At 70.9% G+C, this 230,686-nt stretch carries 207 protein-coding genes, 3 tRNA genes and 2 pseudogenes; 149 read left to right on the top strand and 63 right to left on the bottom strand.

Annotation, left to right across the window (positions count from 1 at the left end; translation table 11 throughout):
- Positions 1-27: 27 nt before the first annotated feature.
- Positions 28-192, top strand: a complete 165-nt coding sequence (locus tag ACIBSV_RS24300; RefSeq protein WP_395866336.1) for a hypothetical protein — start codon at positions 28-30, stop codon at positions 190-192.
- Between the two features lie 72 nt (positions 193-264).
- Here ACIBSV_RS24300 and ACIBSV_RS24295 read toward each other — a convergent pair whose 3' ends face one another.
- The 4 genes from ACIBSV_RS24295 to ACIBSV_RS24280 all read right to left on the bottom strand — a co-directional run bounded on the left by ACIBSV_RS24295 (position 265) and on the right by ACIBSV_RS24280 (position 3,832).
- A complete protein-coding gene (locus tag ACIBSV_RS24295) occupies positions 265-891 on the bottom strand; it encodes an MBL fold metallo-hydrolase (RefSeq protein ID WP_395866334.1) in 627 nt (208 codons plus the stop codon).
- Entirely contained in the window at positions 888-1,973 is a 1,086-nt protein-coding gene (locus ACIBSV_RS24290) for an S-(hydroxymethyl)mycothiol dehydrogenase (RefSeq protein WP_395866332.1), read from the bottom strand. Before ACIBSV_RS24290 ends, ACIBSV_RS24295 begins: the two co-directional genes overlap by 4 nt.
- A gap of 205 nt (positions 1,974-2,178) precedes the next feature.
- On the bottom strand, positions 2,179-3,027 hold the full coding sequence (locus tag ACIBSV_RS24285; RefSeq protein WP_395866330.1) for a PHP domain-containing protein: 849 nt from the start codon (positions 3,025-3,027) through the stop codon (positions 2,179-2,181).
- Between the two features lie 169 nt (positions 3,028-3,196).
- The gene (locus ACIBSV_RS24280; RefSeq protein WP_395866328.1) at positions 3,197-3,832 is read right to left on the bottom strand and encodes a DUF6758 family protein; all 636 of its coding nucleotides are present in this window, start codon (positions 3,830-3,832) and stop codon (positions 3,197-3,199) included.
- A gap of 300 nt (positions 3,833-4,132) precedes the next feature.
- Here ACIBSV_RS24280 and ACIBSV_RS24275 point away from each other — a divergent pair, with 300 nt between their 5' ends.
- Positions 4,133-4,534, top strand: a complete 402-nt coding sequence (locus ACIBSV_RS24275) for an NUDIX hydrolase (RefSeq protein WP_395866326.1) — start codon at positions 4,133-4,135, stop codon at positions 4,532-4,534.
- Positions 4,531-5,451, top strand: a complete 921-nt coding sequence (locus ACIBSV_RS24270) for a ribokinase (protein ID WP_395866324.1) — start codon at positions 4,531-4,533, stop codon at positions 5,449-5,451. Before ACIBSV_RS24275 ends, ACIBSV_RS24270 begins: the two co-directional genes overlap by 4 nt.
- A 146-nt stretch (positions 5,452-5,597) precedes the next feature.
- On the opposite strand, the gene ACIBSV_RS24265 is transcribed toward ACIBSV_RS24270, so the two are convergent.
- The 4 genes from ACIBSV_RS24265 to ACIBSV_RS24250 all read right to left on the bottom strand — a co-directional run bounded on the left by ACIBSV_RS24265 (position 5,598) and on the right by ACIBSV_RS24250 (position 10,262).
- Positions 5,598-6,104, bottom strand: a complete 507-nt coding sequence (locus ACIBSV_RS24265) for a MaoC family dehydratase (RefSeq protein ID WP_395866322.1) — start codon at positions 6,102-6,104, stop codon at positions 5,598-5,600.
- A gap of 289 nt (positions 6,105-6,393) precedes the next feature.
- Positions 6,394-7,461 (bottom strand): class I SAM-dependent methyltransferase, encoded by a 1,068-nt coding sequence (locus ACIBSV_RS24260; protein WP_395866320.1) that lies wholly within the window; start codon positions 7,459-7,461, stop codon positions 6,394-6,396.
- Between the two features lie 197 nt (positions 7,462-7,658).
- Positions 7,659-8,552, bottom strand: a complete 894-nt coding sequence (locus ACIBSV_RS24255; protein WP_395866318.1) for an alpha/beta fold hydrolase — start codon at positions 8,550-8,552, stop codon at positions 7,659-7,661.
- A gap of 144 nt (positions 8,553-8,696) precedes the next feature.
- Entirely contained in the window at positions 8,697-10,262 is a 1,566-nt protein-coding gene (locus ACIBSV_RS24250; RefSeq protein ID WP_395866316.1) for a DEAD/DEAH box helicase, read from the bottom strand.
- Between the two features lie 420 nt (positions 10,263-10,682).
- On the opposite strand from ACIBSV_RS24250, the gene ACIBSV_RS24245 reads away from it, so the two are divergent.
- Entirely contained in the window at positions 10,683-11,363 is a 681-nt protein-coding gene (locus ACIBSV_RS24245; protein ID WP_395866314.1) for a ferritin-like fold-containing protein, read from the top strand.
- A gap of 109 nt (positions 11,364-11,472) precedes the next feature.
- Here ACIBSV_RS24245 and ACIBSV_RS24240 read toward each other — a convergent pair whose 3' ends face one another.
- The 3 genes from ACIBSV_RS24240 to ACIBSV_RS24230 all read right to left on the bottom strand — a co-directional run bounded on the left by ACIBSV_RS24240 (position 11,473) and on the right by ACIBSV_RS24230 (position 12,983).
- Positions 11,473-11,703: a DUF3107 domain-containing protein gene (locus tag ACIBSV_RS24240; protein ID WP_395866525.1), complete on the bottom strand. Its 231-nt coding sequence runs from the start codon at positions 11,701-11,703 to the stop codon at positions 11,473-11,475.
- 177 nt (positions 11,704-11,880) lie between these two features.
- The gene (locus ACIBSV_RS24235; protein ID WP_395866312.1) at positions 11,881-12,519 is read right to left on the bottom strand and encodes a TetR/AcrR family transcriptional regulator; all 639 of its coding nucleotides are present in this window, start codon (positions 12,517-12,519) and stop codon (positions 11,881-11,883) included.
- A 218-nt stretch (positions 12,520-12,737) separates the two neighbouring features.
- Positions 12,738-12,983, bottom strand: a complete 246-nt coding sequence (locus ACIBSV_RS24230; protein ID WP_395866310.1) for a hypothetical protein — start codon at positions 12,981-12,983, stop codon at positions 12,738-12,740.
- Positions 12,984-13,210: 227 nt separating this feature from the next.
- On the opposite strand from ACIBSV_RS24230, the gene ACIBSV_RS24225 reads away from it, so the two are divergent.
- From ACIBSV_RS24225 to moeZ, 3 genes are all read left to right on the top strand, one after another.
- The gene (locus ACIBSV_RS24225) at positions 13,211-14,152 is read left to right on the top strand and encodes an alpha/beta fold hydrolase (protein WP_395866308.1); all 942 of its coding nucleotides are present in this window, start codon (positions 13,211-13,213) and stop codon (positions 14,150-14,152) included.
- A gap of 10 nt (positions 14,153-14,162) precedes the next feature.
- Positions 14,163-16,070, top strand: a complete 1,908-nt coding sequence (locus tag ACIBSV_RS24220) for a DUF3152 domain-containing protein (protein WP_395866306.1) — start codon at positions 14,163-14,165, stop codon at positions 16,068-16,070.
- Positions 16,071-16,199: 129 nt separating this feature from the next.
- Positions 16,200-17,408 (top strand): adenylyltransferase/sulfurtransferase MoeZ, encoded by a 1,209-nt coding sequence (gene moeZ, locus ACIBSV_RS24215; RefSeq protein ID WP_395866305.1) that lies wholly within the window; start codon positions 16,200-16,202, stop codon positions 17,406-17,408.
- Between the two features lie 84 nt (positions 17,409-17,492).
- Here the strand turns inward: moeZ and ACIBSV_RS24210 are convergent, their stop codons facing one another.
- Positions 17,493-19,835, bottom strand: a complete 2,343-nt coding sequence (locus tag ACIBSV_RS24210) for a YbhN family protein (protein WP_395866303.1) — start codon at positions 19,833-19,835, stop codon at positions 17,493-17,495.
- Positions 19,836-20,048: 213 nt separating this feature from the next.
- On the opposite strand from ACIBSV_RS24210, the gene ACIBSV_RS24205 reads away from it, so the two are divergent.
- The 5 genes from ACIBSV_RS24205 (at position 20,049) to ACIBSV_RS24185 (ending at position 29,592) form a co-directional block, all read left to right on the top strand.
- Positions 20,049-20,405 (top strand): MGMT family protein, encoded by a 357-nt coding sequence (locus ACIBSV_RS24205; protein ID WP_395866301.1) that lies wholly within the window; start codon positions 20,049-20,051, stop codon positions 20,403-20,405.
- A 225-nt stretch (positions 20,406-20,630) separates the two neighbouring features.
- Entirely contained in the window at positions 20,631-23,876 is a 3,246-nt protein-coding gene (locus tag ACIBSV_RS24200) for an ATP-dependent helicase (protein ID WP_395866299.1), read from the top strand.
- A gap of 138 nt (positions 23,877-24,014) precedes the next feature.
- Positions 24,015-24,731 (top strand): hypothetical protein, encoded by a 717-nt coding sequence (locus tag ACIBSV_RS24195; protein ID WP_395866297.1) that lies wholly within the window; start codon positions 24,015-24,017, stop codon positions 24,729-24,731.
- A gap of 73 nt (positions 24,732-24,804) precedes the next feature.
- Positions 24,805-28,314, top strand: coding sequence for a UvrD-helicase domain-containing protein (locus ACIBSV_RS24190; protein ID WP_395866295.1), 3,510 nt, complete (start codon positions 24,805-24,807; stop codon positions 28,312-28,314).
- A 117-nt stretch (positions 28,315-28,431) separates the two neighbouring features.
- Complete coding sequence (locus ACIBSV_RS24185; protein ID WP_395866293.1) at positions 28,432-29,592, top strand: PP2C family protein-serine/threonine phosphatase; 1,161 nt, start codon at positions 28,432-28,434, stop codon at positions 29,590-29,592.
- 13 nt (positions 29,593-29,605) lie between these two features.
- Here the strand turns inward: ACIBSV_RS24185 and ACIBSV_RS24180 are convergent, their stop codons facing one another.
- On the bottom strand, positions 29,606-30,460 hold the full coding sequence (locus ACIBSV_RS24180) for an endonuclease/exonuclease/phosphatase family protein (RefSeq protein WP_395866291.1): 855 nt from the start codon (positions 30,458-30,460) through the stop codon (positions 29,606-29,608).
- 96 nt (positions 30,461-30,556) lie between these two features.
- Between ACIBSV_RS24180 and ACIBSV_RS24175 the strand changes: the two genes are divergently transcribed.
- Together ACIBSV_RS24175 and nudC are read left to right on the top strand one after the other, a co-directional pair.
- Positions 30,557-31,975 (top strand): dipeptidase, encoded by a 1,419-nt coding sequence (locus ACIBSV_RS24175; RefSeq protein ID WP_395866289.1) that lies wholly within the window; start codon positions 30,557-30,559, stop codon positions 31,973-31,975.
- Positions 31,972-32,892: an NAD(+) diphosphatase gene (nudC, locus tag ACIBSV_RS24170; RefSeq protein WP_395866287.1), complete on the top strand. Its 921-nt coding sequence runs from the start codon at positions 31,972-31,974 to the stop codon at positions 32,890-32,892. Before ACIBSV_RS24175 ends, nudC begins: the two co-directional genes overlap by 4 nt.
- 79 nt (positions 32,893-32,971) lie before the next feature.
- Here the strand turns inward: nudC and ACIBSV_RS24165 are convergent, their stop codons facing one another.
- A complete protein-coding gene (locus tag ACIBSV_RS24165) occupies positions 32,972-33,241 on the bottom strand; it encodes a mycoredoxin (protein WP_395866285.1) in 270 nt (89 codons plus the stop codon).
- A 151-nt stretch (positions 33,242-33,392) separates the two neighbouring features.
- On the opposite strand from ACIBSV_RS24165, the gene ACIBSV_RS24160 reads away from it, so the two are divergent.
- The 4 genes from ACIBSV_RS24160 to ACIBSV_RS24145 all read left to right on the top strand — a co-directional run bounded on the left by ACIBSV_RS24160 (position 33,393) and on the right by ACIBSV_RS24145 (position 36,933).
- Entirely contained in the window at positions 33,393-35,579 is a 2,187-nt protein-coding gene (locus ACIBSV_RS24160) for an ATP-dependent DNA helicase UvrD2 (RefSeq protein WP_395866284.1), read from the top strand.
- A gap of 173 nt (positions 35,580-35,752) precedes the next feature.
- Positions 35,753-36,175, top strand: coding sequence for a hypothetical protein (locus ACIBSV_RS24155; protein ID WP_395866282.1), 423 nt, complete (start codon positions 35,753-35,755; stop codon positions 36,173-36,175).
- A gap of 138 nt (positions 36,176-36,313) precedes the next feature.
- Complete coding sequence (locus tag ACIBSV_RS24150) at positions 36,314-36,652, top strand: WhiB family transcriptional regulator (protein WP_026218651.1); 339 nt, start codon at positions 36,314-36,316, stop codon at positions 36,650-36,652.
- Between the two features lie 59 nt (positions 36,653-36,711).
- Positions 36,712-36,933, top strand: a complete 222-nt coding sequence (locus ACIBSV_RS24145; RefSeq protein WP_355541032.1) for a hypothetical protein — start codon at positions 36,712-36,714, stop codon at positions 36,931-36,933.
- Between the two features lie 98 nt (positions 36,934-37,031).
- On the opposite strand, the gene ACIBSV_RS24140 is transcribed toward ACIBSV_RS24145, so the two are convergent.
- Together ACIBSV_RS24140 and ACIBSV_RS24135 are read right to left on the bottom strand one after the other, a co-directional pair.
- Positions 37,032-38,450: an ABC1 kinase family protein gene (locus ACIBSV_RS24140; RefSeq protein ID WP_395866280.1), complete on the bottom strand. Its 1,419-nt coding sequence runs from the start codon at positions 38,448-38,450 to the stop codon at positions 37,032-37,034.
- Positions 38,447-39,553 (bottom strand): ThiF family adenylyltransferase, encoded by a 1,107-nt coding sequence (locus tag ACIBSV_RS24135; RefSeq protein ID WP_395866278.1) that lies wholly within the window; start codon positions 39,551-39,553, stop codon positions 38,447-38,449. Before ACIBSV_RS24135 ends, ACIBSV_RS24140 begins: the two co-directional genes overlap by 4 nt.
- Positions 39,554-39,830: 277 nt before the next feature.
- Between ACIBSV_RS24135 and ACIBSV_RS24130 the strand changes: the two are divergent.
- The 4 genes and pseudogenes from ACIBSV_RS24130 to ACIBSV_RS24115 form a co-directional block, all read left to right on the top strand.
- A pseudogene (locus ACIBSV_RS24130) lies at positions 39,831-40,373 on the top strand (M48 family metallopeptidase); the annotation flags it as partial.
- Between the two features lie 435 nt (positions 40,374-40,808).
- Positions 40,809-42,602 (top strand): TerD family protein, encoded by a 1,794-nt coding sequence (locus tag ACIBSV_RS24125; protein ID WP_395866276.1) that lies wholly within the window; start codon positions 40,809-40,811, stop codon positions 42,600-42,602.
- Positions 42,603-42,609: 7 nt separating this feature from the next.
- A complete protein-coding gene (locus tag ACIBSV_RS24120; RefSeq protein WP_395866274.1) occupies positions 42,610-43,296 on the top strand; it encodes an AIM24 family protein in 687 nt (228 codons plus the stop codon).
- 22 nt (positions 43,297-43,318) lie between these two features.
- Entirely contained in the window at positions 43,319-44,074 is a 756-nt protein-coding gene (locus tag ACIBSV_RS24115; protein WP_395866272.1) for an AIM24 family protein, read from the top strand.
- Between the two features lie 72 nt (positions 44,075-44,146).
- On the opposite strand, the gene ACIBSV_RS24110 is transcribed toward ACIBSV_RS24115, so the two are convergent.
- Complete coding sequence (locus tag ACIBSV_RS24110; protein WP_395866270.1) at positions 44,147-44,677, bottom strand: NUDIX hydrolase; 531 nt, start codon at positions 44,675-44,677, stop codon at positions 44,147-44,149.
- Positions 44,674-46,134, bottom strand: coding sequence for a zinc-dependent metalloprotease (locus ACIBSV_RS24105; RefSeq protein ID WP_395866268.1), 1,461 nt, complete (start codon positions 46,132-46,134; stop codon positions 44,674-44,676). Before ACIBSV_RS24105 ends, ACIBSV_RS24110 begins: the two co-directional genes overlap by 4 nt.
- A gap of 263 nt (positions 46,135-46,397) precedes the next feature.
- Here ACIBSV_RS24105 and ACIBSV_RS24100 point away from each other — a divergent pair, with 263 nt between their 5' ends.
- The 4 genes from ACIBSV_RS24100 to ACIBSV_RS24085 all read left to right on the top strand — a co-directional run bounded on the left by ACIBSV_RS24100 (position 46,398) and on the right by ACIBSV_RS24085 (position 49,637).
- A complete protein-coding gene (locus ACIBSV_RS24100) occupies positions 46,398-47,600 on the top strand; it encodes an NAD-dependent epimerase/dehydratase family protein (protein WP_395866266.1) in 1,203 nt (400 codons plus the stop codon).
- A gap of 140 nt (positions 47,601-47,740) precedes the next feature.
- Positions 47,741-48,163, top strand: coding sequence for a molybdenum cofactor biosynthesis protein MoaE (locus ACIBSV_RS24095; RefSeq protein ID WP_395866264.1), 423 nt, complete (start codon positions 47,741-47,743; stop codon positions 48,161-48,163).
- Positions 48,164-48,300: 137 nt separating this feature from the next.
- Positions 48,301-48,537, top strand: a complete 237-nt coding sequence (locus ACIBSV_RS24090) for a hypothetical protein (protein WP_395866262.1) — start codon at positions 48,301-48,303, stop codon at positions 48,535-48,537.
- Between the two features lie 47 nt (positions 48,538-48,584).
- Positions 48,585-49,637, top strand: coding sequence for a PDZ domain-containing protein (locus ACIBSV_RS24085; RefSeq protein ID WP_395866260.1), 1,053 nt, complete (start codon positions 48,585-48,587; stop codon positions 49,635-49,637).
- A 22-nt stretch (positions 49,638-49,659) separates the two neighbouring features.
- Here ACIBSV_RS24085 and ACIBSV_RS24080 read toward each other — a convergent pair whose 3' ends face one another.
- The gene (locus ACIBSV_RS24080) at positions 49,660-50,211 is read right to left on the bottom strand and encodes a PPA1309 family protein (RefSeq protein WP_395866258.1); all 552 of its coding nucleotides are present in this window, start codon (positions 50,209-50,211) and stop codon (positions 49,660-49,662) included.
- Positions 50,212-50,364: 153 nt separating this feature from the next.
- Here ACIBSV_RS24080 and ACIBSV_RS24075 point away from each other — a divergent pair, with 153 nt between their 5' ends.
- Both ACIBSV_RS24075 and ACIBSV_RS24070 read left to right on the top strand, forming a co-directional pair.
- Positions 50,365-53,394 carry a UPF0182 family protein gene (locus tag ACIBSV_RS24075; protein ID WP_395866256.1) on the top strand — a complete coding sequence of 1,010 codons (3,030 nt, stop codon included), beginning with the start codon at positions 50,365-50,367 and terminating at the stop codon, positions 53,392-53,394.
- Between the two features lie 110 nt (positions 53,395-53,504).
- A tRNA-Met gene (locus ACIBSV_RS24070) sits at positions 53,505-53,578 on the top strand.
- A gap of 189 nt (positions 53,579-53,767) precedes the next feature.
- Here ACIBSV_RS24070 and ACIBSV_RS24065 read toward each other — a convergent pair.
- Positions 53,768-53,962: a hypothetical protein gene (locus tag ACIBSV_RS24065; protein ID WP_395866254.1), complete on the bottom strand. Its 195-nt coding sequence runs from the start codon at positions 53,960-53,962 to the stop codon at positions 53,768-53,770.
- Between the two features lie 396 nt (positions 53,963-54,358).
- Between ACIBSV_RS24065 and ACIBSV_RS24060 the strand changes: the two genes are divergently transcribed.
- From ACIBSV_RS24060 to ACIBSV_RS24050, 3 genes are all read left to right on the top strand, one after another.
- Positions 54,359-54,435, top strand: a tRNA-Met gene (locus ACIBSV_RS24060).
- A 140-nt stretch (positions 54,436-54,575) separates the two neighbouring features.
- A complete protein-coding gene (locus tag ACIBSV_RS24055) occupies positions 54,576-56,507 on the top strand; it encodes a tetratricopeptide repeat protein (protein ID WP_395866252.1) in 1,932 nt (643 codons plus the stop codon).
- A 634-nt stretch (positions 56,508-57,141) separates the two neighbouring features.
- Entirely contained in the window at positions 57,142-58,143 is a 1,002-nt protein-coding gene (locus ACIBSV_RS24050; RefSeq protein WP_395866250.1) for a hypothetical protein, read from the top strand.
- 28 nt (positions 58,144-58,171) lie between these two features.
- Here the strand turns inward: ACIBSV_RS24050 and ACIBSV_RS24045 are convergent, their stop codons facing one another.
- Positions 58,172-58,588, bottom strand: a complete 417-nt coding sequence (locus tag ACIBSV_RS24045; RefSeq protein ID WP_395866248.1) for a Fur family transcriptional regulator — start codon at positions 58,586-58,588, stop codon at positions 58,172-58,174.
- A gap of 122 nt (positions 58,589-58,710) precedes the next feature.
- On the opposite strand from ACIBSV_RS24045, the gene ACIBSV_RS24040 reads away from it, so the two are divergent.
- The 3 genes from ACIBSV_RS24040 to ACIBSV_RS24030 all read left to right on the top strand — a co-directional run bounded on the left by ACIBSV_RS24040 (position 58,711) and on the right by ACIBSV_RS24030 (position 62,081).
- On the top strand, positions 58,711-60,168 hold the full coding sequence (locus ACIBSV_RS24040) for a catalase (RefSeq protein WP_395866246.1): 1,458 nt from the start codon (positions 58,711-58,713) through the stop codon (positions 60,166-60,168).
- Between the two features lie 166 nt (positions 60,169-60,334).
- Positions 60,335-60,751, top strand: a complete 417-nt coding sequence (locus tag ACIBSV_RS24035) for a hypothetical protein (RefSeq protein WP_395866245.1) — start codon at positions 60,335-60,337, stop codon at positions 60,749-60,751.
- Positions 60,752-60,872: 121 nt separating this feature from the next.
- Entirely contained in the window at positions 60,873-62,081 is a 1,209-nt protein-coding gene (locus ACIBSV_RS24030) for a cation:proton antiporter (protein WP_395866243.1), read from the top strand.
- A 43-nt stretch (positions 62,082-62,124) separates the two neighbouring features.
- Here the strand turns inward: ACIBSV_RS24030 and ACIBSV_RS24025 are convergent, their stop codons facing one another.
- Entirely contained in the window at positions 62,125-62,526 is a 402-nt protein-coding gene (locus ACIBSV_RS24025; protein ID WP_395866241.1) for a cyclic nucleotide-binding/CBS domain-containing protein, read from the bottom strand.
- A gap of 181 nt (positions 62,527-62,707) precedes the next feature.
- Positions 62,708-63,505, bottom strand: coding sequence for a histidinol-phosphatase (hisN, locus tag ACIBSV_RS24020; RefSeq protein ID WP_395866239.1), 798 nt, complete (start codon positions 63,503-63,505; stop codon positions 62,708-62,710).
- Positions 63,506-63,698: 193 nt separating this feature from the next.
- Here hisN and ACIBSV_RS24015 point away from each other — a divergent pair, with 193 nt between their 5' ends.
- The 4 genes from ACIBSV_RS24015 to ACIBSV_RS24000 all read left to right on the top strand — a co-directional run bounded on the left by ACIBSV_RS24015 (position 63,699) and on the right by ACIBSV_RS24000 (position 66,769).
- The gene (locus ACIBSV_RS24015) at positions 63,699-64,226 is read left to right on the top strand and encodes a hypothetical protein (protein WP_395866238.1); all 528 of its coding nucleotides are present in this window, start codon (positions 63,699-63,701) and stop codon (positions 64,224-64,226) included.
- 104 nt (positions 64,227-64,330) lie between these two features.
- A complete protein-coding gene (locus ACIBSV_RS24010) occupies positions 64,331-65,440 on the top strand; it encodes a ferritin-like domain-containing protein (RefSeq protein ID WP_395866236.1) in 1,110 nt (369 codons plus the stop codon).
- Between the two features lie 19 nt (positions 65,441-65,459).
- Positions 65,460-66,149, top strand: coding sequence for an HAD family hydrolase (locus ACIBSV_RS24005; RefSeq protein ID WP_395866234.1), 690 nt, complete (start codon positions 65,460-65,462; stop codon positions 66,147-66,149).
- A gap of 74 nt (positions 66,150-66,223) precedes the next feature.
- On the top strand, positions 66,224-66,769 hold the full coding sequence (locus ACIBSV_RS24000) for a DUF2087 domain-containing protein (protein ID WP_395866232.1): 546 nt from the start codon (positions 66,224-66,226) through the stop codon (positions 66,767-66,769).
- A gap of 50 nt (positions 66,770-66,819) precedes the next feature.
- On the opposite strand, the gene ACIBSV_RS23995 is transcribed toward ACIBSV_RS24000, so the two are convergent.
- Positions 66,820-67,596, bottom strand: coding sequence for a DUF4097 family beta strand repeat-containing protein (locus ACIBSV_RS23995; RefSeq protein ID WP_395866230.1), 777 nt, complete (start codon positions 67,594-67,596; stop codon positions 66,820-66,822).
- A 234-nt stretch (positions 67,597-67,830) separates the two neighbouring features.
- Here ACIBSV_RS23995 and ACIBSV_RS23990 point away from each other — a divergent pair, with 234 nt between their 5' ends.
- Positions 67,831-68,346, top strand: coding sequence for a DUF2231 domain-containing protein (locus ACIBSV_RS23990; protein WP_395866228.1), 516 nt, complete (start codon positions 67,831-67,833; stop codon positions 68,344-68,346).
- 31 nt (positions 68,347-68,377) lie between these two features.
- Here ACIBSV_RS23990 and rsgA read toward each other — a convergent pair whose 3' ends face one another.
- Together rsgA and aroA are read right to left on the bottom strand one after the other, a co-directional pair.
- The gene (gene rsgA, locus ACIBSV_RS23985) at positions 68,378-69,433 is read right to left on the bottom strand and encodes a ribosome small subunit-dependent GTPase A (RefSeq protein ID WP_395866226.1); all 1,056 of its coding nucleotides are present in this window, start codon (positions 69,431-69,433) and stop codon (positions 68,378-68,380) included.
- 13 nt (positions 69,434-69,446) lie between these two features.
- Positions 69,447-70,724: a 3-phosphoshikimate 1-carboxyvinyltransferase gene (gene aroA / locus ACIBSV_RS23980; protein ID WP_395866522.1), complete on the bottom strand. Its 1,278-nt coding sequence runs from the start codon at positions 70,722-70,724 to the stop codon at positions 69,447-69,449.
- Between the two features lie 69 nt (positions 70,725-70,793).
- Here aroA and ACIBSV_RS23975 point away from each other — a divergent pair, with 69 nt between their 5' ends.
- From ACIBSV_RS23975 to ACIBSV_RS23945, 7 genes are all read left to right on the top strand, one after another.
- On the top strand, positions 70,794-71,564 hold the full coding sequence (locus ACIBSV_RS23975; protein WP_395866224.1) for an SOS response-associated peptidase: 771 nt from the start codon (positions 70,794-70,796) through the stop codon (positions 71,562-71,564).
- 88 nt (positions 71,565-71,652) lie between these two features.
- Complete coding sequence (locus tag ACIBSV_RS23970; RefSeq protein ID WP_395866520.1) at positions 71,653-72,303, top strand: alpha/beta family hydrolase; 651 nt, start codon at positions 71,653-71,655, stop codon at positions 72,301-72,303.
- Between the two features lie 148 nt (positions 72,304-72,451).
- Complete coding sequence (locus tag ACIBSV_RS23965; protein ID WP_063744985.1) at positions 72,452-73,087, top strand: sigma-70 family RNA polymerase sigma factor; 636 nt, start codon at positions 72,452-72,454, stop codon at positions 73,085-73,087.
- Entirely contained in the window at positions 73,084-73,404 is a 321-nt protein-coding gene (rsrA, locus tag ACIBSV_RS23960; protein ID WP_395866222.1) for a mycothiol system anti-sigma-R factor, read from the top strand. The genes ACIBSV_RS23965 and rsrA overlap by 4 nt, the downstream gene beginning before the upstream one ends.
- A 179-nt stretch (positions 73,405-73,583) precedes the next feature.
- Complete coding sequence (locus ACIBSV_RS23955; RefSeq protein WP_395866220.1) at positions 73,584-74,972, top strand: HD domain-containing phosphohydrolase; 1,389 nt, start codon at positions 73,584-73,586, stop codon at positions 74,970-74,972.
- Complete coding sequence (locus ACIBSV_RS23950) at positions 74,969-76,321, top strand: HD-GYP domain-containing protein (protein WP_395866219.1); 1,353 nt, start codon at positions 74,969-74,971, stop codon at positions 76,319-76,321. The genes ACIBSV_RS23955 and ACIBSV_RS23950 overlap by 4 nt, the downstream gene beginning before the upstream one ends.
- 153 nt (positions 76,322-76,474) lie before the next feature.
- A complete protein-coding gene (locus ACIBSV_RS23945; protein WP_355535427.1) occupies positions 76,475-76,690 on the top strand; it encodes a biotin/lipoyl-binding carrier protein in 216 nt (71 codons plus the stop codon).
- A gap of 112 nt (positions 76,691-76,802) precedes the next feature.
- On the opposite strand, the gene ACIBSV_RS23940 is transcribed toward ACIBSV_RS23945, so the two are convergent.
- The 6 genes from ACIBSV_RS23940 to ACIBSV_RS23915 all read right to left on the bottom strand — a co-directional run bounded on the left by ACIBSV_RS23940 (position 76,803) and on the right by ACIBSV_RS23915 (position 82,240).
- Positions 76,803-76,997, bottom strand: coding sequence for a hypothetical protein (locus tag ACIBSV_RS23940; RefSeq protein ID WP_395866217.1), 195 nt, complete (start codon positions 76,995-76,997; stop codon positions 76,803-76,805).
- A gap of 70 nt (positions 76,998-77,067) precedes the next feature.
- The gene (locus ACIBSV_RS23935) at positions 77,068-77,631 is read right to left on the bottom strand and encodes a GNAT family N-acetyltransferase (RefSeq protein ID WP_395866215.1); all 564 of its coding nucleotides are present in this window, start codon (positions 77,629-77,631) and stop codon (positions 77,068-77,070) included.
- A 23-nt stretch (positions 77,632-77,654) separates the two neighbouring features.
- A complete protein-coding gene (locus ACIBSV_RS23930; RefSeq protein WP_395866213.1) occupies positions 77,655-79,346 on the bottom strand; it encodes an acetolactate synthase in 1,692 nt (563 codons plus the stop codon).
- Between the two features lie 134 nt (positions 79,347-79,480).
- Positions 79,481-80,515, bottom strand: a complete 1,035-nt coding sequence (bioB, locus tag ACIBSV_RS23925) for a biotin synthase BioB (RefSeq protein ID WP_395866211.1) — start codon at positions 80,513-80,515, stop codon at positions 79,481-79,483.
- 5 nt (positions 80,516-80,520) lie between these two features.
- Complete coding sequence (bioD, locus tag ACIBSV_RS23920) at positions 80,521-81,246, bottom strand: dethiobiotin synthase (protein ID WP_395866209.1); 726 nt, start codon at positions 81,244-81,246, stop codon at positions 80,521-80,523.
- 250 nt (positions 81,247-81,496) lie between these two features.
- Complete coding sequence (locus tag ACIBSV_RS23915; protein ID WP_395866518.1) at positions 81,497-82,240, bottom strand: GntR family transcriptional regulator; 744 nt, start codon at positions 82,238-82,240, stop codon at positions 81,497-81,499.
- A 365-nt stretch (positions 82,241-82,605) separates the two neighbouring features.
- Here ACIBSV_RS23915 and ACIBSV_RS23910 point away from each other — a divergent pair, with 365 nt between their 5' ends.
- From ACIBSV_RS23910 to ACIBSV_RS23890, 5 genes are all read left to right on the top strand, one after another.
- Positions 82,606-83,901, top strand: a complete 1,296-nt coding sequence (locus ACIBSV_RS23910; protein ID WP_395866207.1) for an extracellular solute-binding protein — start codon at positions 82,606-82,608, stop codon at positions 83,899-83,901.
- A 220-nt stretch (positions 83,902-84,121) separates the two neighbouring features.
- Positions 84,122-85,126, top strand: coding sequence for a carbohydrate ABC transporter permease (locus ACIBSV_RS23905; RefSeq protein ID WP_395866205.1), 1,005 nt, complete (start codon positions 84,122-84,124; stop codon positions 85,124-85,126).
- Positions 85,123-85,956 (top strand): carbohydrate ABC transporter permease, encoded by an 834-nt coding sequence (locus tag ACIBSV_RS23900; RefSeq protein ID WP_395866203.1) that lies wholly within the window; start codon positions 85,123-85,125, stop codon positions 85,954-85,956. The genes ACIBSV_RS23905 and ACIBSV_RS23900 overlap by 4 nt, the downstream gene beginning before the upstream one ends.
- Positions 85,957-85,962: 6 nt before the next feature.
- Entirely contained in the window at positions 85,963-87,429 is a 1,467-nt protein-coding gene (locus ACIBSV_RS23895) for a glycoside hydrolase family 3 protein (protein ID WP_395866201.1), read from the top strand.
- A gap of 270 nt (positions 87,430-87,699) precedes the next feature.
- The gene (locus ACIBSV_RS23890) at positions 87,700-88,770 is read left to right on the top strand and encodes an SIS domain-containing protein (protein WP_395866200.1); all 1,071 of its coding nucleotides are present in this window, start codon (positions 87,700-87,702) and stop codon (positions 88,768-88,770) included.
- Between the two features lie 895 nt (positions 88,771-89,665).
- On the opposite strand, the gene ACIBSV_RS23885 is transcribed toward ACIBSV_RS23890, so the two are convergent.
- From ACIBSV_RS23885 to ACIBSV_RS23875, 3 genes are all read right to left on the bottom strand, one after another.
- On the bottom strand, positions 89,666-89,941 hold the full coding sequence (locus ACIBSV_RS23885) for a DUF4235 domain-containing protein (protein WP_395866198.1): 276 nt from the start codon (positions 89,939-89,941) through the stop codon (positions 89,666-89,668).
- Between the two features lie 70 nt (positions 89,942-90,011).
- Positions 90,012-91,166, bottom strand: coding sequence for an N-acetylglucosamine-6-phosphate deacetylase (gene nagA, locus ACIBSV_RS23880; RefSeq protein WP_395866196.1), 1,155 nt, complete (start codon positions 91,164-91,166; stop codon positions 90,012-90,014).
- 324 nt (positions 91,167-91,490) lie between these two features.
- Positions 91,491-92,672: an 8-amino-7-oxononanoate synthase gene (locus tag ACIBSV_RS23875; RefSeq protein ID WP_395866194.1), complete on the bottom strand. Its 1,182-nt coding sequence runs from the start codon at positions 92,670-92,672 to the stop codon at positions 91,491-91,493.
- Between the two features lie 78 nt (positions 92,673-92,750).
- Here ACIBSV_RS23875 and ACIBSV_RS23870 point away from each other — a divergent pair, with 78 nt between their 5' ends.
- The gene (locus ACIBSV_RS23870) at positions 92,751-94,220 is read left to right on the top strand and encodes a sensor histidine kinase (protein ID WP_395866516.1); all 1,470 of its coding nucleotides are present in this window, start codon (positions 92,751-92,753) and stop codon (positions 94,218-94,220) included.
- A 205-nt stretch (positions 94,221-94,425) separates the two neighbouring features.
- On the opposite strand, the gene ACIBSV_RS23865 is transcribed toward ACIBSV_RS23870, so the two are convergent.
- Together ACIBSV_RS23865 and ACIBSV_RS23860 are read right to left on the bottom strand one after the other, a co-directional pair.
- A complete protein-coding gene (locus ACIBSV_RS23865; protein WP_020557388.1) occupies positions 94,426-94,680 on the bottom strand; it encodes a WhiB family transcriptional regulator in 255 nt (84 codons plus the stop codon).
- Positions 94,681-94,995: 315 nt separating this feature from the next.
- Positions 94,996-95,925, bottom strand: coding sequence for a diacylglycerol/lipid kinase family protein (locus tag ACIBSV_RS23860; RefSeq protein WP_395866192.1), 930 nt, complete (start codon positions 95,923-95,925; stop codon positions 94,996-94,998).
- A gap of 73 nt (positions 95,926-95,998) precedes the next feature.
- Here ACIBSV_RS23860 and ACIBSV_RS23855 point away from each other — a divergent pair, with 73 nt between their 5' ends.
- Complete coding sequence (locus tag ACIBSV_RS23855) at positions 95,999-96,433, top strand: hypothetical protein (protein WP_395866190.1); 435 nt, start codon at positions 95,999-96,001, stop codon at positions 96,431-96,433.
- A gap of 278 nt (positions 96,434-96,711) precedes the next feature.
- On the opposite strand, the gene ACIBSV_RS23850 is transcribed toward ACIBSV_RS23855, so the two are convergent.
- The 3 genes from ACIBSV_RS23850 to ACIBSV_RS23840 form a co-directional block, all read right to left on the bottom strand.
- Entirely contained in the window at positions 96,712-97,605 is an 894-nt protein-coding gene (locus tag ACIBSV_RS23850; RefSeq protein WP_395866514.1) for an RNA polymerase sigma factor SigF, read from the bottom strand.
- Between the two features lie 92 nt (positions 97,606-97,697).
- On the bottom strand, positions 97,698-98,141 hold the full coding sequence (locus ACIBSV_RS23845; RefSeq protein ID WP_395866188.1) for an anti-sigma regulatory factor: 444 nt from the start codon (positions 98,139-98,141) through the stop codon (positions 97,698-97,700).
- Between the two features lie 263 nt (positions 98,142-98,404).
- Positions 98,405-98,971 (bottom strand): CGNR zinc finger domain-containing protein, encoded by a 567-nt coding sequence (locus ACIBSV_RS23840; protein ID WP_395866186.1) that lies wholly within the window; start codon positions 98,969-98,971, stop codon positions 98,405-98,407.
- 373 nt (positions 98,972-99,344) lie between these two features.
- Between ACIBSV_RS23840 and ACIBSV_RS23835 the strand changes: the two genes are divergently transcribed.
- The 3 genes from ACIBSV_RS23835 to ACIBSV_RS23825 all read left to right on the top strand — a co-directional run bounded on the left by ACIBSV_RS23835 (position 99,345) and on the right by ACIBSV_RS23825 (position 103,279).
- Positions 99,345-100,538, top strand: a complete 1,194-nt coding sequence (locus ACIBSV_RS23835; RefSeq protein WP_395866184.1) for an NADP-dependent malic enzyme — start codon at positions 99,345-99,347, stop codon at positions 100,536-100,538.
- A gap of 139 nt (positions 100,539-100,677) precedes the next feature.
- Positions 100,678-101,640 (top strand): zinc-binding dehydrogenase, encoded by a 963-nt coding sequence (locus ACIBSV_RS23830; protein ID WP_395866182.1) that lies wholly within the window; start codon positions 100,678-100,680, stop codon positions 101,638-101,640.
- A gap of 49 nt (positions 101,641-101,689) precedes the next feature.
- Entirely contained in the window at positions 101,690-103,279 is a 1,590-nt protein-coding gene (locus ACIBSV_RS23825) for an ABC transporter substrate-binding protein (protein ID WP_395866180.1), read from the top strand.
- 229 nt (positions 103,280-103,508) lie between these two features.
- On the opposite strand, the gene ACIBSV_RS23820 is transcribed toward ACIBSV_RS23825, so the two are convergent.
- The gene (locus tag ACIBSV_RS23820) at positions 103,509-104,312 is read right to left on the bottom strand and encodes a helix-turn-helix transcriptional regulator (protein ID WP_395866178.1); all 804 of its coding nucleotides are present in this window, start codon (positions 104,310-104,312) and stop codon (positions 103,509-103,511) included.
- Positions 104,309-105,175 carry a DUF4097 family beta strand repeat-containing protein gene (locus ACIBSV_RS23815; protein WP_395866176.1) on the bottom strand — a complete coding sequence of 289 codons (867 nt, stop codon included), beginning with the start codon at positions 105,173-105,175 and terminating at the stop codon, positions 104,309-104,311. Before ACIBSV_RS23815 ends, ACIBSV_RS23820 begins: the two co-directional genes overlap by 4 nt.
- A 219-nt stretch (positions 105,176-105,394) precedes the next feature.
- On the opposite strand from ACIBSV_RS23815, the gene ACIBSV_RS23810 reads away from it, so the two are divergent.
- Positions 105,395-106,279, top strand: a complete 885-nt coding sequence (locus tag ACIBSV_RS23810; RefSeq protein WP_395866174.1) for a DUF4184 family protein — start codon at positions 105,395-105,397, stop codon at positions 106,277-106,279.
- 69 nt (positions 106,280-106,348) lie between these two features.
- Here ACIBSV_RS23810 and ACIBSV_RS23805 read toward each other — a convergent pair whose 3' ends face one another.
- From ACIBSV_RS23805 to ACIBSV_RS23790, 4 genes are all read right to left on the bottom strand, one after another.
- Positions 106,349-106,531: a DUF6104 family protein gene (locus tag ACIBSV_RS23805; protein WP_020557400.1), complete on the bottom strand. Its 183-nt coding sequence runs from the start codon at positions 106,529-106,531 to the stop codon at positions 106,349-106,351.
- 137 nt (positions 106,532-106,668) lie between these two features.
- Entirely contained in the window at positions 106,669-110,526 is a 3,858-nt protein-coding gene (locus ACIBSV_RS23800; protein WP_395866172.1) for a multifunctional oxoglutarate decarboxylase/oxoglutarate dehydrogenase thiamine pyrophosphate-binding subunit/dihydrolipoyllysine-residue succinyltransferase subunit, read from the bottom strand.
- A 212-nt stretch (positions 110,527-110,738) separates the two neighbouring features.
- A complete protein-coding gene (locus ACIBSV_RS23795) occupies positions 110,739-111,812 on the bottom strand; it encodes an ATP-binding protein (protein ID WP_395866512.1) in 1,074 nt (357 codons plus the stop codon).
- On the bottom strand, positions 111,809-112,519 hold the full coding sequence (locus tag ACIBSV_RS23790; RefSeq protein WP_395866170.1) for a response regulator transcription factor: 711 nt from the start codon (positions 112,517-112,519) through the stop codon (positions 111,809-111,811). The genes ACIBSV_RS23795 and ACIBSV_RS23790 overlap by 4 nt, the downstream gene beginning before the upstream one ends.
- A 307-nt stretch (positions 112,520-112,826) precedes the next feature.
- Between ACIBSV_RS23790 and ACIBSV_RS23785 the strand changes: the two genes are divergently transcribed.
- The 9 genes from ACIBSV_RS23785 (at position 112,827) to ACIBSV_RS23745 (ending at position 124,285) form a co-directional block, all read left to right on the top strand.
- Positions 112,827-113,738 carry a phosphatase PAP2 family protein gene (locus ACIBSV_RS23785; protein WP_395866168.1) on the top strand — a complete coding sequence of 304 codons (912 nt, stop codon included), beginning with the start codon at positions 112,827-112,829 and terminating at the stop codon, positions 113,736-113,738.
- A 257-nt stretch (positions 113,739-113,995) separates the two neighbouring features.
- The gene (locus ACIBSV_RS23780) at positions 113,996-115,504 is read left to right on the top strand and encodes an MFS transporter (protein WP_395866166.1); all 1,509 of its coding nucleotides are present in this window, start codon (positions 113,996-113,998) and stop codon (positions 115,502-115,504) included.
- A gap of 306 nt (positions 115,505-115,810) precedes the next feature.
- Positions 115,811-116,602: an enoyl-CoA hydratase/isomerase family protein gene (locus ACIBSV_RS23775; protein ID WP_395866164.1), complete on the top strand. Its 792-nt coding sequence runs from the start codon at positions 115,811-115,813 to the stop codon at positions 116,600-116,602.
- A gap of 1,245 nt (positions 116,603-117,847) precedes the next feature.
- Complete coding sequence (locus ACIBSV_RS23770; protein ID WP_395866162.1) at positions 117,848-119,032, top strand: PucR family transcriptional regulator; 1,185 nt, start codon at positions 117,848-117,850, stop codon at positions 119,030-119,032.
- A gap of 216 nt (positions 119,033-119,248) precedes the next feature.
- Positions 119,249-120,061, top strand: a complete 813-nt coding sequence (locus tag ACIBSV_RS23765; protein ID WP_395866160.1) for an ABC transporter ATP-binding protein — start codon at positions 119,249-119,251, stop codon at positions 120,059-120,061.
- Positions 120,058-120,927 carry an ABC transporter ATP-binding protein gene (locus ACIBSV_RS23760; protein ID WP_395866158.1) on the top strand — a complete coding sequence of 290 codons (870 nt, stop codon included), beginning with the start codon at positions 120,058-120,060 and terminating at the stop codon, positions 120,925-120,927. The genes ACIBSV_RS23765 and ACIBSV_RS23760 overlap by 4 nt, the downstream gene beginning before the upstream one ends.
- Positions 120,924-121,814: a branched-chain amino acid ABC transporter permease gene (locus ACIBSV_RS23755; RefSeq protein WP_395866156.1), complete on the top strand. Its 891-nt coding sequence runs from the start codon at positions 120,924-120,926 to the stop codon at positions 121,812-121,814. Before ACIBSV_RS23760 ends, ACIBSV_RS23755 begins: the two co-directional genes overlap by 4 nt.
- A gap of 37 nt (positions 121,815-121,851) precedes the next feature.
- Entirely contained in the window at positions 121,852-123,018 is a 1,167-nt protein-coding gene (locus ACIBSV_RS23750; RefSeq protein ID WP_395866510.1) for a branched-chain amino acid ABC transporter permease, read from the top strand.
- Positions 123,019-123,022: 4 nt separating this feature from the next.
- Entirely contained in the window at positions 123,023-124,285 is a 1,263-nt protein-coding gene (locus ACIBSV_RS23745) for an ABC transporter substrate-binding protein (RefSeq protein ID WP_395866154.1), read from the top strand.
- Between the two features lie 54 nt (positions 124,286-124,339).
- Here the strand turns inward: ACIBSV_RS23745 and ACIBSV_RS23740 are convergent, their stop codons facing one another.
- Complete coding sequence (locus tag ACIBSV_RS23740; protein WP_395866152.1) at positions 124,340-124,915, bottom strand: hypothetical protein; 576 nt, start codon at positions 124,913-124,915, stop codon at positions 124,340-124,342.
- Positions 124,916-125,055: 140 nt separating this feature from the next.
- Between ACIBSV_RS23740 and ACIBSV_RS23735 the strand changes: the two genes are divergently transcribed.
- The 3 genes from ACIBSV_RS23735 (at position 125,056) to ACIBSV_RS23725 (ending at position 127,926) form a co-directional block, all read left to right on the top strand.
- Entirely contained in the window at positions 125,056-125,514 is a 459-nt protein-coding gene (locus ACIBSV_RS23735) for a MarR family winged helix-turn-helix transcriptional regulator (protein ID WP_395866150.1), read from the top strand.
- Between the two features lie 67 nt (positions 125,515-125,581).
- Positions 125,582-126,874, top strand: a complete 1,293-nt coding sequence (locus ACIBSV_RS23730) for an acyl-CoA dehydrogenase family protein (RefSeq protein WP_395866148.1) — start codon at positions 125,582-125,584, stop codon at positions 126,872-126,874.
- Positions 126,871-127,926 carry a phosphotransferase family protein gene (locus ACIBSV_RS23725; RefSeq protein ID WP_395866146.1) on the top strand — a complete coding sequence of 352 codons (1,056 nt, stop codon included), beginning with the start codon at positions 126,871-126,873 and terminating at the stop codon, positions 127,924-127,926. Before ACIBSV_RS23730 ends, ACIBSV_RS23725 begins: the two co-directional genes overlap by 4 nt.
- Positions 127,927-128,227: 301 nt before the next feature.
- Here ACIBSV_RS23725 and ACIBSV_RS23720 read toward each other — a convergent pair whose 3' ends face one another.
- The 4 genes from ACIBSV_RS23720 to ACIBSV_RS23705 all read right to left on the bottom strand — a co-directional run bounded on the left by ACIBSV_RS23720 (position 128,228) and on the right by ACIBSV_RS23705 (position 132,947).
- The gene (locus ACIBSV_RS23720; RefSeq protein WP_395866144.1) at positions 128,228-129,487 is read right to left on the bottom strand and encodes an ABC transporter substrate-binding protein; all 1,260 of its coding nucleotides are present in this window, start codon (positions 129,485-129,487) and stop codon (positions 128,228-128,230) included.
- Positions 129,484-130,854 (bottom strand): hypothetical protein, encoded by a 1,371-nt coding sequence (locus tag ACIBSV_RS23715; RefSeq protein WP_395866142.1) that lies wholly within the window; start codon positions 130,852-130,854, stop codon positions 129,484-129,486. The genes ACIBSV_RS23720 and ACIBSV_RS23715 overlap by 4 nt, the downstream gene beginning before the upstream one ends.
- A 600-nt stretch (positions 130,855-131,454) precedes the next feature.
- Positions 131,455-132,210, bottom strand: a complete 756-nt coding sequence (locus ACIBSV_RS23710; protein WP_395866140.1) for an SDR family NAD(P)-dependent oxidoreductase — start codon at positions 132,208-132,210, stop codon at positions 131,455-131,457.
- Positions 132,207-132,947, bottom strand: a complete 741-nt coding sequence (locus ACIBSV_RS23705; RefSeq protein ID WP_395866138.1) for an SDR family oxidoreductase — start codon at positions 132,945-132,947, stop codon at positions 132,207-132,209. The genes ACIBSV_RS23710 and ACIBSV_RS23705 overlap by 4 nt, the downstream gene beginning before the upstream one ends.
- 400 nt (positions 132,948-133,347) lie before the next feature.
- Here ACIBSV_RS23705 and ACIBSV_RS23700 point away from each other — a divergent pair, with 400 nt between their 5' ends.
- The 5 genes from ACIBSV_RS23700 (at position 133,348) to ACIBSV_RS23680 (ending at position 140,168) form a co-directional block, all read left to right on the top strand.
- Positions 133,348-135,111 (top strand): hypothetical protein, encoded by a 1,764-nt coding sequence (locus ACIBSV_RS23700; protein ID WP_395866137.1) that lies wholly within the window; start codon positions 133,348-133,350, stop codon positions 135,109-135,111.
- A 165-nt stretch (positions 135,112-135,276) separates the two neighbouring features.
- On the top strand, positions 135,277-137,037 hold the full coding sequence (locus ACIBSV_RS23695; RefSeq protein WP_395866135.1) for a hypothetical protein: 1,761 nt from the start codon (positions 135,277-135,279) through the stop codon (positions 137,035-137,037).
- A gap of 66 nt (positions 137,038-137,103) precedes the next feature.
- Complete coding sequence (locus ACIBSV_RS23690) at positions 137,104-137,661, top strand: putative glycolipid-binding domain-containing protein (protein ID WP_395866133.1); 558 nt, start codon at positions 137,104-137,106, stop codon at positions 137,659-137,661.
- Positions 137,662-137,817: 156 nt separating this feature from the next.
- On the top strand, positions 137,818-138,648 hold the full coding sequence (locus tag ACIBSV_RS23685; protein WP_395866131.1) for a sirohydrochlorin chelatase: 831 nt from the start codon (positions 137,818-137,820) through the stop codon (positions 138,646-138,648).
- A gap of 311 nt (positions 138,649-138,959) precedes the next feature.
- Entirely contained in the window at positions 138,960-140,168 is a 1,209-nt protein-coding gene (locus ACIBSV_RS23680; protein ID WP_395866129.1) for a CapA family protein, read from the top strand.
- A 47-nt stretch (positions 140,169-140,215) separates the two neighbouring features.
- Here ACIBSV_RS23680 and ACIBSV_RS23675 read toward each other — a convergent pair whose 3' ends face one another.
- Entirely contained in the window at positions 140,216-140,854 is a 639-nt protein-coding gene (locus tag ACIBSV_RS23675) for a transcriptional regulator (RefSeq protein WP_395866127.1), read from the bottom strand.
- 271 nt (positions 140,855-141,125) lie between these two features.
- Here ACIBSV_RS23675 and ACIBSV_RS23670 point away from each other — a divergent pair, with 271 nt between their 5' ends.
- On the top strand, positions 141,126-141,770 hold the full coding sequence (locus tag ACIBSV_RS23670; protein WP_395866125.1) for a Crp/Fnr family transcriptional regulator: 645 nt from the start codon (positions 141,126-141,128) through the stop codon (positions 141,768-141,770).
- A gap of 109 nt (positions 141,771-141,879) precedes the next feature.
- Positions 141,880-142,578: a hypothetical protein gene (locus ACIBSV_RS23665; protein WP_395866123.1), complete on the top strand. Its 699-nt coding sequence runs from the start codon at positions 141,880-141,882 to the stop codon at positions 142,576-142,578.
- Positions 142,579-142,797: 219 nt separating this feature from the next.
- Here the strand turns inward: ACIBSV_RS23665 and ACIBSV_RS23660 are convergent, their stop codons facing one another.
- Positions 142,798-143,475, bottom strand: coding sequence for a fasciclin domain-containing protein (locus ACIBSV_RS23660; RefSeq protein WP_395866121.1), 678 nt, complete (start codon positions 143,473-143,475; stop codon positions 142,798-142,800).
- A gap of 112 nt (positions 143,476-143,587) precedes the next feature.
- On the bottom strand, positions 143,588-145,153 hold the full coding sequence (locus ACIBSV_RS23655; protein ID WP_395866119.1) for a molybdopterin-dependent oxidoreductase: 1,566 nt from the start codon (positions 145,151-145,153) through the stop codon (positions 143,588-143,590).
- A 520-nt stretch (positions 145,154-145,673) separates the two neighbouring features.
- On the opposite strand from ACIBSV_RS23655, the gene ACIBSV_RS23650 reads away from it, so the two are divergent.
- From ACIBSV_RS23650 to ACIBSV_RS23640, 3 genes are all read left to right on the top strand, one after another.
- Positions 145,674-146,258, top strand: coding sequence for a sigma-70 family RNA polymerase sigma factor (locus ACIBSV_RS23650; RefSeq protein WP_395866117.1), 585 nt, complete (start codon positions 145,674-145,676; stop codon positions 146,256-146,258).
- Positions 146,255-147,007 carry an anti-sigma factor domain-containing protein gene (locus ACIBSV_RS23645; RefSeq protein WP_395866115.1) on the top strand — a complete coding sequence of 251 codons (753 nt, stop codon included), beginning with the start codon at positions 146,255-146,257 and terminating at the stop codon, positions 147,005-147,007. The genes ACIBSV_RS23650 and ACIBSV_RS23645 overlap by 4 nt, the downstream gene beginning before the upstream one ends.
- 189 nt (positions 147,008-147,196) lie before the next feature.
- Complete coding sequence (locus ACIBSV_RS23640) at positions 147,197-147,730, top strand: hypothetical protein (protein WP_395866113.1); 534 nt, start codon at positions 147,197-147,199, stop codon at positions 147,728-147,730.
- Positions 147,731-147,867: 137 nt separating this feature from the next.
- Here ACIBSV_RS23640 and recQ read toward each other — a convergent pair whose 3' ends face one another.
- The 3 genes from recQ to ACIBSV_RS23625 form a co-directional block, all read right to left on the bottom strand.
- On the bottom strand, positions 147,868-149,937 hold the full coding sequence (recQ, locus tag ACIBSV_RS23635; RefSeq protein ID WP_395866111.1) for a DNA helicase RecQ: 2,070 nt from the start codon (positions 149,935-149,937) through the stop codon (positions 147,868-147,870).
- Between the two features lie 166 nt (positions 149,938-150,103).
- The gene (locus ACIBSV_RS23630; RefSeq protein WP_395866109.1) at positions 150,104-151,621 is read right to left on the bottom strand and encodes an aldehyde dehydrogenase (NADP(+)); all 1,518 of its coding nucleotides are present in this window, start codon (positions 151,619-151,621) and stop codon (positions 150,104-150,106) included.
- A gap of 142 nt (positions 151,622-151,763) precedes the next feature.
- Positions 151,764-152,852 carry a LacI family DNA-binding transcriptional regulator gene (locus ACIBSV_RS23625; RefSeq protein WP_395866107.1) on the bottom strand — a complete coding sequence of 363 codons (1,089 nt, stop codon included), beginning with the start codon at positions 152,850-152,852 and terminating at the stop codon, positions 151,764-151,766.
- A 168-nt stretch (positions 152,853-153,020) separates the two neighbouring features.
- Here ACIBSV_RS23625 and ACIBSV_RS23620 point away from each other — a divergent pair, with 168 nt between their 5' ends.
- From ACIBSV_RS23620 to ACIBSV_RS23555, 14 genes are all read left to right on the top strand, one after another.
- The gene (locus ACIBSV_RS23620; RefSeq protein WP_395866105.1) at positions 153,021-154,640 is read left to right on the top strand and encodes an ABC transporter substrate-binding protein; all 1,620 of its coding nucleotides are present in this window, start codon (positions 153,021-153,023) and stop codon (positions 154,638-154,640) included.
- Positions 154,640-155,590, top strand: coding sequence for an ABC transporter permease (locus ACIBSV_RS23615; protein WP_395866103.1), 951 nt, complete (start codon positions 154,640-154,642; stop codon positions 155,588-155,590). The genes ACIBSV_RS23620 and ACIBSV_RS23615 overlap by 1 nt, the downstream gene beginning before the upstream one ends.
- Complete coding sequence (locus tag ACIBSV_RS23610; protein ID WP_395866101.1) at positions 155,587-156,585, top strand: ABC transporter permease; 999 nt, start codon at positions 155,587-155,589, stop codon at positions 156,583-156,585. Before ACIBSV_RS23615 ends, ACIBSV_RS23610 begins: the two co-directional genes overlap by 4 nt.
- A gap of 4 nt (positions 156,586-156,589) precedes the next feature.
- Positions 156,590-157,555 (top strand): ABC transporter ATP-binding protein, encoded by a 966-nt coding sequence (locus ACIBSV_RS23605; RefSeq protein ID WP_395866099.1) that lies wholly within the window; start codon positions 156,590-156,592, stop codon positions 157,553-157,555.
- Positions 157,552-158,397: an ABC transporter ATP-binding protein gene (locus tag ACIBSV_RS23600; protein ID WP_395866097.1), complete on the top strand. Its 846-nt coding sequence runs from the start codon at positions 157,552-157,554 to the stop codon at positions 158,395-158,397. Before ACIBSV_RS23605 ends, ACIBSV_RS23600 begins: the two co-directional genes overlap by 4 nt.
- A 234-nt stretch (positions 158,398-158,631) precedes the next feature.
- On the top strand, positions 158,632-160,110 hold the full coding sequence (locus ACIBSV_RS23595) for an amidase (RefSeq protein WP_395866095.1): 1,479 nt from the start codon (positions 158,632-158,634) through the stop codon (positions 160,108-160,110).
- A 348-nt stretch (positions 160,111-160,458) separates the two neighbouring features.
- The gene (locus tag ACIBSV_RS23590; protein WP_395866093.1) at positions 160,459-162,117 is read left to right on the top strand and encodes an amidohydrolase; all 1,659 of its coding nucleotides are present in this window, start codon (positions 160,459-160,461) and stop codon (positions 162,115-162,117) included.
- Between the two features lie 19 nt (positions 162,118-162,136).
- Positions 162,137-163,396 (top strand): flavin monoamine oxidase family protein, encoded by a 1,260-nt coding sequence (locus ACIBSV_RS23585; protein ID WP_395866091.1) that lies wholly within the window; start codon positions 162,137-162,139, stop codon positions 163,394-163,396.
- A 72-nt stretch (positions 163,397-163,468) separates the two neighbouring features.
- On the top strand, positions 163,469-163,981 hold the full coding sequence (locus ACIBSV_RS23580) for a MarR family winged helix-turn-helix transcriptional regulator (RefSeq protein ID WP_395866089.1): 513 nt from the start codon (positions 163,469-163,471) through the stop codon (positions 163,979-163,981).
- Positions 163,982-164,030: 49 nt separating this feature from the next.
- Positions 164,031-165,683, top strand: a complete 1,653-nt coding sequence (locus tag ACIBSV_RS23575) for an SWIM zinc finger domain-containing protein (RefSeq protein WP_395866087.1) — start codon at positions 164,031-164,033, stop codon at positions 165,681-165,683.
- Positions 165,684-166,846: 1,163 nt separating this feature from the next.
- Complete coding sequence (locus tag ACIBSV_RS23570) at positions 166,847-168,325, top strand: hypothetical protein (RefSeq protein WP_395866085.1); 1,479 nt, start codon at positions 166,847-166,849, stop codon at positions 168,323-168,325.
- A 338-nt stretch (positions 168,326-168,663) separates the two neighbouring features.
- Positions 168,664-168,837, top strand: coding sequence for a hypothetical protein (locus tag ACIBSV_RS23565; RefSeq protein ID WP_395866083.1), 174 nt, complete (start codon positions 168,664-168,666; stop codon positions 168,835-168,837).
- Between the two features lie 498 nt (positions 168,838-169,335).
- A protein-coding gene (locus ACIBSV_RS23560) for an IS3 family transposase (RefSeq protein ID WP_395866081.1) occupies positions 169,336-170,585 on the top strand; the annotation gives its coding sequence in 2 pieces (ribosomal slippage) (positions 169,336-169,609 and positions 169,609-170,585; 1,251 coding nt in all).
- 479 nt (positions 170,586-171,064) lie between these two features.
- On the top strand, positions 171,065-172,264 hold the full coding sequence (locus ACIBSV_RS23555; protein WP_395866079.1) for a DNA cytosine methyltransferase: 1,200 nt from the start codon (positions 171,065-171,067) through the stop codon (positions 172,262-172,264).
- Positions 172,265-172,286: 22 nt separating this feature from the next.
- Here the strand turns inward: ACIBSV_RS23555 and ACIBSV_RS23550 are convergent, their stop codons facing one another.
- The 5 genes and pseudogenes from ACIBSV_RS23550 to ACIBSV_RS23530 all read right to left on the bottom strand — a co-directional run bounded on the left by ACIBSV_RS23550 (position 172,287) and on the right by ACIBSV_RS23530 (position 177,493).
- A complete protein-coding gene (locus ACIBSV_RS23550) occupies positions 172,287-173,117 on the bottom strand; it encodes a hypothetical protein (protein WP_395866077.1) in 831 nt (276 codons plus the stop codon).
- 376 nt (positions 173,118-173,493) lie between these two features.
- The gene (locus ACIBSV_RS23545) at positions 173,494-175,062 is read right to left on the bottom strand and encodes an AAA family ATPase (RefSeq protein WP_395866075.1); all 1,569 of its coding nucleotides are present in this window, start codon (positions 175,060-175,062) and stop codon (positions 173,494-173,496) included.
- 872 nt (positions 175,063-175,934) lie between these two features.
- Complete coding sequence (locus tag ACIBSV_RS23540; RefSeq protein WP_395866508.1) at positions 175,935-176,825, bottom strand: transcriptional regulator; 891 nt, start codon at positions 176,823-176,825, stop codon at positions 175,935-175,937.
- Between the two features lie 162 nt (positions 176,826-176,987).
- Positions 176,988-177,173 (bottom strand): annotated as a pseudogene (locus tag ACIBSV_RS23535) (helix-turn-helix domain-containing protein); the annotation flags it as partial.
- Entirely contained in the window at positions 177,170-177,493 is a 324-nt protein-coding gene (locus ACIBSV_RS23530; protein WP_395866073.1) for a putative quinol monooxygenase, read from the bottom strand. The pseudogene ACIBSV_RS23535 and the gene ACIBSV_RS23530, both read right to left, overlap by 4 nt.
- 487 nt (positions 177,494-177,980) lie before the next feature.
- Here ACIBSV_RS23530 and ACIBSV_RS23525 point away from each other — a divergent pair, with 487 nt between their 5' ends.
- From ACIBSV_RS23525 to ACIBSV_RS23375, 31 genes are all read left to right on the top strand, one after another.
- Positions 177,981-178,307, top strand: coding sequence for a hypothetical protein (locus ACIBSV_RS23525; RefSeq protein WP_395866071.1), 327 nt, complete (start codon positions 177,981-177,983; stop codon positions 178,305-178,307).
- Between the two features lie 141 nt (positions 178,308-178,448).
- The gene (locus ACIBSV_RS23520) at positions 178,449-178,664 is read left to right on the top strand and encodes a hypothetical protein (protein WP_395866069.1); all 216 of its coding nucleotides are present in this window, start codon (positions 178,449-178,451) and stop codon (positions 178,662-178,664) included.
- Positions 178,657-179,508 (top strand): hypothetical protein, encoded by an 852-nt coding sequence (locus ACIBSV_RS23515; protein ID WP_395866067.1) that lies wholly within the window; start codon positions 178,657-178,659, stop codon positions 179,506-179,508. The genes ACIBSV_RS23520 and ACIBSV_RS23515 overlap by 8 nt, the downstream gene beginning before the upstream one ends.
- 90 nt (positions 179,509-179,598) lie before the next feature.
- Complete coding sequence (locus tag ACIBSV_RS23510; RefSeq protein ID WP_395866065.1) at positions 179,599-181,605, top strand: hypothetical protein; 2,007 nt, start codon at positions 179,599-179,601, stop codon at positions 181,603-181,605.
- Between the two features lie 95 nt (positions 181,606-181,700).
- Positions 181,701-183,842, top strand: coding sequence for a hypothetical protein (locus tag ACIBSV_RS23505; protein ID WP_395866063.1), 2,142 nt, complete (start codon positions 181,701-181,703; stop codon positions 183,840-183,842).
- Between the two features lie 337 nt (positions 183,843-184,179).
- The gene (locus tag ACIBSV_RS23500; protein ID WP_395866061.1) at positions 184,180-184,422 is read left to right on the top strand and encodes a hypothetical protein; all 243 of its coding nucleotides are present in this window, start codon (positions 184,180-184,182) and stop codon (positions 184,420-184,422) included.
- A 111-nt stretch (positions 184,423-184,533) separates the two neighbouring features.
- Complete coding sequence (locus ACIBSV_RS23495; protein ID WP_395866059.1) at positions 184,534-184,875, top strand: hypothetical protein; 342 nt, start codon at positions 184,534-184,536, stop codon at positions 184,873-184,875.
- Positions 184,876-184,980: 105 nt separating this feature from the next.
- Positions 184,981-185,211 carry a hypothetical protein gene (locus ACIBSV_RS23490; protein WP_395866057.1) on the top strand — a complete coding sequence of 77 codons (231 nt, stop codon included), beginning with the start codon at positions 184,981-184,983 and terminating at the stop codon, positions 185,209-185,211.
- Positions 185,212-185,324: 113 nt separating this feature from the next.
- Positions 185,325-185,756, top strand: a complete 432-nt coding sequence (locus ACIBSV_RS23485) for a hypothetical protein (RefSeq protein ID WP_395866055.1) — start codon at positions 185,325-185,327, stop codon at positions 185,754-185,756.
- A gap of 28 nt (positions 185,757-185,784) precedes the next feature.
- Positions 185,785-187,119: a phosphoadenosine phosphosulfate reductase family protein gene (locus tag ACIBSV_RS23480; protein WP_395866053.1), complete on the top strand. Its 1,335-nt coding sequence runs from the start codon at positions 185,785-185,787 to the stop codon at positions 187,117-187,119.
- Positions 187,116-188,966, top strand: a complete 1,851-nt coding sequence (locus tag ACIBSV_RS23475) for a DNA polymerase (protein WP_395866051.1) — start codon at positions 187,116-187,118, stop codon at positions 188,964-188,966. The genes ACIBSV_RS23480 and ACIBSV_RS23475 overlap by 4 nt, the downstream gene beginning before the upstream one ends.
- A 13-nt stretch (positions 188,967-188,979) precedes the next feature.
- Complete coding sequence (gene ssb, locus ACIBSV_RS23470; protein WP_395866049.1) at positions 188,980-189,396, top strand: single-stranded DNA-binding protein; 417 nt, start codon at positions 188,980-188,982, stop codon at positions 189,394-189,396.
- Positions 189,397-189,477: 81 nt separating this feature from the next.
- Positions 189,478-190,383 carry a bifunctional DNA primase/polymerase gene (locus ACIBSV_RS23465; protein WP_395866047.1) on the top strand — a complete coding sequence of 302 codons (906 nt, stop codon included), beginning with the start codon at positions 189,478-189,480 and terminating at the stop codon, positions 190,381-190,383.
- Positions 190,380-192,149 carry an ATP-binding protein gene (locus tag ACIBSV_RS23460; protein ID WP_395866045.1) on the top strand — a complete coding sequence of 590 codons (1,770 nt, stop codon included), beginning with the start codon at positions 190,380-190,382 and terminating at the stop codon, positions 192,147-192,149. The genes ACIBSV_RS23465 and ACIBSV_RS23460 overlap by 4 nt, the downstream gene beginning before the upstream one ends.
- A 119-nt stretch (positions 192,150-192,268) precedes the next feature.
- Positions 192,269-192,439 carry a helix-turn-helix transcriptional regulator gene (locus ACIBSV_RS23455; protein ID WP_395866506.1) on the top strand — a complete coding sequence of 57 codons (171 nt, stop codon included), beginning with the start codon at positions 192,269-192,271 and terminating at the stop codon, positions 192,437-192,439.
- Entirely contained in the window at positions 192,436-193,905 is a 1,470-nt protein-coding gene (locus ACIBSV_RS23450) for a tyrosine-type recombinase/integrase (protein ID WP_395866043.1), read from the top strand. The genes ACIBSV_RS23455 and ACIBSV_RS23450 overlap by 4 nt, the downstream gene beginning before the upstream one ends.
- Before the next feature lie 760 nt (positions 193,906-194,665).
- Positions 194,666-195,403 (top strand): GntR family transcriptional regulator, encoded by a 738-nt coding sequence (locus tag ACIBSV_RS23445; protein ID WP_395866041.1) that lies wholly within the window; start codon positions 194,666-194,668, stop codon positions 195,401-195,403.
- A 182-nt stretch (positions 195,404-195,585) separates the two neighbouring features.
- Positions 195,586-195,918 (top strand): hypothetical protein, encoded by a 333-nt coding sequence (locus ACIBSV_RS23440; RefSeq protein ID WP_395866039.1) that lies wholly within the window; start codon positions 195,586-195,588, stop codon positions 195,916-195,918.
- A gap of 4 nt (positions 195,919-195,922) precedes the next feature.
- On the top strand, positions 195,923-197,284 hold the full coding sequence (locus tag ACIBSV_RS23435) for an FtsK/SpoIIIE domain-containing protein (protein ID WP_395866037.1): 1,362 nt from the start codon (positions 195,923-195,925) through the stop codon (positions 197,282-197,284).
- 82 nt (positions 197,285-197,366) lie between these two features.
- On the top strand, positions 197,367-197,573 hold the full coding sequence (locus tag ACIBSV_RS23430; protein WP_395866035.1) for a hypothetical protein: 207 nt from the start codon (positions 197,367-197,369) through the stop codon (positions 197,571-197,573).
- Between the two features lie 5 nt (positions 197,574-197,578).
- Positions 197,579-197,875, top strand: a complete 297-nt coding sequence (locus tag ACIBSV_RS23425) for a hypothetical protein (RefSeq protein ID WP_395866034.1) — start codon at positions 197,579-197,581, stop codon at positions 197,873-197,875.
- 5 nt (positions 197,876-197,880) lie between these two features.
- Positions 197,881-198,057 (top strand): hypothetical protein, encoded by a 177-nt coding sequence (locus ACIBSV_RS23420; protein WP_395866033.1) that lies wholly within the window; start codon positions 197,881-197,883, stop codon positions 198,055-198,057.
- A 2-nt stretch (positions 198,058-198,059) separates the two neighbouring features.
- Positions 198,060-198,731: a DUF2637 domain-containing protein gene (locus ACIBSV_RS23415; RefSeq protein WP_395866032.1), complete on the top strand. Its 672-nt coding sequence runs from the start codon at positions 198,060-198,062 to the stop codon at positions 198,729-198,731.
- Between the two features lie 17 nt (positions 198,732-198,748).
- Positions 198,749-198,937 carry a mobile element transfer protein gene (locus ACIBSV_RS23410; RefSeq protein ID WP_395866030.1) on the top strand — a complete coding sequence of 63 codons (189 nt, stop codon included), beginning with the start codon at positions 198,749-198,751 and terminating at the stop codon, positions 198,935-198,937.
- 15 nt (positions 198,938-198,952) lie between these two features.
- The gene (locus ACIBSV_RS23405; protein ID WP_395866028.1) at positions 198,953-199,216 is read left to right on the top strand and encodes a hypothetical protein; all 264 of its coding nucleotides are present in this window, start codon (positions 198,953-198,955) and stop codon (positions 199,214-199,216) included.
- Between the two features lie 60 nt (positions 199,217-199,276).
- The gene (locus ACIBSV_RS23400) at positions 199,277-199,426 is read left to right on the top strand and encodes a hypothetical protein (RefSeq protein WP_395866026.1); all 150 of its coding nucleotides are present in this window, start codon (positions 199,277-199,279) and stop codon (positions 199,424-199,426) included.
- 89 nt (positions 199,427-199,515) lie between these two features.
- A complete protein-coding gene (locus ACIBSV_RS23395; protein WP_395866024.1) occupies positions 199,516-199,656 on the top strand; it encodes a hypothetical protein in 141 nt (46 codons plus the stop codon).
- A gap of 229 nt (positions 199,657-199,885) precedes the next feature.
- Positions 199,886-200,440: a GGDEF domain-containing protein gene (locus tag ACIBSV_RS23390; protein ID WP_395866022.1), complete on the top strand. Its 555-nt coding sequence runs from the start codon at positions 199,886-199,888 to the stop codon at positions 200,438-200,440.
- Positions 200,437-201,828: a replication initiator gene (locus tag ACIBSV_RS23385; RefSeq protein ID WP_395866021.1), complete on the top strand. Its 1,392-nt coding sequence runs from the start codon at positions 200,437-200,439 to the stop codon at positions 201,826-201,828. The genes ACIBSV_RS23390 and ACIBSV_RS23385 overlap by 4 nt, the downstream gene beginning before the upstream one ends.
- Before the next feature lie 20 nt (positions 201,829-201,848).
- On the top strand, positions 201,849-202,019 hold the full coding sequence (locus ACIBSV_RS23380) for a helix-turn-helix transcriptional regulator (protein WP_395866504.1): 171 nt from the start codon (positions 201,849-201,851) through the stop codon (positions 202,017-202,019).
- Positions 202,016-203,389 (top strand): tyrosine-type recombinase/integrase, encoded by a 1,374-nt coding sequence (locus tag ACIBSV_RS23375; protein WP_395866019.1) that lies wholly within the window; start codon positions 202,016-202,018, stop codon positions 203,387-203,389. The genes ACIBSV_RS23380 and ACIBSV_RS23375 overlap by 4 nt, the downstream gene beginning before the upstream one ends.
- Positions 203,390-203,598: 209 nt before the next feature.
- On the opposite strand, the gene ACIBSV_RS23370 is transcribed toward ACIBSV_RS23375, so the two are convergent.
- A tRNA-Arg gene (locus ACIBSV_RS23370) sits at positions 203,599-203,670 on the bottom strand.
- 141 nt (positions 203,671-203,811) lie between these two features.
- Here ACIBSV_RS23370 and ACIBSV_RS23365 point away from each other — a divergent pair.
- From ACIBSV_RS23365 to ACIBSV_RS23245, 25 genes are all read left to right on the top strand, one after another.
- Positions 203,812-204,369, top strand: coding sequence for a response regulator transcription factor (locus tag ACIBSV_RS23365; protein ID WP_395866502.1), 558 nt, complete (start codon positions 203,812-203,814; stop codon positions 204,367-204,369).
- Between the two features lie 52 nt (positions 204,370-204,421).
- Entirely contained in the window at positions 204,422-206,074 is a 1,653-nt protein-coding gene (argS, locus tag ACIBSV_RS23360) for an arginine--tRNA ligase (protein WP_395866017.1), read from the top strand.
- A gap of 137 nt (positions 206,075-206,211) precedes the next feature.
- On the top strand, positions 206,212-207,600 hold the full coding sequence (gene lysA, locus ACIBSV_RS23355; protein WP_395866016.1) for a diaminopimelate decarboxylase: 1,389 nt from the start codon (positions 206,212-206,214) through the stop codon (positions 207,598-207,600).
- A 556-nt stretch (positions 207,601-208,156) separates the two neighbouring features.
- Positions 208,157-209,449: a homoserine dehydrogenase gene (locus ACIBSV_RS23350; RefSeq protein WP_395866014.1), complete on the top strand. Its 1,293-nt coding sequence runs from the start codon at positions 208,157-208,159 to the stop codon at positions 209,447-209,449.
- A 7-nt stretch (positions 209,450-209,456) separates the two neighbouring features.
- Positions 209,457-210,539, top strand: a complete 1,083-nt coding sequence (gene thrC, locus ACIBSV_RS23345) for a threonine synthase (RefSeq protein WP_395866012.1) — start codon at positions 209,457-209,459, stop codon at positions 210,537-210,539.
- Between the two features lie 366 nt (positions 210,540-210,905).
- A complete protein-coding gene (gene thrB / locus ACIBSV_RS23340; RefSeq protein ID WP_395866010.1) occupies positions 210,906-211,820 on the top strand; it encodes a homoserine kinase in 915 nt (304 codons plus the stop codon).
- 573 nt (positions 211,821-212,393) lie between these two features.
- On the top strand, positions 212,394-214,484 hold the full coding sequence (gene rho / locus ACIBSV_RS23335) for a transcription termination factor Rho (protein WP_395866008.1): 2,091 nt from the start codon (positions 212,394-212,396) through the stop codon (positions 214,482-214,484).
- Positions 214,485-214,763: 279 nt separating this feature from the next.
- Entirely contained in the window at positions 214,764-214,988 is a 225-nt protein-coding gene (gene rpmE, locus ACIBSV_RS23330) for a 50S ribosomal protein L31 (protein ID WP_355543038.1), read from the top strand.
- 156 nt (positions 214,989-215,144) lie between these two features.
- Positions 215,145-216,212, top strand: coding sequence for a peptide chain release factor 1 (gene prfA / locus ACIBSV_RS23325; protein WP_395866006.1), 1,068 nt, complete (start codon positions 215,145-215,147; stop codon positions 216,210-216,212).
- Between the two features lie 10 nt (positions 216,213-216,222).
- Entirely contained in the window at positions 216,223-217,068 is an 846-nt protein-coding gene (gene prmC / locus ACIBSV_RS23320) for a peptide chain release factor N(5)-glutamine methyltransferase (RefSeq protein ID WP_395866004.1), read from the top strand.
- 181 nt (positions 217,069-217,249) lie between these two features.
- Entirely contained in the window at positions 217,250-217,897 is a 648-nt protein-coding gene (locus tag ACIBSV_RS23315) for an L-threonylcarbamoyladenylate synthase (protein WP_395866002.1), read from the top strand.
- On the top strand, positions 217,894-218,544 hold the full coding sequence (locus ACIBSV_RS23310) for a low molecular weight phosphatase family protein (protein WP_395866000.1): 651 nt from the start codon (positions 217,894-217,896) through the stop codon (positions 218,542-218,544). Before ACIBSV_RS23315 ends, ACIBSV_RS23310 begins: the two co-directional genes overlap by 4 nt.
- Positions 218,545-218,719: 175 nt before the next feature.
- Positions 218,720-220,003, top strand: a complete 1,284-nt coding sequence (gene glyA, locus ACIBSV_RS23305) for a serine hydroxymethyltransferase (protein WP_395865998.1) — start codon at positions 218,720-218,722, stop codon at positions 220,001-220,003.
- A gap of 210 nt (positions 220,004-220,213) precedes the next feature.
- Positions 220,214-221,569, top strand: a complete 1,356-nt coding sequence (locus tag ACIBSV_RS23300; protein WP_395865996.1) for an MraY family glycosyltransferase — start codon at positions 220,214-220,216, stop codon at positions 221,567-221,569.
- 234 nt (positions 221,570-221,803) lie between these two features.
- Positions 221,804-222,169, top strand: coding sequence for a hypothetical protein (locus tag ACIBSV_RS23295; RefSeq protein WP_395865994.1), 366 nt, complete (start codon positions 221,804-221,806; stop codon positions 222,167-222,169).
- Positions 222,170-222,302: 133 nt separating this feature from the next.
- Complete coding sequence (locus ACIBSV_RS23290; RefSeq protein WP_395865992.1) at positions 222,303-222,485, top strand: AtpZ/AtpI family protein; 183 nt, start codon at positions 222,303-222,305, stop codon at positions 222,483-222,485.
- Positions 222,486-222,572: 87 nt separating this feature from the next.
- A complete protein-coding gene (gene atpB / locus ACIBSV_RS23285) occupies positions 222,573-223,388 on the top strand; it encodes a F0F1 ATP synthase subunit A (RefSeq protein WP_395865990.1) in 816 nt (271 codons plus the stop codon).
- A 78-nt stretch (positions 223,389-223,466) separates the two neighbouring features.
- Complete coding sequence (gene atpE, locus ACIBSV_RS23280) at positions 223,467-223,694, top strand: ATP synthase F0 subunit C (RefSeq protein ID WP_395865988.1); 228 nt, start codon at positions 223,467-223,469, stop codon at positions 223,692-223,694.
- A gap of 32 nt (positions 223,695-223,726) precedes the next feature.
- Positions 223,727-224,284, top strand: a complete 558-nt coding sequence (locus ACIBSV_RS23275; protein WP_395865986.1) for a F0F1 ATP synthase subunit B — start codon at positions 223,727-223,729, stop codon at positions 224,282-224,284.
- Positions 224,284-225,099 carry a F0F1 ATP synthase subunit delta gene (locus ACIBSV_RS23270; RefSeq protein WP_395865984.1) on the top strand — a complete coding sequence of 272 codons (816 nt, stop codon included), beginning with the start codon at positions 224,284-224,286 and terminating at the stop codon, positions 225,097-225,099. The genes ACIBSV_RS23275 and ACIBSV_RS23270 overlap by 1 nt, the downstream gene beginning before the upstream one ends.
- Positions 225,100-225,245: 146 nt before the next feature.
- The gene (atpA, locus tag ACIBSV_RS23265) at positions 225,246-226,889 is read left to right on the top strand and encodes a F0F1 ATP synthase subunit alpha (protein WP_395865982.1); all 1,644 of its coding nucleotides are present in this window, start codon (positions 225,246-225,248) and stop codon (positions 226,887-226,889) included.
- Positions 226,890-226,909: 20 nt separating this feature from the next.
- On the top strand, positions 226,910-227,818 hold the full coding sequence (locus ACIBSV_RS23260) for a F0F1 ATP synthase subunit gamma (RefSeq protein ID WP_395865980.1): 909 nt from the start codon (positions 226,910-226,912) through the stop codon (positions 227,816-227,818).
- A 5-nt stretch (positions 227,819-227,823) separates the two neighbouring features.
- The gene (gene atpD / locus ACIBSV_RS23255; RefSeq protein ID WP_395865978.1) at positions 227,824-229,272 is read left to right on the top strand and encodes a F0F1 ATP synthase subunit beta; all 1,449 of its coding nucleotides are present in this window, start codon (positions 227,824-227,826) and stop codon (positions 229,270-229,272) included.
- 206 nt (positions 229,273-229,478) lie between these two features.
- Complete coding sequence (locus ACIBSV_RS23250; RefSeq protein ID WP_360318886.1) at positions 229,479-229,853, top strand: F0F1 ATP synthase subunit epsilon; 375 nt, start codon at positions 229,479-229,481, stop codon at positions 229,851-229,853.
- An 83-nt stretch (positions 229,854-229,936) separates the two neighbouring features.
- Positions 229,937-230,512, top strand: a complete 576-nt coding sequence (locus ACIBSV_RS23245; RefSeq protein ID WP_395865976.1) for a DUF2550 domain-containing protein — start codon at positions 229,937-229,939, stop codon at positions 230,510-230,512.
- The last annotated feature ends 174 nt before the right edge of the window (positions 230,513-230,686 follow it).

Below are 230,686 nucleotides of genomic sequence, written 5' to 3'. Positions count from 1 at the left end.
TTCGGACCGGAGGGAAGGGAGACGCGTATGCGTTACCGAATCACGAACCTCAGCCGAGCCCAGGAGAAGACCGGGTCCAACCCGGTCAGCTGCGCTGCCGACATCGACACCGTGCAAGCGGCTCTCAAACGAGCCGAGGCATACGGCGAGCGCCTGTACATCCGCCCCGTCAAGGTGGCGGAAGCCGGCTGATTGCGTGAACCGAGGGCGCTTCCCCGTGTGGGGGAAGCGCCCTCGCCATGTCCACAGGCCCTCGGGCTCGGCTCAGTGGCCTCGGGCCACCCAGGCGTCGTAGTCCTTCGCCTCCGCGCCGATCGTCGTCTCGTCGCCGTGCCCGGTGAGCACGCGGGTGCCCTCGGGCAGCGCGAGCAGGCGAGCCTTGATCGAATCGAGGATCACCGGGAACGACGAGAACGAGCGCCCGGTGGCACCCGGGCCACCCTTGAACAACGTGTCGCCGGAGAAGAGCACACCCGGCTCCGGGGCGTACAGGCACACCGCGCCCGGCGCGTGGCCGGGGGTGTGCACCACCCGCAACTCGGTGCCCGCGACGGTGATCACCTCGCCGTCGGCCAACGCGGCGTCCGGCGCGCGGTCCGGGTACACCACGTCCCACAACATCCGGTCCCGCGGGTGCAGGTGGATCGGCGCACCGGTGAGTTCGGCCAACTCGGCGGCGGCGTTGATGTGGTCGTTGTGGCCGTGGGTGAGCACGATGCCGGTCACCGTACGATCGCCGACCCGGGCCGCGATGGCCGCCGCGTCGTGTGCGGCGTCCACGACCACCACCTCGCGGTCGTCGCCGACGATCCACACGTTGTTGTCGACGTCGAAGTCCTGGCCGTCGAGGGAGAAGACGCCCGAGGTGACCACGTGGTCGATCCGCGTCACAGGATCACCACCGAACGCAGCACGTCGCCGTGGTGCATCTTCTCGAACGCGGCCTCGACGTCCTCCAGGGTGATCCGCTCGCTGACGAACGCGTCCAGGTCGAAGCGCCCCTGGCGGTACAGGTCGATCAGCGTCGGGAAGTCGCGCGAGGGCAGGCAGTCGCCGTACCAGGACGACTTGAGCGCGCCGCCGCGGCCGAACACGTCGAGCAGCGGCAGTTCGATGGTCATCTCCGGAGTGGGCACACCCACCAGGACCACGGTGCCGGCCAGGTCGCGGGCGTAGAACGCCTGCTTGTAGGTCTCCGGGCGGCCGACCGCGTCGATCACCACGTCCGCGCCGAAGCCGCCGGTCAGTTCGCGGATCGCCTCGACCGGGTCGCCGGCCTTCGAGTTCACCGTGTGGGTGGCGCCGGCCCGGCGCGCCCACTCCAGTTTGCGGTCGTCCAGGTCGACGGCGATGATCCGCGCCGCGCCCGCGAGCCGCGCACCGGCGATGGCCGCGTCGCCCACGCCGCCGCAGCCGATCACCGCGACCGTGTCGCCACGCCCGACGTTGCCGGTGTTCATCGCCGCGCCCAGGCCGGCCATCACCCCGCAGCCGAGCAGGCCGGCCGCGGCCGGGTCCGCCTCGGGGTCGACCTTGGTGCACTGTCCGGCGGCGACCAGTGTGAGTTCGGCGAACGCGCCGATGCCGAGCGCGGGGCTCAGTTCGGTGCCGTCTTCCAGCGTCATCTTCTGCTTCGCGTTGTGCGTGGCGAAGCAGTACTGCGGACGGCCGCGTCGACACGCGCGGCAATCGCCGCACACCGCACGCCAGTTCAGGATCACGAAGTCGCCGACGGCCACCTCGGTGACGCCCTCGCCGACCGATTCCACGACGCCGGCGGCCTCGTGGCCGAGCAGGTACGGGTACTCGTCACCGATGCCGCCCTCGCGATAGTGCAGGTCCGTGTGGCACACGCCGCACGCCTGGACCTTCACGCGCGCCTCGCCCGGACCCGGGTCCGGCACCACGATGGTCTCGATCGAGACCGGTGCGCCCTTGCCGCGCGCGACGACGCCGCGTACCGACTTGCTCATGTCCTCCGCCTCTCCCCAACCGCTGGATGCTCCGCTTCGCACCTTATGGCTTCGCCTCGATGAAGCCCCGGACCCCGTCCGCGCACGGTTGTACGGCGATCGCGGACAGCAGGAGGCCGGAGAGTCGGATCATCGAAACCACGCCGCCTCCTTGACCACGAGAGCGTGACGAAGGACGAGCCGTAGATGGCGACGTCGAACCGGTTCACGGGGTGATGGGTCGTGCTCCCGTTGCCAGCTCCGTGATCGCCCTGTACGAGTCAGGATCTGTGGTGTTTTCTCCGAGATCGATCGTTTTGCGGGTGCCGTGGTAGTCACTCGAACCGGTGGTGATCAGCCGCAGTTCGCCCGCCAGCCCGCGCAGGTGCGCCCGCATCGCGTCGTCGTGATCCATGTGGTCCACCTCGACACCGGCCAGACCGGCATCGGCCAGTTCGGCGATCGTGGCGTCCGAGACGGTCCGGCCGCGCCCCACCGCACCGGGATGGGCGAACACCGCGACCCCGCCCGCGCCGGCGATCAGTCGGACGGCGTCGATCGCGTGGATCTCGTACTTCTCGATGAACGCCCGCCCGCCGTCCTTGAGCCACTCGGCGGTGAACGCGCCCGACACGTCCGCGACCACGCCCGCCTCGACCAGCGCGGTGGCCACGTGCGGCCGACCCACCGCGCCGCCGCCCGCGATCTCTTCGACCCGGGCCCACGTGATCGGCGCGCCGAGTTCGCGGCAGCGCTCGACCATCGCCTCGGCTCGGCGGACCCGGTCGGTGCGCACCAGTTCGCGGGCCCGGGCGAACTCCGGTTCGGTCGGGTCGAACAGGTAGCCCAGCATGTGCAGGCTGATCCCGCCCTCGGCCACACACGAGATCTCCGCGCCCCGGACCAGGGTCAGCCCGTCCGGCAGCGCCTCGACCGCGGCCGTCCAACCGGCGGTGGTGTCGTGATCGGTGAGCGCGACCACGTCCAGACCGGCCGCGCGTGCCTTGACGACCAGTTCGGCGGGCGTGTCGGTGCCGTCGGATGCGGTGCTGTGGGTGTGCAGGTCGATGCGCACGCTGACCTCGTCTGCCGGGAGGGTCGATGGACGCTCCCGACCCTAACGACCTCGGCCGAGCGCCTTCATGGGGCGGCCGTCCGGTCCGGGCGGCCGCCGTCCCGCTCGCGGCGCCCGTCGCGGTCCCGTCCGCGTGCCTTCGGGCGCGGGCCCTTTCGTCCCGGAGCGGTCAGAACTCCAGCAGTTGCGGGGACAGCGCGCCGCACGGCAACAACTGCAACTCGGCGCCGGCGTCGCGCAGATCGGTGAGCACCACGTCGTCGTAGACGAGATGGCCCGCCTTGCCCGGCCACAGGATCGCCCACAACCACAGGCCCATCGCCTCGCCCGCGTACACCGCGCGGTCGGCCGGTGCGTCGATCACGCACCACAGCGGGGTCGGCCGACCGGCCGCCATCACCTTCGCGGGCGCGGACTTGACGAAGTCGGCGCCCGGGTCGGGCCCGGTCAACCCGGCGTACCGGGCGCCGAGTCCGACGCCCACCTCCTCGGCGATCAGCAGCAGTTCGCCGCGTCCGCCCAGCGGCGCGGGACCCGTACACGCCACCGCCACCGCCCGTGAGCCGTCCCGATCGTCGCCCGCGTGCGCGACGCCGGTGTACAACCAACCCACCGGCAGCGGCCACGGCAGCCAGACCGGGACCCTCGAGCGGCGCACCACCGCGTCCAGCGCCTCGACGCTGGGCGGCACGACGGGTTGCAGCGGGGGAACGGCGCCATGGATCTCGCACTCCCACGTCTGTGAGAACAGACCCGGAGCGCGGACCCGGCCGCCGCAGCGGGGGCAGCTCGGCTCGCCCTTCATAGGACTAGACGGTCCACTGCCCGGGGCCCCGCGTCAAGGACGATCACTCCTTCGGTGCGCCCACACCCCCGACCGGCGTACGGGAGCGCCAAGGCGTGTCCTCGATCCCCCGTCGGGCTCCGCGCGTGAGCGCGGCGAGGGAGCCCGAGGGGCGGATGGGGTGCCGGGCGTCGTGGAGCCCGACGGGGGATCGAAGACTCCCCTGCGCGCCGGGTCGCGCGCCCTCGCGCTGCCGGGCGCCGCGCGACCTGCGGTCGATGTCCCGCTGCACGTCGGCGCCGGGGACTAGGCTCGGCAGGCATGCGGCTCATTTCCTGCGTCGGCGCGATCGTCCTCGATTCCGAGGGGCGGGTGCTCCTGGTGCAACGCGCGAAAATGCCGGGCGAGGGGCAGTGGTCGCTGCCCGGCGGGCGGGTCGAGGACGGCGAGACCGACGCGGTCGCACTCGCCCGCGAGATGGTCGAGGAGACCGGGTTGCAGGTGACCGTCGGACCACTGGTCGGGTCGGTGCTGCGGCCCGCGCCCGGCGGTGGGACGTACGAGATCAGGGACTACGCGTGCACGCCGCACGGCGGGGCGCTGCGCGCGGGCGACGACGCGGACGCGGTCCGGTGGGTGGCCACCGGCGAGCTGAGTCGGCTCGACCTGGTCGACGGACTGCTCGACGCGTTGCGCGAGTGGAACGTGCCGGGGGTGGCGTGAGCGGCGACCACGCGCGGCTGCTCGTGGTCGGCTCGATCAACGCCGACCTGGTGGTCCGGGTGCCCCGGCACGCGCGGCCGGGCGAGACGGTTCTGGGCGGCGACCTGGTCGTGCACCCGGGCGGCAAGGGCGCCAATCAGGCGGTCGCGGCGGCCCGGTTGGGCGCCGACGTCGCGTTCGCCGGGCGGGTGGGCGACGACGACCACGGCCGGATGTTGCGGGCGACGCTGCGCCGGGAGGGCGTGCGGACCGACGCGACGCGTACCGTCCCCGGCGCCTCGGGGGTGGCCTTGATCACGGTGGACGACGCGGGCGAGAACACCATCACGGTGGCGCCCGGGGCGAACGGGCGATTCGGGCCGGCGGACGTGTCCGACCTGGCACCGGCGATCGAGGCCGCCACGGTCGTCTCGCTCCAGTTGGAGATCCCGCTCGACACGGTATGGGCGGTGATCCGGTGCTGCGAGGCCGCGGACACCCGGGTGGTGCTGAACCTGTCGCCGGTCGTGGCCGCGGACGTCCTGACGTCCGCGTCGGTGTTGCGGGTGTGCGATCCGCTGGTGCTCAACGAGCATGAGGCGAGCGTGACGACGGGCGCGGCGGCGGGCGACGCGCGCGGGGCGCTGAAGGTGTTGCGCGCGCTCGATCCGCGTCCGCGTTCGATCGTGCTCACCCTGGGCGGCGGCGGCGCGCTGGTCGCGGTCGGCGACGCGGAAGCGGTACACGTGGCCGCGCCGAGGGTGGCCGCGGTCGACACCACGGGCGCGGGCGACGCCTTCACCGGCGCGCTCGCCTGGCGGCTGGCGGCCGGCGACGATCCGGTCGCGGCGACCCGGTACGCGGTCCGGGTGGGCGCGGCGGCGGTCCGAAGCGCGGGCGCCCAGTCGTCGTATCCGACGGCGGACGAACTGCCGTAGGGCGAAGGCCACGCGGACCGCGAAGGCGTCTCGGGACGCGTAGGCCGCCTCGGGACGCGGAAACGGGCGGGCCGCGCCGTCCCTGGGCGACCCGCCCGCGTTCGATTCCGGGGTCGAGCCCCGGGTCGGTGCCGATCGGCGAGCGATCAGCCCTCGATCAATTCGGGGCGTCCGGGCTGCTCGCCACCACGCTTGTCGCCGTAGCTCTCCTTGGGCACCATGACCTTGCGCTTGAACACGCACACGAGCGTGCCGTCCTGCTTGTAGCCCTTGGTCTCCACGTACACGACGCCGCGGTCGTCCTTGGACTTCGACTCCCACTTGTCCAGCACCAGCGTCTGCCCGTAGATGGTGTCCCCGTGGAACGTGGGTGCCACGTGTCGCAACGACTCGATCTCCAGGTTGGCGATCGCCTTGCCGGAGACGTCCGGCACCGACATGCCGAGCAGCAGCGAGTAGATGTAGTTGCCCACCACGACGTTCTTGCCGAAATCGGTGGTGTTCTCGGCGAAGTTGGCGTCCATGTGCAGCGGGTGATGGTTCATCGTGAGCAGACAGAACAGGTGGTCGTCGTACTCGGTCACGGTCTTCCCGGGCCAGTGCTTGTAGATCGCACCGACCTCGAACTCTTCGTAGTAGCGGCCGAACTGCATGTCGGTCCCCTCTCACCTGGTGGCACATCGATCAGGACGTTCGCGTCCGACGATCGTCGAGCCCCGGTCGGATACCCGCCCGGATGGGTCGGGTGACGACGGCTCGGCGAGTGCGTCGGCGGATGGCTTTGAGGATAGGGACGTTACCGGTGGGTTCAGTAGAGGCGTACCAGTGACGTAGGTCATGGGTGTGGCGACGTCGACAGGTGCGACCGGAGTCGTCCGGATCACCGGGGACGCGTGGTCGCGGACCGGCGCTCCCACCGTTCGCCGCGTGTGGTCGGGCCGGTCAGCCCTTCCGGGCCGCGTAGTACACGTTGAGGAAGTCGCCCTCCAGGGAGTGGCTCTCGATGTCGGTGAAGCCGACGCTCGTGAGCGCGGCGCGGGCGGCCTGTCGGCCCCACACCGTGCCCAGGCCCTCGCCGCCCTCACCCAGCGAGACGGTCATGCAGTAGAAGACCGAGAACGTGTACAGCCCCGGACCCAGGGGATGGTCGAGGTTCTCCTCCAAGCGGCTGGAGGCGTTGACCTCGCCCATCAGGAACACGCCGTCCTCGCGCAGCGCGTCGGAGATCGCCGCCAGCGTGCGGGTCGGCCGGGCCAGGTCGTGGATCACGTCGAACGCGGTGATCAGGTCGTGCGAGCCGAGCGGCTCGGCCGCGTCGACCACCGCGAACTCGGCGTTTTCCAGGCCCAGTTGCTCGGCCTCGCGGCGCGCGGCGGCGATGCCCTGGGCGGAGATGTCCACGCCCTTGACCCGGCTCTTCGGGAACGCCCGGGCCAGCACGTTCACCACGTGCCCCTGACCCGTCCCCACGTCCAGCACGTCGATACCCGCCGTCAGGCGCTCGGTCAGCCCGGGCACCATCGGCAGTACGCCCCGCACCAGCGCCGCGTCCCAGATCCGGCCGGACTCCTCGGCCTGGAGCGCCTGGAAGCGCGGATAGGCCGAGTACGGCACGCCGCCGCCCTGCCGGAACGCGTTGACGACCTGCTGCTCGACCTCGCCCATCAGCGCCAGGTACTGGGTCAGGCCGGCCAGGTTCTCCGGCCCGGCCGCGCGGGTCAGCGACGCCGCGTGCTCGGGCGGCAACCGATACGTGGCCGTCTCCGGGAAGTACTCGACGATCCCGCCGACGACCATGCCGCCCAGCCACTCGCGCACGTAGCGCTCGGTCAACCCGCAGGACCGGGCGATCTCCTCGCTCGTCGCGGCCGGCATCCCGGCCATCGTGTCGAACAGCCCGGTCTGGTGGCCGACGCTGGTCAGGAAGGCCAGACAGGCGTCGTCGAAGATGTCGAGCATCCGTCCCGCGAAGGCTTCCCGTCGCGCGGGGTCGACGTCGATGACGGTCATGGCAACTCCCGATCGGTCGGCTCGACGGGAGCCGCCGTGGGTGCGCGAACCCCTGTGCATCCGGGGTGTGGTCACCCGGGATGCCCGGACACCGAGAGCACGGGCGACGCCCGCGGGGACACAAATGTCTCCTTTGCCACGCTACGCCCGATCCGACGGGTTCGAGGCCCCGGACCCGCCGCCGCTCGGGTCCGGGTTCAGGCCCGATCCGCGTACGCCGGCACGCTCACCCAGAAGTCGGCCAGGGCCGCCGCCGTGGCGTCGGGCGATTCCACGTTGGGGGAGTGGTGCGTGTCCGGGATCACCACGTGCGGTACGCCCAGGCGCTCGGCCATCTCGGTCTGCCAGGGCAGCGGCCACGCGTAGTCCTCGACGCCGGAGACCACCAGCGCGGGCAGGCCGGCGGCCACGAGCGCGGCCAGTTCGGCCACCCGGTCGGGTTCGGTGCGCAGTTGTTCGGCCATGCCGAGCAGGCCCTCGGGGGTGGTGCCCAGCCAGCGGGCGTGCACGAATTCGGCGATCACCGGGTCGGCGGGCGGCAGCAGACCCTCCTGAAGTTCCACGGCCCGCATCGCGTCCCACACCTCCTGCCGGGAGAGCACCGGGAGCACCTCCTCGAGCAGCAGGAGCCGGGTGATCTCGTCCGGGCAGATCGCCGCCGGGCCGGTGCTCATCAGGGTCAGCGAGGCCAGCCGGTGCGGCGCGCGCAGGGCCACCGAACGGCACACCAGGCCGCCGAAGGAATGCCCCACCAGATGGATCGGTTCGCCCGGGGCCACCGCGTCGGCGATCGCGAGCACGTCCGCCACGAGCGCGTCGCGGGTGTACGCCGCCGGATCCGTCGGACCCTCGGTCTCGTACTGGCCGCGCTGGTCCACGGACACCGTATGGAAGCCGCGTCGCGCCAGCGGGTCGCCGAGCGCGATGAAGTCCTCCTTGCTGCCGGTGAACCCGGGCACCAGCACGGCGGTGCCCAGGCGCGGCGCGGCGGTCGGCGGGGCGGCCTCCAGGACGGCGAATCGTCCGCGCCCGGTCGCCAGGCGACGGGAGCGGACGGTCCCGGGCAAGGTCAGAAAGCGTGGCGTACTCACGCCTTCGAGCCTACTTACCCGCAGGTACGACAATGGCCTCCGCCGCGAAGCGCGGACGTGATCGTCCACACTCCACACCGGAGGCCGTCGGCTTCATGTTCGAGCCGATCTTCGAGCCGGCCGTCGAGCGTCGGCCCTCGTGGGTCAGCCCTCGTCGGTCGCCACGGCGCCGGCCTCGGCACCCTCGGGACGGCGACGGGTGCGACGACGGCGACGGCGCGGCACGCGCTCGCCGTCCGCGTCCGCGTCGACGGCCGGGCCGTCGGCGGGAGCCGCCTGGGCAGGCACGGTCGACGGTTCGACGAACGTCGCGGTCGGGTCGAGCACGACGGCCTCGCCGGTCTCGCCGTTGACGCGACGGCGACGGCGCGAGCCCGGTGCCCGACGGCGGCTGGGGTCGCTCGCCTCGGCGTCGGCCGAGGACGGGCCCGAGGCGGCCGGCCCGGACGCGGCGGGACCGCTGCGGCTGCGCCCACCGGTGCCCTTGCGGCCCGAGTTGCCCCGGCTGTTCTTGCCGGTCTCGCCCAGGTCCTCGACGTCCTCCGCGCCCAGGCCCGCACGGGTGCGGTCGGCGCGCGGCAGCACGCTGCCCACGGTGGTGGGGATGTCCAGGTCGGTGAACAGGTGCGGCGAGGTCGAGTAGGTCTCGACCGGTTCGGCGAAGCCCAGGTCCAGCGCCTTGTTGATCAGGCTCCAGCGCGGGATGTCCTCCCAGTCCACCAGTGTCACCGCGGTGCCGGAGGCGCCCGCGCGGCCGGTGCGACCGATCCGGTGCAGGTAGGTCTTCTCGTCGTCGGGGCACTGGTAGTTCACCACGTGGGTGACACCCTCGACGTCGATTCCGCGGGCCGCGACGTCGGTGGCCACGAGCACGTCCACCTTGCCGTTGCGGAACGCGCGCAGCGCCTGCTCCCGCGCACCCTGACCGAGGTCGCCGTGCACGGCGGCGGAGGCGAAGCCGCGCTCGGCCAGGCCCTGGGCCAGGTCGGCCGCGGTGCGCTTGGTCCGGCAGAACACCATCACCAGGCCGCGCCCGTTGGCCTGGAGTACCCGGGCCATCAGCTCGGGCTTGTCCAGGCCGTGCGCGCGGTAGACGCGCTGCTGGACCGACTTGACGGTGGCGCCCGCGTCGTCCGGCTCGGACGCGCGGATGTGCGTGGGGCGGCTCATGTAGCGGCGCGCGAGGGTGATGATCTGACCCGGCATGGTGGCCGAGAACAACATCGTCTGGCGGCGGGCCGGGAGGCGCTCGACGATCTTCTCGACGTCGGGCAGGAAGCCCAGGTCGAGCATCTCGTCGGCCTCGTCCAGCACCAGCATTTTGACCTCGGACAGGTTCACGTGACCCTGTCCGACCAGGTCCAGCAGTCGACCCGGGGTGCCGACGACGACGTCGACGCCCTTCTTGAGCGTGTCGATCTGCGGCTCGTACGCCCGCCCGCCGTACACGGCCAGCACGCGCACGTTGCGCAGCTTGCCGGCGGCCTGGAGGTCGTTGGTGACCTGTACGCACAGCTCGCGCGTGGGCACCACGACCAGGGCCTGCGGCGTACGCCCGGCAACCGTGCCGGCGGGCGCGCGGCCCGCCTCGATGTCGGCCGCGACGGTGATCCGCTGCAGCAGCGGGATGCCGAAGCCGAGGGTCTTGCCCGTTCCGGTCTTGGCCTGGCCGATCACGTCGTTGCCGGACAGGGCGACCGGAAGGGTCATCTCCTGGACGGGAAAGGCCTCGATGATGCCGAGCGCCTCGAGGGCCTCGGCGGTCTCCGAAAGTACTCCGAGTTCGCGAAAAGTTGTCAGGGGTCCAGCCTCTTCTGTGTGTTTGGGGGCCGTCCGTACCGAAAGCGGGTCGAGACCATGGCGCCCACCGAAATTGCGGGGCGCTCCACGGGACCTCTCGCCTTCGGGCGGCCACCCGAGCGGGTCGGTCGGAGCCAGTCGTCCTCCGACCGGGCATCCGCGTTCACTACCACTGTACCCGGCGAGGTGCGGCCGGTGGGGTGATGCTCATTACTGCTTGTCCGGAGATGGGCGACTCCGCCCGGACGTGGTGCCCCCGTGACCATGGTGCGCTCACTACGCTGCGTACTTGTGAACACTGGGGCGGCGGGCACGGACGAAGGGGCCGACATGAGCGCAGGTACGGAGCCGACCGGGGAGATGCGGGCCGCCGTGATCGAACTGCTCGGCGTACTCGCCTACGGCGAGATCACCGCCTTCGAGCGGCTCGCCGAGGACGCCAAGATGGCGCCGACGGTGGACGACAAGGCCGCGCTGGCCGCGATGGCGGTGGCCGAGTTCCAGCACTACACCCTGCTGCGCGATCGCATCGCCGCACTGGGCGCGGACCCGGCCGCCGCGATGGATCCGTTCATCGCGCCGCTGGACGAGTTCCATGTGCACACCGCGCCCGCCGACTGGCTGGAGGGCCTGGTCAAGGCGTACGTGGGCGACGGCATCGCGGCCGACTTCTACCGCGAGGTGGCCGCGCACCTGGACGAGGTCAGCCGGGATCTGATCGTCGAGGTGCAGCGCGACACCGGGCACTCGGCCTTCGTGGTCGACGCGGTGCGCTCGGCGATCGAGCGCGACCCCAAGGTGGCGGGCCGGCTCGCGTTGTGGGGGCGGCGGCTGATGGGCGAGGCGCTCAGCCAGGCGCAGCGGGTCGCCGCGGAGCGTGACGTGTTGTCCACGATGCTGATCGGCGGCGGGGCGGGCCCGGGATTCGACCTGGCCGAGATCGGGCGGATGTTCAACCGGATCACCGAGGCGCACCAGCAGCGGATGGCCGCGCTCGGCCTGGCGTCCTGACCCGGAGCGGGCTCCCCGAAAACATTGCCGAAAACCCGAGGGTGGGTGGGTCCGCACGCGGATCCACCCACCCTCGGGTCGTGCGGGTGCCGGTGTCGGCACCCGGTGCTCAGGCGTTGGCGCCGAAGCCGACCTTGCGCGCCGACGACTCGCCGATCTCGACGTAGGCGAGGCGGTCGGCGGGCACGATCACCCGGCGGCCCTTCTCGTCCGTCAGGGACAGCAGCTTGGACGCCCCCGACAGCGCGTCGGCGATGGCCCGCTCGACGTCCTCCGGGTTGTCCGTGCTCTCCAGCACCAGTTCCCGCCCGGCGTGCTGTACGCCGATCTTGATCTCCACGGCTGTCCCTCCGGCCTTGAAATTCTGGAGATCGGCGCCGCGACGACCGCGGGCCGTACCCATTCCAGCAGGCTAGTCGAGAGCCGGGGTCACCCCACGCCATGACGGGTACGCCGAACGCGAACGCCGGACGGGAACAAGCGCGTCCTGGGCCCGACGCCGCAGGTCGGCGGGCGTTCAGTGCTGCGGGTCGTCCTTGCGCGGGAACCGCGAGATGCCGCGCCAGGACAACGACGAGACCAACAGCGAGGCGGCGTCGCGCGGGATGGTCGCGCCGCGCGCGATCCAATAGCGCGCGGTGACCTGCGCCATGCCGGTCAGGCCGATCGCCAGGAGCATCGACTCCTCCTGACCGAGCCCGGTGTCCTCGGCGATGATCTTGCTCACCGCCTCGGCGCACATCTCGCTGACCCGCTCGACGCGCTCGCGCACGGCGCTCTCGTTGGTCAGATCCGACTCGAAGACCAGACGGAACGCGCCGCCGTCGTCGTCGACGAACGCGAAGTAGGCGTCGACCGTGGCGGCCACGCGGAACTTGTTGTCGTGCGTCGACTCCAGCGCGCGCTGCACCGCCGCGAACAGCGCCTCGCAGTGCTGGTCGAGCAGCGCCAGATACAGCTCCAACTTGCCGGGGAAGTGTTGGTACAGCACGGGCTTGCTGACGCCGGCGCATTCGGCGATGTCGTCCATCGCGGCCGCGTGGTAGCCCTGCTTGACGAAGACTTCCTGGGCGGCGCCGAGGAGTTGCGTCCTGCGCGCGAGCCGGGGCAGCCGGGTACCGCGAGGACGGGGGTCCGCATCCTGGATGGCTGTCACGGGGCTCCTCAAGGTGTCGCTCAACGTGTCGCGGACACCGGATGGTTCGGTGATCCGGCGGGTCTCTCCACCACGTCATCCTACTTTCGGGTAACCCAGGGCGTAAGTTTCGTGGCGCAACGAAACAGGATCCCGCGCCTGTCACAACCCCCGCAAGGGGGCGCGTGAAGTGCGCGGAGGGTGCTCGCGAGCCCTGGGCGACGGTTCGGAATCGACGCTCATCGATAGTCGTCGTCCTCCTGGCGCCCGACTCCTCGGCGCTGCTCGGTCGCGTCCGCGGGGTCCACGCCATCGGGCACCGACTCCCATACGGGATCGCCGTCACCGTCGTCCGCCACCACCGCGGTGTGCTGATCCACCGCGTCCGGAACCGGAATCTCGGGGTCGTCGGCCGTCTCGTCGGAGAGTGCGGCGTCACCTTCCGTGACGTCTTCGAACTCGGGGGTTTCGTCGATGCGGTACATACGGCCTCCCTGCCCGTGCGGTGCGCCGCTATGCGGGCTTCCCGCAAGTCCATGATCCGCCCGGCGTGCGTTGCCGCACTTTCGGGATCGATGTCGAAACGTGATGTGGGAAGCGTTTACAGTGACGTCATGAAACAGGGCATAAGAGTCGAGAGCACCCGGGCCGACGAAGCCGGTCGAGGCATCCGCCCTTCCGTCTCAGTGATCATCTCGTAATATTGCCCACCGTGACGACCATCAGCCCCGCAAGCGAAGCCGACGCGACGCCTTGGCCTGCGCGTACGGTCGAAGTCGCCACCGGCAGCGAGGTCGTGGTGCGCCGCGACGCGCTCCGCGACGCCGACCTGCCACCCGCGATGATGATCCACGGCCTCGGCGGCTCCTCCCTGAACTGGACGGAACTGGCCGCCGAACTGCGGTCGGATCTTTCCGTGGAGATGATCGACCTGCCCGGGTTCGGGTATTCGCCGCCGCCGCGGAACGGGGACTACTCGATCTCCGCGCACTGTCGTGCGGTCGAGGGCGCGATCCTGTCGCTGCGCAAGGGTCCGGTGCACGTGTTCGGCAATTCGATGGGCGGCGCGGTGGCCACCCGGCTCGCCGCGCGACGCCCGGACCTGGTCCGCACACTGACCCTGATCTCGCCCGCGCTGCCGGACCTGCGGGTGCGTACGTCGGTGCTGCCGACGGCGATGCTCGGTGTGCCCGGCGTGGGTCGCGCGTTGCTGCGGCTCAGCCGCAACATGACGCCCGAGCAGCGCACCCGGATGTCGATCGCGATGATGTACGGCAACCCGGACACGGTCGGCGACAAGGCATTTGCCGACGCCGCCGCCGAGTACCGGCGCCGACTCGAACTCCCGTACATGATGGACGCGTTCTCGCACTCGACCCGGTCGGTCATCGGGGCCTACCTGGAGCGCGGCGAGCGGGCGTTGTGGCGGCAGGCGGCCGACGTGCGGGCGTCGACGCTGCTCGTCTACGGGCGCCGGGACAGATTGGTCGACCCGCGCATGGCCAAGCGCGCGACCGAGACGTTCCCGGACGCACGACTGCTGGTGGTGCCCGACTCCGGGCACGTGGCCATGCTCGAACACCCCCGCGTGGTGGCCCGGGGTTTCCGCGATCTTCTCGACGGGGCCCTATCGCCGTCGAACGTGGTGGGGTGAACGCAGACTCATGGGACGTCACTCGGGAACGCAGACGAGCGTGCAGTACGGCGGTGAGGGGTTGCCGGACGACGCACTGTCCGGCGGCTACGCGGCGGTGCCGCAGCAGGGCGCGTACGGGCAGGTGCAGCAGGACGGATACGCCGGCGGCCTGATCGACACCTCGTACGCAGGCGCGTATCCCGGGCAGGACACCGGCTATCACGGCTACCCCGCGGACCCCGGCTACGGCGGCTACCAGGCCGCTCCGCAGGAGGGCCTGGGCTACGACGGCGGGCAGCAGCACGGCTGGGAGCACCCCGCGCCGGAGGCCGGCTCCGGGACCTGGACCGCGATCGGGACGATGCCCGGCGAGCCCGCGCACTGGGACGACCCGCTGGAGCCGTACGGCGCGCAGGCCGCCTCGGGCGGCTACGCGGCACAGACGTTCGGCGCGGACACCTTCGGCACCGACACCTTCAACACCGACGGGTTCGGCACCGATACGTTCGGCGCGACCGCGTTCGCGACCGGCTCGTTCGGCGGCGACGCCTACGGCGCGGACTCCTACGGCGCCGACCCGTACGCCACCGGCGGCTACACGGCGGTGGGTCACGCGAACGACCTGTACGCCGCGGACGGCTACCCCAGCGGCATGCACGCGGTCGTCGAGGCGCCCGCCGCGCCGATGTACGACACCACCACGTTCGAGCCGCAGAGCTTCGTCGGCTACGGCTACGACACGACGGGCGCCTACCAGGCCGTGTCGCCCGTGCGCGATCCGCTGGTGGACGCGCTGTACGAGATGCCCGCCGAGGCGGCGGAGGCGGCCGGTCCCGGTGCCGGGCAGTATGCGATGGAGGCCGAGCCGTGGGCCGTGTCGGCCCCCGAACTCGACCTGGAACAACTCTCGTTCGCGACCGAACCGGGCGAGGACTTCGCGGACGCGGAGTCGGCGTACGAGGTGGAGCCCGAGCCGGAGTACGGCTTCGAGCCGGACGCCGGGAGTGCCCCGCCCAAGGGCCGCGCGCAGACCCGGCGGGCGAACCGTCCCGCGCCGCGCAAGGGCCGGCGCACGCTGGTCGCGGCGAGCGGCGCGGTGGTCACCGGCGCGGTGCTCGCCGGCGCGGTCGTGCTCCAGATGCCCGACGAGGGCACGTCGAGCCAGGCCTCCGGCGACGACCAGGCCGGGCCGGGTGCCGCGCCTCGGCCCACCGACCAGGCCGCGTCGCGCTCCTCGGATCGCGACCCGGTCGCGCAGGGCGGTGCCTCGTCGTTGCCGCTGCCCACACCCGCGTCGCCGACCACCACCGACCAGCTCACCGTGCGCTTCCCGCTCGATCCCAAGCTCGGCCTGAGCGGCAGCTTCGACACGGTGCCCGGCAAGGAGGCCGCGCCCGGCCCCGGCCGCAAGTACACGTACGCCGTGGAGATCGAGCAGGGCCTGCAACTGGACGGCGAGCTGTTCGCCACCACGGTGCAGAAGACCCTGAACGACAAGCGCAGTTGGGCCACCGGCGGATTGACCTTCGAGCGCACCGACAACTCGCCGAAGGCGGACTTCGTGGTGCGGCTGGCCAGCCCGCAGTCGGTGCACAAGGCGTGCACCCCGATCGTGGGCGACACCAGCGCGGACAACGTCTCGTGCGACGCGTACGGCACCCGGTACGTGATGATCAACGCGTGGCGCTGGGCGCAGGGCTCGACCGCCTACGGAGACGACATCGTCGGCTACCGGCAGATGCTGATCAACCACGAGGTCGGGCACCGGCTCGGGCACAACCACGAGAAGTCCTGCGGCGCGGGCGGCATCGGCTCGGACCTGGCTCCGGTGATGATGCAGCAGACCAAGACCCGGGTCGCCAGTGAGGGTGCGATGAAGGGCGAGACCTGCGAGGCCAACCCGTGGCCGTACCCGACGGGCAAGCTCACCAAGTAGACCCGGCCGAGCCGCTCCGGGCGCCGTCGAAGGCGCCCGGAACGCCTTCGCGCGCGAATCTCACGGACCGGACCCGGTGCCCGGGAATCGGGACGAGCGTGGCACTGTTGCGGTAGGAAAAGAGCCGAGATGAACAGTCCGACCATCGGAGTTTCCGTGTCGCAGCTACCACCCCTGGTCGAGCCGGCCACCGAGCTGACCGTCGACGAGGTCCGTCGTTACTCGCGCCACCTGATCATCCCCGACGTCGGGATGGACGGGCAGAAGCGGCTGAAGAACGCCAAGGTGCTCTGTGTGGGCGCCGGTGGCCTGGGCTCGCCGGCGCTGATGTACCTCGCCGCGGCCGGTGTCGGCACCCTCGGCATCGTCGAGTTCGACACCGTCGACGAGTCGAACCTGCAGCGTCAGATCATCCACGGACAGAGCGACATCGGTCGGTCCAAGGCCGAGTCCGCGCGCGACTCGGTCAAGGAGATCAACCCGTACACCAAGGTCGTCCTGCACGAAGAGCGGCTCGAGGCCGACAACGTGATGGAGATCTTCGGGCAGTACGACCTGATCGTCGACGGCACGGACAACTTCGCCACCAGGTACCTGGTCAACGACGCCTGTGTACTGCTGAACAAGCCGTACGTGTGGGGTTCGATCTACCGCTTCGACGGCCAGGCCAGCGTGTTCTGGTCCGAGCACGGCCCGTGCTACCGCTGCCTGTACCCGGAGCCCCCGCCGCCGGGCATGGTGCCCTCGTGCGCCGAGGGCGGCGTGCTGGGCGTGCTGTGCGCCTCGATCGGCTCGATCCAGGTCAACGAGGCGATCAAGCTGCTGATGGGCATCGGCGAGCCGCTGGTCGGCCGGCTGATGATCTACGACGCGCTGGAGATGACGTACCGCACCGTCAAGGTGCGCAAGGACCCCGAGTGCGCGGTGTGCGGGAAGAACCCGACCGTGACCGAGCTGATCGACTACGAGGCGTTCTGCGGCGTGGTCTCCGAGGAGGCCCAGGAGGCCGCGCTCGGTTCGACCATCACGCCCCGCCAGCTCAAGGAATGGCTCGACGCGGGCGAGAACATCGACCTGATCGACGTTCGTGAGCCGGGCGAGTACGAGATCGTCAGGATCCCGGGTTCGCGGCTGATCCCGAAGAACGAGTTCCTGATGGGCCGGGCCCTGGAGGAACTGCCGCAGGACAAGCGGATCGTGCTCAACTGCAAGACGGGCGTGCGCTCGGCCGAGGTGCTGGCGGTGCTCAAGAGCGCGGGCTTCGCCGACGCGGTGCACGTGGGCGGCGGCGTGATCGGATGGGTCAACCAGATCGAGCCGGAGAAGCCGGTCTACTAGGTCCTCGGGGCCGGATGCCCCCGAACGCCGGACGGGCCGATTCCCATCGGCCCGTCCGGCGTTTTTTCGGACCGTGGCGAGGGCTCAGATCGCCTGTTTGCGTTGCAGGTGGGTGAAGGCGAGCCAGCCGGGCAGCACCGGCAGCCAGAAGGTCAGGAAGCGGTAGAGCAGCACGGCGGCCGTCGCGGTCTCGAACGGCAGGCGAGCGGTGCTGGTCAGGCCCGCGATCAGGGCCGCCTCGACCGCGCCGATGCCGCCCGGGGTGGGTGCGGCCGAGCCGATCGCGTTGCCGGCCAGGAAGACCACCGCGATCGCGGCGAAGTTGGCCGAGCCGCCGAAGGCCCGCACGCTGGCGTCCAGACACAGGATGAAGGACAGCGTGAGCAACACCGTGCCGCCGAGGCCGGCCGCGAGCTTGGTCGGGGTCTGGAGCACGTCCAGCAGACGCGGCACGATGCCGGAGAAGAGTTGGCGCAACTGCTTGACGATCCAGCGCCGCAGCGGCGGAACGGCCATCACCAGCAGCGTCACCAGGGCCAGGACCAACAGGCCCGCGATCACCGCGCCCGACGGCGCGAAGGACGGCGTCTCGGCGGTGCCCGCGATGTAGCCGAAGAAGGCCAGCAGGCCGACGTGGAAGACCAGGCCGCCCAACTGCGAGACGCCCACGCTCGCGGCGGCGAGGGTGGGCGGGATCCCGGCCTTCTGCAGGTAGCGGGTGTTCAACGCGACGCCGCTGACCGCCGGTGGCGCGACCAACTTCACGAACGAACCGGCGAGTTGCACCATGGTGGTGCGAAACAGCGACAGCCGTTCCGGGACGAAGCCGAGCAACATCAGCGCCGCGCACACGTAGCTGAGCGAGGAGGCCAGCAGGCCGATCGCCGCCCAGCCCCAGTTCGCGCTGTCGAAGATCTCGCCCAGGTCGACGTGGCTGAGCTGGGACAGCAGGAAGTAGCCCGCGAACGCGCTGGCCACCACGGTGACCAGGGTGCGCGCGCGGACCCGCTCCAGGCGGACCGGCTCGACCTCGGCCTGCGGACGCAGCTCCAGGATCTGCTCGCGGATCCGGGAGAGCAGGTTCTTGTCCTTGCGCAGCACCGCACGGGTGCTGCGGCTGAGCGCGACCTTCTGCAACAGCGGCAGGCACGCGGCCACGGTGTCCGCGCCGAGCACCTCCGCGGCGGTGTGCACCGCGCGCTCCTCGCCCACCCGCAGCGCGATGGTGGTGAGCAACTGCGCGGTGTCGATCCGCAGCGCCAGATCGCCGGAGGCGATCTCGCCGGCTCGCAGGTCCACCAGCCACGGCTCCCCGGCGCCGTCCACCAGGATGCTCTCGGCGACCAACCGCCGGTGGGTGAGCCGGTGTGCCTGGAGCAGCCCCAGCAGTCCCCACAGTCGGGCCAACAGCTCGTCGGTGAGCTCGTCGTCCTCGAGGGTGTCCAGGGTGCGGCCGGGCACGTGCGCGTAGGCGAGCAGCGCGGCGTCCGGGCCGACCTCCGTGGTGGCCACCAGACGCGGCGCGCGCACCCCCGCGTCGGCGCAGGCGTACGCCATCAGCGACTCCTGCTCCAGCGCGCGGCGGGTGGACAACACGGTGCGGCGCTGGGTGACCCCGCGCAGCACCAGGCGGCGGTAGAAGCGGTAGATCGCGCCGGATGCCTGCTGGTCGCGGTCCAGCACGGTGACGTCCAGCAGCCGTTCGTCGGCCAGCCGGACCGCGTAGCGGCGGGTCTCCTCGGGGCCGTCGTCGGTGCGCACGCAGGACAACGCGACCAGGCCGAACCGGCGCAGCGCGGCGACCACCGACTCGGCCGGCGGCCGGGTGTTGGGCAGGCCGACCGCGTACAGCGTGGCGTAGGCGATGGTGCGGCCGAACAGCACGCTGGTGAGCAGCGCGACGGGTGTGGTGTACCCGCCGACCAGGACGGTCGCCGCGTTCAGCAGGAGCAGCGTCCACACCACCAATTGCCAGCGCGGTCTGCGGACCAGGCCGACCGCGGTGACGTAGGCGACGATCGGCGCCAGGTAGCCGTGGACCGGGTCGGTCCAGCCGCTCCGCGGCAGTGGCAGCGGGCGGGTGAGCGCGTCGCGCAGCGCCTCGGGGCCGGGGCCGGTGATCCACCAGTCCAGGCCGAGTGAGGCCAGGTAGGTCATGGCGGCGGCGATCACCCCGTCGGCGACCCGCAACCCGTCCCGGCTGATCAGGCGTTCGATCCCGTAGGCCACCGGCACCACGAGCACCGCGACGGCGAACACCCCGCCGGAGAGGTTGAGCAGCAGGTGCGGCGTGCTGTTCTGGGCGCCGCGGACGATGTCCGATTCCAGGCCCGAGGTGGTCTGCCGGGCGATACTGGCCAGGAAGAAGACCACGCCGAGGGTGAGCACACCGAGCAGGACTCGGATCAAATCGGACGATCGGTGCACACGCAGCGGTTGCGAGGGCTCGACTACGAGGGCGCGCCCGTTCCCGGGGGCCCCCGTCGCGATCGTTCCGTCATGCTCTCGAATCACCCGTCACCACCGCGTCGATGGTGCCACGACCCGCGCCCGGGTTTGCGCCCGGCCGCGCCGAAGTGCGGCCGAAAGGGGCGGGCGGTCGTCCGACCCCGTGTCCGACGACTCTGTCACCATGTGCGGATGAGTGACCCTAACCCCTTCGCCGAGCGGGTGCTCGACCTGGTCGAGCGCATCCCGCCCGGGCGGGTGATGGCCTACGGGGACGTCGCCGAGGCCCTCCAGGAAGGCGGCCCACGGCAGGTCGGCCGCGTGATGGCGCTGTACGGCGGCGGGGTGCCGTGGTGGCGGGTGGTGCGCGCGGACGGCTCGTTGCCGTCGAGCCACGCGGTGCGCGCGCCCGGGCACTACCGGGCCGAGGGCACGCCGTTGCGTTCGGGCGGCGAGCGGGTGGACATCGGGCGGGCACGCTGGGTGCCGGCGCCCGACGAGGTGCCCGCGCAGGTGCCCGCCGACCGGGAGGATCCGCCGATCTCCTGACCGCGCGGGGTGGGCCGGGTCACAGTGGTCGCGCCCCGATCCGCGCCCGGAAGTCTTGTGTGCTCCCGGGGCGAGCGGGCCGGGTGTGATCTGATGGGCATCGGCCGCGCCCTGCCGACCGGGGCGCGGCCGACCCACCGCGACCGAGACCGCTGTCCGACCTGTCGACGGCGCGGCCCGTGCAGACACAGGATTCGACGGCGACCCGAAGGCACTTTCGGCCAGATGACCACCCCGACCCCGGCGTACCGCCTGCGGCGCACCCCCGTGGCCCCGCCCGCGCCCGTGATACCCGACGACTATCAGCGTGCCGTCGTCGAGCACCGCGGCGGGCCGCTGCTCGTGCTCGCGGGTCCCGGCACGGGCAAGACCACGGTGCTCGTGGAGGCGGTCGCCGAGCGGGTGGCGCGTGGGATCCGGCCGGAGGAGATCCTGGTCCTGACCTTCGGTCGCAAGGCGGCGGGCGAGTTGCGCGACCGGTTGACCGCGCGGCTGCGCGCCGCCGGGGCGCGGACCGCGGCGGTGCCGACCGCGACCACGTTCCACTCGTTCTGCTACGCACTGGTGCGCGAACACCAGCCGGCCGAGTTGTTCAGCTATCCGCTGCGCCTGTTGACCGGTCCCGAGCAGGACGTGTTCGTGCGCGAACTGCTCGCGGGCGGGGTCGAGGAGGGCAGCCAGAGCTGGCCCGCCGAGCTGCGTGCGGCGGTGGGCACCCGGGGCTTCGCCGACGAGGTGCGTGCGGTGATCGCGCGCAGCCGCGAACTCGGGCTCGATCCGGACGCGTTGGCCCGGTTCGCCAAGGACACCGGGCGTCGGGACTGGGGGGCCGCGGCCGACTTCCTCGCCGAGTACCTGGACGTGATCGACGCGCAGGGCGTGGTCGACTACGCCGAACTGGTGCACCGCGCGGTGTTGCTCGCCGAGCGGCCGGAGACCGCCGAGATCCTGCGCGGGCGCTACAAGGCGGTGTTCGTCGACGAGTACCAGGACACCGACCCGGCGCAGGTGCGCCTGCTGGCGGCGCTGGCCGGGGACGGGCGGGACCTGATCGCGGTGGGCGACCCGGACCAGTCCATCTACGCGTTCCGCGGCGCGGACGTGAACGGCATCCTCGACTTCCCGCACCGGTTCCCGCGTGCCGACGGCGAGCCCGCGGACATCGTCGTGCTGCGCACCTCGCGCCGGGCGCCGGCCGGGCTGCTGGCCGCGTCCCGGGTGGTCACCCAGCGCATGCCGCTGAGCCGGCTGCCCGGCGACCGGGTGCGCGCGCACCGCGAGTTGATCCCGTCGGTGTCGGGTGAGCGGGATCCGAGCCGGGTCGAGGTGTACACGTACCCCACGCCCGGCGCGGAGTTGGACAACATCGCCGACATCCTGCGCCGCGCGCACCTGGAGGAGGGTGTGCCGTGGGGGGAGATGGCCGTACTGGTGCGCTCGGGCGCGCGTTCGATCCCGGGTCTGCGGCGGGCGCTGTCGGCCGCCGGGGTGCCGCTGGAGATCGCCGGCGACGAGTTGCCGATCGCGGCCGAGCAGGCGGTGTCGCCGCTGTTGACCGCGCTGCACGTGGCGGCGGATCCGAACGTGTTGGACGCGGAGACCGCGCGCGCGTTGTTGCAGTCCCCGCTGGGGGGGTTGGACGCGGGCGATCTGCGGCTGCTCGGGCGGGCGCTGCGGGCCGAGGAGCGGGCCGCGTCGGGCGCCTCGGTGACCAGTACCCGGCCCTCCGCCGAGCTGATCCGGGACGCGCTGGCCGAGCCCGGGCAACTGGTCGGGATAGAGCAGCGGGTCGGCGGCGGCGCGTTGCGCCTGGGCATGCTCGTCCGCAAGGCGCGCGAGGTGCTCGCGGGCGGCGGCAGCACCGAGGACGCGCTGTGGGAGCTGTGGCAGGGCACGCCCTGGCCCGCACGGCTGGAGCGCGCGGTGTTGCGCGGCGGTACCGCCGGGCGCAACGCGGACCGCGACCTGGACGCGGTGGTGGCCCTGTTCGAGGTGGCCGCCAAGGCCGAGGAGCGGGCCGGCCATCGGGGCGCGCTGAACTTCCTGGCCGAGCTCAAGGCCCAGCAGATCCCCGGCGACCGGCTCGACGACAGCGCGCTGCGCGGCGAGTCGGTGCGCTTGCTGACCGCGCACCGGGCCAAGGGCCTGCAGTGGCGCCTGGTGGTGGTGCACGGGGTGCAGGAGGGGCTGTGGCCGGACCTGCGTCGCCGGGGTTCGCTGCTGGAGGCGGACCGGATCGGTTCGGACGGCCTGGCCGAACCGCTGTCGCCGGGCGCGCTGCTCGCCGAGGAGCGGCGGTTGTTCTACGTCGCGGTCACCCGGGCGAAGGAGCGGCTGGTGGTGACCGCGGTCGACTCCAGCTACGACGACGGCGACCAGCCCTCGCGCTTCCTGGAGGAGCTGGGGGTCACGCCGGTGGAGGTCAAGGAGCGGCCCCGGCGTCCGCTGTCCACCTCGGCGCTGGTGGCCGAGCTGCGGTCGGCGGCGGTGGATCCGCTGGCGCCCGCCGTGCTGCGCCGGGCCGCCGCGCGGAGGTTGGCCGCGCTCGCGGACCTGCGCGACGACGAGGGTCATCCGCTGGTGCCGGCCGCGCACCCGGACCGGTGGTGGGGGCTGGTGGCGCCGACGGATCCGGGGGTGCCGATCCGGGATCCGGACGGCGCGGTGCGCTTGTCCGGCAGTTCGGTGGCCAAGGTGCGCGACTGCGCGCTGAGCTGGTTTCTGGGCAGCGAGGTGCACGCGGACTCGCCGCGTTCGGCGGCGCTGGGCTTCGGCAACGTGGTGCACGCGCTCGCGGACGAGGTGGGTACCGGCGCGACCGCGGCCGAGTTGCCGGTGCTGATGGACCGGCTGGACCGGGTGTGGGACGCGTTGGCGTTCGACGCGCCGTGGCAGTCCGAGCAGCAGAAGGACGAGGCCCGGACGGCGCTGGAGCGGTTTTTGTCCTGGCACACCCACGAACGGCACCGGGTGGTCGCGGCCACCGAGCACGGCTTCGAGGTCGAGCTGACCGCGGGCGAGTACCGGGTGGTCATCCGGGGCTCGATGGACCGGGTCGAGCGCGGCGAGGACGGCCTCGCGTACGTGGTCGACTTCAAGACCGGGCGTCGGCCGCCGACGCGCACCGAGATCGAGGACCACCCGCAACTCGCGGTGTACCAGGTCGCGGTCGCGGCTGGCGCGCTCGACGGTCTGCCCGGTTTCGAGGGCGGGCGACCGGCCTCCGGCGGTGCCGAGTTGATCCAGTTGCGCACGCCGGAGAAGGGCGACGCCGAGCAGCCGCTGGTGCTGGCCCAGGACCCGCCGCTGCCCGGACCGGACGGCGGGACGTGGGTGGGCGGGTTGCTGGCGGACGTGGCCGGCCGGATCATCGGCGAGCGGTTCACCCCCAGCACGGGTTCGCACTGCGACATGTGCGATTTCCGCAAGTGTTGCAGCGCGCGTCCGGAGGGACGGATGACGGTCGACTAGCCGGTGTGGCCGGTTCCGACGCATCCGCCTGTCGGCATTTCCCCGTGAAGCCGTACGTATCGGGGCGGTTGATCATGCTTTCTTTGCCATGGCCATACTCGTGCGCAGGCCCCTCCGGTCCCCGAGTCAAGGAGTTTCGTGCGCACTGCACGTATGTTTGCGATCGTCCCCGTCGTCGCTGTCGCCTTCGCCGGGCTGACCGCCTGTGGCGGTTCGGAGGCGAAGTCGAACGCCGGAACCGACGCCAAGACGTTGGCCGACGAGGCGCAGCGGCTGCTCGAGTCCGTCGCCGACTACAAGATGGTCGGTGGTGGTCGGGACGAGGAGACCAGGATCGAATGGGACCTGTGCATCCGCAACGGCGCGGACGTGCAGGGCAGGATGGTCATCGACGGCGACCCGGTCGAGATGATCATCGTCGGCAAGGACCAGTACATGAAGGCCGACTCGGCCTTCTGGAAGAAGTCGATGAGCGACACCGTCCCGGCCGCGGTCCTGGATCGGGCCGTGGCCGTGGTGTCCGGCAAGTGGGTCAAGACCCCGGTGGACGACGAGGACGGCGGCCCCGGCAGCATGGCCGACTTCTTCGACGGCTCCACCGACGGGGTGAGCAAGGGCGAGCCGGTCAAGATCGACGGCGTGAAGGTGATCCCGCTCAGCAAGAAGGACGAGGACGGCGTCACGACCACCGTCTATGTGCGGGAGAAGGGCAAGCCCTACCCCTACCTGGCCAAGTCCGAGGGCGACGGCGACATGTCGGTGAAGTTCACCAAGGGCAAGAGCAAGTGCGAGCCCACCGCGCCGGCCGAGTCGATCACCAAGGAAGAACTGAAGGGCCAATTCAAGGACGCGTGATCGGGCGCCGCGCCCGGACACCGGCCCCGTACCGCGACCGCTCCTGTCGCCGTGCGGGGCTAGTCTTCCTCCGGTGCACGCCGTACTGACCGACCCGGACGACCTGTGTCGTCTCCTGGGGATCCCCTTCACACCGGAGCAGCTCGACGCGGTGCTCGCGCCGCTGAGCCCCGGGGTGATCGTGGCCGGGGCCGGATCCGGCAAGACCACGGTGATGACCGCGCGGGTGGTGTGGCTGGTGGGCACCGGTGCGGTGCGTCCCGACCAGGTGCTCGGCCTCACCTTCACCAACAAGGCCGCCGGTGAGCTGGCGCAGCGCGTGCGCAAGGCTATCGGGCAACTGCGCGGCGGCGAGATCCCGGCCGACGAGGACGCCGGCGAGCCCACCGTGTCCACGTATCACGCGTTCGCCGGCCGGCTGCTCCAGGAGCACGGGCTGCGGATCGGCCTGGAACCCTCCGCCCGGTTGCTCGCCGACGCGACGCGCTATCAGCTCGCCGCCCGGGCCGCGCGCACCGCGCGGGGCCCGTTCCCCACGCTGACCGGCCGGCTGCCCGACGTGGTGGCCTCCGTCCTGCATTTGGGCGGCGAACTCGCCGAGCACCTGGTGCCCGTCCACCGGCTCCAGGAGTGGGACCGGGCCTTCGTCGCCGACGTCGAGGCCGCCGCGAAGCCCTCCGCCGCCGCGCGCAAGGCCGCCGACGCCGCGCGCAACCGGCTCGACCTGACCCGCCTGGTCGACGCGTACGCCCACGCCAAGAGCGGCCGCGACCTGCTCGACTTCGGCGACCAGATCGCCTACGCGGCCAGGATCGCCGGCGAGCGGCCCGAGGTCGGCGAGATCCTGCGCGACACCTACAAGGTCGTGCTCCTGGACGAGTACCAGGACACTTCGGTGGCCCAACGCGTGCTGCTGCAGGGGCTGTTCGGGCACGGCCACCCGGTGACCGCGGTGGGTGACCCGTGCCAGGCGATCTACGGCTGGCGCGGTGCCTCGGTCGCCAACATCCACGACTTCCCGATGCACTTCCCGCAGCGCGACGGCACCCCCGCGGCCCGCTACGCGCTGTCCGAGAATCGGCGCAGCGGCGGCCGGATCCTGGCCTTCGCCAACGACCTCTCCGAGCCGTTGCGCACCCCCGAGAGCGGCGTGGAGGCGCTGCGCCCGGGCCCCGGCGCCGAGCACGAGGGGTGGGCCGTCGCGGCGCTGCTGCCCACCCACCGTGCGGAGATCGACTGGCTCGCGGACCGGATCGGTACCGCGATCGGCACCGTCCTGGACAAGAACGGCGACCCGATCACCCCCGGCGACGTCGCCGTGCTCGCGCGCACCGCGGCCGACTTCGCGGACATCCACGCGGCGCTGGTGCGCCGCGACATCCCGGTCGAGGTGGTGGGCCTGTCCGGGCTGCTGCACCTGCCCGAGGTGGCCGATCTGGTGGCCGTGTGCGAGGTGCTCGACGACCCCACCGCCAACTCCGCGCTGGTGCGTCTGCTGGCCGGGCCGCGCTGGCGGATCGGGCCGCGCGACCTGGCCCTGCTCGGTCGCCGGGCCGCCGAACTGGTCCGCGTCGATCGGGCCGGCGCCGACGACGCGGACGCGCGCCTGGAGGAGGCGGTGGCCGGGATCGACCCCACCGAGGTGGTCTCGCTCTCCGACGCGCTCGCCGACCCCGGCGAGCACCACCCCTTCTCGGCCGAGGCGCGCCGCCGGTTCGCCCGGGTCGCCACCGAGATCCGCGACCTGCGCCGGCACCTGGGCGAGCCGCTGATGGACCTGCTGCACCGGGTGCTGGCCGGTACCGGCCTGGAGGTCGAACTGTCCGCGTCGCCCGGCGCACTGGCCGCGCGCCGCCGGGAGACGCTGCACGCGTTCCTGGATGTCGCGGCGGGCTTCGCCGACCTGGACGGCGACCCCTCGCTCACCGCGTTCCTGGCCTTCCTGCGCACCGCCGCCGAACACGACAAGGGGCTGGACGGCAGCCTGCCCACGGCCGGCGACTCGGTGAAGGTGCTCACCGCGCACAAGTCCAAGGGCCTGGAGTGGGAGGTGGTGGTGGTCCCCGGGTTGATCGAGGGCGTCTTCCCGAGTGTGCGTACGCAGACCAAGTGGATCACCAACGGCAAGGCGCTGCCGCATCCGCTGCGCGGCGACGCGGACGCGCTCGCGGTGTTGCCGGACCTGACGCCCAAGGGCTTCAAGGCGTTCGACGCCGCGATGCGCGAGCACCAGGCGACCGAGGAGCTGCGCCTGGGCTACGTGACCTTCACCCGCCCCAAACAACTGCTGATCGCGTCCGGCCACTGGTGGGGGCCGACCCAGAAGAAGCCGCGCGGTCCGTCGGCGTTCCTCACCCGGCTCCGCGAACACTGCCGGGCCGGCAACGGCACCGTCGAGGTGTGGACGCCCGAACCCGCCGAGCCGGTCAACCCGTATCTGGCGGACACCCTCGAACACGCCTGGCCGCTGCCGCTGGACCCGACCGCGCTGGTGGAGCGCCGCCGGGCGGCCGACGCGGTGCTCGCCGAACTCGCCCGGCGCGAGGCCGCCCGACGGGTCGACCACGCGATGCAGCACCCGTCGGTCGAGCCCGAGAACGAGCCCGAGTCCGAGTCCGAGTCCGAGCCTCGGATCGAACCCGAGCCCGAGTTCACCGTCGCCCCGGGCCCGGCCGACGACGAGCGGGTGCCGGTCGAGGTCTACGACGCCCACATCCCACCGGACCCGGAGCACGAGGCGCCGCCCCCGGAGGACGACCCCGGACCGCCCGCCCGCGACCTGCCCTCGCGCGACCACGACGACGCCCGCGAGCACACCGACGAGGTACGCGCCGGGCACCCGGCGGTCGAGGGCCCCGAGACCGGCGCCGCCGCCCGGTTCGAGCCCACCCCGGACGAGCTGGCCCTGATCGAGTCGTGGGACCGCGACCTGGTCCGGCTGGCCGAGGAACTGCGCCGCGGCCGATCCGGGGTGCGCGAGGTGCCGCTGCCCGCGACGTTGTCCGCGTCCCAGATGTTGCGCCTGTCCAACGACCCGGACGGCCTCGCGCGCGAACTGGCCCGGCCGATGCCGCGCCCGCCCGCCCCCGCGGCCCGCCGCGGCACCCGCTTCCACGCGTGGGTCGAGTCGTTGTTCGGCGAGCGCCCGCTGCTGGAACCGGACGACCTGCCCGGCGCGGCCGACGAGGAGATCACCGACGAGGCGGACCTGCTCGCGCTCCAGGAGGCGTTCCTGCGCACGCCCTACGCGCAGCGCGCCCCATACCGGGTGGAGGCGCCCTTTCAGCTCTTCCTCGGCGGCCGGATCGTGCGTGGCCGGATCGACGCGGTCTATCGCGAGGGCACGGGGTTCGAGGTGGTCGACTGGAAGACCAACCGGGTGCAGAACGCGGACCCGCTCCAGCTCGCGGTCTACCGGTTGGCCTGGGCCGAATACGCCGACGTGCCGATCGAGGAGGTCTCGGCCGCGTTCTTGTACGTGCGCACCGGGGAACTCGTCCGGCCCAAGGGATTGCCCGGACGAGACGAACTGGAACAGTTGTTCACGGAAGGTGACGAACCGGGCCCGGGCCAGGGTTCTTGATCCGGAGGAAACCCCGGTCGGGTGACGATGGGCCCGATGCAGCCGGTTTCCGACACTCGTATGGTTTATGAGGATCGGCAGTACGGCGAACTTCGAACGGGACGGGATACGGCACCGGTGCGCGGAACAGCACAGACGAGACGGGCACTGCGGCTTGTCGGCGTCGCGGGTGATCGCCCCCTGCTGCCGGTGATCGGCCTGGTCCTGCGCCTGCTGTCGTTCCTGGTGATCTTCGCGGTGGTGGTGCTGGCCGCCGCTACGCCGGAGAACGTGCACGTGGGGCCGCTGCTCGCGGTCGCGCCCGCGCTGTCCGGACTCACCCAGACGGCCCCGCGCGGACCACTGATCACCGGGGCGGTGGCGGCCGTGGTGGCGGTGGCGCTGACCGCGCTCGGCCAGGGCCGAGGCGGCGGCGAGCCGTTCATCACGCTCGTGTCGATCGCGCTGGTGACCGCGACCGCGTGGGCCGGTGTACATGTGCGCATGCGCCAGGAACGCACCATCGAGGAGGTGCGCAGCGTCGCCGAGGCGGCCCAGGAGGTGCTGCTGCCCCAGGTGCCCCGGTCCATGGGCTCGCTCACCGTCGGTGTGCGCTACCGCGCGGCGGCGGCCGAGGCGCGGATCGGCGGCGACCTGTACGAGGTGGTGCCCACGCCGTTCGGTGTCCGGGTGGCCATCGGCGATGTGCGCGGCAAGGGGCTGGGCGCGGTGCGTACCGCCGCCGCGGTGCTCAGCGCGTTCCGCGAGGCGGCGTACGAGGAGCCGGACCTGCCGGGCGTGGCGCGGCGGCTCTCGGCGAGCCTGGAGCGTCGGCTCGGCGAGGACGACGAGGAGTTCGTCACGCTGATCCTGCTCGGCTTCCCGAGCGATGCCGCGTGTGTGGACATCCTCAACTGCGGCCACCCCGCGCCGCTGCTGCTGCGCGCCGGGCACGCGCAGGCGCTGGACCCGCCGGCCCCGACGCCGCCGCTGGGCATCCTGGACCTGCGCGAGGCGGACCTGCCGGTGCTGCGCGTGCCGTTGCTGCCCGAGGACCGGCTGCTGCTGTACACCGACGGGATCATCGAGGCGCGCAACGCGGCCGGCGAGTTCTACCCGCTGCCCGACCGCGCCCCCGACAGCCTGCCCGGCGTCGAGGACACCCTGGACCGGCTGGAGGCGGACGTGCAGCGGCACGTGGGCCACCCGCTCCAGGACGACGCGGCGATGGTGCTCCTGCGCTACCGGCCCGTGCTCGCCCGGCAGGACGGGCTGCGCGGGGCGCGCCTGAGCGCCTGAACCCCCGGCGCGCTCACCCCACGTTCACCTCCACCACCAGTGCGCAGTGGTCCGAGACGCCCAGCCGGACCGCCTCGGTGCGGCGCACCGCCTCCGGACCGATCCCGTGTCCGAGCACGTGGTCGAACTGGACCCTGGGGTGATACGAGGGATACGTGGGCACCCGGGCCAGCGACCGCCAGCGCACGGCTCCCGCCCCCGCGCCGCGACCGCGCCGACCCACCACCGCCTGCGGGATGCGCCCGGGCAGGTTGAAGTCGCCGAGCAGCAACTGCGGACCGGGCAGGTCGGCGGTGGAGCGGCGGATCCGGGCGAGCTGGGAGATGTTCCAGCCGGGCACGAAGGACAGGTGCGCCGCGAGCACCGTGAACGGTCCGTGCGGGCCCTCCACGACCGCCGCGAGCACCCCGCGGGGTTCGTCCGGTACGCGGGTCAGGCCGGGCCGGCCCTGCACCCGCAGCGGCAGGCTCAGCGGCGCGGCCGGGAAACGCCGGACCCGCCAGCGCGACACCGGCAGCCGGGACAACAGCGCGATGCCGTACCCGGGGCCGCCCTCGCCCCGCTCGTCCGCCGTGTACACCCGACGCTCGCCCGGCACCGGATCGTCCTCGGTCCAGCCCGACACGGGCGCCGGCACACCGTGCACCGAGGCCAGAAAGCGCCACTGCGACATGCCCAGCGCCTCGGCCGCGATCGCCGCCTGGTCCGCGCCGCCCGAGCGCTCCTGATGCCGGTCGACCTCCTGGAGGGCCACGATGTCCGCGTCGAGATCGGCCAGCGCGGCGCGCAGCCGCTCCGGGTCGGATTCGCCGTCGGCCAGGTCCATGCCGTGCAGCAGATTGAAGGTCGCGACACGCAACGTGGTCATCGCCCGACGGTAACCCCACCGGGTGCGGAGCGTGCGGCGATCGGCGCGCCGGCGCCCGGTGCCACCCGCCCGGGCGGCGGGCATATGGTCGAATCCATGAGCATCCCCGACCGCGACATCTCCGCCTATGTGCACGCGCACGCCGCCGACTTCTTCGCCGATCTGCGCACCTGGCTGGCCATCCCGTCGATCTCCGGCGACCCGGCCGCGGCGGCCGACGTCGAGCGCAGCGCGTGGTGGCTGGGCGGCGCGTTGCGCGACGCCGGTTTCCCCACCGTCGAGGTGTGGGAGACGTCCGGGCTGCCGGCCGTGTTCGCCGAGTGGCCCTGCGCCGACCCGGACGCGCCCACCGTGCTGGTCTACGGGCACCACGACGTGCAGCCCGCGGCGCTCGCGGACGGGTGGAGCACGCCGCCGTTCGAGCCGACCGACGTGGGCGATCGGCTGTACGCGCGCGGCGCGGCCGACGACAAGGGTCAGGTGCTCTTCCACCTGCTCGGCGTGCGCGCGCACCTGGCCGCGACCGGGCGGGACACGCCCGCGGTCAACCTCAAGCTGATCGTCGAGGGCGAGGAGGAGTCCGGCTCGGAGCACCTGCCGGCGCTGCTGCGCGGGCGCCGGGACCGCCTGGCGTGCGACGTCGTGGTGGTCTCGGACACCGGCATGTGGGGCGCGGACACGCCCAGCACCTGCACCGGCATGCGCGGCTTGGCCGAGATGCAGATCGACCTCTTCGGTCCCACCTCGGACATCCACTCCGGCTCGTTCGGCGGCGCGGTGCCCAACCCGGCAACCGCACTGGCCCGGCTGATCGCCGCGCTGCACGACGAGGACGGCCACGTCGCGATCCCGGGCTTCTACGAAGGCGTCGGCGAACTCACGGACCGCGAGCGGGAGTTGTTCGCCAAACTGCCGTTCGACGAGGCCGCCTGGCTGGGCAACGCGAAGTCCGCCGCGGCGAGCGGCGAGGCCGGCTACAGCACACTGGAGCGGGTGTGGGCACGCCCCACCGCCGAGGTCAACGGCATCTGGGGCGGCTACACCGGCCCCGGCCGCAAGACCATCGTGCCCGCCTCCGCGCACGCGAAGATCTCCTTCCGGCTGGTGGACCGCCAGGACCCGGAGCGGATCGAGCAGGTCGTGCGCGCGTGGGTGGCCGAGCGGCTGCCCGCCGGGATCCGCTGCGAACTCGACTTCGGCACCGGCGTCCGGCCGTGCCTGACCCCGCTGGACCATCCCGCGCTGCGCTCGGTGGTCCGCGCGCTCGGCCGCGCGTTCGACACCGAGATCCTGTACACCCGCGAGGGCGGCTCCGGACCCGAGGCGGACCTCCAGGAGGTGCTGGGCGCGCCGGTGGTCTTCCTCGGCGTCTCGCTGCCCGACGACGGCTGGCATTCGGTCGATGAGAAGGTGGAGAAGCCGCTGCTCCTCAAGGGCGCGGAGGCCGCCGCGCACCTCTGGGAGGACCTCGCGGCGACCTGGCACGAAGCACGATCCGGGAGGGACGTCAGTTGATCCACCCCAAGCCTGTCGCCGGGCAGGCACTGGCCCGATCCGCCCTCGACCGGGCGGCCGAACACCGCCTGGACCAGGGGTGGTTGGACCGGGCCTGGCGCGCGCCGAAGACGCGCGTGCTGGTCCTGGGACAGGGCCGGGCGCACTGGTCGGGCGACACGGGCGCGCCGCACCTGGTCCTGGTCGATCCGGCACACGCGCCGGAGGGCGAGCGTTACCTGCTCGGCGTCGACGCGGCCGGTGTGTGCTACTTCGCGGTCTCGGTGGGAGAGTTGGCCGAGCCCGCGGCGGGAGTGCGCGAGGGCACCCTGCGCGAACTCGGCACGCTCCTGGACGACCGGGACGCGGGACTGCTCGTGCACGCGACCGGCCTGCACCACTGGCACCGCACCCACACGTTCTGCGCGCGCTGCGGGCAGCCGACCGAGATCGCCGCGGCCGGGCACGTGCGGCGCTGTCCGGCCTGCGGGGCCGAGCACTACCCGCGCACCGACCCGGCGGTGATCATGCTGGTGCTGGACCGGGACGACCGGTGCCTGCTCGGCCGGCAGGCGAGCTGGCCGGACAAGCGGTTCTCCACCTTCGCCGGCTTCGTCGAGCCCGGCGAGTCGCTCGAACAGGCCGTCGCGCGCGAACTGCACGAGGAGGTCGGCGTGCGTACCGCGTCCACGGAGTACCTCGCCAGCCAGCCCTGGCCGTTCCCGTCCAGCCTGATGCTGGGCTTCTTCGCCTACGCGGTGGACGAGAGGGTGCGGGTGGACGGCGAGGAGATCTCCGAGGCGTACTGGTACTCGCGGGCGCAGCTCAAGGAGGCGGTCGGCACGGGCGAGGTGGTCCTGCCCGGGGCGTTGTCGATTGCCCGCCACCTGATCGAGAAGTGGTACGGCGAGGCGCTGGACGAGGACAACCACTGGTAGTCCCGGCCCGCACGTGCGGCGGCCCGCGACGGGAATCCGTCGCGGGCCGCCGCCACGCGGGGGTACGGCTCGCCCGGGTTCAGGCGGCGAGCTCCGCGACGGCGGCCTTGACCTGGGCCAGGCTCGGGTTGGTCGCGGTCCACAGCGGTGCCCCGCCGTCGGGCGGCAGGATGACCAGCGTCGGCACGGTCTGGTTGCCGCCGTTCACGCTCATCACGAAGTCGGCGGCCTTGGGGTCGTGCTCGATGTTCACCTCGGTGTAGGCGATGCCCTCGCGCTCCATCTGGCTCTTGAGCCGGCGGCAGTAGCCGCACCACGTCGTGCTGTACATCGTCACGGGGGCCGACATCGTCATGCACTCCTTTGTGTTCGCCCGGTCCGGGAACGGTTGTCCACATCGGCAACATGTGCGCGGTCGGTTTGATTCCACACCTGTGCGGATCACCGGGGGCTGTGCACAAGCGGCCTCGGGCCGAGGGGATGCCTGAGAGGATGGGCCGATGATCGCTTCCCCCGACGACGTCCTGGACGCGCTCGATCCCGAGCAGCGGCGGGTGGCCAAGGCCGTCGACGGCGCCGTGTGCGTGCTCGCGGGCGCGGGCACCGGCAAGACCCGCGCGATCACCCACCGCATCGCCTACGGCGTGCTGACCGGCACGATGCAGCCCGGCCAGACGCTCGCGGTCACCTTCACCGCGCGGGCCGCGGGGGAGATGCGCGGCCGGCTGCGCGACCTGGGCGTGCCCGGCGTGCAGGCGCGCACGTTCCACGCGGCGGCGCTGCGCCAGCTCTCGTACTTCTGGCCGAAAGTGTTCGGCGGTGCCCCGCCGCAACTGGTGGAGACCAAGTTCCTGCTCGCCCGCGACGCGGTGCAGCACTGCCGGCTGCGGGCTGATCGGGCCGAGCTGCGCGACATCATCGGCGAGATCGAGTGGGCCAAGGCCACCCAGACCGCGGCGGACGACTATCCGCGCGCGGTGCTCGCGGCGGGCCGCAAACCGCCGCGCGCGGCGGCCGAGATCGCCCACGTCTACGCGGCCTACGAGAAGATCAAGTCCGGCAAGGGCCTGATGGACTTCGAGGACGCGCTGCTGCTGACCATCGGCCTGCTCGACGAGCGCCCCGAGGTGCGCGAGGCGGTCCAGGCGCAGTACCGGCACTTCACCGTGGACGAGTACCAGGACGTCAACCCGCTCCAGCAGCGGCTGCTCGACCTGTGGGCGAACGAGGCGCGCAGCCTGTGCGTGGTCGGCGACGCGAGCCAGACCATCTACTCGTTCACCGGCGCCACACCCGCCTACCTGCTCGACTTCCGCCGCCGCTACCCGGACGCGGAGGTGGTCGAGCTGGTCCGCGACTACCGCTCCACGCCGCAGGTGGTGGGCCTGGCCAACCGGCTGCTCGCGCACGCCACGGGCGAGGCCGCCAAGCACCGGCTGAAGCTGATCTCGCAGCGCGGCGAGGGCCCGGCGCCGCGCTTCGTCGAGCACGCCGACGAGCAGGCCGAGGCGGAGAGCACCGCGAAGCAGATCCGCGCGCTGATCGACGAGGGCGTGCGGCCCGCCGAGATCGCCGTGCTGTTCCGTACCAACTCGCAGTCCGAGTCCTACGAACAGGCGCTGGCCGATCAGTCGGTGGCGTACCTGCTCAAGGGCGCCGAACGGTTCTTCGAGCGGGCGGAGGTCCGGCAGGCGATGGGCTTCCTGCGCGCGCACGCCATCTCCGGCGGGCCCGAGGCCGAGCGCGGCCCGCTCGCGGGCGAGGTGCGCGCGGTGCTGGGGAACACCGGGTGGAGCGCGCAGCCGCCCGCCGGATCCGGCCAGGCCCGGGAGAAATGGGAATCGGTGGCCGCGCTGCTGCGGCTCGCCGAGGAGTTCGAGGTCAAGCGGCCGGAGGCGACGCTGCGCGACTTCACCGCGGAGTTGGCCGAGCGGGCGAGCGCGCAACACGCGCCGACGGTCGAGGGCGTCACCCTCGCGTCGCTGCACGCGGCCAAAGGCCTGGAGTGGGACGCGGTGTTCCTGGTCGGCCTCAACGAGGGGATGATGCCGATCGCCTACGCGGACACCCCGGACAAGATCGAGGAGGAGCGCCGGCTGCTCTACGTCGGGGTGACCCGGGCGCGCGAGCGGCTGACCCTGTCCTGGTCCCTGGCCCGCACTCCGGGCGGCCGAGGCCGCAAGGCGTCCCGGTTCCTCGACGGCCTGCGCGGCGCGGACGGCTCGCGCGGCACGGGCTCCGCGCTGCCCGACGCGTTCCGTTCACCGGCCCGCGGCCCGGACGGTACGGTCCGGCCCCGGCGCAAGGTGGGCCCGGTGCGCTGCCGGGTGTGCGCCCGGGCGCTCCAGGACGCCGCCGAGCGCAAGATCGGACGCTGCCTGGACTGCCCCTCGGACGTCGACGAGTTCCTCCTCGAGCAGTTGATCGTGTGGCGGCGGGGGCGGGCACAGGAGCAGAGCCAGCCGGCGTTCGTCGTCTTCACCGACGCGACGTTGACCGCGATCGCCGAGACCCGGCCGCTCAACGAGCGGCAACTGGCCGCGATCCCGGGGGTGAGCCGAACCAAGCTGGAGCGATTCGGTGACGACGTGCTCGCGCTGTGTGCCGGTCACGACCTCGCGATCGAGCCCGCGCCGGAGGACTTCGGGCACATCCCGGAGGACGAGGATGCTCCTGCCGGGGAGTGAGATCCGAGGGGTTTCCCTCGAGTGACGAGGACCATGCAATAAATCGTTTGCGTCTCGCTCCGAACCGCATCTACGCTCACGAGCACGGTCGGAACGTTCGACCGTGCTCGTCCATGAAACCTGGAAACACCCCTGCGGTGTTCCCCGAACCCTCTCGAAAGGAGGTGAACGTCGTGATTACCAGGAACTTGAAAGCCCAGCGTCAGGCGTTCACCGCCGCTTCGGTCGTGGTGTCGGTGGGCTCCGCCAAGCTGTCGCATGCCGATCTCTCCCTGCCCAAGTCCGGCCTGGCCGGGCTCCCCACGGATCTGTCCTATGCCGGGACCGATGCCCTGATCACCGCCTCCGCGCGACTGCGCGGCAACGGCAGTGGTGCGTCCGCAGTCGCGGGTGCCTCAGGTCTCGTCGGTCTGGCGGGCAGCGCCGAGGGTCCGTGGCAAGGCGAGCAGGCAGCGGCGACGCGTCGCAACGAGCGACCGTCGAACGCGGCGGCTTGCGAGCAGGCGCAGACGCAGGAATCGCAGCAGGCCAGTGGAATGACCATGGCGGCCTTTGCCGGTAACAACGGGTATCCGTCCTGGAGGAACAGGACCTGACGTAACGTCAGGTCGGCACCCTCCAGGGCCGCGGAATCCCGAACACCGGGATCCGCGGCCCTTGTCTTTTGTCGGCTGTCAGCAGCACCGAGTAGCGACCACCGGGGACACGAGTCCCACGAATCACAGGAGCACCACGTGCCCCACGGCAAACCCCCCGCACCCGGCAGCACAGCCACAGCGACATCGGAGGTAGACCTGATGACCCTTACCGCTTTCGAGGACGTCGAGCAGCTCGAGTCGACGATCCCCTGCCGTTCCTACGACCCGGAGGTCTTCTTCGCCGAGTCCCCCGAGGACGTCGAGTACGCGAAGGCCCTGTGCCGCGAGTGCCCCGTGCGTGAGATGTGCCTGCAGGGCGCGCTCGAGCGCCGCGAGCCCTGGGGTGTCTGGGGTGGCGAGCTCTTCGTGCAGGGCGTCGTCGTCGCCCGCAAGCGTCCCCGTGGCCGTCCGCGCAAGACGGAGGTCGCCGCGTGACCCCGCCGGCGGGACCCCGACGCACGAGCACCCGACACACCACGTACGCGCAGGAACCCATGAAGCACATTCACGACACGAACGCCGTTTTGCCCAATGACAGGAGCAGGGAGTTGCATCTCATCAACGAAGCCCTCGCGAGGGCTCAGATGGATCAACAGCTCCGTGAAGCGGAGCTCCAACGCAGGGCGTACCACGTCCGGATGGCGCGCAGGATGCGTCGTCGGGCGGAGGTCGCCTCCATGCGCGCGCGCCGGGCGCTGGCCATCGCGGTGATGTAAGCCGCCGATGTCGCCCGACCGGTACGCGGCACGCCGAAGGGCGGGCACCCCTCGAGGGGTGCCCGCCCTTCGGCGTGCCGCGGCGGCGCGGACGGGCTCTAACGCCCGGCGGTGTCCTCGGAGTTGTCGATCTCCTCCGCGTCCTCCACGTCTTCGATCTCCTCGATGTCCTCGATGGAGAAGTCGAATTCCTCGGCCTCGTAGTCCTCGTCGACGAACCCGGGCAGCCAGGTGGCCAGTTCGTCGCGGAACGGCGCGGTCGCGCCGAGCTGACACAGCACGCCGATCGTGCTCAACGTGACCCGGTGGATCAGCAGATAGCTCGGCGGCAGGTTGAGCTGGCGGGCCAGCGCGGACGCCGGATTGCGCGGGTCGCCGATCCGCGCGCCCTGCTCGCGCATCCAGGCCCGGGTGAAGGTGAACTCCTCGGCCTCGGCCGGCTCCAGGAACGGCAGCAGGTAGTCCAGGACTTCGGCGGCGTCGAGCTTGATCGACGGCTTGACGAAGCCCTCGGTGCGCAACACCTGCATGACGCTGTCCGCGTCGCCCTCCAGCGCGAGTCGAAACGCCAGGCCGATCGGCTCGGGCAGCCCCTCGGGCAACCGGTTGACCGTGCCGAAGTCCAGGACGCCCAGGCGCCCGTCGTCCAGCAGCCGGAAGTTGCCGGGGTGCGAGTCGGCGTGCAGCATGCCGGTGCGGGCGGGCCCGGAGAACAGGAACCGGCTGAGCATGTGCCCGGCCCGGTCGCGCTCTTCCTGGCTGCCCTTGTCGATCACCTGGGACAGTGGTTTGCCGTCCATCCACTCGGTGATCAGCACCCGCTCGGTCTGGTGCACCACGTGCGGCACGAAGATGTCCGGGTCGCCGTCGAACTCCACCGCGTGCGCGGTCTGCGCCTCGGCCTCGAGCTGGTAGTCCAGTTCCTCGGCCACCCGGGCCTTGAGCTCGGCGATCAGCGGTTTGACGTCGATGCCCGGGATCAGCGCGCCGGCGAAGCGCGCGACGTGCCCGAGCTGGTTCAGGTCGGAGATCAGCGCGTCGCCGGCCCCGGGGTATTGGATCTTGACCGCGACCGTGCGGCCGTCGTGCCAGACCGCCCGGTGCACCTGGCCGATCGACGCGGCCGCCGCGGGGCTCTCGGAGAACTCCTCGAAGAGCGAACGCCAGTCCGCGCCGAGATTCTCCGCGAGCGCCTTGTGCACGGTACGCGCGGGCATCGGCGGCGCCGCGTCCTGGAGTTTGGTCAGCGCCGAGCGGTAGGGCCCGGCCACCTCCTCGGGCAGCGCGGCCTCGAACACCGACAGGGCCTGCCCGAGCTTCATCGCGCCGCCCTTCAGCTCGCCGAGCACCTTGAAGAGCTGCTGGGCGGTGCGCTGTTGCAGTTCGGCGGCGACGATCTCGGCCGGTCTGCCGCCGATACGCCTGCCCAGGCCCAGTGTCGCCCGGCCGGCCACCCCCAGCGGGAGGGAGGCGAGCTTGGCGGTGCGGGTCACGGCCCTACGCGGAAGATCGCTCACGCGACCCATTGTGTCCGACTCGGCGATGCGGCATGTGTGATGGGGCCCACCTCTTGCGCCGCGTGGGTGGCGCGGCAGTCGCAGCGGGCGTGTGGCGACCAGCTCCGGCGCCGGGTCAGGCCGTCCGGCAGCTCGATTTCCACGGTGCCGTCCACGGTGGTGGGCAGCGCGCCGTCGAGGAAGGTGAGCACCTGAAGGGCCGCCCGGGCCGCGACCTCGGTGGCGAGCACCACGTCGCACGGGGCCTCGCCGGGGCCGGGCGCCGCCGCGAGCTGGGCCAGCAGGCGCGGCCAGCCCGGATCGCGGTCGCTGCGGGCCAGATCCAGGCAGCGCCCACACGCCGACCGGCCCACCAGCACGAACGGCCCGATCACCCCGGTGGTCTCGCGGATGTCCGCGTACAGGTGCGGGACCCGCTGCCGGATCAGGCGGGCGCCCGGTTCCGGATCCGGGCGACCCTCCGGGACGAGCACCGCGACGTCGGGCGTGCCGCGCCCGGCGGGCAGCGCGCAGCGCACTCCCGGGGCGGAGCGACGCAGCGCGGCCCGTACGGTGGTCTCCCGGCGCGGGCGCTCGTCGTCCCAGCCGAACGCCACCGGTCCGGCGTCTCCCGGGCGCACCGGACGGCGGTCGGCGGGCACCACGTGACCCACCCCGGCGGCGGCGAGCAGGCCGGCCACCGCGGCGCCGATCCGACCGGCGCCGTGCACCGCCACCACCGCGCGGGCGCGTCGGTCGAGCGCGGCCAGGCCCGCCTCGCCGCTGCCGTGCAGTAGCGCGAGCGAGGTCAGGTCCGGACCCAGCCGGGCGCGCTCGTGGGGCAGCGCGGGCACCGGGGTGGGCCGCCCGGAGGCGTCCTCCAGCACACCCTCGCGGGCCAGCAGGTCCAGCACCGCCTCGGCGTGTGGGCGAGCGAGGCCGACCCGTTCGGCCAGCTCCCAGGTGCGCTCCAGATCCCGGGTGCCGTCCAACTGCTCGACGAAGCGGGTGGTGGTCGGGTCCAGACCGCCCACCAGCACGGCCCGGCGCGGATCCAGGCCCAGTTGCAGGGTCTGTCGATCGCGCCACAACCGACGTAGGGCGGGCTTGAGGAGCGGGCGCATGAGAGGGCCTCCGAAGGAGCGGTACACCGGGAACGGGGCGGCGACCGGGCGCGCGGGGCGACTCGGCCGGTCCCAGCGTGCCCGCCCGCAAAACGCCGGGTATTTCGTCGTCCACAGCCCGCGTATGAATATGCTATTTGGAAATATTAGGCCGAGAAGAATGGAATGGGAATAATCGAACGAATAGTGCTTATGCCCGCGACAAGCGGTGTCGAATATCCCCCGGCCGGCCCGAAGCGGCGGCGCCCTGTCGGTGCCGTCGGTTAACGTCCTGGTTATGGTCGCGGATCCCGGGGCCGGACACGACATGCTGTCCGGAGCCCCCTACCAGGGTGCCGTCGAGGTGCGTCGCAGCGCCCGACGGAGACGAACCGTGTCGGCCTACCGGGACGGGGATCGGACCGTGGTCCTGCTTCCCGGCCGGATGACGCAGACCGAGGAGAAACGCTGGGTCGGCGTGATGCTGGAGCGCCTGGCCGCGCAGGAGCGGCGCCGGCGGCCCAGTGACGAGGATCTCGCCGCGCGGGCACTGGAGCTGTCCGCCCGCTATCTGGACGGCCGGGCCCGGCCCGCGAGCGTGCGCTGGGTGGGCAACCAGAACACCCGCTGGGGTTCGTGCACTCCGATCGACGGCACGATCCGGCTCTCCACCCGGCTGCGCGGCATGCCGACGTATGTCGTCGACTATGTATTGCTGCACGAGTTGGCGCATTTGCTGGTGCCCGGCCACGGACCGCGTTTTTGGACGCTGCTCGCCGCATATCCGCGCACCGAACGTGCGCGGGGATATCTGGAGGGTGTCGCCGCCGCGAGCGGACTCGCGATGAGCGACGACAAGGACGATGTGGACGCCGCACCCGGCACCCCGAAGTCGGCGGTGCCGGAACCGGCTCCGCCGGCCCGCGGCCGAGCCGCTGCGGCAGGGGGTCGAGCGGCCCGCAAGGGCACCGCCGCTGCGGACGGTACGCGCGCCGGGACAACGCGCGATCGCACCGCCCGCAAGCCCCGAGGCTGACCCGGATCCGGCGCGCGAGAGTCGTCGCGGTGCCGGATTCGGGCGTATAGCGTGAGGCGCGTACACAGCCGGGAACCGGTCGCGGGCAATCGCTCGTCGCAAGCACGAGACTGCCGCCGGGCGTTTTGCCGTACCCGGACCGGGGCGGATCCGATGTTGTAGCGTGCCGTGCGCGGCGGGGACCCAGGTGGTGGGCGCCCGCACCGCCGGCGGCGGAAAAGCGGGGAAGGGAGCCACACAGTGGTCGAGTTCAGGAAGGGACAGAAGTCGAAGCTGTCCGACCTGACCGCGGGGACCGATCTGTATGTCGGGGTACATCTGGACAGTCCCGGGCTGACGTTCGACATCGCGTGCTTCGGGTTGGACGCCGGTGAGCGATTGTCCGACGATCGGTACTTCATCTTCTTCAACCAGCCCAAGTCGCCCGAGGAATCGATCCAGCTCCTGGGCGCGCAGGCCGGTGACACCGAGTCCTTCCGCGTGACGCTGGACCGGGTCCCGCCGAACGTCAACAAGCTCGCGTTCACCGCGACCATCGACGGCGACGGCGTGATGTCCCAGGTCGCCTCCGGCTACCTGCGGATCGTGGCGGGCGGCCAGGAGGTCGCGCGCTACGCGTTCACCGGGCGCGAGTTCAGCACCGAGCGCGCCGTGATGATCGCGGACATCTACAAGAAGGACGTCTGGCGGTTCTCCGCCGTCGGACAGGGCTTCGACGGCGGGCTGCGCGCACTCCTGGAGAACTTCGGCGGCGAGGTCGCCGAGGACGAGCCGGACGAGGCTCCGACGCCGGCCCCCGTGCCGCCCGGCGGTGCCCCGGGCTTCGCCCCGCCCGGCGGCGGGATTCCGTCGCAGCAGCCCGCGCCCTCGTTCGGGCCGCCCGGGGGCGGTCCGCCGCCGCCCGCTCCCGCGCCGAACTTCGGCCCGCCGCCCGGCGCGCCGCAACCGGTCGGTTCGATGCAGGGCGGTCCGCCCCTCCCGCCGCAGTACAACGAGCCCGGCACGCCGCCGCACGGCGCCCCCGGCGGGTATCCGCCGCCGCCCGGCCCGCCGCAGTACAACCAGCCCCAGGGCACACCGCCGCACGGCGCGCCGGGAGGCTACCCGCCACCGCCCGGTCCGCCCGGCCCCGGCGGCTACCCGAACCAGACCCCGCACCAGGGCCACATGGCGCCGCCCGCGCCGCCCGGCATGGGTCAGCCCGGTGGCTACCCGCCGCCGGCCGGCCCCGCCGGCTACCCGCCGCCCGCGGGCCCCGGCGGCTATCCCGGTGTCGGTCAGCCCGGCCAGATGCAGCCCACGCTCCAGATGCCGGTGCCCGGCGGCCCGCCGGCCCCGCCGCAGGGCATGCAGGGTGTCGGCGTGGCCTCGGCCGAGCCGGCCTTCCAGTACGGCGTCGAGCAGTACCGCGAGGTGCCCGCCGGCGGTCGCTGGACCCAGCAGAACGCCAAGATGGTCCGGGTCGACGTCTCCGGCGGCAAGGTGATCGCCCGCCAGGGCGTGATGGTGGCCTACCAGGGCGACGTGAAGTTCAAGTTCCAGGGCCAGACCCTGCGCAGCCGCTTCGACAACCGGCAGACCGGCCAGTCGCTCGAACTGATGCGCTGCGAGGGCAACGGCGAGGTGTTCTTCGCCGAGGACGCCGCGCACCTGCACCTGGTCGAGCTCCAGGGCACCAAGCTGTTCGTCAACGTGGCCAACGTGCTCGCCTTCGACGAGGGCCTGACCATGGAGCCGGCCCGGGTCGAGGGCGTGGGCATCCCCGGCGGTGCGCTGTTCGCGCAGACCTTCAGCGGCCAGGGCACGATCGTGATCAAGACCCAGGGCATCCCGCTGGTGCTCCCGGTGCAGGGCCCGACCTTCGCGGACAGCAACGCGATCGTGGCGTGGACCGACATGGACGTCTCCACCACGACCCAGATGCGGCTGCGCAGGACCGCCTTCCCCGGCCACAGCGGCGAGACGGTCAACCTGCAGTTCCGCTGCCCGCCGGGCGGCAACAACTTCATCGTCGTCCAGCCCTACGAGGTGTGAGGGGAACATGGATCAGCAACTGATCGCCGCGTACGGGCAGACCGCACCCCAGGCTCGGATGAGCGCGCACGGCAACAAGATCTGTCGGGTCAACATCCAGCCCGGCGCGCCGGGCGTGTTGGCCAAGCAGGGCGCGATGATCGCCTACGAGGGTTACATCCGCTTCGAGGGCCACGGCCAGGGCATGCAGCGCCGGATGACCAGCGGCCTCACCGGCGAGCGCATGCAACTGATGAAGTGCACCGGCCAGGGCGACATCTACTTCGCCGACTACGGCGCGGACGTGGCCATCATGCAGCTCAACCCGAACGAGGGGCTGTCGGTGAACGCGAGCAACATCCTCGCGTTCGACGAGAACCTGGAACACCGGATCAAGATGGTGAGCGGGGTCACCGCGAAGTTCAGCGGCAACGGCCTGTTCAACATGGAGCTGTCCGGCCAGGGCTGGGTCGCGATCACCACGCGCGGCACGCCGGTCGTCCTCAACCCGTCCGAACGCGAGACCTACGTCGACCCGGACGCCCTCGTCGCGTGGAGCACCAGCCTCAAGGTGGGCACCAAGCGCTCGATGCGGCTCGGCGGCATCGTGGGGCGCGGTTCCGGCGAGGCGATGCAGGTGTCCTTCAAGGGCAACGGCTTCGTCGTCGTGCAGCCGGCCGAGGACGCCACCGACCGTTTCCACGTGCGCGGCTGACCGCGAGCGAAGGAGGAATACCGTGCAAAGCTCGCTTTTCGGCCATGCGCCCGTGCAGACGCCCGAGCGGTTCAGTCTGCAGAACCCGCACATGCTCAAGGTCCAGCTCGGCAACGGGCTGCCCGACCACTGCCTGGCCCGGGTCGGCTCGATGGTCGCCTACCAGGGCGCGATCGACTTCGACGGCAACATGCGCTCCGGCGCCGAACGCCAGGCCGCCGCGGCCACCGGTGAACAGCTCAACCTGATGCGCGCCCACGGCACCGGCACCATGTGGCTGGCCAACATGGCCCAGTCGATCCACGTGCTCGACCTCGACTTCGAGGGCCTGACCGTGGACGGCGAGTACGTGCTGGCCCTGGACAGCTCGCTGAGCTGGAACGTGGTGGCGATCGAGAGCGCGCAGTCGGTCGCCGGCGCGGGCTCCTACAACCTGGACATCACCGGCAACGGCAAGATCGCGCTGATGACCTCGGGCAAGCCGCTGATCATGCGGGTCACCCAGGGCACCGAGGTGTTCGCGGACGCCGACGCGGTGATCGCGTGGAGCACCCGGTTGTCGATCAGCATGCAGGCGCAGACCAACTCGGCGCGCATCTACCGACGCCGCCGGGGCACCGGCGAGGGCTGGAACATGGCCTTCATGGGCGAGGGCTACGTGGTGGTCCAGCCCAGCGAGATGTTGCCGCCCGTCGACTTCATCTCCTCCGGCGGCTACCTGGCCAACCGCGGCCTGGGCCAGAACGGCGGAGTCCAGGGCAACACCTGGGGCCAGTAGCAATCGGGAACACATACGCCGAGGGGCGCCCGACCGTCGACGGTCGGGCGCCCCTCGTGGCGCTTGCGCGGCTCAGACCGCCTCGCGGGCCCGGGCCACCAGCGCACGCACCGAGTCGTCCGTGTCGGTGGGCAGCGCGTCGAACGCGAACCAGCGCAGATCCAGCGACTCCTCGCTGATCAGCTCGGTCGCGCCGGGCGGGGCCAGCGCGACGTACTGCACGTCCAGGTGCACCGCGCACGGCGTGTGATGCCGGTCCAGGCCCACCGGCGCACCGCCCGCGAGCAGGGTCAGCCCGGCGATCCCGGACTCCTCGCGCGCCTCGCGCAGCGCCGCGTCGGCCAGCGTGCGGTCCACCGGTTCGCAGTGCCCGCCGGTCTGCAACCACCTGCGGATCTTCGCGTGCAGGGTGAGCAGCACCCGGGCCCGGGCCGCGTCCACGATCACCGCGCTCGCCGTCACGTGCCCGTCCCGACAGGCCTTGAGCATGCCGTCCTCGTGCGCCGCCAAGTGCTCCAGGTACGCCCCGCGCAGTCGGTCCGCACGGTCGTCGGGCGCGTCCCACTTCGACAGCACGTCGACCGCGTCGAGCCGTAGGCTCACGCGCCGGGCCCCTTCTTCCCGTCGTCCTCGCCCGTCGAGTCCTCGCCGCGACCCGGCTCGCCGGCCGGCTTGTCGTCGCCGGCCTGCTCGTCGCCGGGCCGGTCGCCCTCGGGCTTGGTCGACTCCAGCTTGTCCAGGTCCGCGTCCAGCTCGGCGTCCAGGCCGGACAGGTCGAGCTCGGCGTGGTGCACGAAGCCGTCCGGATCGTCCAGGTCGTCGGCGGTCGGCAGCAGGTCGGGGTGCTGCCACACCGCGTCCCGGCCGTCGACGCCGCGCGCGTCCGCGAGCGAGGCCCACAGCCGGGCCGCGTCGCGCAACCGGCGCGGGCGCAGTTCCAGGCCGACCAGGGTGGCGAAGGTCTGCTCGGCCGGACCGCCGGTCGCGCGCCGCCGACGCAGCGTCTCGCGCAGCGCGCCCGCCGAGGGCAGCCGGGGTGCGGCCGCGCTGTGCACGACCGCGTCCACCCAGCCCTCCACGAGCGCCAGCGCCGTCTCCAGACGCGACAGCGCGGTCTTTTGCTCCGGCGTCTCCTCGGGCTCGAACAGACCCTGCGAGAAGGCTTCCTGGAGCGCCTCGGGGTTGCTCGGGTCGATCCGCCCCGCGGCCTCCTCCAGCCTGCTCATGTCCACCTTGATGCCCCGCGCGTACGCCTCGACCGCGCCGAACAGGTGCTGCCGCAGCCACGGCACGTGCGCGAACAGTCGCTGGTGCGCGGCCTCGCGCAGAGCCAGGTACAGCCGCACCTCGTCCTGCGGCACCGACAGGCCCTCACCGAACGCGGTCAGGTTGGCCGGCAACAGCGCGGCCTTGCCCGCGGGCCCGATCGGCAGCCCGATGTCGGTCGAGCCGACCACCTCGCCGGCCAGCGCGCCCAGCGCCTGCCCGACCTGGGCGCCGAACATCGCGCCGCCCATCCCGCGCATCATGCCGAGCAGCGGCCCGGCCATGCTCTGCATCTCCTCGGGCATCATCTCGCCCATGGCCGCGACCACCCGGGTGGCCAGCGGCTCCACCAGCGCGCGCCACTGGGGCAGCGTCGCCTCGATCCACTCGGAGCGGCTCCAGGCGGCCGTGGTGTGCACACCGGAGGGCAGCGAGGTGGCCTCGTCCAGCCACAGCTCGGCCAGCCGCACCGACTCCTCGACCCCCGACCGCTCGACCGCGCCGATCGACGCGTCACCCTGCTGGGCCACGGTCTGCCGGGCGATGTCGCGGGCCAGGTCCCAGTTGACCGGGCCGCCCTCGTAGGACAGCAGCTTGCCCAGTTGCTGGAAGGCCGCGCCCAGGTCGGCCTGGTTCATCTGCCCGAACAGCGCGCCGAACGGGTTGTTCGGGTCACCGCCGGCCGCGCCGAAGCCGAACGGGTCGTTCGGATTCGAGCCGCCGGAACCGCCGCCGGGGCGATCGGGATCGTCGTCGCCCGAGGGCTTGCCGAAGCCGAAGGGGAAGTCAGCCATGGTTGGGCCCCTCTACGTTGTCCAGGTGTGCGGCGCCCTCGGGCCCGACCACTCGATGCTGACTCACGGTTACCTCGTCTCGCTCGGCCGGTCCGCCGTCCCGGTCGGAGGCGACGCCGCGCAAAGGCCGAAACGCGCCTGGCGTGAAGATCACAACAACACCTCCGGCAGGATGGATCGCGGACACTGACAGGAAAGGCAAGCAGTCGCGCGTACCTTTCTTGACGAACCGCTCGTACCAAACTAACCACGGGAGACCGCCAGTGAGTTCCCAGCCCCCACGCGTTCGCTCTGGGCGGAGCGGGCGGGAGAGCACGAGCGATGGCACCGGGACCGATGCCTCGGAGACCGCTCCGGAGCCCATTCCCTCGGCCTCGGACCAGCCCTCGGACAAGAGTGTGCCCCGGGTGCGCCCGGTCATCGCGGTCACCGGTGCCGCGGCCGGCCTCGGTCATCGCGTCGCGTCCCTCCTGGCCGCGAACGACCAGGTCAAACGTCTGATCGCGATCGACGAGCGGCGCGGTGAGATTCCCGGCGCACAGTGGCGGATCATGGACGTCCGCGACCCCGCCCTGGCCGGTCGGCTGGAGGGCGTGGACGTGGTGGTGCACCTCGCGCTCGACATGTCGCTCGACTCCGAACCCCGCGCCCGCGGCGCCCGCAACGTGCGCGGCACCCAGACCGTGCTGACCGCCGCCGCCGCGGCCCGGGTGCCCCGGGTGGTGCTGTGCACCTCGGCGATGGTCTACGGCGCGCTGCCGGACAACGCCGTACCACTGGCCGAGGACGCGCCGCTGCGCGCCACGGCGGACGCGTCGCTGGTCGGCGATCTGCTGGAGATCGAGGAACTGGCCGAGCGCACCCCCCGCGCCCACCCGCACGTCAAGGTCACCGTGGTGCGCCCGGCGACGCTGGTCGGCGGGCCCGAGGCGGACAGCGTGATGACCCGGCACTTCGAGGCGCCGCGCCTGCTGGTGGTCTCCGGCGGGCAGCCGCGCTGGCAGTTCTGCCACCTCGACGACCTGGCCTCCGCGCTGGAGTTCGCCGCGCTGGGCCGGGTCGAGGGTGTGGTCACCGTCGGCTCCGAGGGCTGGCTCGAACAGGAGGAGATCGAGGAACTGTCCGGCATGCGCCGGATGGAGCTGCCCGCGTCCCTGGCCCTGGGCACCGCCGAACGGCTGCACCGGCTGGGCATCACGCCCGCGCCGGCGGGCGACCTCGCGTACACGATGCACGGCTGGGTGGTGCCCTCCGAGCGACTGCGCGCCGCGGGCTGGCGCCCGGTGTGGACCAACGAGGCGGCCTTCGCGGTGCTGCTGGAGGACGTCGACGGGCGGCACGCGCTGGTGGCCCGCCGACTGGGCCGCAAGGACGCCACCACGCTCGGCGCGGCGGGCGCGACCGTGGCTTTGGTGGGCACGGCCGCGATCGTGCGCAAGGTCCGGCGCCGGCGTCGCGGCTTCTGACCTTCGCCGACCCCGCCGTCCGCGAGCGGCCCGTCCGCGAGTGCCGGGCGGACGGGCCCGGCACCCGCGGACGACGCGCACACGTGCACGAGGGGACCGGGATGACCGCGCTCGACCGGTCGCGCGCGATACTGCCCGGTATGGACGTCATCCGCATCGCCGAGATCCGCGACACGCCGTTGTCCGTCGACGAGGTTTTCGCCGCGCTCGGCGACCCGTCGGCCGGTGGCACGAGCCTGTTCGTCGGTACGGTCCGTAACGCCGACAGTGGACGCTCGGTCACCGCGCTGGAGTACTCCGCGCACCCCTCGGCCCAGGCCGAGCTGCGTCGGGTGATGGAGAAGATCGCCGCCGACCTGCCGGTGCGCGCGATGGCCGCGGTGCACCGGGTCGGCCGGCTGGAGATCGGCGACCTCGCGGTCGTGGTCGGCGTCTCCTGCCCGCATCGCGCGGAGGCGTTCACCGCGTGCCGGCGGCTGATCGACGAGCTCAAGCACGAGGTGCCGATCTGGAAGCTCCAGCACTTCGTGGACGGCGACTCGGACTGGGTCGGCGCCTGCTGAACCCGGCCCGGGAACCCACTCCGATCCCACCCGTCCCCGAGGTCACACCCACCTCGGAGCAGCGGAAATGCACCATCTCCACCACATACATATGATTTAAGCCGTCACCCTCCCCCCTCCTGTGGACGGAGTACGTCATGGCGTCTGTCGCGTGGTGGTGGGCAATTCCGGGGGTCGCGCTCGTGCTCGCGGTCTGCTGGGCGGCGTGGACCTGTCGGTCCTTCCGGACGCCGAGCATGCACGACTCGATGTCCGACTTCGCGGAATGGAGCGCGGCCCTGGACCGGGTCCGCACGGCGACCCCGGTGCAATCCGAACCCACCCCCGACGACGTCGCCGGACCGGTCCCGGAACCGGGCTGCGAAACCCCGTGACGGCCCGGGCCACACCGGGAAAACCCGGGTGCCGTAGGGTCGGGCGCATGTCGCGCCGCACCGCCACACTGGTCGTCTCGGGGCTGTTGCTGCTGGCCCTGGCCTGCGCCGTCCTGTTCGCGCCGGTGCCCTACGCCGAGCTGAGCCCCGGGCCCACGTACAACACGCTCGGTGACGAAGGCGGCAAGCCGGTCATCGAGATCTCGGGCCACGAGACGTATCCCACCAGCGGCCACCTGAACATGACCACGGTGTCGGTGACCAACAAGTCCTACGACATGCCGCTGCTCGACGCGCTCGCCGGCTGGGTCAAGGGCGACTCGGACGTCGTGCTCAAGAAGTCGCTGTACCCCGACGACAAGTCCGCGGCCGAGGTCGAGCGGGAGAACGCCGAGGAGTTCAGCTCGTCGCAGGAGCACGCCAAGGTCGCGGCGTTCGCGGCGCTGAACATCCCGATCGAGAAGCAGGTGATCGTGTCCACGGTGGCCAAGGACGCGCCCGCGCTCGGCAAGCTGCACGCCGGCGACATCATCCTGGCCGTGGACGGGACGCCGATCGGCAAGCCCGAGGATGTCGCCGCGGCGATCACCAGGCACCAGGCCGGCGAGAGCGTCACGCTCACCGTGGACCCCGCGGACGCCCGGGGCACCCGGCGCGACGTGCAGGTGGTGACCCGCAAGGCCGAGGACGACGGTCGGGCCCTGGTCGGCATCACGCCGGGCATCCTGCCCAAGTTCCCGTTCAAGGTGGAGATCCACCTCGAGGACGTCGGCGGCCCGAGCGCGGGGATGATGTTCGCGCTCGGCATCGTGGACAAGCTCAGCCCCGGCGACCTGACCGGCGGCAAGTTCGTGGCCGGCACCGGCACCATCGACGACGCGGGCAAGGTCGGCGCGATCGGCGGCATCCAGATGAAGACCATCGGGGCCCGCCGGCAGGGCGCGAAGTACTTCCTGACGCCCAAGGCCAACTGCACCGCCGCCGCGCAGACCAAGCCGGGCGGGCTGACCCTGATCCAGGTGGAGACCCTGGACGACGCGCTCAAGGCCCTGGAGACGATCCGCACCGGCCAGGGCACGCTGACGGAATGTCATGCGTGACCGGTGCGGACCCCCTCGGGGACTATCGGTCCTCGTCCTCGTCTCCCTCGCCGAACGTGGCCAGCAGCGCCTCGGCCAGCCCCGGCACCAGATCCGCGCCGGAGAGCACCTCGGAGTCGTCGTCCTTGTCCCGCAGCCGAACCGCCGACTCGCGCGATCCGTCGCGCAGCACGCCGACCGCGAGCCGCACCTCCTGCCGCTGCGGGTGCGACGCCACCCACTCGTGGATCTCCCGATCGCTGCCCACCGCGGGCATGGTCGCCTCGGCGGACGGCGGCAACATCAGCCGCTCGACCACCAGCGCGCAGCCGAGCACCGCGTCCGGCCACGCGATACTGGCCAGGAACTCGTCGATCGCGACGTTCTCGGGGACTTCCTCCTGCTCGATCGGAGTGAGGGTGTCGATGGGCGCGTCACGGTCGGCGGACAAGCCGAGCTGTGCGGCGAGGTCGGGTTCGGTACGGGCCAATTCCGCGGTGTCCACGAGCGCGTAGAGGCGGGCCTGCTGGTCCCAGCCGTACGCCGCCACGTGGCGTTCGATCTCGACGAGGGCCTGGGTGAGTGCAACGGTCATGACCCCATCTTCCCGTCTTCGCCCCACGGCGGATCACGAGCCTGTATCGGCCGTGTCTGTGGGGAACCACGTCCTGTCTCGGTAAGTTGACCCATCGAGCGCCGACCGGGCGCGTCCAGGTAATGATCGAGGTGCGCACCCTTGGTTTTTCAGATGCCCGAACGAGGCGGCTCAGGTGGCCGTCGGATCAGAATGGGAGCTCCGTCCCGCAGGTCCAGAACCCTGCTCCTGACGCTGGCCATCCTCGTGGTGATCGTTGTCGCATGGGTGCTGTTCGCGAATTTCTGGACGGATTGGCTCTGGTACAAGTCGGTCGGCTACGGAAACGTATTCACGACCAAGCTGTGGACGCGCATCGGGTTGTTCCTGGTGTTCGGTCTGCTCATGGCCGGGGCCGTCGGCGCCAACGTGTATGTCGCCTATCGACTGCGTCCGGCCTTTCGCGGGATGTCGCTGGAGCAGCAGAGTCTCGACCGATACCGGTCGGCCATCACCCCGTTCCGCACGTGGTTGCTGATCGGCCTGTCGGTCATCATCGGCATCATCGCCGGCACGTCGGCGTCGGGACAGTGGAAGACGTGGCTCCAGTTCGTGAACGGGGTCTCGTTCGGGACCAAGGACCCGCAGTTCCACAAGGACGTCTCGTTCTACGCGTTCGACCTGCCGTTCTATCGGTTCCTGATCAATTTCGCGTTCGTCGCGGTCGTCGTCGGCCTCGTCCTCGCGGTGATCACGCACTACCTCTACGGCGGACTTCGGGTGCAGAGCCCGGGGTCGCGGGCGACACCGGCCGCGCAGGCGCATCTTTCGCTGCTGCTCGGCCTTTTCGTGCTGTTCAAGGCCGTCGCGTACTGGCTGGACCGCTATTCGCTCGCGGTCTCGTCCGGTGATTTCAAGCAGGCCTCGCAATTCACCGGCCTGCGGTACACCGACGCGCACGCGGTATTGCCGGCCAAGACGATCCTGTTCATCGTCGCGCTGATCTGCGCGACGCTGTTCTTCGTCAACGTCTTCCGCCGCACGTGGGCGCTGCCGATCATCGGCTTCGGCCTGATGGTGCTCTCCGCCGTGCTCATCGGCGGGCTGTACCCGGCCATCGTCGAGCGCTTCCAGGTCAAGCCGAACCAGCAGGCCAAGGAAGCCAAGTACATCGAGCGCAACATCCAGGCGACGCGCGACGCGTACGGCATCGACAAGGTGGAGCCGGAGCGGTACGACGGCAACGTCGAGGCCAAGCCCGAGCTCAAGGACCAGGCCGCGAACACGGCCAGCATCCGCCTGCTCGACCCGAACATCGTCTCGCCGACGTTCAATCAGATGCAGCAGTTGCGGCAGTACTACGGCTTCCAGACCACGCTCGACGTCGACCGCTACATGATCGACGGCAAGATGCAGGACACCGTGATCGCGCTGCGCGAGCTCAACCCGAAGGGTGGTCAGAGCCACAACTGGGTCAACGACCACACCAAGTACACCCACGGCTACGGCGTCGTCGCGGCCGAGGGCACCCGGGTGGACCGCGAGGGCAAGCCCGTCTACATCGAGGGCAACATCCGTACGGACGCGCAGGAGGCGGAGACGCCCAGCCCGCTCGGTCCGTACCAGCCGCGGATCTACTTCGGCGAGTCGACCACCGAGTACTCGATCGTGGGCGCGCCGAAGAACACCACGCCGACGGAGGTGGACTACCCGACCGACACCGCGTCCGGCCAGGCCACCTACACGTACAACGGCAAGGGCGGCGTCCCGATCGGCGGCATGTTCAACAAGCTGCTGTACGCGACGAAGTTCCAGGAGGGCAACATCCTGCTCTCCGACACGATCAACAAGGATTCCCGGATCCTGTACAACCGCACGCCCAAGGAGCGGGTCGAGGCGGTCGCGCCGTGGCTGACCATCGACGGTGACCCGTACCCGGCGGTGATAGACGGCAAGGTGCAGTGGATCGTCGACGCGTACACGACCAGCAACGGTTATCCGTACGCGACCCGCACCACGCTGGGCGACGCCACCGCGGACTCGCTGAACGCGGAGGACCGGGCCCGGGGGGCGGTCGGCAACACCGGCAACGTCAACTACATCCGCAACTCGGTGAAGGCGACGGTCGACTCGTACGACGGCTCGGTCAAGCTCTACCAGTGGGACGAGAAGGACCCGGTCCTGAAGACCTGGATGAAGGCCTTCCCGAACACGATCAAGAAGAAGAACACGATCCCGCCCACCCTGATGGAGCACCTGCGCTACCCGCAGGACCTGTTCAAGGTGCAGCGCGATCTGCTCACCCGGTACCACGTGACCGACCCGCGCACGTTCTTCAACGGCTCCGACTTCTGGAAGGTCCCCAAGGACCCGACGGGCCGGGTGCCGGGCTCGGGCGACCAGCCGCCGTACTACCTGTCGATGAAGATGCCGTCCGCGACGCCGGGCGGTGCGCCCGACGCGCAGCAGTCGTTCCAGTTGACCAGCACGTTCGTGCCGAAGGAACGGCAGAACCTGGCGGCCTTCATGGCGGTGAACTCCGAACCGGGATCACCGGGCTACGGGAAGATCAGACTCCTGAGTCTGCCGCCGAACACGGCGATCCTGGGTCCGGATCAGATGCAGAACCAGTTCAAGTCGAACGCCGCGGTCGCCCAGGTGATCAACATCCTGCAGCGCGGTGACTCGGTGGTGGTCTACGGCAACCTGCTGAGCCTGCCCGTGGGCGGCGGCATGTTGTACGTGGAGCCGGTGTACGTCCAGGCGAACGCCGCCGGGTCGTATCCGGTGCTGCAGAAGGTGCTGGTCTCCTACGGCGGCAGCATCGCCTTCGAGGACACGCTGGATCAGGCCCTGAGCAAGGTGTTCAGCGGTTCGCCGACCACGACGGTGCCACCGACCGACACCGGTACGCCGCCGTCCACCGGCACCCCGCCGGGCACCGGCACCACGCCGCCGCCGACGACCGAGAACCCGACGGTCAAGCAGGCGCTGGAGGAGGCCAACCAGGCACTCAAGGACGCGGACGCGGCCATGAAGGCCGGTGACTTCGCCAAGTACGGCGAGGCGCAGAAGCGGCTCCAGGCCGCCGTGAACAAGGCCATCGCGGCCGAGCAGGCGGCGCAGCCACCGGCGGGCACCCCGCCGGCGTCGACGCCGCCCGCGAGCGGGACGCCACCGGCCTCCACGGCGCCCAAGCCGTGACCACCGGTGCGTGACGCGTGACGCAGGCCCGTCCTCCTCGGGGGGCGGGCCCGTCGCGTTATCGATTTGGTGTGCGGCCTCGGGTCACGTAAGCTCAAGGCACAACGCATCGCGGGGTGGAGCAGTTCGGTAGCTCGCTGGGCTCATAACCCAGAGGTCGCAGGTTCAAATCCTGTCCCCGCTACTTGGTGAAAACGTGAGAGGCCCGGTTCCCTGGGGAACCGGGCCTCTCATCTTTTGTGCTGTGAGTCGCGTGTCCTGCCGCGTTGCTCGATGTCCGCAGGCAGGATCGGTCGGGTCGGCCGCGATCCGGTTCGGGGCATGACCCGACTCGGAGAGTCGGGCGGAGGCGCACGGACCTGAGGGTGTCGGACTAGAGCGCGATCTGGCGGCGGCGCTTGGCGCGCAGCGGAGCCATCAACGTCACGCGTGCCAGCCGATGGGTGCCGCGCTGATCGTTGCGCGGAGCCAGGCTCTGGATGATGGCGGCCGATTCGAGGCTGTTCGCCGTCTCCTGCGTCGTGGCATGGCCGATGAGGGCGAGGTGCCGCTCAAGGCGCTCGCCCACGCCGCTTCGGCCTACGTCCATCGGCGGAACCGGGACTCGGCGCGGCATGCTCGGATGGTCCAATCCTGATATGACCACGACGCAGACCGTACCCCATCGGGGGGACGCCATGACGGCTTCCGGCCCCATGTCGAGACCCGATCGTGTTTCGGATTGGCCGGCAACCCGGTTGTGGCGCAATCGAACTCCTGGGCAACCAGGGGTAATTGCCGCCAAAGGGGAAGTGCGTGGGGCGCGCCGCGGGTGCGCGCATGTTCACCCCATGGTCTGAATCCGGCCGCTCTCCCGGCGGACACGCCGATGCGCGCGGGGCGAGGGCGCCGTGTCGGGCGCCCGGGGCGGCCTCGGAGCGGATTTGCCTGCCCCGGGGCGCTGTCGTACAGTTGGGTCTACCGACGCGGGGTGGAGCAGCTCGGTAGCTCGCTGGGCTCATAACCCAGAGGTCGCAGGTTCAAATCCTGTCCCCGCTACCACATCGAAGGGCCCGGTCTCACGACCGGGCTCTTCGTGCGTGCGCCGACAAGGTGTGTTCCGCCACAATTCGGTCCGAGTCGGGTGGGTCGTTGCCGAATCGCGACTGCATGGATGTGGCCCGAGATGCCACGATGGACTCATGGGGGCGTGGAAGGGACATCGCGGACGGCGGGGGGAGCACCCACCGCCGGATCCGGACGTCTTCGAAGCGGTGCCGGAGGGCCCCGACACCGTGGTCCTGGACCGCGGTCGGGCCGCTGCCGCGACCGCTCCCGCACATCCCGACGACTACGCGGTCCTGGTTCCGTTCCGACCGCGCCGGCGTAGTCCCGGCGGCAGCGTCGAGGGGCAGGAGGCGCTGGATCGACACGAGTCGGCCGAACTCGAGCGACGCTATCGCGAGCGGGCCGGCCGCAGCCCCTCCGCCGCGAACACCCTCGCGCTGATGTTGCTCGAGCGGGGCGAACAGGACGAGGCCGCCGAGTTGTTGCGCCGGGCCGCCGAGGCGGGACACCGGGGCGCGGCGACCAACCTCGGCGTGTTGATGCACCGTCAGGGGCGGGACGACGCGGCGTCGTTGTGGTGGCACCGGGCGGCCGAGGCGGGCAGCCGGATCGCGGCGTTCTCGCTCGGCGCGCTGCTGCTGGATCAGGCCGACGCGGCGCGGGCGGGTGCCGGCGCGGGCGCGGGTGTGGGCGAGTACCACGATCTGTCCGGCCAGGGCGTCTACTGGCTGCGCAACGCGGCCGAGTCGGGGCATGTGCGGGCCGCGCTCACGCTGGGCGAGTTCTTCGAGCTGACCGGGCGGGCCGGGGCCGAGCGGTGGTATCGCCGGGCGGCCGAGGCGGGGCATCCCGAGGCGGCCTATCGGCTCGGCCGGATGGGGCAGGAGCGCGACGACGAGCGCGCGGCGTCGACGTGGTTCCTGCGCGCGGCCTCGTGCGGCCATGTGCGGGCCGCGGTGCGGCTGGCGACCTCGCTGGAGCGCGCGGGGGACACCGCCGAGGCGATCGGGTGGTACCGGCTCGCCGCCGAGGAGGGCGATGCCGAGGGCGCCCGGGCGCTCGGGTTCCTGTTGCAGGACTCGGGCGACGTCGAGGGTGCGGTGCGGTGGTGGCAGGTCGCCGCGGAGTCCGGCGACGGTACGGCGGCCAACGCGCTCGGCGCGTGGTTCGCCGCCGGTGGGCACGCCGGTGAGGCGGCCCGGTGGTACGAGCGGGCCGCGGCGGCGGGTGAGTGCAACGGGGCTTTCAACCTGGGCCTGTTGCACGCCGAGCACGAGGATGTGGCGGGCGCCGAGCGCTGGTTCCGGATGGCCGCGTACGCCGGGCACGGGGACGCGGCCAACGCGCTGGCCGGGCTGCTGCTGGAGCGCGGGGACGACGAGGAGGCGCGGATATGGTTCGCGCGGGCCGCCGAGGCGGGCAGCGTGGACGGCTCGTACAACCTGGGCATCCTGCACTCGCGCAACGGTCTCGACGACGCCGCCGAGACGTGCTGGCAGCGGGCGGCGGAGGCCGGACACGCGGACGCGGCGCTCCAGTTGGGGCTGTTGCTGGAGCGTCGTGGCGATGCCGAGGGGGCGGCGCGCGCGTATGAGACGGCGGCGCGGGCGGATCGGCCGACGGCGGCGTTTCGGCTCGGTGCGATGCTCGCGGACGCGGGGGCGGGAGAGCAGGCGGAGCGCTGGTACGGGGTGGCCGCGGACGCGGGGCACGTGACGGCGTCGTTGCGCTGCGGGGTGCTGTGTGCGCGACGCGGCGAGGACAAGTCGGCGGCGCGGCGGTTCAAGGTCGCGGCCGAGGCGGGCAGTGTCTCGGGCGCGTGGAACCTGGCGCTGCTGCACCTGCGGCACGGGGACCCGGAGGGCGCGGAGCCGTGGCTGACGGTGGCGGCGCGCGGAGGGCACGGGCGGGCGGCGTTGCGGCTGGTGGTGTTGGCGCTGCGGCGTGGGGATCTGGCCGACGCGGAGCACTGGTGTGGGCCGGCGGTGGAGCACGGTCCCGCGGAGGTCGCGGCGAAGGCGCAGCGGCTGCTCGACGCGTTTCGTGCGGAGTCGCTGGCGAGTTGAGGTTGGCTCCGCGACGCGGTTCGGTGTTGCGCGGCTTTGGTGTCCTCAGGCGCCGGACGGGCTGATTTTGGTGCGCTCGGGTGGGTCGGCTGCGGGTGGGTGTTGGGCGGATTTGGTGTCCTCAAGCGCCGGACGGGCTGGATGTGCTGCGGTCGGGGTGGGTTGCCGTGCTGGGTGTTGCCGGGTCGGGTGTCCTCAGGCGCCGGGCGGGCTGATTTTGGTGCGGTCGGGTGGGTTGGCTGCGGGTGGGTGTTGGGCGGATTTGGGGTCCTCAAGCGCCGGACGGGCTGATTTTGCGGTCGGGTGGGGTGGTGGGGTCGGGGGTTCTCAGGCGCCGGACGGGCTGATTTGGTGTGGTTGGGTGGGTCGGCTGCGGGTGGGTGTTGGGCGGATTTGGTGTCTTCGAGCGCTGGGTTGGCTGGGCGGGCTCGGTGTTGTGGTGGTTGAGGGTTCTTGGGTGTCGGGTGGGGTGGATCCGGTGGGGCGGTGGGTTGTCGGGGGTGGGGGTGTGGTGGGCTGAGGGATGGACGGGAGGCGGGTTATGGGGCGTGGGCGGTTGTGGCGGGGCCGGGGGGTCGGGGACGCGGGGATTGTTGTGGGGGAGTGGCCCGGGGGTGGCGGGCCGGCGGAGTTGGTGGCGTATTTGCGGGGGGTGGCGCTGACGGGGGACGGGGACCTGGACGCGGTGGTGGCGCGGGTGGTCGGGTTGTCCGCAGGCACCCTCGTGCGGGTGGATCGGGCCGCTCGCCCGAGGTCGGCGGTGGGGGTGCTCGGCGGATTGGGGCCGGCCCGGGTGTTGTTGCGTACGCGTCCGCATCCGTTGGTGGCCGCAGTGTCGAGCATGGACGAGAACGGTGGGCTGCGCGAGGAGGCGGTGGTTCGGCTGGCGGCCGAGCCAGGGCCGTTGGCCGCGGTCTTCCTGGCGTTGCGCACCGACGACTGGGTGGACTCGGTGCGCGATCGGGCGTTGGCCGCGCTGCGCTGGCACGACGAGCCGGACGAGGTGCGGGCGGTGGTGCCCGTGCTCGACGCCCTCAGCGGGCGGGCCCGGTCCAAGGGTGTGCTGGACGCCTATCGCCAGGCGCTGCTCGCCCATCCGCGTCAGGACGCCGTGGGGCGTGCGTTGGCCGCCGAGAAGGAGCCCAGCGTGCGTCGCCTGGGGGTCGAACTCCTGGACGAGGCGGCCCTGTTGGCGATCGCGCTGCGGGACGCGGACCACGCGTGCCGGACCGCCGCCGGGCATGCGCTGCTGGCCCGCCTGCGCGGTCGGGACCGGCATCACGTCGCGTTGCGGCTGCTGCGGGTGCCCGACCCGCGGGTGCGTGAGCGGGCGGTCGAGGTACTGCCGGCCGGGACGGAACCGGCCGCGCTCGCGGGCGCCCTGGCGGATCGTTCGCCCAAGGTGCGTGACGCCGCGCGGCGCAGACTGCGGGCCGGGGGTACCGATCCGGCCGCCGCCTACCGGGACTTCCTGCGCGCCCAGGCGTCGCCGGGGATGTTGCTCGGTCTCGCCGAGTGCGGCGGCGACGAGGACCTGGACATCCTGCACGCGCACCTGGACGCGGAGCGGTCCGCGCTGCGCCGGGCGGCCCGGGCCGGCGCGGTCCACCTGGTCCGGCGGACCGCGTCCCCCTGACCCGTGCCCCGGCGCGGGTGTCGCCACTTCAGGGGCGCTTGCAGTCCGGGCAGATGCCGCGGAAGGTGATCTCGGCGCCGGAGATGTCGAAGCCGAAGCGCTCCGCCTCGGGGAGGCCGGCGACCGGGTCGCAGTCCGGGTGCACATCGCGGATCGTCCCACACGCGCCGCACACCAGATGCTGGTGCGCGGTGTGGGCGTTGGGGTCGTACCGCTTCGCGCGTTTGTCGGTGCCCACCTCCAGCACCTCGCCGAGCAGGACGAGTTCGCCCAGCGTGTTGTAGACGGTCGCCCGGCTGATCTCCGGCAGCCGTTCGCCGGCCCGCGCGTGCACCTCGTCGGCGGTCAGATGCACGTGGTCCCCGTTCAGGACCTCGGCCACCACACGACGTTGCGCGGTCAGGCGCCATCCCCGCGCGCGCAGTCGCTCCAGAAGGTCGCTCATGGGAACGAAGATACACGTCCATGATTGGAACTGGTCTAAATACTGTTCTGGACAAAGTCCAAACTTGGCTCTAGGTTGGGCGTCGGATCACAGCACGAGCAACGCCAGGGGAGACGCAGACCATGTCGCAGCAGCCGAACACGCTGACCACCGAATCCGGCGCACCGGTGGCCGACAACCAGAACAGCCAGGCCGCGGGCCCCGGCGGGCCGTTGTTGCTCCAGGACCAGTACCTGATCGAGAAGTTGGCCCGGTTCAACCGCGAGCGCATCCCGGAGCGCGTGGTGCACGCGCGGGGCTCGGGCGCCTTCGGCCACTTCGAGGTCACCGCGGACGTGTCCCGGTTCACCCGGGCGCACTTCCTCGCCGAACCGGGCCGTCGTACCGAGGTGTTCGCCCGCTTCTCCACCGTCGCCGGCAACCTCGGCTCGGCGGACGCGGTGCGCGATCCGCGTGGGTTCGCGGTGAAGTTCTACACCGAGGAGGGCAATTACGACCTCGTCGGCAACAACACCCCGATCTTCTTCATCAAGGACCCGCTGAAGTTCCCGGACTTCATCCACACCCAGAAGCGCGACCCGTACACCGGCAGCCAGGAGGCGGACAACGTCTGGGACTTCTGGTCGCATTCGCCCGAGGCCATCCACCAGGTCACGTGGCTGTTCGGCGACCGAGGCATCCCCGCGTCGTACCGGCACATGGACGGCTTCTCCTCGCACACCTACCAGTGGGTCAACGCCGAGGGCGCGGCGTTCTGGGTGAAGTACCACTTCAAGACCGACCAGGGCATCAGGAACCTGACCGCCGAGGCCGCCGCCGCGCTCGCGGGTGCCGACGCCGACTCGCACCAGCGCGACCTGCTCAACGCGATCGACGCCGGCGTCGCACCGTCGTGGACGCTGAAGGTGCAGATCATGCCGGTCGCGGAGGCCGCGACCTACCGGTTCAACCCGTTCGACCTGACCAAGGTGTGGCCGCACGCCGACTACCCGCTGATCGAGGTCGGTCGGCTCGTTCTGGACCGCAATCCGGAGAACGTGTTCGCCGACGTCGAGCAGGCGGCGTTCAACCCGGCCAATTTCGTGCCGGGGATCGGCCCCAGCCCGGACAAGATGCTCCAGGGCCGGCTGTTCGCCTACGCGGACGCGCACCGCTACCGGGTGGGCGTCAACCACACCCAGCTCCCGGTCAACGCGCCGCACGCGACGGTCGCCCGCAACCACGGGCGGGACGGGCAGATGGCGACCAACCCCGGTGGTCGGGCCAAGAACTACGAGCCGAACAGCTTCGGCGGCCCGTACGAGAGCGGTGTGCCGCTGTGGGCGCCGACCGGGGTGGCCGGCGCGACCGGAACCCACGAGGCCCCGGCGCACGCCCAGGATGACGACTACGTGCAGGCGGGCGACCTGTATCGGCTGATGTCGGCGGACGAGCAGGCCCGCCTGGTGGCCAACATCTCCGGCTTCCTGGCGCAGGTCTCGCGAGAGGACATCATCGACCGCGTCGTCGGCCACTTCCGGGCCGCCGACCAGGCCTACGGCGATCGGATCGCGGCTGCCGTGAAGGACCTGCGCGCCTGATCGCCCCCCGGAACCGCCGCCCGGTACCTGAGCCGCGAATCGGTACCGGGCGGCGCTCATGTGTACGCGGATCCGGTGTGCACGCGGATCCGGCTCACGGATCGTCGGATGGTAAAGTTTTCGCCAAGTCGATCGAACGCGCCCCGCCGGGCGGAGGGGAGCACGTGTGCCGCAGCGGCCGAACCGCCGGTCGGCGCCGGTCGTCGCGTTGCTCTTCGTGCTCTCCCTGGTGGCCGCCTTCGGCGCCGGGTTCGCCCGGGGCGAGGGAGCCGGCGGGTCGTTGCCGGTGGCCGCGGCCAACGTGCACGCGACCCCGGTGCCCGGGGGCCCGCACGGCCCCGAACGACCCCAGGACTGCCGGCCCGCCTCGGCGACCCCCGCGCTGCCCGCGGCGAGCGAACTCGATCGGCCCGAGGCGGACCCGTACCCGCACCCCGACCTCGCGACCCTCGTCGCCGCCGGCGCGTGCCTGCCGCGGGCGACACCCGTGCCGCCCGTCGCCGGGACGCGCACCGATCCACCCGCCGGCCGCGGCCCGCGCCCGCCTCCCGCACGAGCACCACCGGTCCGCGCCGGGACCTGACGCTCGGCCCCAGGCCCTGTCCGGCTGATCCAGCAGGAACCGCCGGACAGGGCGTAGCCGACGCCAGCCGTCCCCGACGACGCCCGGACCCGACCACCGCCCCGGAAGGACGGTGATCTTCGTGCATCTCGCGGAGGCCCTGATCGCGCTCGGCGGCGCATTCCTCGCCGCCGGAATCCTCGCCCGCACCGGCGCCCGCATCGGGCTGCCGACCATCCCGCTGTTCATGCTGGCCGGCATCCTGTTCGGCCCCAACACCCCCGGCATCGCCCTCGTCGACAACCCGGCCGACCTGCAACTGCTCGGTGCGCTCGGCCTGGTCTTCCTGCTGTTCTACCTCGGGCTCGAATTCCACACCGACGACCTGGTGGCCGGTGGCCGCCGGTTGGTCGGCGTGGGCGCGCTCTACCTCCTGCTCAACGTCGGCGGCGGCTTCCTGTTCGGGCTCGCGCTCGGCTGGGGATGGCGCGAGGCGATGGTGCTCGCGGGGGTGCTGGGCATCTCCTCGTCGGCGATCGTCACCAAGGTGCTCGTCGACCTGGGCCGACTGGGCAATCCCGAGACCCGGTTGATCCTGGGCGTGATCGTGATCGAGGACGTCTTCCTCGCGCTCTACCTCGCGGTGCTCACCCCGGTGCTCGGTGAGGCCGAGGGCCTGGGCGCGGCGGCGCTCGACGTCGGCAAGGCGTTCGGCTTCCTGCTGCTACTCGCCTCGATCGCGCGCTGGGGCACCCGGATCGTCGGCCGGTTGATCTCGACCAGGGACGACGAACTGCTCGTGGTGATCTTCACCGGCCTGGCGATCCTGACCGCGGGGGTGGCCGAGGAACTCGGCGTCTCGGACGCGATGGGCGCGTTCATGATCGGCCTGATCCTGGGCGCCACCAAGAGCGCGCCGCGGATCCGCGCGCTGGTGCACCCGCTGCGGGACGCGTTCGCGGCGATCTTCTTCTTCTCGTTCGGGCTCTCGATCGACCCGGGCGACCTGGCGAGGGTGGCCGGACCGGTGGCGCTCGCGGTGTTGCTGACCATCGTGCTCAACGGCGTCGCCGGGGTGGCCGCCGCGCGGATCTGCGAACTCGACCGGTCGCAGGCATCGAACGTGGTGTTCACGATCTTGTCCCGAGGCGAGTTCGCGTTGGTCCTGGCCGCGCTCGCGGCGGGAGCCGGCGGTCTGGACGCGCGACTCGCGCCGTTCATCGCCGGCTATGTGCTGGTGATGGCGGTGCTCGGGCCGCTCGCCGCGACCCACTCGCGCACGTTCGAACGGGCTTTGCCCGCCCGGCTGTTCCGGACCCGGGAGGGCGCCGTCGGGGAGCGAGTCGGCTGAGGCCGACGCGGGCGACCGGGCCGCCTCCGGTCGCCCGTCGCGCTCAGCCCACCAACTCCTGGGTCCGCTGGGCCTCGTGTATCTGGCAGCGCACGATGTCGCGGACCGAGATGATGCCGAGCACGTCGCAACCGTCGAGCACGATGAGGTGGCGGAAGCCGCCGCGCGTCATCGCCGCCGCCGCGTCCGCCAGGGTCCACGACGGGGTCGCGAAGACCACGTTCGAGGTGAGGTGGTCGCCGGCGAACTCGGTGTCGGGATCCTGGCCCGCGCCGATCGACATCAGGATGTCCCGCTCGGTCAGGATGCCCAGACCGGATGTGTCCGGGTCGATCACCACCGCCGCGCCGATCTGGCGGGCGGACATCAGGCGCGCCGCGGCGCGGAGTGTGTGGGCGGGGCCGATGGTCAGAACGATCGTGCTCATGCCGTCGCGGACGAACATGTGACACCACCTCCGTCGGGGCGTGGATGTCAGGGCGGGGGTGTGCTCGAGAAAGAATTCACAAGTTCACAAGCCCTGTTTTCACATGGTCACATGCCCGGGAAGGTCAAGGGAAGGTATAGCGGGCAACTCGCTCGAAGGGAGTAGCTCGGGTGGGACCCGACGATTCGTCGGAATCCGCTCAAGCGTGCCCGTGCGGGTCGCCGAGCCGATCCAACAACTCGTCGTGCAACAGGCCGTTGGACGCGGCCGCGGTGCCGCCGGCCGGGCCCGGAGCGCCGCCGAGCGAGGTGAACCGCCCGCCCGCCTCCTCGACGATCACCGAGAGCGGCGCGAGGTCCCACAGGTTGACCTCGGGCTCCGCGCAGATGTCCACCGCGCCCTCGGCGACCAGCATGTACGACCAGAAGTCACCGTAGGCGCGGGTGCGCCAGCAGGCCCGGGTCAGGTCCAGGAAGTCGTCCATCCGGCCGCGCTCCTCCCAACCGCCCATGCTCGAGTACGCGAACGACGCGTCCTCGATCGCGGCCACCTTCGACACCCGGCAGCGCGAGGCCTGGGACAGACTGCGGCCGGTCCACGCGCCGGCGCCCTTCGCGGCCCACCAGCGGCGACCCAGCGCGGGCGCGGAGACCACGCCCATCACCGACTCGTCGCCGTCCATCAGCGCGATCAGCGTCGCCCACACGGGAACGCCGCGGACGAAGTTCTTGGTGCCGTCGATCGGGTCGATCACCCAGCGCCGGGGGCCGTGGCCGCTCGAGCCGAACTCCTCGCCCAGCACCGCGTCCCGCGGCCGACCGCGCCCGAGTTGATGCCGGATGATCTCCTCGGCGGCCTTGTCCGCGTCGCTGACCGGGGTCATGTCCGGCTTCGTCTCGACCCGCAGGTCGAGCGCCTTGAAGCGGTCCATGGTGGTCGCGTCGGCGGCGTCCGCGAGAACGTGGGCGAAGCGCAGGTCGTCGTCATAGCCGGGCATGACCGAACAGTACCGGCGGCTCGCGCGGGTGTCCGCGCGCCCCGCGCGCAGGGACACACTTACGCGCCGTCGCCGGGGCCTCGTACGCTCGTTAGGCAGACAAGCAAGCGCGGCCGGCGAGAGTCGACAACCGTTCGTCGGTGGTGCGCGTGTTACGAGTACGAGTCGATGGCGGAGGGGGTGCGGGACCGCGATGGCACTGTTCGGGGTCGGGCGCAGAGCGACACACGGCAAAGAGGCCGTACCGGGACCCGGTCTCGTCCAACCGCGTCGAAGTCTGGACGGTTGGACACTGGAGGGCACCCCGCTCGCGGACCGTTTCGAGCGCGAGGATCTGCGCGAACTGGGCACCCTGCTGCACGGTGTCGGGGCCGAGATGCGCACCGCGTGGACCTACGAGCGCGCGGCCGACCTGCTGGAGCGCGCGGGCGAGCGGCCGCAGGCGTTGGCCGTCGTCGAGGTGTGGTTCGCGCTGCCCGAGGAGGTGCGCCGAGCCAATCCCGCCGCGACCCGATCGCTGGGCCGGCGCCGGCAGCGGCTGCGCAGTCGGTTGGGCGCCGCGGCCGGACCCGCCGCGGCCATCCCGGCGCAGGCCAGGACCGCGTTGTCGATACCGGCCAAGCCGGGCACGCCGCCCCCGGTGCCGGGCGGGGAAGGGGCCGGGGCGCCCGGGGCCGAGTCGAAGGGCGGATCGCGGACCGGTCAGGCTACTCGCTGGTAATCGATCGTCCCGAAGGGGTTCCGGTCCGCGCGATGAGGGCGTAGGACAGCGGTACACGGCTACCGCCGCCCGCACGTCACACGTCTGCCGCGAGGAGAACGCCCGTGTCGACGCACGACCTGTACGCGCTGCCCGCCGACATGACCGTCTGGGAGGTCCCCGCGTCGGGGGCCGCCCGCTTCAACTGGGAGTACGACGAGGGCCGCGACCGGCTCCTGTCGTTGTACGCCAAGGGCAAGGACAAGCAGTGGGACGCCGCCCGGCGGATCGAGTGGGATCTGCCGGTGGACCCGATGAACCCGCTGGGCATGCCCGAGGAACTGCACACGCTGTACGGCACCCGAAGCTGGAACATGATGTCCCAGGGCGAGCGCGACGAGTTGGGTCGGCACGCCATCGCCTGGCAGTTCAGCCAGTTCCTGCACGGCGAACAGGGCGCGTTGATCTGTAGCGCGCGGATCGCCGAGTCGGTCCCGGACCTGGACGCGAAGTTCTACGCGGCCACCCAGGTGATGGACGAGGCCCGGCACGCCGAGGTGTACGCGCGCTTCCTCAAGGACAAGGTCGGGCTGTACTACCCGATCAACCCGAGCCTGAAGTCGCTGCTCGACGACACGCTGTCGGACGCTCGCTGGGACATGCCCTACCTGGGAATGCAGGTGCTGATCGAGGGGCTGGCACTGGCCGCCTTCGGGATGTTGCGCGACCTGACCACGGTCGCGCTGCCCAAGCAGATCCTGGCCTACGTGATGCAGGACGAGGCCCGGCACGTCGCGTTCGGCCGGATGGCGCTGCGCGACTACTACCGCGAGTTGACCGACGCCGAGCGCGGCGAGCGCGAGGAGTTCGTGGTCGAGGGCTGCTACCTGATGCGCGACCGGCTGCGCGACGAGGAGGTGTGGGAGAACTTCCAGATCGACAAGGTCGAGGCGCGCGAGGCCACCGAGAACTCCGAATACCTGCGCGAGTTCCGCCGGTTGTTGTTCAGCCGGATCGTGCCGTGCATCAAGGACATCGGCCTGTGGGGGCCCAGGGTGCGGGAGACCTTCGCCGAGATGGGCGTGCTGGACATGGGCGATTCCAACGTCGAGCGGATGATGCGCGACGACGAGGACCAGGCCGAGGCGCTGGACCGGGACCGGCGCATCCGCGCGGAGGAACGGGCCCGGGCCGCCGAGGTCACCGACATGGTGGACCTGGGCGCTCAGGACTAGAGCGGGCTAGATTTTCGGTATGACCGATCTTGTGCGTTCCCGCCCGCCCGCCTTCGTCTTCGACCTCGACGGCACCCTCGTCGACAGCGTCTACCACCACGTCATGTCGTGGCAGGAGGCGCTCAGCGAGGCCGGCATCGACCTGGCGATGTGGCGGATCCACCGCAAGGTCGGGATGAGCGGCGGGCTGTTCGTCAAGGGCATCCAGCGCGAGACGGGCATCGACCTGTCTCCCGAGCAGGTCGAGGCGCTGACCGACGCGCACGGGCGCAACTACGCCGCCCGGGTGCCGTTCGTGGAGCCCCTGCCCGGTGCCCCGGAGCTGCTGCGCCACCTCACCAGGGTGGGCATCCCGTGGACCATCGCCACCAGCGGGCGGCGGGCCGGCGCCGAACCGATGCTGGCCAAGCTCGGCGCGCCTGCCGACCTGGCGATGGTCACCCGCGACGAGGTGGCCCGAGCCAAGCCGGACCCCGACCTGTTCCTGGCCGGCGCCGCCAAGCTCGGGGTCGACCCGGCACAGTGCGTCGTGGTCGGGGACAGCATCTGGGACCTGCTGGCCGCGCGCCGAGCGGGTTCACTGGGCGTGGGGCTGCTCTCCGGCGGCTACGGCGCGGACGAGCTCGAACGCGCGCACGCCTTCCGGGTCTACGACGAGCCGGGCGACCTGCTCGCGCACATCGACGAACTGGGCGTACGCGGCGACTGACCGTGCCCCGGGCATCCGGGTGATCCTGTCCGCCAACGCGTCCCGGCCGGAGCCCGACGTCCTACCCTGGAGACATGGGTCCGGCCGACGAACCTGCGGAACTGCTCCGTCTCCTCGCCGACGACACCCGATTGAAGGTGTTCGCCGCGCTGGTGCTGGAGGCCCGTCTCAGCTCCGATATCGCCGAGCGGACGGGGCTCTCGCTCCGGGAGGCGATCAAGGCGCTGGCCCGACTGGAATCGGCGGGGCTGGTCGCGCGTTCCGGGGACGGTTGGCACGCGTGTCCCGAGGCGCTCGCCCAGGCCGCAGCCGGGATGGGCGAGGAACCGGACGACGCGTTCGCCGACCGGGGCCCCGCCGAGGCGGCGGTGCTGCGCACCTACCTCGCCCGAGGTCGGGTCCGCCAGTTGCCCGTGCAGCGGGCCAAGCGGCTGGTGGTCCTCGACCACGTCGCGAGCAGTTTCGAACCCGGTGTGCGCTACGACGAGGCCGAGATCGAGGAGACGCTGCACCGGTTCATGGACGACCACGCCGCGCTGCGCAGGCACCTCGTGGACGAGGGCTTCCTCGGCCGCGAGGGCGGGGTCTACTGGCGCACGGGCGGGTCGTTCGTGGTCTGAACGGCCCGCCCGCGCGATGTGTCCGGCGGGCCGGGGTTCGCGCGATGTGCCTAGCGGGCCGGAACCCGCTCGATGTCGATCCCGCCGTTGTCCGTGGCCACGTCGATCACCCGGTTCGAGCGCGGGTCGTTGTCGACGTCGTTGCGCACCCCGCCGTTGTCGGTCTTGGTGGAGACCCGGTAGGTGTTCTGGTCGTCGGGCACGCTGATCCGGACGCCGCCGTTGTCGGTGCGCACCTTCACGTTCGTGGGCGCGGTGTCCAGGCGCAGGCGGACGCCGCCGTTGTCCGTGTCCACCGAGATCCGGCCGGCGTTCACCCGAGCCACGGAGACGCCGCCGTTGTCGGTGCCCAGGGTCAGGTTGCCGGTGCTGTCGCTGATGTCGATGCCGCCGTTGTCGGTATCGAAGCGCATGTCCTGCCGCAGCCCGTTCGCGCTGATCCGGCCGTTGTTGGTGGAGACGTGCAGCGGCACGTCGAGCGGGACCTTGATCCGGTACGACCCCCCGCAGTTGACGTTGACGAAGCCCGGGCAGTGCAGTCGGAGCTCGAGCCGGTTGCCCACCAGGGTCCAGCTCGGGTCGGGGCCGTTGATGCTGTGGGTGACCTTGCGGTCCACGGTGATCTTCCCGGGCTCACCCGCTTCGAGGGTGACCCCGCCGTTGTCCGTATCGATGACCAGATCGCCGCTGCTCAGCGTGAAGGCCCTCTGGTCGCGCACGTCGTGGCTGGAGAGCACGGTGATCCCGGTCCACGCCGCCAGCAGGATCCCCCCGATGGCGAACACCCCACCGAAGAAGATCAATGACGTCCGTAGCGGCCTTTTCATGACACTCTCCCCGACAGGTGATCCGAAGCTGTCCAAACTGTATGAGCGGCGGGCCCGGGCCCGGCATCCGGCGGTCACCCGAACCGGGGGTAGGGCTGGCCCCCCTGAGCGGACCGTGACGGATCGGGCGGGACGAGTGTTCGACACCCGCTGAACCCGGGCACTCTGGGAGCCGTTGGTCTGTGCGAGGGTCGTTCCCGCCCTCGGGTCCCGACCGCTTAGGAGTGCCGTTTCATGTTCGACACCGTCTCCGGCCTGCCCCTCCACGTCCTGGTCGTGCACTTGGCGGTGGTCATCGTGCCGGTGGCGGCGATCGCGAGCGTGCTCGTGGCGGTCCGCCGGCCCTGGCTGCTGCGCGTCGGGTGGTGGGTGGTCGGCCTGGACGCCGCCGCCGCGCTGACCACCTTCGTCGCCAAGGAGAGCGGCGAGAAGCTGCTCGCCCGGCTGGACCGACTCGGCGACGGCACGCGCAACGCCGCCGTGCAGACGCACGTGGACCGGGGCGCGGACATGCTCTGGTACGCGCTCGGCCTGCTCGGCGTCACGCTGGTGCTGCTGCTGGTCGCCCGGCATCGGGCCGCCGCGACCTTCCGGCCGCGGACGATACCGCCGATCGTGGTCCCCATCGTGGCCGCGTTGACCGTGGTCGCCGCGGTGCTCGCGGTCGTCCAGGTGGTGCGGGTGGGCGAGTCCGGTTCGAAGGCGGTCTGGGAACCCACGGTGCAGAACAGCCTCGCGGCGCCGCGCTGACCCGCGCGGACACCCGGGGTGACACCCGGAGTCAGTCGCCCTCGTCGCGCTCGCGCGTGCTCAGCAGCCGGCGCAGCGAGTACAACCGGGCCGGGTCCGCGTGCCCGGCCTCGACCCACGCGTCCAGCGCGCAGTCCCGCTCGTCGTGCGAGCACGCCCGCGGACAGTCCTCGGTGCCCGCCGCGAGGTCGGGGAACGCGTTGATCACCCGGCCGAGGTCGACGTGGTTGAGGCCGAACGAGCGCACACCCGGGGTGTCCACGACCCAGCCGCGGACCTCGCCGGGCTCGGCCGCCTCACCCGCGAAGGGGGGCAGCCGCAGGGTCAGCGCCGACGTGGTGGTGTGTCGGCCGCGACCGGTCACCTCGTTGACGTGTCCGACCGCGCGCTGGTGATCCGGGACCAGCTCGTTGACCAGGGTGGTCTTGCCGACTCCGCTGTGACCGACGAAGACGGTGATCTTGCCGGCCAGGCGCGCGCGGATCGGGTTCAGGTCCCAGTCGGACGCGCTCCTGGTGACCACGTGCTCGACGCCGAGTGCGCCGTACATCTCCAACAGGTCGTCGGGAGAGGCGAGATCGGCCTTGGTCAACACCAGCAGCGGTTCCAGGCCCGCGTCGTAGGCCGCGACCAGGCAGCGGTCGATCAGGCGCGGGCGCGGCTCCGGGTCGGCCAGCGCGGTGACGATCGCGAGCTGGTCGGCGTTGGCCACGATGATCCGCTCGTACGGGTCGTCGTCGTCCGCGGTGCGGCGCAGGGTGGAGCGGCGCTCCTCGACCCGGACGATCCGGGCCAACGAGCCGTCCTCGCCGCTGAGGTCGCCGACGATGCCGACCCGGTCGCCGACCACGACGCCCTTGCGGCCCAGCTCGCGGGCCTTCATCGCGGTGATCGAGCGGTCCGGCGCGTCCTCGTCCTCCAGCAGGCAGGTGTACCGACCCCGGTCGACGGTCAGCACCCGGCCCTCGCGGGCGTCCTCGTGCTTGGGCCGGGTCCGGGTGCGCGGGCGCGAGCCGCGCTTGCCCGGGCGGATCCGGATGTCGTCCTCGTCGAGGTCCTTGCGTCGGTTGGAGCCGAGTCCCGCCATCGTCCCGAGCCCCTCAGCCGCGTCGCGCGTTCAGCATGCGCGTCCACAGGCCGGTGAAGTCGGGCAGCGTCTTCGCGGTGGTCTCCACGTTCTCCACTTCCACGCCCGGGACCACCAGGCCCAGCACGGCGGCCGCGGTGGCGAGCCGGTGATCGTCGTAGGTGTGGAAGACGCCGCCGTGCAGCGGGCGCGGCCGGATCTCCAGGCCGTCCTCGATCTCGTTCACGTCGCCGCCGAGGTCGTTGATCTCCTTGACCAGCGCGGCCAGCCGGTCGGTCTCGTGCAGGCGCAGGTGGGCCACGCCGGTGAGCCGGCTGGGGCCGTCGGCCAGCGCCGCGACCGCCGCGATCACCGGGGTCAGTTCGCCGACGTCGTGCAGATCGGCCTCGATGCCGTGCACCGCGGTGCCGCCGGTCAGGGTCAGGCCCGCCGAGGTCGGCACGCACGAGCCGCCCATCGCGGTGAAGATCGAACGCAGCCGGTCACCGGGCTGCGTGGTGTACTCCGGCCAGTCCCGTACGGTCACCGAACCGCCGGTGACCAGCGCGGCGGCCAGGAACGGCCCGGCGTTGGACAGGTCCGGCTCGACCACCATGTCGCGGCCCAGCAGCGCGCCCGGGGCGACCCGCCACACGTTCGGCTCGGCGTCGTCGACCCGCGCGCCGGCCGCGCGCAGCATGTCCACGGTCATCGCGATGTGCGTCATCGACGGCACCGAGCTGCCGGTGTGCCGAACCTCGACACCCAGGTTGAAGCGCGGCCCGGACAGCAGCAGCGCGCTGACGAACTGCGACGACGAGGACGCGTCGATGCGCACCACGCCGCCCTCGACCCCGCCGCCGCCGAGCACGGTCATCGGCAGCCGGGCCTCGCCCTCGTCGTCGATCCGGGTGCCCAGGTCGCGCAGCGCGTTGATCACGCCGCCCAGGGGGCGCTCGTACGAGCGCGGGTCGCCGTCGAAGCGCACCGGCCCGTCGGCGAGCGCGGCCACCGGCGGCAGGAAGCGCATCACCGTGCCCGCGTTGCCGCAGTCCACGGTCGCGGGGCCGGTGAGCCCGCCGGGCAGCACGTACCAGTCCTGACCGCGGTCCTCGATCACCACGCCGAGCGCGCGCAGGCCGGCCACCATCAGCAGCGTGTCGCGGCTGCGCAGCGGGCGGCGGACATAGCCGGGACCGTCGGCCAGCGCGGCCAGCACGAGGGCGCGGTTGGTCACCGACTTGGACCCGGGCACCTCGACGGTGGCGGTCACGGGAGCGGAGGCGACAGGGGCAGACCACAACGCAGACATCACGGTCCAAGCCTAGTCGTTTGCGGGCCCGCCCCCGATTTCGATTCGGTACGTGGCACCCTGGACGCCATGTGTGGCCGGTACGCGTCCAGCAAGAGCCCCGACGACCTCGTCGAGATGTTCGAGGTCGATCGCTTCGACCCCGCGGACGAACTCCCACCCGACTGGAACATCGCGCCGACCAAACAGGTCTACGCGGTCCTGGAGCGCGCGGTCGAGTCCGGTGGCCCGCCCGCCCGGCAACTGCGCACGGTCAAGTGGGGCCTGGTGCCGTCCTGGGCCAAGGACCCCGGCATGGGCGCCAAGATGATCAACGCCCGGTCCGAGACCGTGCACGAGAAGCCGGCCTACCGCAAGGCGTTCGCCGCGCGGCGGTGCCTGCTCCCGGCCGACGGCTACTTCGAGTGGCACACCCCGGAGACCGCGCCGGACGGCCCCAAGGGCGCGTCCCGCAAGCAGCCGTACTGGATCCACGCGGCGGACGGCTCCGAGGTGGCCTTCGCCGGGCTGTACGAGTGGTGGCGGGACCGGGGGCGCGCGGACGACGACCCGCTCGCGTGGTTGTGGACGTGCACGATCCTGACCCTGGACGCCGATCCCGAGCTGTCCCGGATCCACCACCGGATGCCGCTGGTGCTGACCCGGGACAAGTGGGACGAGTGGCTGGACCCGGCGTGGACCGAGCCCGAGGAGGTCCGCGGCCTGTTGGTGCCGCCGCCCACCGGGTTCATGACCGCCCGCCCGGTCTCGACGGACGTGAACAACGTGCGCAACAACGCGCCCCACCTGCTCGACGCGATTCCCGAGGACGAGGTCACCGTTGACGCGACGCTCTTCTGATCCGACCGGGCCCGTCCGCGTGGAGAACGTCGGCGTCGAGGCGGACGCCGTCGCGCCCGAGGCGACCCGGGGGCCCGCGGCGCCCGAGGTGTTCGAGGTGGACACGCCGGTCGGCGCCGCGCGGGTGAGCGTGCACCGCGCGACGGGCGGCCCGGCCCGGGCGTGGTTCGTGGCGAGCCACGGCGCCGGCGGCGGGATCGAGGCGCGCGACCTGGTCGCGCTCGCGGCGGCGCTGCCCGCGCGCGGCATGCACGTGGCCCTGGTGGAACAGCCGTGGCGGGTCGCCGGCCGCCGACTGGCTCCCGCGCCCAAGACCCTGGACGCGGGCTGGCGACCGGTGCTGACCGAGATCTCCCGGCGCAACCGGGTCGAGGGGCTGCCGGTGTTCGGGGCCGGCCGCAGTGCCGGTGCGCGGGTCGCGTGCCGGATGGCGGGCGAGACCGGTGTGGCGGGTGTGGTCGCGCTGGCCTTCCCGCTGCATCCACCCGGTCGGCCGGAGCGTTCGCGCTTGGCTGAACTGCTCGGCGCCGGCGTGCCGACCCTCGTCGTCCAGGGCGAACGCGACTCGTTCGGGGGCCCGACGGAGTTCCCAAAGGAGGGTCCGAGCGTGCTCGCGGTGCCCTTCGCGGACCACGGATTTGCCGTGCCCAAGCGTGCCGAGATCACCCAGGAAGCGGCATTGGCCCTGATCACAGCGGGTGTCGGCGATTGGCTGGTGGCCGCGAGCGGGCGGGAATGATCCGTGTCGGCGACGTGTTCCCCCAACTGTCAAGCGTCGACGAGTGGAGGTCGCTCCCATGCTCAAGGCCGCAGGTTCGGTTGTCCGAAACGAGGCACCGTTTCTCGCCTGGCCCGAGTGGGGTGCGGGCACCGATCAGCCTCGGGCGATATCGTCGACTCCTGGCTTGAAGGAGGTGGGTCTCGTACCGGAGACCTTGGAGCAGCAAGACGCGCGGTTCGAGCGGGACGCCCTGCCGTTCCTCGATCAGTTGTATTCGGCGGCCCTGCGGATGACCCGCAACCCGGCGGATGCCGAGGACCTGGTCCAGGAGACGTTCGCCAAGGCGTACGCGTCGTTCCACCAGTTCAAAGAGGGCACCAACCTCAAGGCCTGGCTGTACCGCATCCTGACCAACACCTTCATCAACTCCTACCGCAAGAAGCAGCGGCAGCCGCTGGAATCGCATGCGGAGGAGATCGAGGACTGGCAGCTGCACCGCGCCGAGTCGCACATGTCCACCGGACTGCGCTCGGCCGAGGCGCAGGCGCTCGACCACCTGCCGGACTCCGACGTGAAGACGGCCCTGCAGGCCATTCCGGAGGAGTTCCGGATCGCGGTGTACCTCGCCGATGTCGAGGGCTTCGCGTACAAGGAGATCGCGGACATCATGGGTACTCCCATCGGGACCGTGATGTCGCGCCTGCACCGCGGGCGGCGCCAGCTTCGCGATCTGCTGGCCGACTACGCACGTGAGCGCGGCCTCGTCCCCGCAGGCACCGACCGGAAAGGCTCGGACTCATGAGCTGCGGTGACCACCACGAGGTGGATTGCTCCGAGATCCTCGGGCACCTGTACGAGTACATCGACAACGAGTTGGCGGACGCGGACTGCACCAGCATCCGCACCCATCTCGACGAGTGCTCGCCGTGTCTGGACAAGTACGGGCTCGAGCAGCAGGTGAAGGAGCTGGTGCACCGCTGCTGCGGGCGCGACGAGGTCCCCTCGGAGCTGCGCAACAAGGTGCTGGAGCGGATCAAGCTGGTGCGGGTCGAGGTGGACGCGCAGCGGGTCTCCGTCGAGGAGACCGTGGTCGAGATAGAGCGACCGGGTCGGTCCTGACCCGGCCGACGCGCCGGCGCCGTCGGGTCCTCGACCCGATCGAGTGGCCGACCCGCGCGGGTGGCTGACCCGAACGAGCTAAAACAGGGCGCATGGCCGGGATAAACCGGGCATGCGCCCTTCGGCCGTTGGTGGGGCGCCCTATTCTCGGTGGTCCGAGCGACCAGCCGAGGAGTCGCATGCGCACGCTGCCGCCGAGCGCCCGGATCCACGTCGGGATCGTGGTGGGCGGGTCCGTGCCCGCGCTGATCCTGCTGCCGTGGTCGGGCGTGGACATCGATCGACTGGGCGCTTTGGCGGTGTTGTTCATCGCCTTCGGGGCGGTGGCCCGAGCCCGACTCACCGGCCTGAGCGGCGCCCCCGACGGGGCGCTTTTTCCGTTGGTGTGCGCGGCCGTGCCGCTGTTGCCCGGCGGCGCGGCGGCGGCGATCGTGGTGCCCGGCGTACTGATCGCGCGGGCCCGTGCCGCCGACCCGGTCACTCCCGTGGTCAACGCCGCGCATCTGGTGTTGTCCGTCGCGGTCGCCTCCCGGGTGTACGAACTCCTGGACGGGTCGCGATATCCGACCGCTTCCGAGTTACCCGCCAAGCTGGTGCCGACGGCCGTGGCGGGAGTGGCGCTGTACGTGGTGAGCGGGCTGCTGGACGCCGGGTTGTGCACCGCGACCCAGGGCGCCGCCCGACTCCCGGTGTTGCGCGAGGTGTTCGTGCGCTCGACCGGCTGGCGGCTGGGCTCGGTGCCGATCGCGCTGATGATGGCCGTGTTGTGGCAGCAGCGGCTGGGCGTGTTCGCGGCCGTGCTCGTACTGCTCCCGCTGTACGTGGCCTTCTGGGCCTACGCCCAGCAGGCGCGCGAGCGGGCGGCGCACGAGGCGACCGTGCGCACCCTGGTGCGCGCGGTGGAGATCAAGGACGGCTACACCCGGGGCCACAGCGAACGGGTGGCCCGGGCCTCGGTGTTGATCGCCCGACGGCTGGGCATGCGGGAGGACCGCGTGGTCCGGCTGCGCTACGCGGGGATCCTGCACGACGTCGGCAAGCTGAGCGTGCCCACCCGGGTGTTGACCAAGCCGGGGCGGCTGGACGCGGACGAACTGCGCGAGATGCAGCGACACCCGGTCAGCGGCGCCGAGATGGTGGCCGACCTGACCTTCCTCGGCGAGGCGCACGGCGGCATCCTGCACCACCACGAACGCATGGACGGGCGCGGTTATCCGGCGGGCCTGGTCGGCGCCGAGATCCCCGAGTTCGCCCGGGTGATCGCGGTCGCGGACGCGTTCGACTCGATGACCTCGACCCGCTCCTACCGACCCGCGCGCGGCGCGGACGCGGCGATGGCCGAACTGCGGCGGTGCAGCGGCAGCCAGTTCGACCCCAGGATGGTCGAGGCACTCGCCCAGGCATTGGACCGGCACGGCTGGCCGGAGGGCGAGCCGGCCGAGGGCGGCGAGCCGGCCCGGACGCCGAAGCCGACGGGCGGGCTGCGCGACCGGGTGCCCGGGCCGCGCGGGGAATCGCCCGCCGACACCCACTCGGTGGCCCGCGGACGGGTCGGTGGCGACTCGTGACGGCGACCGAGGTCCGGCCCGAACGGGGCGGTACGACCGGGCGACTGCGCGCGCACACCGGTACCGCGGTGCTCGTGCTCGGTGCGCTCGCCGCCGTCGCCGCGCTGGCCGCCACCGCGGCCCGAGGCGTCGTGCAGCCGTCCTACGCCCTGGTGTTCGGCACGGTGATCGCCGTCGGCGAGATGGCCCGGGTGAGCCTGCCGGACGGTCGGGAGACCGCTCCGCTGGGCGCGGCCGGCGCGCTCGCGTACGCGCTGCTCCCGGACGTGCACGGCACCGTGTCGCGGCACGGTGTGCTCCAGGTGGTCGCGGTGGTCGGGGTCGCGCTGCTCGCCGGGACGTTGCCGCACGTCGCGCGCGGTCGGGCGCCGGCGCCGGGGTACGTCGCGCGCCGGTTGCTGGCGGCGGGCTTCGCGGCGACGCTGTTTCGGCCGCTGTACGCGACCGGCGGGCTCGATCCGGTGATGGCGCGCGGGTGGGCCTATGGCACGTTCCTGGTCCTGGTGGTGCTGTTGACGTCGCTGTGCGACGCGGTGGCGGCCGCGATAGTGCGGGTGGGCGGCCCGTTCTGCCCCGTGCTGCTGGCCGAACTGCGGGCGCTGTGCGCGGGGTTGAGCCCCACCGAGCGGATCGGGCCGGATGGCGAGGGCACCGGGAACAGGGCCTGCGGGCTGACCGGGATCGGCACCGCCGTGGGCGCGACCGGGATGCTGATCGCGCTGTCCACCAGCGCGTTGGGGCTGTGGGCGGTGCCGGTGTTCTGCGTCCCGTCACTGCTGGTGCTGCTGTCCTTCCGCCGCTACACGGCGATCCGGATGGTGCATCGGCAGACCGTCGACGCGCTGTCCCGGCTGCCGGAGGCGGCCGGGTGCGGGTCGCCGGGGCACGCGGCCCGGGTGGGCGAACTCGCGCACGCGGTCGGGGTGGACCTCGGGCTCGGCGAGGTGGAGCTGCGCGAGCTGGCGTACGCGGCGAAGATGCACGACATCGGGCAACTCGCGCTCGTCGACCCGGTGCCCGGCGGCACCACGCTGGATCTGCCCGAGGCCGAACAGCGCCGGATCGCCCGACTGGGCGCGGACGTGATCCGGGAGAGCGGCGTGCTGGACCGGGTCGCCACCATCGTGGCCGCGCAGGCCGACCCCTACCACGACGACGCGGCCGGGCCGCCGCCACCGCTGGCCAGCCGGATCATCAAGGTCGTCAACGCCTACGACGACCTGATCGCGCCGACCGACGACCCGCGGGCGCGGCGCGAGGTGTTCGCGCGGCTGCGCGCCGACGCGGCCGGGGCGTACGACCCGCGGGTGGTCGAGGCGCTGGCGCAGGTGCTGGAGCGGGCCGACTGAGCGGGAGGCCGGCTGCCGATGCGGGCCGGCCTTGTCGTCGATGACGCCCGCCGCAGGCGGCTTCCCGTGGTTGGATTTCGGGCGGGGCGCGATCGCGCCCCGCCCGACACGCGCTTCACAACGGCCCGACCCGGGCCCGAAGGAGGAACGACGATGGCCGAGCAGGTCCTGGCGGAGATGGTGGCCAACGTGGCCAAGGTCGTCGCCCACGAGGGGGACACGGTCGAGGCCGGCAGCACCCTGGTCATTCTGGAGTCGATGAAGATGGAGATCCCGGTCCTCAACGAGTTCCCGGGCACCATCGCCCGCATCACCGTGGCCGAGGGCGACGTGATCCAGGAGGGTGACCCGATCGCGGTGATCGAGTAGCCGCCCCCGCCGAGGTGTCCTGCGGGGGGCGCCCCGGCCGGGTCGGGCCGACCGCTCGCGCCCGGGTCGAGCGCGCCGGGTCGAGCCGCGCGCACCGGGCCCCTCGTGCCGGTCAGGCCGACGTGAGCACTCCGTGCTCGACGCACTTGGCGGTCCAGCCGCGCGGGGTCACCTGTACGGTCATCCGCCGCCGGCACTGTCCGCAGTAGCGCGGCGGTTCGAGTTCGCGGCGCCGCACACAGTCGTCGTGCGCGGCGCCGGCAAGCTGTTCGCCGCAGTGGTCGCAGAAGGCTGCAATGGTGGTCACGGCCGTAGATTACGGCCTGCGCCCCCAACGCCGGACCGGCCCTCCCGGCGGCCGCGGCACGCGTGCCGGGTCAGGTCCGCGGGGTCTCGCGCAGGTCCTTGAGGTAGCAGATCAGTTCCACCTCGGGCACCGGCCACCAGTCGCGCTCGGGCGCCCGGTGGAAGCCCATCCGCGCGTAGAGGCGGTGTGCGGCGCGCATGTCCCACACGGTGGAGATCGCGACGGCGGTGAAGTGGTGCTTGCGGGCCCGCTCCAGGCAGGCCTCGACCAGCGCCTCGCCGATGCCACGCCCCCGCGCGTCCGGGTCGACCGCGAGCATCCGGAACTCGCCCTCGCCCTCCCGGGAGACCTCCGCGTACGCGCTGCCGGGCAGCACGAACGCGACGGTGCCCAGGATCTTGCCGTCGGCCTCGTCCACGGCCACGAGCAGCTCGGAGTTCTCCGCGCGGTGCGCGGCCTTGCGCAGATCCTCGACGTAGTCCCGGTCGGCGGCGAGCAGACCCGCGTAGCCCGCGACGGTCACTTCCCCCACCGCCTCGTACTCCTCCGGACGGGCCTGGCGAATGTGGACGCCGGCGGGAGCGGGGTGCCGATCGTGGGGTCGGGCCGCGGCGGCGGAGACAGGAGGATTCATAGCCGTCCAGTTTACGCTGCGGATCACACCCCGATGGTCGCACGCGGGTAGATCGCCTCCGGATCGGTGAGCACGTTCAGCAGGTACGGCACGCCGGAGGCGAACGCGCGGCGCAGCGCGGGGGCGATCCGCTCGGGCCGGGTGATCGTCTCGCCCGCGCCGCCCAACGCCCGCACCACGTCGTCGTAGCGGGTCGCCGGGGCCAGGTCGGCGGCCACGTCGTGGCCGTACAACATCCGCATCGGATGCTTCTCCAGCGCCCAGCAGCCGTTGTTGCCCACGATCAGCACCACCGGGAGGCGGTGCCGGACCAGGGTGTCCACGTCCATCAGCGAGAAGCCCGCAGCGCCGTCCCCCAGCAGCAGCACCACCTGGGCCGAGGGCCGGGCCAGCCGGGCGCCCAGGGCGTAGCCCAGGCCGGTGCCCAGGCAGCCGTACGGGCCGGCGTCGAGCCAGCCGCCCGGGCGCGCGGGCTCGATGTACTTGCCCGCGAAGGACACGAAGTCGCCGCCGTCGCCGATCACCACCGCGTCCTCGTCGAGGACGCGGAGCAGTTCGCCGTGCACGCGGGCCGGGTGGATCGGCCGGCCGGCGCTGCCCAGGAGCGGGGCGTCGGACTGGGCGGCGGTGTGCGCCGCGGCGCGCACGTGTGTGGACCAGGTCCGGTACATGCCGACCCGGCCGACCCGTGCCCATGCGACGGTGAGCGCGTCGAACAGGGCGCTGAGGTCGGCGGCGGCGGTGATCGCGCAGTGCGCGTGCGGGCCGGTCCCCGGCGCGGAGTCGGTCAGGTGCACGACGCGGGCGGGCGGGCCGCCGGCCCGGCCGCCGAAGCTGCCGTAGCCGAGGCGGAAGTCCAGCGGCGCGCCCGCCACCAGGACCAGGTCGGCGCCGCCGAGCGCGGCCGCCCGGGCCCGGCCGGCGAGCAGCGGGTGGCCGGTGGGCAGTACACCGCGGCCCATGCCGTTGGCCACCACCGGCAGGCCGATCGTCTCGGCGGCGCGGCGCGCGGCCTGCTCGGCGCCGCCGATCCACACGTCCTGGCCGAGCACCAGGACCGGTCGCAGCGCGCGGGCGAGCAGGTCGGCGATCTCGGCGACCACGTCCGGGTCGGGAGGCACCGGCGCGGGCGGCTCGACGGGTGGCAGCGCCACCTCGGCCCGGTCGTAGAGCACGTCCATCGGCACGTCCAGGAAGACCGGACCCCGGTGCGGGCTGTTCGCCAGGGTGAGCGCGGCGTTCACCTCGGCGGCGATCCGGTCGGTGTCGTGCACGGTGGCCGCGCGCTTGGTGACCGGCGCGAGCAATGGCGGGTGGTCCAGTTCCTGGAGCGCCCCCGAGCCCCAGCGGAACGCGGGCGCCCGGCCGCCCAGCACCAGCATCGGCGAGCCGTTGAACCAGGCGGTGGCCACCGCGCTGATCCCGTTGGTGACGCCGGGCCCCGCGGTCAGGACCGCCAGTCCCGGTCGGCGGGTGAGCTTGGCGGTCGCCTCGGCGGCGAACACGGCGGTCTGCTCGTGCCGTACGTCCACCACCCGTAGCGGCGGCTCGGCGTCGACCGCGGCGTCGTAGAGCGGGAAGACGTGGCCTCCCGACAGCGTGAACATCGTGTCGATCCCGTGCGCCCGGGCGGCGGCGACGGCCAGCGTGCCACCGTGTCCCTCGACCCGCCCGTCGCCGGTTTCGCGTTCTTGGTCCCCTCGTCGTGCGCGCATGTCCGGCCTCCGTCGCCGTAGACGCCGCCACCGTCGTGCCGGAGGGAAACCTATCCGCGTGCGCTACCGGGCAGTAGGGGGCGACCGCCGACGGCCCCGGGTCGGGGGCCGTCGGCGGCTCGGGCAGGGGCGCCCTACAGGGTCTGGTTGAGCGCCTTGACCGGCATGCTCAGTTCCTCGAGCAGTTGCAGGTCGGCGTCCGCGGCGCGGCCCAGGGTGGTGAGGTAGTTGCCGACGATCACCGCGTTGATCCCGCCGAGCAGGCCCTCACGCGTGCCCAGGTCGCCGAGCGCGATCTCCCGGCCGCCCGCGTAGCGCAGGATGGTCCGGGGGAGGGCGAGCCGGAAGGCGCCGATGATCTTGAGCGCCTCGCGCGGCTCCAGCACCTCCTGGTCGGCGAACGGGGTGCCCGGGCGCGGGTTGAGGAAGTTCAGCGGTACCTCGTCCGGCTCCAGCTCGGCGAGCTGACCGGCGAACTCGGCGCGCTGCTCGGCGGACTCGCCCATGCCGACGATGCCGCCGCAGCACACCTCCATGCCCGCCGCGCGCACCATCCGCAGGGTGTCCCAGCGCTCCTCCCACGTGTGGGTGGTGACCACGTTGGTGAAGTACGACTTGGCCGTCTCCAGGTTGTGGTTGTAGCGGTGGATGCCCATGTCCGCGAGTTCGTCGACCTGCTCCTGGGTGAGCATGCCCAGCGACGCGGCGATGTTGATGTCGACGGCCTCGCGGATGGCCGCGACGCCCTCGCGCATCTGCTTCATCAGCCGCTCGTCCGGGCCGCGTACGGCGGCCACGATGCAGAACTCGGTGGCGCCGGTCGCGGCGGTCTCCCGGGCGGCCTGCACCAGCGAGGGGATGTCCAGCCACGCGGCCCGTACGGGGGACGGGAACAGGCCCGACTGCGAGCAGAAGTGGCAGTCCTCGGGGCAGCCGCCGGTCTTGACCGACACGATGCCCTCGACCTCGACCTCGGGGCCGCAGTGCCGGACCCGGACCTCGTGCGCGAGCTGGAGCAGCTCTTCCAGGCGGTCGTCCGGGAGGTTCAGCACGGCGAGCACCTGATCGGCGTCCAAGCCGCGCCCCTCGTCGAGGACTTGGTGCCGGGCCACCGCCAGGATGTCGTCGTTCACGGTCTGCGTACGGTCACTGTCGAGGGTTTCCGTCATGTCGCTCACCTCGCGGTCGGATCCTGTATGGCGCGGAACGCGGCCGGATCGAAGGTACCGCCCAGGGCGGGGGACAAACTCGCGCGGGCGGTGAGCAGGAAGTCGGCGGGGTGCAGCGAGCCCGCGCCGGCGGGCAGGACACCGGCCAGCGGGCGGGCGGCCAGGGTCTCCAGATCCCGGACGTTGCAGCGCATCGCCAGGTCGGGTTCGGCGGGCCAGGAGCCGATCACCACGCCGACCAGGTCCACGCCCCGGTGCGCCATCGACTCCAGGGTGAGCGCGGTGTGGTTGAGCGTGCCCAGGTCGGGCCTGGCCACCACGAGCGCGCCCGCTTTGAGCTCGTGCGCGAGGTCGGCGATCGTGGTGCCGTCGTCGTCGAAGCGCACGAGCAGGCCGCCCGCGCCCTCGATGACGACCAGGTCGGTCTCCTTGGCGAGCCTGCGCACCCGGTCGGCGACGCCGTACAGATCCACCGGCGGCAGGCCGGAGACCCGGGACGCGGCGGCGGGGGAGAGCGGGTCCGGGTAGCGGGAGTACTCGTGCAGGTCGGTCACCCCGGCCAGGCGCCGCACGTCCGCGAGGTCCCCCGGCTCGTCCGGTGCCACGCCCGTCTGCGAGGCCTTGACCACCGCCACCGTGCCACCGCGCACGGCCGCGATCGCGGCGACGGCCGCCGTGACGATCGTCTTGCCCACCCCGGTGTCGGTACCGGTCACCACGAGAACGCTCATGGCGGTTCAGCCTAGAGGGACCTTGGGCCTGCGGTTCGTGGACCTGTGGCCCCGGTGGGCGACCCGGGGGCGGGTGCATGATCGAGGTGGTGGGTGTGCGGCTCGGCGGAGCCGCCTCACTCGCCGATTCGGCGGCCCGCTGCACGGGGCTGTGGGAGCGAACGGCATTGCTCCGGCGATCGGCCGGGCGACCCGGGCAGACCCGGATCACCCGGCCGATGGCGTGCGGCGGGGCCGATCGCCGCCGGGTTCACTCCTGGGGGCGGCGCAGGCGGGCGACGAACTTGTACCGATCCCCCCGGTACACGGACCGGACCCACTCGACCGGTTCACCCTCGGTGTCGAAGCTGTGTCGGGACAGCAGCAACAGCGGCAGGCCCACGTCGGTGCCCAGCAGGCCCGCCTCGCGCGGGGTGGCCATCGCGGTCTCGATCGTCTCCTCGGCCTCGGCCAGGTGTACGTCGAAGCCGGCCGACAGGGCCCGGTAGAGCGAGTTGTGCTTGGCCAGGTGCTTGCGCAGGCCCGGGAATCGTTTGGTGGACAGATGTGTGGTCTCGATCGCCATCGGCTCGGAGTTGGCCAGCCGCAGGCGCTCTATCCGCAGCACCCGGTTGCCGGGCCGGATCGCGAGCCGTTCCGCGAGGTGGTCGTCGCAGGTGATGTAGCCGATCTCGATCAGTCGCGAGGTCGGCTCCAGGCCCTGTGCCTGCATGTCCTCGGTGTACGAGGTGAGCTGGAGACTCTGCGCGACCTTGGGCTTGGCGACGAAGGTGCCCCGGCCCTGGGCGCGCTCGAGCCGGCCCTCGATGACCAGTTCCTGGAGCGCCTGGCGCACGGTGGTGCGCGAGATGTCGAACTGCGCCGCGAGGGTTCGCTCGGGCGGCACGGGCGTACCCGGTGGCTGGGTGTTGGTCAGCTCCTGAAGATGGCGCTTGAGGCGGTAGTACTTGGGCACGCGCGCGCTCGACTCGAGGCCGGCGTCGCCTCCTGCCATCGCACTGTCCGCCGCGGTCGTGGTCGCGTGTTCCGCCGTCACCGGTGCCCTCCTGACACGTTCGGTCCCCATCGTGGCACGACCACCGATCCCCCCAGGACCAGGAGTGCGGATGTCGGTCCGATAACAGCGCGGGTTCGCCGTCTACGGAACCTTGACACCCCAATTGGTCTATGCCAACCTCCGAAATGGTCTAAACCATTGATGGTCACCGCGCAACCCTCGTCCCTGGTGCGTCAGTGTTTTCCCATTCGAGTCCCCTCCCCAGTGGGGGACTCGGTCGGTCCGCGCACCTCACGGATCCGACGGGGGACATCGGCAACTCCAAACCGAACTGCGGTGCCCGACATCCTGAGGAGGATGTAGTGAAGCGTCGTCTTCTCGTCGCGGCCGGTGTCGCGGCGGCGCTGACCGGTGTTGCCGCCTGTGGATCCGACAGCAGCGATGACAACAAGGACAACAAGCCGGCGGCGGCGTCCAACGCGCCGGCCGCGGGCAACGGCAAGACCGTCCGCGTCTGGCTGATGAAGGGCTCCGCGCCCGACGACTACATCGCCGCGCTCAAGGCGAAGTTCGAGGCGGACCACCCCGGCGCCAAGCTGGACGTGCAGATCCAGCAGTGGAACGGCATCGGCCAGAAGGTCACCGGTGCGCTGGCCAGCAACGACGCGCCCGACGTGATCGAGGCCGGCAACACCCAGATCGCCCAGTACGGCGCCTCGGGCGGCCTCAAGGACCTCAGCTCCAAGGTCACCGAGCTCGCCGGCAAGGACTGGCTGACCGGCCTGTCCGACCCGGGCAAGGTCGACGGCAAGACGTACGGCATCCCGTTCTACGCCGCCAACCGTGTCGTGATCTACAACAAGGAGCTCTTCGCCAAGGCCGGCGTCCAGCCGCCGAAGACGCGCGCCGAGTGGATCGAGAACACCAAGAAGCTCAACACCGGCGACCAGCAGGGCATCTACCTGCCCGGTCAGAACTGGTACTTCTACGCGGGCCTGCTCAAGGACGAGGGCGCCGACATCGCCACCAAGTCCGGCAGCGCCTGGAAGGCCAACCTGGACGCCGCCCCGGCCGTGGCCGCCGCGAACTTCTACAAGGAGCTCCAGGCCCTCGGCAAGGGCCCCAAGGACAGCGACGAGAAGACGCAGCCCGAGGTCCTCGCGGCGGACGGCGGCAAGATCGCCCAGTTCGTCGCGGTGCCGGCCGAGGCGGAGACCATCGCCAAGGCCAACCCGGCCCTGAAGGACAAGTTCGGCTTCTTCCCGATCCCGGGCAAGGACGCGAGCAAGGCCGGCGCGGTGCTCACCGGCGGTTCCGACCTGATGGTCCCGGAGGCGTCGAAGAACCAGGACCTGGCCTACGACTTCATCAAGCTGATCAACAGCGACGAGTGGCAGACCAAGCTCGCGCAGGCCACCAAGCAGCTCCCGAACAAGACCACGCTCGCCAGCGCCGTCACGGCCGACCCGGGTGGCGCCGCGATGATGGAGGGCGCGAAGAACGGCTTCGCCACCCCCAACTCGCCGAACTGGGCCTCCGTCGAGGAGAACAACCCGATCAAGGCGTACCTCACCAAGGCGCTGACCGGTGGCGACCCGGCCGCGGCCGGCAAGGAAGCCAACGCGTCGATCGAGAAGACGCTGAACACCAAGAACTGACCCGGCGCGTGCACCCGAACCGCTGAGCGCCTCGGGTGAAGCGCAACCGGGCCGAACGACCGGCTCCCGTCGCGGGGTACACCCTCGCGGCGGGACCGGCTCGGCCCACTCGGCGCGGCCCGCCGGCGGTTCCCCGCCGCCGGCTCCGCGCTCTCGCCACGTCCCGCCATCGGGCCGGACGGGCCGCAGACCCCCGACACCGAACAACGGGAAGGCAGCTGTGTCAGCCTCCAAGGCAGATGCGGTGGTCGCGACACCTACGCAGCCCCCGCGCAAAGCGGCACCGACCGGTGCCAGACGCGCAACGAAGCCCCCGCGCAAGCCGTCGGGGATCGCCAAGCTGGTCACCCCCTACCTGCTTGTCGCGCCCGCGATCCTCGGGATCGCCTTCCTGCTGTTCTATCCGGTGGTCCGGAACGTCATGCTGTCGTTCCAGCACTACCGCTTCAAGCAGCTCATCTCGCGGTCGGCCGAGTACGTCGGCTGGGAGAACTACGACGCCGTCTTCAAGGACAGCGAGTTCTGGGAAGTCACCCGGCGCTCGTTCTACTTCACCGCGGTCAACGTCGTGGCGATCATGGTGATCTCGACGCTGTGCGCGCTGATGCTGATGAAGCTCGGCAAGTTCATGCGCATCCTCGTGCTGATCGGCCTGGTCGCCGCGTGGGCGACCCCGGTGATCGCGGCCACCACGATCTTCAAGTGGCTCTTCCGCTCGGACAACGGCGTGGTCAACTGGGCGCTGGTCAAGCTCGGCTTCGACTACGAGAACTACACATGGTTCGCGCACGGCACCTCCACGCTGGTGGTGGTGACCCTGCTGATCGTGTGGCAGTCGATCCCGTTCGCGACGCTGACCATCTACGCCGGCCTGACCACCGTGTCCACCGACGTGTACGAGTCGGCGCGGCTCGACGGCGCGGGCCCGGTGCGGATCTTCAGCTCGATCACCTTCCCGATCCTGCGCCCGATCTTCGCGCTGGTGGCCTCGCTCGAAGTGATCTGGATCTTCAAGTGCTTCGCCCAGATCTGGGCGATCGCGGGCGAGAACGGACCGATCAACGACGTGCGCACGCTGCCCGTGTACGCGTATCAGCAGGGCATGTCGCTCAAGTTGTTCGACATGGCCGGGGCGATCTCGACGATCACCGTGCTGATCCTCGTGGTGATGCTCGTCTTCTACTTCCGTCAGATGTTCAAGCAGGAGCGGGAGGCCGACAAGTGAAGGCGCGCACCCTGAAGCGGATTCCGCTCAACGTCGCGGCGCTGTTGGTCTTCGCCGTGTCGATCTTCCCGGTCTACTGGATGGTCCTCACCGCGTTCAAGCCGGCCAAGGACGTGCAGTCGCCGACCCCGAAATTCTGGCCGAGCTCGATCTCGTTCAAGAACTTCGACACCGCGACAAACCAGCCGTTCTTCTGGGACTACTGGCGCAACAGCCTGATCGTGGCCGGCGTCGGCGTACTGCTGGCCCTGGTCGTCGCGTGCTTCGCCGCGTTCGCGGTGGCCCGCATGCAGTGGAAGGGCCGGGCGCCCTTCATCCTGATGGTGTTCATCGCGCAGATGGCGCCGTGGGAAGCGCTGATGATCCCGATGTACCTGATCGCGCGGGACAACGACCTGCTCGACTCGCTGCCGATGCTCACCGCGATCTACTTCGTGATGACACTGCCCTTCTCGATCGTGACCCTGCGCGGCTTCCTCGGCGGCATCCCGGTCGAGTTGGAGGAGGCCGCCCGGGTGGACGGCTGTTCGCGGTTCACCGCGTTCCGCAAGATCGTCTTCCCGCTGCTGGCCCCGGGCCTGCTGTCCACGTCGCTGTTCGGCTTCATCACCGCGTGGAACGAGTTCGCGTTCGCCAACGCGCTGCTGATCAACAACCCGAACCAGCGCACGCTGCCGACCTGGCTCAACTCGTTCAGCAACGGTCTGACCACCGACTGGGGCGCCATCATGGCCGCCTCCACCCTGTTCATGCTTCCGGTGCTTGCGATCTTCCTGGTGTTGCAGGGCAAGGTCACCGGCGGTCTCACCTCCGGCGCGGTAAAGGGCTGATCGACCATGTCCGAACGTCTCGAGCGCCTCGCGCTCGCCGTCCTGCAGCCCGGTTTCGACGGTCTGACCGCGCCCGAGTGGCTGCGCCGACACATCGCCGGCGGGCTGGGCTCGGTGGGTCTGTTCGGTCGCAACATCGCGACCACCGAGCAGGTCACCGCGCTGACCGAGGAACTGCGCCGGGAGAACCCCGACCTCATCGTCGCGATCGACGAGGAGGGCGGTGACGTCACCCGCATCCACGTGAACACGGGCAGCCACTGGCCGGGCAACCTGGCGCTGGGCGTGGTCGACGACATCGCGACCACCGAGGCGGTCGCACGCGGGCTCGGGCGCGAGCTGGCCGCGTGCGGCGTCAACCTCAACTGGGCGCCGTCCGCCGATGTGAACTCCAACCCGGACAACCCGATCATCGGTGTGCGCTCCTTCGGGTCCGACCCCGAACTGGTCGCGCGGCACACCGCCGCGTACGTGACCGGCCTGCAGGCGGCCGGTGTGGCCGCGTGCGTCAAGCACTTCCCCGGCCACGGCGACACCGCGATGGACTCGCACCACGGGATGCCGCTCGTGGACGTCTCGCGCGAAACGCTGGCCACGCGCGAGCTGGTCCCGTTCCACGCGAGCATCGCGGCGGGCAGCAAGGCGATCATGAGCGCGCACATCCTGCTGCCGGCCTACGACACCGAGTTCCCGGCGACGCTGTCGCACAAGATCATGACCGGCCTGCTGCGCGGGGAACTGGGCTACACCGGCCTGATCGTCACCGACGCGATCGAGATGGGCGCGATAGCCGACACCTACGGCATCGCCGACGGCACGGTGCGCGCGATCGCGGCCGGCGTCGACGCGGTGTGCGTGGGCGGCGGACTGTGCGACGAGGACACCGTGCTGCACCTGCGCGACGCGTTGGTGACCGCGGTCCGCGAGGGCCGGCTCGCCGAGGAACGCCTGGTGGACGCGGCCGGCCGGGTGCACGCGCTGGCCACGTGGGCCAAGGTCGGCGCGGCCGAACCGGTCGACTACGCACTCGGCCTGGACGCGGCCCGCCGCGCGATCCGGGTGACCGGCACGGTGGTCCCGATCACCACCCCCGCACACGTGGTCGAGCTCTCGCCCACCGCCAACATCGCGGTCGGCGAGCAGACCCCGTGGGGCATCGCCCCGGTCCTGACCGAGGCCCTGCCCGGCACCACGGTCACCCGCGCCCGCACCGCCGACCCGCAACTGGTCGAGGACGCGCTGCGCTCGGCGACCGACCGCCCCCTGGTCCTGGTGGTCCGCAATCTGGACCACCACGACTGGGCGACCGAAATCGTGGCGAGCCTGCTCGCCGCCCGGCCGGACGCCGTCGTGGTCGAGATGGGCATCCCCGGAGCTGCCACTCCGGGCGCCGCCCACCTCGCCACGCACGGCGCCGCCACGGTCTGCGGGATCGCGGCGACGGAGATCCTGACGGCGCGGCGGCTGGGCTGAGCGCGCCGACACACGCTCGGCACGCCGATCGGCCACGAAGCGTCCGGACGCTGTGAACCGGTCGGACACGCTGCCGGCGGACACTGGGAACGGTGGTCGGCCCAAAACCGTGGCTCCGGCCGCCAGCGTGACCGGCGCCGGGATTCCCTCGTGCCCGCCGGTAACACCAACCGATCACCCGGCCCTCGACCCGCCGCACCGAACGCCCGACCGGCGACAACCACCGACACCGAACAAATTCAGCAAGTGGAATCAACGGAAGGCCGCACCATGTCCGCCACCGACGACCGTGACGCCCTGGGACCCGACCGGGGCACCATCATGTCCGCCGAGATGGCGGAGCAGCCTGCCGTCCTGCGCCGGATCCTGACCGAGGGCGCGCCGGCGATCCGGGCCATCGCGGCCGAGATCGCCGCGCGAAACCCGCGCTTCGTGCTGCTGACGGCGCGCGGCACCAGCGACAACGCCGCGCTGTACGCGAAGTACCTGATCGAGGTGCTGCTGGGCAAGCCCGCAGGACTGACCTCGATGTCCACGACCACCGCGTACGGCGCGAAGCCGGACCTGTCCGACTGCCTGGTGATCACGGTTTCCCAGTCGGGCGGTTCGCCCGACCTGGTGGCCTCCACCGAGGCGGCCCGCAAGGCCGGCGCGATCACCCTCGCGGTGACCAACAACCCGGAATCGGCGCTGGCCGCCGTCTCCGAGTTCCACATCGACGTGCTGGCCGGCCCGGAGAAGGCGCTGCCGGCGACCAAGACGTACACGGCGGAACTGCTCGCGCTGTACCTGTTCGTCGAGGGGCTGCGCGCCGGCGACACCTCGCCTGCCGACCTGCTGCCCGCGCTGGCCCAGGACGTCCTGGACCGCCGGGACGAGGTGGCCGAACTCGCCCAGCGGTACCGCTTCGCGCAGCGCCTGGTGATCACCTCGCGCGGCTACGGCTACCCGACGGCGCGCGAGGCCGCGCTCAAGATCATGGAGACCAGCTACATCCCGGCCCAGCCGTTCTCCGGCGCCGACCTGCTGCACGGTCCGCTGGCCATGGTCGACAACGTCAGCCCGGTGATCGCGGTGGTCCCCGACGGCAAGGGCGGTGACGCCCTCCAGCCCGTCCTGGAACGCCTCCGCGGCCGCGGCGCGGACCTGATGGTGATTGGTACCGCCGACCAGGTCGCCCGCGCCTCGGCGGGCTTCGCCCTCCCCGAAGGCGTCGCCGAGGAGGTCCAGCCCATCCTGGAGATCATTCCGCTGCAACTCCTGGCCTACGAGGTCACCATGGCCCGCGGCCTCGACCCGGACGCGCCTCGCGCACTCGCGAAGGTCACGGAGACCCACTGACCTCGTGGCCGTGTGGCCCTGATGGGTCCATGCGGCTCGCGTCCGCTTGGCCGCGCTCGCGAGGCACTCGGTTCTGCTGCTGTGCCCACCCGTCCACCCGTTGCGTGTCCGTTCGAGGCTGCGGTTCCTTGGGGGTGGGCCCGGTCCGGCCCGGTGACCATGTCCTGATGGTTCCGGGGCCGGGCGCACGGTGCTGCGGTTGCGCCTCGGGTTGCTTTGGGTTGTGTACCCACCCGCTCCACCCGTTGCGTTTGCTGCAGAGGTTGGGGTTTCACGGGCAGCGACGTGACCTGCTCCGGCCCCGCGGCCTCCGGCGTGCCCGGCCGCGGGCGGGTGGGATTGGGGGTTCCGGAGTGGTTGCTCGCACCCGATGCGAGAAGCACGAGGTCGGGCGCAGGGCTTGGAGCGCCGAGGCGACTTGGCCCGTCCCTGTGACCCCGGGGTGGCTGCCTGGGTCGGGTGGGCTGGCCGCGGCGAGGAATCGGCTTCCCCTGGGCCCCCGAGCTTGGCTGCGGTCCGGCGCGTCAGCGCCCACGACGCGGTTGAGACCTCGTGATCGACGCGCGAAGCGCGGAGAGCGGCGGAGCCGCAGAACTTTGACTTCGTGCCCCGGAGCGAAGCGGAGGGACACGAAGTCACGAGCGAGGGGCCGCCTTTTTTCTCGGAGGAGCGAAGCGGGGGAGAGAAAAAAGGTGGTGCCTCGCGAGCCGGCGACGAAGTCGCCCAACAAGCAGCAACGCCGTGCCTGCGATTCCGGCCGTGCCCGTTGGCCGTGCCCGCGATTCCGGCCGTGCCCGTTGGCCGTGCCTGCGACTCCGGCCGTGCCCGTTCCCCACGCCCGCGACTCCCCCCATCCCCCGCTCCCCGCTCCCCGCTCCCCACTACCCCCTCCCCCTCACGCCCCAGGCCACGACCCCGTGGCCCGCTTCACCCCCAGAGCGCCCGCGCGTTCGACCGCGGTGCGGGTGACGGCGAAGATCGCGCCCTCGATCGCGGCGGTGAGCAGGATTTCGGTCCAACCCCGGTCGCGGTCCCACGCGTCGGCTGCGTCGTCGCGGCCGGTGAGGGTCGTCCAGGTGTGGTCGGCGAGCTTTCCGGCGAGCATGCCCGCGCCGATGCCGGCGAGCAGGCCGATCGGGCGATAGGGCAGTGCCTTGGCAGTCGTGTTCATGTCCTGCGGCTGCCCCGGGAGGGCGGGTCCACGCCGGCCGAGCCGCCGGCGTGGGGTGTGGCGGCGGCGGTCAGATGCCCGCTTCGTAGGCCACCACGCCGCCGACCCACGTCTTGAGCACCGTCCAGTCGTCGCTCCACCAGACCAGGTCGGCGGCGGCGCCCGGGGTGAGCCGGCCCAGGTCGGTGCGGCCGAGGGCGTCGGCGGGCACCCGGGTGGCGGAGGTGAGGACGCGGGCCGGGGGGTTGCCCAGGCCGACCAGGTTGCGCACGGCGACGTCGAGGGTGAGGGCGGAGCCGGCGATGGTGCCGTCCGGGTTGCGCGGAACGTCGCCCTCGACCAGGGTCACGTCGACGTCGCCGAGGCGGTAGCGGCCCGGTGGCATGCCGGCGGCGGCCATCGCGTCGGTGACCAGCGCGGTGCGCTCGCCGGCGACTCGCAGGACCAGTGAGCAGACCGGGCCCACCACGTGGTGCAGGTCGGCGATCAGGCCGGGGGTCAGGCGCGGGTCGCTCAGCGCCGCGCCGACCACGCCCGGTTCGCGGTGGCCCAGGCCGCGCTGCGCGTTGAACAGGTGGGTGACCATGGTCGCGCCCGCGTCCGCGGCGGCGGACATCTCGGCGGCGGTCGCGTCCGTGTGTCCGGCCGAGACTCGGATCCCCGTGGCGACGATGCGTCGAATGGCCTCGAGCGCACCGGGAAGTTCGGGCGCCAGGGTGATCAGTGTCAGCGCGTCCCGGACCACGTCGTCGAGCAGCAGGCGGTCGACCAGTTCGGCGGTGGGCTCGCGCAGGTATTGCGGTGGGTGCGTACCGGCCCGGACCGGGGACAGGAACGGCCCCTCCAGGTGCACGCCCAGGTCGCGGGCGATCGGCTCCTGGGCGAACTTGGCGCGCAGCTCCGCGGCCCGCACGAGGGCCGCGGTGAGCGTGTCCAGGTCGCCGGTGATGAAGGTCGGGCAGAACGCGGTGACCCCGGTCGAGGGGAGCTTCGCGGCGACCTCGCGCCACGCGGTCGCGTCGGCCGCCACGAAGTCGTGTCCGAACGCGCCGTTGAGCTGGAGGTCGATCAGGCCGGGGGTGAGCACGCCGTGTGGCAGTCGCAGGCCGTCGGGCCCGCCCGGGCCCTCGATGACGCCGGTGATCCGGCCCTGCTCCACACCCACCTCGGCCGGGCCGACAAGCGTCCCGTCCACAAGCACGCGAGGTGCCCCAATGCCGGCCACGCGTGCCCTTCCTTCCCTGCGGGACCGCTACGCGGCCGAACGTTCGGCGGCCTCCCGGTGCGGGCCGGGAGGCCGCCGCCCATTTTGGTTCAGACCAATCCTAGTTGTCTAGACCAATGTCGAGGGAAATGCCACGTATACCGGCTGATATCGGGCCATACATCGACGAACCGCAGGGCGCACAAGTGCAGGGCTCACCGGCGCGGGGCCCACAAGTGACGACCCGAGACCCCGACGCGGCGCAAAACCACGGCGCCCGGCCTCGCGGCGCGCTCACGCCGAAGACGCGGCACTCGAACCACGGCGCCCGGCCTCCCGGCGCGCTCACGCCGAAGTAGCCGCCTCCAGCGCCGTCACCGCCCGAGCGATGTCGGCCGCCGTCAGGTCCGCGCGGGCCGCGAGCCTCAGTCGGGAGATGCCGTCCGGCACCGACGGCGGGCGGAAGCAGCCGACCAGGACGCCGGCCTCCGCGCAGCGCGCGGCGGTGTCGAAGGCGAGTTGCGCGTCGCCGATCAGCACCGACGCCACCGCACCCTCGGGTTCGGTCACCCGCAGACCCGCCTGACGGGCGCCCGCCGACAGCGCGCGCGCGTTCGCCCGGACCGCGTCGGCCAGACGCGGCTGCGCACGCAGGATCCGCAACGCCTCCAGAGCCGCCGCCGCGCACGCCGGCGCCAACCCCGTGTCGAAGATGAACGGCCGCGCCGCGTCCACCAGATGCTCGATCACCCGGGCCGGCCCGAGCACCGCGCCGCCCTGCGAGCCCAGCGCCTTGGACAGGGTCGCGGTCAGCACCACGTCGTCGGCCCCCGCCAGCCCCGCCGCGTGCACCGCGCCCCGGCCGCCCGGACCGACCACACCCAGGCCGTGCGCCTCGTCCACGAGCAACACGGCGCCATATCGCCGTGTGACGGCCGCGAGCTCCGCGAGGGGGGCGATGTCCCCGTCGACCGAGAAAACCGCGTCCACGACCACCAGGGCGCGTTCCTCGGCCCGTTCCGCCAGCACCCGGGCCACCGCCTCGACGTCGCGGTGCCCGGTGATCGCCACCCGGGCCCGGGAGAGCCGGCACGCGTCGACGATCGACGCGTGGTTGATCGCGTCGGACACGACCAGGCCGCCCTTGCCGACCAGTGCGGCGATCACCCCGAGGTTGGCCAGGTAGCCGGAGGAGAACACCAGCGCCGCCTCGGCGCCCATGTGCTCGGCCAACGCGGTCTCCAACTCGGCGTGCAGCGTGGTGGACCCGGTCACCAGCCGCGACCCGGTCGAGCCGCCGCCCCAGGTGCGCACCGCGCGGACCGTCGCCTCCAGCACCCGGTCGTCACGGCACAGCCCCAGGTAGTCGTTTCCGGCCAGATCCAACCCGCCCGCCGTCGCCGCGCGCGGTCGCAGCCGGCGGCGCAGCCCCGCCTCGACCCGCTCCTTCTCCCGTACGTCGAGCCAGTCCAGCGGGTGACCGCCGCCGCCGATGGACTGCCGGGACGTGGGCGATTCGGTGGACATCGAGACCTCACAGGTGCGGCGGAGTGGGGCGCCCAGGATCGCAGGCCGGTCGGAAAGTACGCTGCCGGTGTGCCCTCGATGAACGATCTCGTCCGCCGCCACGCCGCGCTGCCCGCCGCCGACCTGGAGTGGCTGCACCTGTTGGTGTCCGAGTGGCAACTGCTCGCCGACCTGTCCTTCGCCGACCTGGTGTTGTGGGTGCCCACCGGGGACGGGCAGTACGTCGCGGTCGCGCAGATGCGGCCGAACACCGGGGCCACCTCGCACCAGGACGACCTGGTCGGCGACTTCGTGCCGCGCGGGCGGCGGCCGATGTTGGACGCGGCGCTGGACGAGGGCCGGATCGTGCGCGAGGGCGATCCGGAGTGGCGCGACGACGTACCGGTGCGGGTCGAGGCGATCCCGGTCTCCCGGGAGGGCCGGGTGATCGGCGTGATCGCGCGCAACACCAACCTGCTCACGGCGCGCACTCCCAGCCGGCTGGAATTGACCTACCTCCAGAGCGCCGCGGACCTCGCGCAGATGATCGCCGCAGGGACGTTTCCGCACGCGGGTGAGCTGCTCGACATGGACGCGTCGCCGCGCGTGGGCGACGGGCTGATCCGCCTCGACGCGGACGGCGTCGTGCAGTACGCCAGCCCGAACGCGCTCTCCGCCTACCACCGGCTCGGCCTGACCACCGACCTGGTCGGTTGCCACCTCGGCCGGATCACCGCCGAACTCGCGCCGCACGAGGGACCGGTGGACGAGGCGATCTCCGCGGTCGCCAGCGGGTGGGCCCCGCGCGAGACCGAGGTGGAGACGCCCGCGGCGGTGGTGCAACTGCGCGCGATCCCGCTCAAGCCGCGTGGCCAGCGGATCGGCGCGATCATGCTCCTGCGCGACGTGACCGAACTGCGCCGGCGCGAGCGCGAGCTGATCACCAAGGACGCGACCATCCGGGAGATCCACCACCGGGTGAAGAACAATCTCCAGACGGTGGCCGCGCTGTTGCGGCTGCAGGCCCGGCGGATGGACGCGCCACAGGCCCGGGCCGCGCTGGAGGAGGCGGTCCGCCGGGTCGGCTCGATCGCGATCGTGCACGAGACGTTGTCCCAGACGCTGGACGAGCGGGTGGACTTCGACGAGATCGCCGACCGGGTGTTGTCCATGGTCACCGAGGTGGCCGCGTCCTCGGTGCGGGTCCGCACCGCCCGGCACGGCAACTTCGGCGAACTGATCGCGGAGACCGCGACGCCGCTGGCGATGGTGCTGACCGAGCTGTTGCAGAACGCCCTGGAGCACGCCTTCGAGGATCCCGGCTTCACCGACCGGTCCGGCACGCTGGAGGTGCACGCCGAACGCCGCGCGGAACGCCTGCTGATCACCGTCACCGACGACGGGATCGGCCTGCCGGCCGACTTCGATCCGCAGGTCTCCGGCAACCTGGGCCTGCAGATCGTGCGCACCCTGGTCGGCAGCGAACTCGCGGGCCGTTTCGACATGGTGCCCAATCCGGCCGGCGGCACGATCGTCACGCTGGACCTACAGATCCGCCAACGCCGCTGAGCCTCCCGGAGCCGAGCCCGCCGACGCCGCCGACGCACCGACGCCGCGGTCACCCACCGACGGGATCGCGCCGCGCCGACGAACACCCGAACCCGGGAAAGCAGTTGCCCCGCCCTGGTCCGATCGGACCCTGGCGGGGCAACTGCGGGCAATGCTTTGGTGTTCCGGTGATTGAGTCTCCGGAGTGTTCAGCCTGTCGTACTGATCAGGCGGAGGCGCGTGCGCGGTTGCGGGCGGCGCGGCGCTTGAGAGCGCGACGCTCGTCCTCGCTCAGACCGCCCCACACACCCGCGTCCTGACCGGACTCGAGAGCCCAGCCCAGGCACTGCTCCATCACGGGGCAACGGCGGCAGACCGCCTTCGCCTCCTCGATCTGAAGCAGAGCGGGACCGGTGTTGCCGATCGGGAAGAACAGCTCCGGGTCTTCGTCACGGCAGGCAGCAACGTGGCGCCAGTCCATGCGGTCCAACTCCTCGTGGGTCAGCGGGGGCTTCCGGCCCCGCTGTGGCTTGTGAATGTGAACGCTTTCACGAACCCCCCGACAAGCAAGGGGCCGACGAAGTCGGTCCCCAGGTTTGGCAGTGGATTCGGGCGGTGAAGATGACCTTTCGGCCACGTCCCTGCCGCCTCGTAGAGCCTTACAAACCTCGGCCGCCGATACAACCCCCTTGGGCCAGGATTTTTTAAATCATCGGTGTCGACTAGGTCACACCACTACATCGAAGGGATGAACCCGGGATTGGCGTTCGAGTGAAAGGCCAAAAGGCCCTTCCACTCACACAATCACACGCAGTGCACGGGGAACCCCCCGGAAGGTCACACTCCGATGTTCTCCCAGATGGTCCCCATCGACCTGAAGGGAAACAGGTTCTTCAGTCCGAAGAGTGAACGCATCGCAGTCGTGCAGGGACACGACGTGACGCCCATGTGGAGCATTACCCGTGGAGCCCAGCATCTGGGCCAGATGGCGCAATGTGGGCAGTGTTGACATCCGGGTGAGCGCGAAGAGGTCCAATCCGGTGTCATATGACGCTTGTGGACACGGATTCAGCGGCCGGTCGCGCAAAAACGTCCACGGCACCGTGTTCTGCACTATCCCCAGGCAGATGCCCTCGATCGGGTCCCGGCCCGGCACCTCCAGCGTCAGCGGCCCGTGCTTGCGGGTGTCCCGCCCGCCGTAGAACCGGCGCAGCGCGGACCGTACGTACAGGCCGGGCGTCGCCCGCCGCCCGTCGGCCCGGCGCTCCTCGACCCGGCCGACCACCTCGGCGTCGAAACCCAGGCCCGCGCAGAACAGGAACCAGCGCTCGTCGGCCAGGCCCAGGCCGATCTCCCGGCTGCGGCCGGCACGCAACGCCTCCAGCAGGAAACCGGTCGCCTCGACCGGATCGTTGGGCATGCCGAGCGAACGCGCGAAGACGTTGGTGCTGCCGCCCGGGACCACCGCGACCGCGGGCAGCGAGGGGGCGGGTCCGGCCACGAGCAGGCCGTTGGCCACCTCGTTGACCGTGCCGTCGCCGCCCAGCGCGATCACCAGGTCCAGACCGTCGTCGGCCGCCTGCCGGGCCAGTTCCGCCGCGTGGCCCCGGTGCTCGGTGCTCACCACGTCGAGCTTGAGGTCGCCGGCGAGCGCGTGCGCCAGGACGTCCCTGGTTCGCTCACTGGTGGTCGTGGCCTTGGGGTTCACGACGAGAAGGGCGCGCATACCCCCAGCGTATCTACCGGTGGGTAGGGCTCCCATGGGCCGGACGGTCGCCCGCCCCGGTTACAGTCGTGTGGTGACCGAGAGCCCTTCCGCCCAGGACCAGTCGGACCCCGCCGGGGCCCTCCCCCTCACTTGGCGCATCTGCACCGCAGTGGTCGGCGTCGAGGCGTTCGCACTCCTCGGGTACTCCCTCTATCTGACCTTCCGGAGCGAGTTCGGCCATCCGACCAACGCGTCCGAGGGCGTCGCGATCGGCATCTACCTGCTGATCCTCGCCGCCGGGATAGTCGCCGCGTTTGTGGGCATGCTGCGCGGCCGACGCTGGAGCCGATCGCCGGCGATCACCGCCAACCTGATCGTGGTCGGCATGGGTTGGTATCTGATCAAGGCCGATCAACTGGTGATCGGCATCCTGACCATGATCGCGGGTGTGATCACCATCGGCGCACTCGCGACACCCGGCATGTACAACGCGCTCGAAGCACGCCACCAGGCCCGCCGAGCCTGAACACCCGCCGCCGGCCCCACGCCCCCCGGCGCGTCAGCGCCCCGACCCACCCCCACCCCAGTGATCGACGCGCGAAGCGCGGAGAGCGGCGGAGCCGCAAATGTGGACGGTGTGGCCCGGAGCGAAGCGGAGGGACACACCGTCCCGAGCGAGGCACCGCTTTTTCTTGGAGGAGCGAAGCGGGGGAAAGAAAAAGCGGCGCCTCGCGAGCCGGCGACGAAGTCGCCCAATAGAGCGACCCCTCGCGAGCCGGCGACGAAGTCGCCCAAACAAGCAAACTACTCCTCGACGAGCAGACGCTCGCGCAGCTGCGCGAGGGTGCGCGCGAGCAGCCGCGAGACGTGCATCTGCGAGATGCCGACCTCCTGCGCGATCTGGGACTGCGTCATGTTGCCGAAGAAGCGCAGCAGCAGGATCTTTTTCTCGCGCGGCGGCAACTGCTCCAGGAGCGGCTTGAGCGACTCGCGGTATTCGACACCTTCGAGCGCGTCGTCCTCGGCGCCCAACGTGTCGGCGACGGCCGGGGAATCGTCGTCGGTGTCCGGTACGTCCAGGGACAGTGTGCTGTAGGCGTTGGCCGACTCGAGGCCCTCGAGCACCTCCTCCTCGGAGATCCCGAGTTGCACGGCGAGCTCGGCGACCGTGGGGGACCGACCGTTGCGCTGGGAGAGCTCGGCGGTGGCCGAGGTCAGCGCGAGCCGCAGCTCCTGGAGCCGGCGCGGCACCCGGACCGCCCAGCCCTTGTCCCGGAAGTGCCGCTTGATCTCGCCGACGATGGTCGGGGTCGCGTACGTGGAGAACTCCACCCCGCGATCCGAATCGAATCGGTCCACCGACTTGATCAGGCCGATGGTGGCCACCTGGATCAGGTCGTCCAACGGCTCGCCGCGATTGCGGAACCGGCGGGCGAGGTGCTCCACCAGCGGTAGATGCATCTCCACCAGCCGATCGCGCACCGCGGCCCGCGCGGGCGGATCCGATTCGAGCACCGCGAGTTGCGCGAACAGCCCGCGCGCGATCTCCCGGTCGTGAGCGTGGCGTTCGGAACCGGCACGCCGCCGGTTCGGCACCGCCGGACCCGTGGGCCCGGCGGATCCGGCAGGTCGAGCCGGTCCGTCCGGCCCCGCCGCCTCGACGCCACCGTCCATCGTCATGCTCGCGTCGCTCACCATGCCCTCACCCTCCCCTCGGCCGCGCCCGGCGGCCTCGTCGGGTGAGGCCGCGCTCGGCTGCGGTTCGTTGGCCGCGCCTTCAACACCACTGCTCACGTCTGCTCCGGCCCGCCACCGCGCTTCTTGTGCAGGCTGATGCTGACCACCTTGTCCTGGTCCACGGTCGCGTCCACCTCGCCGGCGAGTGCCGACAGGACGGTCCAGGCGAACGTGTCGCGCGCGGGTGTTCTGCCGTCGGTGGTCGGCGCGGACACGGTGACGTGCAGCGCGTCGCCCACCAGGTTGAACACGCAGGAGAGGACTCCGCCGGCCACCGCCTGGTCGAGCAGCATCGCGCACGCCTCGTCGACCGCGATGCGCAGATCCTCGATCTCGTCCAGAGTGAAGTCGAGCCGGGCCGCGAGGCCCGCCGTCGCGGTGCGCAGGACGGAGAGATAGGCACCTTCGGCAGGCAGTCGGACCTCGACGAAGTCCCGCTGTCCGGTGCCGGCTTCGTCCGCCGTGTGTGCGGATCGCTGGGACACCCTCACCTCCAAGGTGCTGCTGTGGGTGGCCGCCGCCGCGGGCGGTCACCACCGATGTCGGGGGAACCCCAGCGACGCTACCGCGCCGGCCGAGAACTGTCGTCACCGATGCGGGAACGGGTACGGGAACGACCGAGGCTGCTGTGTACACGACGGTACGTCACGATATGTGATTTGACGAGTACGTAGTGTACCTGAGTTTGGTAATTTCGCACCGCGAGATCACGCCGTCCATGTACATGTGCCACAGTCCGCGACTCGCCAACCCGCCAATGTCAGGTATGTCGGTCGGGCTCGGGCTCGCGGGCCCGGCGTCTGGCCCGATACAGCGCGACGTTCGTGCGCGAGGTACAGCGGTCCGAGCAGTGCCGGCGGGAGCGGTTTGCGGACAGGTCCAGGAACACGTTCCGGCACGGAGGTGCCTGGCACACACCCAGGCGGTCGATGCCGTGCGCGGTGAGCTGTACCGCCAGACCCATGCCGGCTATCGCGGCGAAACCCTCGGCCGCGCCCACCGCGTCGCCCGCCAGGTGCAGGTGCCACGCGCTGGCGTCGTGGCCGGTCAGGCGTGGATGTACGGGGAACTCGGCGAGCAGGCCGTTGAGGGTGGCGACCGCGTCCGCCTCGCGTCCGGCGGCGGCGTCCACGAAGACCGCGCGCAGGCGGGTGCGGACCGAACGCAGCCGGGTCACGTCGGCGTCGGTCACCCGTGGCGGGATCCGCCGAACGGGTGCGATCAGCGCGAGCACGTCCTCGGGGGAGCGCAGCAGATCCTCGCCGCGCGCCGGTTGTTCGGTGTTGACCAGGCGGACCGCGTGCTCGGCGTAGGAGGAGAGATCCAACGACTGCCCTTCGGTCGCGGTCGCCGCCTTCGCTTCGGGCGCGTGCTTTCCGCGCGCTGTCGCGCCCGAGGTTCGCACGGGTCGACGGGGTCGGATGTGGCGGCGGTTACTGTCAGCCTACTGCGCGTGGCACTAGCGTCTTGGCCAGTTGCGAGAAGGGGTCTGACGCGCCATCACAAAAAGGTGGTAATCGGCTCATCGCCCCGGCGCTCCGCCATTCGGGGGGTATGCCAAAATCGGCGTCACGGGTGACCCCCGTAACCTCAGCCGGATCATGTGCGCTGCACGAAGCGCCGATGTCGCTGAGGCATGCAGCCTGCGATCGCGCTCCGAGAGCTGCACTTCTACTGACAATGTCTACAAAGGGGTCACTGTGGCAGCGGAGATCATCCCCACGGACAGCACGGCGACGGACGAACTCGATCCGGTCTTCGCCCTGCACCGGGGCGGGAAAATGGAAGTTCGCTCGACCGTCCCGGTGCGCAATCGGGACGATCTGTCCCTCGCCTATACGCCCGGTGTGGCACGTGTGTGCACGGCCATCGCCGAGAACCCGGAACTCGTCCACGACTACACGTGGGTCTCCAACACGGTCGCCGTGGTCACCGACGGCACCGCGGTGCTCGGCCTGGGCGACATCGGGCCCGCCGCGTCCCTGCCGGTGATGGAGGGCAAGGCGATCCTGTTCAAGGAGTTCGCCGGCATCGACGCCGTGCCGCTCGCGCTCTCCTGCACCGACGTGGACGAGCTGGTGGACACCATCGCCCGGCTCGCGCCGTCCTTCGGCGGCATCAACCTGGAGGACATCAGCGCGCCGCGCTGCTTCGAGGTGGAGCGCCGGCTCCAGGAGCGGCTGGACATCCCGGTCTTCCACGACGACCAGCACGGCACGGCGATCGTCGCGTTGGCCGCGCTGCGCAACGCGGCCACGGTGACCGGGCGCCGGCTCTCCGACCTGCGCGCGGTCATCTCCGGCGCGGGCGCGGCGGGCATCGCGATCGCCAAGATCCTGATCGAGGCGGGCATCGGCGACCTGTGCGTGGTGGACAGCCGGGGCATCGTGCACGAGGGTCGGGACGACCTCACGCAGATCAAGCGGATCATCGCCGAGCTGACCAACAAGGCCAAGCTCAAGGGCGGCATCGAGGAGGCCATGCGCGGCGCCGACGTCTTCCTCGGCGTGTCCGCGGGCAAGGTGCCCGAGGAGGTCGTGGCGACCATGGCGCCGCAGGCGATCATCTTCGCGATGGCCAACCCGAACCCGGAGATCGACCCGGACCTGGCGCACAAGTACGCGGCCGTGGTGGCCACCGGGCGCAGCGACTACCCGAACCAGATCAACAACGTGCTCGCCTTCCCGGGTGTGTTCGCCGGCGCCCTGTCGGTGCGTGCCAAGCGCATCACCGAGGGGATGAAGGTGGCCGCAGCCGAGGCGCTGGCCGCGGTCGTCGCCGACGAGCTCTCGCCCGACAAGGTGATCCCGTCGCCGTTCGACGAGCGGGTGGCACCGGCGGTGACCAAGGCCGTGGCCGAGGCCGCCCGTCAGGACGGCGTCGCGCGTATCTGAGCCGCGGTCCGTGGATCGGTGATCGTCCGACGGCTCCTCGCCGACCGTTCGACGACGCGATCGCATCCACGGCGACCCGTGGACGTGTGCGGTCCGCCCGACCGGGCGGACCGCACACGTCGTCAGTAGGGTGCCTCCCATGTTTGCCGTGAGTGCCGTGAGCATCGATGCCCAGGACCCCCTGTCCGGCCTCCGGCTCGGGGAGCACCCCGAGCCCGGCCACGACGGCGGGCTGCCGCCGGGGTGGACGACCGTGACCGTCAAGGCCGCCTCGCTCAACCACCACGACCTGTGGACCCTCAAGGGCGTGGGCATCACCGAGGACCGACTGCCGATGATCCTGGGCTGCGACGCGGCCGGGATCGACGAGGACGGCAACGAGGTCGTCGTGCACTCGGTGATCGGCGGCCCGGGCACCGACGAGCCCCGCTCCATCCTGACCGAGCGCTACCAGGGCACCTTCGCCGAGAAGGTCGCCGTACCGCGCTGGAACCTGCTGCCCAAGCCCGCCGAACTGTCCTTCGAGCAGGCCTGCTGTCTGCCCACCGCCTGGCTGACCGCGTATCGGATGTTGTTCACCAACTCGGGCGTGCGCCCGGGCGGCACGGTGCTGGTCCAGGGCGCCGGCGGCGGTGTGTCCACGGCCCTCGTGGTGCTCGGCAAGGCGGCCGGTTACCGGATGTGGGTGACCGGCCGGGACGAGGCGAAGAACGCCCGGGCGATCGAACTCGGCGCCGACGCGGCCTTCGCGTCCGGTGCCCGACTGCCCGAGCGGGTCGACGCGGTGATGGAGACCGTCGGCGCGGCGACCTGGTCGCACTCGGTCAAGAGCCTCAAGCCCGGCGGCACGATCGTGATCTCCGGCGCCACCTCGGGCGACCGGCCGGCGGCCGCGGAACTGACCCGGATCTTCTTCCAGGAACTGCGCGTGGTCGGCTCCACGATGGGCGACCGGGACGAGTTGGCGGGCCTGCTCCGGCTGTGCGCGCACGGCGGGGTGCGGCCGGTGATCGACACCGTGCTGCCGCTCACCGAGGCGCACGAGGGGTTCCGACGGTTGGCCCGGGGCGATCTGTTCGGCAAGATCGTCCTCACCCCTTGATCATCACGCCGGTCCGCACGTGCCCGGGTCGTCTCGGAAGGACCGCCGGATGCCGTTGTCCCGTCGCCGCGTACTAGCCCTCGGGGCCGGTACGGGGGTGGCCGCGGTGTCCGCCGGCCTGCTCGCCTCCTGCACGGGCCGGGAACTGCGTTCCGGGGGCACGCTCACGGTCGGCGTGTCCCGCCTGCCGGATGTGCTCAACCCCGTGTACGCGACGGCCGAGCCGGTGCGCTGGATCGCCGACCCCGTGGTCGAGGCGCTCTATACCTACCGGGACGACACCACGATCGGGCCGGTGCTCGCCGGGGCCGATCCGCAGATCGCGCCGGACGGGCTGAGCTGGACCATCCGGCTGCGGCCGGACGTGCGCTTCCACGGCGGGGACCCGTTCACCGCCGAACACGTGGTGGCCTGTCTGCGCCGGGTGGGCGATCCGGCGACGGCGGGCGACTGGGCGCCGTGGCTGGCGGGCCGGTTCGGCGCGATCGAGGCGCCGGACGCGCGGACCGTACGGATCGAGCTGCCGCGGCCGTTCGGCGCGCTGCGCGCCCTGCTGGCCTGCCTGCCGATCCCGCACCAGGCGACGCTGGGCGATCCGCGGGCGCTGGTCGGCACCGGGCCGTTCCGGTTGGCGGGTGCGGACGGGGCGGTGGTGGCGCTGCGGCGCGATCCGGACCACCGCGGCAAGGCGGTGCCGTTGGAGGGCATCGACTTCCGTGCCTCGACCGACGCGGTGGCCGACCTGAAGGAGCGTCGGCTCGCGGTGTACCCGCGTCCGACACCGGACCAGGTGCGGCGGTTGCGGCGCTCGGACGACACGTACGTGCAGACCGCGAGCGGGCCGACCGACCTGGTGGTGCTGCCCAATCTGCGCCGGCCCCCGTTCGACAACGTCGCGGTGCGGCGGGCGCTGGCGTTCGGGATGGATCGCACCCGGGTGTCGCAGGAGGTGTACCGGGGCGACGCGGTGATCGGGCAAGGGCCGTTGGGGCCGGGCAACGAGGGGTGGGACCCGGAGTACACGCCGTACGGCCGCGGGGTGAGTCCGACCGCGTCCCCGAAGCCGAGTCCGAGCGCGACCGCCGGGCCGACCGTGGAGCCGGAGCGGGTCACCGCGATGTTCGGCGAGGCGCCGGTGCCGCCCGGGGTGCGGTTCACGCTGCTCGCGGTGGTCGGGGAGGCGGCGGAACTGCCGGACGTGGCGCGGGTGCTGGCCGAGGGGTGGAACCGGGTCGGGTTCACCGTCACGGTCGAGCGGGTGGATCCGGCGACGTGGGTCGCGCGGCGGCGGGTCGGGGACTTCGATGTCGCGCTGGTCGACCTGCGGGGGTCCGCGTACGCGGTGGGGCGGACGGGGTTCGCGGTGTTGTCGGCGGCGGTGTCGACGAGCCCGGAGAGCACGGGGTATGTGAATCCCGAGTTGGATCGCTTGGTCGAGCGGGCCTGGGGGACGGCGGATACCTCTCGGCGGGCGACACTCACGCGGGTGGCGGGGGAGATCGTGGCGCGCGACGCGGTGGTGTTGCCGCCGGTGTATCCGAAGGTCGCGGTCGGGCGGAGCGGGCGGGTCGAGTCGGTGGACGTGCGGCAAATGGGCTTGGGGCGGGTGGAGTTGGCGACGCTCCATCGGCGTGGCTGAACTCGGTTGGGGGGCTGTGTGGCCTCATGCGCCGGCCGGGCTGGATTGGGTTCGGCTGACCTCATGCGCTCGGTCGGGTTGGGTTGGCCTCAAGCGCCGGCCGGGCTGGGTGGCCTCATGCGCCGGCCGGGCTGGATTGGGTTCGGCTGACCTCGGGCGCCCGGGCCGGGCTGAGTGGCCTCATGCGCCGGCCGGGCTGGGTGGCCTGCGTGATGGCCTGGGGGTGGGGTCAGGGTGGGGGGTCTTCGGTGAAGATTTGGCGGAGGTCGTTTAGCGCGGTGATCACTACCGTGCGGGCTCGGTCGAATTGGTCGGGGGTGATGCCGGCTCGGTGGGCCAGGGGGGTCAGTTCGGTGCGGATGGTGTCGAGGATCGCTTCGAGGTCGAAGGAGTCCGTGTCGCGGGTGGGGCGGTCGGTTTCCTTGGACCAGGCGTCTTCGGCTCGGGCGCGGGCGGTGGTGGGTTCCGGGTCGGTGGCGCCGAAGCGGCGGCGTAGTTCGCGCTCCAGGTCGTGCAGGCCGGGCTTGCCGGCCAGGTCGACCAGGTTGTGCGCCAGGCCCTCGGCGAGATCGGCCATGCGTTGCGAGAAGATCGGCTCCCAGCCCTTGGGCTCGGTGCGTTCCTCGGTCGCGGTGCGGGGCGTCTTGCGGACCTCGCGGGCGGCCCGGCCCAGTTCCTCGCGCAGGTTCTGCGCGGACGTGCGCACCTCGTCCCGGATCTCCCGGGCCCGCTCGTAGACCGACTCCCGGATCTGCGCCTCCAGTTGGGCCAATTCCTCCTGGCGAGCCGCCAACTCGTCCCGGCCGGCGGCGGTGATCCGGTAGACCTTCCGGCCGCCCTCCACGTCGTGCTCGACCAGGCCCTCCTGTTCGAGCTTGGCCAGGCGCGGGTAGACCGTGCCCGCCGAGGGGGCGTACAGGCCCAGGAAGCGGTCGTGCAGCAGCCGGATGACCTCGTAGCCGTGTCGGGGGCTCTCGTCGAGCAGCTTGAGCAGGTACAGCCGCAGGCGGCCGTGCCCGAAGACCGGGGTCATGCGATCACCTTTCCCTCCGGGGCGCGACGCAACAACGTCACAGGGCCCGATACCGAGTTGATCCGGAGCCGTCCCGAGCCCTCGCCGAGCTTGCCGCTGACGTGGCTCGCGCCGAACCTGGCGCTCGTGGTCAGCTCGTCGAACACCGAGTCGACCGAGCCCACCGCGCTGCGCACGTCCACGTGCATGTCGCCCTCGTGCGGCAGTCGTACCGTCAATTCGCCGGAGACGGTGCTCAGCTGCACGTGGCTGCGGCCGACCGCGTCCAGGTCGAGCGTCATCGAGCCGGAGACCGAGTTGGCCCGGACCCGGCCGCCGGTGCCCTCGATCACGGTGAGCGAACCGGCCACGGTCACCACGCCGAGGTCGCCGGCCATCGACTCGGCGTCCACCGACCCGGAGACGGTGTTGGCGTCGACCGTGCCGGTCAGCCCGACCAGGGTCACGTCGCCGCCGATGCTGCGCACGGTGGTGTCGCCGTGCATGCCGGAGACGGTCGCGTGCGCGGAGACCACGCCGATCTCCACCGTGCAGTCCCAGGGCACGGCCAGCGAGACCTCGGCGTGCCGGCGACCGAGCGCGCGCCCGTCCGCCATGAACGCCTTGAAGTCGGCCCGCCGCCGGGCGCTCTGGAACCAGTTCATCAGGTGCTTCCCGGTCAAGTCCGGGTAGGAGACGACCAGTTCGCCGCTCACCTCGTCATGGGTCACCTGGAGCGGCGGCCCCTCGACGGCGTGCACCTCCAGGCGCGGCGGTCCGTCGGTTCCCACGACGTCGACCAGGCCGCCGATCGTGCGTACGCGGAGCACGCGCACGGGGTCGAGTGTGAGGTCCTGTGGTTCCTCGATCATCCATCGGGACATGGACCCTCCCCTTCGGGTCGGAGTGCCGAACGCGATATATCGCGAAGCTCTGTCATTCACGATATATCGCGTCTCCCGCACGTCAAGGGAACCATCGGGTCTGCTTTCCGCGTTTCTCGAAGCCGAGGGACTTCGCTCATCCGCGCGTCGTGCCCGTGGCGCGCGCGTGCGCGCGAGCGGGCGCGCCCGCCTACGGCATCCAGCACGGGGGCACCACGCATGCCATTCACGCTCAGCCACATCGCCGCGGTGCTGCCGCTCCAGGGCGCCACCCGTACCGGAACCACGGCCGGGGACGGGGCGGGCCGACACGGGCCGCTGATCGCCTCCGCGCTGGCCTTCGGGGCGATGGCACCGGACGTGATCCTGTTCGTGTCCCTGGACTTCTTGCCGATGCGCGCCGACCGGCAGGCCACCCACGAACTGTGGCCGGGCGTGCTGGGTCTGAACATCGCGCTCACCGCGTTGCTCGTACTCGTCTTCCACCTGCTCGCGAGACCGCTGCTGGTGCTGTGCCCGGATCGGGTCCGGGCGGCCCTGGAGGAGCCGCTCAGACCGCGCCTGCCGGGCCGGCTGTACGCCGCCGCGCGGGCCGGGCGGCCGTTCCTGCGGGAAACCCTCGCGGTCGGCGTGTGGTTGGTGGTCTCCGCGATCCTGGGCGGCCTCTCGCACATCGCGTGGGACGCCTGGACGCACCACGACGACCCGGGCGTGGCGCACGTACTGCCCGAGCTGCGCCGGGAATTCTTCGGCCTGCGGCCGGGCTACGTGCTGCTCCAGCACGTCAGCACGGTGGTCGGGCTGACCACGTGCGCGGTGTGGACGTGGCGCTGGGTGGGCCGGCTGCCGGCACGGCCGATCACGGGCCTGCGGATGCCCGTGGCCGGGCGCTGGGCGGTGCTCGGCGCGCTGGTGCTGGTCGGCGCGCTCGGCGCGGCCAAGGCGCTGCTGCCGTTCCCCGACGGGCGGGTGCCCGCCTTCGAGGTGCTCGGCTTCGGCGCCGCGACCGGCTTCGGCCGCGGCCTGGCGGTGGGGCTGGTGCTGTACGGCGCCGGCTGGGCCCTGTGGCACACCCGTACGCTCCGGCGCGCCGGCGACGCCTGACCGGGACCCGGCGGACCGCGGACCGGCCCGCCGACGCGCGGGCCGGGTTCGGCCCGCGCCGGGGTTCGGCTACTCGTCGTCCTCGTCGTCGTCCAACCGGGCGAGCCAGGTCGCGAGCCGCTCGACGGGGGTCTCGAACTCGGGGTTCAGGTCCACGAACGTGCGCAACTGCTCGGCGAGCCACGCGAGGGACACCTCCTCCTCGCCGCGTCGCTTCTCCAGCTCCTCGATGCCACGGTCCGTGAAGTACATGTTCTCCGACTCCGGTGTGTGTGTCCCGTGTGTGTCCGGTGGGTGTTCGGGTGCGCGGCACCCGGGGCACGCGACTCCGCCCCGGCGCGCATCGTACGCGGCCGGGGCGGAGTCGGTGGATCAGCGAAAGCCGAGGATCAGCTCATCGCTTCCTCGACCAGACCCTGCTGCTCGGCCTCGTGCCGCTTGGCCGAACCGACCGCGGGCGACGAGGACGACGGACGCGCGATCCGACGCGGAGCCGGCAGGCCGTACTCGACCAGGTTGAGCGCGATGAACGGCCACGCGCCCTGGTTGGTCGGCTCCTCCTGGGCCCAGACCAGCTCCAGGTCCTTGCCGTAGCGGTCCAGACCGTACCGCTCCAGCTCGGCCTTGAGCTCGGCCACCGGCAGCGGGTAGAGCCGCTCCACCCGCACCAGCGCGACGTCGTCGCGACCGGCCTTGGCCCGGCCGGCGGCCAGGTCGTAGTGGAACTTGCCGGAGGACATGACCACGCGCTTGACCTTGCTCGGGTCCACCGTGGTGTCGCCGATCACCGGCTGGAACTGCCCGCCGGTGAACTCCTCGATCTTCGACGCGGCGGCCTTCAGCCGCAGCATCGACTTCGGGGTGAACACCACGAGCGGCTTGTGGTGCGGGTTGAGCGCCTGCCAGCGCAACAGGTGGAAGTAGTTGCTCGGCAGGGTCGGCGCGGCCACCGTCATGTTGTTCTGCGCGCACATCTGCAGGTAGCGCTCGATGCGCGCGGACGAGTGGTCCGGGCCCTGGCCCTCGTAGCCGTGCGGAAGCAGCAGGACCACACCGGAGTGCTGGTGCCACTTCTGCTCGGCGGAGGAGATGAACTCGTCCATGATCGACTGTGCGCCGTTGGCGAAGTCGCCGAACTGCGCCTCCCACAACACCAGCGACTGCGGCCGGGCCAGCGAGTAGCCGTACTCGAAGCCCATCGCGGCGAACTCGCTGAGCAGCGAGTCGTACACGGTGAACTTGGCCTGGTCGTCGGACAGGTGCGCGAGCGGCGTGTACTCGGCGCCGGACGCGCGGTCCACCAGGACCGAGTGCCGCTGGCCGAAGGTGCCGCGGCGGCTGTCCTGACCGGCCAGGCGCACCGGGCGCCCCTCCATCAGGAGCGAGCCGAACGCGAGCGTCTCGCCCATCGCCCAGTCGATCGTGCCGTCCTCGACCATCGCCGCGCGGCGCTGCAACTGCGGCTGCAGACGCGGGTGCACGGCGAAGTCCTCGGGCAGCGAGACCTGCGACTCGACGATCCGCTTGACCGTCTCGTGCGGGATCCCGGTCGGGTCGATCCGCGGGAAGGCGATGTCCGCCGCGGGCGCGGCCGGGGTCGCCTGCGGAGCCTGCGGCGCGGTGGCCTGCCGGACCTCGGAGAAGACCTTCTCCAGCTGGTCCTGGTAGTCCTTGAGCGCCTGCTCCGCCTCCTCGACGGTGATGTCGCCACGACCGATGAGGGCCTCGGTGTAGAGCTTGCGCACCGAGCGCTTCTTGTCGATCAGGTCGTACATCAGCGGCTGCGTGAAGGACGGGTTGTCGGCCTCGTTGTGACCCCGGCGCCGGTAGCAGATGAGGTCGATCACGACGTCCTTGTGGAACGTCTGCCGGTACTCGAACGCGAGTTGCGCGATCCGCACGCACTGCTCGGGGTCGTCGCCGTTGACGTGGAAGATCGGCGCCTCGATCATCCGCGCGACGTCGGTCGCGTAGATGGACGAGCGCGACGAGGCCGGGGAGGCGGTGAAGCCGACCTGGTTGTTGATCACCACGTGGATCGTGCCGCCGGTGCGGTATCCGCGCAGCTGCGACATGTTCAGCGTCTCGGCGACCACGCCCTGGCCCGCGAACGCGGCGTCGCCGTGCAGCAACAGGGGGAGCACCGGGAAGTCGGCGCCCTCCATGTCGATGATGTCCTGCTTGGCGCGCACGACGCCTTCCAGGACCGGGTCGACCGCCTCCAGGTGCGAGGGGTTCGCCACCAGGGAGACCTTGACCTGCGCGCCGTCCTCGGAGGAGAACGTGCCCTCGGCGCCGAGGTGGTACTTCACGTCGCCCGAGCCGTGCATCGACTTGGGGTCGATGTTGCCCTCGAACTCGCGGAAGACCTGCGCGTAGGACTTGCCGACGATGTTGGTCAGCACGTTCAGTCGACCGCGGTGCGCCATGCCGATCGCGACCTCGTCGAGACCGTCCTCGGCCGCGGCCGAGATGATCGCGTCGAGCAGCGGGATGGTGGTCTCGCCGCCTTCCAGCGAGAAGCGCTTCTGGCCGACGTACTTGGTGGCCAGGAAGGTCTCGAACGCCTCGGCCGCGTTCAGCCGGCGCAGGATGCGGAGCTGGTCCTCGCGGTCCGGCTTGGCGTGCGGAACCTCGACCCGCTCCTGGATCCAGCGGCGCTGGTCCGGGTCCTGGATGTGCATGTACTCGATGCCGACGGTGCGGCAGTAGGTGTCCCGCAGCACGCCGAGCACGTCGCGCAGGGTCATCAGCGCCTGGCCGGCGAAGCCGCCGACCGCGAACTCGCGCTCGAGGTCCCACAGCGTCAGCCCGTGCTCGACCACGTCGAGGTCCGGGTGCCGGCGCTGCTTGTACTCGAGCGGGTCGGTGTCGGCCATCAGGTGACCGCGAACCCGGTACGAGTGGATGAGCTCCTGCACACGTGCCGTCTTGTTGACGTCGTCCTCGTGCGTCGCGGAGATGTCCTGCACCCAGCGCACGGGTTCGTACGGGATGCGCAGCGAACGGAAGATCTCCTCGAAGAAGCAGTCTTCACCGAGCAGCAACTGGTTCATCCGGCGCAGGAACTCGCCCGACTGGGCGCCCTGGATGATGCGGTGGTCATACGTGCTGGTCAGCGTGAGTGTCTTGCTGACCGCGAGGCGGGACAGGGTGTCCGCGGACGCACCCGCGAACTCCGCCGGGTAGTCCATCGCACCCACGCCGACGATCGTGCCCTGACCGGGCATCAACCGCGGCACCGAGTGCACGGTGCCGATGCCGCCCGGGTTGGTCAGCGAGATCGTCACCCCGGCGAAGTCGTCCACCGTGAGCTTGTTCGAGCGGGCTCGCCGGACGATGTCCTCGTACGCCTGCCAGAAGGCGAAGAAGTCCATCTCGTCGGCCTTCTTGATGGCCGCCACCACGAGCTGGCGGTCACCGTTGGCCTTCGTCAGGTCGATCGCCAGGCCGAGGTTGACGTTCGCCGGCTTGACCAGGAACGGCTTGCCCTCGCGCTCCTCGTAGGAGTGGTTCATCGACGGCATCGACTTGGCCGCCTGGACGAGCGCGTAGCCGATGAGGTGGGTGAACGAGACCTTGCCACCGCGGGCGCGCTTGAGGTGGTTGTTGATCACGATCCGGTTGTCGATCAGCAGCTTGGCCGGCACGGCCCGCACGCTGGTCGCGGTGGGGATGGCGAGCGACGAGTCCATGTTGATCGCGACACGTGCCGCCGGGCCCTTGAGCTGGACGGCGTCCGGCTGCGCGGCGGGCTGCTTCTTCGCGGGCGCGGCGGCCGCCTTGGGGGCGGGTGCCTGCGCGGGCGTCGGTGCGGCGACCTTGGCGGGCGCGGCCTGGACCGGAGCCGGATCGGCGGCCGGGACGGGAGTGGGCGAAGGCGCCGCGTCCTGTACACCGCTCGTCATTATCGGGTGGCTCGGGGCCGGGGCCGGAGTCGTCGTCGCCGTCGCGGTCGACGACACAGCCGCCGTCACGGGGGGTTGCGCCGGGCTCGGCGCGGGGATGTTTCCAGAGTTGTTCGTGGTACCGCTCACTGGTGTGGGGCCGCTCGGGCTTGCCACGGTGGCTTGGCCGGCGGGCGTCGACGGCGTCGACGGCTCGCTGGGCTTGTAGTCGGCGAAGAAGTCCCACCAAGCACGATCCACCGAGTTGGGATCTTGCAAATATTGCTGGTAAATCTCGTCGACGAGCCACTCGTTGGGGCCGAAGCTGGCCATCGGGTTGCTAGGGGACTGTGACGACACGGCGGCAACCGCCCTCTTCCGCTTCCTGGGGTGGTGGACAGCGGGAAACAAGGCTACGCCCTTTGACCGGTGTCGCGCAGGCCCCTCGGCCTCCGCGTCGCGTAGATCACAAACGGTTGACCGTTTAGTCGCGTTTGTTGCTTCCCGCCGTATTGGTGGTCACGGAACGTCATGTCGGGATCGTCCCGTGCAGTAAGTGTCCGATCACCCGATTACTTCGGGTCACCGGGCAGGAGCACTCGGATACGGCACCCATGGCTCGACTCGGCTACGGAAATATCACCCCCATGCAGGTCCACGGCCCAGCGGGCGATCGCGAGGCCCAGTCCGGTGCCCCCGTCGGTGGACGAGCTCTCGCCGCCGCGGGTGAACCGTTCGAAGACCCGACCGCGCTCGCCGTACGGGATCCCGGGTCCCTCGTCCTGGACTTCCAGGCACAGGCTTCCGGGGCCCTCGTCGCGTCGTGCGTGCAGACTCACGGTGCCACCGACGGGGCTGTGCCGGCAGGCATTCGCCACCAAATTGGTAACAACCTGATGCAGCCGCTCGGGGTCGGCGATCGCGATGAGATCGGTCGGTCGTACGTCGACCCGGAAGCGAACGTCGCTGCCCAGGGCCCCGGTCTCCTCGGTCAGCGCGGCCAGGAACGGCCCCACCGCGAACTCGCGCGCCTGGAGCGGCACGGCCCCCGAATCCAGCCGGGAAAGGTCGAGGAGTTGTGACACGAGTCGGCCCAGGCGCGCGGTCTGGGTGAGCGCGAGGCCCAGCGTGTCGGGATCGGGTTTCTGCACGCCGTCCACGAGATTCTCCAACACCGCGTGGAGCGCGGAGATGGGCGTGCGCAATTCGTGCGAGACGTTGGCGACCAGTTCGCGCCGGTGCCGGTCCACCGCCTCCAGGTCGGCGGCCATGCGATTGAACGCGCCGGCGAGGGTGCCCACCTCGTCGCGCGAAGTGGCGCGCACCCGGCGGGAGTAGTCGCCGCGCGCCATCGCCTGCGCGGCGGCGGTCATCTCGCGCAGCGGCGAGGTCATCCCGTGGGCGAGCACCAGGGTCACCGCCAGGCACGCCAGCGAGGTGAACACGAGCATGTACCGGAACCGCACCTCGGCCCGCAGCCCCAGGATGATCAGCAGCGTCGAGACGAACACGGACGCGATCACGAGCACGCCGAGCTTTGCCTTGATCGAGCGCAGTCGATCCAGCGGCCGCAGGTTGCCGCGGCGCAGGCGCGGGCGCCGGGGCCGTGGGCGGGGCCGGGTGGGACGCGAATCGGCGGGGTTCAGGACGGTGCCTCCAGCGCGTAGCCCACGCCGTGCACGGTCCGGATCCACTCGGCGCCGAGCTTGCGGCGCAGCGCCTTGACGTGGCTGTCCACGGTCCGGGTGCCGGACGCGTCCACCCAGTCCCACACCTCGGCGAGCAACTGCTCGCGGGAGAGCACGGCGCGCGGGCGCGAGGCGAGGCAGACCAGCAGGTCGAACTCGGTCGGGGTCAGGTGCACCTCGTCCACGCCGAGCCGGACCCGGCGCTGGGTGCGGTCGATCCGCAACCGGCCCAGGTTCAACGCGGCCTCGGGGGAGACCGCGCGGGCCGCCGCCTCGGCGCGCTCCATCCGGCGCAGCAGTACGTGCACCCGGGCGACCAACTCGCGCATCGAGAACGGCTTGGTCATGTAGTCGTCGGCGCCCACCGCCAGGCCGACCAGCAGATCGGTCTCGTCGTCGCGCGCGGTCAGCATGATCACCGGCAGGCCCGGGTGCAGCGCCTGGAGCCGACGGCACACCTCCAGGCCGTCCAGTCCGGGCAGCATCACGTCGAGCACGACCAGGTCGGGCCGGGTGGTCGTGGCCGTGGTCAGCGCGGAGGGGCCGTCGGGTGCGGTGATCGCGCCGAAGCCCTCCGCCCGCAGCCGGGCGGCCACCGCGTCGGCGATCATGGGCTCGTCCTCGACCACGAGTACGAGCCGCTTTTCCCCCGTCGGGTCGGTCATACCCGCAGCCTACGTACCGTCGGCGGGCCGTGCGCACGACTTGGTGAGGCTCCCTCGAACCGGGGAGGCCGCTACGACGTCCAGAGGAGAGAGGCAGGACCGGAGTACCCCGCGGGAGCCGGCCCCGATTGGTACTTCAGGGGGAGGATCGGTCTAACCTGATCCGTCTACCCTGGCTCAAGCGTTGCCGCCGAACACCGCACCCGTGATCCGGGGCGGCGGTGCGGGCAGTGGTCCACGACCCGGGTGGCGACGGCGCGGATCGAACGCGGCCGACCGACGACGGTAGACCGAGACAACCGACAGCATGGGGGATCTGGTGCGGCGCAACGTCACGGAGGGCCCCTCCCACGAGGTCGATCGGCGCGAACAGGCGCCGCCGACCACGCAGGCGGCTTCGGTGACGGGGGTCGGCACGTCGGACCGGGCGGCGACCGACCCGGCCGCGCAGGCCGCGGCGGCCAAGGCCCGCCGGATGCGCACGCTCAAGGACGCGGCGCGCGAACTGTTCCTGGTCGCGCTGCTGTTCGGCGTCTACAAGCTCGGGCGCGGCCTGGCCTCGGGTGAGACCGGCACCGCGTTCTCCAACGCCAAGCAGTTGCTGACCATGCAGAAGGACCTGCGCCTGCCGGACGAGGCGGCGATCCAGGACTGGTTCATGCAGTCGCACGCCGCGGTGACGTTCTGCAACAAGTACTACGCCTACGTGCACTTCCCGGCGACGGTCGCGTTCCTGCTGTGGTTGTGGATCCGCCATCGCGAGCACTACAAGTGGGTCCGCAACATACTGGCGATGATGACCGGCGCCGCGTTGATCATCCACATCCTGGTCCCGCTCGCGCCGCCGCGGAAGATGCCCGGCTTCACCGACACCGGCATGGACGCGGGCGACTCGCCGTACTCCGGCGCGGGCGCCAAGATCGCAAACCAGTTCGCCGCGATGCCGTCGTTGCACGTGGGTTGGGCCGTGGTGGTCGCGCTCGGGGTCGCGGCGGTGTGGCACACGGCCGGCTCCGGACGCAAGGTGGCGAGTTGGGCGGTCTGGCTGCACCCCGCGATAACGCTGCTGGTGGTCGTGGTGACCGCGAACCACTACTGGATGGACGCGGTGGTGGCGGTGTTGTTGATGATCTTCGCACTGGCGGTACTGCCCGGGCCGGATCGGGCCACGCAGCGCGGGTTGATCCGGCCGATCCCGGCGCCGCGGATAGCGCGCTAGGGGCAGTCCCCCGGATCCCGGCGCCGCGGATAGCGCGCTAGGGGCAGTCCCCCGGATCCCGGCGCCGCGGATGGCGGGCCGGGGGCAGTTTCCGGACCTCGGCGCCGCGGACGGCCGGCTGGGGGCGGTTCCCGGACAGGTCCCGGCCGCGAGGGCGCGGGCGGGCGCCGCCGGTCGTGGTCGAACCCCTGGGTCGCCGGTTGCGGCCGATCGAATGGGTCCGAGTTCCCCGCCGTCGCGGTGGGCATGATGCTCAGATGCCCGTCACCTTCCCCTCCGGGGGCATCCGTGCCAAGACCCCGGCCGGCCGGTGGGTGTTGCTCGCCACCGTGCTCGGCTCAGGCATGGCGATGCTCGACTCGACCGTGGTCAACGTCGCGCTGCCCAGCATCGGGAACTCCTTCGACACCTCGCTCGCGGCGCTGCAATGGACGATCAACGCGTACACCCTCACGCTGGCCGGACTGATCCTGCTCGGCGGCGCGCTCGGGGACCGGTACGGGCGGCGCCGGGTGTTCGTGATCGGCGTGGCCTGGTTCGCGGTGGCCTCGCTGTTGTGCGGGATCGCGCCGAACGTGGACATGCTGATCGCCGCCCGTGCGCTCCAGGGTATCGGCGGCGCGCTGCTGACGCCCGGTTCGCTGGCGATCATCCAGGCCACCTTCCACGCCGACGACCGGGCCCGGGCGGTGGGCACCTGGTCGGGTCTGGGCGGCGTGGCGAGCGCGATCGGACCGTTCCTGGGCGGGTGGCTCGTGGACGCGGTCAGTTGGCGCTGGGTCTTCCTGATCAACCTGCCGCTCGCGGCCGTGACCATCGTGGTGGCGCTGCGTACCGTCCCGGAGACCTTCGACCCGCAACCCCGGGGCCGCTTCGACGTGACCGGCGCGGTGCTGGCCGCGCTGGCGCTCGCGGGGGTGACCTGGGCCCTGGTCGAGGCACAGACCACTCCGGTGGCGGCGGGCCTCGCGGGCGCGGCCGGGGTCGCGACGGCCGTGGTGTTCGTCGCCGTGGAGAAGCGCACGCGCGAGCCGATGTTGCCGCTGGACATCTTCCGGGTCCGGCTGTTCACGTCGGTCAACATCGTGACGTTGTTCGTGTACGGCGCGCTGGGCGCGTTCATGCTGCTGCTGGTGCTCGAACTCCAGACGGTCGCAGGGTACTCGGCGCAGCAGGCCGGCTTGTCGCTGCTGCCGGTGACCATGGTCATGCTGCTGCTCTCGGCCCGGTCGGGCGACCTGGCCCGGCGGATCGGCCCGCGCCCGCAACTGACGCTGGGCCCGCTGGTGTGCGCGGGCGGCCTGCTGACGCTGCTGCGGATCGGCCCCGACGCGTACTACCCGGCCGTCGTACTGCCCGGCGTGCTGATCTTCGGCCTGGGGCTCGCCGTGCTGGTCGCGCCGCTGACGGCGACGGTGCTGGCGTCGGTGGACGTCAGTCGGGCGGGCATCGCGAGCGGGGTCAACAACGCGGCGGCCCGCGCGGCGGGCCTGCTCACGGTCGCCGGACTGCCGGCCCTGGTCGGCCTGTCCGGTGACGGCTATCGGGACCCGGGCGTGGTGGACACGGGCTTCGACCGCGCCCTGTGGATCTGTGCGGGTCTGCTGGTGCTGGGCTCGGCGGTGGCCTGGTTCACCATCACGCCCGAATCGCTGGCCCCGACGGAGCCGGAGGCCGAGCGGGCCAAGCCGTGCGTGCGCGTGGGCTGCGACATGGCCGGGCCGCCGCTGGATCCGGGGCACGAGGAGGTGGGGACGGGGCGGTAGGGACGTGGGGGCGCCGGCGCGCGGATGTTGCGCGATCCGGTTCGGGACGAGGGGGTCACGGTGTCGCCGACCACGCCGTGCCCGGGCGAGACCGATCGGGGGGCGGGCGACATCGTGGGGTCGAGCATGGTCGGGTGATCGCCGATGGCACGGCGACCCGGGGCCCGGGTCGGCGGCCGGGGTCCGGAGGTCCGGCCGGCTCGGGTGGACGGGTCGGTTCGGGGCGCCGGGCGGATGGGGGCCGGTGGCCCGTAGCGTGGCCGCGGATGTGCGTCGGTTGTGCGGCGGTGAGGAAAGGGCGGCGGGATGGATACCGGGGTCGATGGGCTCGTGGTCAAGGTCGAGGGCGAGGTGGCGACGCTGCGCATCGATCGCCCGCACGCCCGCGGCGCGTTGACCGCCGCGATGTGGGAGGCGCTGCCGGGGACGTTGGCGGCGCTGGAGGCCGACCCCGAGGTGAGCGTGCTGGTGCTGACCGGCACCGACGGGGTGTTCTCGGCGGGGGCCGACATCCGCGAACTGCGCGGTCACTACGCGACGGCCGAGGCGGCGGACGCCTACCACGCGCTGAACTCGGCCGCGGAGCAGGCGTTGGCGGCGTTCGCGAAGCCGACGATCGCGTATGTGCAGGGCCCGTGCGTGGGCGGCGGATGCCAGTTGGCCGGGGCCTGCGACCTGCGCTTCGCGGACACGACGGCGCGATTCGGGGTGACGCCGGCCAAGCTCGGGATCGTCTACGACGCGGGCTCCACGGCCCGGCTGGCCCGGCTGGTGGGCGTTTCGACGGCCAAGTACCTGCTGTTCTCGGCCGAACTGATCGACGCGGCCCACGCGCTGCGGGTCGGGCTGGTGGACAACGTTTTCGACCCGACCGAGGCCGACGAGAAGGTCTACGGCTTCGCCCGCACGATCGCGTCCCGCTCCCAACTGACGATCCGGGCCGCCAAGGACCTTTTGGCGACGGACACCACGGACCCGACACGGCTCGCCGCGTGGCGCGACACGTGGGAGCGCGAATCCCGCGGCTCGGCCGACGTCCGGGAGGGCCTGTCCGCCTTCACGGAACGACGCGCCCCGCGCTTCGCTTGGCCCCGGTAGCCATGCTCGTGGCCGCGTGGCCCTGATGGGTCCATGCGGCTCGGGTCCGCTTGGCCGCGCTCGCGAGGCACTCGGCTTTGATGGTGTGCCCACCCGCCCACCCGTTGCGTGTGTTCGATGGCTGCGGGTTTTTGGTGACCGGTGGGCCCGGTCCGGCCTGTCGAGCATGTGGTGTGGCTGCTGCGGGCTTGGGCGCATGGTGCTGCGGTTGCGCCTCGGGTTGCTTTGGGTTGTGTACCCACCCGCTCCACCCGTTGCGTTTGGTGCGGAGGCTGGGGTTTTACGGGCGGCGGCGTGACCTGCTCCGGCCCCGCGGCCTCCGGTGGGGCCGGTCGCGGGCGGGTGGGATTGGGGCGTCAGGGGCGGTGTGGGGGCGGGGTCCGGCTCCTCGGCTTCGTGGATCCCCGGTGTGGTCGGGGATTTCGGGGCGGTGTGGCGCTTGGTGTGGCCGGCGTGGGGTTTTGGGGCTGAGGCGCCTGGGTCGGCCTCTCTGGCGCGGGTGGGGCTGCTCGCGGGTGGGTGGGTCGGGCCACGAGAACGAGGCGGGCTTTCCCTGAGTCGCCGAGTTCGGCTGCGGATTGGCGCGTCAGCGCCCACGATGTGGGTGGGTATTCGTGATCGACGTGCGGAGCGCGGAGAGCGGCGGAGCCGCGGGTTTGGGCTTTGTGGCCCGGAGCGAAGCGGAGGGACGCGAAGCCCCGAGCGAGGGGCCGCCTTTTTTCTCGGAGGAGCGTAGCGGGGGAGTGAAAAAAGGTGGTGCCTCGCGAGCCGGCGACGAAGTCGCCCGACGAGGGCGCTGCGGATTGGCGCGTCAGCGCCCACGATGTGGGTGAGACCTTGTGATCGACGTGCGGAGCGCGGAGAGCGGCGGAGCCGCGGGTTTGGGCTTTGTGGCCCGGAGCGAAGCGGAGGGACGCGAAGCCTCGAGTGAGGGGCCGCTTTTTTGCGGAGGAGCGAAGCGGGGGAGCAGAAAAGTGGTGTCTCGCGAGCCGGCGACGAAGTCGCCCGACGAGGGCGCTGCGGATTGGCGCGTCAGCGCCCACGATGTGGGTGAGACCTTGTGATCGACGTGCGGAGCGCGGAGAGCGGCGGAGCCGCGGGTTTGGGCTTTGTGGCCCGGAGCGAAGCGGAGGGACGCGAAGCCCCGAGCGAGGGGCCGCTTTTTTGCGGAGGAGCGAAGCGGGGGAGCAGAAAAGTGGCCCCTCGCGAGCCGGCGACGAAGTCGCCCAAAAAGGGGAGACCGAGTTGTCTGACAGATCTGCTCATACCGCATTGTTGCGTCGGGCCGCTCGGGTGTTGCCGCAGCGGTTGCCGGAGTTGACGGATCGGCTCGTGGCGGAGCTGCAGGTGCTCGAACCCGCCTATCTGGACCGCGGGGTGCCGCCGGACGAGCTTTGGCAGAGTGCGCACGAGGCGTTGCGGGTCGGGGTGGGCGCGCTCGCCGTGTGGCCGCGCGAGTTGGAGGGCAGCCAATGGGCGTCCGGGCGGCTCGCGCGTCGGCGGGCCGAGCAAGGGGTGCCGCTGGACGCGCTGTTGCACGCCTATCGGCTCGGCGGCGTGCTGTTGTGGCAGACCCTGGTCGAGGTCGCCGCGGAGCAGGAGCCGGACGAGGTGCGGCTGTTGGTGCATGTGGCCACGGATGTGTGGAACTTCGTCGATCGGCACGCGAGCGCGATCGCCGACGCGTATCGGCGGGTCGAGACCGAACTGACGAATCGTCATGACGAGCGTGTGCACGCCCTGTTGGACACCCTCCTGGACGGCCGGGCGCCGGCGGCCGATCTCGCCGCCGCTGCCGCCGTGCTCGATCTGCCGGAGCGCGGCCGGTACGCCGTGGTCGCGCTGCGCCATCCGCTGCCCGGAACCGGGGTGCACGACACGCCTCGGCGGGTGGCGCCGAGCGGGATTCGGGTGGTCTGGCGGGCCCGCGCGGAGGGGGAGTTCGCGGTCGTCCTGCTCGGCACGGCGGGGTTGGACGAGATTGCGGAAACGTTCGGCCCGGCGGCCGGGTCCCGCGCCGGCATCAGCCCGATCGTCGACGGGCTCGCCGCGTTGGGCCGGGCTCGACGGCTCGCCGAGATCGCGTTGCGTACCTGTACCGCCGACGGTGAGTGCGCCCGGTTGGACGAGCGGTTGCCCGCCGCGCTGGTCGCCTCGCAGCCCGACCTGGCGCACGACCTCGCGGCACGCGTGCTCGGGCCGATTCTCGCGCTGGACGCGGTCGACCGCGATCTGCTGCTCGGCACACTCGGCGCCTGGCTCGATTCCGGCGGCTCCGCGGTCCGCGCGGGCCGCAGGCTGTTCTGCCACCGCAACACCGTGCTCAATCGGCTGCGCCGGCTGGAACAGCTCACGGGCCGTGAACTCGGCCTGCCGCGCGACCTGGTGGAACTAGCCCTGGCCCTGGACGCGCACCGCCTGAGCACCTGAGCCCCCGGCCCGACCCAGGCTCCCGCGAAGGTGGGCCGAGCGGCGCACCCACCCGTGGCACCGACCCCGTACCCACGCACCGGGCCCCGTTCTGTGCCGCTGCACAAGAGCGTTGCCGTCGGGTTGGTCGGTTGCCCCGTTGTGCGGCCGGGATCTGGACTCCCATCGTGGCCCGTGCTGTGATCGCGGTCACTCCAACAGCGGGGGAGGGGTGCGATGGAATCGGGAGCGCTCCTCGTCGAGGGGCTCGAGGTCGTCTACGGGCGGTCGGTGCGGGCCCTGCGCGGCGTATCGCTCGATGTGCCGGTGAGCGGCGTGGTGGCGGTACTCGGGGCGAACGGGGCCGGCAAGAGCACATTGCTCCGGGCCGTCTCCGGGACGTTGGCCCTGCATCGGGGCGCGGTCGCCGCGGGCACCATCCGCTACGCCAGCGAACGGCTCGCGGGTCGTGATCCGGCCCTGATCGTGCGCGCCGGCGTGGTGCAGGTACCGGAGGGGCGAAGGGTGTTCGCCAACCTCTCGGTGGACGAGAACCTCCAGGCCGGGGCGCTGAGCACCCGCGGCTCGGCACTGATCCGGAGCAACCGCGAGCGGGTCTTCGACCTGTTCCCGGTGCTCGCCGAGCGGCGCGAGCAGCGGGCCGGACTGTTGTCCGGTGGCGAGCAGCAGATGTTGGCGATCGGGCGGGCGTTGATGGCCTCGCCGCGCTTGTTGCTGCTGGACGAGCCCTCGCTGGGTCTCGCGCCGCGGATGGTGGGTCGGATCGCGGGCGTGATTCGGGAGATCGCCGCGCAGGGCGTGGCGGTACTGCTCGTCGAGCAGAACGTCACGGTGGCCCTGGATCTCGCCGAGAAGGCCTATGTGCTCGACGTCGGCGAGGTCCGGCTGGCCGGCTCGTCCGCCGACCTCGCGCGTACCGACGAGGTGCGCCGGCTGTACCTCGGCGAGGAGGAGACGGCCGCCCCGGACGCCGCTTCCGCGCCCGCCCGTCCGACCCCGCGCAAGCCGCTTCGGAGGTGGGTGGGATGACCGCCGCCACGACCGTGACCGCCGACGGGCGCGAATTCGACGTGCCCGAGTTGACCGTACGCGCGGTCACCGTGCGCTTCGCCGGCCTGGTCGCGCTGGACGCGGTCGGCTTCACCGTCACGCCGGGCACGATCCACGCGGTGATCGGCCCGAACGGTGCGGGCAAGTCGACCTGTTTCAACGTGCTTTCGGGGGTGTATCGGGCCGACCGCGGCACCGTGCACCTGGGCGGGCACGAGTTGACCAGGCTGCCGCCGCATCGGATCGCCGCGCTGGGCCTGGCCCGTACCTTCCAGAACATCGTGCTCACCCAGGGCACGGTCGCGGACAACCTGCTGCTCGGCCGGCACGTGTTGACCGACTCCGGGTTCGCGGCCACCGCGCTGCGGCTGCCCAGGGCCGTCCGCGAGCAGCGGCGGCATCGCGAACGGGCTCGCGAGATAGCCGAGTTCATGCACCTCGGCGCGGTCTTCGACGCGCCGGTGGGGCTGTTGCCGTACGGCATGCGCAAACGGGTCGAGATGGCCCGCGCGTTGTGCATGGAGCCCAAGGTGCTGCTGCTGGACGAGCCGGTCGCGGGGATGAACGCCGAGGAGCGGGCCGAGACCGCCGACGCGATCGCCTCGATCCGTGAGTCGCTCGGCATCTCGATCGTGCTGGTGGAGCACGACATGGGCCTGGTGATGCGGATCGCCGACGAGGTGACCGTGCTGGACTTCGGCCGCCGGATCGCGAGCGGCGCGCCGGCCGACGTCCAGCGCGACCCGGCGGTGATCCGCGCCTACCTGGGGACCGGCGAGGAGGCCGACGACGAGGTCGTCGGCGGTGTCGCCGCGGATCCCACCGACCGGGAGGTCCCGACATGACCAAGCTCGCCGAGATCATCCTCAACGGCTTCGCCCTCGGGTCCGTGTACGCCCTGATCGCGCTCGGTTTCGTGGTCGTCTTCAAGGCGTCCGGGGTGATCAACTTCGCCCACGCGTCGCTGCTGCTGCTCGGCGGGTTCACCGTCGCCAAGCTGCACGAGGACCTCGGGTTCGCCCTCGCGCTGCTGGTCGCGGTGCTGGTGACGGCCGCGGTGGCCGGACTGGTCGAGGTGCTGTTCATCCGCGGCCTGGGGCGCACCGAGGTGCACACCCTGACCATCCTCACCATCGGCGTGGACATCCTGCTGACCACCGAACTCACCCGCCGGATCGGTTCCGACGTGCTGGGCACGGGTGATCCGTGGAAGGCCGGCGTGCGCGACTGGGGCGGCGTGCATGTCGCCGACGCCCGACTGGCGTGCATCGTGGTGGCGGTGGTGCTGATCGGCGCGTTCTTCGCCGCGTTCCGGTTCACCGCGTGGGGCCTGTCGATGCGCGCGGCCGCCGAGGACCGCGAGGCCGCCGCGCTGATGGGCATCCGGCTGGGCCGGGTGCAACTCATCGCGTGGTGCGTCGCGGGCGCCCTGGCCGCGGTCGCGGCGGTGTTCCTGGCCGCGTTCCCCTCGGCCGGCCTGGATCGCTCCACCGGCCAGATCGCGCTCGCCGCGTTCCCGGCGGCGATCCTGGGCGGGATGGACTCGGCGGCCGGCGCTTTGGTGGGCAGCCTCGTGGTGGGCCTGACCGCCGCGCTGATGGCCGGCTACCAGAGCGACATGACCTGGCTCGGCGCCAATCTCGGCGACGTCGCCCCGTACGTCGTGATGCTGCTCGTGTTGATCTGGCGGCCGACCGGCCTGCTCGGCTCGAAGGAGCGTGCCCGTGTCTGACCGCCTGTCCCCGACGGTGCCCAGGCCCGCGGAGTCGGTGCCGACCCGGCACACCTCGACAGCCGCCTCGGGACTGCGCCGGCTGGCCCGCCCCGGTGTCCTGGCGGCGGTGGTGCTGGTTCTGCTGGTGCTGCCGTTCTACGTGACCGCGTTCTGGTTGCAGACCGGCCTGTTCGCGATGGCCGCCGCGATCGGCGCGATCGGCCTGAACCTGCTGTCCGGCACCACCGGCCAACTCTCGCTCGGGCACGCGTTCTTCCTTGCCTGCGGCGCGTACGGCTACGTGTGGTTCGCGGGCGACTCGGGCAAGGTCGGCATCCAACAGCTCAGCGGGGTGGGGCTGCCGCCGCTGGTCGCACTCGTGCTCGCGGTCCTGCTGACGGGCATCGTGGGCGGCCTGTTCAGCCCGATCTCCGGCCGGCTGCGCGGGATGTACCTCGGCGTGGCCACGCTGGCCCTGGTGTTCATCGGACACCACGTCATGCTCAACGCGAAGTCGGTGACCGGCGGGTTCAACGGACGCTCGGTCACCCCGATGGAGTTCGGCGGCTTCACGCTCACCGACGGCGACCCGGACGGCCTGGAGGTGCTCGGCATCCCGTTCGGACAGCTCGAGCGGCTCTGGTACTTCGCGTTGGTGCTGGTCCTGGTCGCCGCGTGGACCGCGCACAATCTGCTGCGCGGACGTCCGGGCCGGGCGCTGGGCGCGGTGCGCGACAGCGAGATCGCCGCCTCCGTCATGGGAGTTCCGGTGGCCCGCTACCGCTCGGCGGCGTTCGTGGTGTCGTCGATGTACGCGGGTCTGGCCGGCGCGCTGATCGCGATGATCTTCAACCGCGTGGTGCCGGACTACTTCGGGCTCGCGCTGTCCATCGACTATCTCGCGATGATCGTGATCGGCGGTCTCGGCTCGGTCAGCGGCGCCGTGGTGGGCGCGGTGTTCGTGACCATGCTGCCGCAGGTGCTGAGCAAGTACGCCGACACGCTGCCGCTGGTGGTGGCGCCGGGCAGCCCGGACTCCGGGGTGGGACCCGGGGAGGCCGCGCGCTACCTGTACGGCGCGGCGATCGTGCTCGTCCTGCTGTTCGCGCCCGGCGGCCTGGTGGGCCTGCTGCGCGGCCGGCCCGGCGGCGGTCCCGCGGGCCGCCGCACCGCACGACTCGGACGTACCAAGGGCTCCATCCGTACCGGCTCGAAGGGGTAACACAGTGAGGCTCCGGAATGGCGTGCGCGTGGGGGCGGCGCTCGCGGCGCTCGTGCTGGCCGCGACGGCGTGCAGCACCAAGGGTGACGACGACAAGAAGGACAAGCAGTCCGGTGGTGTCAAGACCGGACCCGGGATCACCGACACCACCATCACGCTCGGCGCGCTGACCGACCTGTCCGGTCCGTACGCGCCGCTGGGCAAGAGCATCGTCAACGCGCAGCAGTTGTACGTGGACGAGATCAACGCGCAGGGCGGGATCTGCGGTCGCAAACTGGCCGTGACGGTGCGCGACCACAGCTACGACGTACAGAAGGCGGTGGCCGCCTACACCGAGATCAAGGGCGGCGTCGCGGGCTTCCCGCAGGTGATCGGCTCGGCCGTGGTCACCGCGTTGCAGGACAGTCTGAAACAGGATCAGATCCTCACCTTCCCGCAGGCGTGGGCCGCGACGCTGCTGAATCGGCGCGAGATCCAGATCGTCGGGACAACGTACGACGTCGACATGATCAACGCGATGGACTTCCTGGGCCAGGCCGCCCAGCTCAAGTCCGGGGACAAGGTCGGGCACGTCTACTTCGAGGGCGAGTACGGCGAGAACGCGTTGGCGGGCGCGAAGTTCGCGGCCGGCAAGACCGGGGTGCAGATCGTCGAGCAGAAGATCAAGGCGACCGACACCGATCTCACCGCGCAGATCGCCGCGTTGCGCGGCGCCGGGGTGAAGGCGATCCTGATCAGCGCCGGGCCGACCCAGACCGCGACCCTGGTCGGCTTCGGCGCGGTGGCCGGTTTGCGGGTGCCGGTGCTCACCAGCGCGCCGGGCTTCCACCCCCAGGTGATGGCCAGCGCCGCGGCGGGCGCGCTGGAGCAACTCCTGTACGTGGTCAGCGCGGCGCCGGCGATCGGGGCCGACACACCGGCGGTGAAGAAGCTGGCCGCGGACTACAAGGCCAAGTACCCGGACGGGACGCTCGATCAGGGCGTGATCTCCGGATACAACGCGATGAAGATCTTCGGTGAGGACCTCAAGGCGGCGTGTGCCGACAAGGACCTCTCGCACGCCGGGATCATCGCCGCGCACCGCAAGCAGAAGCAGATGGACACCGGGCTCGGGGTGGCGCAGGACTTCTCCGACCCGGCCAAGCCGGCGAGCTACAAGTCGTACATCCTCAAGCCGAGCAAGGCCGCGCCGGGCAACCTGGTGGTGGCCAAGGAAGCGTTCGAGGTGCCGGCCGTGCACGAGTACAAGCTGCCCGCGGCGGGATAGCGGCGCGGTTCGGCGGTGGTGGGGCTCGGGGGCACGCGCCTCGAGCCCCTCCTGCTAGGCCGGGCGGTACGCGCTGCCGGGTCGGAAGGTGAGGGTGATCCGGGCGCCCGGTCGAGCGGTGGCGTCGGCGGTCAGCGCGGCGCCGGTGAGGGTGTGCAGGCGGGCGATGCCGGTGCCGGCGTGGGCGGCGACGCTCGGGCGGGCCCGGGCCGCCGCGAGGGGGCCGTCGGGGCCGGTCATCCGGCTGGGCGGGCCGCCGGCGTGGCGCAGTTCGACCACGCCGGGGCCCAGGATCAGGTATTGCAGGTCGTGCCCGAGCACCCGACAGGCGACCACCGAGGCGGCCGGGGTGGCGTCGTGCGCGAGATCGCAGCGGGCCCCGTGCAGTGCGGCGGTCTCGGCGATGGTGTCGGCCAGACAGTCCGCGATGCCCCGGTCCGGGCGGTCGGTCAACCGGGCCAGCAGATGTACGCCCAGCCGGCGCAGGAACCAGTCCATGCCGTGCCCGCACCCGCCCACCGGCTCGGTCAGCGCGGCGGCCACGACCACGGCGGCCTCGGGCGAGGTGAGCGCGAACGCGCGCGCCCCGGAATCGTTTCGCGGGTCGTCGACGACCACCTCGGCATGCACGATGATCAGTCTTGGGGACGAAGGCCCGGTCCGGACAGGGGTGCGGCGTCGATTGGCTCGAACGTGTGGCCCGCGGCCCGGTTCGACCGGCTTCTCGGGCGCGTGTTCGTGACCGGCGGCGCGGCCGTACGCTGGCGCCCATGACCGACGTGGAGAGCCGACGCAGGATCAACGAGGCGATCAGCTCGATCCGCAGACTGATGAGCAGCCGCCGACTGGACGCGTTGCACGTGGAGCGCTCCGGCGTGCCGTTGAGCCTGGTCGCGATCGGTGTGCTGCATCGCATCATCGACTTCGGGCCGATCCGGCCGACCGAGTTGGCCGAGCGCGCCGACATCCAACCGGCCGCGCTGAGCCGGCAGATCCGGATCCTGGAGGAGGGCGCCTACACGGTCCGGGTCACCGACCCCGACGACGGTCGGGTCGCGCTGCTGGAGGCCACCGAGCGCGGGCGGGAGGCGTACCGGATGTTCGTCGCCGCCAACGACACGATGCTGGCCCGGCAGCTGGCCGGCTGGACGGCCGAGGAACTCAACGATCTGGCCGATCGCATGCAGCGGTTGGTCGCGGACCTGCGCGGGCCGCTCGACGAGGAGTGAGGACACCGCGCCCACCTCGCCCGAGAAGATGATTGACCCTGTTAATTAACCGGGTTAACGTCCGATCATGGCATGGGACTTCAGCACCGACCCCGACGTCGCGGCCGAGCTCGACTGGATCCGCCGGCTGGTGGTCGAGGAGATCGAACCGCTCGACCTGGTCCGGGCCCGGATGAGCGCGGAGAACTGGCGGGCGGTCACCGACCCGCTCAAGCAGGCGGTCAAGGACCGCGGCCTGTGGGCCGCGCACCTGGACCCGGCGCTCGGCGGCGGCGGTTTCGGCCAGGTCCGGCTGGCCCTGATGCACGAGATCCTCGGTCGTACGCCGTCCGCCCCGGCGATCTTCGGCAACCAGGCGCCGGACTCGGGCAACGGTGAACTGCTCGCGGTGGGCGCGACCGACGCGCAGAAGGAGCGCTGGTTGTGGCCGCTCCTGGCGGGCCGGCTGACCAGTTCGTTCTCGCTGACCGAGCCGCACACGGCCGGGTCCGATCCGACCGGGATCCGCACCCGGGCGGTGCGGGACGGGGACGAGTGGGTGCTGGACGGGCACAAGTGGTTCGCCTCCAACGCGCGCCGCGCGGACTTCGTGCTGGTCTTCGCGGTCACCGACCCCGAGGCCGAACCGCACCGCCGGGCGTCGATGTTCGTGGTCGAACGGGACACGCCCGGGATGCGGATCGTGCGCGACGTGCACACCATGCACCACCCCTACGACGGGGCCGAGACCGCACACCTGGGCGGTCACGCGGAGATTCGGTTCGAGGGCTGCCGGGTGCCGCACGCGCACCTGATCGGTGCTCCCGGCGACGCGTTCACGCTGGCGCAGAAGCGGCTCAACGCCGGCCGCATCCACCACACGATGCGCTGGATCGGTCAGTGCCGCCGAGCCTTCGACATGCTCTGCGAGCGGGCCCTGTCGCGCCGTTCGCACGGTCGACTGCTGGCCGAGCATCAACTCGTGCAGCAGATGGTGACCGAGTCCACGATCGGGATCGAGGCATTGCGGCTGATGACCCTCAAGGCCGCGTGGACGTGGGACCACCAGGGCCCCAAGGCGGCCCGGCAGGCGGTCTCCGAGGTCAAGTACTGGGGCGCGAAGGTGCTGCACGACGTGCTGGACCGGGCGATCCAGGTGCACGGCGCGCTGGGCTACTCGACCGACCTGCCGTTGGAGGAGATGTACCGCGTCGCGCGCAACTTCCGGTTGTCCGACGGCGCGGACGAGGTGCACGTCGCGCAGGTCGCCAAGCTCGCATTGCGCGGCCACACCGCGGTGGAGGGCTGGCCGAGCGAGCACATCCCGACCCGCCGCGCCGCCGCGGAGGAGCGCTACGCGACCTGGCTGGACCTGCCGTGACGGCGGTGGGCGCCGGGGTGCCCGGGACGCCGGACGTGCGGGCGCTGACCGCGTGGTCGGTGGCGTGCGGTGTGCTCGCCCCCGGGGTCGAGGTGCGGATCGAGCCGCTGGCGGGCGGGTCGTCCAATCCGACCTACCGGGTCCGGGGCGGCGACGCGGACCTGGTGCTGCGTACGCCGCCCGTGCGGGGCGGGTTGCCCACCGCGCACGACATGGACCGCGAGTACCGGTTCCAGAGCGCGCTGGCGGGCAGCGCGGTGCCGGTCGCGCCGATGGTGGCGTCGTGTGCGGACCCGTCGGTGATCGGGGTGCCGTTCTACCTGATGGGCCGGCTGGACGGGGTCGTGCACGCGCGGGCGGAGACCGTGCGCGATCTGCCCCCGGACCTCGCCGCGGCGGCGGGCCGCGCGCTGGCGCGCACCCTGGCCGCGCTGCACGCGGTGGATCCGCTCGCGGTGGGACTGGCCCCGTACGCGCGGCCCGAGCCGTATCCGGTACGCCAGTTGCGGCGCTGGCGGCGGCAGTGGGCGGCCTCCGGCGCGGATCCGGTGCCGGTGGTCGACCGGGTACTGAGCGTGCTGTCCGAGCGGTTGCCCGATGCGGGCGGGGAGCGGATCGTGCACGGCGACTACAACCTGGCGAACGTGATGTACGAACGGGACCGCCCGGATCGGGTGCTGGCGGTGCTCGACTGGGAAATGGCCGCGCTCGGGCCGCCGGCGGCGGATCTCGGTCAACTGCGCGCGTACTGGGGTCCGGCCGGCCGGTTGTTGTTCGCCGAACGCGGGGGGCATCTGCCGGACGCCAATCCCGGGTTGCCCTCGGCCGGCGAACTGGTCGCCGAGTACGCCGAGACCGCCCGACGATTCGCCGGAATCGAGCTGAACAGCCGTCATATCCCGTTCTGGGAAGCCTTCGCGGTGATCAAGCTGGCGATCGTCTGCGCGGGTGCGCTGCGTCGCGGGACGAATCCGTCCGGTGTGCGTCGGGCGCGGATCGTGTCCCTGGTAACCGGTTTGGCAGACATTGCCCAGGACACGCTGAAGGAGTGAGGTTCCGCCTGGAACGAACCCCGAAAATCGGGACAAATACCTCAATGGTTGTGCGGGGAAAGGTAAAATTATCAAGAACTTCACCCCGGATACGCATGAGTAGCCGGTTGAGGGGCCAAGATTGCAGGTGTTCGCCAGGGAGCGTGGCGAACACCTTGAGACGAGGCGGGCCCGGCCGGGGCGGGCCCGCGTCGTCCCTTCCCGGCAGTGCCGGGGCGTGTACACACCGCCTCGAGCCGACCACCCCACCACCGATCGACGGCCCGGCCGACACCCGCGCCGGGACGGCCGGTTCCGCCGGTCAGTACGCGGTGGCCCGCACCCGATCGAGGTCGTCCAGAATCCGGCCGAGGTCCGCGGGCGTGGACACGTAGGCCAACACGGCCCGTTGGAACGCGCTGCGCATCGTGGTCGGCATCAGGTCGGACGCGTCGAAGCGGATCGAGGGCGCGCCGGCCAGCGTGGTGCCCAGTCGTCTGGTCACGTCGTCGCGGTAGGCGTTCGGCGACACCTTGGCGTCCGGGGACAGCGCGGTGCCGGACTGGACCCAGAGCTCCTGTGCTTGCGTGCCGGTGAGGTAGTTCAGCAATTCCCGCGCGGCCGGGGTCGCGTGGAACATCGCCGCGACGTCGCCCGCCACCTCGCGCGGGGAGGGCGTGTCGAAGCCGGGGAAGGCGAACACCTCGTAGTCTCGCGGGGCCCCCGGCGGCGTCCGCGCCGCGTAGCCGCCGGACACGAACGAGGCCTGGTGGTCGAACACACAACCACCGCGCGCGTCGAGCAGTTCGGCCGACTTGTCGAAGCCGGTCAACAGGGCGTTGATCGGCCCGCCCAGAACGCTGCCCGGAGTGTTCAGCAACTCGCCCCAACTCTGCCAGGCGGCCCGGATCTCCGGTGCCTGCCAGGAGAGTTGGCCGCGCGCCCAGGCGTCGTAGATGTCCGGGCCCGAGCGGGCCAACACGAGATCCTCGATCCAGTCGGTGCCGGCCCAACCCGAGGTGGTGCTGGAGGCCAGCCCCATGCACCACGGGGTCATCCCGGCGGCGCGCAACTGCGCCGTGGTGGCCTGGAGTTGTGCCCACGAGGTGGGCACCGGCTCGCCCGCGCGGGAGAGTTTGCCGGGATTGAACCAGATCGTGCTCTTGAGCGCGGCCTTGAGTACGACCGCCAACTGCCGACCGTTGACCCGGCCCGGGGCCAACCACTCGGGCGCGTAGCCCGGCCGGATCCCGTCCAGCGGCGCCAGCTTGTTCATCTTGTCGTAGTGCAGGAGATCGCCCGGCGAACTGAGCACCGCGATCTCCGGCGGATCGCCCTCGTCGACCCGACCGGCCAGCACCGCCGCGACATCGCGGGTGCCCTCGAAGCGCACGTCGATGCCGGTTTTCCGCTCGAAAGGCGCCACCACGTCCTCGAACGCCTGTTGTTCCGTGCCCTCCCAGGTGCCCAGCACGTGCACCACTCGGGGCTGATCGTCGGCCGCGCACGCCACCGGTGCCAGCACGGCGCCGAGCAGCAGCAGGGCGCCGAACACCGACCTGGACCCGCCGGTTCGGGTCACCGCAGCCTCCCGTACTCGAAACGACGGACCGACAGGCCCGCGAGGGTCAGGACGAGCACGGCCGCGCACACCACCGGGCCGCCCAGGGCGAGCCCGCCGTCGTCGGCGGCCTCCGCCAACGCCTCATCGGCCGCCGCACGGCCGATGATCAGCGCGTCGGTCAACGCCGTGTCGGCGTCGTCGGCCGCGCCGGACACCCGGTCCGACGCCCGGCCCGTCAGCAATGTGGTCCCGGGCCCGCCGTCCCGGGTGCCACCGGGCGGTGCCTGTGCCCGGGCCCGTTCCGCGGCGTCGCGCAGCGCGGTGAGCGCGGTCAGCGCCCGAGCGCCCGCCCCGCGCAGCGTCGGCGAGCGGTCCTCGGCCAGGGCGGTGGCGATCAGACCGCCGAACCTGGGATCCGCGCCGGCCTTGAGGCCGTCGATCTCGGCCGCCGACGGCAGCGGGTCGGCCAGATCCCGAAACGTCAGGCCCGCCTTCACGTCGGTCGCGCGCGGAACGCCGCCGGAGGCGATCTCCAGCGCCGCGGAGCCGACCACCTCGTGCACGGCGGTACGGGCCTGCCACAGCGCGGACTGCTCGGTGACCCCGCGTCCGGCACCCTCGGCGAGCCGGTCGTGCGTGGTCTGCGCGTGCAGCACGGTCCAGGCGATCAGGGCGGCCAACGCCGCCGCGCCGAGCAGCAGCAGCGGGCTGGTCCGGCGCCGGAAGCGGCGCCGGACATAGGCGTGTGCGACCAGGACCAGCAGCAGCGCCACGAACGCGGTCGCGCCGAACGGGACCGCCACGTACGCGCCCACCCACCAGGTCGAGCGGGCCGCGCGGATGTCCGCCAGGTCCGCCTGGCGCTGCTCGTACAGACTGGTCACGATCGAGCGCCGCAGGTCGGACGCGTAGAACACGTTGGCCAGGGACAGCGGCCCGTCGCCGCCGGTCTGGGCCAGGCCGACCATGATCGTGTACTCGACCATGAGCGCGTTGACGCCGGTCAGCCGCGACCGCGCGGTCGTATCGCTCCGGTGCAAATCCGTGGCCAGGGTGAGGAATTGGTTCGCCCGCTTGACCGCGTCCTGGTAGTCCTGTCCCGGCCCGGTCAACGAGAACGCGCCCGACACCAGGCTTGTCGCGGTCGCCCGGTCGGCCTCGGTCAGCGCGGACGCGGCCTGGTCCAGGGCCAGTGCGCCCGGGATGCGCCGGTCCTTGAGGTCCGCGGTGGTCGCCTCGGAGCGGTTCGCGATCAGCACGGACAGCGTGAACACGGGGACCAGGGCGAGGACCACGAGCAGCGCCAGCGCCACGAGGCGACCCGGCGTGGTCGAGGGCAGACGTGGTTTCGGGCGGTGCTTTCGGTGCGGCGCGGTGCTGGACATGGAACGGGCGCCCCCTCGTTCCGCTCGGCGATCCGGACAGGCTAGACGTGTGATCGGCCGGTTACCACACGGTGTTCTCCCTTGTGGGGATAGGCATCGTCGTGCTACGTACGGTCCGGTTTCGATCGATATGCCGCACTCGTGTCCTGGGTTGCCTTGAGTCGCTCCACCCGTTGCCTCCGGTGCGGAGGTTGGGGTTTCACAGGCAGCGAGGGAGCCTGCTCCGACCCCGCGTCCCCCGACGTGGCCGCCCGCGGTCGCTTGCGGCGGCTGCGGAGACGGATTGGGCTTCCGCGCGTGGCCGGTTGGCTCCGGTGACGCGTCGGGCTTTCCCCGGGTCGCCGAAGCCGGCTGCGGCTTGGCGCGTCAGCGCCCACGACGGGGGCGAGACCTCGTGATCGACGCGCGAAGCGCGGAGAGCGGCGGAGCCGCAAGCATTGACTTCGTGCCCCGGAGCGAAGCGCAGGGACACGAAGTCACGAGCGAGGCGCCACTTTTTCGCGGAGGAGCGAAGCGGGGGAGCGAAAAAGTGGCGCCTCGCGAGCCGGCGACGAAGTCGCCCAATAAAGCGGTGCCTCGCGAGCCGGCGACGAAGTCGCCCTACAGAAAAGTATCCCGACCTCCGTTGACGATCAGCGTCTGCCCCGTGATGTAGCGCGAGCCCGGGCCGCACAGGAAGACCGCGGGGGCGCCGATGTCGGTTTCCGGATCGCCGACTCGGCGCATCGGGACCTTGTCCGCTATCCGTGACTCCATGGTCGGGTCCGCCTCGAACGCGGACGCGAGCGCGGGCGTCACGGCCAGCGGCGCGAGGCCGTTGACCCGGACGCCGCTCGGACCCCATTCGCGGGCCAGCGCCTTGACGAAGCCGCGTTGTGCGCCCTTGACGCCCGCGTAGAAGGACAGATTGGCGCTGCCGCGCATGCCGGCGGGCGAGGTGAGCAACAACAACGCGCCCCGCGTCTCGCACAGCCGCGGGTAGGCCGCGTGGGCCACCGTGAACGAACCGGTGAGCGAGACGTCGGCGTGCTCGCGCCACAGTTCCGGACGCGCCCGCTCGAAGTCCACCGGCTCGCTGGAGCGGCGCGAGGTCGCGTTGTGCACCACCGCGTGCAGCCCGCCGAACCGGGCCGCGCTCGCCTCGACCGCGGCACGTACCGATTCCGCCGACGTCACGTCGCACTCGGTCGCCCACCCGCTGCCGCCGCGCGCGGTGATCTCCTCGACCACCTCGGCGGCGGAAGCCAGTCTGCGCGCGGTCACCACGACGGTGGAACCGGCCGCAGCCAGGGCCAGCGCGATCCCCTTGCCCAGGCCGGCCGCCGCACCCGTCACCAACGCCACGTGTTCGGTCACGGCGTCATCAGCGCTCCTCCGTCGACGATCAGGGTGGTCCCGGTCAGCCGCGCCGCCGCCGGGGCGAGCAGCAACGACACCGCGTCCGCGACGTCCCGCGCGGTGCTCGGGCCGGGCAGTACCGCCTCGCCCCGGTCCACGTCGGTGCCGCGCAAGTGCTCCGCGCCGTAGGCGAACACGTCCGGGGTGACGATGTTGACGGTGATCCCGTCGACCGCCCAGCGCCGGGCCGCCGACTTGGCCAGCGCGCGCAGCGTCTCGGCGGCGGTGGCCGCCGGCACCAGATCGGCGGCGCCCTCCAGGGCGATGGCGGGCACGACCAGGACGAACCGGCCCCGGCGCGGGGCAAGCAGTTCGCGGGCCACCTGAAGCACCGTCAGGCCGTGCCGGACCGGGTCCTCCGCGAGCCGGTGCCACTCGGCCTCGGTGAGCGTGGCCAGCGGCCGGGGCGACAAGGCGTCGGCCGACAGCAGCGTGTACACGAGCACGTCCACCGCGTCGTGTCCGGCCGCGCGCAGGCCCGCCGCGACGACGGTCCGGAACTCGTCCGGGTCCTTTAGCGCGGCGCGTACGGTCGCCGGCTCCACCCCGCCGCGCGCCGCCGCGATGCGGGCGGCGGCCGGGCCGGGATCGCCCGGATCGCACAGGATCGGTTCGCAACCGTCCGCGGCGAGCCGGTGCGCGACCGCCTCGCCGAGATCGGCCGCACCCACGACGAGGGCAACACGTTCCGCCACGAGACCTCCGAAGGTGGTGATCGACAGCGCGATGGAACCACGGAGTCGTCGAATTGACCATGCGTCAGATCCGACTCGCGGGTCGGCCACCGGGGTCGTTCACCCGCGGCGCGCCCTCACCCGATCCCCGGGCGCGGCGCCGGTCGAGGACCGGTTCTTCGGTGCGATGGAGATCACCGGCGGGTGCTCGACGCGCCATGTGTCCACGGCAATCCCCGACTTCGACATCCGCCGGTGCGCCTGCGCGACTGCCCGCAGGCCGGGGCCGGTACGCGACGGCGGGTGACCGGGGCCGGGCGGCGTGCACCCGCGTGCGCCGGGCGCGTGGGTGCACCTCGGCCGAGTGGTTGTCGGCCGGACCCCGTAGCGTCCAGGTGAGGACGCCACGGAGGGTGCACGAGTGTCGAAGACCGCCATCATCGCGCTGCTGGCCGAATTGAACGATGCCGACGGAATGATCTTCGCACGGATCCGGGACGAGATGCCGGCGGCGCTTCGCGACACCGAGGTGCTGCCGCCCTCGGTGGTGCTCGGCGCACTGCGGGCGGGCGACGACGCCGCGCTGTTCGCGATCGCCGGCAACCTGGGCCTTCCGCGCGGCGCGCTGCCCGAGTTGTACACCGGCCCCGCGCTGCCGACCCTGCGCGCGCTGCGCTCGCTCGCGCCCGGGAATCCGCGCGCCTACACCGAGGCCACCCGCGGGATCCGCGAATCGATGGCACGGCACTTGGGCGGTTCGGCACCCGCGTGGGGCCGACTGCTCGCGTCGCTGCCCACCTTCGCGGGGCCGTTGAGCGCGGCGATCGAGGCGGCGGGCGCGGGCGAGGAGGCGCCCGGCCTGCGCGTACCGGTCGAACTGCGGGTGGAGTTCCGCCACCTGCTGCTGCTCGCGCCGCCGGCATGCCTGGCCGAGCTCCTGCCCGCGCTGCCTCCGTACATCGTGCGCGACCTGCTTCGGTTCGGGGCCCGGGTGCCGGACGCCGTGCTCGCCGACGTGATCGCCCGGGCCACCCCCGCGCAGTGCCTGGCGCTGGCCCGCGCCCGGCGGACCCGGCCCGAGGTGGCCGGCGCGCTGCTCGCCCTGGCGGACCCGGCGACGAACGCGGCCCTCTACCTCAACCCGCGTACCGGGCAGGCGATCCGGGCCCGGATCATGGCGTCCTCGACGCCGCTGCACCCGACTCTGGTGGAACGGGTGTGCAACGACTGGGCGAGCACGATCCGTCTGCCCGCGCTGTGGTCGGGCGATCCGCTACTGGTGCGCGCCGCGCTGCTCAACCGCGAAGCGATGGCGATCACCCTGCCCGAGTGCCTGACCATCTGGCAGGACAAGGGCATCGAGGGGCTGCGCGCGCACCTGCGGACCCTCCCGCCGCGCGGGGACGGCACCCGACCGCGGGTGTTCCGGAGCCCGCGCTATCGCTCGCTGTTGCTGATCGCCCTGCTGCGGCTGTACGAATGCGCCGGAGCCCGCGCCGCGCTGGACCTGCTGGACGATTTGGAGCCGGAACCCCGGCTGGCCGACCGTTGTCGGGACCTGCTGACCTCGCCCGCCGCGGACACCGAACTGCGCGCGTGGATCGCCAGGTCGATCGGCGACCCACCGCTGGTCCGGCGCCTGCGCCGGTATGTGCCCGCCTTCGAGTGGCCGATGCTGGAGACAAGTACCCCCGATTGGGCGCGGATCGGCCGAGCGCACCGCCGCAGCGCGTTCCCGCCTCGGGCGTTGGCGTTGTTGGCCGAACAGGACGGCTGTCCCGACGAGTTGCGCCGCGAGATCGAATTCGGCCCGCCCTCGGCACAGATGAGCCGGTGCGGGCCCTGGCCGGCCCCCGTCCAGTGGTGGGACCCGAGGTCACGGCGGCGCGGCGAGGCCGAGTTCCGGATCGCGAGCGACCTCGCCGCCGGCCGACTGCCGATCGCCGAGGTCCTGACCGGTCGACGGGCCACCCTGGCCGCGGAACTGCTCGGGCTGCGCGAGACGATCCTTCCCGACACCCGAACGGCCTGCGAACTTCGGGACGGATTCCGCGAACTGATCGACAGTCAGGTGGAACCGGCGGACCGTGCGGCCTTCGCGGCGGTCGCCCTGCGCCTGCTCCCGCACTTCGAGGGAAGTCTGGCCGAACTGGTCACCACCGCGGCCGGTGCCGCCCGCGGCTGACCCGTACATCCGTCCTCGTACCGCTCGCCCCCCGGCGGACCACTACCGTCGTCCCCCCGGGCAGGCCACCACCGTCGGTCCCCCGGCGGACCCCATCGCTCGTTCCCGTGTGTGCCACCACCCTTCGTCCCCGAGTGGGCCACGACTCCCGAGAGGGCATCCGACATGCACTATGCCTCCGCCTTCGCGCTGCTCGCCGCGCTGGACAACGCCGACGGCGAGGTGTTCGCCCGAGTCCGCGGGACCTACGCCCCGCACCTGGGCGAGGCGCGCGGACTCCCGGCCGCGTTGATCACCTCGGTGATCCGGTACGGCACCGGTGCCGACCTGATCCGGGCCGCGGCGCGCAACCCGAACATCCGGGTGACCACCGAGGTTCTCGCCGAGGCGCGACCCGCCGTCGCGGCACTGCGCTTTCTCCGGCACTGCGCCGCGCACGACGCCTTCTCCTACCTGCGGCCGACCACCGAGGTGACCGCGCTTCTGGAGCGGCACCTGGGGGCCGACCCGCGCGCGTGGTCACGGCTGTTGGCACTGCTGCCCGACTGCCAGGGCACCGTGGCCGAACTCGTCGAGGCGGCCGGCGCCGGTACGGGCGGCACCGAGGTGATCCCGACCCCGCCGCGCACGGTGGCCACCGAATGGCGGCAACTGCTGTTGTCGGCCCGCCCCGAGCTGCTGACCGCGCTCGTGCCGCACCTGCGCCCGCGTACGGTGCTCGACCTCGTGCACTTCGGCGCCCTGCTGCCGGGGCCGATCGTCGCCGAGGTGGTGCGTCGCGCGACGCCGAAGCAGCGGCTCGCGCTGGCCGCCGCCGGATCGGTGCGCGCCGAGGCGCACGACGCGCTGATCGATCTGGGCGTCCCGGAGGTGAACGCGGCCGTCTACAACAACCCCAGGGCGGGCGACCGCGAGCGGAACCGGATCATGGCCGCCGCCGGCACCGTCCCGCTCGACCCGGACACGAGGACGCGGGCGCTCCGGTCGGACAACATCCGCTACCGGCGCCCCGGGGTGTGGTCCGGCGATCCGACGCTCGTGCGGGCCGCGCTGCTGCGGGTGCGGCAGGCGAACGTGAGCGTGTCCACGTGTATCCGGACGTGGGAGGAGGGCGGGACGCAGGCATTGCGCCCGCTGTTCCGCGACACCTTCGGGAACAGGCGGCAGCACGAGCCGTTCGTGGTGCCCGTGCATCGTGCGGTCCTGCTCGGCGCGTTGCTCGCCCTGTGGGATCGGCACGGTGTCGCGGGGGCGGCGAGCCTGGTCGAGGACCTGCCGCTGCGGGAGGGGCCGGCGGCGAAGCTGCGCGCGATGTTCGAGGCCGGCGAGGAGGGCCGCGCGCGGCTGCGGGCCGAGTACGAGCGCGGCCTCGCCCGGCGGTCGCCCCGGTCGGACCCCCCGCGGGTGCCGCAGGGCTTCCTGATCGGCGCACCCTGGGATCCGCGGGCCGCCTGGTCGGCCCTGGAGGCCGCGCACGCCCAGGCGCCGCTGCCGGCCGCGACCGCGCGCTACCTGACCGCGCTTCCGGATTGTCCGGCCCCGATCGCCGAGGCCGCCGACGACGGCGAGGCGCTGCGCGAGCGGTGGCCGGTCGGCGGCGGATGGCGTCGGGTGTACCCGCACGACGACAGCTACACGAAGGAGGTGCGTCGGCTGCGTGTCGAGCTGACGAAGATTCCGGATCTGGCCGAGCGGGTGTTCATCGCCGCCACGCCCGCCGAGCGGGCGCTGGAGCTGTACGACCGGATCCAGCGCTACGCGCCGGAACCGGAGTCGGCCGCCGCGCAGCGCGCGCGGATGGCCGAGTACATCCGCGAATACCTGGGTGAGGGCCTGGAAGCCCGGGTGATCGCCGCGCGGATGGCCCCTTCGTTCGCCGGGACACTGCCCGAGTTGTTCGCCACCGCGGCTGCCGCGGCCGGCTGAACGGGGCCCGTGCCGGGGTCGGAAAAGCGTTGGTGCGGATGGCCGAATCGGGGTACCGATGCACACGTGACGGATGAGCGCGTACTGACGTGGCAGGTGACCGAGAGCGGCGGGCAGGAGACCTCGTGGGTCGAGTTGGGGGAGTCGTGGCTCTCCGCGCGGGGCGAGGCCCTGGGCACGACGCCGCGGTCGTATCGGCTCACCTACGAGCTGGAGACGGGGCAGGACTACGTGACCACCCGATTGCGGGTGGTCGCGCAGGGTGCGGGTGAGACCAGACGGCTGGACCTGCGGCGCACGGCCGACGGCTGGACGGTGGACGGCGTGCCCCGGCCGGACCTGGCCGACGCGCTCGACTGCGACCTGGGCCTGTGTCCGCTCACCAACACGATGCCGATCCTGCGTCACGGGCTGCACGAGGAGGCCGGCCGGCACCGCTTCCTGATGGCCTTCGTGGCCGTGCCGGAGTTGGTGGTGGCACCGTCCTGGCAGACGTACACGCACCTGGGCGTGGAACCCGACGGGGCTCGGGTGCGCTACGAGTCCGGTGATTTCCGCAGCGATCTGCTCGTGGATCGGGAGGGATTGGTGGTGGACTATCCACAGTTGGCCACCCGAATCTGAGCGGGGCGGGCACCCGGTCGACGGTGGGTCGGCCGCCGCCGGAGCCGTAAAATCCGGGCCACCGGCAGCGCCGGCGGTGATCATGGCCGTAACAGTCCTGTTGCTCTTGTCGTCCTGCTGTGAAGGCTTTGGCCGGATTCCATAAAATTCGATCCCATGAGCTCCTCCTCGGACGCAGCGTCCCCGCTGCCCGCCCGCACTCCAGGTCTGCCCACCCGGGTGCCGCAACCCCGTCAGGGCGGACGGCACCGTCGGCCCGATTCCCACGAACTCCCGGAGGCCGCCAAACCGTTGATTCTCGCCGTGCCCGGCCCCGCGAACGCCGACCTGCTCGCCCTGGTGAGCGAGGTCGCGTTGTTGGCCGGCGCAGATCTGCCCGGACTCGACATCCGGCCGGTGGTGATAGAGGAGGGCGGCACCGACCTCGCCGCCGTCCTGCGCGGCGCGCCGTCGGCGGTCGTCGTCCCGCTCCTGCTCGGTCCCGACGCCGAGGCCGCGGCCCGGACCGAGGCCGTTCTCGCCACCGCGGAAGGCGAGTTCCTGCGCTGCGGCGTGCTCGGTCCGCACCCGCTGCTGGCCGAGGTGCTGCACGAGCGGTTGTCCGAAGCCGGCCTGGCCCGGGCCGACCGGGCCCGTTTGTTCAGCGTCGCCACCGCCGCCGAGGGGATCGTGCTGGTCACCGACGGTGGCCCGGAGGCGGTCGCCGCGGCGGAGGTGACCGGTGTGCTGCTCGCGGCCCGACTCGCGTTGCCGGTGATGACCGCCGACCTGGGCGACCCGAAGACGGTGTCGGTCGCCGCCGAGCGGCTGCGCGAGATGGGCGCGGCCTCGATAGCGCTCGCGCCGCACGTGCTCGGTCCCGATGTCGAAGCCGGTCGGATCGCCGAGGTCGCGGCCCAGGCCGGGTGTACGGCGGCCGAGCCGATCGGTGCGCACACCTCGGTCGCGAAGCTGGTCCTGCACAAGTACCTGGAGGCCTGCGGCTAGGGCCCCTGCCGGGCGGCGCGGACCAAGCCGAGATCCCCGGGACAGGCCCCGATCCTGTCCCCACCCGGGATTCGGCCGCGCGCGCCTCGCGAGGCGGCGCATGGCTCCCCCCGTGCCATGCGCCGCCGATTCGGGTTGCCCCGGCCCGCCTCGGGACCCGGGCGGGCGAGTGATCCGACGTGCGCCGCGAGCCCTCGACATCCCGCTTACGGCCGGGCGGATCAGGGTTGGCCGGTCACGAGCGGGCCGGCAGAGTTCCGCCAATCGGCGGCTCTTTCGCTGCGGCGCTCGCGTGGGGGGAATACGCGGCCATGGATACGTCACGCAAGAGATACGGCGCCGCGATCGCGCTGGTGGCACTCGGTCTGCTGGCAGGGCTGATCACCCTGGTCTGGGACTCCGGCCGGACCGGGAACCACGCCCGCAAGGACTCGGCCGCCTCGGCGCCCACCGCGCCCGCGCCCACGCCCGCGGCTCAGGGTAGGCAGCCGATGACCCTCACCCTGACCACCACGGGCGACGTGCTCGCCTACCCGACGATCATCGCCCAGTCCGAGCGGGACGCGGGCGGCTCCGGGAACGACTTCCACAAGATCTTCGCGGACGTGGTGCCGCTGGTGCAGCAGGCCGATCTGGCGCTGTGTCACATGGAGACCCCGTACGCCCCGCCCGAGGGGCCGTTCACCGGCTATCCGATCTTCGCCGCGCCGCCGCAGATCGCCCGCACGCTCGCGGACACCGGCTACGACGGCTGCTCGACCGCGTCCAATCACACCCTCGACGGCGGCTTCAAGGGAGTCCAGCGCACGCTGGAGACCCTGGACGCGGCGGGGGTGCGGCACGCGGGCAGCGCGCGCAGCGAGCAGGAGGCCGCGCCGACCATCATGGACGTCAAGGGCGTCAAGGTCGCGCACCTGTCCTGGACGTACGACACCAACGGGATCCCGCTGCCCGAGGGCAAGCCGTGGTCGGTCAACGTGATCGACAAGCAGCGGATGATCGCCCAGGCCCGGGCCGCTCGGGCCGCCGGCGCCGAGCTGGTTCTGCTGAGCGTGCACTGGGGGACCGAGTGGCAGCGCGAGCCGGACCAGCAACAGCGCACCTTGGCACGGGAGTTGACCGCCTCGACGGACAACGGCAGCAAGGACTTCGACCTGATCATCGGCACGCACAACCACGTGCCGCAGGCCTACGAGAAGGTCAACGGCACGTGGGTGATCTACGGGATGGGCGACGAACTCGCCAACTTCCCGGACAAGCCGAGGGGCAACTACAGCTCGGCCGGGCTGTTCACGTTCTCCCGGGACGCGGCGGGCACGTGGAGCGTGACCGATGCGCGGTTCCGCCCGCTGTACTCGCACCCCGGGCCGCCGTTCCGGATCCTGGACGTGAACAAGGCACTGGCCGACCCGGGCACCCCGGCGGACACCCGGACGCTGCTGGAGGCCGCGCGGTCGAGCGTGGTGGAGGCGGTGCTCTCCGAGGGGGCGGCCGGGGCGGGGCTCACCGAGTCGAAGTAGGGCGCACGGGCGCGGTGCGGTCGGCCGGGCCGGCCGCGCTCGTTGCGTCAGGACGTCGGGAGGGCGTCCCAGAAGGCCAGTTCGTAGCTCTGCATCAGGCGAGCGGCGGTCTTGGCGCCCTCCTGGTCGTCACCCGCGTCCAGTCCGGTCTGCAACAGGGTCAGCGCGGCGTCCTCGAAGCCCGGGGGCAGTTCCGCGAAGAAGGTGAAGAACGCGACCTGATCCTCGGTCAACTCGTGGTGGGTACGCAGGGCCCGGGCGAACCGCTCGCAATAACCGCCCCAGAAACCGAAGTTGGCCAACAACGCGAGGGCCACCTCGGCGCGCGAGCCGAACTGGGCGAGCCAGGCCAGGTGATGCGGGTAGCCCTGGGCGGCGGCGTTCGGCGCGTACCCGAGCAGGTCGGCGGCGGTCAGGCCGACCGCCTCCGCGTACGGCATCAGCAGTTGCAACGCTCGGCCCTCGCCGTCGGCCAGGGCCAGAAACAGCGGCGCGGCGTCCGGGAATCGGGCCGCGAGCAACGCGAACGAGCGCCGATCGCTGAGGATGATCCGATACTCCTCGCCGGCGATCCGGCGCAGTGCCTCGGCTTCGACCTGGCCGGCCTCGGCCCGGTCCACGAACCGGTTCGTGGATCCCGTGGTCAGGTCCTGTACGACCTGGGTGTAGAGCATCCGTGCGTCCATCGTGCCACCGTTCGACTCGTCGATTCCTGGTCGCCGGGCTCCGCCCGCGTGCGAGTCCTATCCCTCCCCGGGAACGGGCCGATCCACTCCCGCCCGGTCGGTCCGTCGGCCCGGATGGGTACACCCACCGAAGGGCCGACCACGCCACGCGGACGGCTCGGGAGCGGTCGGGCCGACCTCGATCCCGGCCCACCGGCGGGATCCGCGAACGCCTGACCGATCGGAATGCGCGTGGTTAAGCTCTGGCGGCACGGGCGACGGAGGAGCGGGTGTGGCCGAGGACGAGAGGGCACTGCCCAAGGAACTCCGGGACGTCCTGCGCGAGTCCGGCCGGCGGTTGGGCTACGACCGCGGCGACGCGCTGTTCATGGAGGGCGACCACCCGCGTCACGTGGTGTTGATCGAGCACGGGCAGGTCAAGATCGAACGGGCGACCTCGGACGGTTCGGCGGTCACCATCGCGGTCCGCGGACCGGGCGAGCTGGTCGGTGAGCTCGCCTGCATCGACGGGCGGGGCCGGTCCGCGACCGTGGTTGCGCTGGGCCCGGTGGTGGCCGTCCTGGTGCCGCTGTCCCGGTTTCGCGAACTGCTCAACACGAACGCTCCGTTGGTGTACGCGGTGTTGATCCGCACGGTCTCCCGGATTCGCGAGTCGGACCGCTGGCGGGTCGAGTACGGCGCGCTGGCCACCGGCCGCCGGGTGGCCCGGGCGTTGGCGGACCGCACCCTGGGCAGCGCCGAGGGGCCGTACGTGATCCGGACCACGCAGCAGGAACTCGCCGACGCGATCGGCATCTCGCGCGAATCCGTGGTCCGGGCGCTGCGCGTGTTGTACGAGTCCGGGCTGGTGCGGACCCGGCGCGGCAGCATCGTGGTGCCCGATCCGCCCGCGTTGCGCGAATGGGCCGACGGATAACGCGTTGTGTGTCATCTGACGCGTACAACCGGCCGTCGCCGGAGTACTCCTTGAGGGGCAGGTAGCGAGGCGCGCGAGCGCACGGCGCGGTAGGCGGTTGGGGGAATCCGTGGGAGCCAAGTCGCGATACATGTCGATCCTGGTGCTCGACGTCGAGCGATTCGGCCGGCGTTCGGACGTGACGCAGGAGTGGGTGCGCGGGCGGCTGTACGAACTGCTGCACTCCGCGCTCGAATCGGCGGGCATCGCGTGGGACGCGTGCGTGGTCGAGGACCGCGGCGACGGCGCGATCCTGCTGATCCCGGCGAACGTGCCCAAGGAGGACCTGACCGATCTGTTCATCGACCGGTTGCACGCCGGGCTGCGCAACCACGACCGGCATGCCAGCGACGAGGCGCGGATCAGACTGCGGGTGTCCCTGCACGCGGGCGACGTGGTGCAGGACATCCGCGGTTGGTCGGGCAGCGCGATCAACACCGCCTGCCGACTGGTCAACGCCGACCCGCTGCGCGCGGTGCTGGCCGCCGCCGAGCGCGCGTGTCTGGCGCTGATCGTGTCCGGTTCGTGGCACGAGGCGGTGGTCGTTCCGGAGCGTGGCGGCCTGGAGAGCGCGGCCTATGGGGAGGTGCACGTGCGAGCCAAGGAGGTCGACGAGACCGCGTGGGTGTACGTGCCCGGATATCAACGTCCACCCGCCACGGATACCGATCAACCGGTGAGCCCGCCCAAGACGCGGAAGACGACTGTCCGGCGCGGGGGGCTGGACAGGGGCTTCAGCTTCGACGGTGAGGTCAGCCGACCTCGGTGACGTGGTGGGTGGAGACGCACTCGGGGCGCCGGGTCGTGCAGGCCGACCGATGGGGGCGGTTCCGACCGGTGCTCGGCGGCCGGTGCCCGCGGACCTGGGAGGGAGAGGCCCGGGGGCGCTCGGCACGCCGACGGGCGGTCGTGTCCCCACGCGCGGGGACACGACCGCCCGTCGGTCACCACCCGGCCGGGCCGGGTCGGGTGGGTCGGGCAGGGCCGGTCAGGAGGCCGGCGGCATCAGCACGGTGTCGACGAGGTACACGGTCGCGTTGCCGGTCTGCACGTTGCCGCAGACCACCTTCGAGGTGCCGTTGACGGTGTACGTCTCGCCCGAGCCCTTGGTCGTGAGCGACTGCTTCTCCAGCGTCTCGAACGAGCCGTTGTCCAGCCTGGCGGGCGCGAGCCGCTGACCGACGACGTGGTAGGTCAGGATCCTGGTGAGCATCGCCTTGTCGGCCAGGACCTTGTCCAGGGTCTCCTTGGGGAGTTTGGCGAACGCGTCGTTGGTCGGCGCGAACACGGTGATGTCCTGCGCCGTGTTGAGGGTGTCCACGAGCCCGGCGGTCTGGACGGCGGTCACCAGGGTGGACAGCACCGGGTTGTGCGACGCGGCGGTGGCGACCGGGTCCATGGCCATGCCGGTGAAGCTGCCCGCGCCGGTGGCGGGTACCGCCGAACACGCGCTGCCGAACGGCGCCGAGGCCGGGTTCGCGCCGCCGGGGGCGCCGGCGGCCGACGAGGGGGAGCCGGCCGACGAGGGCGCCGCGGCCGGCGCGGAGGTCTCCGTCTTCTTGGCCGAGTCGTCCTTGTCGTCGCTGCCGCAGGCGGCCAGCGGAATCGCGAGGGCGGCCACGGTCGCGACGGTGGCGATGGTGCGGGGGAGACGGATGGTGGTCATCGGTGACTTCCTTTTTTGAGGCGTGAGGTGTGAGGCGTGAGGCGCCGGAGCCTGGGCCGCGTGAGCGATGAGGCTTGGGGCTCGGGTGTGCGCTTGGACTTCGGGGCGTCGGTCAGGTGACGGTGACCACCACCGAATGCCGGCCGGTGGCGCCGTTGGGCACCGTGCCGACGCGCTTGTCGGTCTGTACGGCGCCGCCGGCGTCGGTGGCACGGACCTCGATCCGGTGCGAGCCCGCCGTGGTCGGCGTCCACTCCCACACCCACTGGCGCCAGGTGTCGACGCTCGGCACCTCGGCGAGCCGGGCGGGTTGCCACGGGCCGCCGTCCACGCCGACCTCGACGGCGGACACGCCCCGGTGTTGGGCCCACGCGATGCCCGCGACCGGTACCGGCGTGCCGATCCGAAGGCGGGCGAACGGCTTCGGGGTATCGATCCGCGACTGGGTCTTGATCGGCGCCTCCCGCGACCACGTGCGCTTGACCCAGTAGGCGTCGTACGCGGCGAACGTGGTCAGTTCGAGGTCCTCGAGCCACTTGCACGCGGACACGTATCCGTACAGCCCGGGCACCACCATCCGGACCGGATAGCCGTGCTCGAACGGCAGCGGTTCGCCGTTCATGCCGACCGCGAGCAGCGCGTCCCGCCCGTCCATGGCGACCTCGACCGGCGTGCCGATGGTCATTCCGTCGGTGGAGCGGGAGACGAGTTGATCGGCGGGGCCGCCGCGCGAGGGCGGCCGTACGCCCGCCTCCCGCAGCAGGTCCGCGAGTCGTACGCCGATCCACCGGGCCGTGCCCGTGTATGGGCCGCCGACCTCGTTCGACACACAGGTCAGGGTGATGTCGCGCTCGATCAGTGGGCGCCGGAGCAGGTCGTCGTAGGAGAAGGTCAACGGCGTACGCACGCCCTTGCCGTGAATCCGCAGCGACCAGTTCCCGACGTTCACACGCGGCACCACGAGAGCGGTGTCCACTCGATAGAAGTCGGCGTTGGTGGTGGTGAACGAGGACATGCCGGGCAACCGCAGATCCGTGCCGACCGACAGCGCCGGGGCCGGTTCGGCGGGCGTGGGCAGTCGGATCCGGTCGCGGAACGCGGCGATCGAGGCCCGCTTCCCGTTGCCGATGATCCGACCGGTGGTGCCGGACACCGCGGAGCCCAGGGCCACCGCGCCGGCGGTGATCAGGAAGGCCCGGCGGTCGAACGCGCGATCCTCCGCACACACCCCGACCACCGGCCTGGTCAGCCGGCACAGCGCGGCCGCCCCGGCGACCCCGGCGAGCAGGGACGGCACGGTGTCCGCGAAACCGGCGCCGGCCCGGTGGTAGGCGGCGAACGCGCCGAGCAGTCCGAACGCGAACACGCCTGCCATCGCCGTGCGACGCAGCCGCAGCGACACCAGGCCGAGGCCGAGTGCGATCAGCGCGAGGATGGCCAGAATTCCGGACTGGAGCATCAACTTGTCGTTGTCGCCGAATTCCCGGACGGCCCAGTCCTTGATGGCCGGGGGAGTGCGGTCGATGACCGCTCCCCCGACGGCCGGAATTGGGCTCGCCTCGGGCCGGACGAACGCGGCGCCGAGTTCGGCGACGGCCAGTGCGGCGCCGGCGGACAGCAGTCCGCTCAGCGCGCCCAGTCCGGCCCGCGTCCATCGGCGAGTTCCGATTGCCTTCACGTCGGGCCATTCGCGACCGACGGTCGTGCGGATTGGTCGTTCACCCGAATCGGGTCGGGCCGATCCGATCGAGGGACGTGGGTGCGCCGGGTCCTCTCCCGTGGTGCGGAAATCGACCGGCGTGGGCACCAATCCGTTCGACGTTCGGCATCGAATACCGGGCGGACGCCGGTGCGACGCGGTTCGATCGGAGCCGCATCCGGTGCCGGACGGACGCGTGGTTCGGGAGTGCTTGGGCAATCCCACCACGGGTGACGTCCTCGGGGCGGCTCGAGCGGGAGTGGGACATGGGTGATCGGTATGGGCACCGCCGCCGGGGCGGCTGTGCGGCCGCGAGCGGATCCAGCCTCGGGGGCGACGGCGGCAGCGGCCGCGGTGCCGGGAGGCGTGGACTCGGGGCCCGCGACTTCGGGACGCGCGGGTTCGGGGCGCGCGGATTCGCGATGCGCGGCACCGGGTTGTGCGATTACGCGGCGAGAGGCTTCGTGACCCGTGGCGCCGGGATGTGTGGTGAGGACGGATGAGGACCGTCGTGCACATCGCCTCGTCGGATGATCGCGGGCCGACCCTGGAGGATCGGCTCGCGAGTGTGGCGCAGGGGGATCAGGAGGCCTTCGCCTCCGTGTACGACGCGGTGATCGGCGCGGTGCTCGGGGTCGCGCGCCGGGTGGTCCGCGATCCCGCGCAATCGGAGGAGGTGGCGCAGGAGGTGTTGCTCGACGTGTGGCGCACCGCCGCCCGTTTCCGGCCCGACAAGGGCAGCGCGATGGCCTGGATCCTGACCATGGCGCACCGCCGCGCGGTCGATCGGGTGCGCTCGGCGCAGGCGGCCACCGATCGCGAACAACGCACCGCGGTACGCGACCACACGCCCGAGTACGACCAGGTGACCGAGGAGGTCGAGGCCCGGCTCGAACGCGAGCAGGTGCGGCGTTGCCTGCGCACCCTGACCGAGTTGCAGCGGCAGTCGGTGACCCTGGCGTACTACCGAGGCTGTACCCATCGTGAGGTGGCCGGCCTCCTGGACGTGCCGTTGGGCACGATCAAGACCCGCCTGCGGGACGGCCTGATCCGCCTGCGCGACTGCCTGGGAGTGGGCACATGACCCCCGCCGACCTGCACACGATGACCGGGGCGTACGCCGTACACGCCCTCGACGAGGACGAACAGCGGGAGTTCGAGCGGCACTTGACCGTGTGCCCGGCCTGCGCGCAGGAGGTTCGGGAGTTCCGGGAGACCGCCGCGCGGCTGGCCTCGGCGGTTGCCGAGACGCCTGCCGCGGAGCTCAGGCGGCGAGTGCTGGACGGCATCGTGACCGTACGTCAACTGCCGCCCGAGGTGCCCGTGCGACTGCCGGTCGTGGGGACCGCACGGCGTCGGGCCCGGCGCTTCACGGCCTTCGTGCTCGCCGCGTGCCTGGCCGCGCTCGGTGCGCTCGGCGGTGTCGCGATCGACCAGTACCAGGACGCCCGCAGGGCGGAGCGCGCGGTGAGTTCGGAGCGCGAGCGCAGCGCGCGGATCGAGGCGGTACTCGCCGCGCCGGACGCGGTCCAGGCGTCTGCGCCGGTGGCCGGTGGCGGTACGGCGCGGGTGATCGTGTCCCGCGCGCTCGACCGGACGGTGTTGCTGATGTCCGGCCTTCCGACGTTGCCGAACGCGCGGGTATATCAGGGCTGGTACAACGACAACGGCCACATGCGTTCGATCGGGGTGATCCGGCCGGGTACGGCGTTGCTCGCGTCGGCGATCGACCGGGCGTCGGGGGTCGGGGTCACCGTGGAGCCGCCGGGCGGATCCGCGGAGCCGAGCGGGGAGCCGATCGTGCTGCTCGACTTCCCGGCCGGGCGGGCGTGACGGGTGGACCGGGCCGGGGCGAGTGCGCCGAGGCGATCAGGCGAACCGATTCCGCGGGCCGTACGCAGGAGGTATTCGGGCCGCGGACCGGCTCGGCGGCTGCGCGGCGGAGTTCGGCGAACACCGGGAGTGGTCACGAGGGTGATCGGAACTTGATTTGTTCTCGGCCGTGTTCGAGGATTTCGAGGCATGGGACCTCTCAAGCCGGATATCGCCGAACTGATCTTTGGATTCATCACCTTTGTGCTGGTCTTCGCCATCCTGGCGAAGATCCTGCTGCCGCGCATCGCGGACACGATCGCCAAGCGGCACACGGCGCTCGAAGGCGGTTTCGACCGTGCGGCGGAACTCCAGCGGGAGAGCGAGGCGGCGCTCGCCGAACTGCGCGCGCAGATCGTCGAGACCCGTAAGGAGGCCGCGCTGGTCCGGCAGCAGGCTTCCGAGGAGGGCGCCCGGTTGATCGCCGAGGCGCGCGCCGAGGGGCAGCGGATCAAGGACGAGCTGGTCACCTCCGGCCACGAGCGGCTGGACGCGGACATCGCCCTGGCGAGTGCGTCCCTGCACGCGGAGCTGGGCCTGATCGGGACGGAGCTCGCGGGCAAGGTGCTCGGCGAGCCGGTCGGCACGCTGGTGGCCGACAGCGACGTGATCGAGCGCTTCCTGGCGGAGCTGGCCGAGTTGGACGCGGGACAGGGCGGCGACGGTCCGGCGCCCAAGGGCTGACCGAACATCGGCTTCGCGAGTGGCCGGCCCCGGGGATCGACTCCGGGGCCGGCCACTCTCGCGTTCGGAGGTGGCCGGCCCGAGCAGGGCCGGGACGGGCTTGCGCCCCCTACCGGCCGGCCCGGCCGCCCGACCGGTCAGCCCCGGTAGTCCGGGTCCGGCTCGAACTCCGGGTAGTACTCCGGCTCCGGTTCGAAGTCCGGCTCGTAGTCGTTCTGGTAGTCGGGCTGGTAGTCCGGCAGCGGTTCGCGGATCAGCTCGGGCACCGGTTCACGGGTGAGTTCGGCGGCGCGTGCGGTCTTGGGCGCGGCCGAGGGCGCGGGCGCGGGCGCCGGCGCGGGGCCGGCCGCCGTGGAGCCGGCCAGCGTGTCCAGGATCGGCTGACCGTACTTGGCGAGCTTGTTCTCGCCGATGCCGCTGATCGTGCCCAACTCGGCCAGGGTGCTCGGCCGGGTGCCGGCGATCTCGCGCAGCGTCGCGTCGTGGAAGATCACGTACGCGGGCACGCCCTGCTCCTTCGCGGTGGCCGCACGCCACGCGCGCAGCTCCTCGAAGATCGGCGCGGCCTCCGCAGGCAGCTCGACCGGCGCGGCCTTGCCCTTGCCGCCCTTGGCCGCCTTGTCGGCCTTCGCCGCACGGGCGGGCCGCTCCGGCTCCCGGCGCAACATCACCTCGCGCCGCCGGCCGAGCACCTCCTCGCTCTCCTCGGTGAGCACGAGCGCGTTGTACGAGGGCTCGACGGCGATCAGCTTCATCGCGAGCAACTGCCTTACCACGCTCATCCATTCGGTCCGGCCCAGTTCGGTGCCGATGCCGAAGACGCGCAGCGTGTCGTGGTCGAACTGGATCACCTTGGCCGTCTTGGCGCCGAGCAGGATGTCCACGATCTGGCCCGCGCCGAACTTCTGCCCACGCCGCTCGTGCTTGAGCCGCCACACGGTCGACAACACCTTCTGCGCCGCGATCGTGCCGTCCCAGGACGCGGGCGGCGACAGGCACGTGTCGCAGTTGCCGCACGCGGTGCTCTGCTGGCCGAAGTAGGCGAGCAGGCGCACCCGTCGACACTCCACCGTCTCGCACAGCGCCAACATCGCGTCCAGGTGTGTGCCGAGCCGGCGGCGGTGGGCCAGGTCACCCTCCGAGCCGTCGATCATCTTGCGCTGCTGCACCACGTCCTGGAGGCCGTACGCCAGCCACGCGGTGGACGGCAGCCCGTCGCGACCGGCGCGGCCGGTCTCCTGGTAGTAGCCCTCGACCGACTTGGGCAGGTCCAGGTGCGCGACGAAGCGCACGTCGGGCTTGTCGATGCCCATCCCGAAGGCGATGGTGGCGACCATCACCATGCCGTCCTCGCGCAGGAACCGGGACTGGTTGGCGGCGCGCACCCGTGAATCCAGACCCGCGTGATACGGCAGCGCCTCGATGCCGTTGTCGACCAGGAACGCGGCGGTCTTCTCCACCGAGGCCCGGGACAGGCAGTACACGATGCCCGCGTCGCCGGCGTGCTCGGCGCGCAGCAGGTCGAGCAGCTGCTTCTGCGGCTTGTCCTTGTGCACGATCCGGTACTGGATGTTGGGCCGGTCGAAGCTGGCCACGAAGTGCCGGGCCTGTTGCAGGTTCAGCCGGGACGCGATCTCGGCGTGGGTGGCCTCGGTCGCGGTCGCGGTGAGCGCGACACGGGGCACGTCCGGCCAACGCTCGTGGAGCTGGGAGAGGGTGAGGTAGTCGGGCCGGAAGTCGTGACCCCACTGCGCCACGCAGTGTGCCTCGTCGATCGCGAACAGCGAGACGGTGCCCCGGTCCAGCAGCCGCAGGGTGGCGTCGACCTTGAGCCGCTCCGGCGCGAGGTAGAGCAGGTCCAGCTCGCCGGCCAGGAACTCCGACTCGACCATGCGCCGCTCGTCCGGGTTCTGCGTCGAGTTGAGGAATCCGGCGCGCACTCCCAGTGCGGTGAGCGCGTCCACCTGGTCCTGCATGAGCGCGATCAGCGGCGAGATCACCACCCCGACGCCTTTTCGCACCAGGGCCGGGATCTGGTAGCAGAGCGACTTCCCGCCACCGGTCGGCATCAGGACGAGCGCGTCGCCGCCCCGGATCACGTGGTCGATGATCTCCTGCTGACTCCCGCGAAACGAGTCGTAACCGAAGACGCGATGCAGAACCTGCAGCGCTTCGCTGATCTGGGGACCGTCGTCGAGCGCTGTCATCCGAGCAGTCTAAGAGCTGTCGGTGACACCCGAGGCCCCTCCGTGGACAACGCCGTCCGCTCTGTGCACAACGCCGCCCGCCGCGCGGACGACGCGGCCCATCGCCCACCCACACGCGGCCCCGGTTGCCGCCGGGCCTCTCCCGGGCCCGGCGGAAACCGCGCGTTCAGGGCTGGGTCACCCGCGGCACGCCCAGCGGGTTGGCGTCGCGCAGTTCCGGAGGCAGCAGGGCGTCGGGCCAGTCCTGGTAGGCGGTCGGCACCAACCAGCGCTCCAGCGCGGTGCCGCCGACCGAGGTGTGTCCCGGCGCGGTGGTGGCGGGCCACGGACCGCCGTGGTGCATCGCCCAGCACACCGCTACGCCGGTGGGCCAGCCGTTGTGGATCAGCCGGCCGACGCGTGGGCGCAGCGCGGCGGCGACCCGGGCGGCGAGCGGGTGGTCGGCCTCGACGGTGTGCACCGAGCCGGTGAGGCTGCCCGGGAGGCGCCCGAGCGCGGCGAGCAGGGCGTCCTCGTCGGCGTAGGTGACCACCAGGCCGGCCGGGCCGAAGGTCTCCTCGGTCAGTTCGGCCGCGTGCGCGAGGAACTCGGCGAGGTCGGCGTGCCAGACCACCGGCGCCACCGCCCAGGCACCCTCGGCGGCGGTACCTCGGGCCAGCTCTCGGCCCGCGCGCGCCGAGGTGCCGCCCTCGTACGCGTCGCGGATCCGGGCGGACAACATCGGGCCGCCGGTCGCGGTGCGGGCCCGCGTGGCGATGGCGTCCAGGAGTTTGGTGTCCTCGGGCACGAACAGCAGCCCCGGGTTCGTGCAGAACTGTCCGGTGCCCAGGGTGAGCGAGCCGAGGTAGCCGGCGGCGAGGTCCTCGGTGCGTTCGGCCGCGGCTGCGGGCAGCACCACGACCGGGTTGACGCTGCCCAGTTCGCCGAAGAACGGGATCGGGTCGGGACGGCCCGAGGCCAGGTCGAACAGAGCCCGCCCGCCCGCGAGCGAGCCGGTGAATCCGACGGCGGCGATCCCGGGATGGGTGACCAGCGGGCCGCCCGCGGCGCGACCGGCGACCAGGCCGAGCAGGTCGGCGGACGCGCCGGCGGTGGTCAGCGCGGTCCGCACCACGCGGGCGACCGCGAGCGAGGTGGCCGGATGCGCCTCGTGGACCTTGACCACCACGGGGCAGCCGGCCGCCCACGCGGACGCGGTGTCGCCGCCGGCGACGGAGAACGCGAACGGGAAGTTGCTCGCGGCGAACACCGCGACCACGCCGATCGGGTGCAGCATGCGACGTACGTCGGGCCGCCCGAGCGTCGGATCGGCCGGGCTGAGTACCGCGCCCACGTGCGCGCCGGCGCGCAGGAGGCCGGCGAACATTCGCAGTTGGCCCGAGGTACGGCCGACCTCGCCGGTCAGCCGCGGCTCGCCCAGCGCGGTCTCCGCGTCCGCGACGGCGACCAGTTCGGCGCGCGCCGCGTCGAGCGCGTCGGCGACGGCCTCCAAAACCTCGGCCCGCTCGGCGCCGGAGCGTGCGGCCCATGCCGGCGCGGCCGCCTGCGCCGCGGCGACGGCACGTTCGACCTCGGGGCCGGTACTGGCGGGCAGCGGCTCACCGACCGGCGTCCCGGTGCGCGGGCTGTACCCCTGCACGGCTGTCGGCGCGGCGGTGGCGGGAGTCGGGGTCGACTCGATCACGGCGTTTCCTCCGGGTCGGACGAACGAAGGCCTGAGGGGTGGTCAGGCATGGTGCGGTCTCGGCGCCGTGCGGCCCTGCCCGGGCGACCCGGGCCGCGGCGATCCGGCGGAGCCCGCCGGGACGGCCGTCGAAGGAACCCGGCTACGGGGCAGCGGCTTTGCCGACCTTGTCCGAATACCCATGATCCCCGCTTCGCCGTGACGTGTCCCGGATCTCGAGCCGGGTCGGGACGACTCGGCCGGTGGGGCTCCGGTCGCCGGATTCCAACGCCTTGATCAGCAACTCGACCCCCGCGGCCGCGATTTCGGTCGGTCGCAGACTGAGCGTGGTGATCGGCGGGTCGGTCTGGGCGGCGGTCGGGTCGTCGCTGACGCAGACGATCAGCAGGTCCTGCGGGACGTTCAGGCCGCGAGCCCGGACGGTCTCCAGGATCAGCGGCGGGCTCGCCTCGGTGAGTACGAAGAGCGCGTCGGGGCGGTCGGATCGAGCCAGCATGTGGTCGATCGCGGCACGCGTCGCCGGGTTGCCCGGACGCCGGGTCAGCTCCACGAGAGGAGCGAACCCCCGTTCCACGCACCACGCGTGATACACCGTCAGCGCCTGTTCGTAGAACAACGACGTGGAGTGTGCGGCCACCACGCCGATCCGCCGCGCGCCGCCCGCCGCCAGGTGATCCAGTACGCCGCGGACGGCGGCCTCGTGGTCGATGTCCACCCAGTGCGCGCCGGGCATGCCCTCCAGACGGCGGTCCGAGAGGACCGGGATCCGGGCCGCCAGGAAGTCCTCGACCAAGGGGTCCTCGGCGAGCGGATCGGCCACCACCGCCGCGTCCAGCGGCAGGTCCGCCCACTCGTCCCGGGCCGTGTGGGTGGGCAGCAGGACCAGCGCGTACCCGTGGGCGAGCGCGGCCTGCGCGGTGGCGCTGGTGAGTTGGGCGAAGTAGGGCGACTCCATGTACGACCACGGTGTCTCCACGTACTCGCGCACCGCGTACCCGATCAGCCGGGCGTGCCCCGCGCGCAACAGGCGGGCGGTCGCGTTCGGTCGGTAGCCCAGTCGGCGAGCCGTCTCCTGAGCGTGCAGCCGGACCGCGTCGGAGAGCCGGCCGGTGCCGTTGAGGGCGGCCGAGACGGTGGTCTTGGACAGCCCCGCCTCACGGGCCACGTCGACGAGGCGGACCCGGGGTACGGGCGCGGGACGCTTGCCGCCGCCGTGCGGTGGAGTGCTCATGACGCCACATGCTGCCGGCTGCCGAGCCCTGAGTCACGCTCCTGTTACAGCGCCATGACCTTCAGAAAACCGTTCCCGCAAACCCTTGTGCGGGAACGTTCCCGCATCAATACTCCACAGAACTCCAGCGCCCCGCTACCCCCTGGAAAGAGGTGGGTTCTCTTGCGCATGCTCCGATCCGTCGCAGCAGTCGCCGTCGCGGCCGCGGCCGTGGCCGGTTGTTCCGGTGGCAAGTCCGACAACGCGAATCCCGGTGGCGGCTTCCAGGTGAGTCCGGACACCCCCGCGGCCAAGGGCACCATCCCGTCGGTGTCCTGGTCGCTGTACGCCGAGCCGCAGACGCTCGACTACCTGTACGCCTGGGACTACCCGATCAACACCGTGCTCGCGAACGTCTGCGAGCAGTTCCTGCGGACCACTCCGGACATGAAGATCGAGCCCGGCCTGGCCACCTCGTACACCAATCCGGACCCGCTCACCTGGGTGTACAACCTGCGCGAGGGCGTCACCTTCCACGACGGCACGCCGATGACCTCCGCCGACGCGGTCGCCAGCCTCAAGCGGCACCTGGACCCCGAACTCGCCTCCGCCTGGGGCACCGCCTTCCGCAACGTCGCCTCGATCGACGCCACCGGCCCGCTCCAGGTCACGATCAAGCTGACCAAGCCGGACGCGCTGCTCAACTCGATGCTCGCGGCCTCGCCCGGCACGGTCGAGAGCGCCGCCTCGATCGAGAAGGCCGGCAAGGACTACGGCAACCCGCAGGGCGGGGTGAACTGCACCGGGCCGTTCGCGCTGGACAAGTGGACCCCGGGCGACTCGATCACGCTCAAGAAGAACCCGAAGTACTGGGACGCGAAGCTGGTCGCGAAGGCCGACGCGTTCAAGTTCGTCTTCATCCAGGACCCGTCCGCGCGCGTGAACGCGCTGGTCTCGGGCTCGGTCGACGGCGGCTACACGGTGCCCTCCAGTGCCTATGGGCGCCTGCGGAACACCCCCAACGGCAAGCTCTACTTCGGTCCCAACAGCGGCAGTTACCTGCTCGCCGTCACCAACCTGCAGGGCACCATGGGTGACCTGAAGCTGCGTCAGGCGCTGTCCCTGGCGATCGACCGCACCGGCCTGATCAAGGCCGCGGCGGGTGGGGTCGCCAACGAGGCCAAGGGACTCACCCCGATCGGCGCTTGGGGCCTGGCCCCGGAGAAGGCGCCGACCTACTTCGCGACCCTCCCGCCGGTGAAGCAGGACCTCACCGCGGCCAAGAAGCTCGTCGCCGACGCCGGGGGCGGCGCGGGCAAGAAGATCGTGCTCGCGACCAGCTCGCTCGCGCCGGAGATCACCGTCTCGGCCAACGCCATCCAGGCTGCGGGCAAGTCGATCGGGCTCGACATCGAGCTCAAGACCGTCACCCCGGACGCCTACACGGCGCTGTTCACCGACCCCGAGGCGCGCAAGGGCATCGACCTGGTCGTCACCAGCGGCTACACGAACACGCCCGATCCGTTGGAGTTCTACGAGTCCATGGTCACCGGCGCGTTCGCCAACTACGGCAACTACTCCAACCCCGAGTACGACAAGCTCTACGAGCAGGCGGCCGGCACCGCCGACCCCGCGGCCCGCTCGGACCTGACCGCCAAACTCCAGGACATCGCGCTGCGCGACCTGACCTCGATCCCGCTCTTCGAGCCGCCGCACAACGTGTTCATGAACAAGCGCATCACAGGCGCGGCGCCCGGGATCGCGCAGCTGTACTGGCCGTGGGCCGCCACCGTCGGGGCCGCGGGCTGATGGCGCGTTACTTCCTGGGCCGTTTTCTCGGGTTGGCGCTGGTGTTGCTGGTGACCTCGTTCCTGGTCTTCAGCGCGATCCACCTCGCCCCCGGGGATCCGGTGACCTTCCTGCTCAAGGGCCACCCGGCGACGCCGGAGGCCAAGGAAGCCGTGCGTCTCCAGTACCACCTGGACGACCCGTTCCTGTCGCAGTACGCGCAGTGGCTCGGCGACGTGTGCACCGGCGACTTCGGCCGCTCGGTGCAGTTTCGCCAGGACGTCGCCGACCTGATCTCCTCGCGCCTGCCCACGACCGCGTTCCTGATCGGCTACGCGGCGGTGCTGGTGATCGTCTCCGGCGTGCTGCTGGGCATCCTCGCCGCGCTGCGCCCCGGCTTCGTGGACAAGCTCGTGCTGATCGGCACCGGTGTCGCGACCGCGACCCCCGCGTTCGTCGCCGCGATCGGCCTGGTCTCGCTGTTCGCGGTCAAGCTCGGCTGGTTCCCCACCTTCGGCGGCGGCTCGGGCTTCGGCGGGCGCGTCGAGCACCTCACGCTGCCGGCAGTGGCGCTCGCGTTCACGCTTTCCGGGCTGCTCGCCCGGGTCACCCGCTCCTCGATGCTCGACGAACTCTCGCGCGAGCACGTCGAGGTGGCCCGTGCGCGCGGCGTCGCCGAGTCGAAGGTGGTTCGGCGACACGTGCTGCGCAACGCGCTCGGCCCGATCGTCACGGTCGGCGGCACGATGCTCGCCGGCCTGCTGGTGACCACGTCGATCGTGGAAACGGCGTTCTCGGTCCCCGGGGTCGGCTCGCTCCTGGTGACCTCCGTGAACGTCAAGGACTTCCCCGTCGTGCAGGCCATCACGCTGCTCACGGTGGCCGCGTTCGTCCTGGTCAACCTGCTGGTGGACCTGTTGCAACCGCTCGTCGACCCCCGGGTCTCCCTGACCGGGCGAGGTGCCTCGTGACCAAGATTTCGATCGACAAGACCGACGGGGGCGACACGCCCGGGGGGATGACCGGCGAGACGCCCGGCGGGAGCGGCGCGGGTCGAGAACGTGGCGGGGGCGAGAGCGGCAGGGCCGACAAGCCCGGTCGGACCGCCGAGGCCGGCGGGGTCGTTCGCCGGCCCGGCTTCGGCGCGCTGCGTGCGCTGCGCCAAGGGCCGCTGTTCGTCGGCGCCGTGGTCGTGCTCGCGCTGCTCGTCCTGGTCGCGGTGTTCGCGCCGCTGATCGCGCCGTACGACCCCAACGCCGTGGACCTGTCCGCGACGCTGGCCGGCTCGACGCCCGACCACCTGCTGGGCGCCGACCAGTCCGGCCGCGACATCCTGTCCCGGCTCATCCACGGCGCGCGCACCGGCCTGCTCGGCCCGCTGCTCGTGGTGGTGCTGTCCACCGCCCTGGGCATCGTGTTCGGCGTCGCCGCCGCGTGGCGCGGCGGCTGGATCGACGCGGTCCTGTCCCGCTCGATGGACATGATGTTCGCGTTCCCCGGCCTGCTGATCGCGATCCTGTTCGTGGCGGTCTTCGGCGGCGGGCTGACCGCGCCGGTGATCGCGATGAGCGTCGCCTACACGCCGTACGTCGGGCGCCTGGTGCGCTCGGTCGCCACACAGGAGAAGGCCCGGCCGTACATCGAGTCCTATCGCGTCCAGGGTTGGTCCGGCTGGACCATCTGCGTCAAGCACCTGATCCCCAACATCGCGCCCACCGTGCTGGCCCAGTCGGCGATCAACTTCGGCTACGCGCTGATGGACTTGGCCGCGCTGTCCTACCTCGGCTTCGGCGTGCAACCCCCGGAGTCCGACTGGGGATCGATGATCAACGAGGGCCAATCGGCGCTGCTCCAGAACGTGCTGCTGCCGTCGTTCGCCCCGGGCGTGTGCATCGTCGTCGCGGTCGTCGCGTTCGGCATCGTCGGCGAAGGCATCGCCGACCGAGTCGCGAAGCGGGAGCGGTGATCCCATGGCATTTCTGGAAATCGACGACCTGACGGTGCGTCTGCCCGAGGGGCGAGCCGCGCGCCCGATCCTCGACGGCGTGTCTCTGCGCGTCGAAAAGGGCGAAAGCGTGGGCCTGGTCGGCGAGTCCGGCTCGGGCAAGTCGGTCGCGTGCCGGTCCGTACTCGGGCTGTTGCCCGCGAAGGCACGGGTGAGCGGCGAGGTCCGGGTGGACGGGCGGAACGTGCTCGGCCTGAACAAGGCGAGCCTGCGCTCGTTGCGCTCGCGCGAGGTGGCGATGGTCTTCCAGGACCCGCGCGCGTCGGTCAACCCGATGCGCCGGGTCGGCGACTTCCTCACCGAGGGCATGCGCGCCGCCGGCACCGCGCCCGCGATCGCCGCGGCACGCGCGCTCGAACTCCTGGAGGCGGTCGGCATCCGCGACCCCGAGGGCGCGATGCGGCGCCACCCGCACCACTTCTCCGGTGGCATGCTCCAGCGGGTCGTGATCGCCGCGGCCCTCGCCGGTGAGCCGTCGCTGCTGCTCGCCGACGAGCCGACCACCGCGCTGGATGTGACCACCCAGGCCGAGGTGATCGGGATCCTGACCCGACTCCAGGCCGAGCGCGGCACGGGCATGCTGTTCGTGACCCACGACCTCGAACTGGCCGCCGCGGTCTGCGATCGGGTCTACGTCATGTACGCGGGCCGGATCGTCGAGACGCAGACCGCGGAGGGCCTGTTCGCGAAGCCGCGGCACCCGTACACCGCCGGCCTGCTCGCCTCGACGCCGCGGCTCGATCCGGACGCGGGGCCGCCCAAGCCCATTCCGGGCCGCCCGGTCTCGCTCGCCGAGGCCCCCACCGGCTGCGCGTTCGCCGCGCGCTGCGCGCATGTACAGCCGCGGTGCACGGACGAGGCACCCGCGCTGACCCGGCACGACGACGCCTACGCGGCCTGCTTCCGCGCCGACGAGGGGATCCTGACGTGACCAGCCGCTCCGCCCGCACGGCCGACACCACGCTCGAAGTCACCGATCTGCGCAAGTCGTTCGGCGACCACGCCGCCGTGGCCGGGGTCTCGTTCACGCTCGCGCCGGGCGGCTCGCTCGGCATCGTCGGCGAATCCGGCTGCGGCAAGACCACGACCGCGCGCATGCTGGTCGGCCTGGCCACGCCCGACTCGGGCAGCATCCGGGTGGGCGGCCACGAGCGCGCCACGCGGACCGGCAATCGCGCCGAACGACTGGCCCGCGCGCGCGAGATCCAGATGGTCTTCCAGGACCCGTACTTGTCGCTGGACCCGCGGATCGCGGTCGGGGAGTGCGTCGACGAGGTGCTGCGACTGCACTTCGGCACGCTGACGAAGGATCAGCGGGCGGCCCGGGTGGCGGAGTTGCTGGACCAGGTCGGCCTGGGCGCGCGCGAGGCGACCGCGCTGCCCAAGGCGCTGTCCGGTGGTCAGCGCCAGCGAGTCGCGATCGCCCGCGCGCTCGCGGCCGAGCCGACGGTGCTCATCCTCGACGAGGCGGTCGCCGCGCTCGACGTGTCGATCCAGGCGCAGATCCTCGAACTCCTGGCCGGGATCCGGCGGGACGCGGGGGTGGGCTTCCTGTTCGTCAGCCACGACCTCGCGGTCGTCCGGCACATCACCGACGACGTGGTCGTCCTGCGGGCCGGCCGGATCGTCGAGGCCGGCAGCACCAATGAGGTGCTGACGAATCCTCGACACCCGTATACCCGGCTGCTGCTCGACTCCGTGCCACGGGTCGGGTGGGACCCGGCCAGGATCGCGGCCGATCGCCGGGCGCTGGCCGCAGAGGGCACGCGGTGAGCTTGGGCGATGGGCTCCGGGGGCCTCGGGGCCAGGGCCTCGGGGCCGCCGTTGCCGGCTTCGTTTGCCGGCATCGCGCAGTGATCTCGTGCAGTGACCTCGTGGTGATCTCGCACGGTGACCTCGTGGAGTGACCTCGCGGAGTGACCTCGCGGTGACCTTGTGCAGTGACCGCGCGGTGAGTTTTTGCAGTGACCTTGTGCAGGACGTGACCCGGAAGGACGTGACCCAGTCATGAGCAATGAGACCGATTTCGCCGCGGGGACCGAGCGCGCCCCGGTTGTGGTCGACGAGCTGGCCTACCTGCCCGCGACCGAGGCGCTGCGGCGCTTTCGGGACCGCTCGCTCTCGCCGGTCGAGTTGATGACCGCCGTGATCGAGCGGGCCGAGGCCGTCGAGCCGAGGGTGAACTGCCTCGCCGAGCGGATCTACGACGAAGCCATGGCCGGCGCGCGGGCGGCGGAGGCCCGCTACGCCGGAAAGGGCGACGCGCCGCGACCGCTCGAAGGGCTCGCGGTGGCGACCAAGGAGGAGCAGCCCATCGCGGGCCGGATCACCTCGGAGGGCTCGGTGCCGTTCGCGGCCGAGGTCGCCGACGTCACGCATCCGGTGGTCGAGCGGGTGCTCGCGGCCGGCGGCATCGTGCACGCGCGCACCACGACCCCCGAGTTCAGCTGCGCGGCGTTCACCCGCTCGGAGCTGTGGGGCATCACCCGCAACCCGTGGAACCTGGCTTTCTCGCCGGGCGGTTCGTCCGGCGGCGCCGGCGCCGCGCTCGCGGCCGGGAGTACCACGCTCGCGACCGGCTCGGACATCGGCGGCTCGATCCGCATCCCCGCGTCGTTCACCGGAACGGTCGGGTTCAAGCCGCCGTACGGCCGGGTCCCCGCGCTGGCGCCGTTCAACCTGGACACGTACTGCCACGACGGCCCGATGGCGCGCACGGTCGCCGACTGCGTGCTGCTGCAGAACGTGCTGGCCGGCCCGCACCCGCTGGACGGCGTATCGCTCAGCCCCAAGTTGGTCCTGCCCACCGCTCCGGAGGGCATCGAGGGGCTGCGCGTGGCGCTCTCGATCACGCTGGGGGACTGGCTGGTCGACCCCGAGGTCGAGGCGAACACGCGCGCCGTGGCGGACGCGTTGCGCGCGGCGGGCGCGATCGTCGAGGAGGTCCCGGTGAACATCACCCGGCGGGACGTGCTGGACACCGCGTTGATCCACTTCGGCGCGATCTTCGGGTCGTGGGTGCGCGGGGTGGCCGAGGAACACGGCGACCGGTTGAACGCGTACACGCTCAGGTTCGTCGAGGAAACGGTCGCCGCCACCGAGCGGGGCGGCCTGCTCGAGGGCCTGGAGCGCGAGGCCGCGATTCACGCCGAGGTGGGGCAACTGCTCGACCGGTACGACGTGTTGCTGTGCCCGACGGTCGGGATCCCCGCGTACCTGGCGGACGACGACTACACCTCGACCAAGGTCACGATCAACGGCGTCGAGCTGGAGCACTACCTCGAGGCGTCACTTACCACGGTGTTCAACATCGCGAGCCGCTGTCCGGTGCTGAGCGTGCCGTCGGGCCACGCGTCGAGCGGGGTGCCGACCGGGGTGCAGATCGTCGGGCGGTTCTACGACGACGCGACGGTGTTCCGGGTGGCGGCGGCGCTGGAGCGGGTGCGGCCGTGGGACTACGTGGGTGCGGGTATTCCGGCGCTCTGAGGGGATCGGGCTCGGGCCTTCGGTGCTCGGAGCCGGGTCGGGCTCGGGTTTCGGCGTGCTCGGGCTCCTTGGGGTGTTTGGTCCGGTCGGACTCGATGTACCGATCGGGCCAGGGCTGCTCGGCGGGCTCGATCTCCTGACCGGGTTCGCGCTGCTCGGCGGGCTCCACCTCCTCCCCCTCCTTCTCTTCGCCGTTCGCGTTCATTTCGCGTCCTCTCGCGTCCTCTCGCGTCCTCTCGCGTTCGTTCGCGTTCTCTGCGCGTTCGTGGATTGCTTCGCGTTCGGTCTTCGTCGGGTTCGGTCTTCCTCTCTTCATTCTTTTCAACGCAACTCGGTACAAGGAGTTCCATGTCCACCCCTGCCGATGTCGTCTTCCGCGGTGGTTCGGTCCATACGATCGACGCCGCGCGTCGCCGGGCCACGGCGGTGGCTGTGCGCGACGGGCGGATCGTGGCCGTCGGGCACGACGCGGATGTGCGCGGGTTGATCGGTTCGCGCACCGACGTGATCGACCTGACCGGCCGCGCGCTCGTACCCGGCTTCCAGGACTCGCACGTACACCCCGCCCTCGCGGGCATGACGCTGATCCGCTGCGACCTCTCGGACGCGCGGGACGCGGACTCGACGTTCGCCCTGATCCGCGCGTACGCGGCCGCCCGGCCCGACGAGGAGTGGATCAGCGGCGGCGGTTGGAACATGGAGGCGTTCGCGGGCGGTACGCCCAGTCGGCAGCAACTGGACGCGATCGTGCCCGATCGCCCGGCGTTCCTGATCAACGCCGACGGCCACGGCGCGTGGGTCAACACCCGCGCGCTCGAACTCGCGGGCGTCGGACGGGATACCCCGGATCCGGCCGACGGGCGGATCGAGCGCGAACCGGACGGCACCCCGCAGGGCACCCTGCACGAGGGCGCGACCGCGCTGGTCGGCGACCTCGTCCCGGGCCTGGACGCGGCCGACGGCCTGCGCGCGCTGCTCGCGGGCCAGGCGCGGATGCACTCGGTCGGCGTGACGGCGTGGCAGGACGCGATGGTCGGTTCGGCGCATCCGGGTCTGGACCCGCTGGAGTCCTATCTGACCGCGGCCCGTTCGGGGCAGCTGACCGCGCGCGTCGTGGGCGCGCTGTGGTGGGAACGGGACCAGGGCGCCGAGCAGTTGGAGCGGCTTCTCGACCTCCGCGCGTCCTCGTCGGTCGGTCGGTTCGCGGCCACCAGCGTGAAGATCATGCAGGACGGGGTCGCGGAGAACTTCACGGCCGCGATGAACGACCCGTACTTCGACGGCTGCGGCTGCCACACCGGCAACAGCGGACTGAGCTTCGTGGACCCGGCGGCGCTGCGCGAGCACGTCACGCTGCTCGACGCGCACGGCTTCCAGGTCCACGTACACGCGGTCGGCGACCGGGCCGCGCGCGAGGCGCTGGACGGCTTCGCGCAGGCGCTCGCGGCGAATGGGCGGGCGGATCACCGGCATCACATCGCGCACCTCCAGGTGGTCCATCCCGACGACGTGCCGCGCTTCGCGGAGTTGGGCGTGACGGCCAACCTGCAGCCGCTGTGGGCCGCGCACGAGGCCCAGATGGACGAGCTGACCATCCCGTTCCTGGGTGACGAACGGGCGGCGTGGCAATACCCGTTCGGCGACCTGCTGCGCTCCGGCGCGACCCTCGCGGCGGGCAGCGACTGGCCGGTCAGCGCGCCGGACCCGATGTGGGGCATCCACACCGCGGTCAACCGGGTGCTGCCGGCCGTCGCGGAGCCGTCGGACACGATCTTCCTGCCCGAGCAGCGGATCGACCTCACGGCGGCGCTCGCGGCCTACACGGTGGGCACGGCGTACGTGAACCACCGCGACCACGACACCGGCACGATCGAGGTCGGCAAGCTCGCCGACCTGGTCGTCCTGGACCGCGACCCGTACGCGGGCGCGCCGGCGGAGATCGGCGACACGCGCGTGCTGGCGACGTACGTCGAGGGCGCGGCCGTGTACACGGGAGAGGGTCTGTGAACCGCGAGGGAGGGGGCCGATGAGCACGGCCTACGACGTGGCGGTGGTGGGCGCGGGACTGGCCGGTCTGGTGGCACCGCGGGAGCTCGCGTCGTCCGGGCTGCGCGTGGTGGTCCTGGAGGCGGGCGATCGGGTCGGCGGCCGGACATGGTCGAAGGTCCTCCCCGGTACGGGAGTTCGGGTCGACCTCGGCGCGGAGTGGATCTCGGCGGAGTACCACCGGGCGCTGATGGCCGAGTACGAACGCTACGGCGTGGACCTGGCCCCGGCACGGGAGAGCGCGGCGCGGCAGGTGTGGTTGCTGGACGGTGAGGCGTCCGAGGGCGCGATGCCGCTGACCGGGGCGGATCTGGCCGCGTACGAGCGGTTTGTCGCGGAACTCACGGCGTTGGCAGCAGAGTTGACGGCTTCACAGGCGCCGGACGGGTTGGACGTGGCGTACGGCGAGCTGCTTGAGGGCCTACCGGCGCGGGCGGCGGCGTACCTGTCGGTGCTCGGCGCCGCGTTGATGGGCGCGCGCCCCGAGGAGTACTCGGCGGTGGGCGTGATCGAGGACATCGTCGCGCTGGGCGGCGACCCGGCGGCGGCGTTCGGCGCCGAGGATCAGCGGGCGGCGGGCGGTGCGGACGCGGTGGCGGTGGCGATGGCGGCCTCGCTCGGCGCCGAACTGCGCTTCGGGGCGCGGGTGGTGGCGGTGCGTCAGGAGGGGCCGGGCGTGCTTCTCGGGCTGGCCGACGGCAGCGCCGTGCCGGCCGCCGCGGCAGTGGTCGCGGCACCGCTCAACACGTGGGCGGCGATCGCCTTCGAGCCCGCGCTGCCGGCGGCGGTGGCGGCACTGGCCGAGCAGGGCCACGCCGGCCGCTCGGTGAAGGTGGCGGCCCGGACGACCGGGATACCCGTCGACACCAAGGCGGGCTGTTGGCCGCCCGGCGTCCTCGCCGTGTACAACGCCGGGGAGGACGTCTCCGTCGTCTTCGGCCTCGCCGAGAGCTTCGACCCGACCGACCGGGCCTCGATCGAGACGGCGGTGCGGCAGCTGTACCCGGACGCCCGTGTCCTGGAGGTACTCACCCACGACTGGTCCGCCGACCCACTGGCGCGGGGCACGTGGGTGGCCCCCCGCCCGGGCCAGCGGCCCCTCTTCGCGGCGGCGCGGGAGCCACACGGGCGGGTGGTCCTGGCGGGCGGCGACATCGCACGCACGTCCCAGGGCTACATGGACGGCGCGGTGCTCTCGGGCCACGACGCGGCGGAGGCGGTGCGGAACCTGCTCGCGTAGCGGGCACCCGACCGGGGTGGGCGTCGTCTGCGGAGGAGACGATGTCCACCCCTTGGCCATGTCAAGATACCCATGACAGAGATAGTCGACGCACAGATAATCGTGTCGGATCCTGACCCGGAGGCCGATCCCGACGTCGAAAGGGCCGACATGCCGCTGACCGCCGAAGACAGCCCCGGCTTCCTCCTGTGGCACACCACGCTGCGCTGGCAGCGCACGATGGCGGCCACCCTCGGCCCGCTCGACCTGACCCACCCTCAATTCGTGCTCCTGGCGAGCCTGTACTGGCTCGACACCCAGGGCGCCAAGCCCAACCAACTCACCCTGGCCGCCCACGCCGGCATGGACGTCAAGACCGTCTCCCCGGTCCTGCGCCGCCTGGAAGCCAAGGGCTACCTGACCCGAGCGACCGACCCGACCGACACCAGAGCCAAGCTCCTCCACATCACCACCCCCGGAAGCGACTTGGCCGCCAAGGCCATGCAGGCGGTGGAAGCGGCGGACGCGGCCTTCTTCGCGGACGCTCCCGACCTCGCGAACCTGCTCAAGGCGCTGCGCCGGCTGTCCGGCACACTCGGCGGGTAGAAGCGAGGTCGAGATCGAGGGTCGGGCCGGATGCGGTTTGATGTCGGCTGTGTCGATATTCACCGAGCAAGACCTCCTCGACGCCGCCGGATCGAAGTCGTTCGAGCGCGGCGAGGGTTACCTCGACGCGGTCGCGAATCTGACCGAGGACGGCCCCGGTGTCATCACCGCCGTGGTGTACGGAAACGACACCTACGACGTCGTCCTCGAATTCGGGTCGGACGATCTCACCGGTCAGTGCGATTGCCCGTACGGCGACCAGGGCTACTTCTGCAAACACTGCGTCGCGGTCGGCCTGGTCTTCCTGCGTACGGCCGAGGCCGGTCCGGTCGGGGAACCCCAGGGCGCCGCGATCGATCTGCGCGCCTATCTCGCCTCGCTCGACCACGGCGAACTCGTCGACCTCCTCGACGAGGCGGCCGGCAGCGATCCCGACCTGCGCCGCCGCCTCCACCTGCGCGCGGCCCGTACCGACGCCGGTGCCGGCCCGGACATCGCGGCGATCCGCGAGCACCTGGGCCGCTCGCTGCGCACCTACGGCTACCTGGACCGGCACGGCGCCCACACCTACGCCGGGGCGGTCGCCGACATCGCCGAGACGCTGGGGGAGTTGTCCGCCGCCGGCCACCATGTCGCCGTCATCGACCTCGCCGGCCGAGCCCTGGCCCTGATCGGCGCCGCCATCGAGGCGATCGACGACTCCGACGGCGGCATCACCGAGGAAGGCGAGGCACTGGTCGAACTGCACGCCGAAGCGTGCGCGACGGCCTCACCCGATCCCGTCGAACTGGCCGACTGGCTCCTCGCGTTCCAGCTCGCGAACCACAGTTGGCCGGAACTGGCGATCCAGGACTACACGCAGCCGCTGGGGGACGCCGGTATCGCGCACTACGCCGCGCGCTTGCGCGAAGCCGAGTCCGCCGGGAACCGAGACGGATGGTTGATCCAGCACCTACGGGAAGACCTGGCCGAGGCCCAGGAAGACACCGACGCCCTCGTCGAAGCACTCGCCACCGACCTCACCCACGGCTACGCCTACCTCCGCATCGCCGACGCACTCACCGACGCCGGCCGCGAAGACGAGGCCCTCACCTGGGCCGAACGCGGCACCGCCGAGCACCCGGAAGAGCCCAGGCTCGCCGACTACCTGACCCACCGCTACACGACCGCCGGCCGCTACGCCGACGCCCTGAAGGTCCGCTGGGACCAGTTCCGACACCGACTCGGCGTCCCGGCGCACCGACAACTCCTCGAAGCCGCAGCAGCGGCCGGAGAAGCCGACCACTACCGCGTCCAGGCCCTCCAAGCACTCCGCGACGCGGCCGAACAACCACAGACCCGCGCCCGAGCGGCCCAAGCCCTGATCGACATCCTCCTCACCGAGGACCGATTCACCGAAGCCTGGCACGCAGCCGAAACCCTCGGCGCCACCCGCACCCAATGGCTCAACCTCGCCGACGCCTGCCGAACCACCCGCCCGGATGACGCCCTCGAGATCTACCTACGAGAAGCCACCGCCCTCATCAAAACCACAACCAAACACGCCTACGCCCAGGCCGCAGACCTCCTGGCCCGCGCCCGCGACACCGCCCAAGCCACCAACCGCGAACCCCTGTGGGAAGCCGCATTCACCAAGTTGCACACCACCCACCACCGCAAACGCAACCTGATGACCGAACTCGCCCGCCACGGCCTCATCTGATCGCCGGAAACGTCCGAATGAACTCCCCCAAGTCCGCCCGGAGTTGGACGCGACTGTCCGCCAAGCTTCCGGATCATGGCGTTGATGGCGACCATCCGCAGTCCCCTGCCCCGCAAGCCAATCGACTGTTCGCAAGAGCGCAGACAGGGAGCCGACCTCGTCCTGAGTCGGCGGTGTCGACGGGAAAGGTCGGGCGGATGGTCGGCATCCCGTCACGCCGGTCCGAGACCTCGACGCGCAACGTGGCCGACTCTGCCCGAGACGACTCGATCGCGGTGCTGAGTTCGAAGCCGTGGTCGGTTCCCCTCCCGTGGGCCGTGACGTTCGCGGCGTTCGCGGCGTTCGCGGCGAGTTCGGCCGGAACAGCGCACCCGCTCGGACCGACTGCGCCCCAACGGAATCGAGCTGGGACCGCTGCCCCCACACACGACCCGACCGGCCAACGACAAGCCCCGGACCGACAACGGCAACGCACACGATGAGCAGGCCTGAAGCAGCACGCGAACAAGGACATAACAGGAAGCCCCGGAGCGACCCGGGCCTTCCGTCGCGTCCGGGCCACGCCGCGACTACACCGCATACGCACTGTGACCCGCGGAAACGCCCTCAAGATCATTGCGCATATATGGCACAGCGGCGGTCCTACGCCTGCCGCCACCTCGCCGCGCGCCACACATCGTGACGGCAAAAAAGAGCCCCAAAACAAAAACAGCAGCTCACGAGTGATCGTGGCTGCTGAGACTGTTCACGCTGTGTGCCCCTGGCAGGATTCGAACCTGCGCACACGGCTCCGGAGGGCACTGCGCCAAAACCGCTCTGACCTGCGGCGGAGCCGCATCGTCAGTGTCTTCGGATCGAACCCTGGCGCAAGCCTGGCGCGCAGACGGTCGCGCCCCCTTCCTCTGCTGAGAGCAGGCCCGCCTTATCGACGTTCGAGTGGCTTCTTGATCTACATGCAAGCTCGGTGGATCAAGCGCTCGCCCCGGATTCTGCTGCGTCTCCGTCAGTCGGAGGGACGGCGCGACGCCTCAGCAGGACACATGCACAACGGAGCGGGTATTGCGGCTTGCCGCCCCAGTCACGCAAAGTGTCTGTGTCGTGCCGAGCTGATATGCCTTGATCACCGGTGGCTCGACATGGGGTGCTGGACGCGAGGGGGCGGCATGAGGATCTCGGAATTCTTCCAGCTGGGGCGGCGACAGCCAGCACTGGACTTCGTTGACGTGGACACATTAAACGACGTCGCGGTTTACATAGACCCGAGCACGATCCATCGGCTTCCCGATCAGTGGGGGGAAGAATGCGATCGCATGCTCACCACGTTCTTCGACAGCGTGCTTGATTCGGTGAAAACCAAGGACTCGGCGAGGACGCGGTACTTGCTGGGCAACCTACGTGAACCTAACGAGACGCACCTGGGTATATCAAAGGGTAAATCTGCTGGCAGGGGCATGGGCACCGAAATGGGTACGCGCTTCGCTGCAAAACTTGCGGAGAGCAGGGCCGCCCATACTGGGCTGATTGAGGATCTCGAAGATACCGCATTCTTTATCGAGAAAGTCGGTCAGGATATCATCTCTGATATCACTACCAACATTATTCGAGGTCCCCTGATCGCGTATACCCACCAGATGTGCAAGTTTTTCGATATCTCCATGGAGGAAGTGTGGAGCGGGCCGACCTGGAATACTATCACCCGCGAATGGGAGGACGGGTATGTCGATCTTCCCATGACCGAAGGAGGGAAGCTCCTACTTGTTCCTAAAGTGATTGTACGGCGCGCACCTCACCTCTCCAGGGATGAATATTTTGCACATCATCTCGCCCCTGTTTTGGAGGGCGAGGAATTGGCCAACCCGAAGAGTCGCCTGGTGAAGACCCTTAAAGATGGCCAGCGAAGAGTTTTCACCAAAGACTTGGCCGCGCACTATGGGACTACTAAGCCGGATATTACAAACATGTCGTTGCAGCGCCCGACTGTCTTTAGGCACTACAAGGATGTGAAAAAGTCAGTCCCGCCCAGACCTCTTACACATGAAGATCTCAGTGCGGTTGTCGGTGGGGGTTTGCCGGAATATCAAAACCTGCTCAAGGCGGTGGTTTCGACGCCCCGAGGTCGAGATGCGGCCCACTTGTACCATCACCGAGTGGAGGCGCTTCTAAGCGCCCTTCTCTACCCCTCTCTTTGTATGCCAGAGATGGAGGAAGAGATTCATGACGGTAGGAAGAGGATAGATATAAGTTACACAAACAACGCGGCAAGTGGGTTCTTTGACTGGCTCACGCGACACAAGATCGTGGCTCGATACGTATACGTTGAATGCAAGAACTATGGCGGTGAACTGAAAAATCCCGAGCTCGACCAGATTTCGTCCCGTTTTTCACCTTTGCGAGGCAATGTGGGGCTCCTCGTCTGCAGGAGTTTCCAGGATAAGGATCGATTCTTGAGGCGTTGTCGGGACACCGCGCTGGACCATCGTGGCTATGTCCTCACCCTGGATGACGATGATCTGCGACGACTTGTTGATGATGTTGAAGAGGCACAGCGTGAACCGGAGGAGTTGGAGGCCAAGCCGGCCAGTCGACTCAATCGCGACGACTATCCGCTCTTGCGGGAGCGTTTTAAGGCACTCACTGGCTGATTTCGTTACAAGAGGCACGCGAGTCAGGCGGGTGCGGTCGGGTCGAATTGGAAGGCCGAGGGAAAGAGGTCGCCGCCCTGGCGGTTGTCTACTCACTGGCCACCTAAGAGGCCAAGCCCCGACGTACGTCGTTGCTCAGTTGAGTCACGGGATGAGGCTGTGAGTCCCGTTCTGGTGTAATCGCCGCAGTCCACAACGAGATTGGGGGAACCTTGTTGCACATCGGTGAGGCAGAGCAGGCCGGCGTCGACATCAGCATTCGACGGAGGGGGGGAGCGAAAGTCGAACTTTTCTTGGACTGTGACCGAGGGGTTCGGTTGGGGGACGGTACCCCCACCGTGGCTGGCGTGCTACCCGAAAAGCTGGCGCTTGAGAAGCTCTCGGAGATCGTGCGCGCGACCCCATGGCTACAGGAAGCCTTGGCGCTGGAATTCATCGCTCGGTTGGTGGCCGAAGGGACCGGTGGGGACGACTTCAAGGTGTCATCCCGCCGCAAGCAGTCCAAGAGCTAACAGGATCTACGCGCTGACCAGTCAGTGCTGGATGCGTGATCCCGATGGATGCGTCGCGACTGCGGAAGACCTTGGCAACGCGGCTCGAATGAGAGCGCGAACGGCCTGCTTTGACAGTTCTTGGCGGGCCGGGCTCACGCTGTACGTTCTGCCCGATCGGCGCCGGGCTCCCCTCGTTAAGGGCAGATACTGCGTGTGTCTTCACGCTCTCGATGGCCCTGGAAGGTATTCCGAGTTTGTCTCAGGTCAGTGGGCCGACGCACAAGCGCATCAAGGGGTGTTGTGCGTGCCCTGGCAGGCCTCGCCGCGTATTTGCCGCAGCCGCCAGTCACGTCCCGGCAACCGGCCGCAGTCCCGCTCATCCTGCTTCAGGCAAGGAGGCGTTCATCGGGAAAACGCCGTCGCGTAGGTGGGCGGTGCATGCTTACAGACGCATGCTTCGGTTGAACCGCTCCGAGTTTGATCGAGACTCTCATTCTTGAGAGAATCGGACGAATCATGCCGAAGCACTATCCCAGGGAACTCAAAGAGCGGGCAGTGCGCCTGGTGCTGGAGTCCCGTGACCAGTACAAGTCCGAGCACGCGGCGATCCGATCGATCGCCACCAAGCTCGATGTGGGGCCCGAGTCGCTGCGCCATTGGCTACGCCAGGCGGAGGTCGACGCCGGTCACCGACCCGGGACCACGACGGAGGAATCCGCGCAACTCAAGGCGTTGAAAAAGGAGAACGCCGAGCTCAAGCGCGCGAACGAGATCCTGAAGGCGGCGGCGTCTTTCTTCGCGGCCGAGCTCGACCGGCCACACACACGCTCGTAGCGTTCATCGACGAGCACCGGGACCGCTTCGGCGGAGTCGAGCCGATCTGCAGCGTGCTCACCGCACACGACTGCGGCATCCACCCGAGCACCTACTACGCGTACAAGAAACGCACGCCTGCGGCGCGATCCGTTCGCGACGCGGAATTGACCGCCCTGATCGAGAACGTCCACGAGATCAACTACGGCGTCTACGGCGTTCGCAAGGTCTGGGCGGAGTTGAAGCGCCGCGGCCACACCGACGTCGCCCGCTGCACCGTCGCCCGATTGATGAAGAACGCCGGGCTCTCCGGCGCCGTCCGCGGCCGGAAGGTCCGCACGACCGAACCGGACCCGACCGCCGCGCGGGCGCCGGACCTGTTGCGGCGCGACTTCGTCGCGTCGGCGCCGAACCGCGTGTGGGTGGCGGACTTCACGCATGTCGCCGCGTGGGCCGGCACCGTCTACGTCGCGTTCGTCGTGGACACCTTCTCGCGCCGCGTCGTCGGCTGGTCGGCCGCCACCAACAAGCGCACCGACCTCGTACTCTCCGCTTTCGAAATGGGCCTGTGGCAACGCGACCGTGCGCAACACTCCGTCCGGCACGGGGAGTTGATCCATCACAGCGACGCCGGCTCGCAATACACGTCGTTCCGTCTCGCAGCCCACCTGGCGCGCGAGGGCACCGCCGGATCCATCGGCACCGTCGGCGACGCCCTCGACAACGCCCTGATGGAATCCACCATCGGCCTCTACAAGACCGAACTGATCAAACCCCGCGGCCCGTGGCACACCCTGGCCGCCGTCGAACTCGCCACCGCCGAGTGGATCGACTGGTACAACCACACCCGCCTCCACGGTGAGATCGGCCACGTCCCACCCGCCGAACACGAAGCCAAGCACTACCAGAGACAGCCAAAACCACAGGTCATCGCCACACACCCGAGTCTCTAACGAACCCGGAGCGGTTCATAGCGATGTGTGGCGCGCAGGCCTGTCGGGCCCTACAACAACCGCGATCCCGAGTGAGATCAATCGCCAGCTTGGTGTGGTCGCCTGTAGGCGCCGTAGTTGCCACCCCCGATCTGCGTTCCGGGTACAGATGCCATGTCTCTGAGAAGTTGAGCCTTGTAGCAGCTGTCAGCACGTGGAGTCAGGACGTCAGTGACCCATGAGGCGGTGTGACCTGCCCGCTTCCTCCTCGCACCAAAAGCACGACTGCTATCGCGCAGCCTGGGACGCTACCCATGGGCGCGCGGTTCGCAACGCCTGCGCAACAGGCCGCTCATCCGGTCCGCCCACCATCACCCACAGAAGGGAATAACTCACCGGTCGGCCACATCGAGCTGCGGTTTTCCTGCACTGGGCTCGAGTTTTCCCTTCAGCTCTTGTACTGTCGGGGCTGTCCAAGACCCCCAGGAAGGAGACTCAGAGTGACCGGCTCGATCCGAATGGCTGGGCTTTTCGCAGGCATCGGAGGCATCGAGCACGGCTTCCGTCAAGCCCTCGGCGACCGCCTCCAGACCGAGTTGCTGTGCGACTCGTGGGCCCCCGCGAAAGCAGTGCTTCAGCACCGTTTTCCGGACGTCGAGTTCCACGACGACGTGCAGACACTCACGAGTCTTCCCGGGAACCTGGACATCCTGGCTGCCGGCTTCCCGTGCACAGACCTGTCCCAGGCGGGACGCACGGCAGGGATCCGCGGCGCCCAGTCCGGCCTTGTGTCACATGTGTTCGCCGCGCTGCGCCTGGCAGAGGCCGAGGGGTCTAAGCTCCCCTGGATTCTCATCGAGAACGTCCCCAACATGTTGACGCTGGATAAGGGTGAGGCCATGGCCTACCTCGTCCGAGAACTGGAGACCCTGGGCTACCGCTGGGCCTACCGCGTCGTCGACTCTCGCTTCACGGGGGTTCCCCAGCGCCGTCGACGGGTCCTCATGCTCGCGTCTCGCACGGAAGACCCACGACCGGTCCTTTTCAACGGCGATGAGATCTTCGACACCACGAAGCTCAACGAGGATGCTTACGGGTTCTATTGGACCGAGGGTCGTGGCGGAGTTGGCTGGGCCCAGGACGCGATTCCCACCTTCAAAGGTGGCTCCGGGCTGGGTATCCCTTCGCCTCCCGCGATTTGGATCCCGTCCGCCGAATCCGGCACTAAATTCGTCTTGCCTACCATCGAGGACGCGGAAGCCCTTCAGGGATTCGACCGCGGCTGGACTTCGGCAGCGGCCGTCACAGGGAGTCGAAACGGCCCACGCTGGAAACTCGTCGGGAACGCTGTGACCGTCCCCGTCGCCGCCTGGCTTGCGTCTCGCCTTTTCGACCCTGGGTCGTACGAGAACGCGCTCGACACGGCCTTGGTGCGCAAGGGCGGTTGGCCAAGCGCGGCCTGGGGCGAGAGCGGACGCGTCTTCGCGGTGCAAGCGGGTGAGTTTCCCGCCATCGGCAAGTACACGCACCTGCTGGATGTCCTCACGCGTGACGAGGCGACTCCGCTGTCCTATCGCGCCGCGAACGGATTCTGGAGCCGGTTGCAAACGACCAACCTCGGTCGTCATCCAGGCTTTCGAGAGGACATGGCCGACCATGTGCGACTGACGGCTCCCACTCCTGTGGCCGCAGTCTGCTGAACGTGAACGCGGGTCCGTCCGGCTAGATCTCGATGGGAATTGTTGGCAGGAAGTTCGATAGATGCCGGGGGCCAACAAACGTGATATCACCCCCGCCGAGTTGCACAGTGGCTGTTGTCGGGATCACATCATCCGGGCCCACGACGAACCCTCTGACATGTGGAGCGAGGGTCCCGCTCGCCTCGGCGATATAGGTCGAGATTTGATGGAATCCGTCACGCTTTACGTACGCAGCTTTGCCGTACTTGCACTCGAAGAGAAAGGCCGCCTCTCCCGGCCGTACGATCGCGATGTCCGCTCCCATCGGCGAATCGTCGGCAAATACGGCGGAGCTGATGCCTTGGTATGCCGTCTCCAGGCCATAGAAGCCCCACATGTTGTCCGCTTCGAACCAAAGCTGCCAAACGGTTCCGTCAGGTTCGGTGAGCTCGTAATGCGGGCCAGGTCGGGTGCTTGCTGACAGCGGTTTCCGACTCGTGAGGCGCCAACCGTGCTCGCGACAAGATGCCAACAAAACGCCGAGCACGCCCAGGTGGAATAGACGCCACCGTAGTTCGTCGACGGGCAGCAGATGGCGGCGGGCGAAATCGAACAGACTCGCCGAGTCCGAATCTTGAAGGATTTTCGCAGTCTGCGCAAGAGTGGTCCACGGAGAACCGGAACGCATGAGGGCCGCGAGCTCAAGACGGGTCGGCGCCTCACCCGTCGCGGATGCGATGGGTGCGATTTCCTTGAGTGCTGCCGCTGCCTTGAATTGTGGCTTCGCGATCGTCTCAAGAGACTTTTCCACCTTGATGGCCGCTTTGCGGATGGCCAGTACCCGGTCGACCGCCCATCGCAGGGTCTTGGCCATTGCCTGGTCGGGAGTTCGATCGCGCTCATGTACGACGAATCGTTCCGGGGGCCATGGCCCCTGGTTCCGGGTGTCAACCCAGCTCACGCCAGGGCCCGGGGAGGGCGAGATCCGTCTGGTTCGGCGGCTCACGGCGGGGAGCGCGTCGGTCCAGGCAGTCGTAGTGGAAGGCCACGCCTGTAATACCGGTAGAAGTTCCGCGAACAGGACCCGCTCCGCGCGACGCTTGACGTCCAGATCCGTCCACTGGATGTCCGACCAGTCGTCGAGGACACCAGCAAGTGCGTTCCATAGGTCCGCTTTGCTGTTCCAGCTGCGGAGAACCTCAGCCAGGCCGATTTGCGGAACCTCGTGTTTTACCTGGGCGGCCACGCGGTCAGCCGAGGCACTGCAGTTGATCGCGGATCCACGCCCACTGTGTGTGGAGGACGTTCTGGGCCTCGAACGACTCCTCAAGGGTCGCCAGGGCCTCGTCGTCCAGTCGAGCGAGCCACGGGCCGAAACACAAGAGGTAAGCCTCGGCGAGGAACTCGTCCAAGTCCCCATCAGGATCGGCCCGTAGAGCCGCAGCGATACTTCGAGGCACCGAAAGAAAGAGGGCTGGGCCTATGGCTGTGGCCGGGTTGCCCCTGTGGACGCCGTATATGCGCTCGATGAGCGCGAGCACTTCCTCCGCTCGATCCTCGGGCAGCCCGAAGCCGTCACTATGTTCGGCAAGTACCTCCGCGAAGAGTTCGGCAGTCGGAGCCGGAACAGGGACTTGCGCAAACCGTCGGCCGAGAGCGAGGCCAAAACGGAACACGCGCTGGGCATCGAGCGAGTTGTAGGTGCCAATCAGACGCCATTCACTGCCAGCCAGATAGCCGACCTTGCGCTTGTCCTGTTTCTTTGGATCCGTGGAGACATCGAGATCGAGAGTGCGGGACCCGGCCTCCTCTGTCCAACCAAGCACAACCGCAGTCGTGTTGGTGGGGGACAGCCGGCCCACGGTGACCGATTCGCCAAGCTCACCAGAGAGCCAGGTCAGCAGGCTTCCGAAGATGCGGTCCATGTCCGCGCGGTTGGCTTCGTCAAGCAAGAGCCACTTGTCCTGTTCGATGGCTTGGAGCACGTGACCAGGAGTGAACCGCAGGTTGCCATCGTCATCAACGCTGTCCCCTCCGATCAGCTCACGTGTAGTCCAACTCTCATCGGCGGTGACTGTCGTCAACTCATGGCTGAGCTGCATCCCGAAGCGCCCGGGATCGTCCTCTGTACTTCGGACCAACTCACGTACTAGTGAAGATTTTCCCGTTCCCGGAGGCCCTACCAGCATCACTGCACGATGCGACGCGATTGCACTCTCAAGCATGCGTCGTGTGCGTGCATCCACGCGAATCGCAGGGACGGCAATCGGGTCCGGCGATCTTTCGGTAATTTCGGGAGGAAATCCTGGCGTGAGACGCACTTGCTCGGTCGGTAGTAATATCTGACTCTGCTCAATGTGCCTGCGGACTTGCGTGGCCACGACTTCCGGTGATGGCCCCCCGAGCTCTTCCCGCAGCTGGCGCAAACTCCGCTGCGCTTCAGCCTCGTTTGGGCTGAACGCTTCTCCAACAGCCCATTGGGTCCCATGGCTGTCCTCGGAAAGCTGCCTCAGAAGGACGATCGCCTGACCATTCTTCTCGGTCTGTCTCCGCGCGGCGTTGGCGACCGCAGTGGCATCGCTGTCACGAGGGATCAACGCCACGACGAGTTCCGCGTCCCTGGCCCGTCCTGACTGTTCGACTCTCACACTCAGGTTCCCGGGCTTGCTGACGTACACCGTGTAGATACGGCCCGGAGCGACACCGATCAGGTCCGACAAGAACTGTTCGAACATTCGGTACTTGGTCACCGTGGTCGCGGAGTGGTTGACGTCAGCAAGCAGTTTGCTGATCTTCCTCAGGTTGTCATCGTCGGGCACGCGCGTGAGCCTAGTGCCCGGAGCCAAGGCGAATCAGCGTCTGGGAGCGACTACTTCGATCAAGGAGAGCCCCCTGTAGCCCTCGTCGCGGTCAAGCCAAGGCTCACGTGCTTGGAAGGGCCACTCGGTTCGCGCCCCTTGCGGCTCTGACCCGCGTGCTGGCTGGTGCGGGCTGCCTCAACAGGCTTCTGCGTCGCTCATTCGTCGCCGGTACTGGTTCGGGCGCGCGAGACCGGTGAGGTTGAGCTGCTCGTTGGTCAATCGACGGATACTGTTACGGTGTCGGAATAGATTCCTGAAACGTCGCTACGACGTGGAGTGGGGCGGTTGTTGAACCAGCGACTGCCCTTGACCCGAAAACGCGAAGGCCCCGCCAGCGCCTCCGAAGCTCTAAGCGGGACCTCGCGTGCACCAACGCAGCGCCCTGGTGGCCTTAGCTACCAGGGCCGTTGCCGTTGTAGAGGTCCCAGATCAGACGTAAAAGCGTGTAGATCGTGGAACCCCACTTGCGACCCGCCTCTACGGTTCGCCCGGCAAGACTGCGTAGATCTCGCCTCCTGAGCCACTCGGCCGTCGTCAGCGAAATCACCCCCTTCTCTCCCTGTGCTGGTTCGGGCGCTCATGAGCCCGGCCGGGACTCACGGCAAGCCCTGGAGAGAAGTTGGTGCTCGCTCAGCGTACCGGTGCTCATCCCCTTCGATTCCCAAGCCCCATGACGCGTTCGGCAGTTGGCGTCTGAGGACACTTGAGGACACTCCATGAAACGCGACAGCACTCAAGCCATGTGATGGGCCTCACGCACGGCAAACTCCCCGGAAGCCTCAAGGGCCCACCGATGTGGCATCGGTGGGCCCTTTTGCGTTGCGCCTTGGCTAGTCCATGGCTGCGGATCGCTCAGCGAGGGCGAGTAGTTCCGCCGGGGCGGTGCGTCCGGCGATGAGGACCAGTTCGCGGATCGCAGCGCGTGCGGCAATGTGGCTACGGACTGTCTCGGGGGCGAGTGCTTCGGCTCGCAGTAAGGCGTCCACAGCTTCCCCTACGTGGCGTCGCTGCGCGTGAGCGCGGCCCAAGTCCATGAGAAGGCGCGAGCGCCTTTCGGGCGACAACCCTTCGGCGTCGATGCCCGCGCCGATATCGAGTGCTTCCCCCGCGTCGCCAAGCTCGACAGCGGTCGATACGGCTTGGATCTCGACGTTGGTCGGCCCGAACTCAAGGTTGAAATCGTTTCGGTCCACCCCGAGACGCTGGGCAACGTCCCGGGCATGGCCGATCTCTGTCCGTGCTCGATCCCGGCTCCCCGATCGAGCGTGGACCAGCGCTAGGACCAGATGAAGCGACCCGAGTACCGAGAGCCCTGCAGGGGTCGCCAACTCGGCGTCGCCGTGGGCCTTCAGTGCCTGCACCGCGGTAGCTGCGGCATGCTCTGCCTGGTCCAAGTGCTTGAGTCGTACGAACGCCTGAGCCAGGCGGTAGATCCCGGCGAAGACTGGCAGCGTCTCGCCGGCCAATTCGGCAGCTCGGATCGCTCTGTCAGCTGCGACCCATGCGGCATCCGCCTCGTCCTGGCGGACAAACGCGGCGGCAAGCGCCTGGTAGGTACGTGCAAGCAGAGCCTGGATGGCCGGTCTGTCCTCAGCTCGCACGACGCGAGCCGCTGACTCCAGACGATCGAGGACTGGCCCGACCAAAGCGCTGAGTTCCGCGAATTTCGCGGCATGGGTCAATGCCCAAACCTCGCTGACCTGGTCGGTCAGTTCGGGCAACGTGGGCCGACTCGGAGACGCTGTGCTGTCGAGCAGTACTCCGAGAGCAGGATGCCCGGAGATCATGAGACGAGCGGCATCGAGGTCGTTCGGCCCCTCAGTCGCCACCGGAGGCGGTGCCGACACTGGCGGAGCCGAAGGGTTGAGTGTCTGTACGGACGTACCGAGCCCATCGGCAAGTAGTTGGAGAACGTCAAGGCGCGAGACGGGTTGTACGCCTCGCTCGACCTGCGAGACCCAACTCGCGGTCCTACCGATCGCTGTTGCCAACTCGGCCTGCGTGACACCCCGCCGCTTCCGCAGGTCCGCAATCCGCGCACCGAACGCCCGGCGCTCTTCGTCAGTCACAGAGCCACCGCGCCAGGGACACCCTTCCCCGTCACCGACTCCATGAAGTCGACTTCGACCGCAACGATGTACTGCTCGCGCGCGGCGAGGAAGTGTCGTACGTGCGGCTGGGTTTCGTGCAGGTCGAACGCTGCACGGTCCGCGTACAGCTCGTAGAAGATCCGTTGGAGCGGCTGTCCCTCTACAGCGTGGCTCACGTACACGAGCGTCCCGGGCTCCAAGTCCCGGATGCCGATCAGGGTCTCTGCGGTCAGTTCATCAAAGGCGCGTACCGCTGCGTCGTCGCGGGCGGTGAAGCGCACGCTCAGGCCGAAGGCCACCTCTTGCTCCTCTCACAGGGCAACAGCCAGTCTCACATGCTCACTGTTTTCCTGCGACTAGCAGTTTCTCTTGACTCGCAGATTCTCTGCGAGTACGTTCGCAGTGTTGCTTCCACACAGTGTGTGGCCTGCAACAACGAGCTACATGACGGCCCGGGAAGGCCCTATTTGGGCTGTCCACGAGCTGTCGTCTGCACTACAAGGAGCCCCGGACAGAGGGGGCTGAGGGTTCCGGATCCCTGGTCAACCGGAAGGCATTGAGGCCGAAAGGCCATGTCCCTGCCTACCAACGGGAGCGCGACCGCTTCTGGAAGGGGACACAGCACGAGTGCTTTTGGTCCCCGGCGCGCGGCATGACAGGCGCGTCGGGGGTCATGGCCACTCGTCGTTCAAGACGGGGCACACCGACGTGTGCCGGAGCGACCACCTGTCCTTGGCCGGGTGGTGGCCGCTCCGTGGGTCGTTTCTCCAGGTGAGGAGTACGACCGTGAGAAGCATTGTTGCTGGTCGCTACGCGGCCACAATCGCCGAGTTCGCGGAACTCGCGCTCGGCGTCGACTGGGCCCTGTTCGACGGGGAGCCCGATGAGACGGCGGAGGAGGAGGCTGCGCGGCTGGACGCGGCGCGGGACATCCTCTCCGACCTGTGGGCCACGGATCGCGAACTCGCCCGCCACGTCGAGCAGCTGCTGGCCGCCTTGTGGGCCGTGGACGAGGGGACGGCGGCGTGCGCCGAACTGCTCGTCGCCTCCACCACGCCCGGCCGGGCGCGGGTCGCCGACGTCGGGGTGTACGAGGAGGTGTGGGCGGCGTGAAGCGGGGATGGTGGTCCGCCGCGGCGCTGGCCCTGCGGGAGTTGGAGACGGTGGGGCCGATTCTGCCGCAGGTGTGCTCGTGGCAGATAGACATCGTGTACGACAAGGCGTTCGTGCCCTCGGTCGAGGTGCGCGGGCCAGTTGGAGCGTGGGCCGGACGACGAGTCCGACCGCCTGACGCTGGAGATGGTCGCCGAACTGCTGGCCGGCGACGTCGCCGAGCACGTCCTGTCCAGCGATCGGGACCACACGTTGATCGAGGCCCGGTTCGAGTTCTCCGGGACCGTGTTCCGGCTGTGGACGATCGTGAAGACGCCGACCTTGGCCGTGGTGCCGATCGGGGCTTGCGATGAGTGATCCGCGCGTTGCGACGCTTCGCCGGGCCGACCGCGGGTTGACGGTCGCGCTGTTGATCGTGGGCGGCTTGGCGTTGGCGTTCACGTGCGTGAACGTGACGCTGTTCGCGATCTCGCACGGCACGCCGTGGTACATCGCGTGGTTGCTGGACCCGATGGTCTCGCTTGCGTTGGGGGCGGTGCTCCTGACGGACGGCGTCCTGGGCAGGCACGGTGACCGACCCGGCGGAAGCGCCACCGGGTTGCGCCTGTTCGCGGGCCTGGCGACATGGGCGATGAACGTGTGGGGGTCGGTCTGGCCGGACGGTTCGTTCGGTGTTCCTCGGAATCCGGACGCGGCGGGGATCGTTCTGCACTCCGTTCCTCCGGTGTTGCTGATCCTCCTCGCCGAGGCGGTGACGGTGTACCGCCGTCGCATCGCCGATCTGATTCGCGAGTTGGACCAACCGGCCTGCGACCTGCGGGAACAACACACCGATCACGCGCCGGACACGGTGGAATCGTCCGTTCCCGAGGCGTTGCCGCCCGGCCCGCCGGACGTCGCCCCGATTCCGGCGTGGACGCCGCATCCAGGGCCGCCGTCGATCGCTCCGGAAACCCTGCCGGAAACGGTCTCGGAAGCGGACGTCTACGCGGTGTTCGCGTTGCTGGACGTTCCCGGTGAGCGTGTCTCCTACCGGCGTGTGATGAGCGCACTCGGTGTCGGCTACCCGAAGGCGAAGATCGCGCTGGACACGGCTCGGGCCCTTCGCGGCACGAGCGCGCCGGGTTCGCCGGACGCGGCTCGGCTGAGCCTGGTGCCTGCGACGGACGAGCCGGACTGGACGTCCGGCGGTGCTTCGTGAAGGCCCGTGTTGCTTCGAAACGTCGGGGACCCGGCCCGCTTCCTACGGCCCGGCCGGATCCCCGCACTCCCTGAGAGGAGCAAGACCAGCATGGCGCAAACGAGCACGGTGAAGCCCAAGAAGCCCCCGATCCGGCGTGAGTCGCCGGACACCGAGCCGGAAGCCTTCCCGGCCGCAACGGCGCCCGCGGTGCCGATCGAGGTGACCGTCACCCGGGAGCCGGACAGCGCCGCCCCCGCTGTTCGAGCGGACAAGCGGGTGCGGGTGTTGCCGATCGCGACGCTCGCGGCCGAGGCGGCGACCACGTCGGGCGCGGGTCTGTACGCGGCGGTCGGCGTGATGGGGCCGGTCGGGCTGGCGGGCGCGGTGACTGCCGCCGCCGTCGCCACCCGGGCGGCCAGGTCGGCGCGCGAGCGCAAGACGCGAGGCGGGCCGGGCGCCCGCTTCCCGATGCCCGGACGCTCCGGTATCGCACGGGGTGCCCCGGCGGGCCGGGTGCCCGGCGGAGGCCACTCCGGCGGCGCGGCCAACGGACGGACCGCCGGAGCGCCCGGCCGCACGAGCACGCGGCGTTCGAGCGGTGCGAAGTCGGGGGCGGGGCTGCCCGGCGGCAAGAGCGGTGGGCGTTCCGGCGCACGGTCCGCGATGGCGGGCGGCCCGTCGGGCGGTGGATTTCGGGCGGGTCTGGGCGCGGGGAACGCGGCGCATCGCCTGGGCCGAGGCACGAGCGCGGGAGGCGGCTCGATGACGAACGGTCGTACGCGTGCCGGGCGTCCCGGCGGGGCCGCCGGGCCCAAGGGCTCCGGGACCGGTGGCGCGTCCACCAAGGCGGATCGGAACGCTACCCCCGGTTCGGCGAAGGGCGCGGGAAGCCGGTCGGGCCGCAGTGGGGGAGCCGCCACCGGTTCGCGCTCGGGGAAGGGCCCCGGCGGTGCGGTGCGTGGAGCGTTGAAGTCGACGCGGGGCGCGGTGCACAAGGCGGCGACGTCGAAGGCCGGTCGGATGGCGCGGGAGCGGGCCTCGCAGGCGCGGGCCGGTGCACGCAGGGTCGCCCCGAAGGTCGCCCGCGCCGTCGGTGCGGGCCTGGCCGCGCTCGGGTCCGGCGCCCTGGCCGGGACGGCGGGGCTCGCGGCGTCCGTGCTCGGCGCCGGTCTCGGTGGCGCGCTGCGGTGGGCCACCGGCCGAGGCCCCGGTGCCTCGCTCGGGAAGGGCCCGTTGATGTGGGGCCCGCGAGCGGGAGCGTGGGCGTGGCGACGCCTCATGCGCAAGTTCCGTTCGGAGGTCGAGGGTTCGTCCGATCGGGTGTTGACGGATTTCCCGGAGCCGACCGACGTCGCCTCCGCCACCAGTGCGCCGGTCCTCGCGGGCGGCGCGGAATCCACGGGAGTGGTGCCCATGAGCATCTTCGCTGTTCGATCCGAGGCGATCCGGGACGCGTACGCCCGCTACTCGCCGCCGACGATGATGGCGGTCGCCGCCGAGTACCAGGGCGTCCCGGACGGGATCCGGTCGGCGGCCAAGGCCCTGTACGAGTTGGCCACGCACACCGCGAACGAGTACCCGGTGCACCCGCAGCTCGCGGAGACGCTGTCGTCGGTGTTCGCGCTGACGACGGAGGCCGCGAAGACGGCGGACGAGATCGAGCCCGCGTTCGCCAAGCTCCACGCGGCCGACCTGGCGCGGCACGAGACCCCGCGCAACGGCGAGGCGATGTGGAACATCGGCGAGCGGCGCGCGCACGGCGATTCCCGCTACCGGCGCTCGCACTTCGCCGCGTCCTGCGAGGACATCGAGACCGCCTACAGCTGGTGGGCACCGACGAACATGATAGCCGTGGGCGCCGAGTACGAGGGGCTGCCCACCGGCCTGGAGTCCCTGGCCGCGGCGGTGCGGTATCTGGCCGAGCAGTCCGCCGAGGCGTACCCGGTGGACGAGCGCATCGCCGGGATGATCGCGGACACGCACACGTTCCTGACCAGCGCGATCGGCGCCGCCCAGGAACTGCACCCGCTGTTCCGGCGCCTGCACGCCCTGGACATCTCCCACCACGAGGCGCCCCGCAACGGCCCCATGGCTGAGTCCATGTGGGACGTCTGACCCGCTCGAACCCGCGGCCCACGACCGCCACCCCCGGGTGGCGGTCGTGGGCCGTTCTCTTCCCCGGACCGTGACGAACCGAACGGAGATCCACCGTGAGCAGCAAGACGAGTGAGGCGTCCGGTGTGGACTGGACGTGGGAGACGACCCCGGTCATGGGCGCTGCCCTGGTCGCGGGCGGCGCGTACAGCGTCGCCGCGGTCGGAGCGGCCACCGGGCTGCCGCCGATGTACGCCGGGCTGGTCGCCGGGAGCGGCGCGGTGGCCCAGGCGGTCGCCGACCTGCGGCGCCGTCGCCCGGCCGGGCACACGCTCGCCCGCGCCGCGGCGTGGCTGGGCGGCGGGGTGTGGACCGCGGCCACGGTCGCGGGCGACGCGGCGTTCACCGCGCACGCGTTCGGCTGGTGGGGCGCGGGCGCCACCGCCGGGCTCGTGCTCGCCAACGGCCTGGCCCACAGCGAGCAGAGCGCCCGCGAGGGCAAGGCGGCAGCGCTGATCCAGCGGTGGGCCAACGGCATGTCCGCCGAGTGGCACCAACGCCTGACCACCCTGTTCCGGATGCAGGGGCACCGGGTGCCGGGCGTCAAGCCGTGGCCCGGCGACATCGGCTACACCGTGATGGTCGAACTCCCGCCGGGCACCCACGAGATGCCGTCGAACGCCGCGCGGGTCCTGGCCGGGGCGTTGAAGCTTCCGCGCGGCGGCGGCGTGGACATCACGGAGGGCAACGAGCACGGAACCGTGCTGATCCGGGTCACCCTCGTGGACGTGATGGCGACCGAGATCCCGTTCCCGGAGGACGACCTCGAAGTCACCACGATCAACAACCCGATCTCCATCGGCAGGCACCCCGACGGCACCCCGGTGCAGTTCTCGGTCCTGGACTCGTGCGGGCTGACCGTGGGCCAGACCGACTCCGGCAAGACGAACGTCACCAACGTCATCACCGGCAAGGTCCTCAAGGCCAACGACGTGTTGGTGTGGCACATCGACACCACCGGCGCCGGGCTCTCCCTGCCGTGGCTGCGAGCGTGGGCCCTGCACGGCACCGCGAAACGCCCGGTCATCGACTACGTCGCGCCCACCGAGGAGGAGGCGCACATCATGCTCGACATCGCCATCGCCGGGATGAACGCCCGCAAGACCGGCTACCAGGACCTGATGTCGTCCGTGGACGACGACAAGATCCCCGTCTCCCCGGACGTCCCGGAGATCCTGATCATCGCGGACGAGATTGCCGAACTGCCGCCGTCGCTGCTGGAGAAGCTCAACACCGTGATCAACGTCGGCCGCGCGACACGCTTCCGGGAGTTCAGCGTCGGCCTGCGCGCCACCATGGACGTGTCCACCCCGGCGATGAAGAAGCAGTCCCGGATCCGCATCGGGATGCGCGTCTCCGACCCCGAGGAACTGTCCCACCTGTTCCCCTACGGCGGCACCCGCCTGGACCCCCGCGCCGCGCGCGTCCAGGGCTCCGGGTTCGTCTCCTACCCGGACGCCACAGGCACGGTCATCCACCCGAGGCCGTTCAAGGCCGAGCGCCTGCGCAACTCCCGCATCGACACCCTCGCCGTCGCGCTCGCCGACCGCCGACCCACCCTGGACGCCATCACCGTCGACACCGTCCCCGGCCGCTACTACGCCTCCCGCTGGGCACGCGTCCTGCCTCAACTCTTCAAGGACAAGGCCCTCGCTCCCACGACCCGCCCGTGGACGGACGTGAAGGTGCTCCGGCCGCCGCGCAACGGTTCGAGCGTCCCCGACACGAACACCGCCCCCGCGACCGACGCGAGCACCCCGGCCCCCGCCGCTGGCGGGGCGGTGGGGGCCGCAGGGATGGCCGCGCTCATGGACGCCGCCCGCGAAAGCCTGGACGATGCGCCTCCCACGGGGCCCGACGGAGAAGACGACGCGTTCGAACGGGTCCTGGCCCAGACCGGGCCGACCCAATGGGGCGACCGAGCCACCGGGCCCCGCGAGGAGACGGAGGACGCGGCACCCGATCTGCTCGTGCGCGCCCACCGCGCCTTGGAGGAGGCCGGAGGGCGGATGTACACCGCCGACCTGGCCGACGAGCTGGGCATGGATGCGCAGACTCTCGGCAACGAACTCGGCGCCCTGATGCGGACCGTCGGGGTCAACCGGCCCGGCGCGGGGACCGTGCGCATCTCCGGCCAGGCCCGCCCCGGCTTCTACGCCGCGACGCTGGCCAAGGCCATCGCCAACTACCGGGCGTGACGAGCGAGTCCCGTGTAGGCCCACGCAAGAGGGCCTACACGGGGGGCTACACGCCCGTGTAGGCCTACACGCTCCGTGTAGGCCCCGTGCAGGCCCCTGACCTCCCCGTGTAGGCCGTGTAGGCCTACACGGGCCACGGCCGAACAAGCCCCGTTGAGGGGCGCGGTGGGCCGTGCGAGGCCCTTCCGGCGCTCCTGGGTGTGGGCTGTGTAGGCCTACACACCATCCACACACAGCGTTACCGAATCGAGTGCTCCCGCCGCCATGTCGCGGGTGCACTCGGGCGCTTCGCCGTGCTCTCGATCCGCCCGACCGCCAATCACCGAAGGGAAGTCTCATGACCGCCACCGATGTCCTGCTCCTGCTCGTTCTCGGGATCGGCTACGCGATTGTGTGCCGCCTCGCGCCGCTGGCCCGTTGCCGCCGCTGCGCGGGCACCGGCGCCGACCTCCACCACTATCACCCGCCCAACATCCCGCTGTGCGCGGTGCGGCGCTGCCGCCGGTGCCGGGGGACGGGCCTGCGCCCACGCCTGGGAGCCCGCCTCCTCGGCACCGCGCGCCGACCCGACGACCGATGACGCGGTCCGCCGCCGTGCCCGCATGGTCCGGCCGCTCGCCACCGAGGTGAGCGACCGGGCCGTGGGTGCACGACTTGCCCATCGCCCGCGACACCTTCCACGGAGGCACCCATGCGCACCCCCGTCCGAACCCAGGCCCGACGCGCGGCAACCGCCCTGACCACCGCCACCCTCCTGACCCTGATCGCCCCCGTCTCGGCCGCGTTCGCCGCCGGGGAGAACACCACGCGCACCGGAACGGCGGGCGGCACCGCCCTCAGCATCAGCAGCGGCATCCTGCTCGCCGTACTGGTGGGCATCTGGGCTCACCGCCGCCGCACCGTCGGCATCGCCCTGGTCGCGTTCGTCGCCGGAGTGATGCTCGCCGGATCCGCCATCGCCCTGACCGCCGCGCAGGCCGGAGACCAGGTCGTCACCGCCGGAGTCCAGGCAGTCAGCGGCATCTTCGCCTGACCCCTGACCGCTCCCCATGACCCCGGATCGTGCACGCCCGGGGCCGTGGAGGACGGCTGACCCGGCCGCCCGGATCTCCTCGAAGGCTCGAAAGGACGAAGTTCGATGGCAGACGAGAAGACGACCAAGCACACCTGCAACGACGGACGCGGCCCGGTGTTCGGCCGGAAGACGCCGAACTGCCCCCGCTGCGACGAACTCGCCAACGGCGCCGCCCCCGTCAAGTGGACGTGGACCAGTCGACGCGACGACGACGCCCGGCGCGCGGCCGAGATCCGCAACCACAACTGCCGCACCTCGGGGTGCTCGGTGATCTGCACGTTCGGGGACTGGTGACCACGACCGGCGCCCCCGCCTGACCGACCGCTCCCCATGACCCCTGGCCATGCGTGCCCGGGGTCGTGGAGGACGGCCGACCCGGCCGACCCATGCAGGCAGGAGACCCCGGCATGACAACACACCCCTACAAGCGGATGATCCGCATCGTCTCGTTCGACTACGGGCACGCCCCCGCACCCGAGGCGGAGATCACGCTCGATCTGCGCCGCCGGTTCCGCAACCCGCACCACGACCCGCAGATGCGCCAGCGGGCCGGGCTGGACGACGACGTGTATGCGCACGCCCTGGACACCCCGGGTCTGCGTGATCTGGCCGCGGTGACCGCGCTTGCCGCGCATGACCTGGCCCACACCATCCCCGGCCCGATCACGATCGCTTGCGGATGCGTGGATGGCAGGCACCGCAGCGTCGCCGTTGCCCGCCACATTGCCGAGATCCTCGCCGACGGCTGCGCGGCGATCGTGATCGCGCACCGCGACGTGCACCGCCCGCTCCTCGACGCCACCATCCACGGCGCCACCGCCGAACGCCACCTCACCTGACCGGGCCCGCGCACCCCGAGGAGGAATCATGACGGACACCCTCACGACCGAAGCCGCACCCGTGGACGTCACCGGGGAGGACCCGGGTGTCACCCCGGCCGGGACCGACATCGGCAGGCGCCCGCCGAAGGCCGCCCCGGAGGAGGCGGCGGACTGGGCAGGCCGTTCGCTGGACGACGCGATTGCCCGCTCGTTCGAGATCATCGACGGGGTGATGGCCTCGTTCCCGATCGTGGGGACGTACTGGCTGTTCTCCGGCGGGAACGACAGCGTGATCCTGGGCCACCTGCTGCGGGGGCGCTACGACGGGGTCCTGCACGTCAACACCGGCACGGGTGTGCCGGAGACGTCGCAACACGTGCGCGACGTCGCCGCCGCGTGGGGCGAGCGCTTGCACGAGCTGCGACCGAAGAACAGCTACGCGGACCTGGTCATGGGCCGGGTCATCGCCGCCACCGGGCCGAACGCGGGCAAACGCGCCGTCTGGCGCGGTTTCCCCGGCCCGCCCGGGCACCGGGTGATGTACCGACACCTCAAGGACGAACCCCTGATGAGGTTCCGCCGCAGCGTCGTCGGCACCCACGGGCGCACCCGCAAGGTGGCGTTCCTGGGCGGCATGCGCTGGGCCGAGAGCGACCGGCGATGGCGCAACGCGGAAGCCGTCGACCCCGACGGCGCGATCGTGTGGACATCCCCGCTCGTGCACTGGACCAACGAGCACATGAAGGAGTACCGGTCGCTGCACCGGTGCTCCCGCGACCACACCCACGCCCTCCACCGGCTGTGCTTCGACGGGGCGTTGCCGTTGAACGAGGTCACCGAGCACCTGCACATGTCGGCGGAGTGCCTGTGCGGGGCCTACGCCAAGCCCGGTGAACTCGAAGAGATCGAGTTCTTCTACCCGCACGCCGCCGAACCCCTGCGTGCGTTGGAGCGCGAGGCGAACGCGGCCGGGATCGAAGGCTGCCGGTGGGGCCGCAAACCACCGCCCGGCACACCCGACGGCGACGGCGAGCAGGGCCCCGGAGGACGGCTGTGCTCCTCGTGCGAGCTGGCCCCGGGGGAGGGGGCGGACCCGCTGGACCGGTGGCTCGAACTCGGACTCATCACAGCCGAGCAGCATGCCGACCTGACCGGCGTGCCTGCCGAAGTCCGCGCATCGGTTGCGGGTTCGGCGGCGCCGAGCGATTTCGGGTGGCTGTCGGCGTTGCTCCCGCCGCCGGTGGCCCCGGCGTGCCCGCAATGCCGCACCCCAATGGCCCTGGGCGCGATCCCGCTCCTGTGGGAGTGCCCGCGATGCGAACACCCGGCGGCGCCGGTACCCCAGCCCACGCACGACGAGGGTGGAAGGAAAGCGGCGTGAGCGTCCACACCCACCCCTGCGGGATGCAGGACGTTCGGATCCATGCGCCCGGCCGGGACGAAGCCTTCGACGTGCAGGCGTGGTTCGCGTTCACCCGCTCCGACCCCGTGTTGGGGCTGGACGTGGAGACCCGCGCGATCGTCAACGGCGGACCCGGCCACTTCGGGCCCGACAGCGCCGTTCGTCTCGTGCAGTTCGGCACCCCGACCGCCGCGTGGGTTTTGGACCCGGCGGTGCCCGAGCAACACGCCGCCATCCGCACGGTGCTGACCGACCCGGCACGCAGGTTCGTCACCCACACCACCTACGACACCCTCGCCATCCGCGCCCACCTCGGCATCGACCTGGGATATCGAGTCGCCGACACACACCTGTTGTCCAAACTGGTCAACCCGGACGAACGCGCAGGCCACGGGCTGAAGGAACTGACCCTGCGGCACCTGGACGACGGCTTGGTGACCGCCAGGGAGGCGCTGTACGAGCGCATGCGCTCGCTCGCCCCGACCGGACACCGGGCCGGTGATGCCGCCCTGACCTGGGGATGGAACAACATCCCTACCGACGACCCCGCGTACGTCGTGTACGCGGGGCTGGACGCGGTCTACGTCCGACGGCTGTTCCCGCTCCTGCTCGCCCGGTGCGCACCGTTCTCCCACCTCGTACCGGTCGAACACTGGCTGTCCGCCCAATCGGTCGGCATCACCGCCCGCGGCCTGCTCCTGGACGTCGACTACACCCGCAACCTGCTCGACCAGGTCCGGACCGAGCACACCACCGCGGCCGGGCTGATCGAGGCCGAACTGGGATTCCCCGGTGGCAGCCCGAAGTTCGCCGCCTGGGTCGCGGACAACGTCGGCACCGAGCTGCCGCGCACGGCCACCGGCCGACCGCAGGTCACCCGGGACGTCCTCGATCACCTGGCCGAGGAAGTCGATGCCGGGCGCCTTGCCGTCTCCGAGGAGGCGACACGGATGCTTGCCGCGCGCCGGACGATGGCGGCCACGTCCAACACCCTGTCGAACCTGAAGGGCTTTCTGGCCGCCGCAGATCCGGGCGGACGGGTGCATCCGCAGATCAACACGTTGCGGGCCCGTACCGGCCGCATGTCCGTGACCGCGCCCGCACTCCAGACCCTCAAGAAGCACGACCCGCGCCTACGGCACTGCTTCCGCGCCGACCCCGGACACACCCTCGTTGCCTGCGACTTCGCACAGGTGGAGATTCGGGTGGCCGCAGCCCTCAGCCGCGACGCCACCCTGACCAGGGTCATTGCCTCCGGGGTGGACATCCACGACGCCACCGCAGAGCTCATGTACGGGCCCGACTTCACCAAGGAACAGCGCACGATCAGCAAACGGGCAACGTTCGGAACCGTGTACGGCGGGGGTGCCCGCGCGCTTGCCGCACAGACCGGCGTCCCTGTCGCCACCGCGAAAGGCGTGATCGACCGGTGGCGGCGCGCGTACCCGGACGTCGTCCGCTACGGACGCGCCATCGCCGAACTCCCCGTCGTGGTCACCGGCTCCGGGCGGCGCATCCCCGCGGACCCGGAACGGCCGTACGCGAACGGGAACTACGCGATCCAGTCCACCGCCCGTGACCTGCTGGTCGCCGCCGTGCACGACCTGATCGTGTCGCGGGGGATGCCCGGCGAGTGGCTGTGGCTGTTCGTTCACGACGAAGTCATCGTCCACGTCCCCACCGACCAGGCAGAGCACGTCCGCGACCTGCTCACCGACGCCATGACCGGCACCTATCGGGGCGTCCCCATCGCCGCCGACGCCGAGATCCTCGGCACCCACTGGGGTCGCCTCGCCGACCCAGAAACCGTGCACGCGCCCGCCTAGAGGAGGCACCGGGATGCCCATCGGAAGCACCACCGTGACCATCGTCGGCAACCTGTGCGCCGACCCGGAACTCACCCACACCACCGCGGGAGTGCCCCGCGCGGCGTTCACCGTCGCGTCCACCACCCGCGTCTACGACAAGCCGTCCGGCGAATGGCGCGACGGCGACACCCTGTTCCTGCGCTGCTCGGCCTGGCGCACCCTCGCCGAGAACGTCACCGCCTCCCTGACCAAGGGATCGCGCGTCGTGGTCACCGGCACTCTGCGGCAGTTCGAGATGCAGACGGCCGACGGCATGCGCACCGGATACGGCCTGGACATCGAGGACATCGGCGCGAGCCTCAAGCACGCCACCGCCGACATCCACCGCACCACCCGCAGCGCCACCGCGGGGGCCGGGGCGGGCGCGATGGACAAGCCGCCGTTCTGATCGTGCCGGACCGGGTGCCCGCCTTCCGCCAAGTCGCCGGGCACCCGGCCCTCTCCTCCCGACAGACAGGAGAACCCCAGCATGACGCCTGACCGCTCCACGTCCCAGCCCTTCACGCCGCGCCACCCGGTGTGGCGTGGCGTGCGGGCCGCCGCGCTCGCAACTGCCGAGTGCCGGGGCATGGCCGTCTTCCCCACCACCGCGGTCAAGACCCCGGCCCTTCCCACCGCGCACCCCGACGCCCAGACGGTGTGCCGGGGCGAGTGCGGGCAGCTCGGGCACGGCGTCCACGACGCCACCGCCGACCCGCGACGAGTCCGCGCCCTGTTCGCCGCCACCCAGGGCGTCCACGGCTACGGCATCGCCTGCGGACGCGCCCCACACCACCTGATCGGGCTCGACCTCGACCGCAAGAACGGCCTGGACGGCGTGGCCGCGCTCGCTGACCTGGCCGCGCGGCACGGCTTCACCGTCCCCGACACCATCACCGTGGCCACCCCCTCGGGCGGGCTGCACCTGTGGTTCACCGCCCCGGCCGGGGCGCGGGTGACGAACTCGGCGAGCAGGTTGGGTCCCGGCATCGACGTGCGCGGCACGGGCGGTTACGTGATCGGCCCCGGCTCGCGTACGGACTTCGGCCGGTACGCCTACCTCGAACCGGGCCCGCTCGCCGCCGTCCCCGCGCCCCTGCTCGACCTGATGCTTCGCCCTCAGCCAGCCGCCCAGCGCCTGGCCACGCGGGTACGCAGGGCGGGATCCGGTGAAGTGGGGGCGTTGGCGGGGTTCGTGCGCAACGCCCCGAAGGGGCAGTTGAACAACCGCCTGTATTGGGCGAGTTGCCGGGCTTTCGCCGACCCGCGCATCGACCCCGACACCGCCGCCGATGAACTGCTCGCCGCCGCCGTGGAGGCCGGACACCCCGCGCCGGGCGCACGGCGCACCATCGCGAGCGGGCGCCGCACCGCCGGGGCGGGGGAGCGGCCGTGAGCGGCGACAAGGGTCCCTCGCAGGCCACCGCGCTCGTGTCCCTGGCCCGGGCCGCGTTCGACCTGGTCGTGTCGGAGGACGCCCGCCCGTACGGCGTGCGCCGCAACGGCCCCAACATCGCCATGCCCCTGCGCGGAAAAGCCGGTCTGCGGGCCGAGTTGGCCCGCCGGTTCACCGACGCCAACGGCGGCAACGTCCCCTCCCAGTCCGCGCTCGCCGACGCCATGACCGTGCTCGAAGGCATCGCCGCGGCGACCGACCCGATCCCCGTCCACCTGCGAGTCGCTGGGGACGCCGAGCTCGTCGTGATCGACCTGGGCACGGCCGACGGACGGTGCGTGATCGCCGAACCCGACGGGTGGCACGTCGCCGAGCGCGCACCCGTCCTGTTCCGCCGCTCCGGGGCGATGTCCCCGATGCCCGAACCCATCCGCGACGACGTCGGGTTCGCGCACCTGCGGGACCTGCTCAACATGGACGACACCACGTTCCATCAGTTGGTCGCCTGGCTGGTCGCGGCGTGGATCCCGCACATCCCGCACCCCGTCCTGACGTTCAAGGGCGAACAGGGCACCGGCAAGTCCAAGGCCGCGCAACTGGTGATCGGACTGGTGGACGCCTCACCCGCCACCAAGCGCAGCCAACCGCGCGATGTCAAGACCTGGGCCACACAGGCGTTCAACTCCTGGGCCCTGTGCCTGGACAACGTCTCCACCATCCCGCCGTGGCTCTCCGACACCCTGTGCAAGGCGGTCACCGGCGACGGGATCATCGACCGCGCGCTCTACACCGACGACGACGTCGTCGTACTCACGTTCCGCCGGGTGCTCGCCATGACCACCATCGACGCCGGAGCCTTCGCGGGAGACCTGGCCGAACGCCTGCTCATGCTCGACCTCCAACTGATCGAGGAACACCACCGCCGCAGCGAGGAGGACCTGGACCGCACCTACGCCACCGCCCGCCCGAACGTGCTCGCCGCCCTGCTCGACCTGTTGTGCGAGGTGCTGCGCGTGCTGCCCGACGTGCGGTTGGAGCGCATGCCGCGCATGGCCGACTACGCGCGCGTGCTCGCCGCCGTGGACACCGTCCAGGGATGGAACACCCTGGACAACTACGTGGCTTCGTCACAACGTGTCGCCGCCGACGCGTTGGAGGGCGACCCGTTCGGATCCGCCGTCGCGCACTTCATCGAGACCCATGGCGCGTGGACTGGTACTACCGCGCACCTGCTCGACCTCATCCCGCCGCCCGAGACGCACCACCCCAAGTGGCCCAAGGACGCAACCCGGGCCGGCGGGCAACTCCGACGCCTGGCGCCGCTGTTCCGGTCGATCGGAATCACCTACGACGACACGGCGCGAAGCTCGGACCGGCACCGCCACCGACTCATCACACTCACGTGTCCAGAGATAGTCCGCAAGACAGCGTCCAACGCGTCCACAGCGTCCGTTACCCCCGCTGACCTGCCGCTTCCGACGGACACAACGGTGCGCGCCAGCGTCCACACCGAGGGCGGCCAGCGTCCGCAGAACACCGATGCGGACGCTACCTACACCGCCCCGGACACTGCCGCGACGGCAGTGTCCGAAGTACTGGACGGCGTTGACCAGGGGAAACACGGGTCGCCGGACACTGCGGGCCCTGTGGACGCTGGAATGCGGTCAATCTCTGGCTATTACCTGCTCTGCGCCACGTGCGGCGACCCTGTTGACCCTGCCGACACGGCCGCAGGCCACCTCACACACCCCGGCTGCGCGCCGTGAGAGCGCGCGGCCGGGAACGCGTACTCGCCCGGACGCTGGCGGCCCGCACCCGAACTCTGCACCACCTATTCCATCACCGCTCGGACCGGGAGGAACCCGTGACCGTCAGTCGTGATCCGATGCTCACCATCCCCGAGGTGATCGAGGAGTTGGGCGTCCCGCGCTCCACCTACTACCGGTGGCGTCAGACCGGGAAGGCGCCCAAGTCCATCAAGCTGCCGAACGGGGCCGTTCGCGTGCGCCGGTCCGAGTTCGACCGGTGGCTGTCGGCACACGAGGAGGCCGCGTGACCAACGGAGCGGCGGCTAACGCCGGTCGTGACGTCCCCGAAGGGTTCTCCTTCGACGTGCGGTTGTGGGGGATCAGCAAGGCACCGAGCAAGTCCGCGCCGCATCGGCTCCGGTGGAAGGTCGCCGGGGAGGGAACGGGGGAGTCGTTCGCCACCCTGCCACTCGCTAACGGGCGCAGGTCCGAGCTGTGGCAGGCGATGCGCCGCGGGGAGCCGTTCCATATCGAGACCGGTCTTCCGGAGTCCGAGTACCGGGCCAAGATGCGTGCGGAAGCCGAAGCGGAGGCCGTGGAGGCGGAGCCGTTGCCGGGGGACGCCCTTTGGCCCGACTTTTGCCGCGCGTACCTGAAGGCACGGTGGAAGGTGCTCGCGGCCAAGACCCGGGAGGGGATCGCGGACAGTCTCGCCGCGGCCGCCTTGGCGATGGTGGATGACTCGACCGGCGCCCCGGACGCCATGGCGATTCGAGGGGTGATCCGGTGGGTCGTTGTACCCGGGCAGGAAGACCGGGGCATCCCGGAAGGGCTTCGGCAGGCTCATGCATGGCTCGGGAAGCACGCCCGCCCGGTGTCCGCTCTGGCCGACCCGGCCGTGGTGAGGGAGGTGCAGTACCGGATCACCTACAAGCTCGACGGCAACCCCGCGGCGGCCGAGACCGTCAAGCGACGACGACGCGGCCTCAACACGGCGATCGAGTACGCGCTGGAAACCAAGGCGTTGACCGAGCATCCACTCAAGGGCGTCAAGTGGCCCCAGGTGGGTCAGACCGTGCAAGCGCTCGATCCGCGCGTGGTCCCGAACCCGACCCAGGCCCGGGAAATCCTCACGGCCGTGTCGTACGTCGGGTCGTGGAGCCGCAGGCGGGGGCGCCGTCTCGTGGCGTTCTTCGCGGTCCAGTACTACGCCGCGCTCCGGCCCGCCGAAGCGGTCGGCCTCAAGGAGAGGGACTGTCACCTCCCCGATGAGGCGTGGGGCACCCTGACCCTTCGCGAGACGCGGCCGGTCTCGGGGAAGCAATGGACCGACTCCGGCGAGCGGCACGACGCCCGGGGCCTCAAGGCGCGGGCTGCGAACACCGACCGACCGGTACCGATCCCGCCCGTCCTGGTAGCCATCCTGAAGGCGCACCTGAAGGAGTTCGGCACGGCCAAGGAGGGGCGGCTCTTCGGTAACGAGCGGGGCGATTTGGTGGGCACGTCCACCTACTGGCGAGTGTGGGTGGAGGCCCGTGCGCTCGCCCTGCCGCCGGTTCAGTGGCACTCGATCGTGGCGGAAAGGCCGTACGACGCCCGGCATGCGGCGATCACCGAGTGGTTGAACGCCGGTGTCCCGGTGGCCGAAGTCGCGCGCCGGGCGGGCAATTCGCCTGAAGTCATCCACAGGCGGTACGAGGGGTGTGTGTACGGCGCGGAGGAGGCGGCCAACAAGAAGATCGACCAGGCCCTGAAGGACGCGCACGGCGAGTGACAGGCTCTGGCGCAGGTCTGGCGCGAACAGCGCTACACAACGATGAAGGCTCGGACTCAGTAAGACTGAGTCCGAGCCTTCATTGCGTCTGTTCCTGCTGGTCAAGTCCCACTTACACACTCTGACCAGTACGTGCCCCTGGCAGGATTCGAACCTGCGCACACGGCTCCGGAGGCGCCTGCCGATCGTTGCGAACGCGCCGATCAGCGGGACTCTACCGCCCGAGCACGGGTCGCCTGTCCACGAATAGTCCACACCGCCGGTGGGTCCTCGGGGGCCGCAGCCGTCGCGCTGAGCTGCGGATGAGTGTTTACCTTCGCGTTGATCGTCGGGGCAGGAGCATGGTCGGGGGGCCATACGCTGCTCGGGCGAAGGGAGGCCGCAGGCATCCCCACCCGGTTTTGGCCTCCCTGGCCCCCCGTCCTTGCTCCTGGTGGGCCCCCGGCGATCGACGCGAAGGTAAAGACTCGTTCGCGGCGGACCCGGCCCGACGCGACCTCGTCCCGGGCTGGCGGCGCGTGGCCGGGGGCCGGTCGGCGTGGGGCGAAGACAGGAGCGGCGGCCGGGCCCCGGACGCGCGCCCCGCGCCGTGCGCGGGGCGAGCGGACTCCTTGAACACGTAGGGAAAGTTTGAACCAGCTCCAGCGCATAGGGCACGTAGATCAACTGCATCCCCGACGCGCACCGTCGCTCGACGGGTGGGCAAACCACAACCTCGATAGGGTAGGTGCATCCCTAGGGAGACGAACAGGAGGGAATCATGGCTGAGACAGCCCGTCAGATCGCCGACGATTTGCGCGTCAGGATTGAGGCTGGAGAGTTCCCTCCAGGGAAGCGCCTCCCCGGTGAACCGGCATTGGTGAAGCAATACGGCGTCGCCAAGATGACTGCTAATGGCGCCCTAAAACTCCTGGTCAACGAAGGCTTGGCCTACTCCAAGCCCGGTTCTGGCACTTACGTTCGCGACTTCCAACCCCTTCGCCGCGTGGCGAACAAGCGAATGGCGCGGACCGGTTGGTCGTCCGGCCAGTCAGTCTGGTCCCCAGATTTGGGGAGGCGTGATCTTGTGGTTGCGGATATCCGGGTCAACGAAGTTGCGGCGCCACGTCAGGTTGCCCGTGCCTTGGGGTTGGACTCGCAAGACCTTGTCTTGGTCCGCAGCCGCCGCTTCCTGGTCGACGAGAAGCCTGTTCAGTTGGCCACGACCTACTATCCAGCGTCCCTCGTCGCCGGGTCGGCCATCACTCAGCAGAACACCGGCCCAGGGGGCGCATACGCGCGTCTCGCCGAGCTCGGGGCGGAACCTGTTCAGTTCGTGGAGGAGCTTCGTTCTCGGATGCCTTCCGGGACGGAAGCAGATCTACTTGCACTGCCAGCCGGAACGCCAGTGATGGAGATCTGCCGCACCGCGTTCACTGCGGACGGTGATCGAGTTGAGTTCAACCAGATGTTGCTGGATGCCGGGTCGTACGTTCTGGAGTACCACTTCACGAGCTGAGCATGCGGCACACCCAAAGGCCCACTTCGGTGGGCCTTTTGCGTTCCCGGAACTGTTCGTTCCGCATAAACATCACCGGATCACTTGACCTCCCTAGGGATGAAGAGTTTGAATCTTCCCTAGGGAGATTCCTTTCTGGGGCGCTGATGGCGCGCTTGGTTCAACTTCAAGGAGCAGTTGACGTGCGTTCGATTCCGGTGGACACGCAGGGTGCGATGGCGTTGATGGCCGTGTTGCCCGAGGTGAAGGTGAAGGACCGCAAGACGGGTGAGATCGCGATGGACGCGGACACGCAGGCGCCGATGATGACGCTGTCGGTGACGTTCATCCTGAACGGCGAGGCGAACATTCTTCAGTTGTCGGTGCCGCAGCCGGGTGTCCCGGAGGGTCTGACCCTGGGTATGCCGGTGGCGCTGACGGGGCTGGTCGCCCGGCCGTGGGAGAACAACTTCAACGGGCAGGCCCGGCACGGGATCGCGTTCCGCGCGGTGGCTGTCACCTCGTTGGCGGGCTGACCCGATGTCGGAGTTGTTGACGACGATGGTGGGCGTCGGGGGTCCGGCCGCTGCGGTGGTCGGCGGTGCGCGGATGGCCCGCCACCGGTACCCGTCGGTGCACTGGTCGGTGATCGGTCTGCCGGTGACGGTGGCGCGGATGCACCTGAGCTACCGGGACGTGATGGAGTCGTGCGGGTTGACGGCGACTCCGTCCCGTAGGGCTCGGGCCTCGGCTCGGATGCGCAACTCGGTCCCGGTGGCGGCGACTCCTCGGCGGGGGCGGCTGCGGCCGAACGCGTCCGGGTTCACCCTGCGGCTGCGGATGCGCCCGGGGCAGGACCCGTCCGACTTCGAGGCGGCGGCCGATCGACTGCGGCACGCGTGGGGCGTTCAGGCGGTTCACGTGCGGGCGGTCGAATCCGGCTGGGTGGAACTTCGCGTCCTCGGCCGGGACGTCCTGGCCGATGTTCGGATGCCTCGCGCCCGTGCCGAGTTCCTGCGGATCCCGGTCGCGCTGCGGGCCGATGGGCTGCCGTACGTGCGGGACTTCCGGACGGTGCCTCACGAGCTGAACCTCGGTGCCACGCAGTCGGGGAAGTCGGTCTATCAGCGCAGGTTGATCGAGGGTCTGGCACCTCAGCCGGTCGCGTTGGCGGCGGTGGACTGCAAGTGGGGTGTGGAGATGTCCCCGTTCGCGCCGCGCCTGTCGGCGCTGGCGATAGACCCGGATCAGGCCGAAGGGCTCCTTGATGCGCTGGTCGCGGAGATGGAGGACCGCTATCACGTGATCCGGCGGGCCCAGGGCATCTCGGCCGGTGTGGACGACGAGGAGATCACCTCGGACGTCTGGGGTCTGCCCGATGCGCTGCGGCCGGTTCCGATCGTGCTCCTGGTCGACGAGGTTGCCGAGTTGTTCCTGACGAGTGGGAGCAAGAGCGACGAACAGCGCCGTCAACGCCTGGTGACGTCGCTGATCCGCCTGGCCCAGCTCGGGCGGGCGGCGGCGATCTACCTGGAGGTGTGCGGTCAGCGCTTCGGCGCGGAACTGGGCAACGGCGCGACGATGCTCCGGGCCCAGCTCACCGGCCGCGTCTGCCACCGGGTCAACGACGAGGGCTCGGCCCGGATGGCGCTGGGCGACATCTCGGACGAGGCGGTCCAGGCGGCCACGGCCATCCCGGCGGATCGCCCCGGGACCTCGATCGTCGGCGACACCTCCGGCGGCTGGTCCCGCATCCGCACCCCGCATCACGAGCTGACCGATGTCGCGTGGACGTGCGCGGAGAACGCGCACATGGTCCCGGATCTGCCCGCGCTGGCCCCGTTCGCCCCGGCGGTGACCCTGGCGGTCCCCTCCGACGCGGTGGCGGCAAAAGCCTTGTAGGGCACCCCTGTTCGCCGGTGGCGCGACCGTTTCGCGCAGAGTCCCTACCACCGCCATGCCTCGAACCCAAAGGGAGAGAACCATGCCTCGTGGACCGTCCGCCCAGGAGATCGCCGCGTTCCTGCGGGACGTGCGCGAACACACGAAGAACGGCACCGACCCGGCCGCGCTCGCCGCCCGCAAGGCCGACCTGTTCGGGCGGATCGCCGCCGCCTGCCCGGAGGACAAGAACGCGGCCGAGGTCGCCGCATCGGCCCGCGCCGCCGCCGACCGCGCCCGGAACCGGTGATCGCGGTGGACGCGGAATCGGTGTCGGGGCTGCTGGGGCCGAACGCCACGGCCATGGACGTGATCGCGCCCGACGACCTGTTGACCGCCGTAAGTCGCCTCCGGGAAGCCCGGGACGAGGCGGATGACGTCATGCGCGTCGTCCTGGCCTTCGCCCGGGAGTTCGCCCGGCCGCGCCCGTATCGACTCGAAGACCTGGCCGAAGCGGCCGGGATGTCCATCTCGGGAGTCCGCACCGCCTACGGGGCCGAGCACATCGACACGGTGGCGACCCTCCTGGGCCGCACCCCGACGGGCCGGTGAGCCGCGTGGCCACCACTCGGCGTCCCCGGGCCCGCAAGTGCCCCGACTGCAAGGGATCGGGTCAGATCTCCACGACCGTGCGCGTCGGCAAGGGCTCGGCGGCCCGCCCGGTCGGTGAGCAGGAGGGCTTGTGCCTGACCTGCTTCGGGTCCGGTCTCGCGCGCCCGGCGAAGGAGGCGTGAGCATGCGTCGCCTTCCCCGGGTGTGGGCGGATCCGCTGCTGGTCCAGGCGGCCATCGCCGGTGCCCTGTCGTTCTCGCACCTGCACGACGTCGCCCAGGCGGCCGGACAATCCGGCTGGCAGGCGTGGGCCTACCCCATCTCGGTGGATCTGCTCCTGGTCGCGTCCTGGCGTCGGCTCCGCCTGGCCCGGTCCTCGAACGGCGCGACGAGCGCGCACGGTCCGTGGCTGTGGTTCCTGGTCGCACTCGCCGCCTCGCTCGGGGCGAACATCGCCACCGCCGGACTGCTCGACCTGGAGCACGTTCCCGCCTGGCTGCGGCTGATCGTCGCCGGATGGCCCGCCGTCGCGTTCCTCGGCGGAACCCTCCTGGTCCACCGCCCCGCCGACCCGGAACCCCAGCCGCGCATCGAACCCGAATCCGAGCCGCCGACCGCAGTCGCCGAAGTCGTCCACGACGGCCCGGCCGAAGAGCCACCCGCACCCACACGGGCCCCGGATCCTCCGGCGCTGCCTGCGGGCGCCGCCCGGGTCGCCCCGGCCCTGGTGGACCACGCCCGCCGGATCGCCGAACAGCACCACGCGGCGACCGGCGGCCCGATGACCGTGAGCGAGCTGCAAGCACGCCTGTCCGTGCCCGAATCCATGGCTGCGGCCATCCACGCCCAACTCTGAGAAAAGGAGAACCACCCGTGTTCGTCCGCAAGTTCCGCAACGTCGTCCGCATCGGCCCGGTCCAGGTCGGTACCCGCCGCGAGTCGGGCGGGATCATCCGCCACACCGCCGCCTGCACCGCCCCCGACTGCGGCTGGTCGGCCGCCTACGAACTGCGCCAGGGCGCCGAACTCGCCGCCCGTTCCCACCGCTGCACCGTCCGCTGACCGGAGGAATCCACCGTGAATGTCCACCTGATCACCGAACTCGCCGCGTCCCCCGCCGCCGTGCCCGCCGGAGGAAGCCCGGTCGCCATCGGCTCCGGGATCCTCCTTGCCGGGGGCGTCTACTACGTCGCGAAGTCGCGCGGCGTCGTCTTCCTGGTCCTGGTCGCGTTCGTCGCCGGGGTCATGCTCTCCGGCTCCACCGTCGCCGTGTCCCTCGCCGGGGCGGCCGACCACATCGTCGGCGGCATCTTCAACGGCGTCGCCAGCATCGCTTCCTGAACCCAACCAACAGGCACCTGACCGACCGACAGCCGAATTCCACTACCGAAGGAGATCGTCATGGCGAGGTGCTCGAACTGCAAGGGCAAGGGTTCCGTCCACATCCCGCGTAAGCAGGTCATGCCCGGATCGGTGCGCAACCTGCGCCGCGCCGAGCGCAACCCGGCGTGCCCCGACTGCAACGGCAGCGGCCAGAGCAACAGCAAGTAGTTCCGCCCCGGGGCGACCGTCCATCCGACCAAGAACGTCGGTCGCCCCGGGCTCCACAACCCCTCTTCAGAGATCAGGAGACATCCATCATGACGCACCACGCCTCGAAGCCCTGCCCGGACTGCGGCGGCCACGCCCGCGCCCACGTCGTCACCGGCGGCACCAAGGGCAACCGCACCACCCGACCGGTCAACTGCGCCACGTGCGGCGGAACCGGCAGCAAGCGGTGAGCGCGCACCGGAACCCGCCCCGCCGCTGCTCGTCCTGCGAGGGCACCCGCATGCGCCCGGTCAAGATCGTTCGCACGATCGGCGGTCACACGACCGTCACCCCGGGCCGCGAGAAGTGCCCCGTGTGCTCCACCAAGCGCGTCCGCTGACGCCTCGTCACCAGCTTCCCGCCCCGGACCGAATCGCCACACCGGTCCGGGGCTTCCTTCCCCTTGCCTCGGGAGATGACATGCCTTTCACCGACACGACGCTGTCCGCGTCCGTGGCCGGTGTGCCCCTGCTCGGCTGGGCCGCCCACTCGTGGTGGCTCACCCGTCGCCTGGCCACCGCCCGCCTGGACCCCCTGACCCACCTGCACACCCGCGACGCCTGGACCGCCCGCGCCCGCCGGATCGTCGCCCGGCCCCACGCGGTCGTCCTCCTCCTGGACGTGGACGACTTCAAGCGGATCAACGACACGTGGGGGCACCTCGCCGGTGACGAGGTGCTCGCGCAGACCGCACACCGCCTCGCCTCCTGGTGCGGCCCGGACGGCATCGCCGGGCGCCTGGGGGGCGACGAGTTCGCCGCCGCCCTACGCCTCCCGCCCGGCGGCGCGGCCCGCCGCCTCGACGCCCTTCGGGACAGGCTGACCTACCCGGTCCTGTGGAACGAGGAGGCGATCCCGGTCCGCGTCTCGGTCGGGGCCGCCCCGGTCGACGGATCCGTCCGCACGCTGTCCGAGACGCTGGGCGCCGCCGACCGGGCCATGTACGCGGCCAAGGGCACCCCGGGGCGCCGGTGACCCTCCCTGCCTTCGCCAACGATCGGGCGGTGCGGGACCTCGCCCGCATCGCCCGGGGCGGCAACGCCCCCGGCCTGGCCCGACAGTTCGCCAAGCTCGGCGGCTGCCTCAACCCCGTGCGCCTGGAGGGCACCCGCCTCGACGTCGACGGGCCCACCGGTGAGGTGCTGCGGGAGTTCTCCTCGCACGACACGGCGGCGGGCTGCGTCCTGGTCCGCTGCGGCAACCGCCGCACCTCCCGCTGCCCCGCCTGCGCGGAGACCTACCGCCGCGACACCTACCACCTCATCAGCGCGGGCCTGGCAGGCGGCAAGACCGTGCCCGACACGGTCGCCGCTCACCCCCGGGTATTCGCCACGCTCACCGCACCCTCGTTCGGGCCGGTCCACAACCGGCCCGGCCCCGGCCGCCCCTGCCGCTGCGGCACCCGGCACCACACCGACGATCCCGTACTCGGGTCACCCCTGGACGCGGACACCTACGACTACCCGGCGGCCGTGCTGTGGAACGCCCACGCGGGAGCACTGTGGGCCCGCTTCACCACCCTGCTGCGGCGGGCCCTCGCCTCGAAACTCGGTCTCACACGGCGGGAGTTCGAGCGCTCCGCCCGGGTGTCCTTCGCCAAGGTGGCCGAATTCCAGAAGCGCGGCGCCGTCCACTTCCATGCCGTGATCCGCATCGACGGACCCGGCCGGGACACGATCACCCCGCCGCCGCCCTGGGCGACCGTCGAACTCCTGGACACCGCCATCCGCACCGCCGCCGCCCGCGCCCGTGTACCCGGTCCCGAATCGGCCGGAGCCGATGTCCCCGAGCGCTTCGCCTGGGGCGCACAGGTCGACGTCCGCCCGATCCGCACCCGCGCCTTCGACGGCGGCTCACCGCTCACCGACCGCGCGGTCGCGGCCTACATCGCCAAGTACGCCACGAAGGGCGGTGAGGCGGTCCTCGGCAGCCTGGACCACCGCATCCGGCTCCTGGACGAACTCGCCGCACACGAGATGACCGACCACGCCCGGCGCCTGGTCGAAACCGCCTGGCACCTCGGAGACCGGCCCGAACTCGAAGAACTCGGCCTACGCCGCTGGGCACACATGCTCGGCTTCCGGGGCCACTTCTCCACCAAGTCCCGCCGCTACTCCACCACCCTCGGTCTGCTGCGGGCCGCCCGCGCCGCCTGGTGCGAGACGAAGAACCGTGCGGCAGCACAAGCGGCGGGCGCCTCCCTTCCGGACCCGGACACGACGCTCGTCGTCGCCTCCTGGACCTACACCGGCAGCGGACTCAGCCCCGGGGAGATCTGGCTCGCACGCGGCGCGACACCCGACCCGGACACCGCATGCGAAGCACTCGCAGACCTACGCGCACAGGAAGGAGAAGCGGCGTGAGCGCCAAGGGCGACGAAATGATGACGGTCAAGGAGATCTGCGCCGAACTCAAGGGCATCTCGCGCCGCACCTTCTATCGCTGGTGCGAGCTGGGAAAGGCGCCGCTCACGTTCAAGCTCCCGAACAACGAACTTCGGGTGTGGCGGAGCGACTTCACGGCGTGGCTGAACAACCTGGAGCGGTCCTCGTGAAGACCTTCAACGTGCGGGTCTGGAGCATCCGCAAGCGGTCGACCGCCAAGCCTTCGTACGACGTCCGCTGGAAGGTGGACGGGCAGATCTTCCCGGAGACCTTCCGCACGAAGGGCCTTGCCGACGCATTCCGGGGCAAGCTGCTCACGGCCGCCAAGAACGGCGAACCCTTCGACACGGAATCGGGATTGCCCGACTCGATGGCGCCTGCGGTCGCCTCGCGCACCTGGTACGACTTCGCCTGTGCCTACGCGGAACTCAAGTGGCCGTTCGCGGCGGCCAACTCCAGGGACAGCATCTCCGAGACCCTGACCGGGGTCACCATGGCGCTGATCGAGGACCGACCCGGCGGCCCGGACTCCGAGACGCTGCGGCGTGCCCTGCGCGGCTGGGCCTTCGTCGCCTCGAAGTCCCGGCCCGAGATGCCGACCGAGATCGCGAACGCGCTGCACTGGGTCGGGAAGGCGTCGCAACCGCTTGTCGTCCTGGAGGAGCCGGTCGTCGTGCGCGCGGTCCTCGGGGCCCTGGCGCTGAAGATGTCCGGCAGCCCGGCCGCCGCCGAAACGGTGCGCCGCAAGCGCTCGGTCTTCCATGGGGCTCTCGTTCACGCGGTCGAACTCGGAGAGTTCTCCGAGCACCCGATGGACCGCGTCAAGTGGTCGCCTCCCAAGATTGTCAAAGAGGTGGACCGCCGGGTCGTGATCAACCCGAAGCAGGCGCGCGAACTCCTCACCGCGTTGACGTACGTGGGCACGTTCGGGCGGGCTCGGGGCCGCCGCCTGGTCGCGCTGTTCGGCTGCATGTACTACGGCGGTCTGCGCCCGGCGGAAGCCATCGGTCTCCGCACGGTCGACTGCTCCTTGCCCCCGGCAGGCTGGGGCACGCTCACGCTGCGGAGGACACGGCCCACCGCGGGGAAGCGTTGGACCGACTCCGGCGACGTGCACGACGATCGGGGGCTCAAGAACCGCTCGCAGGAGGACGCGGAGACCCGCGAGGTGCCGATCCCGCCGGTCCTGGTCGCGCTGCTGCGGTGGCACCTGGTCAGGTTCCCGGCGAAGGACGGGCGCGTCTTCGGCAACGAACGCGGCGGCGTGCTCGGTTCGTCCACCTATTCGCGGGCCTGGGAGGAGGCGCGGCGGTTGGCCTTCACGCCCGCGCAGGTGGAGTCACCGTTGGCGGGCACGCCGTACGACCTGCGGCACGCGGCGCTGTCGTCCTGGTTGAACGCGGGCATGGACCCGGCGGAGGTCGCTCGGCGCGCGGGCAACTCGGTGGAGGTCCTGATGAGCCGCTACGTGAAGTGCCTCGACGGCCGAGACGAGATCAACAACGGCAAGGTGGATGCCCTGTTGCGCCACACCGACTGACCGACGCATCATGGCGGGCCCTGGGGATTCCCCGGGGCCCTTCGTCGTTTCCGGGGCCTGACCTGCGGAAACCCGCCGGACGCCTGTCCACGAATAGTCCACAGCGCACGTCACAGGGCTGCATATCGCGACCTACGGCCGCACATGGTCTAGACCCTACAAACAGTGATGGCCCCTGGTGAGGGGCCATATCTGCTGGTCGAACGGTGTGCCCCTGGCAGGATTCGAACCTGCGCACACGGCTCCGGAGGCCGTTGCTCTATCCCCTGAGCTACAGGGGCTCGGGTGACGTGAACATTACCAGCTCTGGGGAGTGGGTTGCGAAGGGGTTGGAGGGAGGGGGCGGGGGAGGTGCGGGATGAGATGTGCGGATCGGGCCCCGAGGTGGGTGTGGGGGGCCTAACCTCACTGGCGTGGGCGGGATTGGTGGTGAGGCGGCGCGGGTGCTTGTCGTGGATGACGACGAGGTGATTCGGCAGCTGATCGCGGTCAATCTGCGGCTGGAGGGGTTTGTGGTGAGCACTGCTCGGGATGGTGAGGAGTGCTTGCGGCTCGTGCATGAGGTGCGGCCGGATCTGGTCACGCTCGATGTGGTGATGCCGCATCTGGATGGGATCGGGACGGCTGCTCGGTTGCGGGCGGATCCTCGGACCAGTGGGTTGAAGATCCTGATGATCAGTGCCTGTGCCCAGGACGAGGACTTCTCGCGGGCTCGGGCGGTGGGCGTGGACGGGTATTTGACGAAGCCGTTTCATCCCGAGCAGCTCATTCGGTTGGTGCGGGCGTTGTCGCCGGAAACGGGATCGGGAAAGGAAGCGGGAACGGGAAAGGAAGCGGGAGCGGGAACGGGAGCCGCAACAGGAGTGGAAGCGGGAGCGACACCGCGAGCGGAAGCAGGAGCCGCACCGCGAGCGGAAGCAGGAGCCGCGGCAGGAGTGCGGGCCGAGCCGGAGCCGGCTTCGGAAGTGTCACCCGAATGACCTACGCCGCCCGCCGGGCGGGTTGGTCGGCGGGTCGCCTACCCTTGTCCCCGTGACCCCCGCAGAGCTTTCGCAGTCAGTGTTGTCCGCGGTTCGTGCCGCCGTCGAGGCGGGCGAGCTCGCCGTTGCCGTGCCCGAGAGCACGACGGTGGAGCGACCCAAGAACCGCGAGCACGGGGACTACGCGACGAACATCGCGTTGCAGCTCGCGAAGCCGGCCAAGCGGCCGCCGCGGGAGATCGCCCAGCTGCTGGCCGCGCGGATCGCGCAGGCGACCGGTGTGGCCAAGGTCGACATCGCCGGCCCCGGGTTCCTGAACATCACGCTCGACACGGCCACCCAGGGCGAGTTGGCCCGCAGCATCGTCGAGGCCGGCGCCGCGTACGGCAGCAACGACGCGTTCGACGGGCTCAAGATCAACCTGGAGTTCGTCTCGGCGAACCCGACCGGGCCGATCCACATCGGTGGGGTGCGCTGGGCCGCCGTCGGCGACTCGCTCGGGCGGATCCTGCGCGCGTCCGGCGCCGACGTCACCACCGAGTACTACATCAACGACGCCGGCGTGCAGATCGACAAGTTCGGCAAGTCGCTGATGGCGGCGGCGAACGACCGCCCCGTGCCCGAGGACGGCTACGTCGGCGCGTACATCAACGACATCGCCGCCGACATCGTCGCCGAGCGTCCCGACGTGTTGAGCCTGGCCGAGGCCGAGCAGGAGAAGGTCTTCCGCGCCACCGGGCTCAAGCTGATGGTCGCCGAGATCCAGCGCTCGATGGAGAACTTCGGCGCGCACTTCGACGTGTGGTTCTCCGAGACCACGCTGCACGCGTCCGGCGCGGTGGAGAAGGCGATCGAGCGGCTGCGCGAGCAGGGCCACGTCTACGACGACAACGGCGCGATCTGGCTGCGCACCACGGACTACGGGGACGACAAGGACCGGGTCCTGATCAAGTCCGACGGCGAGAAGACCTACTTCGCCTCCGACGCCGCGTACTACCTGAACAAGCGCGACCGGGGCAACGAGGTCGCCGTCTACATGCTCGGCGCCGACCACCACGGGTACGTCGGGCGGCTCAAGGCGATCGCGGCCTGCGCGGGCGACGACCCCGAGCACAACATCGAGATCATCGTCGGCCAGTTCGTGAAGATGATGCGCGCCGGCGAAGAGGTCCGGATGTCCAAGCGCGCGGGCAACATCATCACCATCGACGACGTCGTCGAGTGGATCGGTGTCGACGCCGCGCGCTACTCGCTGGCCCGCTCGTCCACCGACTCCACGATCACCCTCGACATCGACATCCTCACGTCGCACAAGAACGAGAACCCGGTGTTCTACGTTCAGTACGCGCACGCCCGGATGTCCTCGGTCGAGCGCAAGGCCGCCGAACGCGGGATCGTCAAGGGCGAGTTCACGCCGGAGTTGTTGTCCACCGAGTGGGAGTCCGACCTGCTCGGCATGCTCGGCGAGTTCCCGCGGGTGGTCGCCAAGGCCGGCGAGATGCGCGAGCCGCACCATGTCGCGCGCTACCTGGAGCAGTTGGCCGGCACGTACCACCGCTTCTACGACCACTGTCAGATCCTGCCCAAGGGCGAGGAAGAGGTCACCGACCTGACGTACGCCCGAATGTGGCTGGCCGAAGCCGCGAAAACCGTGGTGGCCAACGGCCTCGCCCTGCTCGGGGTGTCCGCCCCCGAGCGCATGTGACGGATCGTCACAACGCAGGCGACAGGCCGAAGGCCGGGCGGATGCCCGGCCTTCGGTGTTTCCCGGCCCGCCGGCCGCCGCACCCGCCCCGCAAAAGACCCACACCGACGCCCACACCCCCCGGGGAGCACCACGACATGAGCCGTTCCGCCCACCCCGCCGGTCCCCGCCACGCGGACGTCCTGCCCGACGGCGCACCGCCGATCGCGCCCGAGGACCTGACCCTGCTCGACCCGAAGATCTGGCCCACGAACGCCGAGCGCGGCGCCGACGGCGTGGTCACCGTCGCCGGCCTGGACGTGCGCGAGCTCGCCCGCGAGTTCGGTACTCCCGCGTACATCCTCGACGAGGCGGACTTCCGGGCCCGCTGCCGCGCCTGGCGCAAGGCGTTCGAGGGCGCGGACGTGTTCTACGCGGGCAAGGCCTTCCTGTGTCGTGCGCTGGTGCGCTGGATCGCCGAGGAGGGCCTGAATCTGGACGTGTGCACCGCGGGCGAACTGGCCGTCGCGCTGTCCGCGGGCATGGACCCGGCCCGGATCGCCTTCCACGGCAACAACAAGTCGAGCGCCGAACTGGAACGCGCCCTGGAGGTGGGCGTCGGCCGGATCGTGGTCGACTCGTTCGAGGAGATCAGCCGGCTGGCGTTCCTGGCCGACCGGCGCGGCGTCACCCAGAAGGTCCTGGTCCGGATCACCGTCGGCGTCGAGGCGCACACCCACGAGTTCATCGCGACCGCGCACGAGGACCAGAAGTTCGGCTTCTCGCTGGCCGACGGCCAGGCCGCCGAGGCGGTCCGCCGGATCCGCAAGCTCGACTCGCTCGAACTGATCGGCCTGCACTCGCACATCGGCTCGCAGATCTTCGACACCGCCGGGTTCGAGGTCGCCGCGCGCCGCGTGGTCGGCCTGCTGGTCGCGGTCCGGGACGAGCACGGCGTCGAACTCCCCGAGATCGACCTCGGCGGCGGTCTGGGTATCGCCTACACCTCCGCCGACGACCCGCAGTCGCCCGCGATCATCGCCGCCTCGCTGCTGGACATCGTGCGCCGCGAATGCGCCGCCGCCGGGCTGGCCGCGCCCCGGCTGTCGGTCGAACCCGGCCGCGCGATCGCCGGGCCCGGCACGTTCACGCTCTACGAGGTGGGCACGATCAAGCCACTGGAGGGTCTGCGCACCTACGTCAGCGTGGACGGCGGCATGTCGGACAACATCCGCACCGCGCTCTACGACGCCGAGTACACCGTGACGCTCGTCTCACGCGAGAGCGACGCGGCGCCGATGCTCTCGCGCGTGGTGGGCCGGCACTGCGAGTCGGGCGACATCATCGTCAAGGACGCGTACCTGCCCGCCGACCTGGCCCCCGGCGACCTGCTCGCGGTACCCGCGACCGGCGCCTACTGCCGCTCGATGGCGAGCAACTACAACCACGTGACCCGCCCGCCGGTGATCGCGGTCCACGACGGCAGCGCGCGCGTGATCGTGCGGCGCGAGACCGAAGAGGACCTGCTCCGCCTCGACATCGGCTGAACGCCCACCCCCGGGACCGCCGTACGAGAGCATCTCGGCACGAAAAGACACACACGAAAACGCACACACCAGAACGCACACGAACGCCGGAACCGAGCCCGGAGCAAGACTCCGGGGCGGGATCCCCGCCGGGGCGAGATCCCCGCCGAGGCGAGAACCCCGCCGGGGCGAGAGCCCGGGAGTAGAACCCCGGAGCGAGAGCCCCGGAGCAGAATCCCGGAGCAAGACCCCGCCGGAGCGAGAACACCGGAACAAGCGAGAACACCGGCACAGCAGCACCGGCACCACAGCAGCACCGGCACCACAGCAGCAGCACCGGCACAAAAGAACACCGGAACAAGAACGACGGAACGATCGGGGGCCGCCACGCGGCGGCCCCCGGGCTCGGGAGAAAATCCCGTGGCCGGCATGCAAGGCCGCAAGAATTGTCGTCTCGGATCCTGGACCAGCCCTGGTTCGGAGAATGATCCGAGCGACACTTGTCGGCACTGCCCGACTCCGGAAATTCCCCGGACGGCAGACTCGGACAACCTTTGTCTTCGAGAAGTGAGGTCGGATGATGCGTACGCAGCCGCTGAAGGTGGCGCTGCTCGGTTGTGGTGTGGTCGGCTCCGAAGTGGCCCGCATCATGACGACGCACGCGACCGACCTCGCCGCCCGAATCGGGGCCCCGATCGAGCTGGCCGGCGTGGCGGTACGCCGGGCCGGGCGCGAGCGCGCGGGCATCGACCCCGAGCTGGTCACCACGGACGCCGTGGAACTGGTCAAACGCGACGACATCGACGTCGTGGTCGAGGTGATCGGCGGCATCGAGCCCGCCCGCGGCCTGATCCTGTCCGCGATGGAGCACGGCGCCTCGGTGGTCTCCGCCAACAAGGCGCTGCTCGCCGAGGACGGCTCGACGCTGCACGCCGCCGCCGCGAAACACGGTGTGGATCTCTACTACGAGGCCGCCGTGGCCGGCGCGATTCCGCTCCTGCGTCCGCTGCGCGAGTCGCTCGCCGGGGACAAGGTGGAGCGGGTCCTGGGCATCGTCAACGGCACCACCAACTTCATCCTGGACCGGATGGACTCGACCGGCGCGGGCTTCGCCGAGGCGCTCGACGAGGCCACCGCGCTGGGGTACGCCGAGGCCGACCCCACCGCCGACATCGAGGGCTTCGACGCCGCCGCCAAGGCCGCGATCCTGGCGGGTCTGGCCTTCCACACCCGGGTGACCGCCGCCGACGTCTACCGCGAGGGCATCACCGAGGTCAGCGCCGCCGACGTGGCCAGTGCCAAGGCGATGGACTGCGTGGTCAAGCTGTTGGCGATCTGCGAGCGCGGCGCCGACGGGCAGAGCGTGAGTGCCCGCGTGCACCCGGCGATGATCCCGCGTTCGCACCCCCTGGCGTCGGTGCGCGAGGCGTACAACGCGGTCTTCGTCGAGTCCGAGGCGGCCGGACAGCTGATGTTCTACGGCCCCGGGGCCGGTGGCGCGCCGACCGCGAGCGCGGTGCTCGGCGACCTGGTCGCGGTCTGCCGCAACAAGCTCTCCGGCGCGACCGGGCCCGGCGAGTCGGCGTACGCCCAACTGACCCCGCAGCCGGTGGGCATCGCCCGTACCCGCTACCACCTGAGCCTGGACGTCGCCGACCGAGCCGGTGTGCTGGCCCAGGTGGCCGCGGTGTTCGCCCAGCACGACGTGTCCATCGACACGGTCCGTCAACAGGGCCGGGACGGGGATGCCACACTCGTGATCGTCACCCATACCGCCACCGACGCCGCGCTCGCGGCGACCGTCGCCGATCTGCGCGGTATGGACATCGTCCGTGACATCGCCGGCATCATGCGGGTCGAAGGGGAGTAGAGGGACCGTGAGCGCGCTCAAGGAAGGCGTCCGCACCACTCAGTGGCGCGGGGTCATCGAGGAATACCGCGACCGTCTGCCGGTCTCGGCGAACACACCCGTGGTCACCCTGCGTGAGGGTGGTACGCCGCTGGTCCCGGCCCAGGTGCTCTCCGAGCGCACCGGATGTGAGGTTCACCTCAAGGTCGAGGGCGCCAACCCGACCGGGTCCTTCAAGGACCGCGGCATGACGATGGCGATCTCCAAGGCCAAGGAGGAGGGCGCGCGAGCGGTCATCTGCGCGTCCACCGGCAACACCTCGGCCTCGGCCGCCGCGTACGCGGTGCGCGCCGGGATGGTCTGCGCCGTGCTGGTGCCGCAGGGCAAGATCGCGCTCGGCAAGATGGGCCAGGCCCTCGTGCACGGGGCGCGCATCCTCCAGGTCGACGGCAACTTCGACGACTGCCTCACGCTCGCCCGCGATCTGGCCGAAAAGTACCCGGTCGCGCTGGTGAACTCGGTCAACCCGGTGCGCATCGAGGGCCAGAAGACGGCCGCCTTCGAGATCGTGGACATGCTCGGCGACGCGCCCGACATCCACGTGCTCCCGGTCGGCAACGCGGGCAACATCACCGCGTACTGGAAGGGCTACAACGAGTACGCGGCCGACGGCCCGGCCGCCCGCCGCCCGCGCATGTGGGGCTACCAGGCGGCCGGTTCGGCGCCGCTGGTCAACGGCGCGCCGGTGCTCTCGCCGCAGACGATCGCCACCGCGATCCGGATCGGCAACCCGGCGTCGTGGGACTTCGCGATCGCCGCGCGGGACGATTCCGGCGGTCACATCGAATCGGTGACCGACCGTCAGATCCTGTCGGCGTACCGTCTGCTGGCCGCCCAGGAGGGCGTCTTCGTGGAGCCGGCGTCCGCCGCGAGTGTGGCCGGATTGCTCCAGGCGGCCGAACAGGGTCGGGTCGATCCGGGCCAGCGGATCGTCTGCACGGTCACCGGCAACGGCCTCAAGGACCCGGACTGGGCCGTGGCCGGCGCGCCCAAGCCGGTCGTCGTGCCGATCGACGCGTCTGCCGCGGCTGCCCAACTCGGCCTGGGCTGACCCGTTCGGCCGCCATCGATCGATGCACCGGTGGAATGTCGCCCATTCGCCGCATTCGCCGGTGTGGAAATCGTTTCGGAATCGAATCCGGGCGGTCGACGGTCACTCGTCGACCGCCCCCGGTCCTTTTCGATCCCATTTCCGGTACCAATCCCACGACGCGGTGGTTACGGTGTCCCGCGAGGGAACGCACCTTCGGTAGGCTGATCACCGGACGCGGCCTTGCACTCGTTCCGCGGCGCATGCCGCCCGGGTCTCGCGTCTGTTCCTGCCGTTCCGCAGCACCCGCGATTTCCCGAACGCGCCACCGGTTCGGACCGTCCCGCGAAGGTGCCCGGAACTCCACGAGGAGGAGTGTCCACGCGTATGGCCGGCCCCGCATTCCGTGCCGCCCCCGTCCGGGTTCGCATCCCGGCCACGAGCGCCAACCTGGGTCCCGGGTTCGACGCGTTCGGACTCGCGCTCGGACTGTACGACGACGTCGCCGTCCGGGTCGCGGACGAGGGCTTGTCGATCGACATCGCAGGTGAGGGCGCCGACGACCTGTCCCGTGACGAGAACCACCTGGTCGTGCGCGCGGCCTACGCCGCGTTCGAGGCGATGGGCGGTCGACCTCCCGGGCTGGACGTCGTATGCGCCAACCGGATCCCGCACGGACGCGGTCTGGGCTCGTCCGCCGCGGCGATCTGCGCGGGTGTGATCGCCGCCCGGGCGCTGACCATAGGCGGCGCCGAACGGCTCGACGACGAGGCCACACTCGCCCTGGCGACCGAGTTGGAAGGCCACCCGGACAACGTCGCGGCGTGTCTGCTCGGCGGGTTCACCATCGCCTGGACCGAGGAGGACGGCCCCCGGGCGGTGCGATCGACCCCCGACCGGGGTATATCTCCAGTCGTGTTCGTACCCGCCTCCCCGCTGTCCACCGAGGTCGCGCGCGGTCTGCTGCCGGCCAAGGTGACACATCGCGACGCCGCGGCGAACGCGGGACGCGCCGGCCTGCTGGTCACCGCGCTGACCTCGCGTCCGGACCTGCTGTTCGCCGCGACCGAGGATCGGCTGCACCAGACCTACCGGGCGCCCGCGATGCCCGCGAGCGCCGAATTGATCGACAAGCTGCGCGCACAGGGGATGGCCGCGGTCGTCTCCGGCGCGGGGCCGACCGTGCTCGCCCTGGTCACACACGACCGGGTCGACGAGGCGATCGGTATGGCCGGGCCCGATTGGGTGGTTCGGCAATTGGGAGTGGACGGGGCCGGAGCAAGCGTCATGCCACTGGCGTGACCTGCGTACTCGCTGTTCGTTGGCAGTACGCCCGGTAGGCGGGAGACGGACCCGACGGCACACCCGGCGCGGCCGGGCGAACGGTCCGAGCGGTGGTGGATCCGTTCACTCCACTGCACTACCGCAGGAAAAATGGGCTGCGCCGGGGGAGCGATGGGGTGGGGGAATGTCTCTTGGGTCCGGTAGTGTTAGCGTCATCACCGCACCAGATCCCCCACCCGCATAGGTTGGGCGCGTTCGGTGCTCTGTGGCCACGATCCTTTGGGAGTTCCCCCTCCTGCCTGTCCTTCGTGACGAACGTGGCTCCCCGATACAGACCGGCGGAACCACCGCGCCGCGTCGAGCTCATCCCGGGGACCCGAGGGCCGTTCCTTCACAGGAAATCGAGCCCCTACAGGAATACGAGCCCCCACAGGCATACATGAGCCCGATCCTCGCAGTACTGGGCACATTTTCGACGATTCCCGCCATCCGGCGGACCACCGCACCGGACCGCACTGGAAGCGGGACGGACAGCACAACCGGTCGCCGAGCCCTCTCAAGGCCGACGCCCGCTCCAGGGAAGGACCCTTCGTGAGCGACACCACCGAACTCATGGACGCAACGCCGCAGGCCGCGTCCGCCTCGGGTGACGCGGCTGCCACCGCGGACGCCCCCGCTCCCGCCACGCGGCGCCGCCGCTCGACGGGCACCGGCCTCAACGGCATGGTGCTGGCGGAGCTGCAGCAGGTCGCCACCGGTCTCGGCATCAGCGGCACCGGCCGCATGCGCAAGAGCCAGCTGATCGAGGCCATCCAGGCGAAGCAGGGTGGTTCGGACGCCGCTCCCGCTGCAGCCACGAAGCCGGCCCGGGCCACCAAGGCGAAGGCCGCCGCAGCCGCGGACAACGGCGCGGCACCGGCCGAGGCCGTCGCCGCGGCACCCGCCGAGGCGCCCGTCGCGGAGGCGCCCACCAGGGCCCGCCGTGCCGCGCGGACGCGGGTCGCGGTCGAGGCCCCGCAGATCGAGATTCCGGAGCAGGCCGCCGCCGAGGCGCCCGCCAACGGGCGCACCCGACGTGAGCAGGAGCCGGCGGCCGAGGCCACCGAGGCCCCGACGCGCCGTCGTGGCGAGCGCACCGAGCGCACCGGCGACGAGCAGGGCGAGCAGCGCGAGGGCGGCGAGCGCGAGGGCCGCCGCGAGCGTCGCGAGCGCGGCCAGAACCGGCGCGACCGCGGCGACCGCAACAACGAGCGCGGCGGCGAGCGGACCGAGCGCGCCGAGCGCCCGGAGCGCGGCGAGCGGGCCGAGCGCGGCGACCGCGGCAACAACGAGCGCGGGGAGCGCGGCGGCGACCGCGCCGAGCGGGCCGACCGCGGCGGCGAGCGCGGCAAGCAGCAGCAACAGCAGCAGCAGGACAACGACCCGATGGGTCCGGACGACGACTTCGAGGGCGGCGGCCGTCGGCGCCGTGGCCGTTACCGCGACCGCAACCGTCGCCGCGGCGGCCGCGAGGGCTTCGAGACCAACGAGCCCGTGCTGGCCGACGACGATGTCCTGGTCCCCGTCGCGGGCATCCTGGACATCCTCGACAACTACGCCTTCGTGCGGACCTCGGGCTACCTGCCCGGCTCCAACGACGTGTACGTCTCGCTCGCCCAGGTCCGCAAGAACGGCCTGCGCAAGGGTGACGCGATCGTCGGCGCGGTGCGTCAGCCGCGCGACGGCGAGCGTCGGGAGAAGTTCAACGCCCTCGTGCGCCTGGACACGGTCAACGGCATGGAGCCGGAACAGGCGCGGCAGCGCTCCGACTTCAACAAGCTGACCCCGCTGTACCCGCAGGACCGGCTCCGTCTGGAGACCGACTCCGGCGCGCTGACCACGCGGATCATCGACCTCGTGTCGCCGATCGGCAAGGGCCAGCGCGGTCTGATCGTCGCGCCGCCCAAGGCGGGCAAGACGATGGTGCTCCAGGCGATCGCCAACGCGATCACCGTGAACAACCCCGAGTGCCACCTGATGGTCGTGCTCGTGGACGAGCGCCCCGAAGAGGTCACCGACATGCAGCGCTCGGTCAAGGGCGAGGTCATCTCCTCGACCTTCGACCGGCCCGCCGAGGACCACACGATCGTCGCCGAGTTGGCCATCGAGCGGGCCAAGCGCCTGGTCGAACTGGGCCACGACGTGGTCGTGCTGCTCGACTCGATCACCCGCCTGGGCCGCGCGTACAACCTCGCGGCGCCCGCCTCCGGCCGCATTCTGTCCGGTGGTGTCGACTCGACCGCGCTGTACCCGCCGAAGAAGTTCTTCGGCGCGGCGCGCAACATCGAGAACGGCGGCTCGCTGACCATCCTGGCCACCGCGCTGGTCGAGACCGGCTCGCGGATGGACGAGGTGATCTTCGAGGAGTTCAAGGGCACCGGCAACATGGAGCTCAAGCTCGACCGCAAGCTCGCCGACAAGCGGATCTTCCCGGCGGTGGACGTGGACGCGTCCAGCACCCGCAAGGAAGAGATCCTGATGGCGTCGGACGAACTCGCGGTCGTCTGGAAGCTGCGCCGGGTGCTGCACGCGCTCGACCAGCAGCAGGCCATCGAGCTGCTCCTGGACAAGATGAAGAAGACCAAGAGCAACGGCGAGTTCCTGATGCAGATTCAGAAGACGACGCCGATGCCGAACGACTAGTCGGCTCACGCGTGGGGTCCGGGGGTCGCCCCCGGACCGGCACAGTCGAAGACCACGCCGATGCCGAACGACCGGTCGCACCTCGACCGGTCGTAGGACGCAAGACCGGACACAGCGTCGGCCGGGAGGGAATGTCACGACCTCGGTCGTGGTTGGGCGGTACAGACCCTGATTTGGGTCCGGTCGCCCCCTCCTGGCAGACTGCTCTGTCGGCCCCGGTTCACGTGACGCCCACTCGGGCGTACGACCCGGCGCCCTCCCGAACCCAAGGAGACTCCTGTGAAGCCCGACATCCACCCCGAGTACGTGGAAACCACCGTCACCTGTGGCTGTGGCTCGACGTTCACCACGCACAGCACCGCGACCAGCGGCCAGATCCGCGTCGAGGTCTGTTCGCAGTGTCACCCGTTCTACACGGGCAAGCAGAAGATCCTCGACACGGGTGGCCGTGTGGCGCGCTTCGAAAAGCGCTTCGGCAAGCAGCCGGTGGCCGGCAACAAGTAGCGACCCCGCGGCGCCGGAGGAGCGGTGGGCCTTGTCCAAGGTCCGTCCCGCCCCTCCGGCGCCGTTCGTTTGTCCGCCCGTCCCGGGCGTCCCGCCGATCCCGCCACCGCGTCACGATCCCGCCGAGTTCGCGGCCATACCCCAGAGGAGCCCCCAGTGTTCGAGGCGATGGACGACCTGCTCGCCGAGCACGCCGACCTGGAGCGACAGCTCGCCGATCCGGCCGTGCACACGGACCAGACGCGCGCGCGCAACCTCGGGCGGCGCTACGCCGAACTGGGGCCGATCGTGGACGCCTACCGGCAGTGGTCCAGTGCCGCCGCCGACGTCGAGGCCGCACACGAACTGGTCGCCGAGGACCCGGACTTCGCCGCCGAGGCGGAGGAGGCCGAGCAGCGCCGCGAGGAGTGCGCGGAGAAGCTGCGCCGGCTGCTGGTGCCGCGCGACCCGGCCGACGACAAGGACGTGATCCTCGAGGTCAAGGCGGGCGAGGGCGGCGAGGAGTCGGCCCTGTTCGCGGGAGACCTGCTGCGGATGTACCTGCGCTACGCCGAGCGGGCCGGCTGGAAGACCGAGATCCTCGAATCCAACGAGTCCGATCTCGGCGGCTACAAGGACGTCCAGGTGGCGGTGAAGACCAAGGGCAACCCCGCGCCCGGCGAGGGCGTCTACGCCCGGCTCAAGTTCGAGGGCGGCGTACACCGCGTCCAGCGCGTGCCCGCCACCGAGTCGCAGGGCCGCATCCACACCTCCGCGGCCGGCGTCCTGGTGCTGCCCGAGGCGGAGGACGTCGAGGTCGAGATCAACGCCAACGACCTGCGCATCGACGTGTACCGCTCGTCCGGGCCCGGCGGCCAGTCGGTCAACACCACCGACTCCGCGGTGCGCATCACGCACCTGCCCACCGGCATCGTGGTCTCCTGCCAGAACGAGAAGAGCCAGCTCCAGAACAAGGAGTCGGCGATGCGCATCCTGCGCGCCAGGATGCTCGCCGCGGCCCAGGAGGAGGCCGACAAGGAAGCCTCCGACGTGCGCCGCAGCCAGGTCCGCACGGTGGACCGCTCCGAGCGCATCCGGACGTACAACTTCGCGGAAAACCGGATTTCGGACCACCGCGTGGGCTACAAGGCGTACAACCTGGACCAGGTGCTCGACGGCGATCTCGATCCGGTCATCCAGGCGTGTGTGGACGCCGACATGGCCGCTCGGCTCGCCCACCAATAACGGAGACGAGATGAACCTGCTGCTCGCCGAGGTGGCCCAGGCCACCCTGCGACTGGCCGACGCGGGCGTTCCCTCTCCGCGCTTCGATGCCGAGGAACTCGCTGCGTTCGTGCACGGTGTCAAGCGTGGCGCCCTGCACACCGTCGCCGACGGCGACTTCGACGCGCGGTTCTGGGAGGCCATCGCGCGCCGGGAGGCCCGTGAGCCGTTGCAGCACATCACCGGGCGGGCCTTCTTCCGCTACCTCGAACTCCAGGTGGGTCCCGGCGTGTTCGTGCCCCGGCCGGAGACCGAGGTGGTGGTCGGCTGGGCGATAGACGCGCTGCGCGCGATGGACGTCGCCGAACCGCTCGTGGTCGACCTGTGCACCGGCTCCGGCGCGATCGCGCTCGCGGTCGCCCAGGAGGTGCCCCGCTCGGTCGTGCACGCGGTCGAGCTGGACCCGGACGCGTACCGCTACGCCGCGCGCAACGCGAGCGGCTCGCGGGTGATCCTGCACCGGGGCGACGCGCTCGCCGCGCTGCCGGAGCTGGACGGCACGGTCGACCTGGTGATCAGCAATCCGCCCTACGTCCCGCTGGACGAGCGGGACGAGATGGCCCCCGAGGCGCGCGACCACGACCCCGAACTGGCCCTGTTCTCCGGGCCGGACGGGCTGGACTTCATCCGGATCCTGTCCAAGACCGCCTACCGGCTGCTGCGCCCGGGCGGCCTGGCGGTGGTCGAGCACGCGGACACCCAGGGCGGCGCGGTGCCGTGGATCTTCAACGAGGAGGCCGGTTGGGTGGACGCGGCCGACCACCGCGACCTGACCAATCGGCCGCGCTTCACCACCGCACGCAAGGAAGGCGCGTGAATCGCGCGCCCCGCACGTCCGCGCGGCCGGCCTCGCCCGCGCCGCCCGCACCCTTCGCGGCACCGGCACCACCCGTGGCCTTCGCACCACTGGCATCACCGGCACCACCCGCGGCACCCGCACGCTTGGCATCGCCCGCACCGCCCGCTTCGCCCGTACCGCTTCAGGAGGTAAGTGCCCGATGAGCCGACGCTACGACTGCTCCGACGCGATGGACCGTGGGCTCGGGCTGCGTGAGGCGACCGGGTCGATCAAGCGCGGCGACCTGGTCGTGCTGCCCACGGACACCCTGTACGGCATCGGCGCGGACGCGTTCACCCCGCACGCCGTGCACGCGTTGCTCGACGCCAAGGGCCGGGGCCGCAACATGCCCTCGCCCGTGCTGGTGGGCTCGCCGAACACGCTGCACGGGCTGGTCACCGGCTTCCCTGAGGTGGGCTGGGAACTGGTCGACGCGTTCTGGCCGGGCGCGCTCACCATCGTCGCCTTCCACCAGCCGTCGCTGATGTGGGACCTGGGCGATACCCGCGGCACGGTCGCGGTGCGGATGCCGCTGCACCCGGTCGCGATCGAACTGCTCACCGAGACCGGGCCGATGGCGGTCAGCAGCGCGAACCGGTCCGGGAATCCGGCGGCGACCACGGTCGACGAGGCCGAGGCCCAACTCGGCGAATCGGTGTCGGTGTACCTGGACGGCGGCACCTGCCCCTCGACCGCGCCGTCCTCGATCGTCGACCTGACCGCCGGCCGCCCCCGGCTGCTGCGTGAGGGTGCCCTGTCGTTGGACACGTTGCGCGAGGTCGTACCCGACCTGGAGGGCGTGAATTGACCCCGCCACCTCCCGTGGGGCACTCCTACGGGCCGTACGGGTCCGCGCCCGACTCGTTTCGGATCCTGTTCGTGTGTACGGGGAGCATCTGCCGCTCGCCGATCGCCGAACGGCTCGCGCGGCTGGGACTGGAGCGCCGGCTCGCCGCCGACGACGCGGTCCGTCTCAGCGTGCAGAGCGCCGGGACCTGGGGGCACGAGGGCGCGCCGATGGAGCCGCACGCGGCCGAGGTGCTGCTCGAATACGGCGCCGACCCGGGCGACTTCCACGGCCGCGAACTGCTGGACGAGCACGTGGCCGAGGCGGACCTGGTGCTCACCGCGACGCTCGACCACCGCGCGCACGTGGTGTCCATGGGGCACGCCTCCGGCCTGCGCACGTTCACGCTCAAGGAGTTCACCCGACTGGTCGCGGTACTGGAGCGCGCGCCGTATCCCGAGCGCGATCTGGTCCAGCGCGGCCGCTCGTTGGTGCGGGCCGCCGCGGCGTTGCGCGGGCGGCTGGCCGCGCCCGATCCCGAGTGGGACGAGGTGGCCGACCCGTACGGCGCGCCGCTGAGCGTGTTCCGGGCCTGTGCCTCCGACATCGGCTCGGCCCTGGACCCGGTGCTCACCGCGCTCACCGGGCACCCCGCGCACAGCCACTGACGACATCTCGGCGCGCGAGTCGCGCGCACCCGCGCGGCGACCGGCCCGAATCGGTGCGAATCCACCCGTCGGGCGAGCGGCCCGAATCGGCCCGAATCCGCCCCCCGAGAGCCTGTCCGTGCCCCGACCCCCGGCATATGGTGGAGAAGTCCCTGCGGCCTTGAGGAGCAGTGCCATGGGCACTCCCGACTCCACGTCAACTCCCTTCTGGGGACCGGACTTCGCCGCCCTGCGCGAGGCGGACCCGGAGATCGCCGAGGTGCTTTTGGGCGAGTTGGCCCGGCAACGCGGCGGTCTGCAGTTGATCGCCGGCGAGAACTTCACTTCCTCGGCGGTGCTGGCCGCGCTCGGCAGCACGCTCGCCAACAAGTACGCCGAGGGTTATCCCGGACGGCGCTACTACGGCGGGTGCGCCGAGGTGGACCGCGCCGAGGAACTCGCGGTGCGCCGGGCCCGGGCCCTGTTCGGCGCCGAGCACGCCAACGTGCAGCCGCACTCGGGCACCGCCGCGAATCTGGCGGCCTATGCGGCGGTCCTGGCGCCGGGCGACACGATCCTGGCCATGTCGCTGCCGCACGGCGGCCACCTCACCCACGGCTCCCGGGTGAATTTCTCCGGCCGCTGGTTCCACGCGGTCGCCTACGGGGTGCGCGAGAGCGACGAGCGGATCGACTACGACCAGATCCGGGACCTGGCCCGGGCGCATCGGCCCCGGCTGATCGTGTGCGGCGCCACCGCGTATCCACGGCTTGTCGATTTCGCGGCGTTTCGCCGAATCGCCGACGAGGTGGGCGCCTACCTGATGGTGGACGCGGCGCACTTCATCGGTCTGGTCGCGGGTGACGCGGTGCCCTCGCCGATCCCGTTCGCGGACATCGTCACGTGCACCACGCACAAGGTGCTGCGCGGTCCGCGCGGCGGAGTGATCCTGTGCCGTGAGGAACTCGCCGACCGGATCGACCGCGCGGTGTTCCCGTTCAGCCAGGGCGGGCCGCACATGCACTCGGTGGCGGCCAAGGCGGTCGCGCTGGGCGAGGCGGCCGGCGCGGCGTACCGGGTGTACGCACGCCGCGTGGTGGCCAACGCGCAGGCGTTGGCACAGGGTTTGCAGGCCGAGGGCATGCGGGCGGTCTCCGGGGGCACCGACACCCACCTGGCGCTGCTGGATCTGCGGGGGATCGGGGTCAGCGGCAGCGACGCGGAACGTCGCTGCGAGCGCGCGGGCATCACGCTGAACAAGAACGCGATCCCGTTCGATCCGGTGAAGCCGATGATCGCCTCCGGGATTCGGGTCGGCACGGCTGCGGTGACCACGCAGGGGATGACCGAGACGGACATGAAGGAGATCGCCCTGCTGATCGGTCGGGCGGCGCGTGAGGACGACGAGAGCGTGCTGCGCGAGGTGCGTGCGGCGGTCGGCGACCTCGTGGCGACCCATCCGGCCTACCCGCGCCGCTGAGTCGCCCACCGGGCAATCCCGGTCCGGGGTGGCTGGGACCGGGGAGACTGTGGTTACGTGTGGGGCGACGGGCCGGTGGTGGCACCACCGAGCACAGTGCGATCGTCCCTCGCCGGTGAAGGTTCGGCGATTCTCCCGGGGAGCGGCGGCACGTCTAGTCTGAAGCCCGTGCTGCCGCTGGGATGTGCCGAAGCCGGGGACGGTTGAGTCTTGCGCGAATACCTGCTCACGCTGTTCGTCGCCGCCGCGGTGACCTACCTGCTGACGGGCGCGGTCCGCCGGTTCGCCATCGCCGCCGGCGCGATGCCCGAGATCCGCGCGCGCGACGTGCACAAGGAGCCGACCCCGCGCCTGGGCGGGTTGGCGATGTTCGGCGGTTTGTGCGCGGGTCTGCTGGTCGCCCGGCATCTGCCGGTGCTGGAGGACGTGTTCACCGCCTCGACCGACGTGCAGGCGCTGTTGTCCGGCTGCGCGCTGATCTCGGTGCTCGGGGTGATCGACGACAAATGGGGCGTCGACGCGATCATCAAGCTGCTCGGTCAGGCGCTCGCCGCGGGCGTGATGGTCTGGCAGGGCATCGTGATCCTGTGGCTGCCCATCCCCGGCTACGGCACGGTGAGCCTGACGCCGACCCAGGGCACGTTGCTGACCATCGGGATAGTGGTCATCACGATCAACGCGGTGAACTTCGTGGACGGCCTCGACGGCCTCGCGGCCGGCATGGTGTGCATCGCCGCGCTGGCCTTCTTCGGCTACTCGTACCGGCTGTGGTTCGGTTACGGCGTCTCGGGCGCCGCCGCGCCGACGCTGTTCACCGCGCTGCTGATCGGGATGTGTGTGGGTTTTCTGCCGCACAACCTGCACCCGGCGCGGATCTTCATGGGCGACTCCGGCTCGATGCTGATCGGCCTGATGCTGGCCGCCGCCGCGGTCACCGTGACCGGCCGGATCGACCCGGACGCGATCATGGCGCAGAGCGACGGCTCGATGTCCTTCACCACGCACAAGCTGGTGCCCGTCTACATTCCGCTGGTGCTGCCGTTCGCGGTGCTGGTGGTGCCGCTGATGGACCTGGTGATGGCGGTCGGCCGGCGCGGTTGGGCGGGGCGCTCGCCGTTCGCGGCGGACAAGGGCCACCTGCACCACCGGCTCCTGGAGATCGGCCACTCGCACAGCCGGGCGGTGCTGATCATGTACTTCTGGTCCGGCCTGATCGCGTCGTTCACGGTGCTGATCTCGGTCCGTCCGGAGCGGCGTCCGATCGTCTACGTGGGTCTGGGCCTGATCGCCCTCGGCCTGGTGTTCCTGATGTTGCCGAGGTTCAAGCCGCACGTGCCGACCGAGCTGTACAACGTGGTCCCGCCGCGCTATCGGCGGATGCGCCGGCGGCGGCGCGGCGCGAACGTTCCGGTCGATCGGATGGTTCCCGGCGAATCAGACGGCGTACGGCTGAACGGAGCATCCGCCACAGCCGCCACAGGCTCCACACGTCATTCGCAAAACCCCACCCCACCAGCGCATTTGCCTGCGGGCAGGGGGGCGCGAAAGGGTGGTGGAAGGCTGTGAGCTTGTACACACGAACGGGTAAAGCTCTGCTCAAATAGTTTGTGATACCGTTCACGAACCAGGATCAACGGCCGATGAACCCCCAGCAACGAGGGTTCTGATCCCCCACGGCCATTCCCGAGCGTTGCGTCGTACCGAGCGTGTGCTCGGGCGACAGATCCGCCTCTGCCCCCCACTGATGCCGGAGTCACCGACATGCAGGCCAATGACGTCCGCCTTCTCCGAGGTTCGGTCGTGTGCACGACCGGGGCCGGGGTAATCGCGGCCATCGCGGCCTTCTTCGCGGCCGGTGGCAAAGGATTGCTCGGCGCGGTGCTCGCCACTGTCGTCGTCCTGGTCTTCTTCGCGATCGGCCAGTTGGCGATCGGGCGTATCTCGCGCAACAACCCCCTCATGATGATGAACATGGCGCTCTTCACGTACATCGTGCAGATCCTGCTGTTGGGGTTGGTTTTGTTCCTGTTCAAGGACACCGAGGCGTTCGACACGAAGGTGTTCGGACTCACCATCCTCGGGGCCACGCTGGTCTGGGTCGCCTCGCAGGTGTGGATCTTCACCCGACTGAAGATCGCCTACGTCGAACCGGACGGAGAGCGATGACATACGACCGACGCCGGACACAAGCGACACGGGGTTCGCGGGCCGGGTATGTAGACGCGACGCCGGTACTGCTAATGTCCGGGGCGTCATGAGCGAGAGAGGCCCCCGTCCACCGGACCGAGAGAATCGGGCGATGGACGGTGCCGCATGGTCGAGTGTCGGTTATCTGCTGAGCGGGATGCTCGTCTACGGCGGAATCGGCTGGCTGATCGACCGGTGGACCGGCCACTCCGCACTGTTCCTGCCGATCGGCCTGGTCGTCGGAATCGCTCTGGCCCTTGTTCTTGTCTTTGTCCGCCACGGCAGGTCCTCCTGACCGGGCCCTGTTGCGTGCCGCTCCGTGGCCCCTCGCCACGCCGACACATCGAGGTAGCCGAAAACATGCTTCACGACGAAGGAGTCGGTGGTGACTGCTGACGTCCAGACGCTCGCCAGCGAGAGCGGATGTCACCTGTTCTCCGGGTGCGGCTTCCCCTCGCCCGGGCTGAACGTCTTCGAGTTCAAGCCGATCTTCTCCATCGGGGCCTTCGACTTCACGAAGCCGATGTTGCTCGCGCTCATCTCGATGCTGCTGGTGATCGGCTTCTTCTGGAGTGCGTTCGCCAAGCCCAAGATGGTGCCGCGCGGCGCGCAGAACGTCGGCGAGTTGGGCTACCTGTTCGTTCGCGACAACATCTCGCGGGAGACGATGGGCAAGAAGGGCGACCCCTACGTCCCCTTCCTGTTCTCGATCTTCTTCTTCGTGTGGGTCATGAACGTGATGGCGATCATCCCGTTCGCCCAGTTCCCCGCGACCTCACGCATCGCCTTCCCGGCATCGATCGTCGGCGTCGTGTACGTGACCTACCTGGTCCTGGGCATCAAGCACCAGGGCTTCGTCGGTTACTTCAAGAACATGATGTTCCCGCCCGGTCTGCCGAAGGCGATCTACTTCCTCCTCGCGCCGATCGAACTGCTCCAGGGTCTGATCACCCGGCCGTTCACCATGGCGGTCCGACTGTTCGCGAACATGTTCGCCGGACACATGCTGATCGTCACCTTCAGCGTCGGCGCCTGGTACCTGCTCGGCTTCCACATCGGGGCGCTCTTCTCGGCGACCTCGTTCATCGTGGTCGTCATCCTGACCGCGTTCGAGCTGATGATTCAGGCGCTGCAGGCGTACATCATCACGCTGCTCGCGGCCTCCTACATCTCCAGCTCGCTCGAATCCGAGCACTGAGAGACCCCGCAGACCTTCCCTCTCCTCGACCGTCGTCCGGTGGATCGTCCATCGGCCTCGAAAAAAGGATCAGTTCTCATGAACCTCGCCGCTGAAGTTTCCGGCAGCCTCGGTTCCATCGGCTACGGCCTCGCCGCGATCGGCCCCGGTATCGGTATCGGCATCATCTTCGGTAACGGTGTCCAGGCCATGGCCCGCCAGCCCGAGGCTGCCGGTCTGGTCCGCCAGAACATGCTGCTGGGCTTCGCCCTCGCCGAGGCGCTCGCGCTCATCGGCGTCGTCATGCCGTTCGTCTACGGCACCTGATTCATCCGCTACGGACGGAAGGTCCTCACACCGTGATTTTCCTCGCCAACAGCGAAGAGAAGATGAACCCTCTTCTCCCGCCGCTCGACGAGATCATCATCGGTGGCGTGGCGTTCCTCATCGTCTTCGGCTTCCTGTGGAAGATGCTCCTTCCCAAGATCGCGAAGACGCTGGCGGACCGTACGGACGCCATCGAGGGCGGTCTCAAGCGCGCCGAAGAGGCGCAGGCCGAGGCCCAGGCCGAGCTGGAGCGTTACCGCGACCAGCTCGCCGAAGCCCGTCGTGAGGCCGGTCGCCTCACGGAGGACGCCCGCGAGCAGGGTGCGGTCGCCATCGCCGAGATGCGCGCCGAAGGTCAGCGGATCAAGGACGAGATCGTCACCGCCGGCCACACCCAGATCGAGGCCGACCGCAACCAGGCCCAGAACGCGCTTCGTCAGGACGTCGGCCGGCTGGCCGTCGACCTCGCGTCGCGCATTGTCGGGGAGTCGCTCGAGGACGAGGCGCGTCAGCGTCGGGTCGTCGATCGCTTCCTCGTGGAGCTGGAGACCAAGGCCGCCGCGGCGGCGACCTCGGAGAAGGTGCGCTGATGCAGGGCGCCAGCAGGGAATCCCTCGCCGCGGCTCGTGAGCGCCTGGACGCGCTCGCGACCGCGACCGGTACCGACATGGTCCAGTTGGCCCAGGAGCTCGACTCCGTGGTCATCCTGCTCGACCGGACGGTGTCGCTGCGTCGCGTCCTCACCGACTCGACGCGCTCCGGGGAGGCCCGCGCGGCCTTCCTGACGCAGCTCCTGTCCGGCCAGATCTCCGGTACCACGGCGGATCTGCTCGGCGGACTCGTCCGCACGCGCTGGTCGCGGCCGACCGACCTGGTCGACGCGATCGCCGAACTCTCGGTGTCCGCCGAGCTGATCGCCGCCGAGCGCGACGGGAAGCTCGACGAGCTCGAGGACGAGTTGTTCCGCTTCGGCCGGATCGTGGTGGGCGAGCGCGAGCTGCGCTCCGCCCTGACCGACCCGGGCATTGCGAACGAGCGCAAGGCGGAACTGGTGTCGGGTCTGCTGGAGGGACGGGCCCAGCCCGTCACCCGGCGACTGATCACCAGGCTCGTCGCACATCCCCGTAGCCGTAACCTTGAACACGGGCTCGAGTCGTACGCGCGCCTCGCCGCCGATCGCCGGCGTCGCATGGTCGCGTTGGTCACGGTCGCACTGCCTCTCACCGAGGAGCAGCGCACCCGCTTGGCCGCGGCGCTGGGCCGGATGTACGGCCGCGAGGTCCACCTGAACGTGGAAATCGATGCCGACGTCATCGGCGGGGTCCGCGTGGAGATCGGTGACGACGTCATCGACGGCACCGTGACCACACGTCTCGAAGAAGCGGGCCGACGGCTCGCCGGCTGAGAGACACCGGACGACAGGGCGTCGCCGTCCGCCCGGGAAAACCCCCGGACCGGCACAGCGACTCCCACAGCAGCACCGCGGTTCCGTACGACAAGCGACGGACAGCGGACCGTTAACCCCACCACCTAGGAGAGCAGGGACACCAGATGGCGGAGCTCACGATCCGGCCGGAGGAGATCCGGGACGCGCTGGAGCGCTTCGTCGCCTCGTACGAGCCGGAGACGGCCGCGCGCGAAGAGGTCGGTACCGTCACCGAGGCGTACGACGGCATCGCCAAGGTCGAGGGCCTGCCCTCGGTCATGACGAACGAGCTGCTCAAGTTCGAGGACGGCACCCTCGGTCTGGCGCAGAACCTCGACGTCCGCGAGATCGGTGTCGTCATCCTCGGTGACTTCAGCGGTATCGAAGAGGGCCAGAAGGTCCGTCGTACGGGCGAGGTTCTGTCGGTTCCGATCGGTGACGGCTACCTGGGTCGCGTCGTCGACCCGCTGGGCCAGCCGATCGACGGCCAGGGCGAGATCGCGGCCGAGGGCCGTCGCGCGCTGGAGCTTCAGGCTCCCGGCGTGATGATGCGCAAGTCGGTGCACGAGCCGATGCAGACCGGCATCAAGGCGATCGACGCGATGACCCCGATCGGCCGTGGCCAGCGTCAGCTGATCATCGGCGACCGGCAGACCGGCAAGACCGCGGTTTGCCTGGACACGATCATCAACCAGCGCGACAACTGGCGCTCGGGCGACCCGAAGAAGCAGGTTCGCTGCATCTACGTCGCGATCGGCCAGAAGGGCACGACCATCGCGTCCGTGCGCCGCTCGCTCGAAGAGGCCGGCGCGCTGGAGTACACGACGATCGTCGCCGCCCCGGCATCCGACCCGGCCGGCTTCAAGTACCTGGCCCCGTACACCGGTTCGGCCATCGGCCAGCACTGGATGTACCAGGGCAAGCACGTCCTGATCGTGTTCGACGACCTGTCGAAGCAGGCCGAGGCGTACCGCGCCGTGTCCCTGCTGCTGCGTCGTCCGCCGGGGCGCGAGGCGTACCCCGGTGACGTCTTCTACTTGCACTCGCGTCTGCTCGAGCGTTGCGCGAAGCTGTCGGACGAGCTCGGCGGCGGCTCGATGACGGGTCTCCCGATCATCGAGACCAAGGCGAACGACGTGTCGGCGTACATTCCGACCAACGTCATCTCGATCACCGACGGCCAGTGCTTCCTGGAGTCCGACCTGTTCCTGCAGGGCGTGCGCCCCGCGGTCAACGTCGGTATCTCGGTCTCGCGAGTCGGTGGCTCCGCGCAGATCAAGGCGATGAAGAGTGTCGCGGGTCGACTTCGCGTCGACCTGGCCCAGTACCGTGAGCTGGAGGCGTTCGCGTCCTTCGGTTCCGACCTGGACGCCACCTCCAAGGCCTCGCTGCAGCGTGGTGCGCGCATGGTCGAGCTGCTCAAGCAGGGGCAGTTCGAGCCGTTCGCGATCGAGCTCCAGGTCGTCTCGATCTGGGCCGGCACCACCGGCAAGCTGGACGACGTTCCGGTGCAGGACATCCGCCGCTTCGAGAAGGAGCTGCACGAGTACGTGCAGCACAAGCACGCGGCCCTGCTGACCGGGATCGTCGAGACCGGCAAGCTGGAAGACGACACCGTGATGGCGCTCACCGACGCGGTGGATGCCTTCAAGCAGACGTTCACCAAGTTCGACGGCGAGCCGTTGATCCAGGACGTGACGCCTGCCGGGCTGACGAAGGAAGACGTCGGCCAGGAGAAGATCACCCGTCACGTGGCCAAGTCCGAGTAAAGAACGGAGAACCCTGACCAATGGGAGCCCAACTTCGGGTCTACCGGCGTCGGATCCGTTCCGTGTCGGCGACCAAGAAGATCACGCGCGCCCAGGAGCTCATCGCGGCGTCGCGGATCGTGAAGGCGCAGCAGCGCGTCGCGGCCTCCAAGCCGTACGCCGACGAGCTGACGCGCGCCGTTTCCGCGGTCGCCACCTTCTCCAACACGCAGCACCCGTTGACCACCTCGGTGGAGCGGCCCACTCGGGCCGCGGTGCTGTTGGTAACCAGTGACCGCGGTTTCGCGGGCGGCTACAACTCGAATGCCATCAAGGCCGCCGAGCAGCTCACCAAGCTGCTCGAGGACGAGGGCAAGACGGTCAGCCGCTACGTGATCGGGTCCAAGGGCATCGGGTTTTTCCAGTTCCGCGACGTGGACCTGGCCGGGCAGTGGAAGGGATTCTCCGACCGCCCCGAGTACTCCGACGCCAAGAAGGTGGCAGGTGAGCTGATCGACGCGTTCGTGACGCCCACCGACGAGGGCGGTGTGGACGAGATTCACCTCGTCAGCACCGAGTTCGTCTCCATGCTCACGCAGAGCCCGGTCGCGGTGCGGGTGCTCCCGTTGGCGGTCGAGGAGACGGACGAGCCGCCGGCCGGCGGTCCCTTCCCGCTCTACGACTTCGAGCCCTCGGCCGAGGGTGTTCTCGACGCACTGCTGCCGCGGTACGTCGAAAGCCGCATCTTCAACGCCCTGCTGCAGTCCGCCGCTTCCGAGCACGCGGCCCGCCGGCGGGCGATGAAGTCGGCGACCGAGAACGCCGAAGACCTCATCCGGACCCTCTCTCGTCTGGCGAACAACGCCCGCCAGTCCGAGATCACCCAGGAAATCAGCGAGATCGTCGGTGGCGCCAACGCCTTGGCCGACGCGACCGCGGGGAGTGATTAGACATCATGACTGCCACTGTTGAGACGGCCGCTGCCACGGGCCGCGTCGCCCGCGTCATCGGCCCGGTCGTCGACGTGGAGTTCCCCGTCGACGCGATGCCGGAGATGTACAACGCGCTGCACGTCGACCTGGACCTCTCGGGCCAGGGCGAGGGGGAGGGCAAGACCACGCTCACCCTCGAGGTCGAGCAGCACCTTGCCGACGGCATCGTGCGTGCGATCTCGATGCAGCCCACCGACGGCCTCGTTCGCGGCGCCATCGTCACGAACACCGGCTCGCAGATCTCCGTGCCCGTGGGCGACGTCACCAAGGGCCACGTGTTCAACGCCCTCGGCGAGGTCCTCGACGTGGACGCGGCGACCTTCGAGGTCACCGAGCGCTGGCCGATCCACCGGCAGGCGCCGGCCTTCGACCAGCTCGACTCGAAGACCGAGATGTTCGAGACCGGCATCAAGGTCATCGACCTGCTCACCCCGTACGTCAAGGGTGGCAAGATCGGTCTGTTCGGTGGTGCGGGTGTCGGCAAGACGGTGCTCATCCAGGAGATGATCGTCCGTGTCGCCCGTCTGCACGAGGGTGTGTCGGTGTTCGCCGGCGTCGGCGAGCGCACTCGTGAGGGCAACGACCTGATCGAGGAAATGAAGGAAGCGGGCGTCTTCGAGCAGACGGCGCTCGTCTTCGGGCAGATGGACGAGCCCCCGGGCACCCGTCTGCGCGTGGCTCTGTCCGGCCTGACCATGGCGGAGTACTTCCGCGATGTGCAGAAGCAGGACGTGCTGCTCTTCATCGACAACATCTTCCGGTTCACCCAGGCCGGTTCCGAGGTGTCGACGCTGCTCGGCCGGATGCCCTCCGCGGTGGGTTACCAGCCGACGCTCGCCGACGAGATGGGCACCCTCCAGGAGCGCATCACCTCGACCCGCGGTCACTCGATCACCTCGATGCAGGCGATCTACGTCCCTGCGGACGACCTGACCGACCCGGCTCCGGCCACGACGTTCGCGCACCTCGACGCCACGACGGTGCTCTCGCGTCCGATCTCCGAGCTGGGTATCTACCCGGCCGTGGACCCGCTGGACTCGACGTCCCGGATCCTGGACCCGCGCTACGTCGCGCAGGACCACTACGACTGCGCGATGCGGGTCAAGAGCATCCTGCAGAAGTACAAGGACCTCCAGGACATCATCGCGATTCTGGGCATGGACGAGCTGTCCGAAGAGGACAAGCTCACCGTGCACCGCGCGCGTCGCATCCAGCGGTTCCTGTCGCAGAACACCCACGTGGCGAAGCAGTTCACCGGGCTCGACGGTTCGGACGTTCCGCTGTCCGAGACCATCGAGGCGTTCAACGCGATCGCCGACGGCAAGTACGACCACGCTCCCGAGCAGGCATTCTTCATGCTCGGTGGGCTGGACGACCTCGAGAAGAAGATCGCCGAGCTCAACAAGGGCTGACGATCGCCTGATCGACGAGGGGCGGTCCCGAACGGGTCCGCCCCTCGTGTCGGTTCCCGGTACGGGCCACCCGGCCCCTCCGGAAACCCGCCGGCGCTGAGTCGGTTGGAGCCAGGCCCGTCCGGGCCACTATCCTTGAACACCACCCGTCCCGTGAGGACGGAGGCGAAGACCAGCGTGTCTTCGACCCGACATGAGGAGCCACGTTGGCTGAGCTGCACGTCGAGCTGGTCGCGGCCGACCGCAAGGTGTGGTCCGGCGAGGCCACCATCGTCATCGCACGCACCGCGGACGGCGACATCGGCATCCAGGCCGGTCACCAGCCGGTCCTCGGAGTGCTCGAATCAGGTCCGGTGACGATCCGTCAGGCCGACGGTTCGGTCGTCATCGCGGCGGTCCACGGCGGGTTCATCTCGTTCGCGGACAACAACCTCTCGCTGCTCGCCGAGATCACCGAGCTGGCCGACGAGATCGATGTCGCCCGCGCGGAGCGGGCGCTCGAGCGCGCCGGCGCGGCGAAGGACTCCAGCGCCGAGCGGCGTGCGGAGACGCGGCTGCTCGCCGCCCAGCGGCGGGACTAGCCACAGCCAGTCGCAGCACCAGAGCCCGGACCGACACACGGCCGGGACCACTGCTCAACGCGCGAACGAGGAGGTCGATCCGGATGGTCCTCGTCGTGCTGAGCGTGATTCTGGGCGTTGTCGTCGTATTGGTGGTCGGCGTCGCGGCGTTCGCGCTGCGTCGCCGGCTGATCCAGCGACCCGGCGGCACCTTCGACTGTTCGCTGCGCATGCGGCCACCGGTATCGCGATCCGGCGAGGCCGGTTCGACCTCCGCGGCGTCACCCGGGCACCAGGCTCCGGGGGGCGCCGCGTCGTCGTCCCCGGAGCCGGCAGGCAGCGGTGCCGAGGAGGATCCGGCGGCGCCGTCGGCCGATCCCGACCACGGCAAGGGCTGGGTCTTCGGGATCGCCAGGTACAGCGGGGACCGGATCGAGTGGTTCCGCGTGTTCAGCTACGCGCCCCGCCCGCGTCGGGTGTTGCAGCGCGGCGGGATCAATGTGATCGGCCGCCGGGAGCCGGCCGGCCAGGAGGAACTGGCGCTGCTGGCCGGCGCGGTGATCCTGGTCTGCGAACACGACGGCGCGCGGATCGAACTCGCGTTGAGCGAGGACGCGTTGACCGGTTTCCTGGCCTGGCTGGAAGCGGCGCCGCCGGGACAACGGGTCAACGTCGCCTAGCGGCGGCGCTCAGCTCCCGACAGCGGAGCTTCGCTCCCGGCCGGCACTCGTCAGCGGTTGGCGCCGGGCACCCACAGCACGTCGCCCACCTCGCGGTTCGCGTGCCGCGCCAAGATGCTGTGTCTGTTTCGGGGGCGACCCCCGGGCCCCACGCCGGGGTGTGTTCGCGTCAGG

It is taken from the genome of Embleya sp. NPDC050154 (genome assembly GCF_044460165.1).
Classification (GTDB): Bacteria; Actinomycetota; Actinomycetes; order Streptomycetales; family Streptomycetaceae; genus Embleya.
The sequence above is the reverse complement of the archived record's forward strand: the minus strand, read 5'-3'. Positions and strand labels throughout refer to the sequence as shown.

Excerpts from the sequence above, each read along its gene's own strand:
- ACIBSV_RS24105 (WP_395866268.1), bottom strand. The coding sequence starts at position 46,134 with ATGGCTGACTTCCCCTTCGGCTTCGGCAAGCCCTCGGGCGACGACGAT.
- ACIBSV_RS23585 (WP_395866091.1), top strand. The coding sequence starts at position 162,137 with ATGAGCACGGCCTACGACGTGGCGGTGGTGGGCGCGGGACTGGCCGGT.
- moeZ (WP_395866305.1), top strand. The coding sequence starts at position 16,200 with ATGAACAGTCCGACCATCGGAGTTTCCGTGTCGCAGCTACCACCCCTG.
- ACIBSV_RS23945 (WP_355535427.1), top strand. The coding sequence starts at position 76,475 with ATGGCCGAGCAGGTCCTGGCGGAGATGGTGGCCAACGTGGCCAAGGTC.
- ACIBSV_RS24005 (WP_395866234.1), top strand. The coding sequence starts at position 65,460 with ATGACCGATCTTGTGCGTTCCCGCCCGCCCGCCTTCGTCTTCGACCTC.
- ACIBSV_RS23510 (WP_395866065.1), top strand. The coding sequence starts at position 179,599 with ATGGCGCAAACGAGCACGGTGAAGCCCAAGAAGCCCCCGATCCGGCGT.
- ACIBSV_RS23785 (WP_395866168.1), top strand. The coding sequence starts at position 112,827 with ATGGGGGATCTGGTGCGGCGCAACGTCACGGAGGGCCCCTCCCACGAG.
- ACIBSV_RS23975 (WP_395866224.1), top strand. The coding sequence starts at position 70,794 with ATGTGTGGCCGGTACGCGTCCAGCAAGAGCCCCGACGACCTCGTCGAG.
- recQ (WP_395866111.1), bottom strand. The coding sequence starts at position 149,937 with ATGACAGCGCTCGACGACGGTCCCCAGATCAGCGAAGCGCTGCAGGTT.
- ACIBSV_RS23580 (WP_395866089.1), top strand. The coding sequence starts at position 163,469 with ATGACAGAGATAGTCGACGCACAGATAATCGTGTCGGATCCTGACCCG.
- ACIBSV_RS24055 (WP_395866252.1), top strand. The coding sequence starts at position 54,576 with ATGGGGGCGTGGAAGGGACATCGCGGACGGCGGGGGGAGCACCCACCG.
- ACIBSV_RS24080 (WP_395866258.1), bottom strand. The coding sequence starts at position 50,211 with ATGACCGTTGCACTCACCCAGGCCCTCGTCGAGATCGAACGCCACGTG.
- ACIBSV_RS23870 (WP_395866516.1), top strand. The coding sequence starts at position 92,751 with ATGAACGATCTCGTCCGCCGCCACGCCGCGCTGCCCGCCGCCGACCTG.
- ACIBSV_RS23930 (WP_395866213.1), bottom strand. The coding sequence starts at position 79,346 with ATGCGCGCACGACGAGGGGACCAAGAACGCGAAACCGGCGACGGGCGG.
- prmC (WP_395866004.1), top strand. The coding sequence starts at position 216,223 with ATGAACCTGCTGCTCGCCGAGGTGGCCCAGGCCACCCTGCGACTGGCC.
- rsgA (WP_395866226.1), bottom strand. The coding sequence starts at position 69,433 with ATGGCGGGACTCGGCTCCAACCGACGCAAGGACCTCGACGAGGACGAC.
- ACIBSV_RS23415 (WP_395866032.1), top strand. The coding sequence starts at position 198,060 with ATGCGTCGCCTTCCCCGGGTGTGGGCGGATCCGCTGCTGGTCCAGGCG.
- ACIBSV_RS23315 (WP_395866002.1), top strand. The coding sequence starts at position 217,250 with ATGAGCCGACGCTACGACTGCTCCGACGCGATGGACCGTGGGCTCGGG.
- ACIBSV_RS23550 (WP_395866077.1), bottom strand. The coding sequence starts at position 173,117 with ATGGCCAAGACCCTGCGATGGGCGGTCGACCGGGTACTGGCCATCCGC.
- ACIBSV_RS23860 (WP_395866192.1), bottom strand. The coding sequence starts at position 95,925 with ATGCGCGCCCTTCTCGTCGTGAACCCCAAGGCCACGACCACCAGTGAG.
- ACIBSV_RS23790 (WP_395866170.1), bottom strand. The coding sequence starts at position 112,519 with ATGACCGACCCGACGGGGGAAAAGCGGCTCGTACTCGTGGTCGAGGAC.
- ACIBSV_RS23995 (WP_395866230.1), bottom strand. The coding sequence starts at position 67,596 with ATGAAAAGGCCGCTACGGACGTCATTGATCTTCTTCGGTGGGGTGTTC.
- aroA (WP_395866522.1), bottom strand. The coding sequence starts at position 70,724 with ATGTCTGCGTTGTGGTCTGCCCCTGTCGCCTCCGCTCCCGTGACCGCC.
- ACIBSV_RS23760 (WP_395866158.1), top strand. The coding sequence starts at position 120,058 with ATGACCGCCGCCACGACCGTGACCGCCGACGGGCGCGAATTCGACGTG.
- ACIBSV_RS24015 (WP_395866238.1), top strand. The coding sequence starts at position 63,699 with ATGGCACTGTTCGGGGTCGGGCGCAGAGCGACACACGGCAAAGAGGCC.
- bioD (WP_395866209.1), bottom strand. The coding sequence starts at position 81,246 with ATGAGCGTTCTCGTGGTGACCGGTACCGACACCGGGGTGGGCAAGACG.
- ACIBSV_RS24280 (WP_395866328.1), bottom strand. The coding sequence starts at position 3,832 with ATGAAGGGCGAGCCGAGCTGCCCCCGCTGCGGCGGCCGGGTCCGCGCT.
- ACIBSV_RS23495 (WP_395866059.1), top strand. The coding sequence starts at position 184,534 with ATGCGCACCCCCGTCCGAACCCAGGCCCGACGCGCGGCAACCGCCCTG.
- ACIBSV_RS23735 (WP_395866150.1), top strand. The coding sequence starts at position 125,056 with ATGACCGACGTGGAGAGCCGACGCAGGATCAACGAGGCGATCAGCTCG.
- ACIBSV_RS23455 (WP_395866506.1), top strand. The coding sequence starts at position 192,269 with ATGCTCACCATCCCCGAGGTGATCGAGGAGTTGGGCGTCCCGCGCTCC.
- ACIBSV_RS24090 (WP_395866262.1), top strand. The coding sequence starts at position 48,301 with ATGGCGTCTGTCGCGTGGTGGTGGGCAATTCCGGGGGTCGCGCTCGTG.
- ACIBSV_RS23615 (WP_395866103.1), top strand. The coding sequence starts at position 154,640 with ATGGCGCGTTACTTCCTGGGCCGTTTTCTCGGGTTGGCGCTGGTGTTG.
- ACIBSV_RS23290 (WP_395865992.1), top strand. The coding sequence starts at position 222,303 with ATGGACGGTGCCGCATGGTCGAGTGTCGGTTATCTGCTGAGCGGGATG.
- ACIBSV_RS23830 (WP_395866182.1), top strand. The coding sequence starts at position 100,678 with ATGTTTGCCGTGAGTGCCGTGAGCATCGATGCCCAGGACCCCCTGTCC.
- ACIBSV_RS23990 (WP_395866228.1), top strand. The coding sequence starts at position 67,831 with ATGTTCGACACCGTCTCCGGCCTGCCCCTCCACGTCCTGGTCGTGCAC.
- ACIBSV_RS24175 (WP_395866289.1), top strand. The coding sequence starts at position 30,557 with ATGAGCATCCCCGACCGCGACATCTCCGCCTATGTGCACGCGCACGCC.
- ACIBSV_RS23645 (WP_395866115.1), top strand. The coding sequence starts at position 146,255 with ATGACCCCCGCCGACCTGCACACGATGACCGGGGCGTACGCCGTACAC.
- ACIBSV_RS24135 (WP_395866278.1), bottom strand. The coding sequence starts at position 39,553 with ATGCGCCCGCTCCTCAAGCCCGCCCTACGTCGGTTGTGGCGCGATCGA.
- ACIBSV_RS24290 (WP_395866332.1), bottom strand. The coding sequence starts at position 1,973 with ATGAGCAAGTCGGTACGCGGCGTCGTCGCGCGCGGCAAGGGCGCACCG.
- hisN (WP_395866239.1), bottom strand. The coding sequence starts at position 63,505 with ATGCCCGGCTATGACGACGACCTGCGCTTCGCCCACGTTCTCGCGGAC.
- ACIBSV_RS23730 (WP_395866148.1), top strand. The coding sequence starts at position 125,582 with ATGGCATGGGACTTCAGCACCGACCCCGACGTCGCGGCCGAGCTCGAC.
- ACIBSV_RS23380 (WP_395866504.1), top strand. The coding sequence starts at position 201,849 with ATGACGGTCAAGGAGATCTGCGCCGAACTCAAGGGCATCTCGCGCCGC.
- ACIBSV_RS23515 (WP_395866067.1), top strand. The coding sequence starts at position 178,657 with ATGAGTGATCCGCGCGTTGCGACGCTTCGCCGGGCCGACCGCGGGTTG.
- ACIBSV_RS23915 (WP_395866518.1), bottom strand. The coding sequence starts at position 82,240 with ATGGCAGGAGGCGACGCCGGCCTCGAGTCGAGCGCGCGCGTGCCCAAG.
- ACIBSV_RS24200 (WP_395866299.1), top strand. The coding sequence starts at position 20,631 with ATGACCACCCCGACCCCGGCGTACCGCCTGCGGCGCACCCCCGTGGCC.
- ACIBSV_RS23485 (WP_395866055.1), top strand. The coding sequence starts at position 185,325 with ATGACAACACACCCCTACAAGCGGATGATCCGCATCGTCTCGTTCGAC.
- ACIBSV_RS23680 (WP_395866129.1), top strand. The coding sequence starts at position 138,960 with ATGGATACGTCACGCAAGAGATACGGCGCCGCGATCGCGCTGGTGGCA.
- ACIBSV_RS24085 (WP_395866260.1), top strand. The coding sequence starts at position 48,585 with ATGTCGCGCCGCACCGCCACACTGGTCGTCTCGGGGCTGTTGCTGCTG.
- ACIBSV_RS23245 (WP_395865976.1), top strand. The coding sequence starts at position 229,937 with ATGGTCCTCGTCGTGCTGAGCGTGATTCTGGGCGTTGTCGTCGTATTG.
- atpD (WP_395865978.1), top strand. The coding sequence starts at position 227,824 with ATGACTGCCACTGTTGAGACGGCCGCTGCCACGGGCCGCGTCGCCCGC.
- rsrA (WP_395866222.1), top strand. The coding sequence starts at position 73,084 with ATGAGCTGCGGTGACCACCACGAGGTGGATTGCTCCGAGATCCTCGGG.
- ACIBSV_RS23270 (WP_395865984.1), top strand. The coding sequence starts at position 224,284 with ATGCAGGGCGCCAGCAGGGAATCCCTCGCCGCGGCTCGTGAGCGCCTG.
- ACIBSV_RS24180 (WP_395866291.1), bottom strand. The coding sequence starts at position 30,460 with ATGACCACGTTGCGTGTCGCGACCTTCAATCTGCTGCACGGCATGGAC.
- ACIBSV_RS24145 (WP_355541032.1), top strand. The coding sequence starts at position 36,712 with ATGAAGCACATTCACGACACGAACGCCGTTTTGCCCAATGACAGGAGC.
- ACIBSV_RS24230 (WP_395866310.1), bottom strand. The coding sequence starts at position 12,983 with ATGTACCGCATCGACGAAACCCCCGAGTTCGAAGACGTCACGGAAGGT.
- ACIBSV_RS24260 (WP_395866320.1), bottom strand. The coding sequence starts at position 7,461 with ATGACCGTCATCGACGTCGACCCCGCGCGACGGGAAGCCTTCGCGGGA.
- ssb (WP_395866049.1), top strand. The coding sequence starts at position 188,980 with ATGCCCATCGGAAGCACCACCGTGACCATCGTCGGCAACCTGTGCGCC.
- lysA (WP_395866016.1), top strand. The coding sequence starts at position 206,212 with ATGAGCCGTTCCGCCCACCCCGCCGGTCCCCGCCACGCGGACGTCCTG.
- ACIBSV_RS23435 (WP_395866037.1), top strand. The coding sequence starts at position 195,923 with ATGTCGGAGTTGTTGACGACGATGGTGGGCGTCGGGGGTCCGGCCGCT.
- ACIBSV_RS23465 (WP_395866047.1), top strand. The coding sequence starts at position 189,478 with ATGACGCCTGACCGCTCCACGTCCCAGCCCTTCACGCCGCGCCACCCG.
- ACIBSV_RS23500 (WP_395866061.1), top strand. The coding sequence starts at position 184,180 with ATGACCGCCACCGATGTCCTGCTCCTGCTCGTTCTCGGGATCGGCTAC.
- ACIBSV_RS24000 (WP_395866232.1), top strand. The coding sequence starts at position 66,224 with ATGGGTCCGGCCGACGAACCTGCGGAACTGCTCCGTCTCCTCGCCGAC.
- ACIBSV_RS23805 (WP_020557400.1), bottom strand. The coding sequence starts at position 106,531 with ATGTACTTCACGGACCGTGGCATCGAGGAGCTGGAGAAGCGACGCGGC.
- ACIBSV_RS23775 (WP_395866164.1), top strand. The coding sequence starts at position 115,811 with ATGGATACCGGGGTCGATGGGCTCGTGGTCAAGGTCGAGGGCGAGGTG.
- ACIBSV_RS23890 (WP_395866200.1), top strand. The coding sequence starts at position 87,700 with ATGTCCGCCACCGACGACCGTGACGCCCTGGGACCCGACCGGGGCACC.
- ACIBSV_RS24250 (WP_395866316.1), bottom strand. The coding sequence starts at position 10,262 with ATGACCCTTCCGGTCGCCCTGTCCGGCAACGACGTGATCGGCCAGGCC.
- ACIBSV_RS23390 (WP_395866022.1), top strand. The coding sequence starts at position 199,886 with ATGCCTTTCACCGACACGACGCTGTCCGCGTCCGTGGCCGGTGTGCCC.
- ACIBSV_RS23765 (WP_395866160.1), top strand. The coding sequence starts at position 119,249 with ATGGAATCGGGAGCGCTCCTCGTCGAGGGGCTCGAGGTCGTCTACGGG.
- ACIBSV_RS23810 (WP_395866174.1), top strand. The coding sequence starts at position 105,395 with ATGCCATTCACGCTCAGCCACATCGCCGCGGTGCTGCCGCTCCAGGGC.
- ACIBSV_RS23605 (WP_395866099.1), top strand. The coding sequence starts at position 156,590 with ATGGCATTTCTGGAAATCGACGACCTGACGGTGCGTCTGCCCGAGGGG.
- ACIBSV_RS23625 (WP_395866107.1), bottom strand. The coding sequence starts at position 152,852 with ATGAGCACTCCACCGCACGGCGGCGGCAAGCGTCCCGCGCCCGTACCC.
- ACIBSV_RS23640 (WP_395866113.1), top strand. The coding sequence starts at position 147,197 with ATGGGACCTCTCAAGCCGGATATCGCCGAACTGATCTTTGGATTCATC.
- ACIBSV_RS23570 (WP_395866085.1), top strand. The coding sequence starts at position 166,847 with ATGAGGATCTCGGAATTCTTCCAGCTGGGGCGGCGACAGCCAGCACTG.
- ACIBSV_RS24160 (WP_395866284.1), top strand. The coding sequence starts at position 33,393 with ATGATCGCTTCCCCCGACGACGTCCTGGACGCGCTCGATCCCGAGCAG.
- ACIBSV_RS23650 (WP_395866117.1), top strand. The coding sequence starts at position 145,674 with ATGAGGACCGTCGTGCACATCGCCTCGTCGGATGATCGCGGGCCGACC.
- bioB (WP_395866211.1), bottom strand. The coding sequence starts at position 80,515 with ATGACGGAAACCCTCGACAGTGACCGTACGCAGACCGTGAACGACGAC.
- ACIBSV_RS23895 (WP_395866201.1), top strand. The coding sequence starts at position 85,963 with ATGTCCGAACGTCTCGAGCGCCTCGCGCTCGCCGTCCTGCAGCCCGGT.
- ACIBSV_RS23755 (WP_395866156.1), top strand. The coding sequence starts at position 120,924 with ATGACCAAGCTCGCCGAGATCATCCTCAACGGCTTCGCCCTCGGGTCC.
- ACIBSV_RS23695 (WP_395866135.1), top strand. The coding sequence starts at position 135,277 with ATGCACTATGCCTCCGCCTTCGCGCTGCTCGCCGCGCTGGACAACGCC.
- ACIBSV_RS24205 (WP_395866301.1), top strand. The coding sequence starts at position 20,049 with ATGAGTGACCCTAACCCCTTCGCCGAGCGGGTGCTCGACCTGGTCGAG.
- ACIBSV_RS23445 (WP_395866041.1), top strand. The coding sequence starts at position 194,666 with ATGGCTGAGACAGCCCGTCAGATCGCCGACGATTTGCGCGTCAGGATT.
- ACIBSV_RS24220 (WP_395866306.1), top strand. The coding sequence starts at position 14,163 with ATGGGACGTCACTCGGGAACGCAGACGAGCGTGCAGTACGGCGGTGAG.
- ACIBSV_RS24265 (WP_395866322.1), bottom strand. The coding sequence starts at position 6,104 with ATGCAGTTCGGCCGCTACTACGAAGAGTTCGAGGTCGGTGCGATCTAC.
- ACIBSV_RS24025 (WP_395866241.1), bottom strand. The coding sequence starts at position 62,526 with ATGTTCGTCCGCGACGGCATGAGCACGATCGTTCTGACCATCGGCCCC.
- ACIBSV_RS24095 (WP_395866264.1), top strand. The coding sequence starts at position 47,741 with ATGGACGTCATCCGCATCGCCGAGATCCGCGACACGCCGTTGTCCGTC.
- ACIBSV_RS23875 (WP_395866194.1), bottom strand. The coding sequence starts at position 92,672 with ATGTCCACCGAATCGCCCACGTCCCGGCAGTCCATCGGCGGCGGCGGT.
- ACIBSV_RS23955 (WP_395866220.1), top strand. The coding sequence starts at position 73,584 with ATGCGCACGCTGCCGCCGAGCGCCCGGATCCACGTCGGGATCGTGGTG.
- ACIBSV_RS24040 (WP_395866246.1), top strand. The coding sequence starts at position 58,711 with ATGTCGCAGCAGCCGAACACGCTGACCACCGAATCCGGCGCACCGGTG.
- ACIBSV_RS23675 (WP_395866127.1), bottom strand. The coding sequence starts at position 140,854 with ATGGACGCACGGATGCTCTACACCCAGGTCGTACAGGACCTGACCACG.
- atpE (WP_395865988.1), top strand. The coding sequence starts at position 223,467 with ATGAACCTCGCCGCTGAAGTTTCCGGCAGCCTCGGTTCCATCGGCTAC.
- ACIBSV_RS23885 (WP_395866198.1), bottom strand. The coding sequence starts at position 89,941 with ATGAACACGACTGCCAAGGCACTGCCCTATCGCCCGATCGGCCTGCTC.
- ACIBSV_RS23590 (WP_395866093.1), top strand. The coding sequence starts at position 160,459 with ATGTCCACCCCTGCCGATGTCGTCTTCCGCGGTGGTTCGGTCCATACG.
- ACIBSV_RS23850 (WP_395866514.1), bottom strand. The coding sequence starts at position 97,605 with ATGGTGAGCGACGCGAGCATGACGATGGACGGTGGCGTCGAGGCGGCG.
- ACIBSV_RS23825 (WP_395866180.1), top strand. The coding sequence starts at position 101,690 with ATGCCGTTGTCCCGTCGCCGCGTACTAGCCCTCGGGGCCGGTACGGGG.
- ACIBSV_RS24045 (WP_395866248.1), bottom strand. The coding sequence starts at position 58,588 with ATGAGCGACCTTCTGGAGCGACTGCGCGCGCGGGGATGGCGCCTGACC.
- ACIBSV_RS23780 (WP_395866166.1), top strand. The coding sequence starts at position 113,996 with ATGCCCGTCACCTTCCCCTCCGGGGGCATCCGTGCCAAGACCCCGGCC.
- glyA (WP_395865998.1), top strand. The coding sequence starts at position 218,720 with ATGGGCACTCCCGACTCCACGTCAACTCCCTTCTGGGGACCGGACTTC.
- ACIBSV_RS24275 (WP_395866326.1), top strand. The coding sequence starts at position 4,133 with ATGCGGCTCATTTCCTGCGTCGGCGCGATCGTCCTCGATTCCGAGGGG.
- ACIBSV_RS23595 (WP_395866095.1), top strand. The coding sequence starts at position 158,632 with ATGAGCAATGAGACCGATTTCGCCGCGGGGACCGAGCGCGCCCCGGTT.
- ACIBSV_RS23490 (WP_395866057.1), top strand. The coding sequence starts at position 184,981 with ATGGCAGACGAGAAGACGACCAAGCACACCTGCAACGACGGACGCGGC.
- atpA (WP_395865982.1), top strand. The coding sequence starts at position 225,246 with ATGGCGGAGCTCACGATCCGGCCGGAGGAGATCCGGGACGCGCTGGAG.
- ACIBSV_RS23350 (WP_395866014.1), top strand. The coding sequence starts at position 208,157 with ATGATGCGTACGCAGCCGCTGAAGGTGGCGCTGCTCGGTTGTGGTGTG.
- ACIBSV_RS23480 (WP_395866053.1), top strand. The coding sequence starts at position 185,785 with ATGACGGACACCCTCACGACCGAAGCCGCACCCGTGGACGTCACCGGG.
- ACIBSV_RS23400 (WP_395866026.1), top strand. The coding sequence starts at position 199,277 with ATGGCGAGGTGCTCGAACTGCAAGGGCAAGGGTTCCGTCCACATCCCG.
- ACIBSV_RS24245 (WP_395866314.1), top strand. The coding sequence starts at position 10,683 with ATGAGCGCAGGTACGGAGCCGACCGGGGAGATGCGGGCCGCCGTGATC.
- ACIBSV_RS24165 (WP_395866285.1), bottom strand. The coding sequence starts at position 33,241 with ATGTCGGCCCCCGTGACGATGTACAGCACGACGTGGTGCGGCTACTGC.
- ACIBSV_RS23430 (WP_395866035.1), top strand. The coding sequence starts at position 197,367 with ATGCCTCGTGGACCGTCCGCCCAGGAGATCGCCGCGTTCCTGCGGGAC.
- ACIBSV_RS23685 (WP_395866131.1), top strand. The coding sequence starts at position 137,818 with ATGAGCTCCTCCTCGGACGCAGCGTCCCCGCTGCCCGCCCGCACTCCA.
- ACIBSV_RS23865 (WP_020557388.1), bottom strand. The coding sequence starts at position 94,680 with ATGGACTGGCGCCACGTTGCTGCCTGCCGTGACGAAGACCCGGAGCTG.
- ACIBSV_RS23260 (WP_395865980.1), top strand. The coding sequence starts at position 226,910 with ATGGGAGCCCAACTTCGGGTCTACCGGCGTCGGATCCGTTCCGTGTCG.
- ACIBSV_RS23395 (WP_395866024.1), top strand. The coding sequence starts at position 199,516 with ATGACGCACCACGCCTCGAAGCCCTGCCCGGACTGCGGCGGCCACGCC.
- ACIBSV_RS23715 (WP_395866142.1), bottom strand. The coding sequence starts at position 130,854 with ATGTCCAGCACCGCGCCGCACCGAAAGCACCGCCCGAAACCACGTCTG.
- ACIBSV_RS23620 (WP_395866105.1), top strand. The coding sequence starts at position 153,021 with ATGCTCCGATCCGTCGCAGCAGTCGCCGTCGCGGCCGCGGCCGTGGCC.
- ACIBSV_RS24075 (WP_395866256.1), top strand. The coding sequence starts at position 50,365 with ATGCCCGAACGAGGCGGCTCAGGTGGCCGTCGGATCAGAATGGGAGCT.
- ACIBSV_RS23660 (WP_395866121.1), bottom strand. The coding sequence starts at position 143,475 with ATGACCACCATCCGTCTCCCCCGCACCATCGCCACCGTCGCGACCGTG.
- ACIBSV_RS24120 (WP_395866274.1), top strand. The coding sequence starts at position 42,610 with ATGGATCAGCAACTGATCGCCGCGTACGGGCAGACCGCACCCCAGGCT.
- thrB (WP_395866010.1), top strand. The coding sequence starts at position 210,906 with ATGGCCGGCCCCGCATTCCGTGCCGCCCCCGTCCGGGTTCGCATCCCG.
- ACIBSV_RS24300 (WP_395866336.1), top strand. The coding sequence starts at position 28 with ATGCGTTACCGAATCACGAACCTCAGCCGAGCCCAGGAGAAGACCGGG.
- ACIBSV_RS23815 (WP_395866176.1), bottom strand. The coding sequence starts at position 105,175 with ATGTCCCGATGGATGATCGAGGAACCACAGGACCTCACACTCGACCCC.
- ACIBSV_RS23820 (WP_395866178.1), bottom strand. The coding sequence starts at position 104,312 with ATGACCCCGGTCTTCGGGCACGGCCGCCTGCGGCTGTACCTGCTCAAG.
- ACIBSV_RS23935 (WP_395866215.1), bottom strand. The coding sequence starts at position 77,631 with ATGAATCCTCCTGTCTCCGCCGCCGCGGCCCGACCCCACGATCGGCAC.